Annotated in this window: 151 protein-coding genes, 1 tRNA gene and 1 pseudogene (1 of these 153 cut by a window edge); 95 read left to right on the forward strand and 58 right to left on the reverse strand. The window is 71.3% G+C overall.

Features of this window, described 5'->3' with window-relative positions; all coding sequences use genetic code 11:
- The 3 genes from ACFQ2V_RS11040 to ACFQ2V_RS11050 form a co-directional block, all read left to right on the forward strand.
- A protein-coding gene (locus ACFQ2V_RS11040; RefSeq protein ID WP_386052744.1) for an ABC transporter ATP-binding protein crosses the window boundary here: on the forward strand, window positions 1-108 show its final stretch. Its footprint begins 903 nt before the window's first position; 108 of the gene's 1,011 nt are visible here — the last part of the coding sequence; its start codon lies beyond the left edge, outside the window; its stop codon occupies window positions 106-108.
- Complete coding sequence (locus ACFQ2V_RS11045) at window positions 98-817, forward strand: ABC transporter ATP-binding protein (RefSeq protein WP_386052885.1); 720 nt, start codon at window positions 98-100, stop codon at window positions 815-817. The genes ACFQ2V_RS11040 and ACFQ2V_RS11045 overlap by 11 nt, the downstream gene beginning before the upstream one ends.
- Window positions 818-975: 158 nt before the next feature.
- Entirely contained in the window at window positions 976-1,569 is a 594-nt protein-coding gene (locus ACFQ2V_RS11050; RefSeq protein ID WP_386052745.1) for a GNAT family N-acetyltransferase, read from the forward strand.
- 21 nt (window positions 1,570-1,590) lie between these two features.
- Here ACFQ2V_RS11050 and ACFQ2V_RS11055 read toward each other — a convergent pair whose 3' ends face one another.
- Window positions 1,591-1,983 carry a PaaI family thioesterase gene (locus ACFQ2V_RS11055; RefSeq protein WP_386052886.1) on the reverse strand — a complete coding sequence of 131 codons (393 nt, stop codon included), beginning with the start codon at window positions 1,981-1,983 and terminating at the stop codon, window positions 1,591-1,593.
- Window positions 1,984-2,142: 159 nt separating this feature from the next.
- On the opposite strand from ACFQ2V_RS11055, the gene polA reads away from it, so the two are divergent.
- The 3 genes from polA to ACFQ2V_RS11070 all read left to right on the forward strand — a co-directional run bounded on the left by polA (window position 2,143) and on the right by ACFQ2V_RS11070 (window position 8,374).
- Window positions 2,143-4,818 (forward strand): DNA polymerase I, encoded by a 2,676-nt coding sequence (polA, locus tag ACFQ2V_RS11060; RefSeq protein ID WP_386052746.1) that lies wholly within the window; start codon window positions 2,143-2,145, stop codon window positions 4,816-4,818.
- Between the two features lie 188 nt (window positions 4,819-5,006).
- Window positions 5,007-5,603, forward strand: coding sequence for a hypothetical protein (locus ACFQ2V_RS11065; protein ID WP_386052747.1), 597 nt, complete (start codon window positions 5,007-5,009; stop codon window positions 5,601-5,603).
- A complete protein-coding gene (locus ACFQ2V_RS11070; protein ID WP_386052748.1) occupies window positions 5,600-8,374 on the forward strand; it encodes a hypothetical protein in 2,775 nt (924 codons plus the stop codon). Before ACFQ2V_RS11065 ends, ACFQ2V_RS11070 begins: the two co-directional genes overlap by 4 nt.
- A gap of 88 nt (window positions 8,375-8,462) precedes the next feature.
- On the opposite strand, the gene ACFQ2V_RS11075 is transcribed toward ACFQ2V_RS11070, so the two are convergent.
- Window positions 8,463-9,272: a class I SAM-dependent methyltransferase gene (locus ACFQ2V_RS11075; RefSeq protein ID WP_386052749.1), complete on the reverse strand. Its 810-nt coding sequence runs from the start codon at window positions 9,270-9,272 to the stop codon at window positions 8,463-8,465.
- A 173-nt stretch (window positions 9,273-9,445) separates the two neighbouring features.
- Here ACFQ2V_RS11075 and rpsA point away from each other — a divergent pair, with 173 nt between their 5' ends.
- The 3 genes from rpsA to ACFQ2V_RS11090 all read left to right on the forward strand — a co-directional run bounded on the left by rpsA (window position 9,446) and on the right by ACFQ2V_RS11090 (window position 12,356).
- Window positions 9,446-10,957, forward strand: a complete 1,512-nt coding sequence (gene rpsA, locus ACFQ2V_RS11080) for a 30S ribosomal protein S1 (protein WP_386052750.1) — start codon at window positions 9,446-9,448, stop codon at window positions 10,955-10,957.
- A 140-nt stretch (window positions 10,958-11,097) separates the two neighbouring features.
- A complete protein-coding gene (locus ACFQ2V_RS11085; protein WP_386052751.1) occupies window positions 11,098-11,622 on the forward strand; it encodes a GNAT family N-acetyltransferase in 525 nt (174 codons plus the stop codon).
- Window positions 11,623-11,765: 143 nt separating this feature from the next.
- Window positions 11,766-12,356 (forward strand): hypothetical protein, encoded by a 591-nt coding sequence (locus ACFQ2V_RS11090; RefSeq protein ID WP_386052752.1) that lies wholly within the window; start codon window positions 11,766-11,768, stop codon window positions 12,354-12,356.
- A gap of 74 nt (window positions 12,357-12,430) precedes the next feature.
- Here ACFQ2V_RS11090 and ACFQ2V_RS11095 read toward each other — a convergent pair whose 3' ends face one another.
- Both ACFQ2V_RS11095 and ACFQ2V_RS11100 read right to left on the reverse strand, forming a co-directional pair.
- Complete coding sequence (locus ACFQ2V_RS11095; protein ID WP_386052753.1) at window positions 12,431-12,997, reverse strand: dihydrofolate reductase family protein; 567 nt, start codon at window positions 12,995-12,997, stop codon at window positions 12,431-12,433.
- A gap of 148 nt (window positions 12,998-13,145) precedes the next feature.
- Window positions 13,146-13,556, reverse strand: coding sequence for a VOC family protein (locus tag ACFQ2V_RS11100; protein WP_386052754.1), 411 nt, complete (start codon window positions 13,554-13,556; stop codon window positions 13,146-13,148).
- Window positions 13,557-14,127: 571 nt separating this feature from the next.
- Between ACFQ2V_RS11100 and ACFQ2V_RS11105 the strand changes: the two genes are divergently transcribed.
- The 14 genes from ACFQ2V_RS11105 to ACFQ2V_RS11170 all read left to right on the forward strand — a co-directional run bounded on the left by ACFQ2V_RS11105 (window position 14,128) and on the right by ACFQ2V_RS11170 (window position 28,219).
- The gene (locus tag ACFQ2V_RS11105) at window positions 14,128-14,661 is read left to right on the forward strand and encodes a DUF1990 family protein (RefSeq protein WP_386052755.1); all 534 of its coding nucleotides are present in this window, start codon (window positions 14,128-14,130) and stop codon (window positions 14,659-14,661) included.
- 126 nt (window positions 14,662-14,787) lie between these two features.
- A complete protein-coding gene (locus tag ACFQ2V_RS11110) occupies window positions 14,788-15,738 on the forward strand; it encodes a carbohydrate ABC transporter permease (RefSeq protein WP_386052756.1) in 951 nt (316 codons plus the stop codon).
- A complete protein-coding gene (locus tag ACFQ2V_RS11115; protein ID WP_386052757.1) occupies window positions 15,735-16,667 on the forward strand; it encodes a carbohydrate ABC transporter permease in 933 nt (310 codons plus the stop codon). The genes ACFQ2V_RS11110 and ACFQ2V_RS11115 overlap by 4 nt, the downstream gene beginning before the upstream one ends.
- 82 nt (window positions 16,668-16,749) lie before the next feature.
- Complete coding sequence (locus ACFQ2V_RS11120) at window positions 16,750-18,057, forward strand: ABC transporter substrate-binding protein (protein WP_386052758.1); 1,308 nt, start codon at window positions 16,750-16,752, stop codon at window positions 18,055-18,057.
- Between the two features lie 87 nt (window positions 18,058-18,144).
- Complete coding sequence (locus ACFQ2V_RS11125; RefSeq protein WP_386052759.1) at window positions 18,145-19,245, forward strand: ABC transporter ATP-binding protein; 1,101 nt, start codon at window positions 18,145-18,147, stop codon at window positions 19,243-19,245.
- A 1-nt stretch (window position 19,246) separates the two neighbouring features.
- The gene (locus ACFQ2V_RS11130) at window positions 19,247-20,143 is read left to right on the forward strand and encodes a glycerophosphodiester phosphodiesterase family protein (protein WP_386052760.1); all 897 of its coding nucleotides are present in this window, start codon (window positions 19,247-19,249) and stop codon (window positions 20,141-20,143) included.
- Between the two features lie 234 nt (window positions 20,144-20,377).
- Window positions 20,378-21,049: a TetR/AcrR family transcriptional regulator gene (locus ACFQ2V_RS11135; RefSeq protein WP_386052761.1), complete on the forward strand. Its 672-nt coding sequence runs from the start codon at window positions 20,378-20,380 to the stop codon at window positions 21,047-21,049.
- 1 nt (window position 21,050) lies between these two features.
- Window positions 21,051-21,512 carry a PPOX class F420-dependent oxidoreductase gene (locus ACFQ2V_RS11140; RefSeq protein ID WP_386052762.1) on the forward strand — a complete coding sequence of 154 codons (462 nt, stop codon included), beginning with the start codon at window positions 21,051-21,053 and terminating at the stop codon, window positions 21,510-21,512.
- A gap of 26 nt (window positions 21,513-21,538) precedes the next feature.
- A complete protein-coding gene (coaE, locus tag ACFQ2V_RS11145) occupies window positions 21,539-22,747 on the forward strand; it encodes a dephospho-CoA kinase (RefSeq protein ID WP_386052763.1) in 1,209 nt (402 codons plus the stop codon).
- A 62-nt stretch (window positions 22,748-22,809) separates the two neighbouring features.
- Entirely contained in the window at window positions 22,810-23,859 is a 1,050-nt protein-coding gene (locus ACFQ2V_RS11150; RefSeq protein ID WP_386052764.1) for a lipoate--protein ligase family protein, read from the forward strand.
- Between the two features lie 111 nt (window positions 23,860-23,970).
- Window positions 23,971-24,354: a YciI family protein gene (locus ACFQ2V_RS11155; protein ID WP_386052765.1), complete on the forward strand. Its 384-nt coding sequence runs from the start codon at window positions 23,971-23,973 to the stop codon at window positions 24,352-24,354.
- Window positions 24,355-24,394: 40 nt separating this feature from the next.
- Window positions 24,395-26,509, forward strand: coding sequence for an excinuclease ABC subunit UvrB (gene uvrB, locus ACFQ2V_RS11160; protein ID WP_386052766.1), 2,115 nt, complete (start codon window positions 24,395-24,397; stop codon window positions 26,507-26,509).
- On the forward strand, window positions 26,509-26,883 hold the full coding sequence (locus ACFQ2V_RS11165; RefSeq protein ID WP_386052767.1) for an MmcQ/YjbR family DNA-binding protein: 375 nt from the start codon (window positions 26,509-26,511) through the stop codon (window positions 26,881-26,883). The genes uvrB and ACFQ2V_RS11165 overlap by 1 nt, the downstream gene beginning before the upstream one ends.
- 214 nt (window positions 26,884-27,097) lie before the next feature.
- Window positions 27,098-28,219 carry a TerC family protein gene (locus ACFQ2V_RS11170; RefSeq protein ID WP_386052768.1) on the forward strand — a complete coding sequence of 374 codons (1,122 nt, stop codon included), beginning with the start codon at window positions 27,098-27,100 and terminating at the stop codon, window positions 28,217-28,219.
- Between the two features lie 78 nt (window positions 28,220-28,297).
- On the opposite strand, the gene ACFQ2V_RS11175 is transcribed toward ACFQ2V_RS11170, so the two are convergent.
- The 4 genes from ACFQ2V_RS11175 to ACFQ2V_RS11190 all read right to left on the reverse strand — a co-directional run bounded on the left by ACFQ2V_RS11175 (window position 28,298) and on the right by ACFQ2V_RS11190 (window position 31,878).
- Complete coding sequence (locus ACFQ2V_RS11175) at window positions 28,298-28,639, reverse strand: DUF2200 domain-containing protein (protein WP_386052769.1); 342 nt, start codon at window positions 28,637-28,639, stop codon at window positions 28,298-28,300.
- Between the two features lie 42 nt (window positions 28,640-28,681).
- Window positions 28,682-30,055: an MFS transporter gene (locus tag ACFQ2V_RS11180; protein ID WP_386052770.1), complete on the reverse strand. Its 1,374-nt coding sequence runs from the start codon at window positions 30,053-30,055 to the stop codon at window positions 28,682-28,684.
- A gap of 102 nt (window positions 30,056-30,157) precedes the next feature.
- Window positions 30,158-31,033 carry an EamA family transporter gene (locus tag ACFQ2V_RS11185; RefSeq protein WP_386052771.1) on the reverse strand — a complete coding sequence of 292 codons (876 nt, stop codon included), beginning with the start codon at window positions 31,031-31,033 and terminating at the stop codon, window positions 30,158-30,160.
- On the reverse strand, window positions 31,030-31,878 hold the full coding sequence (locus ACFQ2V_RS11190) for a C40 family peptidase (protein WP_386052772.1): 849 nt from the start codon (window positions 31,876-31,878) through the stop codon (window positions 31,030-31,032). Before ACFQ2V_RS11190 ends, ACFQ2V_RS11185 begins: the two co-directional genes overlap by 4 nt.
- 151 nt (window positions 31,879-32,029) lie before the next feature.
- Between ACFQ2V_RS11190 and ACFQ2V_RS11195 the strand changes: the two genes are divergently transcribed.
- The 3 genes from ACFQ2V_RS11195 to ACFQ2V_RS11205 all read left to right on the forward strand — a co-directional run bounded on the left by ACFQ2V_RS11195 (window position 32,030) and on the right by ACFQ2V_RS11205 (window position 35,597).
- Window positions 32,030-32,347: a hypothetical protein gene (locus ACFQ2V_RS11195; RefSeq protein ID WP_386052773.1), complete on the forward strand. Its 318-nt coding sequence runs from the start codon at window positions 32,030-32,032 to the stop codon at window positions 32,345-32,347.
- Window positions 32,348-32,411: 64 nt separating this feature from the next.
- Window positions 32,412-34,178, forward strand: a complete 1,767-nt coding sequence (locus tag ACFQ2V_RS11200; RefSeq protein WP_386052774.1) for an FAD-dependent oxidoreductase — start codon at window positions 32,412-32,414, stop codon at window positions 34,176-34,178.
- Window positions 34,179-34,196: 18 nt separating this feature from the next.
- Complete coding sequence (locus ACFQ2V_RS11205) at window positions 34,197-35,597, forward strand: ATP-binding protein (RefSeq protein ID WP_386052775.1); 1,401 nt, start codon at window positions 34,197-34,199, stop codon at window positions 35,595-35,597.
- A gap of 114 nt (window positions 35,598-35,711) precedes the next feature.
- On the opposite strand, the gene ACFQ2V_RS11210 is transcribed toward ACFQ2V_RS11205, so the two are convergent.
- Genes ACFQ2V_RS11210 through ACFQ2V_RS11220 form a run of 3 tightly spaced genes read right to left on the reverse strand, consistent with a single transcriptional unit; the run spans window position 35,712 to window position 38,942 of the window.
- The gene (locus ACFQ2V_RS11210; RefSeq protein WP_386052776.1) at window positions 35,712-36,392 is read right to left on the reverse strand and encodes an MBL fold metallo-hydrolase; all 681 of its coding nucleotides are present in this window, start codon (window positions 36,390-36,392) and stop codon (window positions 35,712-35,714) included.
- A 1-nt stretch (window position 36,393) separates the two neighbouring features.
- Entirely contained in the window at window positions 36,394-37,095 is a 702-nt protein-coding gene (locus ACFQ2V_RS11215) for a maleylpyruvate isomerase family mycothiol-dependent enzyme (protein ID WP_386052777.1), read from the reverse strand.
- Window positions 37,092-38,942: a glycoside hydrolase family 15 protein gene (locus tag ACFQ2V_RS11220; RefSeq protein ID WP_386052778.1), complete on the reverse strand. Its 1,851-nt coding sequence runs from the start codon at window positions 38,940-38,942 to the stop codon at window positions 37,092-37,094. Before ACFQ2V_RS11220 ends, ACFQ2V_RS11215 begins: the two co-directional genes overlap by 4 nt.
- A 105-nt stretch (window positions 38,943-39,047) precedes the next feature.
- On the opposite strand from ACFQ2V_RS11220, the gene uvrA reads away from it, so the two are divergent.
- From uvrA to ACFQ2V_RS11275, 11 genes are all read left to right on the forward strand, one after another.
- Window positions 39,048-42,173 (forward strand): excinuclease ABC subunit UvrA, encoded by a 3,126-nt coding sequence (gene uvrA / locus ACFQ2V_RS11225; RefSeq protein WP_386052887.1) that lies wholly within the window; start codon window positions 39,048-39,050, stop codon window positions 42,171-42,173.
- A complete protein-coding gene (locus tag ACFQ2V_RS11230; protein ID WP_386052779.1) occupies window positions 42,170-42,748 on the forward strand; it encodes a Rieske (2Fe-2S) protein in 579 nt (192 codons plus the stop codon). Before uvrA ends, ACFQ2V_RS11230 begins: the two co-directional genes overlap by 4 nt.
- Window positions 42,749-42,837: 89 nt before the next feature.
- Window positions 42,838-44,922: an excinuclease ABC subunit UvrC gene (uvrC, locus tag ACFQ2V_RS11235; protein WP_386052780.1), complete on the forward strand. Its 2,085-nt coding sequence runs from the start codon at window positions 42,838-42,840 to the stop codon at window positions 44,920-44,922.
- Entirely contained in the window at window positions 44,919-45,836 is a 918-nt protein-coding gene (gene rapZ / locus ACFQ2V_RS11240) for an RNase adapter RapZ (RefSeq protein ID WP_386052781.1), read from the forward strand. Before uvrC ends, rapZ begins: the two co-directional genes overlap by 4 nt.
- Before the next feature lie 14 nt (window positions 45,837-45,850).
- Entirely contained in the window at window positions 45,851-46,819 is a 969-nt protein-coding gene (locus tag ACFQ2V_RS11245; RefSeq protein WP_386052782.1) for a gluconeogenesis factor YvcK family protein, read from the forward strand.
- 110 nt (window positions 46,820-46,929) lie between these two features.
- On the forward strand, window positions 46,930-47,910 hold the full coding sequence (gene whiA / locus ACFQ2V_RS11250) for a DNA-binding protein WhiA (RefSeq protein WP_386052783.1): 981 nt from the start codon (window positions 46,930-46,932) through the stop codon (window positions 47,908-47,910).
- A 235-nt stretch (window positions 47,911-48,145) separates the two neighbouring features.
- Complete coding sequence (gap, locus tag ACFQ2V_RS11255; protein ID WP_045192355.1) at window positions 48,146-49,150, forward strand: type I glyceraldehyde-3-phosphate dehydrogenase; 1,005 nt, start codon at window positions 48,146-48,148, stop codon at window positions 49,148-49,150.
- A gap of 106 nt (window positions 49,151-49,256) precedes the next feature.
- Window positions 49,257-50,465: a phosphoglycerate kinase gene (locus ACFQ2V_RS11260; RefSeq protein WP_386052784.1), complete on the forward strand. Its 1,209-nt coding sequence runs from the start codon at window positions 49,257-49,259 to the stop codon at window positions 50,463-50,465.
- Complete coding sequence (gene tpiA, locus ACFQ2V_RS11265) at window positions 50,465-51,286, forward strand: triose-phosphate isomerase (RefSeq protein WP_386052785.1); 822 nt, start codon at window positions 50,465-50,467, stop codon at window positions 51,284-51,286. Before ACFQ2V_RS11260 ends, tpiA begins: the two co-directional genes overlap by 1 nt.
- A gap of 192 nt (window positions 51,287-51,478) precedes the next feature.
- Window positions 51,479-51,724, forward strand: coding sequence for a preprotein translocase subunit SecG (gene secG / locus ACFQ2V_RS11270; RefSeq protein ID WP_045192358.1), 246 nt, complete (start codon window positions 51,479-51,481; stop codon window positions 51,722-51,724).
- 12 nt (window positions 51,725-51,736) lie between these two features.
- Entirely contained in the window at window positions 51,737-52,087 is a 351-nt protein-coding gene (locus ACFQ2V_RS11275; RefSeq protein WP_386052786.1) for an RNA polymerase-binding protein RbpA, read from the forward strand.
- A 97-nt stretch (window positions 52,088-52,184) separates the two neighbouring features.
- Here the strand turns inward: ACFQ2V_RS11275 and pgl are convergent, their stop codons facing one another.
- Genes pgl through tkt form a run of 6 tightly spaced genes read right to left on the reverse strand, consistent with a single transcriptional unit; the run spans window position 52,185 to window position 61,041 of the window.
- The gene (pgl, locus tag ACFQ2V_RS11280) at window positions 52,185-52,928 is read right to left on the reverse strand and encodes a 6-phosphogluconolactonase (RefSeq protein ID WP_386052787.1); all 744 of its coding nucleotides are present in this window, start codon (window positions 52,926-52,928) and stop codon (window positions 52,185-52,187) included.
- Window positions 52,925-54,385 carry a glucose-6-phosphate dehydrogenase assembly protein OpcA gene (gene opcA, locus ACFQ2V_RS11285; RefSeq protein WP_386052788.1) on the reverse strand — a complete coding sequence of 487 codons (1,461 nt, stop codon included), beginning with the start codon at window positions 54,383-54,385 and terminating at the stop codon, window positions 52,925-52,927. The genes pgl and opcA overlap by 4 nt, the downstream gene beginning before the upstream one ends.
- Entirely contained in the window at window positions 54,382-55,923 is a 1,542-nt protein-coding gene (gene zwf, locus ACFQ2V_RS11290) for a glucose-6-phosphate dehydrogenase (protein WP_386052789.1), read from the reverse strand. Before zwf ends, opcA begins: the two co-directional genes overlap by 4 nt.
- Window positions 55,920-57,572 carry a glucose-6-phosphate isomerase gene (locus ACFQ2V_RS11295; RefSeq protein WP_386052790.1) on the reverse strand — a complete coding sequence of 551 codons (1,653 nt, stop codon included), beginning with the start codon at window positions 57,570-57,572 and terminating at the stop codon, window positions 55,920-55,922. The genes zwf and ACFQ2V_RS11295 overlap by 4 nt, the downstream gene beginning before the upstream one ends.
- A complete protein-coding gene (gene tal, locus ACFQ2V_RS11300) occupies window positions 57,569-58,681 on the reverse strand; it encodes a transaldolase (protein ID WP_386052791.1) in 1,113 nt (370 codons plus the stop codon). The genes ACFQ2V_RS11295 and tal overlap by 4 nt, the downstream gene beginning before the upstream one ends.
- Window positions 58,682-58,683: 2 nt before the next feature.
- The gene (gene tkt / locus ACFQ2V_RS11305; protein ID WP_386052792.1) at window positions 58,684-61,041 is read right to left on the reverse strand and encodes a transketolase; all 2,358 of its coding nucleotides are present in this window, start codon (window positions 61,039-61,041) and stop codon (window positions 58,684-58,686) included.
- Between the two features lie 212 nt (window positions 61,042-61,253).
- Between tkt and ACFQ2V_RS11310 the strand changes: the two genes are divergently transcribed.
- Window positions 61,254-62,228: a heme o synthase gene (locus tag ACFQ2V_RS11310; RefSeq protein WP_386052793.1), complete on the forward strand. Its 975-nt coding sequence runs from the start codon at window positions 61,254-61,256 to the stop codon at window positions 62,226-62,228.
- Between the two features lie 70 nt (window positions 62,229-62,298).
- Here ACFQ2V_RS11310 and ACFQ2V_RS11315 read toward each other — a convergent pair whose 3' ends face one another.
- From ACFQ2V_RS11315 to ACFQ2V_RS11335, 5 genes are all read right to left on the reverse strand, one after another.
- A complete protein-coding gene (locus ACFQ2V_RS11315; RefSeq protein ID WP_386052794.1) occupies window positions 62,299-63,312 on the reverse strand; it encodes an NUDIX hydrolase in 1,014 nt (337 codons plus the stop codon).
- 50 nt (window positions 63,313-63,362) lie between these two features.
- A complete protein-coding gene (locus tag ACFQ2V_RS11320) occupies window positions 63,363-64,328 on the reverse strand; it encodes a COX15/CtaA family protein (protein WP_386052795.1) in 966 nt (321 codons plus the stop codon).
- A 73-nt stretch (window positions 64,329-64,401) separates the two neighbouring features.
- Window positions 64,402-64,884 carry a DUF2231 domain-containing protein gene (locus ACFQ2V_RS11325; RefSeq protein ID WP_386052796.1) on the reverse strand — a complete coding sequence of 161 codons (483 nt, stop codon included), beginning with the start codon at window positions 64,882-64,884 and terminating at the stop codon, window positions 64,402-64,404.
- A 66-nt stretch (window positions 64,885-64,950) separates the two neighbouring features.
- Window positions 64,951-65,718: an ABC transporter permease gene (locus ACFQ2V_RS11330; RefSeq protein WP_386052797.1), complete on the reverse strand. Its 768-nt coding sequence runs from the start codon at window positions 65,716-65,718 to the stop codon at window positions 64,951-64,953.
- A complete protein-coding gene (locus ACFQ2V_RS11335; RefSeq protein ID WP_386052798.1) occupies window positions 65,715-66,425 on the reverse strand; it encodes an ABC transporter ATP-binding protein in 711 nt (236 codons plus the stop codon). The genes ACFQ2V_RS11330 and ACFQ2V_RS11335 overlap by 4 nt, the downstream gene beginning before the upstream one ends.
- Before the next feature lie 67 nt (window positions 66,426-66,492).
- Between ACFQ2V_RS11335 and ACFQ2V_RS11340 the strand changes: the two genes are divergently transcribed.
- The 10 genes from ACFQ2V_RS11340 (at window position 66,493) to ACFQ2V_RS11385 (ending at window position 75,401) form a co-directional block, all read left to right on the forward strand.
- Window positions 66,493-67,158, forward strand: coding sequence for a phosphatidylserine decarboxylase (locus tag ACFQ2V_RS11340; protein WP_386052799.1), 666 nt, complete (start codon window positions 66,493-66,495; stop codon window positions 67,156-67,158).
- Window positions 67,155-68,135: a CDP-alcohol phosphatidyltransferase family protein gene (locus ACFQ2V_RS11345; RefSeq protein ID WP_386052800.1), complete on the forward strand. Its 981-nt coding sequence runs from the start codon at window positions 67,155-67,157 to the stop codon at window positions 68,133-68,135. Before ACFQ2V_RS11340 ends, ACFQ2V_RS11345 begins: the two co-directional genes overlap by 4 nt.
- Window positions 68,136-68,212: 77 nt before the next feature.
- Window positions 68,213-69,061, forward strand: a complete 849-nt coding sequence (locus ACFQ2V_RS11350; RefSeq protein ID WP_386052801.1) for a helix-turn-helix transcriptional regulator — start codon at window positions 68,213-68,215, stop codon at window positions 69,059-69,061.
- On the forward strand, window positions 69,058-70,479 hold the full coding sequence (sufB, locus tag ACFQ2V_RS11355; RefSeq protein ID WP_386052802.1) for a Fe-S cluster assembly protein SufB: 1,422 nt from the start codon (window positions 69,058-69,060) through the stop codon (window positions 70,477-70,479). The genes ACFQ2V_RS11350 and sufB overlap by 4 nt, the downstream gene beginning before the upstream one ends.
- A gap of 77 nt (window positions 70,480-70,556) precedes the next feature.
- Window positions 70,557-71,783, forward strand: a complete 1,227-nt coding sequence (sufD, locus tag ACFQ2V_RS11360) for a Fe-S cluster assembly protein SufD (protein ID WP_386052888.1) — start codon at window positions 70,557-70,559, stop codon at window positions 71,781-71,783.
- Between the two features lie 5 nt (window positions 71,784-71,788).
- On the forward strand, window positions 71,789-72,565 hold the full coding sequence (sufC, locus tag ACFQ2V_RS11365; RefSeq protein WP_386052803.1) for a Fe-S cluster assembly ATPase SufC: 777 nt from the start codon (window positions 71,789-71,791) through the stop codon (window positions 72,563-72,565).
- Window positions 72,566-72,570: 5 nt separating this feature from the next.
- Entirely contained in the window at window positions 72,571-73,947 is a 1,377-nt protein-coding gene (locus tag ACFQ2V_RS11370) for a SufS family cysteine desulfurase (RefSeq protein WP_386052804.1), read from the forward strand.
- On the forward strand, window positions 73,947-74,441 hold the full coding sequence (sufU, locus tag ACFQ2V_RS11375) for a Fe-S cluster assembly sulfur transfer protein SufU (RefSeq protein WP_386052805.1): 495 nt from the start codon (window positions 73,947-73,949) through the stop codon (window positions 74,439-74,441). The genes ACFQ2V_RS11370 and sufU overlap by 1 nt, the downstream gene beginning before the upstream one ends.
- Complete coding sequence (locus ACFQ2V_RS11380; protein ID WP_386052806.1) at window positions 74,438-74,773, forward strand: metal-sulfur cluster assembly factor; 336 nt, start codon at window positions 74,438-74,440, stop codon at window positions 74,771-74,773. Before sufU ends, ACFQ2V_RS11380 begins: the two co-directional genes overlap by 4 nt.
- Before the next feature lie 16 nt (window positions 74,774-74,789).
- Entirely contained in the window at window positions 74,790-75,401 is a 612-nt protein-coding gene (locus ACFQ2V_RS11385; RefSeq protein WP_386052807.1) for an acVLRF1 family peptidyl-tRNA hydrolase, read from the forward strand.
- 3 nt (window positions 75,402-75,404) lie between these two features.
- Here ACFQ2V_RS11385 and ypfJ read toward each other — a convergent pair whose 3' ends face one another.
- The gene (ypfJ, locus tag ACFQ2V_RS11390) at window positions 75,405-76,361 is read right to left on the reverse strand and encodes a KPN_02809 family neutral zinc metallopeptidase (RefSeq protein WP_386052808.1); all 957 of its coding nucleotides are present in this window, start codon (window positions 76,359-76,361) and stop codon (window positions 75,405-75,407) included.
- Complete coding sequence (locus ACFQ2V_RS11395; protein WP_386052809.1) at window positions 76,358-77,464, reverse strand: helix-turn-helix transcriptional regulator; 1,107 nt, start codon at window positions 77,462-77,464, stop codon at window positions 76,358-76,360. Before ACFQ2V_RS11395 ends, ypfJ begins: the two co-directional genes overlap by 4 nt.
- Window positions 77,465-77,673: 209 nt before the next feature.
- Here ACFQ2V_RS11395 and ACFQ2V_RS11400 point away from each other — a divergent pair, with 209 nt between their 5' ends.
- Together ACFQ2V_RS11400 and ACFQ2V_RS11405 are read left to right on the forward strand one after the other, a co-directional pair.
- Entirely contained in the window at window positions 77,674-78,639 is a 966-nt protein-coding gene (locus ACFQ2V_RS11400) for a hypothetical protein (protein WP_386052810.1), read from the forward strand.
- 203 nt (window positions 78,640-78,842) lie between these two features.
- Entirely contained in the window at window positions 78,843-79,457 is a 615-nt protein-coding gene (locus ACFQ2V_RS11405) for a GNAT family N-acetyltransferase (protein ID WP_386052811.1), read from the forward strand.
- 60 nt (window positions 79,458-79,517) lie between these two features.
- Here the strand turns inward: ACFQ2V_RS11405 and ACFQ2V_RS11410 are convergent, their stop codons facing one another.
- From ACFQ2V_RS11410 to ACFQ2V_RS11430, 5 genes are read right to left on the reverse strand one after another with little or no spacing between them, the layout of a single operon-like run.
- Window positions 79,518-80,432: a patatin-like phospholipase family protein gene (locus ACFQ2V_RS11410; RefSeq protein ID WP_386052812.1), complete on the reverse strand. Its 915-nt coding sequence runs from the start codon at window positions 80,430-80,432 to the stop codon at window positions 79,518-79,520.
- Between the two features lie 6 nt (window positions 80,433-80,438).
- Window positions 80,439-81,455, reverse strand: coding sequence for an alanine racemase (locus ACFQ2V_RS11415; RefSeq protein WP_386052813.1), 1,017 nt, complete (start codon window positions 81,453-81,455; stop codon window positions 80,439-80,441).
- Window positions 81,456-81,461: 6 nt separating this feature from the next.
- Window positions 81,462-82,580: a lipid II:glycine glycyltransferase FemX gene (locus tag ACFQ2V_RS11420; RefSeq protein WP_386052814.1), complete on the reverse strand. Its 1,119-nt coding sequence runs from the start codon at window positions 82,578-82,580 to the stop codon at window positions 81,462-81,464.
- A gap of 37 nt (window positions 82,581-82,617) precedes the next feature.
- Window positions 82,618-85,311: an MGH1-like glycoside hydrolase domain-containing protein gene (locus tag ACFQ2V_RS11425; RefSeq protein ID WP_386052815.1), complete on the reverse strand. Its 2,694-nt coding sequence runs from the start codon at window positions 85,309-85,311 to the stop codon at window positions 82,618-82,620.
- Window positions 85,312-85,345: 34 nt separating this feature from the next.
- Window positions 85,346-85,882, reverse strand: coding sequence for a winged helix-turn-helix transcriptional regulator (locus ACFQ2V_RS11430; RefSeq protein WP_386052816.1), 537 nt, complete (start codon window positions 85,880-85,882; stop codon window positions 85,346-85,348).
- 60 nt (window positions 85,883-85,942) lie between these two features.
- Here ACFQ2V_RS11430 and ACFQ2V_RS11435 point away from each other — a divergent pair, with 60 nt between their 5' ends.
- The 5 genes from ACFQ2V_RS11435 to ACFQ2V_RS11455 all read left to right on the forward strand — a co-directional run bounded on the left by ACFQ2V_RS11435 (window position 85,943) and on the right by ACFQ2V_RS11455 (window position 92,339).
- Window positions 85,943-87,424, forward strand: a complete 1,482-nt coding sequence (locus ACFQ2V_RS11435) for an MFS transporter (RefSeq protein WP_386052817.1) — start codon at window positions 85,943-85,945, stop codon at window positions 87,422-87,424.
- Between the two features lie 194 nt (window positions 87,425-87,618).
- Window positions 87,619-89,217, forward strand: coding sequence for an ABC-F family ATP-binding cassette domain-containing protein (locus ACFQ2V_RS11440; protein ID WP_386052818.1), 1,599 nt, complete (start codon window positions 87,619-87,621; stop codon window positions 89,215-89,217).
- 94 nt (window positions 89,218-89,311) lie between these two features.
- A complete protein-coding gene (locus ACFQ2V_RS11445) occupies window positions 89,312-89,512 on the forward strand; it encodes a hypothetical protein (protein ID WP_386052819.1) in 201 nt (66 codons plus the stop codon).
- A gap of 25 nt (window positions 89,513-89,537) precedes the next feature.
- Window positions 89,538-90,311 carry an enoyl-CoA hydratase/isomerase family protein gene (locus ACFQ2V_RS11450; protein ID WP_386052820.1) on the forward strand — a complete coding sequence of 258 codons (774 nt, stop codon included), beginning with the start codon at window positions 89,538-89,540 and terminating at the stop codon, window positions 90,309-90,311.
- A gap of 108 nt (window positions 90,312-90,419) precedes the next feature.
- Window positions 90,420-92,339 (forward strand): ABC transporter ATP-binding protein, encoded by a 1,920-nt coding sequence (locus ACFQ2V_RS11455; RefSeq protein ID WP_386052889.1) that lies wholly within the window; start codon window positions 90,420-90,422, stop codon window positions 92,337-92,339.
- Between the two features lie 85 nt (window positions 92,340-92,424).
- Here ACFQ2V_RS11455 and ACFQ2V_RS11460 read toward each other — a convergent pair whose 3' ends face one another.
- The 3 genes from ACFQ2V_RS11460 to ACFQ2V_RS11470 form a co-directional block, all read right to left on the reverse strand.
- Complete coding sequence (locus ACFQ2V_RS11460; RefSeq protein ID WP_386052821.1) at window positions 92,425-92,943, reverse strand: hypothetical protein; 519 nt, start codon at window positions 92,941-92,943, stop codon at window positions 92,425-92,427.
- Window positions 92,944-93,175: 232 nt separating this feature from the next.
- Window positions 93,176-94,279 (reverse strand): SURF1 family cytochrome oxidase biogenesis protein, encoded by a 1,104-nt coding sequence (locus ACFQ2V_RS11465; protein WP_386052822.1) that lies wholly within the window; start codon window positions 94,277-94,279, stop codon window positions 93,176-93,178.
- Between the two features lie 809 nt (window positions 94,280-95,088).
- The gene (locus ACFQ2V_RS11470; RefSeq protein ID WP_386052823.1) at window positions 95,089-95,499 is read right to left on the reverse strand and encodes a nitroreductase family deazaflavin-dependent oxidoreductase; all 411 of its coding nucleotides are present in this window, start codon (window positions 95,497-95,499) and stop codon (window positions 95,089-95,091) included.
- On the opposite strand from ACFQ2V_RS11470, the gene ACFQ2V_RS11475 reads away from it, so the two are divergent.
- The 6 genes from ACFQ2V_RS11475 to moaA all read left to right on the forward strand — a co-directional run bounded on the left by ACFQ2V_RS11475 (window position 95,498) and on the right by moaA (window position 99,444).
- The gene (locus ACFQ2V_RS11475; protein ID WP_386052824.1) at window positions 95,498-95,758 is read left to right on the forward strand and encodes a hypothetical protein; all 261 of its coding nucleotides are present in this window, start codon (window positions 95,498-95,500) and stop codon (window positions 95,756-95,758) included. The two genes, ACFQ2V_RS11470 and ACFQ2V_RS11475, sit on opposite strands and share 2 nt — an antisense overlap.
- Before the next feature lie 69 nt (window positions 95,759-95,827).
- Entirely contained in the window at window positions 95,828-96,046 is a 219-nt protein-coding gene (locus ACFQ2V_RS11480; protein WP_386052825.1) for a hypothetical protein, read from the forward strand.
- A gap of 170 nt (window positions 96,047-96,216) precedes the next feature.
- Entirely contained in the window at window positions 96,217-96,879 is a 663-nt protein-coding gene (locus ACFQ2V_RS11485; protein WP_386052826.1) for an HAD family hydrolase, read from the forward strand.
- 11 nt (window positions 96,880-96,890) lie between these two features.
- A complete protein-coding gene (locus ACFQ2V_RS11490; RefSeq protein WP_386052827.1) occupies window positions 96,891-97,604 on the forward strand; it encodes a DUF72 domain-containing protein in 714 nt (237 codons plus the stop codon).
- A 70-nt stretch (window positions 97,605-97,674) separates the two neighbouring features.
- Window positions 97,675-98,316, forward strand: a complete 642-nt coding sequence (locus ACFQ2V_RS11495; protein ID WP_386052828.1) for a hemerythrin domain-containing protein — start codon at window positions 97,675-97,677, stop codon at window positions 98,314-98,316.
- Between the two features lie 105 nt (window positions 98,317-98,421).
- Complete coding sequence (gene moaA / locus ACFQ2V_RS11500) at window positions 98,422-99,444, forward strand: GTP 3',8-cyclase MoaA (RefSeq protein ID WP_386052829.1); 1,023 nt, start codon at window positions 98,422-98,424, stop codon at window positions 99,442-99,444.
- Between the two features lie 44 nt (window positions 99,445-99,488).
- On the opposite strand, the gene ACFQ2V_RS11505 is transcribed toward moaA, so the two are convergent.
- Both ACFQ2V_RS11505 and ACFQ2V_RS11510 read right to left on the reverse strand, forming a co-directional pair.
- Window positions 99,489-99,731 (reverse strand): hypothetical protein, encoded by a 243-nt coding sequence (locus tag ACFQ2V_RS11505; RefSeq protein WP_386052830.1) that lies wholly within the window; start codon window positions 99,729-99,731, stop codon window positions 99,489-99,491.
- Window positions 99,728-100,018, reverse strand: coding sequence for a DUF3099 domain-containing protein (locus ACFQ2V_RS11510; RefSeq protein ID WP_386052831.1), 291 nt, complete (start codon window positions 100,016-100,018; stop codon window positions 99,728-99,730). The genes ACFQ2V_RS11505 and ACFQ2V_RS11510 overlap by 4 nt, the downstream gene beginning before the upstream one ends.
- A 103-nt stretch (window positions 100,019-100,121) precedes the next feature.
- On the opposite strand from ACFQ2V_RS11510, the gene fabG reads away from it, so the two are divergent.
- The 3 genes from fabG to ACFQ2V_RS11525 all read left to right on the forward strand — a co-directional run bounded on the left by fabG (window position 100,122) and on the right by ACFQ2V_RS11525 (window position 104,035).
- Window positions 100,122-100,871, forward strand: coding sequence for a 3-oxoacyl-[acyl-carrier-protein] reductase (gene fabG / locus ACFQ2V_RS11515; RefSeq protein ID WP_449343044.1), 750 nt, complete (start codon window positions 100,122-100,124; stop codon window positions 100,869-100,871).
- Between the two features lie 80 nt (window positions 100,872-100,951).
- Complete coding sequence (gene fabI / locus ACFQ2V_RS11520) at window positions 100,952-101,713, forward strand: enoyl-ACP reductase FabI (RefSeq protein ID WP_386052833.1); 762 nt, start codon at window positions 100,952-100,954, stop codon at window positions 101,711-101,713.
- A gap of 72 nt (window positions 101,714-101,785) precedes the next feature.
- Window positions 101,786-104,035, forward strand: a complete 2,250-nt coding sequence (locus ACFQ2V_RS11525; RefSeq protein ID WP_386052834.1) for a tetratricopeptide repeat protein — start codon at window positions 101,786-101,788, stop codon at window positions 104,033-104,035.
- Between the two features lie 90 nt (window positions 104,036-104,125).
- On the opposite strand, the gene cphA is transcribed toward ACFQ2V_RS11525, so the two are convergent.
- The 6 genes from cphA to glgC form a co-directional block, all read right to left on the reverse strand.
- On the reverse strand, window positions 104,126-107,017 hold the full coding sequence (gene cphA, locus ACFQ2V_RS11530) for a cyanophycin synthetase (RefSeq protein WP_386052835.1): 2,892 nt from the start codon (window positions 107,015-107,017) through the stop codon (window positions 104,126-104,128).
- A gap of 86 nt (window positions 107,018-107,103) precedes the next feature.
- Complete coding sequence (locus tag ACFQ2V_RS11535) at window positions 107,104-108,024, reverse strand: cyanophycinase (protein WP_386052836.1); 921 nt, start codon at window positions 108,022-108,024, stop codon at window positions 107,104-107,106.
- Window positions 108,025-108,033: 9 nt separating this feature from the next.
- The gene (serB, locus tag ACFQ2V_RS11540) at window positions 108,034-109,290 is read right to left on the reverse strand and encodes a phosphoserine phosphatase SerB (protein ID WP_386052837.1); all 1,257 of its coding nucleotides are present in this window, start codon (window positions 109,288-109,290) and stop codon (window positions 108,034-108,036) included.
- Window positions 109,291-109,371: 81 nt separating this feature from the next.
- On the reverse strand, window positions 109,372-110,103 hold the full coding sequence (locus tag ACFQ2V_RS11545) for a ZIP family metal transporter (RefSeq protein WP_386052838.1): 732 nt from the start codon (window positions 110,101-110,103) through the stop codon (window positions 109,372-109,374).
- Between the two features lie 15 nt (window positions 110,104-110,118).
- Window positions 110,119-111,003 (reverse strand): LLM class F420-dependent oxidoreductase, encoded by an 885-nt coding sequence (locus ACFQ2V_RS11550; protein ID WP_386052839.1) that lies wholly within the window; start codon window positions 111,001-111,003, stop codon window positions 110,119-110,121.
- Window positions 111,000-112,259: a glucose-1-phosphate adenylyltransferase gene (glgC, locus tag ACFQ2V_RS11555; protein ID WP_386052840.1), complete on the reverse strand. Its 1,260-nt coding sequence runs from the start codon at window positions 112,257-112,259 to the stop codon at window positions 111,000-111,002. The genes ACFQ2V_RS11550 and glgC overlap by 4 nt, the downstream gene beginning before the upstream one ends.
- A gap of 102 nt (window positions 112,260-112,361) precedes the next feature.
- On the opposite strand from glgC, the gene glgA reads away from it, so the two are divergent.
- Window positions 112,362-113,564 carry a glycogen synthase gene (gene glgA, locus ACFQ2V_RS11560; protein ID WP_386052841.1) on the forward strand — a complete coding sequence of 401 codons (1,203 nt, stop codon included), beginning with the start codon at window positions 112,362-112,364 and terminating at the stop codon, window positions 113,562-113,564.
- 341 nt (window positions 113,565-113,905) lie between these two features.
- Here the strand turns inward: glgA and ACFQ2V_RS11565 are convergent, their stop codons facing one another.
- On the reverse strand, window positions 113,906-114,664 hold the full coding sequence (locus tag ACFQ2V_RS11565; protein ID WP_386052842.1) for a PIG-L deacetylase family protein: 759 nt from the start codon (window positions 114,662-114,664) through the stop codon (window positions 113,906-113,908).
- Window positions 114,665-114,718: 54 nt separating this feature from the next.
- On the opposite strand from ACFQ2V_RS11565, the gene ACFQ2V_RS11570 reads away from it, so the two are divergent.
- Window positions 114,719-115,147, forward strand: a complete 429-nt coding sequence (locus ACFQ2V_RS11570; protein ID WP_386052843.1) for a pilus assembly protein CpaE — start codon at window positions 114,719-114,721, stop codon at window positions 115,145-115,147.
- A gap of 23 nt (window positions 115,148-115,170) precedes the next feature.
- On the opposite strand, the gene ACFQ2V_RS11575 is transcribed toward ACFQ2V_RS11570, so the two are convergent.
- Window positions 115,171-115,935, reverse strand: coding sequence for a hypothetical protein (locus ACFQ2V_RS11575; protein ID WP_386052844.1), 765 nt, complete (start codon window positions 115,933-115,935; stop codon window positions 115,171-115,173).
- Window positions 115,936-115,995: 60 nt separating this feature from the next.
- Between ACFQ2V_RS11575 and ACFQ2V_RS11580 the strand changes: the two genes are divergently transcribed.
- The 5 genes from ACFQ2V_RS11580 to ACFQ2V_RS11600 all read left to right on the forward strand — a co-directional run bounded on the left by ACFQ2V_RS11580 (window position 115,996) and on the right by ACFQ2V_RS11600 (window position 120,392).
- Complete coding sequence (locus ACFQ2V_RS11580; RefSeq protein ID WP_386052845.1) at window positions 115,996-116,781, forward strand: ABC transporter ATP-binding protein; 786 nt, start codon at window positions 115,996-115,998, stop codon at window positions 116,779-116,781.
- 130 nt (window positions 116,782-116,911) lie between these two features.
- Window positions 116,912-117,361 carry an NfeD family protein gene (locus ACFQ2V_RS11585; protein WP_386052846.1) on the forward strand — a complete coding sequence of 150 codons (450 nt, stop codon included), beginning with the start codon at window positions 116,912-116,914 and terminating at the stop codon, window positions 117,359-117,361.
- 80 nt (window positions 117,362-117,441) lie between these two features.
- A complete protein-coding gene (locus tag ACFQ2V_RS11590) occupies window positions 117,442-118,665 on the forward strand; it encodes an SPFH domain-containing protein (RefSeq protein WP_386052847.1) in 1,224 nt (407 codons plus the stop codon).
- A gap of 81 nt (window positions 118,666-118,746) precedes the next feature.
- Window positions 118,747-119,517, forward strand: coding sequence for a sulfite exporter TauE/SafE family protein (locus ACFQ2V_RS11595; protein ID WP_386052848.1), 771 nt, complete (start codon window positions 118,747-118,749; stop codon window positions 119,515-119,517).
- Between the two features lie 65 nt (window positions 119,518-119,582).
- Window positions 119,583-120,392, forward strand: a complete 810-nt coding sequence (locus tag ACFQ2V_RS11600) for a TrmH family RNA methyltransferase (protein WP_386052849.1) — start codon at window positions 119,583-119,585, stop codon at window positions 120,390-120,392.
- 19 nt (window positions 120,393-120,411) lie between these two features.
- Here ACFQ2V_RS11600 and ACFQ2V_RS11605 read toward each other — a convergent pair whose 3' ends face one another.
- From ACFQ2V_RS11605 to ACFQ2V_RS11625, 5 genes are all read right to left on the reverse strand, one after another.
- Complete coding sequence (locus tag ACFQ2V_RS11605; RefSeq protein WP_386052850.1) at window positions 120,412-120,789, reverse strand: DUF3037 domain-containing protein; 378 nt, start codon at window positions 120,787-120,789, stop codon at window positions 120,412-120,414.
- Window positions 120,786-121,556: a HipA family kinase gene (locus ACFQ2V_RS11610; RefSeq protein WP_386052851.1), complete on the reverse strand. Its 771-nt coding sequence runs from the start codon at window positions 121,554-121,556 to the stop codon at window positions 120,786-120,788. Before ACFQ2V_RS11610 ends, ACFQ2V_RS11605 begins: the two co-directional genes overlap by 4 nt.
- A gap of 4 nt (window positions 121,557-121,560) precedes the next feature.
- Entirely contained in the window at window positions 121,561-122,829 is a 1,269-nt protein-coding gene (locus tag ACFQ2V_RS11615) for an MFS transporter (protein WP_386052852.1), read from the reverse strand.
- 72 nt (window positions 122,830-122,901) lie between these two features.
- On the reverse strand, window positions 122,902-123,432 hold the full coding sequence (locus ACFQ2V_RS11620; RefSeq protein ID WP_386052853.1) for a MarR family winged helix-turn-helix transcriptional regulator: 531 nt from the start codon (window positions 123,430-123,432) through the stop codon (window positions 122,902-122,904).
- Window positions 123,433-123,441: 9 nt separating this feature from the next.
- Window positions 123,442-124,641 carry a luciferase domain-containing protein gene (locus tag ACFQ2V_RS11625; RefSeq protein WP_386052854.1) on the reverse strand — a complete coding sequence of 400 codons (1,200 nt, stop codon included), beginning with the start codon at window positions 124,639-124,641 and terminating at the stop codon, window positions 123,442-123,444.
- 83 nt (window positions 124,642-124,724) lie between these two features.
- Between ACFQ2V_RS11625 and ACFQ2V_RS11630 the strand changes: the two genes are divergently transcribed.
- Window positions 124,725-125,231, forward strand: a complete 507-nt coding sequence (locus ACFQ2V_RS11630) for a MarR family winged helix-turn-helix transcriptional regulator (RefSeq protein ID WP_386052855.1) — start codon at window positions 124,725-124,727, stop codon at window positions 125,229-125,231.
- A 1,098-nt stretch (window positions 125,232-126,329) separates the two neighbouring features.
- On the opposite strand, the gene ACFQ2V_RS11635 is transcribed toward ACFQ2V_RS11630, so the two are convergent.
- Window positions 126,330-126,416, reverse strand: a tRNA-Leu gene (locus tag ACFQ2V_RS11635).
- A 152-nt stretch (window positions 126,417-126,568) separates the two neighbouring features.
- Between ACFQ2V_RS11635 and ACFQ2V_RS11640 the strand changes: the two genes are divergently transcribed.
- Complete coding sequence (locus tag ACFQ2V_RS11640; RefSeq protein WP_386052856.1) at window positions 126,569-127,912, forward strand: M20/M25/M40 family metallo-hydrolase; 1,344 nt, start codon at window positions 126,569-126,571, stop codon at window positions 127,910-127,912.
- Between the two features lie 21 nt (window positions 127,913-127,933).
- Here ACFQ2V_RS11640 and ACFQ2V_RS11645 read toward each other — a convergent pair whose 3' ends face one another.
- A complete protein-coding gene (locus ACFQ2V_RS11645) occupies window positions 127,934-128,119 on the reverse strand; it encodes a DUF5703 family protein (protein WP_034770947.1) in 186 nt (61 codons plus the stop codon).
- A 178-nt stretch (window positions 128,120-128,297) separates the two neighbouring features.
- Between ACFQ2V_RS11645 and ACFQ2V_RS11650 the strand changes: the two genes are divergently transcribed.
- Both ACFQ2V_RS11650 and ACFQ2V_RS11655 read left to right on the forward strand, forming a co-directional pair.
- Entirely contained in the window at window positions 128,298-129,095 is a 798-nt protein-coding gene (locus ACFQ2V_RS11650; protein ID WP_386052857.1) for an LppX_LprAFG lipoprotein, read from the forward strand.
- Between the two features lie 161 nt (window positions 129,096-129,256).
- Entirely contained in the window at window positions 129,257-129,730 is a 474-nt protein-coding gene (locus tag ACFQ2V_RS11655; protein ID WP_386052858.1) for a hypothetical protein, read from the forward strand.
- A 9-nt stretch (window positions 129,731-129,739) separates the two neighbouring features.
- On the opposite strand, the gene ACFQ2V_RS11660 is transcribed toward ACFQ2V_RS11655, so the two are convergent.
- The gene (locus tag ACFQ2V_RS11660) at window positions 129,740-130,675 is read right to left on the reverse strand and encodes an aldo/keto reductase (protein WP_386052859.1); all 936 of its coding nucleotides are present in this window, start codon (window positions 130,673-130,675) and stop codon (window positions 129,740-129,742) included.
- Between the two features lie 75 nt (window positions 130,676-130,750).
- Here ACFQ2V_RS11660 and ACFQ2V_RS11665 point away from each other — a divergent pair, with 75 nt between their 5' ends.
- Window positions 130,751-131,824: an LLM class F420-dependent oxidoreductase gene (locus tag ACFQ2V_RS11665; RefSeq protein WP_386052860.1), complete on the forward strand. Its 1,074-nt coding sequence runs from the start codon at window positions 130,751-130,753 to the stop codon at window positions 131,822-131,824.
- Between the two features lie 83 nt (window positions 131,825-131,907).
- On the forward strand, window positions 131,908-132,768 hold the full coding sequence (locus ACFQ2V_RS11670) for an undecaprenyl-diphosphate phosphatase (protein WP_386052861.1): 861 nt from the start codon (window positions 131,908-131,910) through the stop codon (window positions 132,766-132,768).
- Between the two features lie 55 nt (window positions 132,769-132,823).
- On the opposite strand, the gene corA is transcribed toward ACFQ2V_RS11670, so the two are convergent.
- A complete protein-coding gene (corA, locus tag ACFQ2V_RS11675) occupies window positions 132,824-133,825 on the reverse strand; it encodes a magnesium/cobalt transporter CorA (protein WP_386052890.1) in 1,002 nt (333 codons plus the stop codon).
- Between the two features lie 106 nt (window positions 133,826-133,931).
- Here corA and ACFQ2V_RS11680 point away from each other — a divergent pair, with 106 nt between their 5' ends.
- The 4 genes from ACFQ2V_RS11680 (at window position 133,932) to mshC (ending at window position 137,358) form a co-directional block, all read left to right on the forward strand.
- Window positions 133,932-134,663 carry an MSMEG_4193 family putative phosphomutase gene (locus ACFQ2V_RS11680; RefSeq protein WP_386052862.1) on the forward strand — a complete coding sequence of 244 codons (732 nt, stop codon included), beginning with the start codon at window positions 133,932-133,934 and terminating at the stop codon, window positions 134,661-134,663.
- 10 nt (window positions 134,664-134,673) lie between these two features.
- Window positions 134,674-135,222, forward strand: a complete 549-nt coding sequence (locus ACFQ2V_RS11685) for a DUF3090 domain-containing protein (RefSeq protein ID WP_386052863.1) — start codon at window positions 134,674-134,676, stop codon at window positions 135,220-135,222.
- Window positions 135,206-136,015, forward strand: coding sequence for an SCO1664 family protein (locus tag ACFQ2V_RS11690; protein WP_386052864.1), 810 nt, complete (start codon window positions 135,206-135,208; stop codon window positions 136,013-136,015). The genes ACFQ2V_RS11685 and ACFQ2V_RS11690 overlap by 17 nt, the downstream gene beginning before the upstream one ends.
- Before the next feature lie 86 nt (window positions 136,016-136,101).
- Window positions 136,102-137,358, forward strand: coding sequence for a cysteine--1-D-myo-inosityl 2-amino-2-deoxy-alpha-D-glucopyranoside ligase (gene mshC / locus ACFQ2V_RS11695; protein WP_386052865.1), 1,257 nt, complete (start codon window positions 136,102-136,104; stop codon window positions 137,356-137,358).
- Between the two features lie 51 nt (window positions 137,359-137,409).
- On the opposite strand, the gene ACFQ2V_RS11700 is transcribed toward mshC, so the two are convergent.
- Window positions 137,410-138,264: a PAC2 family protein gene (locus tag ACFQ2V_RS11700; RefSeq protein ID WP_386052866.1), complete on the reverse strand. Its 855-nt coding sequence runs from the start codon at window positions 138,262-138,264 to the stop codon at window positions 137,410-137,412.
- A 320-nt stretch (window positions 138,265-138,584) separates the two neighbouring features.
- On the opposite strand from ACFQ2V_RS11700, the gene metH reads away from it, so the two are divergent.
- Both metH and ACFQ2V_RS11710 read left to right on the forward strand, forming a co-directional pair.
- Window positions 138,585-142,367, forward strand: a complete 3,783-nt coding sequence (gene metH / locus ACFQ2V_RS11705; RefSeq protein WP_449343045.1) for a methionine synthase — start codon at window positions 138,585-138,587, stop codon at window positions 142,365-142,367.
- Between the two features lie 4 nt (window positions 142,368-142,371).
- Window positions 142,372-143,079: an HAD family hydrolase gene (locus tag ACFQ2V_RS11710; RefSeq protein ID WP_386052867.1), complete on the forward strand. Its 708-nt coding sequence runs from the start codon at window positions 142,372-142,374 to the stop codon at window positions 143,077-143,079.
- A 23-nt stretch (window positions 143,080-143,102) separates the two neighbouring features.
- Here the strand turns inward: ACFQ2V_RS11710 and ACFQ2V_RS11715 are convergent, their stop codons facing one another.
- Window positions 143,103-143,972, reverse strand: coding sequence for a LysR substrate-binding domain-containing protein (locus ACFQ2V_RS11715; protein ID WP_386052868.1), 870 nt, complete (start codon window positions 143,970-143,972; stop codon window positions 143,103-143,105).
- A 78-nt stretch (window positions 143,973-144,050) separates the two neighbouring features.
- Between ACFQ2V_RS11715 and ACFQ2V_RS11720 the strand changes: the two genes are divergently transcribed.
- Window positions 144,051-144,428 (forward strand): DUF5997 family protein, encoded by a 378-nt coding sequence (locus ACFQ2V_RS11720; RefSeq protein WP_386052869.1) that lies wholly within the window; start codon window positions 144,051-144,053, stop codon window positions 144,426-144,428.
- Window positions 144,429-144,450: 22 nt separating this feature from the next.
- Here ACFQ2V_RS11720 and ACFQ2V_RS11725 read toward each other — a convergent pair whose 3' ends face one another.
- Window positions 144,451-145,803, reverse strand: a complete 1,353-nt coding sequence (locus tag ACFQ2V_RS11725) for an aminotransferase-like domain-containing protein (RefSeq protein ID WP_386052870.1) — start codon at window positions 145,801-145,803, stop codon at window positions 144,451-144,453.
- A 60-nt stretch (window positions 145,804-145,863) separates the two neighbouring features.
- Between ACFQ2V_RS11725 and ACFQ2V_RS11730 the strand changes: the two genes are divergently transcribed.
- Both ACFQ2V_RS11730 and ACFQ2V_RS11735 read left to right on the forward strand, forming a co-directional pair.
- Window positions 145,864-147,366: a CoA-acylating methylmalonate-semialdehyde dehydrogenase gene (locus ACFQ2V_RS11730; RefSeq protein WP_386052871.1), complete on the forward strand. Its 1,503-nt coding sequence runs from the start codon at window positions 145,864-145,866 to the stop codon at window positions 147,364-147,366.
- A gap of 20 nt (window positions 147,367-147,386) precedes the next feature.
- Window positions 147,387-148,769: an aspartate aminotransferase family protein gene (locus ACFQ2V_RS11735; protein ID WP_386052872.1), complete on the forward strand. Its 1,383-nt coding sequence runs from the start codon at window positions 147,387-147,389 to the stop codon at window positions 148,767-148,769.
- A gap of 90 nt (window positions 148,770-148,859) precedes the next feature.
- Here the strand turns inward: ACFQ2V_RS11735 and ACFQ2V_RS11740 are convergent, their stop codons facing one another.
- Window positions 148,860-149,699, reverse strand: coding sequence for a RecB family exonuclease (locus tag ACFQ2V_RS11740; protein ID WP_386052873.1), 840 nt, complete (start codon window positions 149,697-149,699; stop codon window positions 148,860-148,862).
- A gap of 104 nt (window positions 149,700-149,803) precedes the next feature.
- On the opposite strand from ACFQ2V_RS11740, the gene ACFQ2V_RS11745 reads away from it, so the two are divergent.
- From ACFQ2V_RS11745 to arc, 4 genes are all read left to right on the forward strand, one after another.
- A complete protein-coding gene (locus tag ACFQ2V_RS11745) occupies window positions 149,804-150,949 on the forward strand; it encodes a site-2 protease family protein (RefSeq protein WP_386052874.1) in 1,146 nt (381 codons plus the stop codon).
- Between the two features lie 128 nt (window positions 150,950-151,077).
- Window positions 151,078-151,506, forward strand: coding sequence for a single-stranded DNA-binding protein (locus ACFQ2V_RS11750; RefSeq protein ID WP_386052875.1), 429 nt, complete (start codon window positions 151,078-151,080; stop codon window positions 151,504-151,506).
- 11 nt (window positions 151,507-151,517) lie between these two features.
- Window positions 151,518-152,600, forward strand: coding sequence for a tRNA (adenine-N1)-methyltransferase (locus tag ACFQ2V_RS11755; RefSeq protein ID WP_386052876.1), 1,083 nt, complete (start codon window positions 151,518-151,520; stop codon window positions 152,598-152,600).
- 55 nt (window positions 152,601-152,655) lie between these two features.
- On the forward strand, window positions 152,656-154,419 hold the full coding sequence (gene arc, locus ACFQ2V_RS11760; protein WP_386052877.1) for a proteasome ATPase: 1,764 nt from the start codon (window positions 152,656-152,658) through the stop codon (window positions 154,417-154,419).
- 119 nt (window positions 154,420-154,538) lie between these two features.
- Here the strand turns inward: arc and ACFQ2V_RS11765 are convergent, their stop codons facing one another.
- The 3 genes and pseudogenes from ACFQ2V_RS11765 to ACFQ2V_RS11775 all read right to left on the reverse strand — a co-directional run.
- Window positions 154,539-154,934 carry a DUF3054 domain-containing protein gene (locus ACFQ2V_RS11765; protein WP_386052878.1) on the reverse strand — a complete coding sequence of 132 codons (396 nt, stop codon included), beginning with the start codon at window positions 154,932-154,934 and terminating at the stop codon, window positions 154,539-154,541.
- On the reverse strand, window positions 154,931-155,920 hold the full coding sequence (locus tag ACFQ2V_RS11770) for a ribose-phosphate diphosphokinase (protein WP_386052892.1): 990 nt from the start codon (window positions 155,918-155,920) through the stop codon (window positions 154,931-154,933). The genes ACFQ2V_RS11765 and ACFQ2V_RS11770 overlap by 4 nt, the downstream gene beginning before the upstream one ends.
- A 189-nt stretch (window positions 155,921-156,109) precedes the next feature.
- Window positions 156,110-156,991, reverse strand: a pseudogene (locus ACFQ2V_RS11775) (alpha/beta hydrolase); the annotation flags it as partial.
- A 68-nt stretch (window positions 156,992-157,059) separates the two neighbouring features.
- On the opposite strand from ACFQ2V_RS11775, the gene ACFQ2V_RS11780 reads away from it, so the two are divergent.
- The 5 genes from ACFQ2V_RS11780 (at window position 157,060) to prcA (ending at window position 163,232) form a co-directional block, all read left to right on the forward strand.
- The gene (locus tag ACFQ2V_RS11780) at window positions 157,060-159,645 is read left to right on the forward strand and encodes a lysylphosphatidylglycerol synthase domain-containing protein (protein WP_386052879.1); all 2,586 of its coding nucleotides are present in this window, start codon (window positions 157,060-157,062) and stop codon (window positions 159,643-159,645) included.
- A 68-nt stretch (window positions 159,646-159,713) separates the two neighbouring features.
- A complete protein-coding gene (dop, locus tag ACFQ2V_RS11785; RefSeq protein ID WP_386052880.1) occupies window positions 159,714-161,234 on the forward strand; it encodes a depupylase/deamidase Dop in 1,521 nt (506 codons plus the stop codon).
- A 131-nt stretch (window positions 161,235-161,365) separates the two neighbouring features.
- On the forward strand, window positions 161,366-161,572 hold the full coding sequence (locus ACFQ2V_RS11790; protein ID WP_386052881.1) for a ubiquitin-like protein Pup: 207 nt from the start codon (window positions 161,366-161,368) through the stop codon (window positions 161,570-161,572).
- Window positions 161,569-162,402 carry a proteasome subunit beta gene (prcB, locus tag ACFQ2V_RS11795; RefSeq protein ID WP_386052882.1) on the forward strand — a complete coding sequence of 278 codons (834 nt, stop codon included), beginning with the start codon at window positions 161,569-161,571 and terminating at the stop codon, window positions 162,400-162,402. The genes ACFQ2V_RS11790 and prcB overlap by 4 nt, the downstream gene beginning before the upstream one ends.
- Complete coding sequence (gene prcA / locus ACFQ2V_RS11800; protein ID WP_386052883.1) at window positions 162,399-163,232, forward strand: proteasome subunit alpha; 834 nt, start codon at window positions 162,399-162,401, stop codon at window positions 163,230-163,232. Before prcB ends, prcA begins: the two co-directional genes overlap by 4 nt.
- Window positions 163,233-163,310: the final 78 nt, after the last annotated feature.

Below are 163,310 nucleotides of genomic sequence, written 5' to 3' on the forward strand. Positions count from 1 at the left end.
GTGCTGGAGTTCGGCCGCAAGATCGCCGAGGGCACGCCCGCGGAGATCCGCGACAACCCGGCGGTCATCGCCGCCTACCTGGGAGTTGATGAAGAAGATGCTTCTTGAGGTCAACGGCCTGTGCGTCAACTACGGGCGCATCGAGGCCATCCGCGACATCAGCTTCACGGTCGACGAGGGTGAGATCGTCACCCTCATCGGCGCCAACGGCGCGGGCAAGACGACGACGATGAAGACCGTGTCGGGCCTGCGCCCGGTGCGGGCCGGCTCGATCAGGTTCAACGGCAAGGACATCACGCACACGCCGTCGCACGAGCGACCGGTGCTGGGCATCTCGCAGTCCCCGGAGGGTCGTGGCTGCTTCGTCGGCATGACCGTGATGGAGAACCTCGAGATGGGCACCTACGCCCGACCCGACCGCAAGACGAAGGCCGTCAAGGACGACCTCGCCCGGGTCTTCGAGCTCTTCCCGCGGCTCAAGGAGCGCAGCAACCAGGCCGCCGGCTCGATGTCGGGTGGTGAGCAGCAGATGCTGGCGATGGGGCGTGCCCTCATGGCCAAGCCGAAGCTGCTGCTGCTCGACGAGCCGTCGATGGGTCTCGCGCCGAAGCTGATCCAGCAGATCTTCGACATCGTCACCGAGATCAACAGCCAGGGCACGACGGTGCTGCTCGTCGAGCAGAACGCCGCGCAGGCGCTCAAGCGTTCGCACCGCGCCTACATCCTCGAGACGGGCGAGATCGTCCGCGAGGGCTCGGGCAAGGAGCTGGCGGCCGATCCCGCGGTCAAGGCGGCATACCTCGGCGGCGACGTCTAGCACACCGGGCCACACGGCCTACGGAATCCGAAGGCGGGGCGTCACGACACGGTCGTGACGCCCCGCCCTCCGTGCCGGGACCTGCCATAACCCTTCCGTCACGACGTCGTTGGTCGTAGTGTCTCCCGGGTGACCTCGGGGCAGGAACAGGAGGGATGATGGGTCGATCGACTGTGTCGGTGCAGCGGGTGGACGAGAGCCTGCACTCGCAGTTCATAGAGCTGTGGATCACGCACCGCATCGAGGGTGGCACCACCCCCGAGGCCGCGCAGCGGCTCGCACTCGACGGCACCTTGCGAAATGCCTTGCAGCGCAACGACATCTGCGCGTTCATCGCCTCCGTCGAAGGGCGTGCGCGCGGCTACGTCGTGCTGGCGGACTCGACGCGCAGCCTGCTCGTCGACTCACCGTGCGTGTCGATCGACATGCTCTACGTCCACCCGGACTTCCGGCGCCAGGGTGTGGGGCGTGCGCTGCTCATGGCCGCCAGCAGGTATGCCGACCGGCAGGGGTGCGAGCACCTCGCGAGTGCGGTTCCCGCAGGCGACCGCGACGCGAACCGCTTCTTCGCCCGTCTGGGCTTCGCCCCCGAGACGGTGCGCCGGGTCGCGTCCGCCGCGACCCTGCAGCGCAAGCTGGCGGGGGAGGCCAAGGCCGGCCCGCACCGGGTCACGCTCGACCTGCTCCAGCGCCGGCGCGACCTGCGCTCCCGCGCCCGCGCCACCCGGCACGACCCGAAGATCGCCGGCTGACCCCCACCGGGTGGTCGGCGGTCAGGCGCCCGGCGCCGCGTCGCGCAGCAGGCAGGTGATCCGCGACGTGCAGATGCGGCGGTCGTCCTCGTCGGTCACGACGACCTCGTAGCTGACGAGCGTGCGGCCTGCGCTCAGCAGCGTGGCCGTGCCGGTGACGAGGCCGGTGCGCGCCGCGCGGTGGTGGGTGGCGTTGATGTCGAGCCCGACCGCGACCCGTCCCGGGCCGGCGTGGATCTGGGCGCCGATCGACCCGAGCGACTCGGCGAGCACGACGCTCGCGCCACCGTGGAGCAGTCCGTAGGGCTGCGTGTTGCCGGCGACCGGCATCGTCGCGACGAGGCGCTCGGGCGTCGCCTCGGTGATCTCGATCTGCATTCGCTCGAGCAGGGTGCCCTCGGCCATCGCGCGCATCGCGTCGACGTGCTGGCGCGTCGCCTCCTCGGTGGTCGGGCCTGCTGTCGAGTCGGTCGTCGGTTCGGTCATGGAGGGGATCGTATGCCGCCTCGCCGGCGCCGCCTGTCCGACCGTGCCCCGGCTCACGGCGTCGGTGGCCGCCACTAGGGTTGCCGTGTGAGCCGACTTCTCCTCCTCGACGGACACTCCCTGGCCTACCGCGCGTTCTTCGCGCTGCCTGCCGAGAACTTCTCGACGGTCACCGGCCAGCACACCAACGCCGTCTACGGCTTCACCTCGATGCTGATCAACATGCTGCGCGACGAGCAGCCCACCCACGTCGTCGTGGCGTTCGACAAGTCGCGCCAGACGTTCCGCACCGAGCAGTACGCCGAGTACAAGGCGGGCCGTGCGCGAACGCCCGACGAGTTCTCGGGCCAGCTCCCGCTCGTCAAGGAGGTCCTCGACGCGCTGCGCATCACCCACGTCGAGCTCGACGGCTACGAGGCCGACGACATCATCGCGACCATCGCGACCGAGGCCGACGGCCAGGGCGTCGAGGTGCTCATCTGCTCGGGTGACCGCGACACCTTCCAGCTCGTCTCCGACAACGTGACGATCCTCTACCCGGTGCGTGGGGTGTCCGAGGTGTGGCGCATGGGTCCCGCCCAGGTCGAGGAGAAGTACGGCGTGCCGCCGACCCGCTACAGCGACCTCGCAGCCATGGTCGGTGAGACCTCCGACAACCTGCCCGGCGTGCCTGGCGTCGGTCCGAAGACGGCCGCGAAGTGGATCACCCAGTTCGGTGACCTCGAGGGCATCGTCGCGGGCGTCGACCAGATCAAGGGCAAGGCCGGCGACTCGCTCCGCGAGCACCTCGACCAGGTGCTGCGCAACCGGCGCCTCAACCAGCTGGTCAAGGACGCCCCCGTCGGGGTGGGCCTCGCCGACCTCGAGCGCCACCAGTGGGCCCGCGAGGAGGTGCACGAGGTCTTCGACCGCCTCGAGTTCCGGGTGCTGCGCGACCGGCTCTTCGCCGAGGTCGAGGCGAGCGAGCCCGAGGCCGAGTCGGGCTTCGAGGTCGACGGCTCGGTGCTCGAGCCCGCGCAGGTGCCCGACTGGGTGGCCGAGCACCTGCCGGCGGGGGAGCGGGCGGCGCTCTCCGTCACCGGCACGTGGGCCCGTGGCACGGGCGACGCCACTGGCCTCGCCATCTCCTCGCCCGACGGGTCCGCGGCCTGGGTCGACCTCACCACCCTCACGCCCGAGGGGGAGACGTCCATCGGCTCCTGGCTCGAGGATCCCGCGCGCCCCAAGGCGATGCACGACGCGAAGGGCCCGATCGAGGCCGTGACGGCACGCGGTTTCACGCTGGCGGGGCTGACCAGCGACACCCAGCTCGCGGCATACCTCGTCAAGCCCGACCAGCGCACCTACCACCTCGACGACCTCGTGCTGCGCCACCTGAAGCGCGAGCTCAGCAGCTCGGGCAGCGCCGACGGGCAGGGCATGCTCGACTTCGGTGGCGATGCCGACGAGAAGGCCGCCCAGCAGGAGATGGTGCGGGCCACGGCCGTGCGCGACCTCGCCGTCGTGCTCGACGAGCAGCTGGCCGCGACGGGCGGTGCCGACCTGCTGGCCGACGTCGAGCTGCCGCTCGTCGACGTCCTCGCGGGCATGGAGCGCACCGGCATCGCCGTCGACGTCACCGGCCTCGACGAGCTCGAGAAGGACTTCGCGGCCAAGGTCGCTGCAGCCCAACAGGACGCCTGGGACGCCATCGGGGGCGAGAAGATCAACCTCGGTTCGCCGAAGCAGCTGCAGGAGGTGCTCTTCGGCACGCTCGGCATGCCGAAGACGAAGAAGACGAAGACCGGCTACACCACCGACGCCGACGCCCTCAACGACCTCTTCGCCAAGACCGAGCACCCGTTCCTCGAGGCGCTGCTGCGCCACCGCGACGCGGCGCGGCTGCGCGTCACGGTCGAGGGGCTCCAGAAGTCGGTGGCCGACGACGGTCGCATCCACACGACCTACCTCCAGACCATCGCGGCCACGGGGCGCCTCAGCTCCACCGAGCCGAACCTCCAGAACGTCCCGATCCGCACCGAGGAGGGGCGCCGCATCCGCGAGCTCTTCGTCGTCGGCGACGGCTACGAGGCCCTCATGTCGGCCGACTACTCCCAGATCGAGATGCGGGTCATGGCCCACCTCTCCGGCGACGAAGGCCTCATCGAGGCGTTCCGCACCGGCGAGGATCTCCACAAGTTCGTCGGCTCCAAGGTGTTCGGCGTCGAGCCCGACGACGTCACCGCGGCCATGCGCTCGAAGGTCAAAGCGATGTCCTACGGCCTCGCCTACGGCCTTTCGGCGTTCGGCCTGTCCAAGCAGCTGACGATCAGCACGGAGGAGGCACGAGGCCTCATGGACGGCTACTTCGAGCGTTTCGGTGGGGTCAGCGACTATCTGCGCGACGTCGTGGCCGAGGCGCGCGGCACGGGCTACACCGCAACGATGTTCGGGCGCCGGCGCTACCTGCCCGACCTCACCTCCGACAACCGTCAGCGCCGCGAGATGGCCGAGCGGATGGCGCTCAACGCGCCCATCCAGGGCTCCGCCGCCGACATCATGAAGGTCGCGATGATCGGGGTCGACCGGGCCCTGAAGAGCTCGGGCGCGAAGTCGCGCGTCCTGCTGCAGGTCCACGACGAGCTCGTTCTCGAGGTGGCCGAGGGCGAGCGCGACGACCTCGAGAAGCTCGTGCGCAACGAGATGGGCAACGCTGCACCGATGGACGTCCCGCTCGACATCAACGTCGGGGTGGGTCACTCCTGGCACGACGCCGCCCACTGACCACCACACCGGCGTCCGTCCGCCCGGAGTGAGCCGGCCGTACCCCCTCAGACGGTCTCGAAGGTCACGTTTCGACAACAGCGACGTGCGCTTGCTCACGCGCGCTCGCGGAGGCTGCCGCCCATCTGCATACTGACCGGTAACTTGCACTCACCAACGGAGGTGGGTGCTTTTACTGTGAGGTGGACATGGTCAAGAGCCTGGTCACAGGTTTGTGTCTAGCCGTCTTCGCGGCTGTCATCATCGGGCTGAGCAACCTGCTCGGTCTCGACCTCGAGCACGTTGCTCTCCTCGGTGCGGCCCTCGGCGGCGCCCTCGGGCTCGTCCCGCACCGTCCTTCGTGGGGCAAGGTCGTCGGCTTCCTCGCCGGCTTCCTGCTGGCCTGGCTCGGTTTCGCGCTGCGCGCGGCCCTCCTGCCGGACTCCTCGGGAGGTCGTGCCGTCGCCGCCTTCGTCGTCGTCGCCCTCATCGCCGTCGTTGCCGCGCTCAGTCGCGGACGGCTCCCGCTGTGGAGCGGACTCGTCGGTGCCGCGTCGATCGTCGGCGCCTACGAGTCGCTCTACACCAACGCACCATCGCAGTTCCTCACCGAGTCGCCGGCTGCAGCCACGACCGTCCTGCTCGCCGTCGGCCTCGGCTTCCTCGCCACGAACCTCCTTGCCGCCCAGACGAACCCGTCTGCGGAACCCGTCACGGCAAGGGTCGAAGGCCGACCCGCGAAGCGCGCCAACGGCTCCGACCGCAACACCAACCTCGACGACCTCGTGACTGGAGCCGCCAAGTGAGCAGGCGCAGCATCGCCACCGTGGTGGCCGGACTCGCGGCCATGCCCACGCTGCTGATGCTGGCCGCCGCGCCGGCAGCCGCAGCCGATAGCGGGCAGGTGCAGGTGTCGAACACCGAGACCGTGCAGGCCTACCTCGACGCGACCGGCAAGGTCGACGTCGCCCGGGTCTACGAGCAGGTCGCCATGCAGGGACGCGGCACGGTCGAGCTGCAGAACCCGGTCGAGGCGCAGAACCTGCGCAACCTCGACGGCTTCGGCGGCTTCGAGGTCAAGGACGGCGTCATGGTCGGGCGCTTCGACGTCGAGGGTGAGCAGCGGCTGCGCACCGTCAGCGACTACACGAAGAAGCTGCCCCTCGAGGTGCAGGCCGTCTACACCCTCGACGGCCAGGCGGTGGAGCCCGGTGACCTGGTGGGTCGCAGCGGACGGCTCGAGGTCCGCTATACCGTCAGGAACGTGACCGGCACGTCACAGGTCGTCACCTTCGACGACGGCACGGGCCGGAAGGCGACCGCGACGCAGAGCGTCGTCATCCCGATGGTCGGCTCGCTGTCGACGACGCTTCCCGGGACGTTCACGAACATCTCCTCCAAGGAGGCCAACGTCGCCGGCGACGGGCGAGGTGGCACCAAGCTCACGTTCACCATGACGCTGTTCGGCCCCATCGGGACGCCCACCGCGTCCTTCGGGTATGCCGCCGACATCGTCGACGGCACGCTGCCCAAGGCATCCGTGTCGGCCCTGCCGGTCAGCCCGCTCGAGAGCCCGTCGTTCAAGGGGGGAGCCGAGAGCTACAAGGGTGGCGCCACCACCGGTGCCACGCTGACGGCCGGCGCGACCGAGATCGACGCGAACCTCCTGAAGCTGCGTGACGGCGCCGGCACCCTCCTCGCCGGCCTGATCCAGCTGCGTGACGGCGCCAAGAAGCTCGACGCGGGACTCGGCGCCCAAGCGCTCCCCGGATCGCGCGACCTCGCCACCGGTGCCGGCCAGCTCAAGGACGGCACGTCGAAGCTCGCGGCTGGTGCCGGCACCGCCAAGCACGGGTCTGCACAGGTCGCCGATGGCGCCGGGCAGGTCGCCGACGGGGCCGGCCAGCTGCACGCCGGTGCGCAGAAGCTGAGTGCGGGCGCGACGAAGGTCGACGACGGTGCCGGCAAGGTGGCGAACGGCCTGCACCTCCTCGGGGAGGGTGCGCCGGCGCTCGTCGACAACCTCGCCCTCGTCGCCGACGGGCTCGACAAGGTCGACGCCGGCCTCACCCAGCTCTACGACGGCGTCGGCGGCCTGCCCGACCAGGCCAAGCCGCTCCACGACGGCATCGCGAAGCTGCGGGCCGGGCTCGGCGGCAAGGGCCAGACCGGCACGCTCATCGACGGCGTCGACCAGGTCCGCGCCGGGCTCGCCGCCGCCACGGCGGTAGGCGGCAGCCTCGACCTGCTCAAGGGCGGTGTCGACGCGTCCAAGGACGGTGTCGTCAAGTCCCGGGACGGAGTCGACAGGTCGAAGGACGGCGTCGACCTGTCACAGGGCGGGGTGGACCAGTCGAGGGGCGGGGTGGACCAGGTCCGCTCGGGCCTGCTCGACGCGCTGGCGACGGGCGGCGGCATCGACCAGCTCGACGGGGGTGTGGCCATGGCCAAGGGCTCCGTCGACTGCGGCGTGCTCTGCAAGGGGATCCTGACCCAGGTCCAGGGCGGCCTCGGCCAGCTGCGCACGAAGACCGGGGCCGGCGCGGACGGTCTCGGTCAGGTCTCCGGTGGACTCGACAAGGTGTCGAAGGGCCTCGGCAGCGTCTCGGGCGGTCTCAGCCAGGTGTCGAAGGGCCTCGGTCAGGTCTCCGGTGGTCTCGGCCAGGTGTCCGGCGGGCTCGGGACGCTCAAGGGCAAGCTCGGAGACGCGGCCCTCGGCCTCGCCAAGATCGAGTGCGGCCTCAGCAACAGCACGCTCCCCGTGTGCGACCCCGAGGTGCCCGGGCTGCTCGAAGGCGTGGGCCTCGTCGACGCGGGCGTGGGCGCGCTCGTCGACGGGGTCGTCACCAAGGTCCAGGGCGGTGTCGGCGGAACCGCCGACACCGCGAAGGACAAGACGCTGCGCGGCGGCATCAACGACCTCCAGCTCGGTGTGGACCTGTTGGGCCTGGGTGGCCTCGACCTGCTCGACGCGATCGACCAGCTCACGGTCGGTGCCGACCAGGTGCACGGCGGCACGGCACAGGTGGCCACCGGGGCGGGGGACCTGCGTGACGGCGCCTCCCGGCTCGCCAGTGGTTCCGGCGAGCTCGCCGACGGCGCCGGCCGGCTGGACAGCGGCCTCGGCGACCTCGCCGCTGGCACCACCCAGCTCGACGACGGGGCGGGCAAGCTCGCCGACGGCGCCGGCCGGCTGCCCGACGGCCTCGCCGACGCGGCTGACGGGACCAGCAAGCTCGCCGCGGGCCTCACCGACGCGGCAGCAGGTGCCCCGGCGCTCGAGGACGGCGCGCAGCGACTGTCCGACGAGGGCACGAAGAAGCTCGTGGCCGCCGGCAAGGCGACGGCGGCCGACTACGGCGAGAAGTACGCGTTGATCGAGGCGGGCGCCCGCCGCGCCAAGGCCGAGGGCATGGCCTACGGAGCGCCCCAGGGCGCGGTCGGCGCGACGGCGTACTCGCTCGAGCTGGCCGGGGTCGACGGCGCAGGCTCGGCGAACCTCGGGCGCGCGGCTGCTGCCGCCGGCGTCTTCGGCCTCGCGGGCGGTTCGGTGCTGCTGCGGCGGCGCTTCCTCTGACCGCAGGCTGGGCCACAGCGGCCGCGCACCCATCGGGGTGCGCGGCCGCTGCCGTGTGCGGTGCGGCGCCGCGTGGTGCGGTGCGGTGTCAGGCCGGCTTTCGGCAGACGAAGACGGCTGTGCCGGGGATGATGCGTCCGCGCAACGGCGACCAGCCACCCCACGGCTCGTCGTGACCCTCGGGCCACTCCGGCTCGAGGAGGTCGACGAGCACGAGCCCGGCTGCCGTGATCTCGCGGACCCGGTCGCCGAGGGTGCGGTGGTGCTCGACGTAGGTGGCGCGCCCCTGCGCGTCCTGTTCGACGTAGGGCTGGCGGTCGAAGTAGGAGTGGCGGGCCGTGAGCCCACCCTGTCCGGGGTCGTCGGGGAAGGCCCACCGCACGGGGTGCGTCGTCGAGAAGACGAAGCGGCCGCCCGGGCGGAGCACGCGCGCCGCCTCCGCCATCACCGTGTCGGAGTCCGCGACGAACGGCACGACGCCGTAGGCCGTGAAGACCGCGTCGAAGGACGCGTCGGCGAAGGGGAGCGACCGTCCGTCGCACTGCGCGAACGGCACCCGTGCAGTCTCGCCGACGGCCTCGTTGACCGCGACACCCGTGGCCACCATGCCTGCGGACAGGTCGGTGGCCACGACCGTGGCGCCGCGGGTGGCCAGCCACCGCGAGCACTGGCCGGAGCCCGCCCCGATCTCGAGGACCACCTGGCCGGCCGGGTCGCCGAGCAGGCCGGCGTCCTCCTCGCGCAGCCGTTCGGGACCCCACACGAAGTCGGTGTCGCCGAGGAAGGCGCCGTGCTCGACGTAGTAGGACGTGGCCTCGCCGTCCCACCACGTGCGGTTCGCCGTGGCGGTCTCCGCCGGCGCGGCGGGGCGGCGGGTGGCCTCGGTGGGCGTGCTCACGGCATACATCGTCTCTTTTGACCGGGTGCTGACAGCGCGGATAGGATTGCCGGGCACATCCGTGTGCGCATGCTCAATGTTGCACCCGTCCACAAGGCATCGGGTCGACGGGCCGTCAGGCGCGTCGTCGCGAGGTCCCCAATCTAACTGTCCACAATCGGAGTTCCTACTACATGACTGCCAACACGGTCGAGAAGACCGCGCCTGAGATCGCCATCAACGACATCGGCTCTCAGGAAGACATCCTTGCGGCGATCGACGCCACCATCAAGGACTTCAACGACGGCGACATCGTCGAGGGTCGCATCGTCAAGGTCGACCGGGACGAGGTCCTGCTCGACATCGGCTACAAGACCGAGGGCGTCATCCCCTCGCGCGAGCTGTCCATCAAGCACGACGTCGACCCGGGCGAGATCGTCAAGGTCGGTGACGAGGTCGAGGCCCTCGTTCTCCAGAAGGAGGACAAGGAAGGCCGTCTGATCCTGTCCAAGAAGCGTGCGCAGTACGAGCGCGCTTGGGGCACGATCGAGAAGGTCAAGGAGGAGGACGGCGTCGTCACCGGCACCGTCATCGAGGTCGTCAAGGGTGGCCTCATCCTCGACATCGGCCTCCGTGGCTTCCTGCCCGCCTCGCTCGTCGAGATGCGCCGTGTCCGCGACCTCCAGCCGTACGTCGGCAAGGAGATCGAGGCCAAGATCATCGAGCTCGACAAGAACCGCAACAACGTGGTCCTGTCGCGCCGTGCCTGGCTCGAGCAGACGCAGTCCGAGGTGCGCACGACGTTCCTCAAGGAGCTCCAGAAGGGCCAGGTCCGTTCGGGCGTCGTGTCCTCGATCGTCAACTTCGGTGCGTTCGTGGACCTCGGCGGTGTCGACGGTCTCGTCCACGTCTCCGAGCTGTCGTGGAAGCACATCGACCACCCGTCCGAGGTCGTCGAGGTCGGCACCGAGGTCACCGTCGAGGTGCTCGACGTCGACATGGACCGCGAGCGTGTCTCCCTGTCGCTGAAGGCGACGCAGGAGGACCCGTGGCAGCACTTCGCGCGGACCCACGCCATCGGCCAGGTCGTCCCGGGCAAGGTCACCAAGCTCGTCCCGTTCGGTGCGTTCGTGCGCGTCGAGGACGGCATCGAGGGCCTCGTCCACATCTCCGAGCTGGCCGAGCGCCACGTGGAGCTGCCCGAGCAGGTCGTCAACGTCAACGACGAGATCTTCGTCAAGGTCATCGACATCGACCTCGAGCGTCGCCGCATCTCGCTCTCGCTCAAGCAGGCCAACGACCAGGCCGTCGCGGCGTCGGAGTTCGACCCGACCCTCTACGGCATGGCTGCGGAGTACGACGAGCAGGGCAACTACAAGTACCCCGAGGGCTTCGACCCGGAGACGAACGAGTGGCTCGAGGGCTTCGACGCCCAGCGCGAGAAGTGGGAGCGTCAGTATGCCGACGCCCACGCCCGCTGGGAGGCCCACAAGGCCCAGGTCGACGCCGCGACGAAGGCCGACGCCGAGGCTGCGGCCAACGCCGGCTCCGCGACGTCCTACTCGTCCGCGACCGGTGACGTCGCCGACTCGGGCGACGCCGACCGTGGCGACCGCGCACCGCGCAACGCTCCGGCCCCGGCCGAGGGCACCCTGGCTTCCGACGAGGCGCTCGCCGCGCTTCGCGAGAAGCTGACGGGCAACTGACGCCAGTCGTCGCCTGACGCCGAGAGCCCCGGACCATCACGGTCCGGGGCTCTCGTGCGTCACGGCTGAACGACCCCCCGTGCCAGGAGGAGGATGTCGCCCGAAGTGCTGGCCGGACGCGCCACCAGTACATTTCCGAGGTGCTCCGTCAGCCCGTTCGCATGTTGACCGCGCGGTTGTCGCTACGGCAGCCGGCGCTGGCTGACGCCGTAGCGGTCCTCGACATCCTGTCGGATCCGTCGGTCGTCCAGCACAACCCGTCGGACCTGGTGACGGAGCTGGAGGACGTCGAAGCGCTGGTGACGCAGTGGCTGCGGCACTGGGAGCGGCACGGTTTCGGAAACTGTTGCGTCTTCGAAGAGGAGACGGGTCGACTGGTTGGCAGCTGTGGTCTCCGGTGGATGACCATCAAGGAGGACCGCGTACTCAACCTCATGTACCGCTTTCATCCCTCTGCCTGGGGACAGGGCTACGCCACGGAGGCCGCGGCCGCCCTGTTGCACTGGGCGCAGGAGTCGCTTCCCGCCGAGCCCGTCGTCGCTCGCATCCGCCCCACGAACCTCGCCAGTCAGAGGGTCGCCACAAAGATCGGCCTGCGACGCGATCCAGCCTTCGACGACCACGGCGAGGACGGCCTGGACTGGGCCTTCACCCACCGCTCGTGAGCGCGGCGGGTGAGCGCCCGTCGGGCCCCCTCGCTCGTGCGCCGCCTCGCGAGCGAGCGTGCCGATGAGCGGACGTCCGGGTTCAACGGAGACTTCCCCCAAGCACCGGCGCAAGGCAGTGGTCTTCGGACACACTTCGCAACGTGACAGGGAGCCCGCGATGGAACGCCGCCCGCGCACGTGCTGCGTGCGTGCTTGCCGGCGGTTGGTTCATTCTGAGCACGCTCCTGGCAGCGGGCTTCGGCCCCCGCCTCACCGATGACGCCCTGACGTGGTCACTGCTGTCCGGTCCCGGTCTCGCGTTCGTCACCGTGACGCTCGTGCGCCCACGACCCAGCGTGCCGGCCCGGCTGCTCTGGTCGGGCCGATGGTCGCCCGGGCTTCCCCTGGGCGCCGCGCTCGATGCCCGACGGGCATGGATGAGCGACCGAGAGGAGGCACGGCGGCTACTCGCCTTCGCGGCGGGCGCACTCGGCGTCGTGGTGACGATCGCGTCGCTCCTCATGGTCAGCAAAGGCCCCGCCGCTGACGACGCCCCACCGGCTCAGAGCCGCATGGAGAACATGACGTGGGCGGCACGCGCGTTCACGACTTTGCTCTGGGGGACGTTCGACCCACCCGCTTCGACACCCGCGACGTGGACCGCCCGCGCGGGCTTGGCGCTGTTCCTTGCTGCCATCGCCCTCTACTGGTGGCCAACCGCGGACGCTCCACGTGGGCACGCGCGAAGGTAGGGCTGGCCAGCGGTCCGCCACAGCGTCTTCATGCCGCGCTGGGCGAAGGACTCTCACGCTGGCCGGCGCATGGGTCAGGCGGGGTGTCGGACCGCGTGGCGGACGTACACCACGCCGTTGTCGAATCGACGTTGGTCGAGCAGCTCGAGCTCGAGCCGTGTGCCGCGAGGCAGCGCCGGCTTGCCGCCGCCGACGACGACCGGGGACAGCAGCAGCACACACTCGTCGACCAGGCCGTGTCGGAAGGCTTCGGCCCCGATCCCCGCACCTCCGATGCTCAGGTCCGAGCCGGACGTCTCCTTGAGCCGCCGCACCTCCTCGGGGTCGAACTGACGCTCGATCCTCGTGCGCGCGCTCGACACGTGGCTGAGTGAGGTGGAGTAGACCACCTTGTCGGTGTCACGCCAGATGCCTGCGTACTCGCGCACGACTGCGGGCTCGTTCGCCAACCAGTCGTCGCTCTCCCAGACGCGCATCGTCTCGTACATGCGTCGCCCATAGAGCGACGTGCCGATGTGCCGCTCGTGCTCGTTCCAGAACGCGTGCACGGCCTCATCCGGAACGGACCAGTCGAACGAACCGGTCTCGTCCTCGAGGAAGCCGTCGAGTGAGACGTTGGCCGCGTAGATCAACCTGCCCATGGAGCCCTCCGCCTTGATGCGGGTACAGCATGCGACGTGACAGGCACAGTCAACAGGATCGACCGCGAGCTCGGTGCGCGGGGCGTAGAGAAGGTGACAAGGGGGCGGTGTTGCCGCCCTGAGGAGGCGGCCCTCTCCGGGTGGCGCTCTAGCTGCTCTTGGGCCAGATCGGCCCCTGCTCGGTCCAGCTGACACCCTTGTTGCGGCAGAGGCAGAACGGGTGGCCGACGGGGTCGGTGTAGACGCGCCAGCCGTAGCCGTCGGGGCCGATGGAGTCCTGCTGCAGGGTCGCGCCCAGGGCCAGGACACGGCTCTGTTCGGCCTCGACGTCGTCAACCTCGAAGTCGAGGTGGAACTGCTTGGGGTGTTCACCGTCGGGCCACTGCGGGGCGCGGTAGTCCTCCACCGGGGTGAAGGCCAGCTCGATCTCGCCGAACTGTATGCCGGCCCAGTTGCCGTGGCTGCCCTCCTTGAGCGGACGACCCGTCACCTCGGAGTAGAAGGCTGCCAGCTCCATCGTGTCCGGGCAGTCGATGATGAAATCGGTGAGCCGCAGCACCCGGCGATCCTGCCACAGGGTCGAAGGGCGGCGCGGATCTGAGACAGGCTGGCGCAGCCATCCGCTCGGGCCATCGGCGCTCCGCGCTTCGAACGGCAAGGGAGCCGCGTGACGCGGTGGTGTGGGCTTGTCAGGAGCCGATGGTTCGACCGATCCGTAGAGACTCACGCAGCAGCGTCGAGTGATCGTCGCCGCGCCAGCCGGCGGGCCCACCGCACACAACAGGCCCGACGCGCCGGTCGCCTCGGTCACCTTCATCATCGGGACCCGGCAGCTCCTCGCGGTCCCGGAAGGCAACACGGACCTGACCGACCCGGTCACCACCCGAACGCTCGCCTCGGTGCAGGTGACGCCGACCAGCGTCTCGTGGGCGCGACACTCACCATCCCGGCCTCGACGCCGCCAGGCACCTATCACATGGTCGTCTCGTACACGTTCCCGTCACCCTCACTGTGCGGCCGACCGAACGACCCACACGCGCCGAGGCTGGCTCGGGCCCGGTCGCGGCAAGGCACGCTGACCGTACGACCCATCACCGGCCGTTCCTGACTGTCAGGTGGATGATGGAGCCATGCCAGTCCATCTGCTCCGTCAGGACGCTGCGGCCGGTCTGCGAGCTGCGCCCCTGTCGTACGCGACGACCCGGACCGGGGCCGGTCGGTTCCCTACCGGCTCCAGGCGCTTCCACGTCACCACGCGCCTACGTCGGCGGGACTTCGACGCCGCAGTCCAGGACCTGATGGGGTGGCGGATGCATGAGATGGCTGGTCTTCGTGTCCATGCCTCCGATGCGACGGCTCAGGTCGGCACCGTCGTGGTGATGCGGCTCGGTCTCGGTCCGATGTCACTGCGGATCCCGTGCCGTGTCGTCGAGGTCTTCGACGAGCCGGGCCGCAGGGGGTTCGCCTACGGCACGCTCCCCGGGCACCCCGAGTCCGGCGAGGAGCGGTTCGTCCTCGACCACGACTCCGACGGTGCGATCCAGTTCACGGTGACCGGCTTCTCCAGGCCCGCCTCGTTCCTGGCGAGACTCGGAGGACCCATCAGCCGAACCGCGCAGGACTGGATGACGCAGCGATACCTCGCGGCCCTCGACCGGCTCTGAGCGCGCCCGCCGGCTCCCGTACGAGGAACGCCTCGAGACAGGAGTTCAGCTCCGCGTCGAAAGCCTGACGTCCCAAAGCCGCAACCGGTGCATCTGCGCGGCTAGTTTGTCGGGGTGCAGTCATCCGTGACCGATTCGCGACGTGACACCTCGGTGTCGGCGGGACCCCCCGAGCAGGTGGGTCCGGCGCCTCGACGATCGAGCGGGCGGGTCTGGGAGTGGACCCTCGCAGCCCTGCTCCTCCTTCCCAACCTCGTCCTGCTCGTCGTCTTCACCTACCGCCCGTTGCTCGACAACATCCGGCTCTCGTTCACCGACTGGAACATCAGCTCGCCCGTCGCCAACCCGGTCGGGTTGTCCAACTACGTCGAATGGTTCGGCCGCGACGACACACGCGTCGTGGTGCGCAACACGCTGGTGTTCACCGTCGCCACGGTCGGTGTCTCGATGGCACTCGGCCTCGGGCTCGCGCTCCTGCTCGACCAGAAGCTCAAGGGCCGCAACCTCGTCCGCTCGGTCGTCTTCGCCCCGTTCGTCATCTCGGGCGCCGCCGTCGGCATCGCCTTCCAGTTCGTCTTCGACCCGCAGTTCGGCCTCGTGCGAGACCTGCTCGCCCGCATCGGAGTCGGTTCGCCCGACTTCTACCAGCAGCCGGGGTGGGCGCTCTTCATGGTGACCGTCACCTACATCTGGAAGAACCTCGGCTACACCTTCGTCATCTACCTGGCCGCGCTGCAGGGCCGCCGAGCCGACCTCGACGAGGCTGCCGAGATCGACGGCGCGTCGGCGTGGACGCGGTTCCGCCGCGTGCTCATGCCGCAGCTGCGGCCGACGACGTTCTTCCTGTCGATCACCGTGCTGCTCAGCTCGGTCCAGGTCTTCGACATCATCAACGTCATGACCCGCGGGGGTCCGCAGGGCAACGGCACCGCCACGCTCGTCTACCAGGTGTACCAGGAGACCTTCGTCAACCAGCGCGCCGGGTACGGCGCCACCGTCGCGACCATCATGTTCGTCATCCTGCTCGCCGTCACGGTCGTCCAGGTGCGCTTCATGGACCGGGGGCAGAAGTCATGAGCACGTCCACCGTCATCGGAACGCTCGACGACGAGTCGGTCCCGCCGCAGCGCAGCCGTCGGCAGCGACGCCGGGCGGCCCACAGCGCAGAGGCCTCGACGCACAACCGCGGTCCGGTGTGGACCGCCCTGGGCTACGTCGGCATCGTGCTCGTCGTCCTGCTCGTCGCCGTCCCGCTCTTCTGGATCCTCATCACGTCGTTCAAGGACCGCGGCGACATCTACGTGCGCCCCGCCCAGTGGTGGCCCGACCCGGCGACCACGGACAACTACCACGAGCTGACGACGCGCATCCCGTTCTTCGACTACGTGCGCAACTCCGTCGTCATCACGTCGGCGACGGCCGTGTCGAAGATCGTGCTCGGCGTCCTCAGCGCGTACGCCTTGTCGCTGCTGCGATTTCCCGGGCGGTCGGTCGTGTTCCTCGTCGTCATCGCTGCGCTCATGGTGCCCAACCAGATCACCGTGATCAGCAACTACGCCCTCGTCGCGCAGCTGGGCTGGCGCAACACCTTCCAGGGCATCATCATCCCGCTGGCCGGCGTCGCCTTCGGCACCTTCCTCATGCGCAACCAGTTCCTCAGCCTGCCGGGCGAGATCATCGAGGCGGCAAGGCTCGACGGCGCCGGCCCCATGAAGCTGCTCTGGCGCGTCGTCATGCCCATGTCGTGGCCGACACTCGTCGCGTTCTCGCTCATCACCGTGGTCAACGAGTGGAACGAGTACCTCTGGCCCTACCTCATGTCCGACGACGAGACGACCGCGACGCTGCCCGTCGGGCTCACCTTCCTGCAGAACAACGACGGCGTCACGAACTGGGGCCCGGTCATGGCCGGGACGATCCTCGCGATGCTGCCGATCCTGGTGCTCTTCCTCTTCCTGCAGCGCCAGATGATCAAGGGCCTCACCGCAGGCGCCGTCAAGAGCTGACCAACCACTCGTCGGCGACCGGGTCACGGGCTCGCCGTCCTCCCACCACCCCACGCACCACCTACAGGGAAAGGCACCCCCCATGAACGAGTTCTCACGCCGAGGCTTCCTCGGGCTCGCCGGGGCGGCAGGCGTCGCCGGGCTCGCGGCCTGCGCCGGCACCGGCACCGCACCGTCCTCCGGCGGCAACGGCGGTGGCGCCTCGAGCAACACCATCGAGTTCTGGAGCAACCACCCCGGCAACAGCAAGCCGGTGGAACAGCAGATCATCAAGGCCTTCGAGGCCGCCAACCCGAACCTCAAGGTCAAGCTCGTCGACGCCGGCAAGAACTACGAGGAGGTCGCGCAGAAGTTCAACGCCTCGCTCGCCGGCGGCCAGCTGCCCGACGTCGTCGTCGTCTCCGACGTCACGTGGTTCAACTTCGCACTCAACAAGCAGCTCGCCCCCCTCGACGACCTGCTGTCGGCCGCGAAGATCGACACGAGCGACTACGTCGACGCGCTCTACAACGACTACACCCTCGGCGACAAGCACTTCGCCCTGCCGTTCTCGCGGTCGACGCCGCTCTTCTACTACAACAAGGACCTCTGGAAGGCTGCCGGCCTCGAGGACCGCGGCCCGAAGGACTGGGACGAGTTCCTCACGTGGGCGCCGAAGCTCAAGGCGGCCGCCGGCTCCGACAAGATCGTGATGGAGCTGCCGGACGGCTCGAACTACCTCGACTGGGTCTTCCAGAACATGGTGTGGGGCTACGGCGGCGCCTACTCGAAGGAGTGGACGCCGACCTTCTCCGACCCCCACACGGTCAAGGCGGGCACGTACCTCCAGGACCTTGCGAAGAACGGCTTCCTCAAGCTGTCGAAGGACCCCGCCCCCGACTTCACGGCCGGCATCGTCGGCTGCAGCATGATGTCGACCGGCTCGCTGGGTGGCGTCGCGAAGGACGCCAAGTTCGACGTCGGCACGGCGTTCCTGCCCGGTGAGGGCAACTGCCCGACCGGTGGTGCCGGCGTCGGCATCCCGGCGAACATCGGCGACGACCGCAAGAAGAACGCGCTGAAGTTCATCGAGTTCCTCACCAACGCGCAGAACACCGTCACCTTCACGCAGGCGACCGGTTACATGCCCGTGCGCAAGTCGGCCGTCGACCTGCCGGAGGAGAAGGCGTTCCTCGAGAAGAACCCCAACGCGAAGACGGCGATCGAGCAGCTGCCCAAGACCCGATCGCAGGACAACGTCCGAGTCCTCCTGCCCGGTGGCGGTGCCCGCATCGGCAAGGCGCTCGACCAGGTCGTCCAGGGCCAGGACGTCGCAACGGTCTTCAAGGCGCTCGACGCCGAGAGCCAGCAGGTCTTCGACTCGCAGATCAAGAGCAAGCTCGGCGCCTGACACACCGCTTGGGTATGCCGCCGGGTCCCGACGCCCACGGGGCCCGGCGGGTGCCGCACCAGACCAGAACGACCCGAGAGGCCTTCCATGGCAACCGTGTACTTCGACGAGGCGACTCGTAAGTTCTCCAAGGACGACGCACCTGCGGTCGACGGCATCACGCTCGACATCGCCGACGGTGAGTTCCTCGTCCTCGTCGGCCCCTCGGGCTGCGGCAAGTCGACGACGCTGCGCATGCTCGCCGGTCTCGAGCCGGTCGACGGCGGCCGCGTCCTCGTCGACGGGCACGACCAGAAGGGCGTGCGTCCGCGCGACCGTGACATCGCCATGGTGTTCCAGAGCTACGCGCTCTACCCGAACATGACGGCGGCCCAGAACATGGCCTTCGCCCTCGACAACGCCAAGGTCAGCAAGGCCGAGACGAGGCAGCGGGTCGCCGAGGCCGCGAAGATCCTCGAGCTCGAGCAGCTGCTCGATCGCAAGCCCGGGCAGATGTCCGGCGGCCAGCGCCAGCGCGTCGCGATGGGCCGGGCGATCGTCCGCAACCCGAAGGTGTTCTGCATGGACGAGCCGCTGTCGAACCTCGACGCGAAGCTGCGCGTGTCGACCCGCTCGCAGATCGCCGGACTGCAGCGCCGGCTCGGCATCACGACCGTCTACGTCACCCACGACCAGGTCGAGGCGATGACGATGGGCCACCGCGTCGCGGTCCTGCGCGACGGCAGGCTCCAGCAGGTCGACACCCCCGAGCGCCTCTACGACGCGCCCGTCAACACGTTCGTCGCGTCGTTCATCGGGTCGCCGGCCATCACGCTCGTCGAGTCCTCGGTTCGTGAGGGCAACGCCGAGGTGCACGGCGTCTCAGTGCCGCTCGACCGCGGTGTCGCGGGTCGCGCGGGGGAGAAGGTCGTGGTCGGCCTGCGTCCCGAGTCGTGGCACGTCGTCGGGTCGCCCGAGGGCGACGGGGACTCCTCGTCGGTCGCGCTCAACGTCGAGCTGGTCGAGTCGCTCGGCTCCGAGTCGTTCGTCTACGGGCGTCCCGCAGGGGCCGGGGAGGACGCCGGGCGGGTGACGGTCCGTCTCGACAAGCGCACGCACCTCACGGTCGGTGATGTCGTGCACGTGCAGCCGAACCGCGGCGAGGTGCACGTCTTCGACGCCGCGTCGGGTGAGCGGATCGGGGCCTGAGGTGAGCTCGCGCCCCGGACCCTGGGCGTCCGGCCGTTTCGACGTGGAGGGCCACCGCGGCGCCAAGGGGCTGGTCGTCGAGAACACCCTGGCCGGCTTCGCGGCGGCATACGGCGTCGGTGCCACCGGGGTCGAGCTCGACGTTCGGCTGACCGCCGACGGACGGGTGGTGGTGTGGCACGACGCCGAGCTGCTGCCGCACAAGTGCCGGTCCACCGGGCCGGACCTCGTCGGTGCGCGCGTCGACGACCTGACCCTGGCGCAGCTGCGCACGGTCGACGTCGGCAGCCTCACATTGCCCGACTGCCCCGGGCAGCAGGCCGATCCGGGCGCGCGCATCTCCACGCTGTCGGAGGTGCTGGCCCACGGCGTCGAGAGCGCGCCGGGTGTGTGGTGGACGATCGAGCTCAAGGTCGACCCGCGTGACGAGCGCGAGGTGTCGGCCCGCCGGCAGCTTCTCGAGGGCGTGCTCACCGACGTGCACGACCACGCCGTCGAGCGGCAGTGCTTCGTGCACTCGTTCGACTGGGCGGTCCTCGAGCTGTCGGCCGCGCTGGCCCCCGACGTGCTGCGGTCGGCCCTCGTGGAGTCCTCGGTGACATGGCATCCGGGGAGCCCGTTGACCGGCAGCGTCGTTCCGGGGGAGTCGCACCACGACGTGTGCGACGGCGCGGTCGCTGTGGGGGCTCAGGTCATCTCGCCGGACGACGCGATGGTCGACGCCGCCTTCGTCGACCGGGCGCACGCAGCCGGACTCGCCGTCCTGCCGTGGACCGTGAACGAGCCGCCGCGCATCGTCGAGCTCGTCGAGGCCGGCGTCGACGGCATCGTGACCGACTATCCCGACCGTGCGCTCGCGGTGGTGGCGTCGACGTCGCGGTCTGCCTCACCGGCCTGACGTCAGGAGCAGGACCGCACGCCAGCGAGGGGACGGACACGTCGTCCGGCCCCTCGCTCCCCCTCATGAGCCCCTGCGGGCGGAGGCCGGGAATGGCGTGGCACACTCGTGCGGTCGACAGGCGCCGCTGTGGGCACGGCCGCGAGTGCAGCGGTATGGGTGGGGACCCCTGGACCCCACCCATTCGCTGGAACGCCGTTCCAGCGAAACCATGATGCTTTTCGAAGGGCACCGATGTCAACAGACCGGGTGTACGACAACAGCGCACGCGCTGAGGCGGCCCGCGCCACACGACGCCGGATCATCGACACGGCCGGCGAGATCCTGCTCCGCGAGGGCTACCACGCCATGTCGGTCAGCCAGCTCGCGTCGTCGGCCGGTGTCAGTGCGCAGACGGTCTACAACGCGGTGGGCGGCAAGGCCGACGTCGTCAAGGCGGTCTACGACGTCATGCTCGCCGGCGACGACGCCCCGGTCGCCATGCAGGACCGGCCGGAGTTCCGGGCGATGTCCGAGGCCCCCGACCGCGAGTCGTTCGTCCGGGCGTACGCGGCACTCTGCGCGACCATCTACGAGCGGGTCGGCCCGCTCCTCGGCGTGATCCTGGCGCAGGGGGCCGGCGGCGACACCGGGCTCCAGGACTTCGTCGCGACGATCGACCGTGAACGCCGGGCGGGCAACACCAACGCCCTCAACGCCCTCGAGCGCGCGCACGGGCTGCCTCCCGAGCTCGACCACGAACGCTTCATCGACATCGTGTGGGCCATCACCGCACCCGAGATCTACGACCGCTTCGTGCGGCGCAGCGGCTGGAGCCACCGGATGTATGCCGGTTGGCTGGCCGAGGCGCTCGTCGCGGTCTTCGCCCGGGCCAGCGTCGGCCCACCGGAGCTCCAGGAGGACTGAGATGCCACGCCAGATCGCCACCAACACCGAGGTCGACCGCGACGGGCTGCTCGACTTCGTCCGGCCACGGCACTCGATGGTGCTCGTGACGCAGCGCACCGACGGTCGTCCGCAGACGTCACCGGTCACCGGCGGCGTCGACGACGAGGGCCGCATCGTCATCTCGACCTATCCCGAGCGCGCCAAGACCGCCAACGCCCGGAAGCGCCCGCACGTCAGCGTCCTGGTCCTGTCGGACGACTTCGGCGGCGAGTGGGTGCAGGTCGACGGCGACTGCGAGGTCATCGACCTGCCCGACTCCGTCGAGCCCCTCGTCGACTACTACCGCGCGATCTCCGGCGAGCACCCCGACTGGGACGAGTACCGCCAGGCCATGCGCGACCAGGGCAAGTCGCTGCTGCGCGTCACGCCGACCCGGTGGGGACCGATCGCCCGGGGCGGCTTCCCCGCGCGCCTCGCCTGACCGGGCCGCCCCCGTAGGGTGGGGGCGTGCTGCGCGTCGGGGTCACCGGAGGGATCGGGTCTGGCAAGTCGACGGTGTCGCGGCGGCTCGACGAGCTCGGCGCACACCTCGTCGACGCCGACGCGGTGGCACGTGAGGTCGTCGAGCCGGGGCAGCCGACGCTGGAGGCGATCCGAGAGCGCTTCGGAGACGCCGTGATCCGTCCCGACGGCAGCCTCGACCGCGCCGGGCTGGCGGCGGTCGTCTTCGCCGACGCGGACGAGCTGGCGGCGCTCGATGCCATCACCGGTCCGGCGATCGCCGCGCGGGTCGCGCAGCTGCGCTCGACCGCGCCCGCCGACGCCGTGTCCGTCTACGACATGCCGCTGCTCGTCGAGCGCGGCCTCTGGGTGCACGAGCACCTTGCTGTGGTCGTCGAGGCCGACCCGGACACCCGGGTGCGCCGGCTGGTCGAGCAGCGCGGCCTCGACGCGGCAGATGCCAGGCGCCGGATCGCCGCTCAGGCCACCGACGCCGAGAGGCGCGCAGTCGCGGACGTCCTGCTGCCGAACGACGGCACCCCCGGCGAGCTGGAGCGCGCGGTCGACCTGCTGTGGGAGCAGCGACTGGCCCCGTTCGCCGCCAACCTCGCGGACGCAACGCGGTCGCGGCGTCCGGACCGCTCGAACGACTGCGTCGTGGAGCCGCGCCCCGACTGGGAGGCCCGCGCCGAGCGCGTCGTCGCCCGGCTCGCCGCCGCGCTGGCACCCGCCGGGGTCGCCACCGAGGTGTCGCACGTCGGCTCGACGTCGGTGCCGGGCCTCCTCGCGAAGGACGTCATCGACGTGCAGGTAGGCGTGCGCCACCTCGCCGACGCAGACCGTGACGACGTGAAGCGGTCGCTCGCCCACGCGGGATACGTCCACAGCCTCGGCAACGAGACCGACACGCCGCACCCGTCGGGCGACGCCCCCGAGCGGTGGGGCAAGCGCTTCCTCGGCGGCTGCGACCCCGGCAACCACGTGCACGTCCACGTACGCGAGCACGGCTCTGCCGGCTGGCGTTTCGCGCTGCTGTTCCGCGACTGGCTGCGCCACGAGCCGGCCGAGCGCGACGCGTACGCGGCCGAGAAGCGTCGGCTGCTCCAGCAGCACGCGACGACGTCGGACTACGTCCTCGCGAAGGAGCCGTGGTTCGAGCAGGCCTGGCATCGCGCGAACGCGTGGGCCGAGCGCACCGACTGGCACCCGCGCTGACCGCGCGTGCGAGCCGAACCCGCCTCCGGCATACCCGGGCGGGGTGTGGTGTTGTGCGTGACATGCGTGGTGAGTACAAGGTTCCCGGTGGCAAGCTCGTGGCGGTCGACGTCGAGGAGGTGGCCGGGCGCCTCGCCGACGTGAGCGTCTCGGGCGACTTCTTCCTCGAGCCCGACGAGGCGCTCGACGACATCAACGCCGCCCTCAGCGGTATGCCGATCGACGCGGGCGTCGACCAGCTGGCCGGTGCCGTGTCGGGTGCCCTGGCCGACGACGTCTCGCTGATCGGCTTCACCGCCGAGGCGATCGGCATCGCGGTGCGCCGCGCCCTCGGCAAGGCGACCGGGTGGGACGACCACGTCTTCGACGTCATCCCGCCGCGCGTGCTCGACCCGGCGATGCACGTCGCGCTCGACGAGGTCATCGCCCGCGAGGTCGCCTCGGGCGAACGCCCGCCGACGCTTCGGTTCTGGGACTGGGACAGCCCCCTGGTCGTCATCGGCTCGTTCCAGTCGTTCCGGAACGAGGTCGACCCGGAAGGCGCCGAGCGCCACGGCATCGACGTCGTGCGGCGCATCTCGGGCGGCGGTGCGATGTTCATGGAGCCGGGCAACACGATCACCTACTCCCTCGTCGTCCCGACCTCGCTCGTCGAGGGCCTGAGCTTCGAGCGGTCCTACTCCTTCCTCGACGAGTGGGTGATCGAGGCGCTCGCGGACGTCGGCGTCGACGCGCACTTCGTGCCGCTCAACGACATCGCGAGCGACAAGGGCAAGATCGGCGGTGCCGCGCAGAAGCGCTTCGTCGCCGGCGCCGTGCTCCACCACGTGACGATGGCCTACGACATCGACGCCGACAAGATGCTCGAGGTGCTGCGCATCGGCCGCGAGAAGATGAGCGACAAGGGCACGAAGTCGGCGAACAAGCGGGTCGACCCGATGCGCTCGCAGACCGGGATGACGCGGGACGCGATCCTCGAGTCGTTCGCCGCCTCGTTCGCGCGGCGGCACCGCGCGGAGGCTTCCGACTACTCCGAGGGTGAGCTCGCGGCGGCCCGTCGGCTCGTCGACGAGAAGTTCGCCACTCCGGAGTGGACCCACCGCGTGCCATGAGGCCCGGGCCCGCGCATTCGGTTGGGCCACGATGTCGAGACGGCGTGGTCGGCTCCGACGTCACGGGTGAAGCGGCAGACTGGCCGCTCGCGAACCGAAAGGCACCGAGCCATGAAGTACGTCATCCTCATCCACTCCAACCCGCAGCCCTGGGGGCACCCCACCGGGAACTTCATGCCCGAGGCGCTCGCCCGACCGCAGGAGGAGCGCGAGCGCGGAGGCGTCGCGTTCGACGCGATGCTGGAGGAGCTGTCGAAGAGCGGCGAGCTCAAGGGCGGTGAGGCGCTCGGCGACCCCGTCTCTGCCCGGCTCTACCGCTGGGACGTGAGCGGCACCGTCGCGACCGACGGCCCGTACGCCGAGAGCAAGGAGCACCTCGCCGGCTTCTTCCTGCTCGACGTGGCGTCGCAGGAACGCGCGGAGGAGCTGGCCGTGAGCTTCGCCGGTCCGGGCGACACCGTCGAGCTACGCCCGGCCTACGTCTGGGAGCAGTAGGCGAGTGGGCGCTGTCGGTCGTGCGACGTACGGTTGAGCCATGCGTCCCACGACCGACCTCCAGCGCACGGTGGCCCCCTTCGAGGTGATCTCCGAGTACACCCCGAGCGGCGACCAGCCGACCGCGATCGCCGAGCTCGCGCGACGCGTCAAGGCGGGAGAGCAGGACACCGTGCTGCTGGGTGCCACCGGCACCGGCAAGTCCGCCACGACGGCCTGGCTCATCGAGCAGGTGCAGCGGCCGACGCTCGTCATGGCGCCGAACAAGACGCTCGCCGCGCAGCTCGCCAACGAGTTCCGCGAGCTGCTGCCCAACAACGCCGTCGAGTACTTCGTCAGCTACTACGACTACTACCAGCCCGAGGCGTACATCCCGCAGACCGACACCTACATCGAGAAGGACAGCTCGGTCAACGACGAGGTCGAGCGGCTGCGGCACTCGGCCACCAACTCGCTGCTCACCCGCCGCGACGTCATCGTCGTCGCCTCGGTCTCGTGCATCTACGGCCTCGGCACCCCGCAGGAGTACGTCGACCGCATGGCCCGGCTCAAGGTCGGCCAGGAGATCGTGCGCGACGACCTGCTGCGCCGGTTCGTCGAGATGCAGTACACCCGCAACGACCTCGCCTTCACGCGCGGCACGTTCCGGGTGCGGGGCGACACCGTCGAGATCATCCCGGTCTACGAGGAGCTCGCGATCCGCATCGAGTTCTTCGGCGACGAGATCGAGCGCATCTACACGTTGCACCCGGTCACCGGCGAGGTCGTCAACGAGGAGCAGGAGATGTACGTCTTCCCGGCCTCGCACTACGTGGCCGGGCCCGAGCGCATGGAGCGCGCCATCCGTGGCATCGAGCTCGAGCTCGAGGACCAGCTCGCCCTCTTCGAGAAGCAGGGCAAGCTGCTCGAGGCGCAGCGCCTGCGCATGCGCACCACCTACGACCTCGAGATGATGCGGCAGGTCGGCTTCTGCAACGGCATCGAGAACTACAGCCGCCACATCGACGGCCGCACCGCCGGGTCGGCGCCCAACTGCCTGCTCGACTACTTCCCCGAGGACTTCATGCTCGTCCTCGACGAGTCGCACCAGACGGTGCCGCAGATCGGCGCCATGTACGAAGGCGACATGTCGCGCAAGCGGATGCTCGTCGAGCACGGCTTCCGCCTGCCGAGCGCGATGGACAACCGCCCGCTCAAGTGGGAGGAGTTCCTCGAGCGCATCGGCCAGACGATCTACCTGTCGGCGACGCCGGGGGAGTACGAGCTCGCCAAGTCCGGCACACCGGTCGAGCAGATCATCCGCCCCACCGGACTCGTCGACCCCGAGGTGGTGCTCAAGCCGACCAAGGGCCAGATCGACGACCTCATGCACGAGATCCAGGAGCGCACGAAGCGCAACGAGCGCGTGCTCGTCACGACCCTGACGAAGAAGATGGCCGAGGACCTCACCGACTACCTCCTCGACAAGGGCATCCGGGTCCGTTACCTCCACAGCGACATCGACACCCTGCGCCGGGTCGAGCTGCTCCGAGAGCTGCGCACCGGCGTCTTCGACGTCCTCGTCGGCATCAACCTGCTCCGTGAGGGCCTCGACCTGCCCGAGGTCTCGCTGGTCTCGATCCTCGACGCCGACAAGGAGGGCTTCCTCCGGTCGGCCAGGTCGCTCATCCAGACGATCGGTCGCGCGGCCCGCAACGTGTCCGGCCAGGTCCACATGTACGCCGACAAGATGACGCCGTCGATGGAGCAGGCGCTCGACGAGACCAACCGGCGCCGCGAGAAGCAGATCGCCTACAACACCGAGCACGGCATCGACCCGACGCCGCTGCGCAAGAAGATCGCCGACATCACCGACCTGCTCGAGCGTGAGGACGCCGACACCCAGGAGCTGCTCGGCTCCGGGCGCATGCAGTCGCGTGGCAAGAGCGGCGCCGGTCGGGGGGCGATGGCGGCCGACGTCGGTGTCTCGGCCGGCGGCACCTCCAACCGTCCGGCCGACATGGCAGCGGCCGACCTCGCTGGTCTGATCCAGGAGCTGACCACGCAGATGCACCAGGCGGCCGCCGACCTGCACTTCGAGCTCGCGGCCCGGCTCCGTGACGAGATCGGCGAGCTGAAGAAGGAGCTGCGGCAGATGAGCGCGGCGACCCGCTGATGGCCCCGCGCGGCGGCGACGTGGAGCAGGACACGACGCTCGCAGGGCGCCTGCGCGCTGCCGCCCTGGCACTCCCGGGGGCCTGGGAGGACTCTCCGTGGGAGGGCGACACCGTCGCCAAGGTCGCCGACAAGATCTTCGTCTTCCTCGGCGAGGAGTCGATCGGGGTCAAGTCCGCCGGCAACCGCCTGGAAGCCGACGAGTGGCTGCACCGCTACCCCGACGACGTGTCCGTGCTTGCCTACATCGGCCGCCACGGCTGGAACTCACTGCGCCTCGGTGGGGCCATCGACGAGGACGAGCTGCTCGAGGCGGTCGAGACCTCCTACGAGATCGTCGTGGCCGGGCTGCCGCGCACCAGACGACCCGAATGACCATGGGGCGGGACCGGATTTGAGGGCCAGGCCCTTGCGATGAGAGGATCAGGCGTTCACGGAGGGGAGTATCCCCGACACGACGGGCTCGTCATCACGGAGTAGGTTCCACCGCCAGCTCCCGGTCCCGTCGGTCCGGCTGCCGACAGCGCACAGCATCGGCCGGGCGGGAGAGACCTCCGGTTACTGATCTGGTGACCGGAAGGTTGTGCCCATGAACGTTCCCGCTTGGGGCTGGTTCCTCACGATCGGTCTGATGACCGTGTTCCTCCTGATCGACGTGCTCGTCATCGCGCGCCGACCGCATGTTCCCTCGATGGCCGAGGCCGGCCGACACCTCGCCTTCTACGTCGGTGCCGCCGTGCTGTTCGGCCTCTTCGTGTGGTTCGAGTGGGGAGGCCAGTTCGCAGGGGAGTTCTACGCCGGCTGGCTCACCGAGTACTCCCTCTCGGTCGACAACCTGTTCGTCTTCCTGCTGATCATGGCCAGCTTCAAGGTGCCGCAGAAGCTGCAGCAGTCGGCCCTGATGATCGGCATCATCATCGCCATCGTGCTGCGCGGCATCTTCATCGCGCTCGGGGCCGTCGTCATCAACGCGTACTCCTGGGTGTTCTACATCTTCGGCGGCTTCCTCGTGTACACCGCGATCAAGCTCGCGACCGGGGGAGAGAGCGACGACGACGAGTACCACGAGAACCGGTTCCTGCTCTGGATCGAGAAGCGCTTCCCGGCCACCAAGGAGTGGCACGGCACGCACCTGACCGTCCTCGAGAAGGGCAAGCGCCTCGTCACGCCGATGCTCATCGTGATCCTCGCGCTGGGCACGACGGACCTGCTCTTCGCGCTCGACTCGATCCCGGCGATCTACGGCCTGACCAAGGAGCCGTTCCTCGTCCTCACGGCGAACATCTTCGCCCTGATGGGTCTGCGCCAGCTCTACTTCCTCATCGGAGGCCTGCTGAAGAAGCTCGTCTACCTCAGCGTCGGGCTCGCCGTGCTGCTCGCCTTCATCGGCGTGAAGCTCGTCATGCACGCCCTCCACGAGAACAACCTGCCGTTCGTGAACGGCGGCAAGCCGATCGAGGGCGTCCCCGACATCCCCATCTCCGTGTCGCTCGGCGCCATCGTCCTCATCCTCGGGGTCACGACCGTGGCCAGCCTCTGGAAGTCGCGGCGCGACGCGCGGCTCGACGCGGCGACCGGCATCGCCGTCGAGGCTGGTGCGGAGACCGCTCCTGAGTCCGCTGGAGAGTCCGCTGGAGAGTCCGCTGGAGAGTCCGCCGCAGAGCACCGCGACGGGTCGTCCGCGCACGTGGCCTCGACCGACCAGCGCTGAGGCGCATGCCGTCTCGACCGCGCGTCCGCCGGGTGCAGAGCTGCGTGCAGTCGGGGCAGCGGCCCTGGGCGACCGGCGTCAGGCCCTGAGGACCTTGTCCACGGCCTTGCCCCTGGCGAGCTCGTCGACGAGCTTGTCGAGGTAGCGGATCTTCTGCATGAGCGGGTCGTCGATGTCCTCGACCCGCACACCGCACACGACGCCCTTGATCCGGTCGACCCCGGCGTTCAGCCGGGCGTCGGCGAAGAAGTCCTCGAAGGTCGTCTCGGCCTTCAGGTGACGGTCCAGGGCCGCCGCATCGAAGCCGGTCAGCCACTCGATCACCTGGTCGAGCTCGGCCTTGGTGCGGCCCTTGCGCTCCACCTTGTTCACGTAGTGGGGATACACCGACGCGACGCTGACCGTGAAGATGCGGCTCATGCTCCGAGGGTAGCCAGACCGGCCACTCCCGTGCGGCAGCCGTCAGCGCACGCGGTGGGCGACGAGCCAGCCGAGCAGGGCCGGCGCGGCCATCACGGCGAAGACAGCGACGTAGGCGGCCGGGACACCGGAGCCGGCGCCGGAGAACACGATCGCCGAGAGGGCGATGGCGGTGGCGGCCCCGGACGAGTCACCGATCTGCAGGGCGGAGCTGACGAAGCCCTGCTCCGTCGACCCCGCTCGGGCGAGGGCCTGCGCCGTGACGCGCGGGTAGACCGTGCCGATCCCGAGACCGACCGCCGGGAAGAGGGCGATGAGCCCCCACGTCGGTGCGTCGAGCGCGACGGCCACGGCGATGCCACCCAGGGTCAGGGTCATCGCCGCCAGCGACACGGCAGCGGTGCGGCCGATCTCGAAGTGGCGGTCCCAGCGCCCCTGCACCCACGACCCGACGAACCACGTGACACCCGTGACGGTCAACGCGACGCCGGCCAGGCTGGGGCTGAGCCCGTCGCGTTCGGTGAGCAGGCGGGGGAGGTAGACCTCGGCCCCGGAGAAGGCCGCGAAGGCCAGGGCGCGCAGCGTCACGTCCGTCGGCAGGCCGCGGGCGGCCCGGAGCGTGCCTCGCGGGGTCAACGGCAGGAGGGTCACGGCGACGACGGCGAGGGCGACGGCTGCCACGGCGATGCCGACAGCGTCGAGGCGCTCCGCCACGGCGTTGAGGCCCAGCACCGCCACGGCGAGCACCACCGAGGCCGCGAGGGCGCGCCAGCGCCACGGAACGTCGACGACCTCCTGGCGCAGGCCGCTGATGATGCGGCCGAGCAGGATCGCCGCCACGACGAGGACGACGAGGGCCAGGCCGAAGACCCACCGCCAGCCGATCGTCTGGGCGATGAGCCCTGCCACGAACGGCCCGGCGACAGACGGCACGACCCACGCCGCCGAGAAGCCGGCGAGGATCGCGGTGTGCAGCCGTTGGGGGTAGACGCGGGTGACGAGCACGTAGAGCGCGGTGCTCGTCATGCCGGCGCCGAGGCCCTGCACCACCCGGGCAGCGACGAGGGCTCCCATCGACGGTGCGAGTCCGGCGCCGACGAGCCCGGCCGCGAACAGCACGAGCCCGAGCAGCAGCGGCGGCCGGGGTCCCCGACGGTCGGCGAGGTTGCCGGACCAGACGATGCTGACGATGCCCGCGGCGAGGGTCGCCGTGAAGGCCATCGCGTACAGGGAAGCACCGTCGAGGTCGTGCGCGATCGTCGGCATCACGGTGGTGAGGGCGAGCGCCTCGAACGCGTGCAGCGAGACCAGGGCGAGCACGCCGATGGTCGTCGCCCGCAGCGCCGGCGACATCAGCCCACCGCGGTCGTCCGGGCCGCCCGTCGCGCGATCAGCGTCCATCGTGGTCGAGGTCATGCCGTGACGGTAGGACCTCGAGCGGACCTGAGGTCAAGCAGGGTCCTGCGCTGCAGCGCCGCGTCGCGCGTCGATGCCACAGCACGGGGTGGACGGGCGACATCACCCGGGCCCCAGCGCGGCGTCGGGTGTCTCGGGTCTGGACCGGGCCCCGAGCACGATGGCACTCGCGAGCACGACGAGCGCCATGCCTGCGACCTGCCCCGGGTCGAGCACCTGGTGGAGCACGACGAAACCCGCCAGTGCGGCGACCACGGGCTCGAGGCTGAGCAGGATGCCGAACACGTGCTGCGCGAGGTGGCGCAGGGCGACGAGCTCGAGCGAGTAGGGCAGCACCGACGACAGCACGGCGATGCCGAGGCCGAGCGCGACGTCGCGCGCGGTCCAGCGTTCCATCGACCCGAGCCCGAGCGGAGCGACGGCGACCGTCGACACGATGAGGGCGAGGGCGAGACCGTCGAGGCCACCGAACGCACGACCGGTGCGTTGGCTCAGCACGATGTACGCGGCCCACATGATGCCGGCGAGCACGGCGAACCCGACGCCGACGAGGTCGAGCCTGTCGAGAGACGTCCCGAGCACGCCGGAGACCAGGACGACCCCCGCCGCGGCCGCCGCTACCGCGACGAAGTCGCGCAAGCGACGGCTGAGCGCCGCGGCCAGCCCGAGCGGCCCGAGGAACTCGACGGTGACCGCGACCCCGATCGGCAGGTGTGCCAGCGAGGCGTAGAAGGCGGTGTTCATCGCGGCGAGCGCGAGGCCGAAGAGTACGACGGTGCCCCAGTCGGCGCGCGTCCGTCGTCGCCACGACGGGCGGGCGACGGCATACAGGATCACCATGGCGAAGAAGAGGCGCAGCAGGACCGACCCCGTGGCCCCGATGCGCGGCACGAGCGTGGCGGCGAAGGCGCCGCCGAACTGCACCGACAGGACCCCGCCGAGGACGAGCAGCGGGGCGGTGCGACGGTCGACGCTCACGGCATCGGCAGGCGACCGGCCGCCACGAGCGTGTCGAGCCGCTCGGCGGTCAGGTCCTCCTCGACGAGCACGCCGCCTGTCTCGGACGCGTGGACCATCCTTCCCGGGCGCACGACGATGCCGACGTGGTGGATGCGCGCCCCCGGTCGCGCGAAGAAGTAGAGGTCGCCCGGCTGCACGTCGTCGAGGGGCACCGGCGTCGCGAAGTCGGCCTGGGCGTACGCGTCACGGGCGACGACGACCCCGAGCAGGCGCCACGTGTGCAGCACCAGCCCCGAGCAGTCGAAGCCGAGGGGCGTGAGCCCCGACCACAGGTAGGGCAGGCCCACGTGGGAGCGGGCCTCGGTCAGGGCGGGGTGCACGGGGTCGGCGAGGTCGTCCACGACGGCAGCCTCGTCCGGCCCCGCCTCCGCCTCCGAGCCCGTTCCGACGCGCTCGGGGCCGACCACCAGCGAGCCCGGTGTGAGCGGGGCCAGGTGCGCCAGCGGCACCCACCCCGGGTAGCCGCGGTCGTCCTTGGGTGAGAGCTGCCACGGCGCCACGACGTGAGCCCATCGCCCGCTCCCGTCGAGCTCCGTCACGATGACGGGCTCGCCGTCGACGAGCTGCGTCTCGACCAGCCCGTGGAGACCGAGACGCCCCGCGCGCGTGCCGTCGTCGACCGCGCCGTCGGCCGCCGCGTCGGCGTCGAGCGCTGCCAGCCAGGCGAGGGCGTCGGGCTCGTCGGCCACGATCGCCGCGTCGACAGGTCGCGGGCTCTCGGGGGTCGACCAGACCGTCGTCACCGGGACGCGGACCAGGTGGGTGGCGCTGACGGGGGCGGTGCTGCTCACGGCGACGTTCACGCCCGCCATCCTCGCACCCGCGGGTCGTCGCGCAGCCGCGGGTCCGGGGGCAGCTCCGCCGGCCGGGCGCGGGCTGAGGGTCGGGCCACGATTCGGGGTGCACTCCCCGGAGGTACTGGTCGCCACGCCCCGAGCGCCGTACCGTCAGAACATGGAAGAGCGAATCACCATCGAAGGATTCGATCCCCCGAAGAACCGGCGCCACGGCCCCGACGGCGATCTCGTGGACGTGCAGGGCTGGCTACATGCCCCCGTCGACTGGACCGGTGGGCCGCAGCTGGAGCGCGCCTGGCGTGAGCGCCACGGCAGGTCGCGGCTCGGCGTCGGGCTGTGCGTCGCCAACAACCCGCGGCGCCACATCATCCTGACGAACGTGCCGCCGGACGCCGAGTTCCTCCGCGCCGAGCTCGAGTCGCTCATCGCCGAGCTCGAGCCCGACGCCACCTCCGACCTCGAGGGCGCCCAGTAGCCCGACCCCGATCGGGTCTGCGCACTCCCGCCCGCTCGGCGCGTGCCGCTCGTACGCTGGGCCCGTGGCGAGACCGGCAATCCTCACGGTGGACGACGACGCGCCGGTCTCCGCTGCGATCGCGCGGGACCTGCGGGCACGCTACGGCGCCGACCACCGCATCCTGCGGGCCGGCTCCGGCGCCGAGGCGCTCGAACTCATGGGCCGCCTCCTGCTGAAGGGTCAGCCGCTGGCCCTGGTCCTGGCCGACCAGCGGATGCCCGGCCTGACCGGCATCGAGGTGCTCGCCCGGGTGCGCGCCGACGTGCCCGACGCCAAGCTGCTCCTGCTCACGGCGTACGCCGACACGGACGTCGCGATCGCCGCCATCAACGACATCGGCCTCGACCACTACCTCCTGAAGCCGTGGGACCCGCCCGACGAGAACCTCTACCCGGTGGTCGACGACCTCCTCGCCGACTGGCACAACGCCCACCCCGACCACACCAACGACGTACGCGTCGTCGGCGACCGCTGGTCGGAGGGCAGCCACGCGGTGAAGGCCTTCCTCGCCAACAACCACGTGCCGTACGTGTGGCTCGACGTGGAGCGCGACGACGAGGGTGCGCGGCTGCGCGACCTCGCTGGAGCACAGCCCGAGGACCTGCCGCTCGTGCTCGTGCCGGACGGTGAGACGCTCCGGGCCCCGACGACCGTGGCGATCGCCGGCGCCCTCGGGCTGCGCACGCGGGCGGAACGCGACCTCTACGACCTCTGCATCGTCGGGGGAGGGCCGGCCGGCCTGGCTGCGGCCGTCTACGCCGCCTCCGAGGGGCTCAGCACCGTCGTGGTCGAGCACGAGGCGCCCGGCGGACAGGCAGGTCAGAGCGCGGCGATCGAGAACTACCTCGGCTTCCCGCGTGGCCTCTCCGGCGCGGACCTGGCCCAGAGAGCGATCGCCCAGGCACGCAGGTTCGGCGCCGAGATGGTGCTCGCCCGCGACGTCGTGGCCCTCGAGCCGCGCGGGCCGGTCCGGGCCGTACGCCTGCAGGGCATCGAGGGCATCGAGGGCATCGAAGGCATCGAGGGCATCGAGGGCGGCAAGGGTCTCGACGGCAGCGAAGCAGCGACGAGGCTCGGAGGAAGCGCGGGCGCCAACGGCTTCACCGACATCGAGGCGCGGAGCGTCGTCCTCGCGACCGGCGTCGCCTACCGCCGGCTCGAGGCGGCCGGCCTGGATGCACTGGTCGGTCGCGGCGTGCACTACGGGGCGAGCGCCGGGCAGGCCTCGGCCTGCACGGGCGAGGAGGTGTACGTCGTCGGCGCGGCCAACTCCGCCGGGCAGGCCGTGCTCAACCTCGCCCGGTTCGCCCGCCGGGTGACGCTCGTCGTCCGAGGTTCGTCGCTCGAGGCGAGCATGTCCCAGTACCTCGTCGAGCGAATCCGGGCCGACGAGCGCATCCGCGTACTGTGCGGCACCGAGGTGGTGGCGGCGTCCGGGGACAGGCACCTCGAGCGCCTCAGCCTCGCCAACCGCGCGCTGGGCACCACGACCGAGGTCGAGGCCGCCTGGCTCTTCGTGTTCATCGGTGCGGCGCCTCGCACCGACTGGCTCGGTGACGAGGTCGCGCGCGACGGGCACGGATTCGTGGTCACCGGCCACGACCTCGTGTCGGGCCCGCACGCCGGGGGATGGACGCTGAGCCGCCCGCCCTTCGCCCTCGAGACGAGCCTGCCCGGTGTCTTCGCCGCCGGCGACGTGCGCTCCGACTCGATGAAGCGGGTGGCCTCGGCCGTCGGCGAGGGCTCGATGTCGGTCTACTTCGTGCACCGCTACCTCGCGACGATCTGAGGGGCGGCAACCACTCCGATGCTCGTGCTCGCCGACCTCCGAACCGTCTCGCTGTTCGACGGTCTGCGCGACGACCAGCTCGCGGAGCTGCTCGCGGTCGGCGACGAGGTGACGGTGGTGCCGGGAGACGTCCTCTTCCACGAGGGTGACCCCGCCGACCACTGGTGGGCACTCGTCGACGGCGCCCTCGACCTGTCACGGCACATCGGTCGCGAGGACGTCACTGTCGGGCGGATGGACGTGCCGGGCCGCTGGGCCGGTGGCTTCAGGGCGTGGGACGAGCACGGTGTCTACCTCGCGACCGCGCGTGGCGTCGCGGCGGGGCGCATGCTCCGGGTGCCCGCCGAGAGTCTCCGGGACCTCGCCGACAGGTGGTTCCCCTTCGCGGCACACCTCGTCGCCGGGCTCTACGGCACGGCTCGTTCCATCGAGGCGACGGCGCGACAGCGCAGCGGCCTCGTCACGCTCGGCACCCTCGCCGCCGGGCTCGCGCACGAGATCAACAACCCGGCGGCAGCATCCGCGCGCTCGGCGGCCGAGCTCGAACGGGCCTGCGACGGACTGCTGGAAGCCCTGCGGCACATGGCTGTTCGCGGGCTGACCGCCGAGGCGTTCGAGTCCCTCGACTCGCTCCGTCGCGGGCTGGCACCGCCGTCGGCGCTCGCCGACCCGCTCGAGACGGCCGACCGCGAGGAGGAGCTCGGCGACTGGCTCGAACGCGCGGGGGTCGAGCGGTCGTGGGACCTCGCGGCGCCGCTCGTGTCGGCGGGTGCTGACGTGGACTGGCTCGAGCGGGCCGCCGCGACGGTGCCGCCGGATGCGCTGGGAGCCTCGCTCGAGTGGGTGGCGCGCACCATCGACGTCTCGTCGCTCCTCGCCGAGGTGCGCGAGTCGACACGTCGTGTCTCCGAGCTCGTCGCCGGCATCAAGACGTACTCGCAGATGGACCGTGCGTCGCACCAGCGGGTCGACGTGCGTGAGGGGATCGAGAGCACCCTCCTCGTCATGGGGCCACGGCTGCGTCCGGGCGTCACCGTGGTGCGCGACTGGGGGAGCGACGTACCCCTCGTCGACGGGATGCCCGGCGAGCTCAACCAGGTGTGGACCAACCTCGTCGACAACGCAGTCGACGCCATGGACGGCACCGGCACCCTCACGGTCCGCACGCGGGCCGCCGGAGACGCCGTGGTCGTCGAGGTGGCCGACTCCGGTGCTGGCATGAGCCCGGAGGTGCAGCAGCGGGCCTTCGAGGCGTTCTTCACGACGAAGGGGGTCGGGCGCGGCACCGGGCTCGGCCTCGACGTGGCGCACCGCATCATCGTCGACCGCCACGGCGGCAGCATCGAGATCGAGTCGCAGCCCGGCGACACCCGGTTCCGGGTGCGCCTGCCCGTCAGCCGGGCGCCGGGCACCCCCTGAGCCGGGCGCGCCTCAGGGGTGCGCTCGGACGCCGGGAGGGCAGGTTTCCGTCACCAGTGCACCGTGCACGACGCACTGCTGCGGGAACGGCGCACCTCTGGCGGAAACGCGCGCTCACCAGCCGCGGGCACGCCACTCGTCGATGTGCGGCCGCTCGGCCCCGAGCGTGGAGTCGTCGCCGTGGCCGGGGTAGAACCACGTGTCGTCGTCGTAGACGTCGAACACCCGCGTCGTGACGTCCTCGATGAGCGAGTCGAAGCTCTGGCCGGGGTTCTTGGTGTTGCCGACGCCGCCGGGGAAGAGGCTGTCGCCGGTGAACAGGTGCGTGTGACCGTCGGGGTCGGCGTAGGCCAGGGCGATCGAGCCGGGGGTGTGGCCGCGCAGGTGGACGACGTCGAGCGTCACCTCGCCCACGGTGACCGTGTCGCCCTGCCCGACGCGTACGTCGACGGTGACGGGCAGCGCGTCGGCGTCGTCGGCGCCGGCGACCGTGCGGGCGCCCGTGGCCTCGACCACCTCCGCGAGCGCGCCCACGTGGTCGTGGTGCTGGTGGGTGGTCACGACCGTCTCGAGGCCGCCGCCACCTGCAGCCACGAGCTCGAGGAGACGTGGGCCCTCGGCAGCGGCGTCGATGAGCAGCTGGGTGCCCGTGGCACGGCAGGTGAGCAGGTACGCGTTGTTGTCGAAGGTGCCCACGGACTGCTTGCGGATGGTCAGGTCGGACAGCTCCCGAACCGCGGCAGCACCGCCCTGCTCGACGTGCCCGGTGTAGGGGACACCTGCGACGTCCGGCATGTCAGCCTCCGAAGGGAAGGGTCGGGACGGGACCGTCGAAGTCGACGCCGTCGGTGTGGCCGCGGGCCAGCCAGGCGAGCACGGCCGCGCGGGAGCCGGTCACCGCCGTCGCGCCGTCGCCGACGGAGTACGCGTCACCCTCGGTCGTCGTGATGCGCAGTGACGGGGGAGTGTCCTCCATGGCCAGCCGGTTCGCGGCGTCCCGGAGGAAGAGGGCGACGACCTCGTCGGGTGCCTTCGCGAAGGTGAAGCCGGCGTGGAGGTCGACGTGGTGGTAGACGAGCTCGCGCAGCCGCATGAACGGGACCATCCCGACCGGGATCGCGACGCCGCCCGGGGTGCGCTCCACGCGTACCTCGGCGTGCTCGGGCCGCAGGGCTGCGAGGCGCTCGGCGAGCCGGGCCGCGGAGTCGCGGATGTCGGCCGCCTGCTCGTCGGCGGAGCGGCGGGCACCAGCGGCGATGTCGGCGTCGCGGGACTCGGGCGTGTCGTACATGGTGCCGGGTGTCCCGGTGAGCGCGACGTCGCACACGCGGGCCAGGGCGTCGGCGTTGCGGGCGATGTGCGCGAGCACGTGCCCCCGCGACCAGCCCTCGCACAGCGACGGCGCGAGCACCGCCTCGTTGCGGAAGGAGGCAGCCGTGGCCACGACCCGGTCGGTCTCGGTGGCCACGAGGTCAGGGGTCACTTCAGCGTGCTTCATACCGTTGCCCTCCCGGGTTGCTTCTCGGTCGCGCGGTCGGACGGCTCGCCCGTCGCCTTCTCGAGCGCCAGCGCGGCGCCGACGAGTGTCAGGTGCGAGAACGCCTGTGGGAAGTTGCCCACCATGCGCTCGTTCACGGGGTCGTACTCCTCGGACAGCAGGCCGACGTCGTTGGTCAGGCCGACGAGCCGTTCCATCATCTCGCTCGCCTTCGCCGTCATACCCGCCTTCGCGTAGGCCGTGACGAGCCAGAAGGAGCAGGCGAGGAAGGGGTGCTCGTCGCCCGGCAGGCCGTCGACGTCGGTCTCGGTGCGGTAGCGCCTCACGAGGCCGTCGCGCAGCAGGTCCTGCTCGACCGCCGCGATCGTCCCGAGCATGCGCGGGTCGTCCCCGTCGACGAAGCCGATGGACGAGAGGGTCAGCAGGGACGCGTCGACCTCGGTCGTGTCGTAGTGCTGGACGAAGGTGCCCCGTTCGTCGTCGAAGCCCTTCGTCATCACCTCCTCACGCACCTGGTCGCGCAGCTCGCGCCACGTCTCGACCGGTCCCTCGAGCCCGTGCTGCTCCACGGCCCGCACCGCGCGGTCGAAGGCGGCCCAGACCATGGCCCGCGAGTGGGTGAAGTGGCGCAGCGGACCCCGGATCTCCCAGAGTCCGTTGTCGGCCTGCTGCCAGTGCTTCGCGAGGTGGTTGACGAGGGCGCGCTGCAGGTGCCACGAGTCGTCGTTCTCCTGGAGCCCGCGCTGGCGTGCGTGGTCGAGCGAGATCAGCACCTCGCCGAGCACGTCGGTCTGGCGCTGGTCGACGGCCGCGTTGCCCACGCGCACGGGGGTCGAGCCGGCATACCCGGGGAGGTGGTGCAGCACCCGCTCCGGCAGGTCGCGACCACCGTCGACGCGGTACATGATCTGCATGTCCTCGGGGTCTCCGGCCACGGCACGCAGCAGCCACGCCCGCCACAGCTCGGTCTCCTCCACGTAGCCGCAGCCGAGCAGCGCCTCGAGGGTCAGGGCCGCGTCGCGCAGCCAGCAGAACCGGTAGTCCCAGTTGCGCTCGCCGCCGAGCTCCTCGGGCAGGGACGTCGTCGCGGCGGCCACGATGCCTCCGGTCGACTGGTGCGTCAGCCCTCGGAGCACCAGCAGCGAACGCGTCACGGCGGCCGCATACGGTCCCGTGTAGTGGCTGCGGGCGGCGTACTGCTCGCTCAGCGCGATGGTCTCCGCGATGCGGGCTCGCACGCTCAGGGGCGGCGGGATCGGATGGTGGCTGCGGAACCACGTCGTCGAGAACGTCATGACGTCACCCGCGGAGACGTCGAACTCGTCGACGTGGTGGCCGTCCTGCGCGTGCGGGAGCCGGGCGCCACGGAGCACCAGCATGTCGGGGCCGGCGATGGCCGTGATGATCTCGTCGGTGCGGCCCTCGCGGTCGTCGGAGTGGCGCGCGACCCAGGGGCGGGTGCGGCCGTAGTTGAAGCGCACCGTCCACTCGTGGACCATCCGGACGGTGCCCTCGAGACCTTCGATGCGGCGCAGCACGTCGGAACGGCCGTCGCCGAGCGGCATGACGTCGGTGACCTTGACCCGCCCGGTGGACGTCTCGTGGAAGGTCTCGAGCACGAAGGAGTCACCGGCGTAGCGGCGCGTCGTCACGGCGTCCTCGTCGACCGGTGCGATGAGCCACCGGCCGTGCTCGGGCGTGCCGAGCAGCGCCGCGAAGCAGGCCCGCGAGTCGAAGCGGGGCAGGCACAGCCAGTCGATGGAGCCACGCCGGCTGACGAGCGCCGCGGTGCCCAGGTCGCCGAGCACCGCGTAGTCCTCGATGGGGGTCGGCACGTGCTCGCTCATGACTGCGAGTATGCCGTCCGGGCGGGTCCTGGGTGAGTGGCACCCTGCGCGGCGAGCCGGCCAGCGGGACCGCCGATACGAGGACTGTCGGTGACCCGACCTAGCATGTTGCGCGTGACTGCTACGCCCACCGGCAACGCCCATTCCCTCGTCGTCCGCGGCGCGCGCGAGCACAACCTCCGCGACGTGTCGGTCGACCTACCCCGCGACAGCCTCATCGTCTTCACCGGGCTCTCCGGGTCGGGCAAGTCGAGCCTCGCCTTCGACACGATCTTCGCGGAGGGCCAGCGACGCTACGTCGAGTCGCTGTCGGCGTACGCCCGGCAGTTCCTCGGCCAGATGGACAAGCCCGACGTCGACTTCATCGAGGGGCTCTCGCCGGCGGTGTCGATCGACCAGAAGTCGACCAACCGCAACCCGCGCTCGACGGTCGGCACCATCACCGAGGTCTACGACTACCTCCGCCTCCTCTTCGCCCGTGCCGGGCGGCCGCACTGTCCCGTCTGCGGTGAGCCGGTCACCCGCCAGTCGCCGCAGCAGATCGTCGACCAGCTGCTGACGCTCGAGGACCGCACCCGCTTCCAGGTGCTCGCGCCGGTCGTCCAGGGCCGCAAGGGCGAGTTCGTCGACCTCTTCGCCGAGCTGCAGACCAAGGGCTTCTCGCGCGCCCGCGTCGACGGTGAGGTCGTCTCGCTGACCGAGGCGCCCAAGCTCGAGAAGCAGAAGAAGCACACGATCGAGGTCGTCGTCGACCGTCTCGTCGCCAAGGGCGACGACGCCGGCTCGAAGCGGCGCCTCACCGACTCCGTCGAGACCGCCCTCGGGCTGGCCGGCGGCATCGTCATCATCGACTTCGTCGACCGCGACGCGAAGGACAAGGAGCGCGAGCGCCGCTACTCCGAGAAGATGGCCTGCCCCAACAACCACCCCCTGGGCATGGACGAGGTGCAGCCGCGGTCGTTCTCGTTCAACTCGCCCTTCGGTGCCTGCACCGAGTGCACCGGCATCGGCACCGAGCTCGAGGTCGACCCCGAGCTCGTCGTGCCGGACGATGACCTCACGCTCGCCGAGGGCGCCATCGCCCCGTGGGCGCAGGGCTCCGGCTCGGCCGAGTACTTCCAGCGCGTCATGGGCGCTCTCGCCGACGACATGAAGTTCTCGGTGGACGTCCCGTGGCGGGCCCTGCCGGCGCGCGCCAAGGAGGCGCTGCTGCACGGCCAGAACTACAAGGTCCACGTCCGATACAAGAACCGCTACGGCCGCGACCGCTCCTACACCACCGGGTTCGAGGGCGTCGTCCCGTTCATCAAGCGCCGCCACGCCGAGACCGACTCCGACTGGAGCCGCGACCGCTACGAGGGCTTCATGCGCGAGGTGCCGTGCCCGGTCTGCAAGGGCGCCCGCCTCAAGCCCGAGTCCCTCGCCGTGCTCGTCGGCGGCAAGAACATCTCCGAGGTCTGTGCCCTCGCGATCAACGAGGCCGCCGGGTTCCTCGACACCGTCGACTTCACGCCGCGCGAGCAGCAGATCGCCGAGCGTGTCATCAAGGAGATCGACGCCCGCCTCGGCTTCCTGCTCGACGTCGGCCTCGACTACCTCTCGCTCGACCGGCCGGCCGGCACGCTCTCCGGCGGCGAGGCCCAGCGCATCCGGCTCGCGACCCAGATCGGCTCGGGCCTCGTCGGGGTGCTCTACGTGCTCGACGAGCCGTCCATCGGCCTGCACCAGCGCGACAACCACCGGCTCATCGAGACCCTGACGCGGTTGCGCGACCTCGGCAACACCCTGATCGTCGTCGAGCACGACGAGGACACCATCGCCACGGCCGACTGGGTCGTCGACATCGGCCCCGGCGCCGGCGAGCACGGCGGGCACGTCGTCCACTCCGGGCCCGTCAAGGGACTGCTCGAGCACCCCGACTCGCTCACCGGCATGTACCTCTCCGGCCGGCGCGAGATCCCGACCCCCGACGTGCGCCGCGGCCACGACGGTCGGCAGCTCACCGTCACCGGCGCCCGCGAGAACAACCTCCAGAACGTGTCGGTCAGCTTCCCGCTCGGCAACCTCGTCGCCGTCACGGGCGTGTCCGGCTCGGGCAAGTCGACCCTCGTCAACGACATCCTCTACAACGTGCTCGCCAACAAGCTCAACGGCGCCAGGCACGTTCCCGGACGGCACAAGACCGTCACCGGACTCGACCTCCTCGACAAGGTCGTCCACGTCGACCAGAGCCCGATCGGCCGCACGCCGCGCTCGAACCCGGCCACCTACACCGGCGTCTTCGACAACATGCGCAAGCTCTTCGCCGAGACGACGGAGGCGAAGATCCGCGGCTACCAGCCCGGACGCTTCTCCTTCAACGTCAAGGGCGGACGGTGCGACGCGTGCTCGGGTGACGGCACGATCAAGATCGAGATGAACTTCCTGCCCGACGTCTACGTGCCGTGCGAGGTGTGCCACGGGGCCCGCTACAACCGCGAGACCCTCGAGGTGCACTTCAAGGGCAAGACGATCGCCGACGTGCTCGACATGCCCATCGAGGAGGCCGCGACCTTCTTCGAGGCCGTGCCGGCGATCGCTCGTCACCTCAAGACGCTCAACGACGTGGGCCTGGGCTACGTGCGGCTGGGCCAGCCGGCGCCCACTCTCTCCGGCGGCGAGGCGCAGCGCGTCAAGCTCGCCAGCGAGCTGCAGAAGCGCTCCACGGGGCGCACCATCTACGTCCTCGACGAGCCGACCACCGGCCTGCACTTCGAGGACATCAAGAAGCTCCTCGACGTGCTGCAGGGGCTCGTCGACAAGGGCAACACCGTCATCGTCATCGAGCACAACCTCGACGTCATCAAGAACGCCGACTGGATCATCGACATGGGGCCCGAGGGGGGCTCCGGCGGCGGCACGGTCATCGCCGAAGGCACGCCCGAGGAGGTCGCCGACGTGGCCGCCAGCCACACCGGCCGCTTCCTCCGGCCGATCCTCGACCGCACCGCCCGCACCACGACCCGCAGCACGGCGCGGGGCCGGGCCTCGTCCGGCACGAAGAAGAAGGCGGCCGACGGCTCACAGCGAGCTGATGGCTCAGCCACAGCGAGCTCGGCCAGACTGAAGGCCGCCCGCACCACGGGTCGCGCCAGAGGAGGTGCCACCACCGCGGCCGCGAAGAAGAACACGCCCAGCACCACCGTGAGCAAGACGAGGACCTCCACCTCTACCCGGAAGAGGAACGCATGACAGAGCCCAGCCCCTCACGCACCGCCGAGCAGTCCAGCAGCTTCGCCACCGAGCACGACTCCCCCCTCGAGCCCATCGACGGGTCGACCGACGCACACACCGGGGCGGCCGACCACCGCGTCACGGGGCTCACCGACCGTCGCGGCGTCCTCAAGGTCGCCGGCGTCGTCGGGGCAGGTGCCCTCGCCGCGTGCAGCAGCCCGCCGGTCCCCAGCGCGACGGGCGGGTCCTCGAGCAGCGCGGCGTCGTCCGGCGCCGGCAGCTCGGCGGCGCCGTCCGCTCCCTCCGGCGGGGGCACCCCCTCGTCCGAGGTCCCCGTCGGAGGCGCGAAGTTCTTCCCCGACACCAAAACCGTCGTCACGCAGCCGGTGGCCGGCACGTTCAAGGCCTTCGACACGACGTGCCCGCACCAGGGCTGCGCCGTCAGCTCCGTGGCCGACAACCAGATCGTCTGCCCCTGCCACCAGAGCCACTTCGACCTCACGACGGGCGAGCCGACGCCCGACAGCCAGGCGAAGCGCGCCCTCACCGCCAAGCAGGTCACCGTCACCGGCGACACCTTCACCGTCGCCTGACCGGGCCCTCCCGTATGCCGTCCGGCCGCCCTCCCCGGCGGTGGAGGGCGGCATACGGCGGCGTCGGTGGGCCGACATAGGGTGGACGCGTGGCGGACCCGACGACCTACCGACCGAAGCCGGGGGAGATCCCGACCGACCCGGGCGTCTACCGCTTCCGCGACTCCCACGGCCGGGTCATCTACGTCGGCAAGGCGAACTCGCTGCGCCCCCGGCTGTCGTCGTACTTCCAGGACATCACCGCGCTGCACCCGCGCACCGCCACGATGGTCACCACCGCAGCGTCGGTCGAGTGGACCGTCGTGCGCACCGAGGTCGAGGCGCTGCAGCTCGAGTACTCCTGGATCAAGGAGTTCGACCCGCGCTTCAACGTCAAGTACCGCGACGACAAGTCCTACCCGTTCCTCGCCGTGACGATGGGCGAGGAGTTCCCCCGCGCCCAGGTGATGCGAGGCGCCAAGCGCAAGGGCACCCGCTACTTCGGTCCCTACGGCCACGCGTGGGCGATCCGCGAGACCCTCGACCTTCTACTGCGGGTCTTCCCGGTGCGCACCTGCTCCTCGGGTGTCTTCAAGCGGGCCGCGGCCAGCGGGCGGCCCTGCCTGCTCGGCTACATCGACAAGTGCTCGGCGCCCTGCGTCGGCCGGGTCACTCCCGACGAGCACCGCGCGATCGCCGAGGACTTCTGCGACTTCATGGCGGGCAACACGACCCGCTTCGCCAAGCGCCTCGAGACCCGCATGAAGGAGGCGGCGGCCGAGCTCGACTTCGAGCAGGCGGCCCGGCTCCGCGACGACATCGGCGCCCTGACCAAGGCCCTCGAGAAGCAGGCCGTGGTGCTGGGCGACGCGACCGACGCCGACGTCTTCGCCCTCGCCGACGACGACCTCGAGGCCGCCGTCCAGGTCTTCCACGTGCGGGGCGGGCGCATCCGCGGCCAGCGCGGGTGGGTCGTCGAGAAGGAGAGCGAGGACCTCCCGACCCTCGTCGAGCACCTGCTGCAGCAGGTCTACGGCGACGCCGACCGCGACGCCGTGCCCCGCGAGGTGCTCGTGCCCACGCTGCCGGCCGACCTCGACGCGGTCACCGAGTGGCTGTCGACCGTGCGCGGCTCGACGGTGAGCGTCAGGGTGCCGCAGCGCGGCGACAAGCGCACCCTCATGGAGACGGTGCGTCGCAACGCCGAGCAGTCGCTGGCCCGCCACAAGGTCGCCCGCGCCGGTGACCTGACGCTTCGCAGCAAGGCGCTTCAGGAGCTGCAGGACTACCTCGGGCTCGACGACGCCCCGCTGCGCATCGAGTGCTACGACGTCAGCCACGTGCAGGGCACCAACGTCGTCGCCTCGATGGTCGTCTTCGAGGACGGCCTCGCGCGCAAGAGCGAGTACCGCCGCTTCATCGTGCGTGGGGCGACCTCCACCGCCGAGGCGGGCGGGCCCGGGGCCGACGCTCCCGTCACCGTCGACGACACCGCCGCGATGCGCGAGGTGCTGACCCGCCGCTTCCGCCGCTACCTGGAGGACGCCGAGGGCGCCGGCGACCTCGACCTGTCGACCGGCGTCGTCAGCGAGCCGTCCGACCGTGACGGCCGGTCCGTGCGCCGGGACAGCCCGGCCACCGACGACGATGACGACGGCCCGTCCACGTCCGGGCCCATCGACCCCGAGACCGGCCGCCCGCGCCGATTCGCCTACCCGCCGAGCCTCGTCGTCGTCGACGGCGGCCTCCCGCAGGTCAACGCGGCCCAGGCCGTCCTCGACGAGCTCGGCATCGAGGAGGTCGCGCTCGTCGGGCTCGCCAAGCGGCTCGAGGAGGTGTGGCTGCCCCGCGACGACCACCCGGTCATCCTCCCGCGCACCAGCGAGGGCCTCTACCTGCTGCAGCGCCTGCGGGACGAGGCGCACCGCTTCGCCATCACCTTCCACCGGCAGCGCCGCTCCAAGGCGATGACGGCCTCCCAGCTCGACGGCATCCCCGGGCTCGGCAGCAGCCGCCAGAAGGCGCTGCTACGCCACTTCGGTTCCGTCAAACGTCTTCGCACGGCGGACGTTTCGGACATCATGGCTGTTCCGGGCTTCGGCCGGTCGCTTGCTTCGGCCGTCGTCAACCACTTGGCTGGGGGAGCACCCCAGGAGCCAGCCGTGAACCTCACGACGGGAGAAGTGCTCGAATGACCGCCGACACCGGCCCCACCCCGCAGACGTCGCTCGCCGAGGCGCCGATCGTCATCGTCACCGGCATGAGCGGCGCGGGGCGCAGCACGACCGCGAACGTCCTCGAGGACCTCGGCTGGCTCGTCGTCGACAACCTGCCGCCGCAGCTGCTGAGCCACCTCGCCGAGCTGCGCGACGAGACCCGCGCCAACGACCCGGACTCCCGCCCCCAGCAGGTGGCGGTCGTCGTCGACGTGCGCTCACGGGGTTGGTTCGCGCTGCTCGAAGGCGCCATCGCCGATGCCCGCGAGCGCGGTGAGCGGCCGAGCCTCGTCTTCCTCGACGCGACCGACGAGGCGCTCGTGCGGCGCTTCGAGAGCGTGCGACGCCCGCACCCCCTCCAGGGTGACGGCCGGCTCCTCGACGGCATCCAGCGCGAGCGCCAGCAGCTGCTCGACCTGCGGTCGTCGGCCGACGTCGTCATCGACAGCTCCGGCCTCAACGTCCACCAGCTCAGCGCCAAGCTGAGCTCGCTGTTCGCCGGCGAGGGTCGCGTGCAGCTGCGCATCGCCGTCATGTCGTTCGGGTTCAAGTACGGCCTGCCGCTCGACGCCGACGTCGTCTTCGACATGCGCTTCCTGCCCAACCCCTACTGGGTGCCCGAGCTGCGGGCGCTCACCGGACGCGACGGGCCTGTCAGCGAGTTCGTCATGAAGCAGGCCGGGGCCGACGAGTTCCTCCAACGGGCGGGCGACCTGCTCGACACGATGATCGCCGGCTACGTCCGCGAGGGCCGACGGTACGTCACCGTCGCCGTCGGCTGCACCGGCGGCAAGCACCGCTCCGTCGCCATCGCCGAGGCCCTCAGCGAGCGCCTCGGTGGCCGCGGCCGCGTCGACACCTTCGTCGTCCACCGCGACCTGGGGCGTGAGTGACGGGGACCAGCGCCATGCCCCCACCGCGCGGACCCCTGGCGTTTCCGCACCACCGGCACATCGTCGCGCTCGGCGGCGGGCACGGCCTCGCCGCGACGCTCACGGCGCTGCGGCTGCTCACCGACCACGTCACGGCGGTCGTGACCGTGGCCGACGACGGCGGCTCGAGCGGCCGGCTGCGCGAGGAGTTCGACGTGTTGCCGCCCGGCGACCTCCGCATGGCCCTGTCGGCGCTCTGCGACGAGAGTGACTGGGGCCACACGTGGCGTGACGTCCTCCAGCACCGCTTCGCCGGCGCGGGCGAGCTCCAGGGGCACGCGCTGGGCAACCTCATGATCGTCTCGATCTGGGAGCTGCTCGGCGACACCGTCAAGGGCCTCGACCTCGTCGGGCGGCTCCTCGGAGCGCGTGGCCGCGTGCTGCCGATGGCCGCCGAGCCGCTCGAGATCGTCGCCGAGATCCGCGGTCACGACCCCGACCGCCCCGACGACACCGTCGAGGTGCGCGGTCAGCACCGTGTCGCCTCCTCGCCCGGCATCGTCTCGTCCATCGGCATCGTGCCGACGTGCCCCGAGCCGTGCCACGAGGCCCTCGCGGCCGTCGGCGCCGCCGACTGGGTCATGCTCGGCCCGGGCTCGTGGTTCACGTCGGTCATGCCCCACCTGCTCGTGCCCGACCTCGTCGACGCCCTCGTGGCGACACCCGCCAAGCGTCTGCTCAACCTCAACCTCGAGGTGCACAAGGGCGAGACCCGCGACTTCCGTGCCGAGGACCACCTGGCCTCCTTCGCCGCCAATGCGCCCGAGCTGCGGCTCGACGTCGTGCTCGCCGACCCCAGCGTCGTGCCCGACGGTGCGTCGCTGCGCGCCGCCGCCGCAGACCTCGGTGCGGAGCTCGTCATCGCCCCCGTCGCCGCGCGCAACGAGCCGGGCGTCCACGACCCGCTCCGCCTCGCGGCCGCGCTGCGCGACGTCATCGCCTGAGCCACCCCGACGTCGGCACGACACGCCGACGTCGGCGCCCGGGGCGCCTCGGTGTGTCGCGGTGGGACTCCGACGCGAGGGTTCTTGAACAGGATGGCAGGATGTCGCCCATGGCCATGACAGCGAAGGTGAAGGACGAGCTCTCACGCCTCGAGGTGACCAAGCCCTGCTGTCGCAAGGCCGAGGTGTCCACGATGCTCCGGTTCGCCGGGGGACTGCACATCATCGGTGGGCAGATCGTCGTCGAGGCCGAGCTCGACACCGCCAATGCGGCACGGCGCCTGCGCCGCAACATCAGCGAGGTCTACGGCCACAAGAGCGACGTGCTTGTCCTCGCCGCCGGCGGTCTGCGACGCGGGTCGCGCTACGTCGTGCGGGTGGTCGAGGAGGGGGCGACCCTCGCACGCCAGACCGGGCTCATCGACACGCGCGGGCGACCGGTCCGGGGTCTGCCGCCGAAGGTCGTGAGCGCCGCCACGTGCGACTCCGAGGCCGCCTGGCGCGGCGCGTTCCTGGCCCACGGCTCGCTCACCGAGCCCGGCCGGTCCTCGGCCCTAGAGGTGACCTGCCCCGGGCCCGAGGCCGCGCTCGCGCTGGTCGGCGCCGCCCGGCGACTCGCCATCCAGGCCAAGGCGCGCGAGGTGCGCGGGGTCGACCGTGTCGTCATCCGCGACGGCGACGCGATCGGCGCGATGCTGACCCGCCTCGGCGCCCACGACGCGGTGCTGGCCTGGGAGGAACGGCGGATGCGTCGCGAGGTGCGGGCCACCGCCAACCGTCTCGCGAACTTCGACGACGCCAACCTGCGCCGCTCGGCCCGCGCGGCCGTCGCCGCCGGCGCCAGGGTCGAGCGCGCCATGGAGCTGCTCGGCGACGACATCCCCGACCACCTCCGCGAGGCCGGCGTGCTGCGTCTCGAGCACAAGCAGGCAAGCCTCGAGGAGCTGGGCCAGCTGGCCAAGCCGCCCATGACGAAGGACGCCGTCGCCGGGCGCATCCGCCGCCTGCTCGCGATGGCCGACAAGCGTGCCGAGGAGCTCGGGGTGCCGGGAACCGACGCCAACCTCACGCCGGACATGCTCGACAGCTGAGCCCGTACGCGGGGCCGCGGCCACCACTCGAAGGCCCGCGTACGCGTACCCGCACCCTGCCGCACGCGTACGCAGACGACCCGTCCGTGCGGTGAGCGCGTGCTCACCAAGCCCTGAGACTGCCGGTTCGGGCCCTGAGTCGACGCACTAAGGTGTGTGTGATCAAGGTCGCAGCGTGGCGGCCCCAAGGTCTGGCACATCGTCCGACACAGTCTCACCGAAGAGGTGCACAGCAGTGACCGTTCGCGTTGGTATCAACGGCTTTGGCCGCATCGGCCGCAACTTCTTCCGCGCCATCGTGGCGTCCGGAGCCGACATCGAGGTCGTGGCAACGAACGACCTCATGGACAACAAGACCCTTGCCCACCTGCTCAAGTACGACTCGATCCTGGGTCGCTTCCCGGGCGAGGTCACCTACGACGACACGTCGCTCACGGTCGACGGCAAGTCGATCCGCGTGTTCGAGGAGCGCGACCCGTCCAAGATCGACTGGGCCGGAGTCGGCGCCGACATCGTCGTCGAGTCCACGGGGTTCTTCACCGACGCGACCGCGGCCAAGGCCCACGTCGACGGCGGCGCCAAGAAGGTCATCATCTCGGCTCCGGCCAAGAACGAGGACATCACGATCGTCATGGGGGTCAACGACGACGCGTACGACGCCTCGAAGCACACGATCATCTCCAACGCGTCGTGCACGACGAACTGCCTCGGCCCGATGGCCAAGGTGCTGAACGACGAGTTCGGCATCGTCAAGGGCCTCATGACGACGATCCACGCCTACACGCAGGACCAGAACCTGCAGGACGCCCCGCACAAGGACCTCCGTCGCGCGCGCGCCGCCGCGCTCAACATCGTCCCGACCTCGACGGGCGCCGCGAAGGCCATCGGCCTCGTGCTCCCCGAGCTCAAGGGCAAGCTCGACGGCTACGCGCTGCGCGTGCCGGTGCCCACCGGCTCTGCCACCGACCTCACGTTCGAGGCCGGCCGAGAGACCACCGTCGAGGAGGTCAACGCCGCGGTCAAGGCCGCCGCCGAGGGCCCGCTCAAGGGTGTCCTCGTCTACACCGAGGACCAGATCGTCTCCAAGGACATCGAGACCGACCCCGCTTCGTGCATCTTCGATGCTGGCCTGACCAAGGTCATCGGCAACCAGGTCAAGGTCGTCGGCTGGTACGACAACGAGTGGGGCTACTCCAACCGCCTCGTCGACCTCGTCGCGCTCGTCGGCCAGTCGCTCTGAGCCCACTCGGCCACCGCCCCGCCACCCCGGCTCGCACCGGGTGTCCCGCGTGGGCGGTGGCCGCACCCTTGCCCGGCTGATCCCCACCACTGAAGAGGCATCCCGCGTGAAGACCACCAGAGACCTCGGCGACCTGCGCGGCAAGCGCGTGCTCGTCCGGTCCGACCTCAACGTGCCGCTCGACGGCTCGACCATCACCGACGACGGCCGCATCCGTGCGTCCGCCCCGACGATCAAGGGCCTTGCCGACGCCGGCGCCCGGGTCATCGTGTGCGCCCACCTCGGACGCCCCAAGGGCACCCCCGAGGCCAAGTACTCCCTGGTCCCGGTCGCGAAGCGCCTCGGTGAGGTGCTCGGCACCGACGTCGTCTTCGCCGACGACACGGTCGGTGACGACGCCAAGGCCAAGGCCGCCGCGCTCCAGGACGGCCAGGTGCTGCTCCTCGAGAACCTCCGCTTCAACGCGGGCGAGACGGCGAAGAGCGACGACGAGCGTGCCGAGTTCGCGCGCGAGCTCGCTTCGCTCGCAGACGTCTTCGTCTCCGACGGCTTCGGTGTGGTGCATCGCAAGCAGGCGTCCGTCTACGACGTCGCACGCCTGCTGCCGCACGCCACGGGTGACCTCGTCTCCACCGAGGTCGACGTGCTGCGCCGCCTGACCAAGGATCCCGAGCGCCCGTATGCCGTCGTGCTCGGTGGCGCGAAGGTGTCCGACAAGCTCGGCGTCATCGGCAACCTGCTCGGCACCGCCGACCGCCTCCTCGTCGGCGGCGGGATGCTCTTCACCTTCCTCGCGGCGCAGGGCCTCGAGGTCGGCAAGAGCCTGCTCGAGGCCGACCAGGTCGACACCGTCAAGGGCTACCTCGACCGTGCGGAGAAGGAGGGCGTCGAGATCGTCCTCCCCGTCGACATCGTCGTCGCCGACTCGTTCAGCGCCGACGCCGCCCACGACGTCGTCGCGGCCGACGCGATCCCGTCCGACCGCATGGGCCTCGACATCGGCCCCGAGTCGAGCCGCCTCTTCGCCGAGAAGCTGGCCGACTGCCGCACGGTCTTCTGGAACGGCCCGATGGGTGCGTTCGAGATGGCGCCGTTCGCGGCCGGCACCAAGGCCCTGGCGCAGTCCCTCGTCGACATCACGGCCAAGGGGGCGCTCACCGTCGTCGGTGGTGGCGACTCCGCCGCCGCGGTGCGCCAGCTCGGCTTCGAGGACTCCGACTTCGGCCACATCTCCACCGGCGGCGGCGCCAGCCTCGAGTACCTCGAGGGCAAGGAGCTGCCCGGACTCACCGTGCTCGAGGAAGGCGACGCCTGATGGCCAAGGACACCAAGGCAACCCGGCCCACCGGGCGGGTCCCGCTCATGGCGGGCAACTGGAAGATGAACCTCGACCACCTCCAGGCGACGCACCTCGTGCAGAAGCTCGACTGGACGCTGCGCGACGCCAAGCACGACCACTCGGCCGTCGAGGTCGCCGTGCTGCCGCCGTTCACCGCCCTGCGGTCCGTCCAGACACTCGTCGAGGGTGACAAGCTCGACCTGCGCTACGGCGCGCAGGACCTCTCGCCGCACACGTCGGGCGCCTACACCGGTGACATCTCCGGTGCCTTCCTCGCCAAGCTCGGCTGCACCTACGTGACGATCGGGCACAGCGAGCGACGTGAGGGCCACGGCGAGACCGACGAGGTCGTCAACGCGAAGGTCAAGGCCGCCTACACGCACGGGCTCACCCCGATCCTCTGCTGCGGCGAGGCCCTCGACGTGCGCAAGGAGGGTCGCCAGGTCGAGCACGTTGTCGCGCAGCTGCGCGCCGACCTCGACGGCGTCACCAAGGAGCAGGCCGCCACCGTCGTCATCGCCTACGAGCCCATCTGGGCCATCGGCACCGGCGAGGTCGCAACCCCCGACGACGCGCAGGAGGTGTGCGCCGCCATCCGCACGCTGCTCGCCGAGCTCTACAGCGGCGACGTGGCCGACGGCGTACGCGTGCTCTACGGCGGCAGCGTCAAGGCGGCCAACGTGGCCGCGATCATGGCCCAGGAGGACGTCGACGGCGCCCTCGTGGGCGGCGCGTCCATCGACCCGGCCGAGTTCGCGGCCATCTGCCGCTACCGCGACCACGTCACGGCCGGCTGACCGACCGGACGACAGGCCGGCCGGCCGGCGTTCAAGAGGCGCCGAGGCGTCCTCATCGACCGGGCGGCCCACCGAGGGCCGTTCGGCCGATGGGGCCTCGGGCAGGTATCCTTGCCCGAGCCCTGAAAGACCGGGGGAAAGTGGCCCACCGGCCCGACCACCCCCGAGATCCCGACGATTTGGAGTGACCACGTGGATGCGGTTCGCATCGTGCTTCAGGTCCTGCTGGTGCTGTCCAGCCTGGTCCTGACCCTGTTCATCCTGCTGCACAAGGGCAAGGGTGGCGGCCTGTCCGACATGTTCGGCGGGGGCATGTCCACGTCCCTCGGCGGCTCGTCCGTCGCAGAGCGCAACCTCGACCGCTTCACCGTGGCCGTGGCCGCCGTCTGGGCGGCATCCATCATCGGGCTGGGCCTGCTGGCCCGCTTCGCGAGCTGAGAGGACGAGTAGATGGCCAGCGGTAACGCCATTCGTGGAAGCCGGGTCGGTGCCGGCCCGATGGGCGAGGCGGAGCGCGGCGACGCCGCCCCTCGCGTCCACATCTCCTACTGGTGCTCCAACGGGCACGAGACGCGACCGAGCTTCGCCGAGGAGCCCGGCATGGTGCTCCCCGAGACGTGGGACTGCCCGCGCTGCGGGTTCCCCGCCGGCCAGGACAAGGACGACCCCCCGGCCCCGCCGAAGGTCGAGCCCTACAAGACGCACCTCGCGTACGTGAAGGAGCGCCGCAGCGACGCCGACGGCGCCGCGATCCTCGACGAGGCCCTGAGCACGCTGCGCGAGCGTGGCCTCATCCAGTGACCTGAGCGACCGCGCCCGCTCCGGGCGCCCGCACGAAAGTGCCCACTCGACGGTGAAGACGGTCGAGTGGGCACTTTCGTGTTCCGGGCGCCTTAGGTCAGTCCGGTGAGCCGAGACCGGATGCCGCGTCGGCGTCGACGAGCCACAGGGTGGCGTCGGTGCCGCGCACACCAGCGGCTGGGACGTCCCAGCGATCGGTGCCGGGCGCGAGGGCCGCAGCCACCGCCTCGGCCTTGTCGTCACCCGCGACGAGGAACCAGACCTCGTGGCTGCGGTCGAAGCACTCGAACGTGAGGCTCACCCGGTCGGGTGGCGGCTTCGGCGAGTCGTGCACCGCGACGGCGATCGCATCGCTGATCCGCTGGGCCGGGTGGTGCGGGAAGAGCGAGGCGACGTGGCCGTCTGGTCCGACGCCGAACAGCACGACGTCCCAGGCCTTCTGACCGTGCTCGCGAACCGTCTGGGCGTATGCCGTCGCGCTGGCCTCGGCGTTCTCGGACACCTCGGGCCCGGCCACCCGGTGGACCTTCGCAGGGTCGAGGCCCAGCGCGGACAGCCCGGCTTCGTCGTTCTGGGTGTCGTTGCGGTCGGGGTCGCCCGCCGGCAGGTAGCGCTCGTCGCCCCACCACACGCGTACGCGTGACCAGTCGACGGCGGAGCGGCCCGGCACCTTCGCGAGCGAGGCGATGATCGCCGAGCCCATCGACCCGCCGGTCAGCGCGAGCTGCGCCTCGGGCCGACGGGTCTGGGCGTCGATGATCGCGGTGACGAGTCGGGCGGCCGCAGCGTCGGCCAGGGACTGCTTGTCGGGGTGGACCACGACGCGCGGTTCGGCACTCACGAGCCGGCCTTCCTCGGCGTCGCCTTCGTCGTCGCCGTCTTCCGGGCGGCGGCCTTGCGGGTCGTGACCTTCCGCGCAGTGGATGTGCTCGCGCCAGTCTTCCTCGCGGCGGTCTTGCTCGCGGCGGTCTTGCTCGCGGCCGTCTTTTTCGCGGCTGCCTTGCTCGCGGCGGTCTTGCTCGCGGCCGTCCTGCCCGCTGCCGACGTGCGTGCCGTCGACGTCGACGCGGACGCCTTCTTGGCAGCAGCCTTGCGGGTGCCCGCCGTCCTGCCGGCGCCACCGGCGGCGGCACCGGCCTTGACCGCCTTCCTGCGGTCCTTGGCGGCCTGCTTCTCGCGGGGCGTGCGTTTGCCGGCGAGCTTGCGCACGGTTGCGGCCCGCACGTCGGCGGTCTCGGCGTGCTCAGGTGGCGCGGCGGCAGTGATCATCGCGCTGGCCTCCTGCGCCGTCACGTCGCGGCTCAGGCGGGCGGCGAGACGGCGCGACTCGGCCGGGTCGGGGGCCTTGCCGGCCTTGGCGGCCGCGGCGGCCGTGAGGCGTACGGGCGCGAGGACGCCCAGGCCGTGCAGCAGCGCGTCCTCGTAGGTGTCGTCGGGGTCGAGCCGGCGCAGCTCGTCGGCCAGGCACTCGGGCAGCTCGCGCCGCGGGAGGCTGATGCGACGGTCGGGCTGGCCCGACTGCGAGAGCGTCGCGACGGAGTCACCCGGGCGCACGAGGTCGATCGGCCCGCTCCTGCGCTCGAGGCGCACCGCAGCGATGCCGGAGCCGCGCGGCGTCGACACCCGGTGCACCGGCACCTTGAGCCTGCGGGACAGCCACGCTGCGAGCAGGTCAGAGGACGGCGAGTCGGGAGCACCGCTGACGACGGCGCCGGTGATCGGCTCGTAGGGCGGCTGGTCGAGGGCGGCCGCGAGCAGGCCGCGCCAGCGGGTCAGCCGGGTCCACGCGAGGTCGGTGTCGCCGGGGGCGTAGGACGCCGCGCGCTTCTTGAGCATGAGCCGCGGGTTGCGGTGCTCGGCGGCGTCGGTGATGCGGCGCTGGGCCATCGCCCCGACGGGGTCCTTGGCGACGTCGGCCGGTGCCTCGCCGGGCCACCAGGCGACGATGGGGGAGTCGGGCAGGAGCAGCGGCACGACGACGCTCGGGCCGTGGTTGGCCAGCGCGCCGTAGAGGCGCAGCACGACGATCTCGCTCGCGCCCGCGTCGCCGCCCAGGCGGATCTGGGCGTCGAGGCGGTTCTTGCCGCGTCGGTCGCCGGCGATGACGACGATGATGCGGCAGGGGTGCTGGCGGCTGGCCTGGTTCGCGACATCGATCGCGTTCTGCGAGTCGGTGTCCTCGACGACCACGACGAGGGTGAGCACGCGGCCGAGCGCCATCGCGCCGACCTCGTTGCGCAGGCGAACGAGCGTCTTGCTGATGCCGGTCGTCGTGGTGTCGGTCAGGTCGCGGATCACGGCATCCTCCACGTTCGTCCGTCACGCTCGAGCATGTGGTCGGCCGCGGGCGGTCCCCACGTGCCCGCGGGGTACTGCTCCGGCTTGCCGCCCTTGGCCCAGTGGCGCATGAGCGGGTCGAGGATGCGCCACGACGACTCGACCTCCTCGTGCCGGGGGAAGAGCGGCGGGTCGCCCAGCAGGACGTCGAGGATGAGGCGTTCGTACGCCTCGGGGGACGCCTCGGTGAACGACGAGCCGTAGCCGAAGTCCATCGTCACGTCGCGCACCTCCATCTGCGCGCCGGGGACCTTCGACCCGAAGCGGATCGTCACGCCCTCGTCGGGCTGCACCCGGATGACGATGGCGTTCTGGCCCAGCTCCTCGGTGGCCGTGTGCTCGAACGGCAGGTGCGGTGCGCGCTTGAACACGACGGCGATCTCGGTGACGCGCTTGCCGAGGCGCTTGCCCGTGCGCAGGTAGAACGGCACCCCCGCCCAGCGACGGGTGTCGACTTCGAGGGTGACGGCGGCGAACGTCTCGGTCGTCGACCGCGGGTCGACGCCGTCCTCCTGGAGGTAGCCGACGACCTCCTCGGCACCCTGCCAGCCACCGGCGTACTGCCCGCGCGCGGCGCCCTTGTCGAGGTCCGCCGGGAGGCGGACGGCCGACAGGACCTTCTCCTTCTCGGCGCGAAGGTCCTTGGCGTCGAAGGAGACCGGCTCCTCCATGGCCGTCAGGGCCAGCAGCTGCAGAAGATGGTTCTGGATGACGTCACGAGCCGCCCCGATGCCGTCGTAGTAGCCGGCACGACCGGCGATGCCGATGTCCTCGGCCATCGTGATCTGGACGTGGTCGACGTAGTTGGCGTTCCAGACGGGCTCGAAGAGCTGGTTGGCGAAGCGCAGCGCCAGCAGGTTCTGGACCGTCTCCTTGCCGAGGTAGTGGTCGATGCGGAAGACGGAGTCAGGGGGGAAGACGCCCTCGACGATCTCGTTGAGCTCCTGGGCGCTCTTGAGGTCGTGGCCGAACGGCTTCTCGATGATGACCCGTCGCCAGCTGTCGCCCTCGGCCCTGGTCAGGCCGCAGCGCTCGAGCTGCTCGCACACCGTCGCGAAGAAGCCCGGCGGGATGGAGAGGTAGAAGGCGTGGTTGCCGCCGGTGCCGCGGTCGGCGTCGAGCTCGTCGACGGTCTTGGCGAGCAGGTCGAACGCGGCGGGGTCGTCGAACGTGCCGGGCACGAAGCGGAAGCCCTCGGAGAGGTTGCGCCACACGTCCTCGCTGAAGGGCGTGCGCGCGTGCTGCTTCACGGCGTCGTGGACGACCTGCCCGAAGTCCTGGGTGGCCCAGTCACGCCGGGCGAAGCCGACGAGCGAGAAGCCCGGCGGCAGGAGCCCGCGGTTGGCGAGGTCGTAGATCGCCGGCATGAGCTTCTTGCGGGCGAGGTCGCCAGTGACGCCGAAGAGTACGAGGCCGCACGGCCCCGCGATACGTGGAAGACGCTTGTCGTCGGCGGAACGAAGCGGGTTGTGTCCGTGGGCGATTCGCGCCGGACTCATCCACGACCTCCTTCGGGGGACGAGCCCGAGAGGGCGTCGCGCAGCTGCGCCAGCCCCGCGTCGTGGTCGGTGAGGTGCAGCTGCAGCACGGGGCGACCGTGGTCGGCGAGCACGGCGGCGTCACCACCGGCCTGCGAGGCGATGAAGTCACCGAAGGTGAACTCGCGACCGGGGATCGCGAGATCCTCCTTCGGCGCTGCCGTGACCTGCAGGTAGACGCCGACGGCAGGGCCGCCCTTGTGGAACTGACCGGTGGAGTGGAGGAAGCGCGGGCCCCAGCCGAACGTCACCGGACGCTCCGTGCGGCGCGCCAGTGGCACTCGGCACTGCGCCAGGTCGGCGTCGGCCAACCGGTCGAGGTACGCCATGACGGCGACGTAGCCCCGGGACGGGTCGAGCTGCGCGACGAGCGCGTCGAGCGCCGCCGGGACCGTCTGGGCGTCGCCCAGCCAGGAGCCGTCGCCGCCCAGCGCGCGGATCTCGATCGCGCCGTCGGTCGCCGCCGGTGCCTCTGCCGAGCCGGTGCCCTGGTCGAGCAGCTCGCGGGCGGCCTTCTTGGCGCTCTCGACGTCGGGCTGGTCGAACGGGTTGATACCGAGCAGGTGCCCGGCAACCGCGGTCGCCACCTCCCAGAGGAGCAGCTGCGCGCCGAGGGCGCCGCCCACGCGTACCTCGGAGGGGGTGTCGCCCGTGGGCTCGTCGTCGGCGTCGGACGCGACGAGACGGGCCACGGTGACGTCGCCGGCCGGCCACTTCACCTCGGGGTCGTCGTCGCTGCCGGCCACGACGGGCAGCACTCCGGTGCCGTTCTTGCCCGTGGACTCGGCGATGAGCTGCTCGGCCCAGTCGGCGAACCCGACGATGCCGGAGCCGTCGTCGACGAGCACGAGCTTGTCGCGCAGCGGGTCGGTGCCGCCCATCGCGGCACCGAGGCGCAGGCCCGGGTTGGCGTCGTCGTCGGCCGCGAGCAGGTCGGCGACGGAGTCGGCCTCGTCGAGCAGCGCCTCGACGTCGACGCCCGCCAGGCCGCTGGGCACGAGGCCGAACGCCGTGAGCGCCGAGTAGCGCCCGCCGACGTCGGGGTCGGCGTTGACGACGCGGTAGCCCTTGTCGCGCGACTCCTTGTCGAGCGGGCTGTCCGGGTCGGTGACGACGACGATGCGCGACGCGGGGTCGATGCCGGCGTCGGTGAACGCCTGCTCGTACGCCCGTCGCTGCGAGTCGGTCTCGACGGTGGAGCCCGACTTGCTCGACACCACGAGGACGGTGCGCTCGAGGTCGTCACCCAGCGCACGGCGTACGTAGTCGGGGTGGGACGAGTCGAGGATGACGATCGGCTTGCCCGCCGTCGCGCAGATGACCTCGGGGGCGAGCGACGACCCACCCATGCCACAGAGCACGACGTGGTCGAGGCCCTGCTCGGCGAACGAGTCGCGCAGGGCAGCGATCTCGCCGACGAGGGGACGGGACGAGCGCGGCAGCCCGACCCACGAGAGGCGGATCCGGGACTCCGACTCGGCGTCAGGGCCCCACAGGGTGGCGTCCTGCGCGAAGAGCCTGCTCGCCACGGAGTCCTCGACGAGGGTCGGCACGTGCCGCCCGATCGCGTCCGCCGCTGCCCCTGACGCGGTGACGGACAGTGAGCTCATGCGCCCACCTTCTCCATCTCCGCGGTGACGCCGTCGAGGAGCTCGCCCCATGCCTTCTCGAACTTGTCGACGCCCTCGACCTCGAGCAGCTCGACGACCTCGTTGTACGAGACGCCTACACCCTCGAGGTCGTCGAGCACCTTGCTGGCCTCGGCGTAGTGGCCGGTGATCGTGTCACCCTTGATCTCGCCGTGGTCGGCCGTCGCCTCGAGCGTCTTCTCCGGCATCGTGTTGACGACGCCGGGCGCGACGAGCTCGGTCACGTAGAGGGTGTCGGGGTAGGAGGGGTCCTTGACGCCCGTGGACGCCCACAGCGGACGCTGCGGGTTGGCGCCGGCGTCGGCCAGGCTCTTCCAGCGCGGCGTCGAGAAGACCTCCTCGTACGCCTGGTAGGCGAGGCGCGCGTTTGCGACGCCGGCCTTGCCCTTGAGGGCCTTGGCCTCGTCGGTGCCGATGGCGTCGAGGCGCTTGTCGATCTCGGTGTCGACGCGGGAGACGAAGAACGAGGCGACCGAGTGGATCTTCGACAGGTCGTGGCCGTTCGCCTGCGCCTTCTCGAGGCCCTCGAGGTAGGCGTTCATCACGGCGCGGTAGCGCTCGAGCGAGAAGATCAGGGTCACGTTGACGCTGATGCCCTCGGCGATCGTGGCGGTGATGGCCGGCAGGCCCGCCTTGGTGGCGGGGATCTTGATGAGGACGTTCGGGCGGTCGACGGCGGCATGCATCTGCTTGGCCTGCGCGACGGTCTTGTCGGTGTCGTGCGCGAGACGCGGGTCGACCTCGATGGAGGCTCGCCCGTCGACGCCCTTGCTCGACTCGTAGATCGGCATGAACAGGTCGCAGGCCTCACGCACGTCGGCGGTGGTCAGCTCGAAGACGACGTGCTCGACGTCGTTGCCGTCCTTGGTGAGCCTGGCGAGGTCGTCGTTGTAGCGGTCGCCCTTCGACATCGCGGCCTGGAAGATCGACGGGTTCGACGTGAGACCGACGACGTTGCGCTCCTCGATGAGGTCGGAGATCTTGCCGGTCTCGAGGAGGTCGCGCGAGAGGTCGTCGAGCCAGATCGAGACTCCGGCGTCGGAGAGGGCCTTGGTGTTCGGGTTGGTCATGTTCACTTCCCCTTGCTGGTGGCGGAGGCGGCAGCCTTCTTCGCTGCCGGGGTGCCGAGCTCGGCACCCATGACATCGGTGGCGGCGCTCTGGGCGGCGCGGGCCGGGTTGGTCTCGGTGACGCCGGGAGCCTTCGTCGCAGCGGCCTTCGCGGCCTTGACGGAGTCCTTGGCGGCCTTGACGACGGCCTCGGCGGTGAGGCCGAACTCGCGGTAGAGGGTCTGGTAGTCGGCGGAGGCACCGAAGTGCTCGATGCTCACGACCCGGCCGGCGTCACCGACGATGTCGTGCCAGCCCATCGAGACGCCCGCCTCGACGCTGACCCGCGCCCGGACCGATGGCGGCAGCACCTTGTCCTGGTAGGAGCGGGACTGCTTCTCGAACCACTCGCGGCAGGGCATCGACACGACGCGCGTCGAGATCCTCGACTTCTCGAGCTTCTCGGCGGCCTGGACGGCGAGCTGCACCTCGGAGCCGGTGGCGACGATCACGACGTCGGGGTCGCCGGCGCGGGACTCCTGCACGAGCACGTAGGCGCCCTTGGCGACACCGCTCACCTTGCCGTAGGTCGAGCGGTCCCAGGTGGGCACCGGCTGGCGCGTCAGGCAGAGGGCGGCGGGGCCGTCGGCGCGGGTGAGGATCTGGGCCCACGCGGCGGCGGTCTCGTTGGCGTCCGCGGGGCGAACGACGTCGAGGCCCGGGATGGCGCGCAGCGCGGCGAGGTGCTCGATGGGCTGGTGCGTCGGGCCGTCCTCGCCGAGACCGATGGAGTCGTGGGTCCACACGTAGGTGACGGGCGCCTGCTGGATGGAGGCGAGGCGCACGGCCGGGCGCATGTAGTCGGAGAAGACGAGGAACGTGCCGCCGTACGGGCGGGTCAGCCCCTCGAGGGCGATCCCGTTGAGGATCATGCCCATCCCGTTCTCGCGGATGCCGAAGTGCAGGGTGCGGCCGTAGGGGCCGCCCTTCCACTCGCGGGTCTGCTTGCCGCTGGGGATGAACGACGGCTCACCCTCCATCGTCGTGTTGTTGGACTCGGCGAGGTCGGCCGAGCCGCCCCACAGCTCGGGCATGACGCCGGCGAGGGCGCTGAGGACCTTGCCGGACGCGGCGCGCGTGGCGATGCCCTTCGCGTCGGCCGGGAAGGTCGGCAGCGCCTTCGCGAGGCCGGCCGGCGCCTTGCCGGAGACCACGCGGTCGAGCAGCTGGGCGCGGTCGGGGTTGGCCTTTCGCCACGCCTTGTACGTCTTGTCCCACTCGCGGTGGGCGGCCTTGCCACGCTTGACGACGTCGCGGGCGTGCTTGAGGACGGCCGGCTCGACGGCGAAGCTCTTCTTCGGGTCGAAGCCGAGCAGCTCCTTGGTCGCCCCGACCTCGGCGTCGCCGAGGGCCGAGCCGTGCGACTTGCCGGTGTTCTGCTTCGTCGGGGCCGGCCACGCGATGATCGTGTGGAGCACGACGAGGGTGGGCTTGTTGCTCACCTTGTCGCCGCTCCTGATCGCGGCGAGGAGCGCGTCGACGTCCTCGACGTAGGCCGAGCCGTCGGCGTCCTTGCGCCAGTCGACCTCGACGACGTGCCAGCCGTACGCCTCGAAGCGGGCGGCGACGTCCTCGCTGAACGCGATGTCGGTGTCGTCCTCGATGGAGATCTGGTTGGCGTCGTAGATCACGGTCAGGTTGCCGAGCTCCTGGTGGCCCGCGAGGGCGCACGCCTCGTGCGAGACGCCCTCCTGCATGTCGCCGTCGGAGGCGATGACGTAGACGTTGTGGTCGAAGGGGCTGGTGCCCGGCTTGGCCTCGGGGTCGAAGAGCCCGCGCTGGCGGCGCTGCGCCATCGCCATTCCCACGGCCGACGCGAGCCCGGAACCGAGCGGGCCGGTGGTGATCTCGACACCGGGCGTGTGGTGGACCTCGGGGTGGCCCGGCGTGAGCGAGCCCCACGTGCGCAGCGACTTGAGGTCGTCGAGCGAGAGGCCGTAGCCGGAGAGGTAGAGCTGGATGTACTGCGTGAGGCTCGAGTGGCCGCACGAGAGCACGAACCGGTCGCGGCCGAGCCACGTCGGGTCGGACGGGTCGTGCGTCATGACGTTCTGGTAGAGCAGGTACGCGAGGGGCGCGAGCGACATCGCCGTGCCGGGGTGACCGTTCCCCACCTTCTGCACGGCGTCCGCCGCCAGCAGACGGGTCGTGTCGACGGCGCGGACGTCGAGGTCGCTCCAGCCGGCGTTCTTCGCTGCGGGCAGCGGGAGACCCGGGTCACGCTGTGCCAGCACGCCCTTCGTCTTCGTCGTCCGCGTGCTGCTGGATCGGGTGGGCTTCTTCGCCTTGGTGGTGGCGGTGCTGGTCGCAGCGGTGGGCACGGAACGGGTCTCCTTCGGAAAACGTGGATCGCGTACGGCCACGAGCCTAGTGCGTGCGTTGTGAGCGAGGACACCTCGCCCGATGGGCGGTACCGGGCTCGGTGGTGCCAGGACCTCGGAGCGGGACCGGGGCGTGTCGACCGGCTCCGGCGACGGTCTAGACTTGCGACGCAATGCTCACGTACCCATCGGGTCGGAGCGACGTACAAGCGGTGAGGATCTCAGTGACAACGGTGGACCCCCGCGCCGACCTGTCGGCGCTGCACGGTCCGGACGGCAGTGGGCTGAAGTTCCTCGTCGGACAGTACGTCTCGCTGATGAAGCCGCGGATCATCGAGCTGCTCCTCATCACCACCATCCCGGTGATGTTCCTCGCCGAGCAGGGCGTGCCCGACCTGTGGCTCGTCGTCGCAACCGTCGTGGGCGGCACCCTCTCGGCCGGTGCGGCCAACACGCTCAACTGCTACATCGACCGCGACATCGACGCGGTGATGCACCGCACGAGCCGGCGGCCCCTCGTGACGGGCACGATCACCCCGCGTGGCGCGCTCGTCTTCGGCGCGGCCCTCACGGTGGTCTCGACGCTGTGGCTCGGGCTGCTCGTCAACTGGCTCAGCGCCTGGCTCGCCCTCGGCGCGCTGCTCTTCTACGTGTTCGGCTACACACTGCTGCTGAAGCGGCGCACGGCCCAGAACATCGTCTGGGGTGGCGCCGCCGGCTGCATGCCGGTGCTCATCGGCTGGTCGGCGGTGACGGACTCGCTCAGCTGGTCGGCCTTCATCCTCTTCATGGTCATCTTCTTCTGGACGCCGCCGCACTACTGGCCGCTGTCGATGCGCTACAAGGACGACTACACCGCCGCCCACGTGCCGATGCTGCCGGTCGTCGAGCGCTTCGTCGTCGTGGCCAAGCAGGTCGTCGCCTACTCGTGGGCCATGGTCCTCACGTCGCTGGCGCTCATTCCCGTCCAGCAGGTCGGCTGGGTCTATGCCGTCGCAGCGCTGGCGTCGGGCGTGCTGTTCCTCGGTGAGGCGCACCGCCTGCTGTCGCGGGCCCGTGCCGGCGCGGCCGAGGACGTCCTCAAGCCGATGCGCCTGTTCCACTTCTCCATCACGTACCTGACGATCCTCTTCGTCGGGGTCGCCCTCGACCCGATCTGGCACCTGCCGCTCCCGTTCCTCTCCTGAGCCCGGCGCCCCGCTCGCAGTCGAAGGAGCACTCCGTCACGTGACGGAATGCTCTTTCGAGTGGGGGAGGTCAGGCGACGGGGGAGCCGCCCTCGAGGTAGAGGGTGCCTCCCGTGTGCCCGTCGAGCGTGTCGAGGAGTCGCTCGTTGTAGGGCGCGACGCGGCCGGCCCAGTCGCGCGGCGCGACCCAGTGCAGGGCGCGGATCTCGCGCGCCTGCAGGTGTGCTCCCTCGACCACGGACGTGTCGACCGTTCCGAGGTCGAAGACGAACACCGTCGCGTCGGTCCACCCGTGCAGCGCGGGAAGCCAGTTGACCGCGAGGAGCGGCCCGGCCTGCACGGCGAGGTCGAGCTCCTCCCGGACCTCGCGCACGACGCACGCTGCCGGCGACTCGTGCCGGTCGACGACGCCTCCGGGCAGGTCCCACTCCCGCTTGTAGACGAGCTCGCAGAGCAGCAGCTCGCCGGCAGGGGAGCGCAGCACCCCTTGGGCGATCGCCCGCTTGGTGGGCAGGGTCGAGTCGAGCATGGCCGTGAACCCGTCGTGGGTGTCGGGGTGCGCGTCGTCGCGGCGGCGTCCCAGCACGACGGTGTCCTGGCGTATGCCGCCCAGCGTCGCGTTGCCGCGCAGGAGCCCCTCGCGCCGGAGCCCGGCCCGCAGGGCGGTGCGCACGGAGGCACGGTTCTCGGGGTTGACGTGGGCCTCGACCCGTTCGAGGCCGAGGGCATCGAACGCCCACTCGACGAGCATCCGGACCGCGCGCCACGCGAGCCCCTGCCCGCGGAACCGGGCGTAGACGGCCCAGGAGAGCACTCCGACGCCCGGGTGGGCGACGCGCACGTCGACCGAACCGGCGGGGCGCCCGCGCCACTCGACGAGGAAGGTGACCTTGCGGCGTTCGGTCCAGTCGACAGCAGTCTGCGCGATCCAGTCGAGGTGCTCCCGCTCGGGCGGCACGACGTCGGGGAAGTCGAACCAGCGGGCGATCTCGGCGTCGTGCAGCGTGCGGGTGACGTCGCTGTCGTCAGGAGCCCACGGCCGCAGGACGAGGTCGCCGTCGCGCAGGGTGGGCTGGTCGGTCACGGCCCAAGCCTAGGCAAGGAGCGAGGCAGGGAGGGCGGGCGCCCCCGGCCTCAGACCGGGTGGCGCTGGGTCGCGAGGACCCCGAACGTCAGCGAGACGACCAGGAGGCTGGCGCCGAGCATGTGCACGAGGACGAGCAGCTCGGGCAGCTTGGTGAAGTACTGGACGTAGCCGATGAGGCCCTGGGCCACCGTGACGACGAGCACCCTGTCCCAGGCCCGCTTCGCCTCGTCGGTGGTCGCGGTGATGCGGACGGCGACGAGGGTGGCGATGACGAGTCCGCAGAACAGCATGACGGCGTCGGCGTGCATCCACGACACGAACCGGGGGTCGAAGCCGGTGCGGGCGGGCCGTTCGGCGTCGCCGGAGTGGGGGCCCGAGCCGGTCACGACCGTGCCCAGCAGGAGCACGACCGCGCCGACCGCGCTCGTGCCCAGGGCGAGCCGGCGCGCGAGCGGGTGGACGACGGGCTCGCCCGGGCCGGACACGTCGTCACGGGAGCCGCGCACGAGCGCGGTGGACAGGGCCACGAGGACCATGGACAGCAGGAAGTGGGCCATGACGGTCCACGGGTTGAGCCCGGTGAGGACCGTGATGCCCCCGAGCACGGCCTGAGCCGGGATGCCTGCGAGCACGCCGATCGCGACGGCGTGCAGCCGCCTGCGCCGCGGCCAGGCCGTGAGCACGACGAAGAGCGACACGAGGGCGAGGACGCCGACCACACCGGTGAGCGTGCGGTTCCCGAACTCGACGAGGTCGTGGTAGGCGCTCTCGGGCGTGCGCACCGGGGTGAAGGAGCCCGGCTGGCACTCGGGCCAGGTCGTGCAGCCCAGGCCGCTGCCGGTGAGCCGGACGATGCCGCCGGTGACGACGATGCCGACCTCGCCGACGAGGTTGGCGACCAGGAGCGGGCGCACCCAGCGGGCGGGGGCGGCCGGAAGGTGGCCCGCGGCACGGGCGAGGCGACTCGCGCCGGACGCCGCGTCAGCGCCTGTCAGGGTGGGGGTGGAGGACACCCCGCAAGGGTATGCCGCCGCGTCGGGAGGGCCGAATCCGGCGTCGGTCCTGTCGTCGGTGAAGGCGCTCCGCTCAGGCGAGCCCGGTCCAGACCACGGTCGAGCCAGCGTGTCCTGCGATGACGACGGTCACGAGTGCGGCGGTCGCCGAGAGCACCACCAGCGTGCCCAGGAGCATGTCGAGGGCATGCCCCCGCGGGGACTCCTCCCGCGGCGGGCGGGCGAACCACAGGGCCACGAGCGTCAGCACCATGAAGGCGAGGCAGAAGAGTCGCGCCCGACCGCCCCACTCGGTGTGCGTGCTGAGCAGCTCGAAGTTCGTCGTGCTGGCCCGCACCTGCGACACGCGGGTGAGCAGGGCCTCGCCGCTCTGGGCCGCCACGAAGGCCGACCCCCCGGCGACGACCGCGCCGACGGCCGTCGGCCAGCGCAGCACCCGACGCCAGGCCGGTCGCACGACGTACGCGATGGCGGTCAGGGCGGCCATCGGCACGAGAATCACGACGACATGGATCACGAGGGCGTGGACCGGAAGACCGAGGATGATGTCGAACACGTCGCCTCCAGGCTCGTCGGGTCGCCGGGCGGTCGGCCCGTCCGCGCTGCGGTCAGTCTGTCTGGTTCAGTCGTCGAAGCGGAACAGACGCGCCGCCAGGGCCGTCGACACCACTCCCCACCCGAGGACGACGACCAGGGCGGGAAGGTTCAGGTCGCCGTCCACCAGCGCAGACCGCAGCCCGTCGGAGAGGCCGGCCGAGGGCAGGAACGCGACCGCCTGGCCGACGCCTGCGGGCAGCTCGCTGCGCGGCACGATGACCCCACCCACCCCGAGGAGCAGGACCCAGACGAGGTTCGCGAGCGCGAGCACGGCCTCGGCGCGCAGCGTGCCCGCGAGGAGCAGGGCGAGTGCCACGAACGCCCACGTGCCCGCGACGACGAAGACGACGGCATACGCGATGCCGGCGGCAGCCGGCCGCCAGCCCAGCACGAGACCCAGGACCGCGATCACGGCGATCTGCACCACCTCGACGGCGAGGGTGGCCAGCACCTTGCCGGCCACGAGCCCACCGCGCCCGAGCGGCGTGACGCCCAGGTAGCGCAGCACGGCGTAGCGCCGGTCGAAGCCGGTCGAGATGGCCTGGGCGGTGAACGCGGCGGAGATGACGCACAGCGCGATGACACCCGCTGTCGCGACGTCGACGCGGCGGCCGGGGCCGAGCGAGGGCGACGCCGTGAGGCTCAGTCCGACGAGCGCCAGCGAGGGCAGCACGAGCGAGACGAGCAGCTGCTCGCCGTTGCGGAGCAGGCTGCCGAGCTCGAAGCCCGCCTGGGCCAGCACCCGCCGGCGGGGTGCGGCAGCGCGAGAGGGGGTGGTGGCGTCGGTGGTCACGCGGCTCCCTTGCGGGTGAGGCTGAAGTAGACGTCTTCGAGCGGGCGCCCGCCCGTCACGGACTCGGGGGCGCCCTCGGCGACCGTACGGCCCGCGTTCATGATCACGAGGTGGTCGGCGAGCCGAGCGGCCTCCTCGAAGGAGTGGGTCGTGACGATGACGGTCGTGCCGGCGTCACGCTGCTCGGCGACGAGGTCCCAGACGTCGAGCCGCCCGTGCGGGTCGAGGCCGGCCGCAGGCTCGTCGAGGAAGAGCACCTCGGGCCTGCCGAGGAGCGACGCGGCGAGGGCGAGGCGCTGCTTCTGGCCGCCCGACAGCCGTCGCACGGTCGTCGACGCGAAGTCGGTGACCCCGAGCCGCTGGGCCACGGCGTCGACGTCGAGCGGGTCGGCGTAGAGGCGGGCGAGGTGGTGCAGCAGCCGCAGCGGCTTCGTGCCGTTGGGCAGTCCACCCGACTGCAGCATGACGCCGACGCGGGCGCGGTGGTCGGCCCCGGCGAGCCACGGGTCGGTGCCGAGGACGCGGACCTCACCCGTGTCGGGGCGGCCGAGGCCGACCGCGCACTCGATGGCAGTGGTCTTGCCGGCGCCGTTGGGCCCGAGCACGGCCGTGATGCGTCCGGTGGGGGCCTTCCAGGTCAGGCCGTCGAGTGCCGTGACCCGACCGAACGCGCGGTGGAGGCCGGACAGTGTCACCGCGTCGGTCATGGCCCATGAGTCTAGGCTCGGTGCCGACGCCCCCCGTACCCGCCTGACCCTGACGGAGACACCACCCGTGAAGATCGACCCAGCCGCCAGACCTTTCACCGTGATGGCGGCCGTGCCGACCGTGATCGCCGCGATGGCCCGCCGGCCCCGCACGACAGCAGCCCTCGGCCTGCTCACTGCAGGAGTCACACTCTTCTTCCGCGATCCGGACCGCACGCCCGACCACGCGCCGGTGGCCGACGCCGACGTCATCCTGGCGCCCGCGGACGGGATCGTCATGCACGTCGGCGAGCCGCAGCCGGGGATCGCCCCGCCCGGACAGTGGCAGCAGGTCAGCATCTTCCTGTCGCTGCTCGACGTGCACATGAACCGCTCGCCCTACGGCGGCCGCGTCATCGACGTCACCCACACGCCGGGGCGCTTCCTGGCCGCCTACCGCGCCGAGAGCGCGACGAAGAACGAGCGCAGCGAGATCATCGTCGAACGCGTCGTCGGGGGACGCCCTCGCCGCATCATCTACCGCCAGCTGGTCGGGCAGCTCGCCCGGCGCATCGTCACCCGCGTCGAGCCCGGCGACGAGATCGCCACGGGCGAGCGCATGGGCCTGATGAAGTTCGGCTCGCGCATGGACGTCTTCGTGCCGCCGGAGGTGCAGCTCGAGGTCTCCAAGGGCAAGCGTGCCATCGGTGGGGAGACGGTGCTCGGGCGCTTCCCGGCCGCGGACCCCTCGTGAACGGCGATCCCGCGGGTGACGCGACGCTGTCGGACGGTGGAGAACGCCCCCGCCGCCGCGACCGGGTGACCCGACGCATCCGTCTGGTCTCGGCCACCGGTGCCCGTGTCATCCCGCTGGACCGGCTCAACCCGCGAGTCCGCGCCCGGGCCACCCTGCCCAGCCTGTTCACGCTCGGCAACATGCTCTGCGGGTTCTCCGCCGTGCTCCTGTCGTTCCAGGGCCACTTCCGGGCGGCTGCGGTGCTCGTCGGCATCTCCATCGTGCTCGACATCTGCGACGGAGCCGTGGCCCGTGCGGTCGGTGCCATCACGCCGTTCGGGCTGCAGTTCGACTCGCTGGCCGATCTCATCTCGTTCGGCATCGCCCCGGCGGTGCTCGTCTACACGTGGGCGCTCCCGGCGCACCCCGTGTGGGCGTGGGCCGGCGCGATGTTCTGGCTCGCGTGTGCCGCCTACCGCCTCGCGCGGTTCAACGTCACCATCGACCCGCTCGCCGACAAGCGCTACTTCGTCGGTCTCGCGAGCCCGGGCGCCGCGGGTGTCGTCATCGCCACGGTGATGGCGATCGGCGAGCCGCTCTACGACTGGGCGCCCCTGCTGCCCATCGCGGCGGGAGTGGTGCCCGCCGCGCTGATGGCCTCGTCGTTCCGCTTCCGCTCGTTCCGTGACCTGCTCTCACCGAGGCACCTGCGCATCAGCGTGCCGCTCGCGGTCATCGTCGTCGTGGGGCTCGTCCTCGTGCCCGGCATCACCGGGATGGTCATCGCGTACGGCTACGTCCTCACGTGTCCGCTCGGGTGGCTGACCGCCCCCCTGCGCCGGCGCTGGTTCGGGCCCGACGCCGTGGCGCCGCCACGCACCCGGCTCCCGTCGGTGATCATGCCGCCCGAGGTGGAGGACGAGGACGACGACGGCGACGACGACGAGATCGACGTCGACCACGACGAGGAGGACGAGGAGGACGAGGAGGAGTAGCGAGGGCCCCACCGGGCGGCCAGCTGGTTAGGGGGACCTAACTGGAGCGCGGCCGGCAATTACGTCACAATGGTGTTGTGTTTTTCGGAGAGCACGCACCGCGTGAGACGAAGGACGGTGACGACGGCCAGCACGTCTCGCCGCTCGAGTCCCGCACGCGCTCCCGGGTGCTGCACATGGTCTCCGCCGACGGGCCGATCACGGCCGCCGAGCTCGGTCGCCACCTCGACCTGACCCCCGCCGCCGTACGCCGCCACCTCGACGCGCTGGTCGAGCAGGGTGCCGTCGTGCCCCACGAGCCCACGGGTGGGCGTCGCGGCCGCGGGCGCCCCGCACGCGCGTACGTCGTCTCCGAGATCGGCCACGGCTCGCTCGAGGCCGACTACGACTCGCTGGCCGTCGAGGTGCTGCGCTACCTCGAGGGCACCGCTGGGGCAGCCGCCGTCACCGACTTCGCGCGCACGCGCGTGGCGGCGATCGAGCAGCGGTATGCCGCCCGGCTGGCCGAGGCGGGCGACGACCCGAGCGAGCGCACGGCTGCGCTCGTGGAGGCGCTGAGCGAGGACGGCTTCGCGGCCACCGCTCGCCCCGTCGGCGCCGGCAGCCTGACCGGCGTGCAGCTGTGCCAGGGACACTGCCCCGTGCAGCACGTCGCCACCGAGTTCCCCGCCTTCTGCGAGGCCGAGACCGACGCGTTCTCGCGTCTGCTCGGAGTGCACGTGCAGCGCCTCGCCACCCTTGCAGGCGGCCACCACGTCTGCACCACCTTCGTCCCGACCGGTGGAATGGCGGCACGACCCCGGAAGACCGAGGCGACCGGCGGTGTTGACGCCGTCACGAGAGCCGAACCCCCAGCTGGCACGCTCAGCGCCCGCACGACCACACGGACCGACACGCTCACGCACGTCAAGGAAGGTTCCTCATGACCACCCACATCGAAGAGCTGAACCCCGGCCTCAAGGGCATCGGCACCTACGAGTACGGCTGGGCCGACAGCGACCTCGCCGGTTCCTCCGCGCGTCGCGGGCTCAACGAGGACGTCGTCAAGGACATCTCCGCCCGCAAGAGCGAGCCCGAGTGGATGACCAAGCTGCGGCTCAAGGGCCTGTCGCTCTTCGGCAAGAAGCCCATGCCGTCGTGGGGCTCCGACCTCACCGGCATCGACTTCCAGAACATCAAGTACTTCGTGAAGTCCACCGAGAAGCAGGCGGCGACGTGGGACGAGCTGCCCGAGGACATCAAGAACACCTATGACCGCCTGGGCATCCCCGAGGCCGAGAAGCAGCGCCTCGTGGCCGGCGTCGCCGCGCAGTACGAGTCCGAGGTCGTCTACCACCAGATCCGCGAGGACCTCGAGGAGAAGGGCGTCATCTTCCTCGACACCGACACGGCCCTCAAGGAGCACGAGGACATCTTCCGCGAGCACTTCGCGACGGTGATCCCCGCCGGCGACAACAAGTTCGCCGCGCTCAACACCGCCGTGTGGTCGGGTGGCTCGTTCATCTACGTGCCCAAGGGTGTCCACGTCGACATCCCGCTCCAGGCGTACTTCCGCATCAACACGGAGAACATGGGGCAGTTCGAGCGCACCCTGATCATCGCCGACGAGGACTCCTACGTGCACTACGTCGAGGGCTGCACGGCGCCGATCTACAAGTCGGACTCGCTGCACTCCGCCGTCGTCGAGATCATCGTCAAGAAGAACGCCCGCGTGCGCTACACGACGATCCAGAACTGGTCCAACAACGTCTACAACCTCGTCACCAAGCGCGCCACCTGCGAGGAGGGCGCGACCATGGAGTGGATCGACGGCAACATCGGCTCCAAGGTGACGATGAAGTACCCCGCCGTCTTCCTCATGGGCGAGCACGCCAAGGGCGAGACGCTCTCGATCGCGTTCGCCGGCGAGGGGCAGCACCAGGACACCGGCTCGAAGATGGTGCACGCCGCCCCCAACACGAAGAGCTCGATCATCAGCAAGTCGGTCGCCCGTGGCGGCGGTCGCGCGTCCTACCGCGGCCTCGTGCAGGTGCTCGAGGGCGCCTCGCACTCGGCCTCCACGGTCCGCTGCGACGCCCTCCTCGTCGACACGATCAGCCGCTCCGACACCTACCCCTACGTCGACATCCGTGAGGACGACGTCTCGATGGGCCACGAGGCGACCGTCTCGAAGGTTTCCGAGGACCAGCTGTTCTACCTCATGTCCCGCGGCATGGCCGAGGACGAGGCGATGGCGATGATCGTGCGCGGCTTCATCGAGCCGATCGCGCGCGAGCTGCCGATGGAGTACGCCCTGGAGCTCAACCGCCTCATCGAGCTGCAGATGGAAGGAGCCGTCGGCTGATGAGCCTTGTGGCTGACACGACGACTGACTTGACCGACACCACCGACACCACCGACACCCAGCAGAGCGAGACCACGGTGCCCGACGCCGCCCCGACCGCCACGATCCCCGGCGCCTCCGCGCACACCGACTCGGCCGCGGCCTTCGTGCCCGTCCAGTCGCGCGCCGAGCGCACGGCGTCCTTCGACGTCGCCGACTTCCCGCTGCCTTCGGGCCGCGAGGAGGACTGGCGCTTCACCCCGGTGAAGAAGCTGGGTGCCCTGCTGGCCGAGGGCGCCGCCGGTGCGCTCGACCTCACGACGAGGCTGCCCGAGGGCGTGACGACCTCGACCATCACGGCGAGCGACGCCCGGGGCCTGGGCATCCTGCCCCCGCAGGACCGCGCCGCCGCCGTGGCCGCTGCGGCGGCCGACGGCGCCCTGCTGCTCGACATCCCCGCAGAGGCGGAGCTCGACGAGCCGGTCCGCCTGTCGCTCGTCGGCCAGGGCCGGGAGCCCGTCCACGGCCACCTCGTCGTGCGCGCCGGTCGCTTCTCCAAGGCGACCGTCGTCGTCGAGCACACCGGCACGGGCCGCTACTCGCAGCTCATCTCGGTCGTGACCGGCGACGGCTCCGACCTCACCGTCGTCTCGGTGCAGCGCTGGGCCGACGACGCCCAGCACCTCGCGCAGCACGACGCGCTCGTGGGCCGCGACGCCCGCTACAAGCACCTCTCGGTGACGCTCGGCGGCGAGGTCGTGCGCGTCAACTCGAACGTGCGCTACGCGGGCCCCGGCGGCGACGCGACGCTCCTCGGCGTCTACTTCGCCGACTCGGGCCAGCACCTCGAGCACCGCTCGTACATCGACCACAACACGGCCCACTGCAAGAGCCGCGCCACCTACAAGGGCGCCCTCCAGGGCCAGACGGCCCGCACCGTCTGGGTCGGTGACGTGCTCATCCGCGCCGAGGCCGAGGGCACCGACACGTACGAGCTCAACCGCAACCTCCTCCTCACCGACGGGGCCCGGGCCGACTCGGTGCCGAACCTCGAGATCGAGACCGGCGAGATCCAGGGTGCCGGACACGCTTCTGCGACAGGGCGTTTCGACGACCTGCAGCTGTTCTACCTCCAGTCGCGCGGCATCAGCGAGGACGAGGCGAAGCGTCTCGTCGTGCGCGGCTTCTTCGCCGACATCGTCCGCGAGATCCCGCTCGCCGACCTGCGCGACGAGGTCACCGCGGCCATCGAGGAGGAGCTCGCGTCCACGGCATACGCCGCTCCCACCCAGCAGACCCCCAGCCTGACGAACAAGGAGAACTGACCCACATGAGCACGCTCGAGATCAAGGGACTGACGGTCTCGGTCGAGACCGAGGACGGCCCCAAGGAGATCCTGCGCGGGGTCGACCTCACCGTGAAGTCGGGAGAGACCCACGCGATCATGGGGCCGAACGGCTCCGGCAAGTCGACGCTGGCCTACAGCATCGCCGGCCACCCCAAGTACACCGTCACCGGCGGCACCGTGACCCTGGACGGCGTGGACGTCCTCGCGATGAGCGTCGACGAGCGCGCCCGGGCCGGGCTCTTCCTCGCGATGCAGTACCCCGTCGAGGTGCCCGGCGTCACGGTGAGCAACTTCCTGCGCACGGCCAAGACCGCCGTCGACGGCGAGGCCCCGAAGCTGCGCACCTGGGTCAAGGACGTCAAGGAGGCCATGGGCAACCTGCGCATGGACCCCGCGTTCGCCGAGCGCAACGTCAACGAGGGCTTCTCCGGTGGTGAGAAGAAGCGCCACGAGATCCTCCAGATGGAGCTGCTGAAGCCGAAGGTGGCCGTGCTCGACGAGACCGACTCCGGCCTCGACGTCGACGCGCTCAAGATCGTGTCCGAGGGCGTGAACCGCGCCAAGGCGGCGAACGACCTCGGCGTCCTGCTCATCACGCACTACACGCGCATCCTGCGCTACATCAAGCCCGACTTCGTGCACGTCTTCGTCGAGGGCAAGATCGTCGAGGAGGGCGGTCCCGAGCTCGCCGACCGCCTCGAGGACGAAGGCTACGACCGCTACCTCGCTGCCGCGCCCGCGGCGGCCGTGGAGGCCTGAGCCGCATGACGCACGTCCTGCCCTTCACGGACGGGGAGCTCGCCGCGATCCGCGGCGACTTCCCGATCCTCGCGCGGACCGTGCGCGACGGCAGGGCGCTCGTGTACCTCGACTCGGGGGCGACGTCGCACAAGCCGACGCCGGTCCTCGACGCCGAGCGCGCCTTCTACGAGCAGCGCAACGCGGCGGTCCACCGTGGCGCCCACCAGCTCGCCGAAGAGGCCACCGACGACTTCGAGGCGGCCCGCGCCACGATCGCCTCGTTCATCGGGGCGCCCGCCGACGAGGTCGTCTTCACGAAGAACGCGACCGAGGCGCTCAACCTCGTCGCGTACGCCTTCTCCAACGCCGCGCCCACCGACGAGCCCAAGGACGACCGGTTCGTGCTCCGTCCCGGCGACGAGGTGCTCGTCACCGAGATGGAGCACCACGCCAACCTCGTGCCGTGGCAGGAGCTCTGCCGCCGCACCGGTGCGACCCTGCGCTGGGTGCCGGTCGGGGCCGACGGCGCGCTCGACCTCTCGGGTCTCGACGACCTGCTCACCGAGCGCACCAAGGTCTTCGCCTTCACGCACGTGTCCAACGTGCTCGGCACCGTCAACCCCGTCACCGAGCTCGCGCAGCGGGCCCACGCCGTCGGGGCGCTCGTGGTCGTCGACGCGTGCCAGTCGGTGCCGCACCTCGCCGTCGACGTGGCGACCCTGGGCGCCGACTTCATCGCCTTCAGCGGCCACAAGATGTACGGCCCGATGGGCGTGGGCGTGCTCTGGGGCCGGGCCGAGCTGCTCGACGTCATGCCGCCGTTCCTCACGGGCGGCTCCATGATCGAGCTCGTGACGATGGAGCGCTCGACCTACGCTCCGGCACCGCAGAAGTTCGAGGCGGGGGTGCCCAACGCCGCGCAGGCCGTGGGCCTCGCCGCCGCCGTCCGCTGGATCGAGGGCCACGGCATCGACCGCATCCACGCCCACGAGGCGTCCCTCGTCGACCTGCTCCAGCGTGGCCTCGCCGAGCGCCCCTGGGTCCGGGTCGTCGGTCCGGCCGTCGGCACCCCTCGCGGTGGTGCCGTGGCGTTCGTCGTCGACGGCGTGCACGCCCACGACGTCGGCCAGGTGCTCGACGACGCCGGAGTGGCCGTGCGCGTGGGGCACCACTGTGCGTGGCCGCTGCACCGTGCGCTCGGCGCAGCCGCGACCACGCGGGCGTCGTTCTCCGTGCACAGCACCGTCGGCGACGTCGAGGCGCTGCTCGCGGCGCTCGACCGGGTGCCCGAGATCTTCGGCATCGACGTCACCGACGCCGACCCCGACGCCGGCCTCGACGCTCCCGGCCACGCCCGCGCCTTGCGCGGCGAGCACGAGACCGCGAAGGAGGCCAGCTGATGGACCTCTACCAGGAGCTGATCCTCGAGCACTCGAAGCGCCCGCACCGTGCCGGCCTCCGTGAGCCCTTCGACGCCGAGGTGCACCACATCAACCCGACCTGCGGCGACGAGGTCACCCTCCGTGTCGACGTCACCGGCACGGGAGCCGACGCCGTCGTCACCGACGTCTCCTACCGGGCACAGGGCTGCTCGATCTCCGTCGCGAGCTCGTCGGTGCTCGCCGAGGAGGTCATCGGCCGTCCGGTGTCCGAGGCGCTCGAGACGTTCGAGGCGATGCGCGAGATGCTGACCTCCAAGGGCAAGGTCGCCGGCGACGAGACCGTCATCGGCGACGGCGTCGCCTTCGCCGGCGTCTCGAAGTACCCCGCACGCGTCAAGTGCGCGCTGCTCGGCTGGACCGCTTTCACCGACGCCCTGGCTCGCGCCGGAGTCGACATCTCGACACCCAGATCCAACACGAGTTCCGCCTCCCCACAAGGAGTTTCGTCATGACCCAGACCGTTCCCGCATCCACCCCGCCCAACGTCGCCGACGTCGAGGAGGCCCTGCGCGACGTCGTCGACCCGGAGCTGGGCATCAACGTCGTCGACCTCGGCCTCGTCTACGGCATCACCGTCGACGCCCAGTCGCACGCCGTCATCGACATGACGCTCACGTCGGCGGCCTGCCCGCTCACCGACGTCATCGAGGACCAGACCGCGCAGGCCCTCGAGGGGCTCGTCACGACGCACCGCATCAACTGGGTCTGGATGCCTCCGTGGGGCCCCGACAAGATCACCGAGGACGGCCGCGAGCAGCTTCGCGCGCTCGGCTTCAACCTCTGACCACGCGCCCCGACTCGTGACGACGCGCGTCATCGAGGTCGACCCCGCCCGGTTCGACCGTTGGATGACGGGCTTCGCCGAGCGCCACGGGCCCTACGACGCCGCCGAGGAGCCCACTCACGGCGGCGTCGTCGTCTCCGCTCGCGCTGCCGACGGCGCCACCGTGGTGGCAACGCCGTTCGCGTTCGACCCGCTCGGTGTCGTGCTCATCAGGCGGGGTGGGTATGCCGTCGGGCTGGCCTCGGGGAACGCCCTGACCGCCTCGAAGGTCGGCACCCGGCACGTCCAGTCGCGCACGGCCGCGGGCGGCTGGTCGCAGCAGCGCTTCGCGCGTCGGCGCGGCAAGCAGGCCGACGAGCTCGTCGAGGCCGTCGTCGCCCACGCCCGGAGGGTGCTGCTCGGCGACGACGAGTCGCCGCCCGCCGGGGCGGACGGCATACCTCGTGGGCTCGTCGTCGGGGGAGACCGCGCGCTCGTGCGCGAGGTCGTCGGCGCCCACGCGCTCCGCGCCCTGGCGGGGTTGCCGGTGCGCGAGCTCTACGACCTGCCCGACCCGAAGCGAGACGTCCTCGAGACGGCGCTGCGTCGCGGTCGCGCCGTACGGGTCGAGCTCACCGAGACCCCTTGAAGGTCAGCTGACGGTGTCGACGCCGAAGGTGTTGCACTGGTTGATGTCGCCCGTCTGCCAGCCCTGGGTGAACCAGTGCATCCGGGCCTCGGCCGAGCCGTGCGTCCAGTTCTCGGGGGTGACCCGGCCCTGCATCTTCTCCTGGATGCGGTCGTCACCGACGGCCGACGCCGCGGACAGGGCCGACTTGATGTCCTGCTCCGTGATCGCCTTGAGCAGGGGGGTGCCGCTCGCATCGGTGGTCTCGGTGGCGTGCTTGACCCACGTGCCGGCGAGGCAGTCGGCCATCAGCTCCACGCGCACGGCCCCGGAGTTGGGGCCCTGGGGGTCCTGCTGCGCCCGGTTCAGGATGCCGAGGAGGTTCTGGATGTGGTGGCCGTACTCGTGGGCGATGACGTACTCCTTGGCGAGCTGGCCACCGTCGGCGCCGAACTTGTCCTGCAGCTCCTGGAAGAAGCTGGCGTCGACGTAGACCTTGGAGTCGAGGGGGCAGTAGAAGGGGCCGACCTGCGAGTTCGCGGTGCCGCAGCCGGACTGCGTCTGGACCTGGTAGATGACGGTCCTCACGGGCTCGTAGTTCATCTGGTACTTCGGCAACGTCTTCTGCCAGTAGTCCTGGACGCTGTTGACCGTGGCCACGATGAGGCACACGTCGTTCCTGTTGGCGTCGGCACCGGTCTTGCACTGCGAGAACTGGCCCTGGTCGACCTGTCCGGCCGCCGCGACCTGGCTGCTGTCGAGCTGCTGGGACTGGAGGCCGCCGGCCGAGCCGCCCGAGTCACCGCCGCCGAGGATCTTGCCCCCGCCGAAGATCAGCATGAGCACGAGCAGGATGAGGCCGCCGATGCCGCCGCCCACCTGGATGCCCCCGGGGAAGCCGCCACCGCCCCCGCCGAAGCCGCCGCCCCCGCCGCTCTCGACCTGCGAGGTGTCGAGCTGGGCGTTGTCGTTGAAGCTCATGTCACCGCTCCTCGGGATCGGGACCGGGTGCTCCCCGGTCCGGTCGGGTTCACCCTAGTGCGCGGTGGCCCGGGACCATCGTCTGCTGCACCGGGGTCGTACCCGCTCGGCAGCTCCGTAGCGCGCGGTGAGGGGCGGCGCGGCGTGGGTCGTGCCGACACGGCAGACCGGGAGAGCCGCTCGCCCAGCTCCGCCATGGCGTCGACGAGGGCCTGCGAGGCCCGCACCTCGAAGTCGAGGGGCGTCACGGCGAGCTGGCGGGCGTACCACTCGGGGCTGTCGGTGGTGGCTCGCAGCAGGACCCCGCCCTCGGCCGGCTCGAGGCGACCGAGGCTTCGTGGCACCCAGCGTGCGGTGTCGTCGATCGTCTCGCGGAAGAGGACCTCGACGGGGTGGCGCCACCCCTCGGAGAGGTGCTCCTCGAGAGCGCGCACGGCGTCGAGGTCCGGCGGCGGCGTGAACGTCTGCGAGGTCGCGAACACGGAGACGACGCGGTCGACGCGAAGGGCCCGGACGGCCTGCCTGGTGTGGGAGAAGCCGAGGAGGTACCACCGGCTGTGCCGCAGCACGACGGCCCACGGGTCGACCTCCATGGGCCGCTCGGTCTCGGGGCCGAGGCGGTAGGTGAGTCGGACGCGCCGGGCCCTCGTGCAGGCCTCGACGAGCTGGCTCGTGACGGCCGCGTCGACGCGGCGGGCCTCCTCCGGCGGCGGACCCGGGTCACGCCGCACGGCTCGTAGCGGTTCGGCGACCGGCTGAGGGAGCACCCGCAGGATCTTCGACAGTGCGGCGCCGACGAGCTCGGTGGGGTCGGCGGCGTCGCGGTGGCCCTCGAGGACCGCCATGACGAGTCCCAGGGCCTCGGCGGCCGAGAACATCAGGGGTGGCAGGCGCAGGCCGCGGCCGACCCGGTAGCCGCCGCTGGGCCCGGTGGCCGACTCGATGGGCAGGTGAGCCTCGCGCAGGATCGCCACGTAGCGACGGGCGGCGCGTTCGGTGACGCCGAGGAGCTCGCCCAGCCGCTGGGCGGTGATGCCGGGGGAGTCCTGGATCGCCTCGAGAGCGAGCAGGGCCCGCGCTGTCGGGCTCGTGTCGCGCCGCATGTGCCTTCCGTTCCGGACGGTCTTCGTCCGGAACGACGCTAGCGCGTCGATCGCCTCCCGTGCCGAACGATCGCGGGCCGGGCGGCGGTCGTCCACTCGCGGCGCACCGTCCCGCGCGGCGCTTGCGCAATTCTTGCGAAAAGTCTGCGGACATACAGCAGGATCCGGACAATTCGGAAGGTCGTCGTCCTAGTCTCCGGAGTCATCACATGCCTGCCACGCCCCGCATCCGCCGCCGCCCTCGCCACGTCCTCGCACGCGCCGCCGGCTCGGTGCTCGTCGCCGTCGGTGTGGCGGCCGCTGCGCTCGCGGTCGCGCCGGGTGCCGCCGCCGCGTCGAAGCCCCGGACGTCCACGACCGGCGCGAGCCCCACGGTGACCGCCTCGTCGCCGACCGACACCCGGGCCATGTGGGTGTGGGACACCAGCACCCCCGCGGCAACGGTCGACCTGGCGGTGAGCGCCGGCATCGACCAGCTCTTCGTCGCGGTCCCGCCGAACCTCACGACGTCGAGCCAGCTGCCGGCGATCCGCACGCTGACGGACCGGGCGAAGGCCGCGGGCATCCGGGTCGACGCCCTCGGCGGGGACCCCGGCTGGGTCGACAACCCGACCTGGGTCGTCACCTACTGGCTCAAGCCGGCGAGGAACAGCGGGCTGTTCACCGGCATCCACGTCGACATCGAGCCCTACTCGACCCCCGCCTGGATCACGAACCAGCCATCCGTCGTGTCGAAGTACCTGGCGCTCCTCGACCAGCTCAAGGCGAACGCCGGCACCGCCCCCATCGAGGCCGACATCCCCTTCTGGTTCAACACGGTTCCCGCGACCGCGAGTGGCGGAGCCGGCTCGAGCCTCGACCGCGAGATCATGAAGAGGACGGCAGGGGTCACGGTCATGGCCTACCGCAACACCGCGGCAGGTCCCGACGGCACGCTCGACATCGCCACGGCCGCCCTCACGGCCGGTGTCGCCATGGGCAAGCCTGTACGGCTCGGGCAGGAGACGACCTACCTGGGCGACACTGCCGCCGAGACGAAGCAGACCTTCTACGGCTGGACCCGCACCAACATGGAGACCCAGCTCGCCGAGGTCAACGCCGGAGCTGCGACCTACTCGTCGTACGCCGGTCTCGCGATCCACAGCGCCGCCGGGTATGCCGCCATGACCCCCTGAGTCCCGGCACCCGCCCCGGACCACGACCACTCGACCCGGTCGTCGGCACGGAAAACCACCTGCGCCTCGGTGCCGGCTGGGGTTGGATCGTGTCGGCGGCCGGACGGCTGCCCCCGTGCGGAGCCGGTGGGCGATGGCCGCTCATCCACGAGCTGAGAGCAGCGTGACCGACGATGATGAGCTATCCGCTCCTCGCTGTGCGGGTGAGCACCCCGACGCTCGAGCTGCGCGGGGCCACCGACGAGCTGTTGGACCAGCTCGCCGAGGTCGTGCGTGAGGGCAGGACCCACGCCGAGCCGCCCCCGTACGACGACCCGATGTCCTTCTACGAGAAGGATCCCGACCTGCGGGTGGCAAAGTGGCTTCGCGCCGTCTGGCGCGGCCGAGGGCGGGTCGAGCCGGAGGCCTGGCGCCTCTACTTCGTCGTCATGGTCGACGGGCGCCCCGTCGGAGAGCAGACCCTGAGTGGTGTCGACTTCGCCACCCTGGGCACGGTCACGACGTTCTCCTGGCTGTCGACCGACCTGCGTGGTCGGGGGCTCGGGCGCGAGATGCGGGAGGCGATCCTGCACCTCGCGTTCGGCGGACTGGGTGCGAAGGAGGCCGCCAGCGATGCCTTCGTCGACAACGTGGGGTCCAACGCGGTGTCGCGGGCGCTCGGCTACGAGCCGAACGGGTCGGACTGGGCGACGCGGCAGGGTGAGCCGGCGCTGCTCAACCGCTGGCGACTCACGCGGGACGTCTGGGAACAGCGCCGCCGCGACGACATCGAGCTCCACGGGGTCGACGCCTGCCACGCCCTGCTGCCGCTCGCCTGACGGTCGGGGGCCGTATGCCGTCCCACGGCCGTCGCGGGGCACCCCTTTCGCCGTATGCCGTCAGGCCCAGAGCTCGGCGATGCTGCCCGCGCGCTCCAGGCCCTGGGCGTGGCCGCCGCGGGCCGCCTGGGGCATCGTCGCAGGGTCCAGCGCGTTGGCGTCGAAGACGTCACCGGACCGGGCGTCGGGGAACAGCGTCTCCACGGTGCTTCCGGCGGCGCGCAGCTCGGCGACCTGGGTCGCGAGGTCCATGCCCCAGCCGGACGGCATACGTGAGCGACCGCTGAACGGTGACATCACGAGCACCCGCCCGAATCCCCCTGCGAGGTCGGCGTTCTCGCTGCGGCGGTAGCCGCCGTTCAGGTAGCAGCCGGCGCCGATCGCGTAGGGGGTCATCGCCGACGTGCTGGCGGCGACCGCATCGACGAGGTCGACACCGCTGTGACGGTCGAAGACGACCGGCTCACCCGTCAGGGCGTCCACAGCGACGATCCGGACGTCCTGAAGGGGCCACTCGTGGCTCGGCAGGCGCGAGGCGACGATGTCGCGCCAACGCGACGGGCCGGGGCCGACGGACTCGTCGAGCTTGAGGGCGGCGGCACCCAGCCGACGACGCATGTCAGCCGGGTCGGAGGCCGACCCGATGATGGCGTTCGACCAGTCGAGGTAGCTCGGCCCCGAGACGGTCGTGCCGCGCGGCGGCGCACCCTTGCGGGCCGTCCCGGGCCGCCGTGGCCCCACGGCGGACACGGCGGCATACAGGTCGGCCGGCGAGGTGCCGCTCGTTACCTGGGCCGCCACCGTCGCGCCCGCAGACGTGCCGATGACGAGCTCGGCCCGGGTCACGTCGACCCCGCCGGCTGCCAGCCCGGCGATGAGGCCGAGCTCCCACGCGTTGCCGGCGGCTCCTGCACCGGCGAGGACGAGCGCCCGCCCGTCGGGGTTGGTGGGTCTGCCCGCAGTGGACGTCGTCATCGGGGGTCAGGAGACGATGACGGCGTCGGGAGTCGTCGTGGTGAGCCGCATGCGCACCGTCACCTCGTCGCCGACGCGCGGAGGGGCGACCCCGGCCGGCAGCGACAGCAGGCTGCACTGCATGTGCGGAGGCTCGGCGAAACGGGGCATGACACCCGAGACGGTGAACGGCGACCGCACCCGGTGGGCGGCCTCGAGCACCCCCTCGGCGACTGCGATGGCCCGCGAGCGCGGTGTCGCCGCCGACGACGGGCTCTCCATCGCCACCCCGTGCGACGTGCCGCCGCTGACGACGACGACGTGGCCGGCCGGCAGAGGGCGCTGGCGGTAGCCGGCGGGGGTGCCCTTCGCCACCGGCCGCACGTCGAGCACGTGGGCGCGCACCTCATAGGAGCCCTTGTCGGCGTACCAGAGGTCGGTGCCGACGCGGGGCCGGAACTCGTGCTCGGGGTGGCGCTCCGCCAGCGTCGCGAGCTCGGCGGTGGAGACGTGGGAGACGAACCAGGACCGCACGCCGGGCACCGCGGCGATGAAACGCGTGATCTCGTCGATGTGGCCGGTGCCCAGCGGCAGGTGGAGCGTGGCCCCGATGGCGTCGGCTGCGCCGGCGAGCTCGGCGACCTCGTTCGCGGGCGTGCCGAAGCGGTTCATCGAGGTCAGGCCCTCGACGACGACCCGCGCCTCGGGCGTCGCCCCCCGCAGGCCGTCGAGGTCGGCGTGGCTGGTCACCGTGTGCACCGCGCGCCGGTTGGCGAGGTCGGGCACGGCGGCGTGGATCGCGGCGCGGTAGGGCTCCATGACGAGCACGTCGCCGCCGTATGCCGCGAGCGCCTCGGGCAGCTCGGTGTAGGTGCCGACGGCCACCATCGGGACACCCAGCCGTGACGCCTCGGCGCAGAGCAGGTCGCGACCGAAGCCGTAGCCGTTGCCCTTGATGACCGGCACGATGCCCGGCCGGTCGGCCACGAACTGGTCGTGACCGGCCCGCCAGCGCTCACCGTCGATGTGCAGCACGAACGACACGAGGGATCACCGCCGCTTCATGTAGAGGTCGAAAGCCTTGTACAGCAAGCGGTTCAGCGGAAGGTCCCACTCGCCGGCGAGCCGCACGGCCTCCCCGCCGGTGCCCACCTTGAAGCGGATGAGCCCGATGTGGGGGTTGGCCTCGTCGACGGTGTTGGTGATGCCGCGCAGGTCGTAGACCGTGGCCCCGGCCGCGATCGAGTCCTGCATCATCCGCCACTGGATGGCGGTCGAGCCCTGCAGCTCGCGCTTGGCTGCGGTCGACGCGCCGTAGGAGTACCACGCGTGCTCGCCCACCCGGATGAAGACGGTCGCCGCGAGGACGTCGCCCTCGTGCTCGGCCAGGTAGACACGGATGCGGTCGGGGTCCTCGGCCGACAGCGCGGCATACATCTGCTCGAAGTACGCGAGGCCACGCGGGGTGAACCGGTCGCGTTCGGCGGTCTCGACGTAGGTGCGGTGGAAGGCCGGCAGGTCGGACGCGTCGCCGACCCGCACCGTGACGCCGTTCTTCACGGTCTTCTTGATGTTGCGCCGCCACAGCTGGTTCATGCCGGCGAGGACGTCGGCCTCCGACCGCCCGGCGAGCGGCACCTGGAAGACGTACTCGGGCTGCCCGGCGGCGAAGCCGTCCTCGGGGGAGAGGTGCCGGAAGCCGAGCCGCCGCAGCAGCTCGACGACGGCCGTGCCGGCCGGCTCGACGACGTCGGGCGTCGTCTCGTCGTAGCGCCGCACCGACGGGTCGCCGATCGCGGCCTTGATCGTCGCCGCGCGCCAGCGGTGCGTCGCCACGGGCGGCCCGAGTCGGAGAGCGAACGCGCCCTTGGCCCTGAGGTGGTCGCGCAGTGCACGCAGCAGCTCGACGAGCCTCGGCGACGACCAGTCGATGCACGGCCCTTCAGGGACGTAGGCGAGCGACCTGCCGATCTTGGGGAGCGAGCGGTGCAGCACGAGCGCCGCACCCACCATCTGCTCACCCTCGAACCAGCCGACCGACTCGGACCGCCACTCCTTCTTCACGTCGGCCCAGGCCGGCGTCTGCAGGAAGCTCGCCGACGGCTGGGTGTGCAGCCAGGCGAGGTGCTCGGCTGCGGTGATGTCACGTACGGAGATGGGCGCGCTCACGGTCGCTCACGCTACCCGAGGGGGAGCCGTGCCCGGCTCAGCCCCAGCCCATGGTGCGCGGGTCGGGAGGCAGGCGCGGGTTGAGCAGGTGCGCGACGAGTGCGGTCCAGCCGGTCTGGTGGGTGGCGCCGAGGCCCTCTCCGGTGTCGCCGTCGAAGTACTCGGAGAACGTCGGGTGGTCCGACCACAAGGGGTCGGGGCTCGACTCGATGCGCTTGCCGTCGGAGGGGCGCCGCCCGTCGACGGGCCGGAACAGTGCCGTGAGCCCGCCGTCGATGACGTCGGCCGCCTCGTCGAGCGTGCACCAGTTGCCCGACCCCGTCGGCACCTCGATGGTGAAGCTGTCGCCGAAGTAGCGCCCGTAGGTGCGCAGCTTGTCGGCGAGCAGCACGTTGACGGGGAACCACACCGGCCCGCGCCAGTTGGAGTTGCCCCCGAACATGCCGGTGCGCGACTCGCCGGGCTCGTACTCGATCGACACGGTCTCGTTGCCGACCCGCGCCGTCACCGCCTGCCGCTGGGCGGCGGACAGCGAGCGAATTCCGTAGGGGGACAAGAACTCCTCGGTGTCGAACATCCGTTGCAGGATGCGCCGCAGCCGCTTCGGCGGCACGAGGGTGAGCAGCATCTTGCCGTCCTTGCGCGCGAGCATCGGCTTGACCAGCTCGGGCCGGCGCTCCTGCAGCCACTTGAAGCGGCTCGTCACGTCGGGGCACTCCTCGACGACCCACGACGGGATCTCGGTCGCGCCGAGGATGGGAAGCAGCCCGACCATCGAGCGCACCCGCATGTGCGGCGCGCGGCCGTCGGGCTGCACCAGCACGTCGTAGTAGAAGCCGTCCTCCTCGTGCCAGAGGCTCTTGTCGCTCGACCCGAAGTGGCGCATCGCCTGCGCGATCGCGAGGAAGTGCTCGAGGAACTTCGTCGCGACGTCGTCCCAGGCCTTGTCGGTGCGGGCCAGCTCGAGGGCGATCTTCAGCATCTGCTGGCAGTAGAAGGCCATCCAGCTGGTCGCGTCGGACTGCTCGAGCCGGAACCCGGGCGGCAGCGGCGCGGACCGGTTGAAGAGGCCGATGTTGTCCATCCCGAGGAAGCCGCCCTCGAAGAGGTTGGAACCGTTGGCGTCCTTGCGGTTGACCCACCAGGAGAAATTGAGCAGCAGCTTGGTGAAGACACGTACGAGGAACTCGCGGTCGCGGTAGCCGTCGATGCGGTAGACGTGCCACGCCGCCCACGCGTGGACGGGCGGGTTGACGTCGCCGAACTCCCACTCGTATGCCGGCAGCTGGCCGTTGGGGGCCATCGCCCACTCGCGGCACATGAGGAGCAGCTGCTCCTTGGCGAACTCCGGGTCGACGTGCGCGAGCGGCAGGCAGTGGAAGGCGAGGTCCCAGGCCGCGAACCAGGGGTACTCCCACTCGTCGGGCATCGAGATGACGTCGGCGAGGGCGAGGTGCCTCCAGTGCTCGTTGCGGCCCTGCTTGCGCGACTCCGGGGCGCGGTGGCCGACGGGGTCGCCGTCGAGCCACTGGCGTACGTCGTAGCGGTAGAGCTGCTTGCCCCAGAGCAGGCCTGCGTAGGCCCGGCGCGCCACGTGCCGGTCCTCCGCGCCGAGTGACGGGTCCACGACGTGCTCGTAGAACTCGTCGGCCTCGTAGGCGCGCGTCGCGAGCACGTCCTCGAAGTCGTCGCCGAACCAAGACAGGGCGGGGTCGCCCGGCGCGAGGCGCAGGTCGACGGTGACGGTCTCGCCGGGCTCGACGGCGTCGAAGCGGTACCAGAACGAGCACTTGCTGCCGTAGCCGCCGGGGTTCGTGGCCTTGGTGCGCCCGTGCACGACGCGCTGGTTGATCGAGTCCTTGGGGTAGAGCGAGTGGTTCGCCGGGGCGGTGTCGCCGAAGAGGTGCTTGGCGTTGGTCTCGTTGTCGCAGAAGAGCGTCGTGGGCGAGCCCGAGGCGGCGAGGACGTAGCGGCCGAGGAAGCCGTGCGTCACCTCCGCCGCGCGGTAGCCCCGAGGTGGGCGGCCGTTGCGGCGGATCTCGTGCAGCTCCGTGACGCGGTCGTCGACGCCCCACGACCACGTGTTGCGCAGCCAGATCGTCGGCAGCACGTGCAGCGGCGCCGTCGCCGGGCCGTGGTTCGTCGCGGTGATGCGGATGCAGATGTCGTCGGGTCCGGCCTTCGCGTACGTCATGAGCACGTCGAAGAACTCGTTGTCGTCGAGGATCCCGGTGTCACCGAGCTCGTACTCCCGCTCGTGGCGGCTGCGCTCACGGTTCTCGCGACGCAGCTGCTCGTAGGGGAACTCGGCCTGCGGGTAGCGGTAGAGCCACCGCATCCACGAGTGGGTCGGCGTGCCGTCGAGGGCCCACCAGTACTCCTTGGCGTCCTCGCCGTGGTTGCCCTCCTCGTTCGTCAGACCGAAGAGGCGCTCCTTGAGGATCGGGTCCTTGCCGTTCCAGAGGGCGACGGAGAAGTTGACGAAGCCGAACCGGTCGCTGATGCCGCCGAGGCCGTCCTCGCCCCAGCGGTAGGCCCGCGAGACCGCCTGGTCGAACGGGAACTCGGACCACGCGTTGCCACCCGCGGAGTAGTCCTCTCGCACGGTGCCCCACTGGCGCCCCGAGAGGTAGGGACCCCAGAGGCGCCACGCGGCGTCGTGGCCGGGGGAGTCGGCGAGCCGAGCGTGCTCGGGGCTGGGCGGCTCGTCCGGGTGGAGCGGGCTGTTCATCCGCACATCGTGACGTATCGACGTGTCAGGTGCGTTACGACCCGTCGCGAGGTGGAGTGTCGCGCAGCGGCACGAGCAGGCGGTGCGGCGACCGGAGCAGGGCCGACAGGGGGTTGGTCGGAGGGTCGGTGCGCGCGCCGGGGCCCGGTCGTGTCTCGAGCTCGCGGGCCGGTGGGGTCGCGCCGCAGGCAGGACACCGGCCGGATGCGTGGAGGTCGGCGTCGCACGTCACGTGCCGGAAGAGTCGCCGGGGGCCGTCGGGCGACGTCTGCAGGTCGCCCCACTGCATGAGGGCGTGGACGGCCGGCCAGAGAGCCTCGCCGGCCGACGTGAGGGCGTATGCGTCGTGCCCCTGGTAGGGGCGCCGCTCCAGGACGCCGGCGTCGACGAGGGAGCCGAGCCGCTGCGTCAGCACGGCCTTGGAGATGTCGAGTCTGCGCCGGAAGTCGCTGAACCGGGTCACGCCGAGGAAGGCGTCGCGCACGAGCAGGAGCGACCAGCGCTCGCCGACGATCTCGAGCGCCTTGGCGAGCGAGCAGTCCTGTCCTGCGTAGTCCGTTCCGAGGGGCATGGAATGAAGATACGTCGTGGTCTGTTCACAAGACCAACTGCCGGACCAATGGAGGACGTCATGACCCGAGCCCGACGCGCTGCCACGCCGGCCACGCCTGCCGCACGGTCAGCCGCCCGCGCGCCTGTCGCACCGGCTGCCCCCGTCCCGGCAGGGAGCGTCTCCTCGATCACGCAGCCGCGCCGGGCGCTCGCCGTGGCCGCCGTCGCGACGGTGCTGGCGCTCGTCGCGTTCACGGCGCCGCTCGCGACGGTCGGCTCGGTCGCCACGGCCGTGGGCGCCGACGTGGGGGGACGCACGTGGATCCTCAGCTCCATGGGGATCGGCCTCGGGGCCGCGCTGCTCACGGCGGGGGCCTTCGCCGACGACCGCGGTCGCCGCCGGGTGCTCGTCGCCGGCCTGGTCGTGCTCTCCGCCTCGAGCATCGCGGCCGCGCTCGCCGGCAGCACGCTCGCCTTCGTTCTCGCTCGTGTCGCACAGGGGGTCGGCGCGGCGGCCGTCGTGGCGGCCAGCCTGGGCCTCGTCGCACACTGGTTCGAGCCCGGCTCCGCGCGAGCCGCGGCGAGCGGGGTGTGGGGCGCGAGCGTCGGAGCAGGCATCGCGCTCGGGCCCCTGCTCGCGAGCTCCCTCGACCGCTGGGCCACATGGCGCGAGGTCTACTGGCTCCTTGCCGTTGCCGCCCTGGGCCTGGCAGTGCTCGCCCAGCGGGGACTGGAAGAGACCCGATCACACGAACGCTGCCCGCTCGACGTGCCCGGCGCGCTGCTGCTCGCGCTCGCGACCGTCACCTTCCTGGCGGCCCTCGTCGAGGGGCGCACCGGGTGGGCCCGGCCCGACGTCCTCGTCCTGCTCGGGGTTGCCGCAGTGGCCGCCGTCGCCTTCGCCGTGGTGGAAGCGCGGGTCGCGGCGCCGATGGTCGACCCGGCTCTGCTTCGCAACGGGCGGTTCGTGGCCGCGACCGTGGCGGGGCTGGCGACCGGAGCCGGGATCATCGGACTCCTGTCGTTCCTCCCCGGCTTCCTGGCCCTCGCGCTCGGTCTGGCGCCGACCACGGCCGCCGTTCTCTTCCTCACGTGGTCCGGCACGAGTGTCGCCTTCGCCCTGGTCGCCCGCCGCCTGCCTGCCTCGTGGTCGGGACGGCGCCAGCTCGCCGGCTCCCTCGTCGTCGTCGCGATCGGACAGCTGGCGCTGTCGGGCCTCACCCCCGGGGAGTCGTGGGTCCGGTTCGTGCCAGGCCTGCTCGTCGCGGGCATCGGCAGCGGCGTCCTCAACGCCGCGCTCGGGCGCGAAGCCGTCGCGAGCGTGCCGCCCGGCCGCGGCGGCATGGGCAGCGGAGCGAACAACACGGCGCGCTATCTCGGCTCGTCGGTGGGCGTCACGGTGGTGTCGGTCCTCGTCGCCGCCCACGCATCGAGCGGCGCGGGTGCGGCTGGGCTGGTCTCCGGCTGGAACGCGGCCGCCTGCGTCACGGCCGGCGTCTCGCTGGCCGGGGCGGCTGTCGTCTGGGTCACGATCCTCGCTGACCGTCGCTCCGGCGGCTGACCTTCGCCAGGGCCCGATCGGTCAAGGGTTGCGCCCGGACCGTGCACGCCGGCCTCCGACGCGGGGCGGCCCGGCCCGGGACTGCTCGGTGTCGGGTCCGCCGGGACAAGGCGTCGAGAGCACCCCCTCGCGGCTCCTAGACTGGAGGGGTTGTCCGGCCGCTGACGTAGTGCGGCACCGATAGGAGGAATGCCGTGATCGTCGCCACCGGGATCGAGCTGCGCGCAGGTGCACGCCTGCTGCTCGAGGACGCCAGCTTCCGCATCGACTCGGGCGACCGGATCGGCCTCGTCGGCCGCAACGGTGCCGGCAAGACGACGCTCACGAAGGTGCTCGCGGGGGAGGGGATGCCCGCAGCGGGCACCGTGACGCGTACGGGCGCCGTCGGCTACCTCCCGCAGGACCCACGCACCGGCGACCTCGAGATCCTCGCCCGCGACCGCATCCTCTCGGCCCGCGGGCTCGACACGATCGTGCACCAGCGTGCCGAGGCCGAGTCCCGCATGGGCAGCGACGACGAGAAGGTCCGCGACAAGGCGATGCGCAAGTACACCCGCCTCGAGGTCGAGTTCGAGGCGCAGGGCGGCTACGCGGCCGAGTCCGAGGCCGCGTCCATCGCGAGCGCCCTGGGCCTCGAGGAGCGCATCCTGTCGCAGCCGCTGCGCACGCTCTCCGGCGGACAGCGCCGACGCGTGGAGCTGTCGCGAATCCTCTTCTCCGGCAACGAGACCCTGCTGCTCGACGAGCCGACAAACCACCTCGACGCGGACTCGATCGTCTGGCTGCGCGAGTACCTCCGCGCCTACAAGGGCGGCCTGATCATCATCAGCCACGACGCCGAGATGCTCGACGCCGTCGTCAACAAGGTCTACCACCTGGACGCGAACCGCTCGGCGCTCGACGTCTACAACGTCAGCTGGAAGACCTACCTCCAGCAGCGCGAGACCGACGAGAAGCGCCGGCGCCGCGAGCTGCAGAACGCCCAGAAGAAGGCCGGGGCCCTGCTCGCCCAGGCTGACAAGATGCGCGCCAAGGCCACCAAGGCCGTCGCCGCCCAGAACATGGCCAAGCGGGCCGAGCGCCTGCTCGCCGGTGTCGAGGGGGAGCGCGTCCAGGACAAGGTCGCCAAGCTGCGCTTCCCGAAGCCCGCCGCCTGTGGCAAGACGCCGCTGCGCGCGTCGGGCCTGTCCCGCTCGTACGGCTCCCTCGAGGTCTTCACCGACGTCGACCTCGCGATCGACCGGGGGAGCAAGGTGGTCGTGCTGGGCCTCAACGGCGCCGGCAAGACGACCCTGCTGCGCATGCTCGCCGGCGTCGATGCACCCGACACGGGCGAGGTCGAGCCCGGCCACGGCCTGCGCCTGGGCTACTACGCCCAGGAGCACGAGAACCTCGACGTCGGCCGCACCGTGCTCGAGAACATGAAGTCGTCGGCACCGGAGCTGGGCGAGACCGACGTGCGCAAGGTGCTCGGGTCGTTCCTCTTCTCCGGCGACGACGTGCTCAAGCCGGCCGGCGTGCTGTCCGGTGGCGAGAAGACGCGCCTGTCGCTCGCCATGCTCGTCGTGTCGTCGGCCAACGTGCTGCTCCTCGACGAGCCGACCAACAACCTCGACCCCGCATCGCGCGCCGAGATCCTCGGGGCGCTCAAGACGTACGAGGGCGCGGTCGTGCTCGTGACCCACGACGAGGGCGCCGTCGACGCCCTCGAGCCCGAGCGCATCCTGCTGCTGCCCGACGGCGTCGAGGACCTGTGGGGCCCCGACTACAAGGACCTGATCTCACTGGCGTGAGCGAGCTAGCGGCGACTGGTGGATAAGCAGACGTTTTGGATAACATGATGGATGGTTATTGTATCTGGCGGGCCGGCTCGCCACACTGACGGACATGCCCAGTGACCACCACCTCAGCTGCCCGTTCTGCGCGGGCGACGACGTGACGCCGTTCCCCGACCCGACCGCCGCCTGGTCGTGCCTGGACTGTGCGCGCGTCTTCCGGGTGGAGGTCGTGCAGCCCGCGTCGGTGAGCGGGTGGGGGATCATGCGGGTCGTGTCGCCGGTGGGGTCCTCGGCACCCGCAGCGGCGTGAGGTGACCGGTCGGTAGCCTGCGTCCATGACGCACCCCCACCTCCGGGTCGAGACCGCCGGGCCCGTCCGCACCGTCACCCTCGACCACCCCGAGAAGCGCAACGCGCAGACCCCGTCCCTGTGGTCCGCGCTCGCCGAGGAGGCGCGGTCCCTTCCCGAGGACGTACGCGTCGTGGTCATCCGCGGCGCGGGCGACGCCTTCTCCGCCGGCATCGACACCGCGATGTTCACGCCCCAAGGGGTGCCCGGCGAGGAGAGCGTGGCCCAGCTGGCCGCTGGGGGACCCGAGGCGATCCAGCGAGGCATCGCGGCATACCAGGACGGCTTCACGGCGTGGGGTGAGTGCCCGGCGGTCGTCGTGGCCGAGGTGCACGGCTACGCGATCGGCGCAGGCTTCCAGCTCGCGCTCGCCGCCGACCTGCGCGTGGCGGCCCTCGACGCATGGTTCGCGATGCGCGAGACGAGCCTTGGTCTCGTGCCCGACCTTGGCGGCACGGGAGCGCTCGTGCACCTCGTCGGCTACGCCCGCGCGCTCGAGATCTGCGCGACCGGGCGCAAGGTGTCGGCGCCCGAGGCGCTCAGCATCGGGCTCGTCGGGTCGCTCGCCCCCGCCGCCGACCTGACCGAGACCACCGGGTCGCTCGTCGAGGCGCTCCTGGCCGCACCGGCTCCGGCCCTGCGCGCCCTCAAGCCCCTGCTGCGCAGCGCCGTCGACGCCGACCGCGGCACCCAGCTCGGCCGCGAGCGTGACGCGCAGACCGCGCTGCTGCAGGCGATGCTCGGCGGCTTCGGCGCCTGACTCCCGGCCCGGCCGCGACCCGGCGCCCGAGGTTCGGGCCCTGGGTCGGGAATCGCTGTCACCGCCTCGCGGTTTGATCGGAGGAGGACAGGAGGTGGTTGCGTGGGCATGCAGCCGTGGATGGCGATGAGGTCGATGTCGCGCGACTCGTCGGTGGCCGAGCAGTCACTGCGGCCGGGCACGCGTCGTCGTGTGCTGACGTACGCCGCGCCCTACAAGAAGGCGATCGGCGCCTTCCTCGCGGTCGTGGTGCTCGACTCGGTGCTCGTCGTCACCGTGCCCCTCCTGATCAAGAGCCTCGTCGACGACGGCGTCATCCCCAAGGACTCCTCCGTCGTGGTGCGACTCGCGCTCCTCGTGGCCGGCATCGCCGTGCTGGACGCCCTGCTGACGGTGGTGTCGCGGTGGTTCTCCTCCCGCATCGGCGAGGGCCTGATCAACGACCTCCGCACCCAGGTCTTCGCCCACGTCCTCCGGCAGCCGATCGCGTTCTTCACGCGCGCCCAGACCGGCTCGCTCGTGTCGCGGCTCAACAACGACGTCGTCGGCGCCCAGCAGGCGTTCACGTCGGTGCTGTCCAACGTGGTGTCCAACATCGTCTCGGTCGTCCTGGTCGTCGGTGCCATGCTCGCCCTGTCGTGGCAGCTGACTCTCGGCTCGCTGCTGCTCGTCCCGCTCTTCCTCGTGCCGGCCAAGCTCATGGGCAAGCGGCTCGCGGGCCTGGCCCACCGGCAGATGACGCTCAACGCCGACATGGGAACCCGCATGACCGAGCGGTTCAACGTCGCCGGTGCGCTGCTCGTCAAGCTGTTCGGCAACCCGGCGCGCGAGGAGGCCGAGTACGCCGAGCGCGCCGGCCGCGTCCGCGACATCGGCATCCAGATCGCACTCAACCGCACCGTCTTCATGGCGGCCCTCACGGCGGTCGCCGCCCTCGCCACCGCCATGGTCTACGGCTTCGGCGGCGTCATGGCGGTCAGCGGCAGCCTCTCCGTGGGCACGCTCCTCGCGCTCGCCGCGCTCCTCGCCCGCCTCTACGGCCCGCTCACGTCACTGTCCAACGTGCGCGTCGACATCATGACCGCGCTCATCTCCTTCGAGCGGGTCTTCGAGGTGCTCGACCTCGAGCCGCTCGTCAAGGAGCACCCCGGCGCCGTCGACCTGCCACCCGGCCCCCTCGCCGTCGAGCTCGACCACGTCTCGTTCCGCTACCCCTCCGCCGACGAGGTGTCGCTCGCGTCCCTCGAGTCGGTCGCGTCGGGCGACCGGCGGGGCAGCGGCGTCGTGCTCCACGACGTCACGCTGACGGCACCGGCCGGGCACCTCGTCGCCCTCGTCGGCCCGTCCGGGGCCGGCAAGACCACCCTGACCTCCCTCGTCTCCCGCCTCTACGACCCCAGCGGGGGGTCGGTCGTCGTGGGAGGCCAGGACCTCAGCGGCGTGACGATGTCGTCCCTGCGCGACCGCATCGGCGTCGTCACCCAGGAGGCGCACCTCTTCCACGACACCATCCGGGCCAACCTGCTCTACGCCCGCCCCGACGCGACCTCCGACGAGATCGACTCAGCCCTGCGTGCGGCCCAGATCAGCGACCTCGTCGCCGAGCTGCCCGAGGGCCTCGACACCGTGGTCGGCGACCGCGGGCACCGCCTCAGCGGGGGGGAGAAGCAGCGCCTCGCCATTGCCCGGCTGCTCCTCAAGGCCCCCGACGTCGTGGTCCTCGACGAGGCGACCGCGCACCTCGACTCCGAGTCCGAGGTGGCTGTGCAGCGGGCCCTCGACGCCGCCCTCGAGGGCCGCACCTCCATCGTCATCGCCCACCGCCTGTCGACCATCCGTCAGGCCGACCTCATCGTCGTGCTCGACCATGGACGCGTCGTCGAGACCGGCCGACATGCCGAGCTGCTCGCGGCGGGTGGCCTCTACGCAGACCTGCATGCCACCCAGTTCGACGAGCGGGCCGTCGAGCACGCCGACCGTGACGGGCGCGCCACACGCCGCTCCAGCGACGCCCTGGACCACGTCTGACCTGGTGACCGGCGGCCGAACGGGCTGCCGGCCGAACCGGCCGTCGGCGGGTTCTTCGCCTCAGCCGCTGGGCGCCAGCGCCGGCTCAGGAGGAGACGCGCTCCTCGAGACCCGCGGCCAGGCCGGCGATGGTCGCGAGGTCGACGAGCCCGCCGAGGGTGTGGGCGACGCGTCGGTGCTTCACCGGGCCGAGCCTCAGCCTCAGGTGCACCCGCGTGCGATCTCCAGCAGCCGCCGTCAGCCGGATGCACCAGGTGAGGTGCATCCGGCCGCGCGTCGAGGTGAAGAGCAGGTGCGAACCCGGCTCGATCTCTGCCACGGTGAACGTCGCGTCCGCCCCGCCCCAGTCGGGGATGACGTCGCCGACGCCGAGTCGCTGGAGCTCCGGCTCGATGCGGCGCAGGGCGCGCCGTGCTCGCGGGACGAGGTGCTCGACGGAGCGCGGCAGGTACCACCCCGCGCGGTTCTTGCCGAGCTGCACCACCCACGGCCACACGCGTGCGGGAGGTGCGGCCAGGGTGAAGGCGCGGTCCATGACCACGTCGGCCGACACGAGCGCATCGCCCGGCAGGGCCGCCGCGCGCTCGCCCGGCGTCGCACGCACCGGGAGACGATCACCGGGCTGGGGTCGGGACCGGTCAGTCATGGCAGGGGCGGAGGCTCGGGTGCACCGCTGAGGGTCTTCACGCGGACATCCTCCTCCCCGCGCCTGCGGTCACGGGCGTGGCACCGCGGCTCGCTCTCGGGGCGACGTCGCACGACCACCTGGGCCGGCCACCGAACGCGAAGCACACGTACTTCCCGGGCGCCGTCGAGGGTGTCTGGGGCCACGGCGCTCAGGCATCCTCCTCGTCCCAGATGCGGACCTTCTTCGGCTTGGTCGGTGACGTGCCCGTCCGGTCGGCCGCGTCCGTGGCAGCCCGCGACTCCCGCCGGACGGCGAAGACGATGAAGACCAGGCCGCCGGGCATGAAGAGCCACCACTGGTAGGCGTACGCCTGGTGCGGCCCGAGGTCCTCCTCAGGACGGGGGAGCACGCGTACCGGGTGGTCTCCGGCGGGAGCCGCCGGCACCTGGCTGCCGAGCACGACGTACGCGTCGACGTCGCTCAGCGAGGGAACCTGGGCTCGCGCGTCGGCGACGTTGACGCTCGCCAGCTGAGGGCGTGGCAGGTCCCGGCCAAGGCTCACCTCGCCGGTGCGCAGCCAGCCGGTCACCCCCACTGTCTCCGTCGGGGGCGGGTCGACCCGGGGGCTCGTCTCGGCGTCCTGCGCGTTGGGCACCCAGCCCCGGTCGACGAGGATCGTCGTCCCGTCCGTCCGGAACGGGGTCAGCACCTCGAAGCCCACCGTCTGGTCGAGCGTGCGGTTGCGGACGAGCAGGTCGGTGGCGGCGGCATACGTGCCGGTGAGCGTGACCCGCGTCCACTGGCGCTCCTGCGGCAGGCCTGCGGCGACGAGAGCGGGGGAGAAGGCCACCGGCGCGGCGCCGTAGTTGCGCGCGATCGCGTCGACCTTCGTGCGCTGCTCGACGTGACGGTGCCACTGCCAGAGGCCCAGGTAGAAGCACGCGACCCCGAAGAGGACCGCGACGAGCGTCCCCAGCAGCCATCGCCGCGTCAGCCAGAGTCGAAGCACGCATCGACGGTACCCGGACTCGGGAAGAGCCCGGAGACCGGCCGGGTTCGCTAGGGCCGGGTGTTCCGGGTGGCGTCGAACTCGCCGGTCTCGGCCAGGGGCGCGGGCCACCGTCTGGAGCTTCTCGTCGAGGCGGTTCGACGAGTGTCGCAGGGCGTCGAAGGCCTGCTCCGGCGTGAGCTTGAGGCGTTCCATGAGGATGCCCTTGGCCTGACCGATGACATCCCGCGACAGCAGGGCCCGGCTCAGCTGCTGTGCCTGGTCCTTCAGATGGCCACGTTCGTGGACCACCGCGGCTGCCATGGAGGCGTGTGCCGCGAGGATGAGGCCGATCTCCTGTGCCTCCGTGCTGAACGCGTCCGGCTTGCTGCCGTAGTTGTTGAGGGATCCGGTGGTGCCTGACCGTGCTGCAGCGTCTGCGGCCGGCTCAGGGCTCGCGGCCGCGAGACGGCAGCAGGCGGCCGACCGCGCTCCCAGCTCCGCCGGGAGCCGAGCGCCGGCCAGCGTGCGTCGCGAAAGGTGCGGGCGTAGACGACAGGAGTCTCGACGGCGTCCAGGGAGGGGCCCTCGCCCGCGTCGTACTGAGCCCTGTCGACTGCTGATGCCTCCGCCGCAGTCGTCGCGGCCGTCCGGTAGGTGCCGCCCTCACAGAGGGTGACGCTCGCCATCTCGCACCCCGCAACGGTGTCGACCGCGGCCTGGGCGATCCGCAGGAGGACGGCGTCGTAGGAGTCCGCGCTGTAGAGGGTCTCGGCGATGGCTGCGAACGTCGACGCCAGCCGTGTGGTCGGGGCGGCCTCGAGCCGCCGCTCCGCTGCCTCGCCGCGAGCGTCGGCGGCACGGTCGCGATCCGTGTGCGCGTCGTCACGGCTGTGTCTCGCGCTCTCCCGACCAGCCCTGGCCTCGGCCCGCTGCGCTCGCTCGGCCGGGTCGGGTGAGACCGCGAGCTCGGCAGCCCGCGCATCCAGGAGGCGTTCACGCTCGCCCAGGGCCGACTCGCGCACATCGGCCGTCAGGTCGCGCAGGTCGGCGGCTGCATCTCGCTATGCCGCAGCCGTGGCCGGGACGGCACCGACGGTGAACCCGGTGGCCGCACGGACGGTACTACCGGTTCACCGACCCGCCTGGTCCTCGTCGGGGTGGTCCACCGTCAGGACGATGAGCGGACTGTGCCGAAGCATCTCGGGCACATCCGTGCGACGCCAGCGCCTGGCGGCGGCCTCGATGAAGGGACGGCGCTCGTCGGGGTCGGTGACGACCCGGGCGGTGGCGGGCACGTCCGCGACGACCGACTGCTTCAGGTGAACCACGACACGGGGGTCGGCCTCGATGTTGTGGATCCAGTCGCGTGTTCGATCCGCCCGGGGCATCCCGGTGATGAACAGCTGGTCGTCGTCGTGGTGCAGGAAGATCTCGATGCGTCGTGGACGACCGGTCCGCCGGCCCGTTGTCGTGAGATCGATGATCTGGCTGTGGCGCAACGCGGCCCGGGTTTCCTCACTGGGCGAGATGTCCTTGTCCATGGCGCGATCCTCTCGACTGAACCCTCCCGGCAACACCGCCGCCGTCGCTCCCGGCAGCGCTGTGGACGACCTCGGGCCGTTTCTCGGTGGCGCTGCGCGTGGGGAGGTTCAATGGGTTGTGGCCCGCTATCGGTTGAGGCGGTTCGCCTACTACCTGCCTCTCATCATCGCGCTGGCTCTGCTGGCCGGCGCGCTGATCGCCAGCGCCGACATGGCGCACAGGCTGGCCACGGCGCTCTATGACTGGACGCGGACCTAGCCGTGGTCGGCGTGCCTGGTCGGCGGCGCGGCGTTCGCCGACTGATGCATCCTGGGTGAGGAGGTCGCCATGGGCAAGAAGGGCAAGGGCAAGGGTGGTGGCGAGCAGGGCCACTACCTGACTCCCGGCGTGTACGTCGAGGAGGTGCCGTCGGCCAGCAAGCCGATCGAGGGCGTCGGTACGTCGGTGGCCGCGTTCGTCGGTCTGTCTCCGTTCAGTCCGGCGCGGCTGGCGCAGGCCGTGGCCCTGGCTGCGGTGCTGACGTTCGTGGTCCGCCGGCTCCGCTGAGCCGTCGGCGACGCACTCAGAAGCCGGCGGAGGCCAATACGTCGGGCGCCCTGTCGCGCGTCGAAGCGAGAATCGATGTGAGCCGCAGGTGGTGCTTCCCTCGCGCGAACGTGAGGTCCGACGGTCTCACCGGCGTCCAGACGCAGCATCCCGGTGGGTATGGACCTGCCATGGCTGACACGGCGATCTTCGATGTCGACGGGACTCTCGTGGACACCAACTACCAGCACGCACTTGCATGGTTCCGCGCCCTGCGCCGCTTCGAGATCACCCGGCCGATGTGGCGTATCCACCGCGGCATCGGGATGGGCGGGGACCTGTTCGTCGCGGCGGTCGGTGGTCGGGACGTCGAGGAGACCCACGGCGACGCGCTGCGCGAAGCATGGGCGGAGGAGTTCGACGAGCTCATCGGCGAGGTCCAGGCCTTCGAGGGCGCGCACGAGCTGCTGGCCGAGGTCAAGGAGCGGGGCTTCCGGCTGGTGCTCGCCAGCTCCGGCAAGAAACAGCACGTCGAGGCGTTCCTCGACCTGGTCGACGGCAAGTCCCTCGCCGATGCCTGGACGACCTCCGACGACGTGGAGAGCAGCAAGCCCGAGCCGGACATCGTGTCCGCGGCGCTCGCCAAGGTGGGAGGCGCCAGCGGCATCATGGTCGGCGACTCGATCTACGACGCGCAGGCCGCGGCCAAGCTCGGCATCCCGACCCTGGGAGTGCGCACCGGAGGCTTCTCCGTCGGTGAGCTGCAGGAGGCCGGCGTCCTGCAGGTGTTCGACTCGCTGGTCGCCTTTCGGTACGCCCTCGACGGCACCCCGTTGGCTCGAGCCAGCCGCTGAGGTCCTTTCACGTGGACGTTCGCGTGGGGCTGTGCGGGTGGACGGTCTCCCAGGCCGCGTACGTGCGCCGCTTCCCCGTGGTCGAGGTGCAGCACACGTTCTACGACCCTCCGGCGGACGGAGTGCTGACGCGGTGGCGCACCCAGGTGCCGAGCGGCTTCGAGTTCACGATCAAGGCGTGGCAGGTCGTCACACACGAGTCCAACAGCCCTACCTACCGCCGCCTGAAGCAGCCTCTGCCGGACAGCTTCCGCGGTCAGGTCGGAGCGTTTCGCGCGACGCCTCCCGTCCTGGCCGGCTGGCAGCGGACCCTCGAGTGCGCCCGACTGCTCCGGGCCACCGCCGTGCTGCTCCAGTGCCCGAGAAGCTTTCGACCGACGCCCGACAACGTTGCACGGTTGCGCCGCTTCCTGTCCGAGGTGGACCGGCCGGCCGGGCGCCTGCTCTGGGAGCCCCGGGGTGACTGGCCCCCACAGCTGCTCACGGAGCTCTGTGCAGAGCTGGACCTGGTCCACGTCGTCGACCCGATGCAGACCGAGACGGTGACGCCCGAGCAGACGTACTACCGGCTGCACGGCACCAACGGCTCCCGGCACGTCCACACCGATGAGGAGCTGCGCCGGCTGCGAGACCTCGTGGACGGCCGGCCGTCGCCGTACGTCATGTTCAACAACCTGCCGCGTGTAGGCGACGCAGAGCGGTTCCTCGCCCTGCTCTCGCACTGAGGCCTGCACGCCCACGGCGACTGCGTCGATTCCGGCCTCGCGTCACGCCCAGATCGCTATCGTCGCGACCATGACTGGTCCCATGACGATGAACCGCGTCATCCACGCGGCCGTGCGGCGCGACCTCGTTCGGCTCGAGTCAGCCCTCGCCACTGCGCCCGACGGCGACCGGGCCCGGGCGCGCCAGCTCCAGGTCGCCTACGCCAACCTCCACGACCAGCTCAAGCACCACCACGAGGGGGAGGACACGCACGTCTTCCCGTTCCTGGCCAGACTGGAAGGGGCCGCGGCGCTGGTCGAGGTCATGGAGACCGAGCACGAGGCCATGGCCGACGCACTCGCGGGTGCGCGCACGGCGATGGACACGTACGGCTCGAGCGGCTCTGCCCGCGACGCGCACGCCGCCCAGGACGCCATCGCGGCAGCGAACGAGGTCGTCGAGCGGCACCTGCACCACGAGGAGGCCGACCTCGAGCCGCTCATGCTGCCGCACCTCGGGACGCCGGAGTGGAAGGCCGTCGAGAAGCGGCTGCGACCCCCGTCCCTCGCCGAGTCGGGCCGGTTCATGGCCTGGGTCCAGGACGGGATGCCCGACGCCGAGCGTGCGTACTTCCGGTCGACCATCCCGGCCCCCGTGACCTTCCTGCTCAGCAGGCTCGCCGGCAGGTCCTACCACCGCGACGTCGCGCCCGCCTGGCAGCCCACCAGGTAGGAGTCCCGCTGCGAGATCCCGCCGGAGGCCTCTCGGGCCTCCCCAGGACGCGGGCGACTGAGGCAGTGCGTCCTGACACGGCGGTCCCGGCTTAGAGTGGACACCATGACCGCCCTTCCCGACCCGAGCGTTCGACCGGCAGGCCTGGCCGACCAGTTCGGCCGGGTGGCACGCGACCTGCGCGTGTCGGTGACCGACCGGTGCAACCTGCGCTGCACCTACTGCATGCCCGCCGAGGGCCTGCCGTGGATGCCCAGGGCCGAGATGCTGACCGACGAGGAGATGCTGCGGCTCATCGGTCTCTTCGTGCGCGACGGCGTCACCCAGGTACGCCTCACCGGGGGAGAGCCGCTGCTCCGGCGGTCCCTCGTCGAGCTGGTCGCCGGCATCGCTGCGCTCGAGCCCCGGCCGAAGATCGCGATGACGACCAACGGTGTGGGCCTCGAGCGCGTGGCGACCGGGCTCAAGGAGGCCGGCCTCGACCGCGTCAACGTCAGCCTCGACACGATCGACTCCGAGACGTTCACCCAGCTCACCCGCCGTGACCGGCTGGCCGACGTCGAGGCGGGCCTCGAGGCGGCGGCCGATGCCGGCCTCACGCCGGTCAAGGTCAACGCGGTCGCCATGCGGGGCATCAACGACGACTCGGTCGCCGACGTGCTGGCGTGGTGCCTCGAGCGCGGCTACGAGCTGCGGTTCATCGAGCAGATGCCGCTCGACGCCCAGCACGCGTGGGACCGCAGCACGATGATCAGTGCCGGCGAGATCCACGCGCGCCTCTCGGAGCGGTGGGAGCTGACGCCGCTACCCGCAGCGGACCGGGGGAGTGCTCCGGCCGAGCGGTTCCTCGTCGACGGCGGGCCCCAGACCGTCGGCATCATCGCCAGCGTCTCGTCACCGTTCTGCGCGGCCTGCGACCGCACGCGGCTCACCGCCGACGGGCAGGTGCGCAACTGCCTCTTCTCCACGACCGAGACCGACCTGCGCGGTCCGATGCGCGACGGGGCCACCGACGACGAGCTGCTCGGTCTCATGCGGGGCGAGATGTGGCGCAAGCGCAAGGGCCACGGCATCGGCGACCCCGGATTCGTGCAGCCAGACCGTCCCATGTCCGCCATCGGCGGCTGACAGACGGGCCGGTCAGGAGGGCCGGAGCGCGGTGACGGAGGCGACTACCCGTCGGCGTCGGTGAGCGCCTCGACGGGAACCACCTCGATGAGGAAACCGCGCAGCGCCACGAAGTCGGCCAGCGACTTCTCGTGGTCGTCGCACGCGAGCCACACCTTCCGGCGCTCGGGCTTGTGCAGCTTGGGGTTGTTCCAGACCACCGCGTGCCGAGCGGGCGCGCGGCACGCCTTCGCGCTGCAGACGTGATCGGTGCCAGACGGGGGCGCCGCAGCCACGGCGTCGCTCACTGCTCGATGCGCCGGGTGTCGTCCTGTGGCGTGACCGCCTGCAGGTCGCCGGGCTGGCGCGGCGCGACGGCGTTCGCGATCACCACGGCGATGTAGGGGATGACGACGGCACCGATCACCGCGGCCCAGCGCAGCCAGCCCGATGTGACGAAGACCAGGCCGAAGAGCGCAACTCGGATCCCCATCATCGTCAGGTAGCGCTTGATGCGCTTGTCCTGGTCGTCGGTGGTGGAGGTCGGCGCCGACGTGACGCTGTGCACGACGGGTTCGTGGTGGGCTCTTGGCACCCTTCCACCATAAGCCCGTCCGGCGCGGGTGGACCGTGCTGTCTACCCTTCGGTAGTCCGTTAGGTTTCGGGGCAGGACCGAGACTCCGGCACGGCCGGACGGATGGAGGAACGCACTGTGTCAACGACGGTGGAGACGGCAACCACGGCGCGCAACGTGCTCGTCACCGGGGGGAACCGCGGCATCGGCCTCGCGATCGCCCGGGCCTTTGCCGAGGCGGGCGACGACGTCGTCATCACCCACCGGTCGGGCGAGCCGCCGGAGGGCCTCAAGGGTGTCACGTGCGAGGTGACCGAGTCCGCCTCCGTCGACGCGGCCTTCAAGGCGGCCGAGGAGATCTTCGGCGGCCCGGTCGAGGTGCTCGTCGCCAACGCCGGCATCACCCGCGACACCCTCCTCATGCGCATGACCGACGAGGAGTTCGACTCCGTCATCGACACCAACCTCGCCGGCGCCTTCCGCTGCGCGCGCCGCGCGGCGACGGGCATGATCCGCAAGCGCAAGGGCCGCATCGTCCTCATCAGCAGCGTCGTCGGCCTCTACGGGTCGCCGGGCCAGACCAACTACGCCGCCTCCAAGGCGGGCCTGGTCGGCCTGGCCCGCTCGATCTCCCGCGAGATCGGCGGCCGCGGCATCACCGCCAACGTCGTCGCGCCCGGCTTCATCGACACCGAGATGACCGCAGTGCTGCCCGAAGACCAGAAGAAGCAGTACCTCTCCAACATCCCCGCCGGCCGCTTCGCCACGCCCGAGGAGGTCGCGTCCGTCGTGCGCTTCGTCGCCAGCGACGACGCCGCCTACATCACGGGCGCCGTCATCCCCGTCGACGGCGGCCTCGGCATGGGGCACTGACCCCACCCGACGGCATACGGCCGTATGCCGTCGATGTCGTTGTGCACCAAGCGTCCCACCCACTCGAGAAAGTCGCAGGCATGGGAATCCTCGAAGGCAAGAAGCTCCTCATCACCGGCGTCCTCATGGACAGCTCCATCGCGTTCCACGTCGCCAAGCTGGCGCAGGAGGAGGGTGCGACCGTCGTCCTCACCTCCTTCGGACGCACCATGAAGATCACGCAGACGATCGCCAGGCGGCTTCCTGAGACGCCGGTCGTGATCGAGCTCGACGTCGCCGACCAGGAGCACCTCGACACGTTGGCCGACCGGCTGCGCGAGCACGTCGACGGCCTCGACGGCGTGCTCCACTCGATCGGCTTCGCTCCGCAGGGCGCCTTCAACTTCCTCGAGGGCACGTGGGAGGACGTCTCCACGGCGCTGCAGATCTCCGCATACAGCCTCAAGGCCCTGGCGGTCGCCGCCCTGCCCCTCATGCCCGAGGGTGGGAGCGTCGTCGGCCTGACCTTCGACGCGAAGTTCGCCTGGCCGGTCTACGACTGGATGGGCGTCGCGAAGGCCGCCTTCGAGTCGACCAACCGCTACCTCGCCCGCGACCTCGGCCCGAAGTCGGTGCGCTGCAACCTCGTCGCGGCCGGACCGATCCGTACGACGGCAGCCAAGTCGATCCCGGGCTTCGAGCAGTTCGAGCAGGTCTGGGACGAGCGCGCACCCCTGGGCTGGGACGTCAACGACCCGGTGCCCGCCGCGAAGGCGTGCGCCGCGCTGCTCTCCGACTGGTTCCCGGCGACCACCGGCGAGATCCTGCACGTCGACGGCGGCGTCCACGCGATGGGGCAGTGAGGGAGCGGTGACGCAGGCGTGACGGAGTGGTGACCCGGCGGGGCCTCACCGGCTCTCGCTAGAGTCCTGCCCATGCCTCACGCCGGGACCGAGTCCAGCACCCTGACGCCGAACGACCCGGAGGCGGTGCCGCCGGTCCGCGTCGACGAGGTTCGGGTCCTCGACGGGCCCAACCTCTACTTCGCCAGGCCCGCCATCAAGGTGATCCTGCACCTGCCCGGCTACCTCGACCTCAAGCGCTCCGAGGCCGAGACCCTGGCTCGCCGGCTCGGCATGCGTTCGGCCAGGCCGGGCAAGCGCGGCACGGCACTGCGCCAGCGCTTCGTCATGCGCCTGATCCGCAACGTGACCCGCCGTGTCGGCACCGAGATCGGGGCCGGGCGCCTCGGCGTACGCGTGCGGGCCGGCCAGACGGTCGAGGACGTCGTGCTCGCGTTCCCGTGGGTGCACCGCACCCGCGGACGGGTCGCCGGCGAGCAGTTCGGCGCCGTCATGGCTGGTCTGCTCGACTCCTCGCGCCGCGTCGACGACGTCATCGAGGAGGTCGCCGCCGTCATCATGGACGCCCCCGACGGCCCGGGGCCGAGCGTCATCACGCCCACGGTGCCCGTCGCCTCGGTCACCGGCACGAACGGCAAGACGACGACGACCCGCCTCATGGCGCACATGTGCATGACGGCCGGCCTGACGACGGCGTGGAGCTCGACGGACGGCGTCGTCGTCATGGGCGAGACGAAGGAGGAGGGCGACTTCTCCGGACCCGCCGGTGCGCGCGGCGTGCTCGAGACCCCCGGCCTCGACATCGGCATCCTCGAGACCGCCCGCGGCGGCATGCTGCTCAAGGGCATGGGCGTCACCGCCAACGACGTCAGCGTCGTCACCAACGTCAGCGCCGACCACCTCGGCCTGCAGGGCATCGACACCCTCGACCAGCTCGCCGAGGTCAAGGCCATCGTCACCACCGTCACCAAGCCTCAGGGCTGGGTGGTGCTGAACGGTGACGACCCCCGAGTCTGGGCGATGCGCCACGGCATCAAGGCCAAGCCGTGGGCGTTCAGCCTCGACCCCGCATCGCCCGCGCTGTGGGAGTCGATCAACGCCGGCGGCCGCGGCATCACGGTGCTCGACGGCGAGATCGTCGTCCTGTCGCCCAACGGTGACCCCGACCGGCTGGTCAAGATCGTCGACGTGCCGATGACGCTCAGCGGGCTGTCGCAGAACAACATCGCGAACGCCTTGGCCGGTGCCGCTGCCGCGCTCGGGCTCGGCGTGCCGCGCTCCGCGGTCGTCGAGGGCCTGCGCTCCTTCGCCCCCGACCCCGAGCACAACTGGGGTCGCCTCAACACGTACTCACTGCCGCTGCAGCAGGGTGGCAAGGCGACCGTGATCATGGACATGGCCCACAACGAAGCGGGTCTCGAGGCCCTCCTCGACGTCGCGCGCGGTCTCGCAGCACCGGGCGGGGCCGTACGCCTCGGGCTGGGTTGCGCGGGCGACCGGGCCGATGAGGCGATCACGGCGATGGGCGAGATCGCCGGCCACGGCGCGGAGGAGGTCGTCCTCAAGATCGCGCGCCCCTACCTCCGCGGCCGCCAGCCCGACGAGCTGCTCGGGCTCTTCCGCGACGGTCTTGCCAAGGTCGGAGTGCTCGACGTGCCCGACTACGGCACCGAGCTGGCGGCGTTCGAGGCCCTGGTGCCGCACGCGCTCGACGGCGACGTCATCGCCCTGATGTGCCACGCCGAGCGCACCGAGGTCGACCGTTGGATCCGTGACCACGGGGGCAAGGTCGACGACGCCCGCACGATCCGGCGCAAGGTCGTGGCCGCACGCGGTGAGCACGAGCTCGAGGCCGAGATCGCTGCCCTGTGGGACATCGACGACGAGTCGGCCCGGGTCACCGCCGCCCAGGACCTCGTCGACACCCACCCCGGCGACCCACGCCTCGTCTTCGAGCTCGCCGGCGCCAAGGACTCCATGGGCGACGAGCAGGGTGCGATCGGCCTCTACGAGCAGGCCCTCGCCGGCGGACTGCGCGAGCCGCACCGTCACCGGGCGCAGCTGCAGCTCGCGTCGAGCCTGCGGGTGGTGGGCCGGGCTGCGGAGGCTCAGGCCCTCGTCACCGGGGTGCTCGAGGCGCGACCGCACAACACGGCCGCGCTCATGCTGCGGGCGCTGGTCCAGGCCGACCTGGGTCAGGAGCGCCAGGCCGTCGCCGACCTCATCCGGGCCACGCTCGAGGCCACGACCGACGTCGACACCCAGAGCTACCGCCGGGCGCTGCGCGCGTACGCCGACGAGCTCGCCCCCGCCTCCGACTGACCGGTCCCAGCGCACCCGGTGGCGCCCGGCGGGCGCGCGAACGGTCGGGGCGGCGTACGCGTGGGCGACTCGGAGGTCGAGCAGCGCGCCTCAGATGGCGGTGTCGTCGGCCATCTCGGGCTGGGCCTCGGCCGGCACCGCGCCGAGCGCTTCACCCTCGGCTTCGTCGCCCACCGCCTCGGCCGTCTCGGTGAGCGTGCTCGGGTCGAGGTCGGGGTCGCTCGTCGCGGCCGCCGGCGTTCCGATACGGGCACCGGCCTGGGCGTGCTTCGTGCGCTCCTCGAGCTCCGCGACGACCATCGAGTGCTGGTCGACGCACATCACGACGAGGTCACCCGGGTTGGTGCGGCCCAGCACGTGCCGGGTGGCCTCCAGCTCGTCGAGGACGATCTCGACCTGGCGGCAGCGGGCGCCCTCGGCCATCGCCTGACGTGCCCCCTCGGCCACGAGCGCCGCGCTCTCTCCGGGCTTGCGACCGCGCAGGCGGGCGTCCTCTCGGACCACGATGACGTCGAAGTGATGCGCGGCGACGGCGCCGAGCTCGCGGATGTCGTCGTCGCGTCGGTCACCGGCTGCGCCGATCATGCCGATGCGCGACGTGCGGCCGAGGTCGGCCTGTCCCTGCTTCTGCTGCGCGTAGCGGTCGACGAACGCGCCGAGCTCCTTCATGCCGGCCGCGTTGTGGCAGTAGTCGACGAACACCTCGGCGTTGGCCACCTGGACGAGGTTCAGGCGGCCGGGGGAGAGGTAGTAGGTCGTGGCGAAGGTGCGCAGGCCCTGGCGGATGTCGTGCAGAGGCGCGCCAGCGGCGAACGCGGCACCCGCAGCGGCGAGGGCGTTGGCCACGTTGAAGCGGGCCGCACCGCCGAAGGTCGACGGCAGCAGGTGCGTCCACGCGAGCTGCATGCTGCGGCGGCCGTGCTTGATGACGATCATCTCGCCGCGGTCGCTGGGCTCGAGCACCACGGCGCGCCCGCCTCGACGGCAGTAGTCGTCGACGAACTCGCGCACCTCGCTGCCGGGCTCGGACATCGTGAACCAGACGATGCCGCCAGAGCAGCGGCGGCGCATGTTGCGCACGTGCGGGTCGTCGGCGTTGAGCACTGCGAACCCGTCGCGCGGGACCGCCTCGACGATGACGGCCTTGACGTCAGCGAGCTGGCGAAGGGTGTCGATTCCCTTCATTCCCAAGTGATCCGGTGCGATGTTGGTGACAACCGCGATGTCGTTGCGGTCGTATCCGAGACCCTCGCGCAGGATACCGCCGCGGGCGACCTCCATGACGGCGAAGTCGACGCGGGGGTTCTGCAGGACCATCCGCGCAGACCGCGGCCCGGACGCGTCGGCCTTGATGACGAGCCGCTCGTCGATGACGACGCCGTCGGTGGAGGTCATGCCGACCTTGCGACCGAGGCCCTTGAAGATGTGGGCGATCATGCGCGAGGTCGTCGTCTTTCCGTTGGTTCCGGTGACCGCGACGATCGGCACGCGCGACTGGGCGCCAGGCGGGAAGAGCAGGTCGACGACCGGCTTCGCGATGAACTGCGGCTCGCCGACGGTGGGGTGCGTGTGCATGCGGAACCCGGGGGCGGCGTTGACCTCGCAGATCGCCCCACCGGTCTCGCGTACGGGGTAGGTGATGTCGGGGCAGATGAAGTCGATGCCCGCGACGTCGAGGCCGACGATGCGCGCGGCCTCCTCGGCGATCTCGACGTTGTCGGGGTGCGCGTCGAAGGTGCGGTCGATCGAGATGCCGCCGGTGGACATGTTGCCGGTCAGCGCCAGCTTGACCATCTCGCCCTCGGGCGGCACCGACTCGAGGGTGTACCCCTGGCCGGTCAGGATCTCGAGCGCGTTGGCGTCGACCTTGATCTTCGTCAGCACCTTCTCGTGCCCGACGCCACGACGCGGGTCGGCGTTCGTGATGTCGACGAGCTCGCCGACGGTGTGCGTGCCGTCACCGACGACGTGCGCGGGCACCCTCTCGGCGATGGCCTGCATGCGCCCACCGACGATGAGGCAGCGGTAGTCGCGCCCGGTGACGAACGACTCGACGATGATGGTGCCGCGCCGCGACTCGGCCTTCGCGATGTCGTACGCCTTCTCGACCTCCTCGTCGCTCTGGAGGTTGAGGCACACCCCACGCCCGTGGTTGCCGTCGAGGGGCTTGACGACCACCGGGAAGCCGATGCGTCGGGCTGCGTCGACCGTGCCGCGCAGTGTGCGGACGGCCTCCTGCCTGGGCACCGGAAGGCCGGCGGAGCCGAGCAGCTTGGTCGTCATGTCCTTGTCGCTCGCGATGTCGACGGCGAGGGCGCCGGTCTTCGAGGTCATCGTGGCCCGGATGCGCTGGGCGTGGACGCCCTGGCCGAGCTGGACGAGGGAAGCGGAGTTGAGGCGGATGAACGGGATGTCGCGCGACGCGGCCTCCTCGAGGATGGCCGCCGTCGACGGTCCGAAGGCGACCCGCTCGGCCTGCTTCAGGAACGCATTGAACTCGGTCTCGAAGTCGAAGCCGTCCGCGCTGTCGACGAGGTGGTTGATGAGGCGTACTGCGAGCTTGCCGGCGGCGACACCGACCGTCTCGTCCGTGTAGCTGTAGATGACGTTGTAGCGGCCTGGCTGGCCCTTGACCGCGCGGGTCTTGCCGCGGCGCGAGTCGTGGCCGGCGAGGGTCTGCAGCTGGAGGGCGACGTGCTCGGCGACGTGGCCGAGCCAGGTGCCCTCGCGAAGCCGCTCGATGAAGCCGCCGCGGCGGCCGAGCGAGCAGGTGTGCCGCTCGAGGCCGGGCACCAGCTCGATGAGCCGGTCGGTGAACCCGTCGAGCGAGACCGTGGGGTACTCCTCGAGGCTGCCGAGGTCGACGACGAGATGGATGGCCTGCTGGTAGGACCAGACGTTGGGGCCGCGGTAGATCCGGGTCTCGAGGATCTTCAGGTCCGGTCGGGCCGGGCCTGTGGGGGTGGGGACCTCGACGGCCATGGATCTCCTCCTAGGTGGTCGCGTCGTATGCCGCACGGGCACCTCGCGCTGACCGTACTGTCAGGGACGGGCGGGAACTGGCTGGACTAGTGAGCGGCGCTGCTCGTCGAGGAGCGCGCCGCCCGGACCTTCGCCGGGACGACCGCGCCCTCGACGTCGGGGTGACGTTCGACGAACGCGGTCAGCTCGACGTGGCCCAGGTCGAACGTACTGCCCGTCGGCAGCGAGTGCACCACCGCGCCGGAGACGAGCAGCGGCGCACCACGCCTCGCGTCGGGTGCGTCGGTGATGGCGTTGCGGGCGTTGACGACGAAGATCGAGCCGGCGCCGATGACCGACATCACCGAGCCGCCGCGGATCTCGGCGGCGGTGTTCTCGTCGATGCCCATGCCGAGCAGGTTGGGTGACGCGGCGACCATCGACATGAGCCGGCCGTAGCGGCCGCGCTGGTCGAAGTGCTGGTCGATGATGACGTCCTCGACGAGGCCGAGGCCGGCCGAGATCTGGCTGGCGCGCTGGCGAGGCGTGAGTCCCTCCTCACCGAGAGAGATCATGAAACGGCTCATGATCGAGGCACCCGCCGAGGTGCCGGCGACGACGGCGCCCCGCTCGTAGGCGCGCACGATGGCGTCGCCGACGGGGGTTCCGACGATGTTCTGGGCGAGCTTGACCTGGCTGCCGCCGGTGAGGAACACCCCGGTCGCGCTCTCGAGCAGCTCGACCATCGCGCGGTCGTTGGAGTCGCGCCGGGTCGCCGGGTTGACCACCGACACGTCGCCCCCGCGAAGGCGCGTGAAGACGTCGCGGTACGCCTCGGACACCTCGTCGGCGAACGAGGACGCCGTGGGGATCACGACGATGTGTGAACGCCGGCCCCCGGCGAGCTTGACGAAACGCTTGAGCACGACCGACCGACCGATGCGGTCCTCGGCGCCACCGATGACGAGCAGTGTGCGCCGGACGCCGTCAGGGTGCGAGGCTGCTGACGAGGTGGCCACGGTCTGCATCGCGCCAGCCTAGTGACCGTGGTGCGGGACCGGCGGAGCCTGGGTCGGCGTGCCGTCGTCGATGTCGGCCTCCTCGATCTCCTCACGGGAGATGCCGAGGAGGTAGAGCACCGAGTCGAGGTAGGGCACGTTGACCGAGGTCTGGGCCTGCTCCTGCACGATCGGCTTGGCGTTGAAGGCGACTCCGAGACCGGCCGCGTCGAGCATGTCGAGGTCGTTCGCGCCGTCGCCGATCGCGACGGTTCGGCTCAGGGGAAGACCCTCCTGCGCGGCGAACTCGCGCAGGGCGTGGGCCTTTCCGGCCCGGTCGACGACGTCGCCGACCACGCGCCCGGTGAGGTGCCCGTCGACGATCTCGAGCTGGTTGGCGCGGGCGTGGTCGATGCCGAGCTCGGACGCCAGGTCTCCGACGATCTCGATGAAGCCCCCGCTGACGAGGCCGACGGTGAAGCCGAGCCGCTTGAGCGTGCGCACGAGCGTGCGCGCCCCGGGCGTCAGCTCCACGGCGGCACGCACCTCGTCGAGGACCGTGGCGGGCAGGCCGGCCAGGGTCTCGACACGCGCACGGAGGGACTCCTCGAAGTCGAGCTCGCCGGCCATCGCCCGGGCCGTCACCTGCGCGACCTCGGCCTCACGTCCGCAGTGGGCGGCGAGCAGCTCGATGACCTCCTGCTGGATCAGGGTGGAGTCGACGTCGAGGACGACCAGGCGACGCCCGCGCCGCGCGAGACCACCGGGCGCCACGGCGATGTCGATGGCCTCCGACGCCGCCACGAGGGCCATGTCCCGGCGCAGGGAGGGGACGTCGGCCCCTGACACGTCGAACTCGACGGTGGTGACGGGATACCGCGAGAGCCTTCGGATGCGGTCGATGTTGGCGCCGTGCAGGGCGATCTGGCTCGTCACGAGCGACACGGCGTCCGCGCTGAGCGGGGCGCCGAGCACGACGACCGCCGCGCGACCCTGGCGCGGACGCGCGTTGTCGCCGGTGCCCTCGACGACGGTGAGCGTGAGCCCCAGGCGGTGGGCGGCGACCGCGGCGGCGTCGCGCAGCTGGTCGACGTGCGCGCCGGGACGCAGCAGCACCGTCAGGGTGAGGTGCCCGTGGACGACGACCTGCTGGATGTCCAGGACCTCCGCGTCGACGCCCGAGAGCGCGCCGAGCAGCGTGCCGGTGACACCGGGCCGGTCGTCACCGGTCACCGTGACGCTGAGCGTGTGGACATCCGTCCCTGAGGTCCCGTGCGTGCGGCTCTCTTCGGTCACGCGCGTCAGCGTAGTGAGGGCGCGGCCAGGCGCGACCACGCCATCCGGCATACGGCGCGGCGTGCGGTGCGCGGCTGCGTGTCAGCCGAGCGCACTGAGCAGGAAGGCCAGGGCGAAGCCGATCATCGTGACCAGGCCCACGAGCCGGCCGGCATGCTCGGTCGCCTCGGGGATCATCGTGTCGGCGAGCATCGTGATGATCGCCCCCGCGGCGAACGTCTGGATGCCTGCCACGACCGTCGGCGAGGCGCCCTGGAGCAGCACGTAGCCCGCGCCTGCCGCAACGCCGGAGACGACGGTCACCGTGAGCCACAGCCCAAGCACCTGGCGGGTCGATCGGCCAGCGCGCTGCAGTCCGGCGCTCGCCGACATCGACTCGGGCACGTTGGACAGGAAGACGGCCGCCACCATGGCGATGCCGACCTCGCCGCCGCTGAGGATGCTGACGCCGATGGCTGCCGACTCCGGTATGCCGTCGAGCAGAGCCCCGAGGACGAGGGCCATCGCCCCCGCGCCCTGCTGCGGTGTGCCCGTCGGGCTCTTGCGCCGGTGGCCGCCGCGCCGATCGATGAGCCAGTCGCCGAAGAAGAAGACCAGCGAACCGCTGACGAGGCCCACCACGACGGGCAGCGTGCCGCCTGACTGGAACGCCTCCTCGGTCAGCTCGAAGGCGACGGCACTGATGAGCACGCCGGAACCGAAGGCCATGACGATGCCGATGGCGCGGTTGGAAGCATGCGCGTACAGGCCGAGCAGGGCCCCGACGAGCAGGGCGGCCCCGCCCACGAGGCCCCAGAAGGTCGCGGTCAACATGACGGGTCCGTACCCTCAGGCAGGTCCTGCGGTCGCGGTGGCTCGTGTGGCGTTCACCTCGTCGCGCCACTGCAGCAGGTCGCGCACGCGGGCCAGGTCGGGGTGCGCGGCCGCGACGCTCGCGGTGAACAGCCGGGTGCCGATGTCGTGGAGCTGCTGGGCGTTGCCTGCGTAGTCACCGGACTGGTCCGGGTTGCGGCCCGGGACGAAGGCGACCCCGGCAGAGCGCTCGATCTCGAGCGGGTCGCGGCCGCGGCGGGCACACCACTCGTCGAGCACCCGGTGCTTGTGCGCGATCTCCGCGGGGCCGCCGAAGCCGTGCCAGATCGAGGCGTGCTCGGCGACGATGCGCAGCGTCTTCTTCTCGCCACCACCGCCGATGAGGATCGGGATGTCACGGGTGGGTGCCGGGTTGAGCCGCGTCCAGCGCTCACGGATGATCGGCAGGTCACGGGCCAGGTTGTCGAGCCGCCCACCGGCCGTGCCGAACTCGTAGCCGTACTCGTCGTAGTCGAGCTGCTTCCAGCCCGAGCCGATGCCGAGGATCAGCCGCCCCTCGCTCATGTGGTCGACGGTGCGGGCCATGTCGGCGAGCAGGCTCGGGTTGCGGTAGCTGTTGCACGTGACGAGCGCGCCGATCTCGACGCTCTCGGTGGACTCGGCCCAGGCGCCGAGCATCGTCCAGCACTCGAAGTGCATGCCGCCGGGGTCGCCACTGAGCGGAAAGAAGTGGTCCCAGTTGAGCAGCACGTCGACGCCCAGCTCCTCGAGCGTCGCTGCCGTGCTGCGGATCTGGGCCCAGGTCGCGTGCTGCGGCGGGATCTGGATGCCGACACGTGCCGGCCGCGGGTCGGCGGAGCTCGCCGGCGCTGCCTGCGCCGCGGGGGAGTCAGGGCTCACCGGGTGACGACCTGGCCCTTGCCCACGACGACGATGCCGGTCTCGGTGACGTGGAAACCGCGCGCCCGGTCGTACTCGTGGTCGATGCCGATCTGGCAGCCCTCGGGGATCACGACGTTCTTGTCGATGATCGCGCGGCGGATCTGCGCGTGGCGCTGGACCTGGACGCCGTCGAGCAGCACGGAACCCTGGATGCTCGCGTACGAGTGCACGTGGACGAGCGGAGACAGCACCGACGCGTAGATGTGGGCTCCGGAGACGACGACACCGGGGGAGACCGCCGAGTTGAGCGCCTCACCGATGCGGTCACCGCTGCCGTGCACGAACTTCGCCGGCGGGTAGGGGCTGTGCTGGGTGTAGATCGGCCACTCGTAGTTGTAGAGGTTGAAGACCGGGTGGATCGAGATGAGGTCCATGTGCGCGTCGTAGTAGGACTCGATCGTGCCGACGTCGCGCCAGTAGCCGCGGTCGCGCTCGGTGGCCCCGGGGACCTCGTTGTCCTTGAAGTCGTAGACGCCCGCCTCACCGCGCCCGACGAAGTAGGGCACGATGTCGCCGCCCATGTCGTGGTTCGAGTCGGGGTCGTCGTGGTCGGCGGTCACGGCCTGCTCGAGGGCGTCGGCGGTGAAGACGTAGTTGCCCATCGAGGCCAGCACCTCGTCGGGGTTGTCGGGCAGGCCCTTCGGGTCGCTCGGCTTCTCGAGGAACGCAGCGATCTTCGCGGGGTCGTCGTCGTCGACCTCGATGACACCGAACTGGTTGGCCAGCGAGATCGGCTGGCGGATCGCGGCGACCGTGCACGCGGCCCCGGACTCGATGTGCTGCTCGACCATCGCGCTGAAGTCCATGCGGTAGACGTGGTCGGCGCCCACGACGACGACGATGTCGGGCCGCTCGTCGTGCATGAGGTTGAGGCTCTGGTAGATGGCGTCGGCGCTGCCGAGGTACCAGTTCTTGTCGACGCGCTGCTGGGCCGGGACCGTGGTCACGTAGTTGCCGAGGAGCGTCGACATGCGCCAGGTCTTGGTGACGTGGGCGTCGAGGCTGTGCGACTTGTACTGCGTCAGCACGACCACCTGCAGGTAGCCGGAGTTGACGACGTTCGACAGCGCGAGGTCTATGAGGCGGTAGATGCCGGCGAACGGCACCGCTGGTTTGGCCCGGTCGGCGGTGAGCGGCATCAGTCGTTTGCCCTCACCGCCGGCGAGCACGATCGCAAGAACCTTCGGACCAGCGGCAGGGCTTCGTCGGGCCATGCTGGCCACCCTAGGGCAGGGTCCGGCGGCTCGACAGGTCCAGCGCGCAAGATCGCCAGACCTTTTCGCTTCATGGGATGGCGACGGCACTAGGGTCGAGGTGTGCGCGTCGACATCCTCAGCAAGGAGTACCCGCCCGCCATCTACGGAGGCGCCGGTGTCCACGTGGCCGAGCTCGTCCGGGCCTTGCGGGCCCGCGGCGACATCGACGTGCAGGTGCGCTGCTTCGGTCCGCCGCGCGACGAGCCCGGCACGACGGCCTACGCCGACCTGGCCGAGCTGTCGGGCGGCAACGCGGCGCTGCAGACCCTCGGGGTCGACGTGGCGATGGCCGGCGACTGCGTCGGGGCCGACCTCGTGCACTCGCACACCTGGTACGCCAACATGGCCGGCCACCTCGCCTCACTCCTCGGGGGTATGCCGCACGTCGTGACGGCGCACTCGCTCGAGCCGATGCGGCCCTGGAAGGCCGAGCAGCTCGGTGGCGGCTACCGCGTGTCGTCATGGGCCGAACGCACCGCGTACGAGTCGGCAGCCGGCGTCGTGGCCGTCAGCGCCGGCATGCGCGACGACATCCTGAGAAGCTATCCGTCGCTCGAACCGTCACGAGTCCACGTGGTGCACAATGGGATCGACGCGCAGCTGTGGCAGGCCGACCGCTCTCCCGAGGCAGCCGACGTCGTCCGCAAGCACGGCGTCGATCCCGACAGGCGCTCGGTCGTCTTCGTCGGCCGAATCACCCGGCAGAAGGGCCTGCCCTACCTGTTGCGGGCGTGCGCGCAGCTGCCGCCCGACGTCCAGCTCGTGCTGTGTGCCGGCGCGCCCGACACCCCCGAGATCAAGGCCGAGGTCGAGGGGCTCATGAACGACCTCAGCGCGCAGCGCGAGGGTGTCGTGTGGATCCCCGACATGCTGCCTCGCAACGAGGTGGTCGCGCTGCTCAGCCACGGCACGGTCTTCGCCTGTCCGTCGGTCTACGAGCCGCTCGGCATCGTCAACCTCGAGGCGATGGCCTGCGAGCTGGCGGTGGTGGCGACCGCGACCGGGGGCATCCCCGAGGTCGTCGTCGACGGCGAGACGGGATGGCTCGTGCCGATCGAGCAGGTGCAGGACGGCACCGGCACGCCGGTCGACCCCGACCGGTTCGTGGCCGACCTGGCCGCGGCCCTGACCGATGCGGTCTCCGACGTCGACCGGGCCCGGCGCTTCGGAAAGGCCGGCCGTGCCCGCGCGGTCGACTCGTTCTCCTGGGCCTCCATCGGTGACCGCACGCTCGAGGTCTACCGGGCGGTCCTCGGGGGCTGATGCCGGCAGGCTTCAGCGCGCACCGACCGCGCGCAGGCCCGCGTCCGCTGGTGCGTCCCGTCGAGCGCGCCATGGGCGCGCCGATCGTGGGCGTCGAGGCGGTCCACGGACGCATGTCGCCCCGACCAGTGGCGGCGCTCACCCTCGGCGACACGCCAGGCCTTCGCGAAAGCCGCTGCGGCGCAACGGAATGCCAAGGCGTATGGCGCTCCACGAAGGCGGGGCGGGCGTCCTCGGTCGCACTCCCGACGTCGAGCCGCATGTCCGTCCGGTGGCCACGTGGTTCGCGACGACCGGCTCGCGATCGTGACCGGCGCCGCGTCAGGGCTGGTCGACGCCCTTCACCCGATGACGCGTCCGGCCAGCGAGTAGGAGGCTCCCGTGACCTCGGCGGGGCCGCCGAGGATGGACTGCAGCAGGTCGCGGGGCCTCGGGTAGTCCGGTCCGAGCGCGGCGAGGTAGGCGTCGTGCGCCTCGAGCGAGGCGACGGCTGCCTCGAAGTGCTCGGACGTGTCGACGAAGTGGGTCGGCTCCGGGTCCGCCGTGACGAACAGCTGCTTGACCTGCCACGGCTCGTGGCCCTCGTCGAGCAGGTCGCTGAAGATCCACCGGTTGCCCGCGTCGGCCTTGGCGTCGACGGTGGCCAGGCCGACCGCGCGGTGGTCGGCCTGGTTGACGAAGCCGCCCGGGAAGTGGTCGGCATACGTCGTGGAGATGATCAGTTCCGGGCGCCGGATGCGGATCTCCCGCGCGATGGCCCGGCGCAGGGGCAGGCCGTACTCGACCACACCGTCACTGAACCCGTCGAGGAACTCCACCACGTCGACCCCGACGCGGGCAGCGCCCTCGCGCTCCTCGGCCTCGCGCAGCGGTCCGGCCTCCGCGGGGGCCATCGTGTCGATGCCCGCCTCGCCGCGGGTGACGAGCAGGTAGGTCACCGTCTTGCCGGCACGCACCCACTTGTCGACCGCTGCGGCCGTGCCGTACTCGAGGTCGTCGGGGTGTGCGACGACGCACAGCACCGTGTCGAAGGTCGTCTCGTCGAGGGGAGTCAGGCGGGTCTGCTCGGTCTGCTCGGTCTGCTCGTTCTGCTCGGTCACGGCACTCAATCTAGGGTCCCTTGGCCTTCGGTCGCCCGGATGTGACCATGGAGCATGCTGACCATCGATCTCGCCCGACGGCTCGCCGAGGCCGGCCTCGTCTGGCAACCGGGTTCCGGCGACCGCTTCGTGGTGCCCGTCAAGGGCATGGAGGACGACGTCTTCGTCATCAGCGAGATCACCGTCGACGTCCACCACTTCACGTCGGGCGACATCATCGGCTTCAACGGCACGACCGAGTGGGCGCTCGACAGCGTCGAGCAGGACAAGGTCGTGTGGCTGCCCCGCGAGGACCAGCTGCGTGAGCTGATCGGCGACGCGTTCGTGGCGCTCGAGCGACTCGACGGCGGGTATGCCGTCACGATCCGTGGTCAGGACGACGACCTCCAGCGCCACGTCGACATCGACGCCGAGCGCGCCTACGCGCGAGCCGTTGCGGCCCTGCTCGGCTCGTCGGCGCCCGGCGAGGAGCGGTCCGCCTAGCGTCGTCCGGGCACGCCTGTGGCTCAGGCGGGTCGCCAGCCGGCGATGGACATGACGGCGACGTTCGTCGCGTCGGCGAGGGCGCTGTCGGCGTCGGCCGCGAGGTTGCGCAGCAGCAGGCCCCGGCTGGCCGCCGTTCCGGCGTCGAGGCCGCTGGAGCCGAGCGAGGTGAGGCCGGCCGTTCGGTGCGCCAGGCGGGAGAGGTTCGCAGCGAGCGCCATGATGCGCAGCGCCCGGCCCGACGTCGCGGCCGGGATGCCCCAGAGTGCCGTGTCGAGGTCGGCGGCCGCCTCGGCTCGGGCGTCGTCCCCCCAGGGGTGGCCGCCGACCTGCTCGAAGCTGGCCGTGTGCTCGCGCAGCCGGCGCATCAGGTCGCGCTCGATCTCACGCAGGTCGAGCATCTCCATTCGGTGACGAGGCACGGGATCGGCTTCGTACGCGGTCCAGTCTGCGCGCACACCGACGTCGCCGTCGGGTCCGAACTCCGACAGCGTGGGGACCAGGACACCGCCGAGGCCCGCGACGAAGACGCATTCGCCGGCGTCGGCAGCGTGGGCCGTTGCGGCAGCCGAGCCACGCGGCATACGGCTGAGGTCGCCGGGGCGGGGGAGCGCGACGAAGAGCGCCTGCTCGCCGAGGTCCCGCCAGACATCGAGCCGGGCCAGGTCGCCGGCCACGTGGTCGAGGTCGGGGAACGCGCGCGCCAGTGCCTCCGACGTCCCGGGCCCACCGTGCCAGGACGCCGTGACCCACAGGGCGAGGCGGACGGAGGCGGGCAGCTCGGGCACGTCGTCATCGTAGGGGTGCGTTGCGCCGGCGTCCGGCGACCGTGTCATAGGGTCGGACCCATGAGTGACGTCCTCGCCTTCGCCGGAGTCACCGTTCGCCGCGGTGCGACGACGCTGCTCGACGACGTCTCCTGGGAGGTCGAGGAGGGCGAGCGCTGGGTCGTGCTGGGCGCCAACGGTGCCGGCAAGACGACCCTCCTCCAGATCGCCGCCGCCCGCCTGCACCCGACGTCCGGGGTCGCCGGCATCCTCGGCGAGGTGCTCGGTGCCGTCGACGTCTTCGAGCTGCGGCCGCGCGTGGGCCTGGCGAGCTCGGCCATGGCCGAACGCATCCCGGCGGCCGAGCTGGTCGGCAACGTCGTCGTCACCGCCTCCTACGGCATCATCGGTCGCTGGCGCGAGACCTACGACCACATGGACTACGTCCGCGCGATGGAGCTGCTCAAGGCGCTCGGGGCGGACCACCTCGCCGACCGTTCCTTCGGCACTCTGAGCGAGGGCGAGCGCAAGCGCGTCCAGATCGCCCGGGCGCTGATGACCGACCCCGAGCTGATGCTGCTCGACGAGCCTGCCGCCGGGCTCGACCTCGGCGGCCGCGAGGACCTCGTGCGCCGGTTGGGCGACCTCGCCGCCGACACCGAGGCGCCCGCCATGGTGCTCGTCACCCACCACGTCGAGGAGATCCCGCCCTCGTTCACCGACGTCCTCATGATCCGCGACGGCAAGGTCGTCGCGGCCGGTCCCATCCCGATCACCCTCACCGCCGAGAACCTCAGCGCCACCTTCGGACTGCCTCTCGTCCTCGAGCAGCACGGCGAGCGGTGGTCGGCCCGCGCCGAGTCCTGATCGCAACCTCGCCCTCGGGCGCAACTCGTAGGCCCGCAAGGGGAACTGGGGCAGAATCGAAGACGTCACAGGTGTGACGCGCGAGACGTCGGTGTCTTGACGGTGCCGGCTCGACGAGACGGGGTGGACGGTGTTCGAGGGCTATGCGTGGCTGGTCTGGTTGGGGGTGGCGCTCGTCCTCGTCGCCATCGAGGCCGCGACGGTCGACTTCACCTTCCTCATGCTCGCGGGCGGTGCCGTGGGAGGCTCCGTCGCCGCGGCGTTCGGCGCCCCGCCGGTCGTCCAGGCTGTGGTCGCGGCCCTCGTCGCCGTGGCCCTGCTCGCCATCGTGCGTCCCTGGTTGATGAAACGCTTCCAGGCCAACACCCCGCAACAGCTCATGGGTGCGGCCGCCAACATCGGCCGATCGGCCGTCGCCCTCGACCGCGTCAGCCCCGCGGGCGGCACGGTCAAGCTCGCCGGCGAGACCTGGTCGGCACGCACCCTCGGCGACAGCATCGAGCCGGGTGAAGAGGTGGTCGTCGACTCCATCGACGGCGCCACCGCCGTCGTCAGCCGCGCTCGCCTCGTCGGCGAGTGATACCGACGAACCGTCCGGGCCGCCCGGTCCGGACGCTCAGACCACGCGTCCTCGGGGGCGCACAGAGCAGGGAGTAGTCCGTGGACCCGGTACTCATCATCCCGATCCTCATCGTGATCGTCGCCATCGTCGTGGTGTTGCGCACGGTGCGCATCGTGCCGCAGCAGACGGCGCAGATCGTCGAGCGGCTCGGCAGCTACAACAAGACCCTCACGGCCGGCATCCACTTCCTGGTGCCGTTCGTCGACAAGGTCAGGGCCAACATCGACCTCCGAGAGCAGGTCGTCTCGTTCCCGCCCCAGCCCGTCATCACCTCCGACAACCTCGTCGTGAGCATCGACACCGTCATCTACTACTCCGTCATCGACGCCAAGGCGGCCGTCTACGAGATCGCCAACTTCATCCAGGGCATCGAGCAGCTGACGGTCACCACGCTCCGCAACGTCATCGGCTCGCTCGACCTCGAGCAGACGCTGACGAGCCGCGACCAGATCAACGGCCAGCTGCGTGGCGTGCTCGACGAGGCCACAGGCAAGTGGGGCATCCGTGTCAACCGTGTCGAGCTCAAGGCCATCGACCCGCCGCACTCGGTGCAGGACTCGATGGAGAAGCAGATGCGCGCCGAGCGTGACCGCCGCGCCGCGATCCTCACCGCCGAGGGCGTCAAGCAGTCGGCGATCCTCACCGCCGAAGGTGAGAAGCAGAGCCAGATCCTGCGCGCCGAGGGTTCGGCCCAGGCCCGCATCCTCGAGGCCCAGGGCCAGGCCCGTGCCATCCAGCAGGTCTTCTCGGCGATCCACCGCGGCAAGCCGACCCAGAAGCTGCTCGCCTACCAGTACCTCCAGGTGCTCCCGCAGCTCGCCCGCGGCGACTCCAACAAGATGTGGATCATCCCCTCGGAGCTGACCGACGCCCTCAAGGGCATCGGCAACGCGTTGGGCGGCACCGACCCGCGCCCGGGCGCCGAGGAGGAAGAGCCGTGGGTGCAGACGACCGACGCCGAGGAGGACGCCTTCGCGGAGACGATCCTCGAGGACTCCGCAAAGGCCCTCGCGGAGGCCCGCGGTCAGGCGGCGGCCGCCAGCGCCGAGTCCACCGAGCACACCGCCCCCATCTGGCGCGAACGGGCGTCTGTCCGTCCTGCCGACCCGGACCTGCCCCCACCGCCCGTGGCGGCCCCCCCGGCGCCCGGAGGACTGCCGCCGGCAGCCCCGCCGGCAGCCCCGCCGGCCGCCCCGCCGGCCGACATCGCCGCCCCGGAAGACCTGCCGGGATCCAGCCCCGAGCCGCCGGAGCCGCGCTGACACAGTGCTGCCCGGCGCTGACCCGGCGCTGACCCACGGACCACCACGCCGACACCCGGTCGCCCTCTGTAGGGTGGCCGGGTGTCGTTCTGGTCAGCCGTCGCCGTCGCACTGGCCGGCACCGGAGCGGGCCTGATCAACACGATCGTCGGCTCGGGAACCCTCCTCACCTTCCCGACCCTGCTGTTCTTCGGGGTCAACCCGCTCGTCGCCAACGTGTCCAACAACATCGGTCTCGTCGCGGGCGGCGTCACGGGGTCCTGGGGCTATCGGCACGAGCTCGGCGGTCAGGCCCCGACGCTGCGCCGCCTCATGCCGCTGTCGTTCGTGGGGTCCGTGGTCGGGGCCGGCCTGCTGCTCGTGCTGCCTGCGACGGCGTTCCGCGCGATCGTGCCCGTCCTCATCATCATCGCGATGGTGCTCGTGCTCGCCGGCCCACGCATCCAGGCGAGGGCGCATCCCGAGGGTGTGGACGGCCGGGCGCCCGCCTGGCACGTCCCGGCCATCGCTGTCGGCGTCTTCGTCGCGGGCGTCTACGGCGGCTACTTCGGCGCGGCGCAGGGCGTGCTGCTCATGGGTCTGTTCAGCGCCCTGAGCCTCGAACCGTTGCAGCGGCTCAACGGTTACAAGAACGTGCTGTCGCTCGTGGTGAACTTCGTCGCCGCAACCGTGTTCGTCCTGTTCGCCCGCGAGCGCATCGACTGGCTCATCGTCCTGCTCATCGCCGTGGGCTCCTTCGTCGGCGGCATCATCGGCGCCCGGGTAGGGCGACGCATCCCTCCCAACGCGCTGAGGGCGCTCATCATCGCCATCGGCCTCGTCGCCGTGGTCAAGCTCATCTGGTTCCCCTGACGACGGGTCGGGCCGGCGGCCGACCAGTGCGCGCGACGGGGGCCGACCGCACTACCCTGACGGGCGTGCCGATCGAGATCACCGACCCCGCCGACCCTCGGCTGGCCGACTACGTCGCCCTGACCGACGTGGTCCTGCGCCGGCGGGCCGAGCCCGAGCGCGGCCTCTACATCGCCGAGAGCCAGAAGGTGATCCGCCGGGCGCTCCGTGCGGGCCACCGGCCGCTGTCCTACCTCATGGCGCGGCGCTGGCTCGACGACCTGGCGGACCTCGTGGCCGATGCCGAGGCCGAGGGGATCCCCGTCTACTTCGGCGAGCACGACGTCATCGAGCAGCTGACCGGCTTCCACCTGCACCGCGGTGCCCTGGCCGCCATGCAGCGACCCCAGCTGCCCGACGTCGAGTCGCTCCTGGCCGGGGCGCGCCGCGTCGTCGTGCTCGAGGACGTCGTCGACCACACGAACGTCGGGGCGATCTTCCGCAGCGCGGCGGCCCTCGGTGTCGACGCCGTGCTCGTCACGCCGCGATGCGCCGACCCGCTCTACCGCCGCTCGATCCGGGTCTCCATGGGCACCGTCTTCCAGGTGCCGTGGACGCGCATCGACCCGTGGCCGGGCGGGCTCGACCTGCTCCGCGCGGCCGGACTCACCATCGTGGCCATGGCCCTGACCGACGACTCCGTCTCGCTCGACCAGCTCGAGGCCGACCCGCCCGACCGCGTCGCCCTGGTGCTCGGCACGGAGGGTGACGGTCTCTCGCATCACACCGTCGGGGGCGCGGAGGTCACGGTGCGCATCCCGATGGCGGGCGGCGTCGACTCACTGAACGTCGCAGCTGCCAGCGCCGTCGCGATGTGGGCCCTGCGCAGTCGCTGATCGCGAAACGCCGTGCGGCTCAGGCGCGCACGAGACGCCCGAGGAGGCGCTGCAGCTCGACACCGGGGTCGTCGCAGAGCCCGCCGTGGACCGGCCCCGGCTGCACCACCGTCGACCGTGGCGCGATGATCCAGCCGAAGCGCTGACCTGGCTTCTCGAGGGTCGGCAGGCCCCGGCCCGTCTCGCCGCGGCAGACGGCGCGCACGCGGTCGAGCATCGAGCGGACGCCGTCGAGATCGCACGTCGGGCACAGGGCGGCAGCCCTGGCGTCGTCGAGCTCCCACGCGGCGTCGAGGAACCCGGCGTCCTGGGAGTAGAGGACGACCCCGACGTTGATGAACTCCTCGCGGTCGACGCGAGGCACGAGGCGGAGCAGGACGTACTGGTACGCGTTCACGCGGCCACCCCCGACGGCACCCACGACAGGGGCCCGTCGAGTCTCGCGCGCAGCATCTCTGCGTATGCCGTCCGCACCGCGGGTGCGTCCGCCAGGAAGGGGGTCGGCTCGAGCCACTCGTCGGGCACCTCGGCGACGAGGGCCTCGACGGACGCGGGGTCGAGTCTCGCCGCGAGCTCGTCGTGCCGGCTCGCCACGTCACCGGCGACGTCGCGCAGCACGTGCGTGGTCGCGTCGAACGGCTGTGCGGCGAACCGCTCGGGCGAAGGCTCGCGGCTGGGCCAGGAGTGGTGGAAGTAGAGGGCGGCGCCGTGGTCGATGGCCCACGTGCGCCCGTGCCAGACGAGCAGGTTCGGGTTGGCCCACGTGCGGTCGACGTTGGCCGTGAGGGCGTCGAGCCAGATGATGCGCTCGGCGAGGTCGGCACCCGGTGGGCGCGACCCGTCGTAGCCGAGCGAGCCCGGCAGGAAGTCGACGCCGAGGTTCGTGCCGACGGAGGCCGTGAGGAGATCCTGCACCTCCTCGTCGGCCTCGTACTTCGCGATCCTGGGGTCGAGCCGGATCACGGCGAGGTCGGGCACGGGTACCTCGAGCAGGCGGGCCATGCCGGCGACGAGCACTTCGGCCACGAGCACCTTGAGGCCCTGGCCGGCACCCCGGAACTTGAGGACGTACGTGCCGTCGTCATCGGCCTCGACGATGCCGGGCAGCGAGCCGCCCTCCTTGAGCGGCGTCACGTAGCGGGTGGCGGTCAGCTCGGGCAGCACGCGGTCAGCCTAGTGGCCGCTCGTGGTCGAGCACGGTGGCCCTGGCCCACAACCGGGCCAGGAGCATGGCCGCGGCCCCGTAGAGGCAGGCGAAGGCGATGAGGGGCCACCAGGCCAGGCCGGACGACGGCAGCACCAGCGCACCGAGGGCGGCTGCCGCCACCATGCCGGCGTTGTAGACGACGTCGTAGGCCGAGAAGGCGCGGCCCAGGAGGTGGTCGTCGACGTGGGCCTGCATGAGCGAGTCGACGGTGATCTTCACGCACTGTGACGTGAACGCGACGACGAACGCAACGACGACGATGCTCCACGGGCTGAGGAACGGGCCGAGCACCGCGCACACCAGCGCGCCGAGCGCGAGCATGCGGGCGGCATACGGAACGGCGGTGAGCCGGGGGGCCAGCCACGGTGTCACGAACGCCGCCGAGGCGAAGCCGAGGGCCGAGGACCCCGCCGCGATCCCGAAACCGAGGGCGCCCCGGCCGTGCTCGAACGGGCCGCGGAAGAGCAGCAGGGTCTGCAGCAGGAGGAAGCCGAAGGGCAGGCGCGTCAGGAAGACGAGGACGAGGAGTAGGCGCGCCTTGCGCGGCAGGGTGCGCACGGCCTCGACGAGGCCGCTGACGACCGAACGCGTGATGTGTCCGATCGTCGGGGACTCGCTCGTGTCGTCCGGGCCTATGAAGGGCAGTCGCGTTGCGGCCCACGCAGCCACCAGGACGCCCACGGCCGCGAGCAACACGTCGAGGACGTCGCTGCCGCCGGCCGCCCGGAGCCCCGTGCCGATGCCGCCGCCGAGGAGGTAGGCGAGCGAACCGCACGTCGGGGCAACGGAGTTCGCGCTCACGAGGGAGGCGCGAGACACGACGTGCGGCATGGCCGAGCCGAGGCCGGCGAGGATGAAGCGGTTGACGGAGAACACGACGAGGACCAGCGCGAAGAAGGCCGCCCCGGTCTCGGCCCCGGTGACGAGACCGGTGACGCCGAGGATCGCGACCGCGCGCACCACCTGGCTGACGACGAGGACCCGGCGGCGCGGCCAGCGGTCGAGCAGCACGCCGACGAAGGGCCCGAGCGCGCTGTAGGGCAGGAGCACCAGGGCGAACGCGACGGCGATGCCCTGGGCGTCGGCAGCCTTCTCGGGGTTGAACAGGACGTGGCTCGCGAGCGCGACCTGGAAGATGCCGTCGCTGAACGAGGAGGTGACGCGCGCGACGAACAGCCGTCGGAAACCGCGGCCCCCGAGGAGGGTCCACAGGGCGCGCAGGAAGGTCACGCGGCACAGACTAGGGCCCGCCGGCCTCGGGTGCCCCGAGGGTCGGGCGCCAGCGCGGCGCGCAGTCCGGCGTCAGGCGCTGGTGCCGGCGGCTGCGCCGCCGGTGGTGTGCAGGTCGGGAGCAGCCGGCGCCTTGGGGGCGTCGGGGAGTCGGGCTGCCACCTCCGCGATGAGCGGGATCGCCTGCGCGATGCGGGCGCGGGTCGAGGCGTCCAGGGAGTCGAGCACCGCGGTCATGGCCTGGGCGCGCTGGTCGCGCCACTGCTCGACAGCCGCCCGGGCGTGCGCGGTCAGGTGCAGCCGGGCCACCCGCCTGTCATGCGGGTCGCGTTCCCGCACCACCACGTCGAGAGAGACGAGCTGGCCCACGAGCGTGGAGATGGTGTTCGGGGCGAGGCCGAGGGCAGCGGCCGCATCTGCGACGGCCAGGCCGGGGTTGCGGCGGATCGCCCGGACGAGCTCCAGCTGGGCACCGGAGAGGTCGAGCTCGGGCAGCGGCGCGCCGACGAGCCGCCGGGAGCGGCGGCGCACCAGGCCGAGGACGTCGTAGAGGTCGTCCGCGAGCAGGTTGGACGGGCTCTCGCTACGGTGCGGCTGGCTCACCCCGCCAGCCTAGTTCGCCGACGTGGCGGGCCGACCGGGTGGCGATGACTCGGCGTCTCCGCCGCCCGACGCGTGCGTGTGGCTCGCGGTCACGATCCCGGCGACGACCTCGAGCTCGGCCTCGTCGCGCGGTCCGAAGACCATGACGAAGCCGGGCGTGAGGCGGCCTCCCGCCCACGGGTGCGGAGTGCCCCAGCCACGTGCGACGACGTCGGCCGCCTGGGCAGCGGGGAGGGCGAGGTGCAGGGAGCCGTCGTGTGCCGGGTGCAGGTGGGCGAACTCCCGTGCCTGCGGAACCAGGAATGCCTCGTCGGGTCCGTCGCCGTCCTCGAGCAGGAGCCCGCGGGCGCCGGGCACGGAGATGCGGGACGGACCCGAGGAGACGCCCGCGAGGGCGCTGATCCGGGCGTAGAGCTGCTCCTGGAGCTGGGTCGGCGCGTTGTCGGACTGCTGCTGCTGCGGGATGGACCAGGCGACGTCGGGTCGCGCACCGGGACGGTGGGGGAGCGTACCGCCCGCGAGGGTGGGCCAGGCCACGTCCGCCGGGACGCCCACGGGGACCGCGCCTCGCTGCAGGACCTGCGAGAGGCGGCCCTGCGCCCACTCGGCCAGCTGTCGCACGGACGCCGGGGTGATGCCGTGGCCGCCGGGGTCGCGGTGCGCCCACGTCGGTGCGCCCGACTCGTCGAGCAGGTACGACCACGTGCGGTCGAGCAGCTCGCGGGGGATCACGTGGTCGGAGTCGCCCTGGGCGACGAACATCGGCAGGTTGGCCAGCCTCGACCGTGTGACCGGCACGCCGGCGTCGAAGGGCAGCGTGCCGTAGAGGATCGCGGCGCCGACGTAGCGCGCCGGGTCGGCGAGCACGAGTCCGCCGGCGAAGGCTGCCCCGCCGCTGAAACCGGCGAGGAGCACGGGCCGCCCGGCGGGTGCGACGCCGTCGAGCCAGGCGCGGAACCACGACATCGTGTCGGCGAGGGACTCGGCGACCGGTCGTCCGATGCCCCGGTTGGCGAACCACGCGTAGCCGCCGCCCTCGGCGATCGGGGCACGGACGGCGGCGTAGGTCGCGCCGCGGGGGAGGTGCGCGGCCAGCGAGACGATCTCGCGCTCGTGGGACCCACGGCCGTGGAGCAGGACCACCAGGGGTGCGTCGGGGTCGTCGCTCCCGGCGTACGCGACGGCGGGTGGGGCGAACGACGTGCTCATGACAGATCCTCCGAGCTAGTTGCGAGTTCAACCACCATTGCACTTGTTTGGTTGTAGCGTCAACTAAAGCGTATGATCGGCTCATGGACACGAGATGGCTCGACGACGACGAGCGTGCTGCCTGGCTCAGGCTGATGGCGCTGGTGGAGCTGCTGCCCGGGGCGCTCGACACCCAGCTGCGACGCGACTCGAGCCTGTCGCACTTCGAGTACTTCGTCCTCGCGATGCTGTCCGAGGCCCCGCACCGGACGCTGCGCATGACCCAGCTCGGGCGCCTGACCAACTCGACGCTGACGCGCCTGTCACACGTGTCGCGCCGGCTCGAGGAGCGGGGGCTCATCGAGCGGTTCCAGTGCCCCGAGGACGGGCGCGCGACCAACGCCACGCTCACCGAGAAGGGCTGGCACACCGTCGTGCAGGCGGCCCCCGGGCACGTGGGCACGGTGCGCGCGACGGTGCTCGACGCCTTGAGCCCCGAGCAGGTCGACCAGCTGCGCGCCATCGCCGACGCGGTGCTGCCGAGGCTCGACCCCGACCGGCGGCTCGCGGTCCTCTACGACGAGAGCGCCCCGGCAGAGGTCCACTCCTGACCCACGCCACGCAGGAACCCGGGGGCCCATGGTGTCGAGGGTGACTTGAGCTCTCGTTACCGAGACGCCTCCAGGAACACCAGACGTCGTTTGATGCTCAGGAACAGCGGAACAGAGTGCCCGCCTGACGTTCGAGCCGCATCGCGATGAGTCCATCGACGTGCGCGGGAAGCGTCACAACGAGCAGCACGTCCGGAAGCTCACCCGCGCGGGCCACCTGGCGGGATCACCATCTCGGCCGGCCGCGTCCACGAGTGGCGATATGAGCCACAGGTGCGCGTGGCGACCCCTGGCACGACCACTGCATCGGCGTGGCGATCGGGCCAAACTCACACCCAGTCGCTAGGCCAGGGGCCTGGCAGCCAGGGGTTCTAGACCCTTTGTCCAGCCTCACCCCCTCAGATTGGGGACCGACTTGTGCGCCGCAGCGCCCGCCAGGGCTGAGACCATCGATCCACGAGCCCGTCGTCCCCGCGACACTTCTGGGCTCGACAAGCACCGCAGCCGCCCACTGCGGCCGGTGCACAAGCGACCCGCCCACTCCCCCCACGGGCGGGTCGCGCACGTTGGCGGAGCGGCAAGGCGCCGGCCGAACCTCCCGGCCCACACCCGGGCGTCCCCCGGCGTGAGCGGTCAGCTGAGCCAACGCCGCGAGAGGGGCACGGCCCGTCCATGTCGGGGGTCAGGACGGGCCGTGCCCGGCGCCGCGGCAGATTCCCCCTGCCGGGGCGCGTAAGTGCCCACCAGGATGGGAGGTCCGGTAGGCACTCGTGCATGTTCGCAGCCTGTAGCGCGTTGCGCGGGCAAACGCGACAACTCGACCCGAGCAGATGGGCGCTGCCGCCGCCCATCTGCTCGGCAGCGTCCAGGGAGACGTCCTTCACGACGTCTGCGACCTCTGCAGCGGTCGGGACGTCGACGGCGTGCGAAACGCCTTCCGCGGAGCCGAGAGGATCTTGGGAAGCGCGGCAGACGCTGGGGGATCTCGTCGGGGAGCCGATCCGAGCGCGAAATACCACGGGAGTGTTCCCGAGGCAGCTCTGCACCCGAAACGGGAACGGCCCCGAGTCCCTGACGTGCAGAGACTCGGGACCGAACTGGTGTCGAGGGGGGGACTTGAACCCCCACGCCCGTTAAGGGCACTAGCACCTCAAGCTAGCGCGTCTGCCATTCCGCCACCCCGACAAGGTGTGCAAGGGGCTCGTGGGATTCCCTTGCGGCGAGGCGAAACGTTAGCACGGGGCCACCCGAAAAGACCAAACGGCCCCGGTCGGTGCCGGCCTCCTCGGAACGGACCCGACCCGCGGCTGCGCAGGCGGCGGCATACGCTGGCTCGCATGAGCCACGACGACGCCGACCGGACCGCGCCGACCAGCCTGGCGCCCGAGGACGAGGTCGCGCGGATCTGTGCCGAGCTCATCCGCATCGACTCGTCCAACTACGGCGACGGCTCGGGGCCGGGGGAGCGCAAAGCAGCCGAGTACGTCATGGGCGAGCTGGCCGAGGTCGGCCTCGAGGGAACGCTGCTCGAGAGCGAGCCGGGCCGAGCCACGGTGGTCGTGCAGCTCGAGGGCGAGGACGCCTCCAGGCCGGGGCTCGCCGTGCACGGTCACCTCGACGTCGTGCCGGCCAACGCCGCCGACTGGCAGGTCGACCCGTTCGCGGCCGAGGAGCGCGACGGCTGCATCTGGGGTCGCGGCGCCGTCGACATGAAGGACATGGACGCGATGATCCTCGCGAACATCCGCCACTTCGCCCGAACCGGCACCAGGCCGGCGCGCAACACGACCTTCGTCTTCTTCGCCGACGAGGAGGCGGGCGGCACGCTCGGCAGCCACTGGCTCGTCGACCACCAGCCGCAGTGGTTCGAGGGCGTGACCGAGGCCATCAGCGAGGTGGGCGGCTACAGCGTCACGGTGCCGACGCCGCAGGGCCAGCAGCGCGCGTACCTGCTGCAGACAGCCGAGAAGGGCATCGCCTGGCTGCGGCTGCACGCCCGCGGGCGGGCCGGACACGGCTCCGTGCCCAACGACGAGAACGCCATCGTGCGTCTCGCGGCGGCCATCGGCCGCATCGCCGCCCACGAGTGGCCGCGCGAGTACATCGCCTCCGTGCGCGAGCTGCTCGACGGGCTCGGCACGATGACCGGCATCCCGGCCGGCGACGACCTCGAGCCGCTGCTCGGCGCCCTCGGCGGGGCGCAGGGGTTCGTGCGCGGCACCCTGCGCGACACCGCCAACGTGACGATGCTCGAGTCGGGCTACAAGCACAACGTCATCCCACAGACCGCGTCGGCGGCCGTCGACTGCCGCTTCCTGCCGGGCCACGAGGAGACGCTCATGGCGACGATCCGCGAGCTCGCGGGGGAGCACGTCGAGATCGAGGTCGTCCACCGCGACGTCGCCCTGGAGGCTCCGTTCTCGGGCGACCTCGTCGAGTCGATGAAGCAGTCGCTGCTGCGCGAGGACCCCGAGGCCGCGATCCTGCCCTACTGCCTCTCCGGCGGCACCGACAACAAGGCGCTCGGCCGGCTCGGCATCAGTGGCTACGGCTTCGCGCCGCTGCGGCTGCCGGCCGACCTCGACTTCGCGCCGATGTTCCACGGCATCGACGAGAGGGTGCCCGTGGAGTCGCTGCGCTTCGGCGCGCGCGTGCTCGGCGACTTCCTCCGCACCTGCTGACGGGGTGCCCGGGCCTAGGGCTCAGGCCGTGCGCTCGACCCGCATGATGCGTCGGCGCAGCCACATCCGGCGCACTCCACCCTCGTAGATCACGGTGCGGGACAGCTCCCACCGGCCGTACTCGGCGTGCTCGCGCACCGCCTGCCGTGCCTGGGCCTTGGACGTGTGGCGGTCGAACGTCAGGACCCGGTACTCGTACTCCGTCATCGTCGCCATTCTGACACCAACCGTGATCCCAACGAGACCGTATGCCGTTGTGTCGCGGTCACCCTGCCGCGATACGGTCGCTGGGTCATCCGAGGTCGCCGACGTCCCTCGGCGTCGGTCACGGCGCGGGGGAGCTGCCGGGCTGGGCCCGGCGTCAAGGGCCCAGGAGGTCAACAGCATGAAGTGGAACATTCGCCGCACGGCGGCAGCAGTCATCGTCCTTCCCGTCGTCCTCGGTGCCGCCGCCTGCGGCAAGACCGACACGCCGGCCCCGGCCACCGGGCAGACGGCCACCCAGTCGTCCAGCGCCGCGACCAGCGACGCCTCGACCTCCGGTCAGCCCTACAAGGACAAGGCCTCGTTCGTCGCCGCGATGAAGGCCGCCGGCAAGAACGTCACGAGCGCCCACGTCACGATGGACATGGACGCGGCCGGGCAGAAGGTCGCCATCTCGGGCGACACGAAGCTCGATGCGGCCGACCCGGCGATGAAGATGTCCATGGACATGGGGTCGTCGACCAAGCTCGAGATGATCCTCGTCGACAAGAAGATCTTCATGAAGGGCATGCCCGGCCTCGCAGCCGGCAAGTGGGCCGTCATCGACAGCAGCTCGACCATGGGCAAGCAGCTCGCCGAGTCGCTCAACCAGGCCGACCCGACGAAGATGTACGACCAGTTCGGCGCGGCGGTCACCGACGTGAAGTACGTCGGTGAGGACACCGTCGAGGGTGACAAGGCCTTCAAGTACGACCTGACGCTCGACACCAAGGCCATGCAGGCCCAGATGCCGGCCGGCGACAAGACCAAGCTCCCCGACACCATCCAGTACACCGCGTGGCTCGACGAGAAGGACCAGCTGCGCAAGGTCACCTTCGACCTGATGGGCGTCAAGGCCAACATGACGATGGGCAAGTACGGCGAGCCCGTCGACATCAAGGCACCGGCTGCCGCCGACACGGTGAAGGCGCCGCTCTGACTCGAGACGCCCGGCGCGGGTGAACGCACCGCCAGCAACGCGTGACGGCCCCGCGGCGAGCACGGCTCGCTGCGGGGCCGCTGCGTCTGCGGCAGCCTGCGCAGCCGTTTGGCCGCCCTGATTCACTGCCCTCCGTGCTCCCGGTCGACTACCGTCGAGGCATGACTGTGGATCCCCGCTCCGCCCTCGAGCAGCTGATCGCCGCGCTGGAACGACACTTCGAGGCCGCCAACGCGAGCCGGGACCCCGACCACCCGATGGTCATGGCGGCCGCCCAGGACCTCGCCGAGGCCTTCGACGACTACGACGAGGCGCTCTACGAGGCGACCGAGGTCGCAACGCCGCTCGCCATCTACGGCGACGACTTCGACGGACACGAGGACGAGGACGGCACCGAGGGACGCGTCTACGCCGGGCTCGACTCCGACGACTACGACGATGATGACGACGAAGACGAGGACGACGACGACGACGAGGACGACGACGACGACCTCGACGACGAGGACGACGACATCGACGACGAGCTGGACGACGACCTCGACGACGATGACGACTACGAGGACGATGACGACGAGGACGACGACGACGAGGACGACGACCTCGAGGTGAGCAACGGCGCGGGTGCCCGCGCCTGACCGCCGACGCTAGGCCGACACGTCGTCGAGCGCCGCGACGATCTCCTCCGGCAGCACCAGCTCGAGGCTGGCCAGCGACGACCGCAGCTGAGTGAGGGTGCGCGCTCCGACGATCGGCGCGGCCACCCCGGGTCGGTCACGCACCCACGCCAGCGCCACCTCGCCCGGTTTGACCCCCAGTCCACGGGCAGCCATCGCCACGGCCTCGGCGACCCGGGCCGACTGCTCGCCGAGGAACCGCGAGGCGAACCCCGGGAAGTCGTCGGAGGCTGCGCGAGAACCCGACGGGATGCCGTTGCGGTACTTGCCCGTGAGCACGCCCCTGCCCAGCGGTGACCAGGGGAGCAGTCCGAACCCCAGTCCCGTCGCGGCGGGGGCGACCTCGTGCTCCGGCGTGCGGCATACGAGGGAGTACTCGATCTCGTTGGCCACCAAGGGGATTCGGGCCGCTTCGAGCAGGCTGAAGGCTCTCGCGGACTGCCAGCCGGAGTAGTTGGAGACGCCGACGTAGCGGGCCCGGCCCGAGGCCGCAGCCCACTCGAGGGCGGACAGCGTCTCGGACAGCGGCACGTCGTCGGACCACGTGTGCACGAGCCAGAGGTCGACGTGGTCGGTGCCCAGCCGTCGCAAGGACGTCTCGAGCTGGGCCATCAGCCCGCGCCTGGACACGTCGACCCGTCGCTCGCCACGGGCGCGGGAGATGCCGGCCTTCGTGCAGACGACGAGGTCGTCGCGTGGCACCGTGCCGTCGAGCAGCGCACCCAGGATGGTCTCGGCGTCGCCGCCCCCGTAGCCGTATGCCGTGTCGACGAGGTTGCCCCCGCCGTCCACGAACGCCCGCAGGTGGTCGCCGGCCTCGTGCCGGTCGACGGCGTTGCCCCAGAGCATGGTGCCCAGGGCGAGGGGGGTGACCGAGAGACCGGACGAGCCGAGACGCCTGCGCATGTCCCGAACGGTAGTGGGCGACGCCTCACTCCCGGTGGCCGCCACGGCGCGCGCCGCCCGGATAGCCTGCGCAGCATGAGGATCGGTGTGAACCTTGGCTACTGGGGACGCGGGACGACGGGCGCCGACCAGGTGGCCGTCGCTCGGGCCGCTGACCAGCTCGGCTACGACAGCGTGTGGGTGGCGGAGGCGTACGGCTCGGACAGCCCGTCGATGCTGGCGTGGATCGGCGCGCTCACCGACCACGTCGGTCTCGGCTCGGCGGTCATGCAGATCCCCGGACGCACGCCGGCCATGACGGCGATGACCGCGGCGACCATCGACACGATGTCGGGCGGCCGCTTCCGGCTAGGGCTCGGCGTGTCCGGACCGCAGGTGAGCGAGGGGTGGCACGGCGTGCCGTTCCGCAGCCCCCTGGGCCGTACGCGTGACTACGTCGAGATCGTGCGGGCGGCCCTGCGCCGTGACACCGTCACCCACGAGGGACCGCACTACCCGCTGCCGCTGCCGGACGGGCCGGGCAAGGCCCTCAAGCTGTCGGCGCGACCGGTGCGGCCCGACGTCCCCGTCTACCTCGCCGCTGTGGGGCCGAAGAACCTCGAGCTGACCGGCGAGATCGCCGACGGCTGGCTGGCGATCTTCTTCAGCCCCGAGCACGCCCAGGACCTGCTGGCCACGCTCGCGAAGGGCCGGCGTACGGGTGGCCACGGGACCGCCGAGGACCCCCTGTCCGGCTTCGACGTCGTCGCGACGACCCCCGTGGTGCTCGTCGACGACGTCGAGGAGGCGGCCAACCACGTGCGCGACTACTGCGCGCTCTACATCGGCGGGATGGGCTCGCGCGATCAGAACTTCTACAACCAGCTGGCCTGCCGGATGGGCTTCGAGGACGCAGCGGCGCGCATCCAGGACCTCTACCTCGCGGGCCGGCACCGCGAGGCCGCGGCCGCCGTGCCGCTCGAGTTCGTCGACGAGACGGCCCTGCTCGGGTCGCCGGCGCGAGTCGCCAAGCGCATCGGTCGGTACGAGGAGGCCGGCGTCACGACGCTGGCCGTCGCGGTCGGCGGCGGGATGAGCCGTGAGCAGGCGGTCGCCACGCTGAACGTCGTCGCCGAGGTCGCCGGTCTTCCCAGCGGACGTTCTGGATAGGCTGCGACATTGTGCCCTGCGGCCGCCGGACCCGTAGGGGGCGGCCTGACCTGTCCCTCTTCGCAGAAGGTTCTCCCTGACCCATGGCTGACCTCAGCTACCTCGACGCCGTCATCCTCGGCGTCGTCGAAGGCCTGACCGAGTACCTCCCCGTGTCCTCGACCGGACACCTGACGATCACGGAGCAGCTGCTCGGGCTCAAGGTCGACGACCTGGCCGTGACCGCTTACACCGCCGTCATCCAGCTCGGCGCCATCGCGGCGACGCTGCTCTACTTCTTCAGGGACATCGTCCGCTTCGCGGTGGCGTGGTTCCGCGGCCTCGGCAGCGCGGAGGCACGCAAGCACCCCGACTACGGCCTCGCGTGGGCGGTCGTCATCGGCTCGATCCCCGTCGGCATCGTCGGCTTCGCCGCGCGCGACCTCATCTCGGGCGCCCTGCGCAGCCTGTGGGTCGTCGCAGGCGCCCTCGTGCTGTGGAGCGTCGTGATGGTCGCCGCCGAGCGCATCCACGCCCGCTACGAGTCGCGAGGAGTGGTGCGTGGCGAGCACTCGGTGCGCCCGATGGACGGCCTCGTCATCGGCCTCGTCCAGTGCTTCTCGCTGATCCCCGGCGTGTCCCGGTCCGGTGCGACGATCTCCGCCGGTCTCGCCCGAGGCATCGACCGGGTCACGGCGACGCGGCTCAGCTTCTTCCTCGCGATCCCGGCGCTCACCGCGGCAGGCCTCTTCCAGGCGGTCGAGGAGAAGGACGGCCTGTCGGCCCTCGGCATCGGCCCCGTGGTCGTCGGGCTCGTGGTTGCGTTCATCGTCGCGTACGCCTCCATCGCCTGGCTGCTCAAGTTCGTCGCGAACAACAGCCTGCTGCCGTTCGTCTGGTACCGCGTCGCGCTCGGCCTGCTGCTCGTCGTGGCCCTCGCCACGACGGTCATCGCCGCCACCTGACGCGTTCACCACGTCGGCCGACGCCGTCACCCGAGTTCTGGGTGGCGGCGTCGTGCTACAGCCAGCCCGAGCGTTTGAACGCGCGGTAGAGGCCCACGCACGCCACGGCCATGACCGCCAGGACGAGGAAGTAGCCGTACTGGAACTCGCCGTTGCCGACGTGGATGCTCGCGGTCAGCTCGGGCATGTGCGCGAAGTTCATGCCGTAGATGCCGGCGATCATCGTCGGCACCGCGGCGATGGCGACCCAGGCCGAGATGCGCCGCATGTCCTCGTTCTGCTTGACCGAGACACTGGCCAGGTGGGCCGAGAGCACGTCGGTCAGCAGGCGGTCGTAGGACTCGACGTGGTCGTTGACGAGTCTCAGGTGGTCGGCGACGTCGCGGAAGAACGGCATCATCTCCGCCGGGAGCATGCCGCCCCGCCCGCGTTCCATGAACTGCGAGAGCGTGTCGGCGAGCGGCTGGCTGGCGCGGCGGAACTCGAGCACCTCACGCTTGAGCCGGTAGATCGTGTTCGCGTCGCCGCCCTCGTCGGAGGCGAACACCTGCTCCTCGATGCTTTCGAGGTCCTTGCGCACCTCGCGGTCGACGACCACGTAGTTGTCGACGACGGAGTCCATCACCGCGTGGAGCACCGTCAGCGAGCCGTGGCCCAGCCGGTCGGGCTCGGTCTCGAGCCGCTGGCGCACCCCCGCGAGCGGGTTGCCCTCGCCGTGTCGCACCGTGACGACGAACCGGTCGCCGATGAACAGCATGACCTCGCCGGTCTCGATGTCGCTCGTGGCCTCGATGTACCGCAGCGTCTTCAGCACGACGAAGACCGACGACTCGTACTTCTCGATCTTCGCCCGCTGGCGTCCGTTCACGGCGTCCTCGACGGCGAGCGGGTGCAGGTGGAGCTCCTCGTTGACGAGGGCGAACTCGTCGTCGGTGGGGTCCTTGAGACCGATCCAGAGGAAGCCGTCCTGGGTCAGGCGCAGCACGTCGAGCTCGTCGCTGAGGTCGCCGCAGCCCTGCCGCCGGCCGTTGCGGTAGATGGCCTTGTCCACGATCACTCCCCTATGTGACCACGGCTCGCTGAAAGCGGCGGTCAGGTGGGCGACGACGCGGCCGTATGCCGGGTCGGCGGGCGGCGTGCGGACGCGGATTAGGCTGGCGGGCGTGCCCACCGTCATCTTCGTGCGCCACGGGCGATCGAGCGCCAACACCTCCGGCGTGCTCGCCGGCTGGATGCCCGGCGTCTTCCTCGACGAGACCGGTGAGGCGCAGGCGGCCGCGCTCGGCCAACGGCTGGCCTCCGCCGTGCTGCCCGTCGCCGAGGTGGTCAGCTCGCCGCTCGACCGGTGTGTGCAGACCGCCGACCTGCTGGCCGCAGCCCTGCCGGCCCGCGTCGCCCGCAGCGTGCACGACGGCTTCGGCGAGTGCCGCTACGGGGCCTGGACGGGGCGTCCGATCTCCGAGCTGGCCCGCGAGGAGCTCTGGAAGGTCGTGCAGGACCGGCCGAGCGAGGCGCGCTTCCCGGACTCGGCGGCATACCCGGCCGAGTCGATGGTCGAGATGCAGGAGCGGGCGCTGCGCGCGGTCCGCGAGACCGACGCCCGCATCCTCGAGACGCACGGCAAGGACGCCGTCTGGGTGGCCGTCTCCCACGGCGACGTCATCAAGTCGATCCTGTCGCACGCCACGGGCGCGCACCTCGACGACTTCCAGCGGATCAACGTCGACCCGGCCTCGGTGAGCGTCGTGCGCTACACCAGCCGCAAGCCGTTCGTCCTGCGGCTCAACGACGTCGGCGGAGACCTCGCGGGGCTCCGGCCGCCCGAGAAGCCGGCGGCCGAGGAGGGCGACGCGGTCGTGGGCGGGGGCGCGGGTGCGCCCGACGCCGTCGGATAAGGTCGGGTCCATGACGGTCCAGGACTTCGATCCCGCTGACCGGTTCGTCGCCGGGACGGTCGGCCCGGCCGGCCAGAGGGCCTTCTACCTCCAGGCGAGCTCCGGTCCTCTCGTCGTGACCGTCGGGGTCGAGAAGCAGCAGGTGTCGGTTCTCGCCGACCGCATCAACGACGTCCTCGACCAGCTCGCGCCCGTGGCCGCTGTCGAGCCCGGTGAGCCGGGCGGTGCCCCCGAGGACACCGAGCCGCTGCAGACGCCCTTCGACGAGGACTGGCGCGTGCAGACCCTCTCGCTCGCCTGGGACGAGGACCGCCAGAAGGTCGTCATCGAGTGCCATGACCACGATCCCGACGAGGTCGACGACGAGCCCGGGGACGACGAGGTCGGACCCCTCGCGCGCAACTCGATCCGCATCAGCCTCGGGCCGGCCGAGGCCAGGGCCTTCGCGCGGCGCACGAACGCCCTCGTGGCCGCCGGCCGACCGCCCTGCCCGTTCTGCGGCAACCCGCTCGACCCCACGGGCCATGTCTGCCCGCGGGCCAATGGCTACAAGCGCTGAGCTGACTCCGCCGCCGGTCGACCTGACCGGCGAGATCGACGTCGTGGGGCGCATCACCGACTCGTCGAACCTCGCCGTGCTGGCCACGGTCTCGACGCTGCCGGGGCGCCACGTCATCTACAAGCCGGTACGCGGCGAGCGCCCGCTGTGGGACTTCCCCGACGGCACGCTCGCGGGTCGCGAGGTCGCGGCCTGCGTCGTGTCGGAGCTCGGTGGCTGGGACGTCGTGCCGCCGACGGTGATGCGCGACGGGCCGCTCGGACCGGGCTCGGTCCAGCTGTGGATCGGCGACCCGTTCGACCCGGTCGCCGACGACCGGGTCGTCGACGTCGTGCCCGAAGGGCGCACCCCGGCCGGCTGGCGCGCCGTGTTCGACGGCGAGACGCCGGGCGGCGCCTCCGTCACGGTGGTGCACAGCGGCGCCGACGACGTGCGCTCGCTCGCAGTGCTCGACGCGGCTGTCAACAACTCGGACCGGAAGGGCTCGCACTGCCTGCGCGACTCCGACGGCCGGCTCTGGGCCATCGACCACGGCGTCACCTTCTCGCCGACACCGAAGCTGCGCACCGTGCTGTGGGGCTGGGCCGGCGAGCCGCTCACCCGGGCCGACACCGGCCGGCTCCAGAAGCTGCAGCGCGCCCTCGACGACGACGCGTCGAGGGCGAGACTCGACGACCTGCTTCCCGAGCACGACGTCGACGCGCTGGCCCGACGCGTACGCGAGCTGCTCGCCCGTGGCGTGCACCCGTTCCCCGACCCCGACTGGCCGTCGGTGCCCTGGCCACCGCTCTGACCCGACCTGCCGGGGAGCGACGGGGTGGCCGTTCGACCCACGAACCCGCACGGGGTCGTCCTCGCGCCGCGGGATACAGTCTCGGGGTGAGAAGCTGGCCGATGCCGTTCATCCCGCAGGTCCCCGGCAGTGCACCCGAGGTGCGGGTCCGCGACACGGCGTCCGGCGAGCTCGTGCCCGCCGCCGGCGGCGACGCCGTGACGATCTACGTCTGCGGCATCACGCCCTACGACGCGACGCACCTGGGCCACGCCGCCACCTACGTCACGTTCGACCTGCTCGGCCGGGTGCTGCGCGACAGCGGCCACAGCGTGCGCTACGTCCAGAACATCACCGACATCGACGACCCGCTCCTCGAGCGCGCCGAGCGCGACGGTGTCGACTGGCGCGACCTCGCCACCCGCGAGATCGCCCTCTTCCGCGAGGACATGACCGCCCTCGCCGTGATCCCGCCCGACGAGTACCTCGGCGCCGTCGAGAGCATCCCGACGTTCGTCCAGCCGATCGAGAAGCTCGTCGCCGACGGGTGGGCGTATGCCGTCCCGGCGCCCGACGCGTCCCGCGAGGGCGCGCAGGACTACTACTTCGACGTCGCCAAGGACCCGCGGTTCGGGTCGGTGAGCCACCTCGACGAGGACGGCATGCTCGAGGTGTTCGAGGAGCGCGGGGGAGACCCCGACCGCGCCGGCAAGCGCAACCGGCTCGACGCGCTGCTCTGGCGCGCCCACCGTGAGGGCGAGCCCGAGTGGGATGGGGGCTCGCTCGGCTCCGGTCGCCCGGGCTGGCACATCGAGTGTGCCTGCATCGCGCTGGACCACCTCGGCGTCCCCGTCGACGTGCAGGGCGGTGGCACCGACCTCGTCTTCCCGCACCACGAGATGAGCGCTGCCCACGCCCGCGCGCTCAGCGGGTCGGCCGCGTTCGCCGGCGCCTTCGTGCACCAGGGGATGGTCGGCCTCGACGGCGAGAAGATGAGCAAGAGCAAGGGGAACCTCGTGCTCGTGTCACAGCTGCGGCGCGAGGGCGTCGACCCGATGGCCATCCGTCTCGCCCTGCTCGCCCGACACCACTCGCACGACTGGATCTGGCAGGACGACCAGCTCGTCGAGGCGCAGCAGCGGCTCGACACGTGGCGAAAGGCCTTGTCGGGCAACGGGGGTCCGGTCGCCGACCAGGCCGTCGACGACATCCGCGCTGCCCTCGCCGACGACCTCGACAGCCCCCGGGCGCTCGACGCCGTCGACCGCTGGGCCAGCCAGGCCCTGTCGCGCGGCGGCGACGACCCTGGTGCTCCCGGGGTGCTCGGTCGCGCCCTCGACGCCCTCCTCGGCGTCCGCCTCTGACAGTCGACAGAACGCGTAGTCAGTGAGCTGAGCGCTGCTTCGACCGGCGGGTCAGCGGCCGGTCTGGTCGTCGTCGCGGCCGCGGAGGTAACGCTCGAACTCGCGGGCGATCGCGTCACCGCTCGCCTCCGGCAGCTCGGCGGTGTCCTGGGCCTCCTCGAGGGACTGGACGTACTCGGCCACCTCCTCGTCGGACTGCGCCAGCTCGTCGACGCCGCGCTCCCAGGCGCGCGCGCTCTCCTCGAGGTCGCCGTGGGGCACGGTGACGCCGAGGAGCGACTCGATGCGGCGCAGCAGGCTCAGGGTCGCCTTCGGTGAGGGCGCCGCACCGGCGTAGTGCGGCACCGCCGCCCAGGCGGACACGGTGGGGATGCCGGAGTCGCTGGCGGTGTTGCTCAGCACCCCGACGATGCCGGTCGGGCCCTCGTAGCGGGACGCCTCGACGTCGAACCGGTGGATGGCGGCCTCGTCCTCGGCCGTGGCCGTCACCGGGATGGGCCGCGTGTGCGGCACGTCGGCCAGGAGCGCTCCCACGGTGACGATGGTCGTGACGCCGAGCTGCTCGGCGAGCTCGAGCAGCTCGATGCAGAACGCCCGCCACCGCATCGACGGCTCGATGCCCTGCACGAGCACGACGTCTCGGTCGAGGCCCGTCTCGGTGGCGACGAGGATGCGCGTGGTCGGCCACGACAGTAGACGCCGGCCGTCCTCCATGGAGACGCGGGGACGGTTGACCTGGAAGTCGTAGTAGTCCTCGGGGTCGAAGGCGGCCACGACCTCGGCATCCCAGACCTCAGCGAGGTGGCGGACGGCGCTCGTGGCGGCCTCGCCGGCGTCGTTCCAGCCCTCGAAGGCCGCGATGAGCACCGGGTTGGTCAGCTCCGGCACGTCCTCGAACTCCAGCACGTCATCTCCTTCACCGAGGACGCGGTCACGTCCACCCCTTCAGCCTAGGACCTGTCACCGCCGTGGGGCCGGAGTCGCCGCGCGTGCCGCGGAGGGTGCCGTCGAGCATGCCGTCGAGGGCGTCGTCGAGGCCGTCGTCGAGAGGGTCGTCGAGAGCGACTCGAGGGCGCCGCGCAGTAGGGGACAGGCTCGCGTCCGGCCACTGCCCGCCGGCACCGGCTGCCCGCAGTGCGGGCGGTGGCGCATGCGTCGCGTGAGGTCCGTAGAATCAGGGCGGTCCCGTCCCACGGCGCCCACCCGCGCCGCAGAGAGGAGCCATCGTGTCCTCGTCGCAGCAGCGGCCTGATGCCACCGAGACCCTGACCGCGATCCTCGGGCAGCGCATCATGATCCTCGACGGTGCCATGGGGACGGCCATCCAGCGCGACCGTCCCGACGAGGCGGGCTACCGCGGCGAGCGCTTCGCCGACTGGCCGAGCGACGTGCAGGGCAACAACGACCTCCTGACGCTGACGGCCCCCGAGATCATCGCCGGCATCCACCGCGAGTACCTCGAAGCCGGCGCCGACATCATCGAGACCAACACGTTCAACGCCAACGCCATCTCCCTGTCCGACTACGGCATGGAGGAGCTCGCCTACGAGCTCAACTTCGAGGCGGCGGCGCTGGCCCGCCGCGAGGCCGACGCCATGGCCGAGCGCACCCCCGACCAGCCGCGGTTCGTCGCGGGTGCGCTCGGGCCCACCACGCGTACGGCCTCGATCTCGCCCGACGTCAACGACCCCGGCGCGCGCAACGTCTCCTACGACCAGCTCGTCGCGGCGTACCTCGAGGCCGCCCGTGGTCTCGTCGACGGCGGCAGCGACCTCATCTTCATCGAGACGATCTTCGACACCCTCAACGCCAAAGCGGCGATCTTCGCCGTCGAGACCCTCTTCGAGGAGCAGGGCCGGCGCTGGCCCGTCGTCGTCTCCGGCACCATCACCGACGCCTCCGGACGCACGCTCTCGGGGCAGGTGACCGAGGCGTTCTGGGACTCCATCCGGCACGTGTCCCCGCTCGCGGTCGGGCTCAACTGTGCCCTCGGCGCGAAGGAGATGCGGCCCTACATCGCCGAGATGGCCCGCATCGCCGACTCGTTCGTGTCCTGCTACCCCAACGCCGGCCTGCCCAACGCGTTCGGCGAGTACGACGAGGCGCCCGAGGAGACGGCGGCGATCGTCGGCGAGTTCGCCGAGGCGGGGCTCGTCAACCTCGTCGGCGGCTGCTGCGGCACGACGCCGGAGCACATCGCAGCGATCGCCAAGGCCGTCGACGGCAAGGCGGCGCGCGAGTTCGGCGCCATCGAGCCGGCGCTGCGGCTCTCGGGCCTCGAGCCCTTCACCATCACCGAGGCCAGCCTCTTCGTCAACGTCGGCGAGCGCACCAACATCACCGGCTCGGCACGGTTCCGCACGCTCATCAAGGACGGCGACTACGACACCGCGCTGTCCGTCGCGGCCCAGCAGGTCGAGAGCGGTGCCCAGGTCATCGACGTCAACATGGACGAGGGCATGATCGACGGGGTCGCGGCCATGGACCGCTTCCTCAAGCTCGTCGCGAGCGAGCCCGACATCAGCCGCGTGCCGGTCATGGTCGACTCCTCCAAGTGGGAGGTCATCGAGGCCGGGCTCAAGTGCGTGCAGGGCAAGGCGATCGTCAACTCGATCTCGCTCAAGGAGGGTGAAGATGCCTTCCTCGAGCACGCCCGCCTCGTGCGCAAGTACGGCGCCGCCGCGGTCGTCATGGCCTTCGACGAGGACGGCCAGGCCGACTCGCTCGAGCGTCGCAAGCAGATCTGCTCCCGTGCGTACCGGCTGCTGACCGAGCAGGTCGGCTTCCCGGCCGAGGACATCATCTTCGACCCGAACGTGTTCGCCGTCGCGACGGGCATCGAGGAGCACGCCTCCTACGGTCTCGACTTCATCGAGGCCACCCGGTGGATCAAGCAGAACCTCCCGGGCGCCAAGGTGTCGGGCGGCATCTCGAACGTCTCGTTCAGCTTCCGCGGCAACAACCCGGTGCGCGAGGCGATCCACGCGGTCTTCCTGTACCACGCGATCGCCGCGGGCCTCGACATGGGAATCGTCAACGCCGGCGCCCTCGCCGTCTACGACGAGGTCGATCCCGAGCTGCGCGAGCGCATCGAGGACGTCGTGCTCAACCGACGGCCCGATGCCGCCGAGCGCCTTCTCGAGATCGCGGAGGAGTACAACAAGGCGGGCGTTGCGGCCGAGGTGAGCGAGGAGGAGTGGCGCGCCCTGCCGCTGGGCGAGCGCATCACGCACTCGCTCGTGAAGGGCGTCGACGCGCACATCGAGGCCGACACCGAGCTGTTGCGCGCCGAGATCGCCGCGCGCGGCGGACGCCCCATCGAGGTCATCGAGGGCCCGCTCATGGACGGCATGAACGTCGTCGGCGACCTCTTCGGCTCCGGCAAGATGTTCCTCCCGCAGGTGGTCAAGAGCGCCCGCGTCATGAAGAAGGCCGTCGCCTACCTCATCCCGTTCATCGAGGAGGAGAAGGCCAAGGACCCCGAGCTCGCGAAGCAGAAGGACACCAACGGCACGATCGTCATGGCGACGGTCAAGGGCGACGTCCACGACATCGGCAAGAACATCGTCGGGGTCGTGCTGCAGTGCAACAACTACGAGGTCATCGACCTGGGCGTCATGGTGCCCGCGCAGAAGATCCTCGACGCGGCCAGGGAGCACGACGCCGACATCATCGGCCTGTCGGGTCTCATCACTCCGTCGCTCGACGAGATGGTCGCCTTCGCGGCCGAGATGCAGCGCCAGGGCCTCACGATCCCGCTGCTCATCGGTGGGGCGACCACCTCGCGTGCGCACACGGCCGTCAAGGTCGACCAGCGCTACGACGGTCCCGTCGTCTGGGTCAAGGACGCCTCGCGCTCGGTCCCGACCGCGGCAGCGCTGCTCAGCGACGAGCTGCGACCGAAGCTCATGGCCAAGGTCAAGGACGACTACGACGCCCTCCGGGCCCGGCACGCGACCAAGCACGACCGGCCGCTCGTGACGCTCGAGGAGGCTCGCGAGCGGCGCAGCGAGATCGACTGGTCCGGCTACCGACCGCCGCACCCGCACCTGCTGCTCCAGCAGGACCACGACGTCTCGTCGGTCACCCGCTCGCACCGGGCGTCGCAGCACGTCAAGGTGTTCCACGACTACCCGCTCGGAGAGCTGCGTCGCTACATCGACTGGCAGCCGTTCTTCAACGCCTGGGAGCTCAAGGGCAGCTTCCCCGACATCCTCAACAACCCGGCGAGCGGGCAGGCGGCGCGCAAGCTCTACGACGACGCGCAGGCGATGCTCGACCGCGTCGTCGACGAACGCTGGCTGCGCGCCAACGGCGTCATCGGGTTCTGGCCCGCGAACTCGACCGGCGACGACGTCGAGGTCTACCTCGACGACGACCGCACCGAGCCGGCGGCCGTGCTGCACCACCTGCGCCAGCAGGGCGACCACCGTGCCGGCGTGCCCAACCGGTCACTGGCCGACTACGTGGCCCCCAAGGGCATGCGCGACTGGATCGGCGGCTTCGCCGTCACAGCAGGTCTGGGCAGCCAGGAGCGCGTCGCCGAGTTCAGGGCCGCCCTCGACGACTACAACGCGATCCTGCTCGAGTCCCTCGCCGACCGGCTCGCCGAGGCCTTCGCCGAGCGCATGCACGAGCGGGTGCGCAAAGAGTTCTGGGGCTACGCCCCCGACGAGCACCTCGACAACGTCGCGCTCATCAAGGAGCAGTACGCCGGCATCCGGCCGGCTCCCGGCTACCCGGCCTGCCCCGAGCACACCGAGAAGGAGACCCTCTGGCGCCTGCTCGACGTCGAGGCCAACACGGGCATGGTCCTCACCGAGAGCATGGCCATGTCGCCGGGCGCATCGGTGTCGGGCTGGTACTTCTCGCACCCGCAGTCCCAGTACTTCGTCGTCGGCAGGCTCGGCCGCGACCAGGTTCAGGACTACGCCGACCGCAAGGGCTGGACGCTGACCCAGGCCGAGCGCTGGCTCTCCGCCAACCTCGCCTACGACCCGGAGGACTGACCCGGTGACCCTCCCGCAGGCGGCGCCCGCCGACAGCGCGGCGCCCACCTATCCCGCCGCGGTCCTCTGGGACATGGACGGCACGCTCGTCGACACCGAGCCGTACTGGATCCAGGCCGAGCACGAGCTCGTCGCCGAGCACGGTGGGGTGTGGAACGACGAGTTCGCGCACAAGCTCGTGGGCAACGCGCTGGAGGTCTCGGCGCAGCTGATCCTCGACCAGTCGGGCATCGCGCTCACGGTGCCCGAGGTCATCGACGCGCTGCTCGTCCGTGTCATCGCCCAGGTCCGGGCGCGTGTGCCGTGGCGACCCGGTGCACGAGAGCTGCTGCTGGAGCTCGGCGAGCTGGGCGTGCCCAACCTGCTGGTCACGATGTCGTGGCGCTCGCTCGCCGACATGGTCGTGGCCCGGCTGCCCGAGGGAGCGTTCCAGGCCCTGGTGACCGGTGACGAGGTGAGCCACGGCAAGCCGCACCCCGAGCCGTACCTCGCCGCCGCCCGTCTCGTCGGCGCCCACCCGGCCGACTGCGTCGCGCTCGAGGACTCGCCTGCCGGCGTGCGCTCGGCGACGGCGGCCGGCGTGCCGACGATCGCGATCCCGCACGTCGTCCCGGTCCCCGACGTCGAGGGCGCGGTGCACATCGACACGCTGGCCGGTGTCTCGGCCGCCGACCTCACCCGCATCGTGGCAGGGGTCCGGTCAGGGCGCTGACGCCCCCTCGCCCCGGACCTGCGTCACCGGCCGCCCTTGCGCCGTCCGCGGGTTCCCGCCGCGCCGCCGCGCCCGCGGTGGCCGGCGTTGCCGGCGCCCGACGAGCCCTTGGCGCTGCCCGGCTTCTGACGCGTACGCGCCTGTCGGGGCCCTTCCTTGGCGCTGCCCTTCCGCGACGGCTCGGAACGCGAGCGCTTGCCGCCTGCGCCACCCGGCGGGTCAGCCGGTGCGCCCACCACTGAGCCTGCCCCGCCGCGTGTGCTGCGCTCGGTGCGGCCGCGAACGATGCCGATGAACTCCTCGAGGCGCGGGTCCTCGTCGTCGACCCGCCAGGCGAGCCCCACCCCTGACGGGGCCACCCCCCTGACCGGCCGGTGCACGACGTCCTTGCGGTGGTGCAGGCGGGCGACCGACATCGGGACGATGACGATGCCGGAACCGCTCGCCACCACCGAGATCGACTGCTTGGCCGACATGGGGGGCATCGCGGCCGACCGCTCCCGGACCTCGGGGTCTGCCACTTCGGCCCACTCGGGCACCAGGTCCGGCTCCTGCATCAACACCTCGGTGGCGAGGTCGGCGACGTCCACCTCGTCGAACGCGGCGACGACGTGGTCCTTCGCCACCACGACGACGGGCACCTCCTCGTACAGGGGGATGACGTGCAGACCGTCCCTGTCGACCGGAAGGCGGAGGAGCGCCATCGACGACGTGCCGTCGTGCAGGTGCGCCACGGCGTGCTCGTCGTCGACCGGCTCGGCCTCGATGGGGGAGTCGGGCAGGCGACGCGCCCAGACGCGCAGCCACTTGTCGGGCGTGACACCGGGGACGAACTCGACGCGGAACGGCGACCCGTCGGCCGGCGGGGTGACGCCTTCGGCTCCTTCTGACACGTCTCGAGCGTAAAGGACCCACCACGTGGGGAGCGGGCGGCGTCACGGCGCCCATCGCGTACGCCCTAGGCTTGGTCCATGCCCTCGCCGAAGTCGCAGACCATGAAGCCTCAGACGGCCGCGAAGAAGCTCGGCGTGCTGCTCTCCGCGACCCCGGCGGAGTTCCGCGACGGCGTGGTCAGCCGTGACGAGCTCAACGCCCTGCAGGCCGAGCCCCCGGAGTGGCTGGCGAGCCTGCGGCGCAACGGACCCCACACCCGCCAGGAGTCGGCCCGGCGGCTCGGGATCTCCGGCAGCGGGCTCGTGCGCGCCGGCGTCGGCGAGCACCTGACGACCGACGAGATCAAAGCGCTGCTCGACGAGATGCCGCCGTGGCTGGTCGCCGAGCGCGACATCCTCACGCAGGTGCGAGCGGAGGACGCCCGCGCCAAGGCCCGCGACGCCGAACGCGGCTGAGGCACAACAGGATCCGCGTTCTTCAGCGGTGCTGGGCGGTCCACGCCCCGGCCGCTGCCGCTTCGGCGACGAGGTCGGCCACCTCGAGGTGGTCCTGTCGCACGAGTCCCGTGGTGATCCGGACGTGGCCGGCGGGACCCGTGATGGGCTCCACCGAGAAGGGTGACCCCGGCGTCACGGCGATGCCGTGACTGGCCAGACGCAGCACCGCCGCTGCCTCGTCGCGCACCGGCACCCAGATGTTGAGCCCGTCGGAGCCGGGGACCGTGATGCCGTGCTCGGCGAGCCGGGTGACGACGAGCTCGCGGCGGCGCGCGTACTCCGCTCTGGCGGAAGCGATCTGACGTGCACACGTCTCGTCCCTCAGTAGCCCGGCGAGCACTCGTTGGAGCAACCGGCTCGTCCACCCCTGGCCGAGGGCGCGCGAGTGGCGCACGGGTGCGAGCAGGCCGGCCGGGCCGCTCAGTGCCGCGATGCGCAGGTCGGGGCCGTGGGACTTGCTGAAGCTGCGGATGTGCAGCACCTGGTCGGGGATCCAGGCCCCCAGGCTGATCGGTGACGACGTCGAGATCGGCCCGCTGGAGTCGTCCTCGATGACGATGCAGTCGTGGCCCCTCAGCAGCGTGCCGAGACGGCGGGCCCGGGTCGGGGACATCGAGACACCGGTCGGGTTCTGACCGCGCGGCTGGATCACCATGGCGACCGGACGGCGGGGGAGCAGCGCCTCGACCCGGTCGAGGTCGACCCCGGTCTCGTCGAGCGGCACACCCACCACGTCGACGCCGCGGTCCTCCAGCAGGTCGAGCAGCGGCGGGAACCCGGGGTTCTCGACCAGCACCAGGTCGCCCGGCCGGAGCAGGGCGCGTGTCACGAGGTCGAGGGCGTCCATGGCGCCGTCGACGACGAGGAGCTCCTCTGCGGCGTACGGCCAGTCGCGCACCAGCTCGGCGCGCAGCTCGTCGAGCAGGGGGTCGTCCAGGTAGCTGCTCGGGGTGGCGGGGTCGTCGAGGCCGGCGAGCACCGTGTGCAGCGGCGGCAGCAGCAGTCCGTCGGGGATACCGGTCGAGAGGTCGAGGCTCACGGGGGAGTCGTGCCGCAGGGCCCTGCTGTAGCGCTCCCCGCCGCGCGTCGTGGGGGCGACCGTCGTGCCCCGCCGTCCGTCGGAGCGGATCGTGCCCGAGCGGGCGAGCAGCTGCCAGGCCGCGCTGACGGTGGTCGGCGACATCATCAGCTCCTCCGCGACCCGACGGATCGGCGGCAGCTGGTCGCCGGGCAGGAGCGTGGCATCGCGGATGGCTCGCGACACCGCCTGCGCCAGTCCTTTCGCCGTCGGCGCGTCGAGGCGCTCCTCGATGGCGGAGATCATGGCTCGCATGTTCGTAACATAGCAATCAGCACTTTGTACGGGCTAATGCTGGAACGTAATGTTGCCCGCATGACGAGCCCCACCGTGACGACCATCGACCACTGGATCCAGGGCGCGCGGGTGCCCGGCACCTCCGGCCGCACCGCTCCCGTCCACGACCCCGCGACGGGCCGGCAGACCGGCGAGGTCGCGCTCGCCTCGGCTGCAGAGGTCGATGCCGTGGTCAAGACGGCCGCCGCCGCGAGCCGTGACTGGCGCACGAGCTCGCTCTCGAAGCGAGCCGCGGTGCTCTTCGCCTTCCGCGAGCTGCTCCACGCGCACACCGACGAGCTGGCCGCGGTCGTGACCGCCGAGCACGGCAAGGTGCTCTCCGACGCCGTCGGTGAGATCGCACGCGGCCTTGAGAACGTCGAGTTCGCCACCGGGGTGCCCCAGCTGCTCAAGGGAGGCTTCTCCGAGCAGGCCGCCACCGGCGTCGACGTCTACAGCATCCGCCAGCCGCTCGGTGTCGTCGCCGGCATCACGCCGTTCAACTTCCCGGTCATGGTGCCGCTGTGGATGTGCGCCAACGCCATCGCGTGCGGCAACGCCTTCGTGCTCAAGCCGAGCGAGAAGGACCCGTCGGCCTCGCTGTTCCTCGCCGAGCTGTGGAAGCGGGCGGGCCTGCCCGACGGCGTCTTCACCGTCGTCCACGGCGACAAGGAGGCCGTCGACGCGCTGCTCGACCACGACGACGTCGCGGCTGTCAGCTTCGTCGGGTCGACCCCGATCGCGAAGTACATCTACGAGCGCGGCACCGCCAACGGCAAGCGCGTCCAGGCCCTCGGCGGCGCGAAGAACCACGCCCTCGTGCTGCCCGACGCCGACATCGACATGGCGGCCGACGCGATCGTCTCGGCGGCCTACGGAGCGGCGGGCGAGCGGTGCATGGCCCTGTCCGTCGCCGTCGCGGTGGGTGGCGTCGGTGACGAGCTCGTGCGCGCCGTTTCCGACCGCCTGCCCGGGCTCACCGTCGGGCCCGGCGCCGTGGAGGGCACCGACATGGGCCCGCTCATCACCGCGGAGCACCGGGACAAGGTCGCCGGCTACGTCGCCGCGGGCGCTGCAGCCGGCGCCACGGTGGTCGTCGACGGTCGCGACCAGGACGTGCCGGCCGACGGCTTCTTCCTCGGCATGACGCTGCTCGACGACGTGACGCCCGACATGACCGTCTACCGCGACGAGATCTTCGGCCCGGTGCTGTCCGTCGTCAGGGTCGACACCTACGAGGAGGGCTTGGCCCTCATCAACCGCAACCAGTACGCCAACGGCACCGCGATCTTCACGCGCGACGGTGGGGCGGCCCGCCGCTTCCAGAACGAGGTCGAGGTCGGCATGGTCGGCATCAACGTCCCGATCCCGGTGCCGGTCGCGTACTACTCGTTCGGCGGCTGGAAGGACTCCCTGTTCGGCGACACCCACATGTACGGCCCGGAGGGGATCAGCTTCTACACGCGCGGCAAGGTCGTCACGCAGCGCTGGCCCGACCCGGCGACCTCGACGGTCGACCTCGGTTTCCCCCGCACCCGCTGACAGACAGGAGCAGCCCCACCATGACCGACCTGGACCGCCGCACCGTCGTCAAGGACCTTCTCGACCAGATGGGCGAGGACGAGGTGCGTGCCCTCGACCGCGCCCACGTCTTCCATTCGTGGTCGGCGCAGGGCCTCATCGACCCCCTGCCGATCGCCCGCGCCGAGGGCTCGTACTTCTGGGACTACGCGGGCAAGCGTTACCTCGACTTCAGCAGCCAGCTCGTCAACGTCAACATCGGCTACAACCACCCCAAGGTCGTGGCCGCGATCCAGGAGCAGGCCGGCCGGCTCGCGACGATCCAGCCGTCGTTCGCCAACGACGCCCGCAGCGAGGCCGCCCGCCTCATCACCGAGGTCGCGCCCGACGGCCTGTCGGCGGTGTTCTTCACCAACGGCGGCGCCGAGGCCAACGAGAACGCCCTGCGGATGGCGCGACTGCACACCGGTCGCCACAAGGTGCTCGCGACCTACCGGAGCTACCACGGCGCGACGGCCGGCTCGATCACCATGACCGGTGACCCGCGCCGCTGGCCCTCCGAGCCCGGCTACCCCGGGGTGGTGCACTTCTGGGGCCCGTACACCTACCGCTCCGCGTTCCACGCCGAGAGCGACGAGCAGGAGCGTGACCGCGCGCTCCAGCACCTCCGAGACACGGTCATGGTCGAGGGCGCGCACACCATCGCGGCGATCATCCTCGAGACCGTGGTCGGCACGAACGGCATCCTCGTGCCGCCCGACGGCTACCTCCAGGGCGTTCGCGACCTGTGCGACGAGCACGGCATCATCCTCATCGCGGACGAGGTCATGGCCGGCTTCGGCCGCTGCGGCGAGTGGTTCGCCGTCGACCACTGGGGCGTGCGCCCCGACCTCATCACGTTCGCCAAGGGGGTCAACTCCGGTTACGTGCCGCTCGGCGGCGTGGTCATCTCCGACGAGATCCGTGCCACCTTCGACCAGCGGGCCTTTCCCGGGGGCCTCACCTACTCGGGGCACCCGCTGGCGTGCGCGTCGGCCGTCGCCTCGATCAACGCCTTCCGCGAGGAGGGCATCATCGAGAACGCCCGCAGGCTCGGCACCGACGTCATCGGCCCGCGACTGCGCGAGATCGCCGCGAAGCACCCCAGCGTGGGCGACGTGCGCGGTCTCGGCGTCTTCTGGGCCCTCGAGCTCGTCCGCGACCGCGAGACCCGCGAGCCGTTGGTGCCCTACAACGCCGGCGGCGAGGCGGCCGCACCGATGGCGGCCTTCGCGGCCGCCTGCAAGCAGCGAGGGCTGTGGCCGTTCACGCACTTCAACCGCACGCATGTCGTGCCGCCGTGCACAACCACCCCCGCCGAGGCCGAGGAGGGGCTCGCCGTGCTCGATGAGGCGCTCTCGGTCGCCGACGAGTTCACGGTCTGACTCCCGGGGGGAGGCGTCTGCCGGCCGACGCGACCCGCGGGTGCGCGCCGGCCGGCAGACGCCAGCAGCCGCGCCGGGGGCGCCGGGAGGTCAGGCGTCGATGTCGACCAGGCCCGTCACGGCGGGGTCGACGGCGCGCTCGGCGGCGTCGACCGGGAGGGGCGGCGGGGTGCCACCCCAGGCCGGGCAGAGCGAACGGTGCTCGCACCAGTCGCACAGGCGGCTCGGGCTCGGGCGCCAGTCACCGGTGGTGGCTGCTCGCTCGATCGCGGTCCAGAGCGCCTTGACCTTGCGCTCGGTGCCGAGGAGGTCCTGCTCGTCGGGCTCGTAGGCGACGATCTCGCTGTTGCCGAGGTAGACGAGCTGCAGCCGCTTCGGGATGATGCCGCGCTGGCGCCAGAGGACGAGGGCGTAGAACTTCATCTGGAAGAGGGCCTTGGCCTCGAAGTGCTCCGACGGCGAGCGGCCCGTCTTGTAGTCGACGACGCGCATCGCGCCGCCGGGAGCCACGTCGAGTCGGTCGACGTAGCCACGCAGCACCAGACCGTCGATCTCGGTCTCGACGTAGAGCTCGCGCTCGGCGGGCTCGAGACGGGTGGGGTCCTCGAGGCCGAACCACGTCTGGAGCAGCGCCGTTGCGCCGGCGAACCACTCGTCGGTGCGACCCTGCTGCTCGGCCAGCAGCTCGAGCATCGCCGGCTCCTCCTCGGCGAGCCGCTGCCACTCCTGGGGCACCAGCTCGACGGCGGCGTCGATCGTGCGCTCGGCCGCCGGGAGGTCGAAGAGACGCTCGAGGACGGCATGGACGAGCGTGCCCCGGGCGGTCGCCTGGGTGGGCGGCGAGGGGAGCTTGTCGATGACCCGGAAGCGGTAGAGCATCGGGCACGACATGAAGTCGGAGGCCCGACTCGGGGACAGCGCTGAGACCATGGCCCGACTGTATGCCGCAGGGGCGACAGGGCCGGGGCGCCACCCACAGGTGGGGCACCGGACCGGCACAGGGCGCGGCGGCGTACAGGCCATAGGGTTGGCCCATGAGCACACCCGCCCCACGGAGCCCCTCCCACGGGTGGCGGATCGGCAGCCTGGCCGGGACCCCGGTCTACCTCGGCCGCTCCTGGCCGCTGATCGCGGTGCTCGTCGTCGTGGTGTTCGGTCCCAACCTGGCCGGGGCAGACCGCGGTCCGACCTACGGCTACCTGCTCGCCGGCGGCTACGCCGTGCTGCTGCTCGTCTCCGTGCTCGTGCACGAGGCGGCCCACGCACTCGCAGCGCAGTGGCGCGGCCACCCGGTGAGCCGTATCGTCGCCGACGTCTGGGGCGGCCACACCGTCTACGACGCGACCCGCAGCTCGCCGGGCACGACCGCACTCGTGGCCGTCGTCGGACCGCTGTCGAACCTGCTCCTCGCCGCGCTCGTCTGGGGCGTCCGCGCCCTCACGACCAACGAGACGGCCCTCACGCTCCTGGGCATCGTGGCCTTCGCGAACCTGCTCGTCGGCCTGTTCAACCTGCTGCCCGGGCTGCCGCTCGACGGGGGCCAGATCGTCAGCGCCCTCGTGTGGCGGGCGACCGGCAGCCGTGGCCGCGGTCTGGTGGCCGCCGGCTGGCTCGGCCGGGTCGTCGCGCTGCTCACCGTGGGCTGGTTCGCCGTGCGGCCCCTGCTCGAGGGGCGCGCTCCCGAGATCTTCGACATCGTCTGGCCGGTGGCCATCGCGTTCTTCCTGTGGCAAGGCGCCACAGCGGCCGTCCGGGCCGGTCACATCCACGAGGTGACCTCGGGGCTCGCGACGGAGGTGCTCGAGCCGGTCGTGCTCGTCGCGGGCAGCACCAGCGTCTCCGACGTGGAGGGGGCCGTCTCGCAGGGCGTTCACGTGGCTGCGGCCGATTCCGCGGGGTGGCCGCTGGGGCTCGTGGACGCCGAGTCCGCGGTGCGTGTGCCCGCAGAGGCCCGGGGCCGCACCGCCGTCGCATCGGTCACGATCGCCCAGCCCGCTGCCTGGGTCATCGCCCTCGCCGGTGACGCCGCCCTGACCGACCTGATCCGCGTGATGAGCGAGCGTGACCTCTCGCAGGCCGTCGTCATCGACGAGGCCACGCGTGACGTGCGAGGGCTGGCGACGGCCGAGCGCATCAACGCGGTCGTGGGCGCCGAGCTCGGTCGCCGCGGCCGCCGCTGACCGGCTCCGTCCACACCCCCTTCGTCCGAGGGCCCATGGTCCACAGAGCGGAGCAGCGCGGTGGGCTGCGGCACCCCCGTCGGCGAGCGTGCTGCCATGGCCCGACGGTCGGGCCGGAGGGAGTGACCATGCGCACGAGCAGGACGCCGACCGACACCGCCGGCAGGACCGCCGCCGAGACGCCGACCGACCCGCCGCCGGGCCGCAACGAGGTCGTCCTCGGCGGCAGGGTCGCCGCCCGCGCCGAGGAGCGTGAGCTGCCCAGCGGCGACCGCATCGTCACCCTGCGGGTGGTGGTGCCGCGCTCCGACCCGCCGCGCCGGCGAAAGGACACCGGCGAGACCCCGCGCCGGGCCACCGTCGACACCATCGACGTCGTGTGCTGGTCGGCCGCCACGCGTCGCACCGCCATGCGGCTCCGGGAGGGTGACCTCGCCGAGGTGGAGGGCTCCCTGCGTCGTCGGTTCTTCGGTGGCGTCGGGGGTCGGCAGAGCCGCTACGAGGTGGAGGCCAGCCTGCTCCGTCGCGTGTCCGGGGGGCGCTCCACGGGCACCTAGACTGTGCTCCCATGACCGACGCCGCGCAGTCCCTCGTCACCGGTGCAGCCCACAACCGCCGCGGCGTCTTCGAGGTGGGCGAGCGGGTGCAGCTGACCGACCCCAAGGGCCGTCTGCACACGATCACCCTCGAGCCCGGGCGCGAGTTCCACACGCACCGCGGCTTCCTGCGGCACGACGACCTCATCGGCTCGCCCGACGGCTCCGTCGTGACCAACACGGCAGGTGTCGAGTACCTCGCGCTCCGGCCGCTCCTCAGCGACTACGTCATGTCGATGCCGCGGGGCGCCGCGGTCGTCTACCCCAAGGACTCGGGGCAGATCGTCCAGATGGCCGACATCTTCCCCGGCGCGACGGTCGTCGAGGCCGGAGTCGGCAGCGGGGCGTTGTCCATGTCGCTGCTGCGGGCCATCGGCGAGAACGGTCGGCTGCTCTCGTTCGAGCGTCGAGAGGACTTCGCCGAGATCGCCCGGGGCAACGGCCGCGCCTTCTTCGGTGGGGACCACCCGGCGTGGACGGTGACGGTCGGCGATCTCGTCGAGTCGCTCCCCTCCGTGACCGAGGCCGGCACGGTCGACCGCGTCGTGCTCGACATGCTCGCGCCGTGGGAGTGCCTCGACGCCGTGTCGGAGGCGTTGATCCCCGGCGGCGTGCTCATCTGCTACGTGGCGACCACCACCCAGCTGAGCCGGGTCGCCGAGGGCATCCGGGCCCACGGCGGCTACACCGAGCCCTCCGCCTGGGAGTCGCTCGTACGGGGCTGGCACCTCGAGGGCCTCGCCGTGCGTCCCCAGCACCGCATGCACGGCCACACCGGCTTCCTCATCACCACCCGTCGTCTCGCGCCGGGGGTCGACGCGCCCGAGCGCAAGCGGCGCCCGGCCAAGGGCGCCTACGGCGACAACGGAACCGGGAACGACGCCACCGCTGCTGCGGCCGCCGGCGGGTCCGAACCGATCGCCGGCTCCACGGCCGCCACCGACGTCCCGGCCGACGCCTGGACCCCTGAGGCGCTCGGCGAACGGGTGAAGAGCGACAAGACGATCCGACGCCTCCGACGATCAGTGGCTGAAACGTCCGACGACTTGGGCTGACACGGGGTTAGGGTCGAATGGTCACTATGTGCGAGTGACGGATGAGGAGGCCGAGATGTCTGATGACGTCCGCAACCCAGACCCCGAGGGTGCCGCCGGCGCCGGAGTCCCCGATGTGGGAGACCGCGAGCTCGCAGCCCTGCGAGCCGAGGTCGAGTCCCTGCGTGAGGTCGCTCGGCACTCGCCGCAGCGCACCCGCGAGCTCGAGGCCCGCCTGGCCCACGTGCAGACCAGCCTGTCGACGCTCTCGTCGCAGAACGAGCGGCTCGTGCGCACCCTCAAGGACGCCCGTGAGCAGATCGTCACCCTCAAGAAGGAGGTCGACCGTCTCGCGCAGCCGCCCAGTACCTACGGCCTCGTGGTGGACGCGCCCGACGACGGCGCGATCGACATCCTCACGGGCGGTCGCAAGATGCGGGTCGCCATCAGCCCGTCGGTCGACCAGAAGGAGCTCGGCCTCGGCCGCGAGGTGATGCTGAACGAGGCGCTCAACGTCGTCTCGGTCCACGGTTACGAACGGGTCGGCGAGGTCGTCACGGTCAAGGAGCGCATCGAGTCGGACCGTGTCGTCGTCGTGACGCACGGTGACGAGGAGCGCGTGTGCCGCATCGCCACGCCGCTGCTCGACGAGCGCATCCGGGTCGGTGACTCGCTGACCCTCGACCCCCGGTCCAACTTCGTCCACGAGCTCATCCCGAAGCTCGAGGTCGAGGAGCTCGTGCTCGAGGAGGTGCCCGACGTCGACTACGCCGACATCGGTGGTCTCGCCGGTCAGATCGAGCAGATCCGTGACGCCGTCGAGCTTCCGTTCCTGCACCCCGAGCTCTACAAGGAGCACGCGCTCAAGCCGCCCAAGGGGGTCCTGCTCTACGGCCCTCCCGGCTGCGGCAAGACGCTCATCGCGAAGGCGGTCGCGGCCTCGCTCGCACGCCAGGTGGCGGCGCGCACCGGCAAGCAGACGGAGAAGAGCTACTTCCTCAACATCAAGGGGCCCGAGCTGCTCAACAAGTACGTCGGTGAGACCGAGCGGCACATCCGCCTGATCTTCCAGCGCGCGCGCGAAAAGGCTTCTGACGGAACGCCCGTCGTCGTCTTCTTCGACGAGATGGACTCCCTCTTCCGCACTCGCGGGTCGGGCGTCAGCAGCGACGTCGAGACCACGATCGTCCCGCAGCTGCTCGCCGAGATCGACGGCGTCGAGCGGCTCGACAACGTCATCGTCATCGGCGCCTCCAACCGTGAGGACATGATCGACCCCGCGATCCTGCGACCCGGCCGTCTCGACGCCAAGATCAAGATCGAGCGGCCTGACGCCGAGAGCGCCCGCGACATCTTCAGCAAGTACCTCACCGACACGCTGCCGCTCCACGAGCACGACCTCGCTGTCAACGGCGGCAGCCGCGACGCCACGGTCGAGGCGATGATCACGGCGGCCGTCGAGCGGATGTACTCCGAGATGGAGGAGAACCGGTTCCTCGAGGTCACCTACCAGGGCGGCGACAAGGAGATCCTCTACTTCAAGGACTTCAACTCGGGCGCGATGATCCAGAACATCGTCGACCGGGCCAAGAAGCTCGCGATCAAGGACTTCCTCACCACGGGACAGAAGGGCATCCGCGTCGAGCACCTGCTGGCCAGCTGTGTCGACGAGTTCAAGGAGAACGAGGACCTGCCCAACACGACCAACCCCGACGACTGGGCGCGCATCAGCGGCAAGAAGGGCGAGCGCATCGTCTACATCCGCACGCTCATCAAGGGCAAGGACGGCACCGAGCCGGGCCGTTCCATCGCCACGGCGAACACCGGCCAGTACCTCTGAGCTGCTGACACCCCGCGTATGCCGTGTGGCCCGCACCGGGTCACACGGCATGCGCGCGTCCCGGCGCTCGCCAAAGGGCCCCGAGTGGCCTCTCGACGGGTGTGGGGGAGGGCGCGACGTCAGAGGTGGCTGGACGCCCGGGCGCCGCGGGCGGCATACGCGCCCAGGGCCCGCCAGCCGAGCAGGAACGCCGCGAGCACGACCGAGGCCACCACGACGAAGCTGGCCGCGGTGCCCGAGCCGACGGCGCGGCGCAGCAGCATCCCCACGAGGACGGTCGCGAACCACACCGTCACGCCGGGAGCGACGTCGACCGGCCAGGCACGCCGCGTGCCCCGCACGACGAGCCAGCCCACGGCCGTGCCGACGAGGAAGGGCCAGGCCGTGCCGAGGACGCCCACGACGGCATTGTCCTCGTCGTGGCTGGCCCGGCCGAGGGCAGCGAAGACGACGACGAGCAGCGCGTCGAGGATGAGCGCTGCCGCGGGTCGGCGCCACCCGGGGGCACGCCTCATGCGTGCGTCTCGAACGGCAGCTTCGCCTGCGGCGGCGCGTGGGTCGGGTCGACGCCCTCGAACAACGAGCTGACGGAACGCCCGTGGTGGATGCGGCTGATCGCCTCGGCGAAGAGCGCCGACACCGACCGCACCTTGAGCTCTGGCCAGCCGTCGGGCGCGGGCACCGTGTCGGTGGTCACGACCTCGGTGACGAAGGGATGGTCGCGCAGGCGCTCGACGGCCTTGCCGGCGAAGAGGCCGTGGGTGCAGACGATGGCGGCTTCGGTGGCCCCGGCGTCCTTGAGGCGGTCCATCAGCTCGAGCATCGAGCCGCCCGTCGCGATCTCGTCGTCGAGGATGATCGCCCGGCGCCCCGAGACGTCACCGACGATCGAGTCGATGACGACGCGGTCGTCGGCGACCCGCTGCTTCGACCCGGCGGCGACGGGGAGGCCGAGCAGCCGGGCGAACTGGGTGGCAACCTTCGCGTTGCCGAGATCGGGGCTCACGACGATCGCGTTGTCGAGGTCGGCGTCGCGGAAGTGGTCGGCCAGCACGCCGATGGCAGTGAGGTGGTCGACCGGGGTCGAGAAGAAGCCGTGCACCTGTGGTGCGTGCAGCGCCATGGTCAGCACGCGGTGGGCGCCGGCGGTCGAGATCATGTCGGCCACGAGGCGGCCACCGAGCGAGATGCGCGACGCGTCCTTCTTGTCGGACCTCGCGTACGCGTAGTGCGGCATGACGGCGGTGATCTGCGCCGCCGAGGCGCCGCGCGCCGCGTCGATCATGAGCAGCAGCTCCATGAGGTGCTCCTGCGTGGGGGGCACGAGCGGCTGCAGGATGTAGACGTCGCGCTGGCGGCAGTTGGCCAGCAGCTGCGCCTGGAGGCAGTCGTTGCTGAACCGCTTGATGTCGACGGGGGAGCGCGTGACCCCGAGGTGCGAGCAGATGCGGTCGGCCAGCGCCGGGTGCGCCGAGCCGCTGAAGACGACGACATCGTTCACTTCGAGACCATCCCTCACGAGACCCGGGTGCCCTTGGCACACTATCCGACGCTCCCGCGGTGTGCGTGGCCTGAGACCCAGTCCGCCAGCTCGGCGCGGGCGGCGCCGCCGGCCCGGGTGGCGCCCGGGAAGCTCATGAAGCCGTGCGGCACGCGCGGGTAGTTCGTGTGGCGCACCATCGCCCGCCTCGCGCAGCGCCGCGGCGTAGCGTGCGCCCTCGTCGCGCAGCGGGTCGAGGTCGGCCGTCTGCACGAGCGTGGCCGGGAGGCGCTCGTGGTCGGGCGCGTGCAGCGGGGAGACGAGGGGGTCACGGCGGTCGAGGGCGTCCTCGCCGTCTCCGAGGTAGTGCGCGAGGAACGCGTCCATGTCGAGCCGCGTGAGGATCGGCGCCTGCGCGTGCTGCGCGACGGACGGGCTGCTCATCGTCGCGTCGACCGCGGGGTAGAGCAGGGCCTGGTAGGTGACGTCGACCGTCTCGTCGCGCAGCACGTGCGCGGCCACCGCAGCGAGGTTGCCGCCCGCGGAGTCGCCCGCGAGGCCGATCCCCGTGGGGCGTATGCCGTCCGCCGGGCCCGCCGATGCCACCCACCGGGCCGCGTCGACGCAGTCGTGCGCGGCCTGCGGGGCCCGGTGCTCGGGAGCCAGCCGGTAGTCGACGTTGAGCACGGCGACCCCGCAGCGGTCGGCGAGCCAGGCGCAGATCGGGTCGTAGCCGCGGGTGTTGCCCAGAACCCACCCGCCGCCGTGGAACCACAGCAGGGCCGGCAGCGTGTCGCCGCGGAAGTCCCGACGACGGTAGGTGCGGACCGCGATCGTGGCGCCGTCGCGTGCGGTGAACGACGCGGCGCCGACGAGCACCGACGCCGGCACCGGACCGGTCACCCAGGTGTAGGGCGGCCGCGGCGGAGTGAACAGCGCTCTGCTACGGGCGATTCCGTCGGGAGTGAGGGTGGCGATCCCGCCCCGCCATCGCTGCAGGGCGCGGGCGAGCAGCCTGGTTCGCAGGGGCATGTCCCAGGAGCCGGTGGCCGTCACGGGCGCCAGTCTGGCACCTCGACCTGCGAGGCACATCCGGCCGTGATCTTCCTGCACGTCGCAGGTGCGGCCAATCAGCCCGCGGCTCAGGCAGGATTGACCCCATGCCCGACGACAGCGAACACGCGCGACCCCTCGGTCACGGCGTCGACGTGGGTCGTCCGGCGCAGGCAGACGACAGCACGGGGGAGCACATGAGGCCGACCGCGGAGCAGGAGGCGGTGGACGAGACGGAGCCGGAGACGGAGGAAGCCTCGTCGGTTCCTGCGGGACGAGCAGAGACGATCGACCCGGAGGCACCGACGCCGGTGCCTCCCGCGGACGTCGACGTCGTCGAGCCGACCATCCCCGAACGCGTGCGCCGCCCCGCGGACGTCGCTCGCCTCGTCGTCGCCCTGCTGCTGCTCGTGCTCGGCCTGCTCGTGGCGGACCTCGCCTCGGGCACCCGGGGCGCGGTCGAGCAGGACCTCACCGACGTCACCAGCGGTCTGCCCAGGGTGCTGCTGACCCTGCTCTCGCTGGTGAGCGGCATCGGCGTCCTGCTCGTGCCGATCGGCGTCGGCATCGACCTCGTCGTGCGCCGACGCGGCCTGCAGCTCATCCAGGCCCTCGGTGCGGCCGTCGTCGCCGGTGTCATCGTCATCGTCCTCGCGGTGCTGGTCCAGTCGGGCAACGGCGGCTTCCTCACCGACGTCCTCACCCGACCCACGCCGACCGGCCACACCGGCCCCCTCGACATCGTCATCGTCTCGACCGTCTCGCTCCTCACGGTCGCCGACATCTCGGGCCGCAAGTGGATCTGGCCGATCGCCGTCACCGTCGTGGTGGCGACCCTGGTCACGACGCTCCTCTCGGGCGCGATGACGCTCGCCGCCCTCGCGGCGTCGCTGCTGCTCGGCTGGCTCGTCGGCATCGCCGTCCGGCTCGTCTTCGGCGTCACCTCGACCCGAGCCCCGGGCCGCGACGTCGCCGACGTGCTCGTCGCCACCGGCGTGCCCCTGCGACGGCTCGAGCTGATCGACGCCAACGACGCCGGCGACCGCCGCTACCTCGGCACGACCGAGATCTCGGACGGTGCGCGCACGGTCGACGTGCACGTCATCGACCGCGACACCTTCGGCCTCGCGTCGGGACGCCGCTTCCTGCGCGTGCTCCGGCTGCGGAGCGGGTTCACCCGGCCGCCGGCCCTGACGCTGCGTTCGGAGATCGAGCACCGCGCCCTCATGGGCCTCGTCCTCGAGGACCTCGGCATCCCGGCCCCGCGGCCGGTGTCCATCGCGGAGGTGGGGCCGTTCTCGGCCGTCATCGCCTACCTCGAACCGAAGGGGCGCCCCCTGGCCGAGGTCGGACCCGACCTGACCGATGCCCAGCTCGCAGCCGTGTTCCGGCTCTCGGAGACCCTGCACCGGCGACGGGTGGCCCATCGCGCGCTGAGCCCGCAGCACGTCCTCGTCGACGGCGATACGGTCGCGCTCGCGAGCCTCGGCAGTGGCGACGTCGCCGCCGACGACATCAGCCTGCGCATCGACCTGGCCCAGCTGCTGACCACGGTCGCCCTCGCGGTCGGGCCCGAGCGCACCGTGCGGGCCGCCACCGAGACGCTGGGCGAGGAGGCGGTGCTGCGCGCCGTGCCGCTGCTGCAGTCGGTCGCCCTGACGCCCGAGACCCGCGAGGCGCTGCGCGAGCGTCGAGGCGTGCTCAAGGAGCTGCGCAGCCGCCTCGTGGGACTGCGCCCGTCGATCGAGCACGTCGAGCCGGTGCAGCTGCGCCGGGTGTCGGCGCGCGCCGTGGTCACCGTCATCGGTGCGGCCGTCGCCGCGTACTTCATCCTGACCCAGCTCACCCAGTTCGACCTCGCCACCGTCTTCCGCGAGGCCGACTGGCGGTGGATCGCCGGGCTGGTGCTCTTCGCCGCCTCGACCTTCGCAGGGGCCTCCCTCGCCCTCGCCGGGGCCTCGCCGATCCACCTGCGGTTCATCCGGACCTACATGACCCAGCTCGCCGTCGCGTTCAGCGGCCTGGTGGCGCCGGCGGCGGTCGGCAACATCGCCCTCAACACCCGCTACCTGCAGACCTCCGGCCTGCAGCCGACCCTCGCGGGCGCCAGCGTCGGAGTCGCCCAGGTGGCGCAGTTCTGCTCGTACTTCGTGCTGCTCGTCATCTCCGGGGTGCTCGCCGGCACCGGGCCGTCCGTGTCGTTCAGCCCCTCACCGGTGCTCGTCGCGGCGATCCTGGCCGTCGTCATCGCCGCGCTCGGGCTGCTCGCCGTGCCGAAGATCCGCGCCCTGCTCACCGAGCGGGTCATGCCTCAGGTGCGCTCCGCCCTCCCGCAGGTGCTCGAGACCTTCCAGCACCCGCAGCGGCTCGCCCAGTTGCTCGGGGGTGCGCTCCTGCTCGACGTGTCGTTCGTCGCGGCTCTCGTGTGCGCCACGCGGGCGTTCGGCGCGGAGCCGTCGTTGGCGTCGGTGGCTGTCGTCTACTTCGCCGGCGCGATCGTCGGCTCGGCCGTGCCCACGCCGGGTGGTCTCGGCGGCATCGAGGCGGCGATGTCGTTCGGCCTCGTGCAGATCGGCGTCGACAGCGCGGTGGCGGTGCCCGCGGTGATCCTCTACCGGCTCGCGACCTACTGGCTGCCGATCCCGTTCGGCTGGTTCTCGCTCAACCGCCTCCAGAAGGTCGGGGCGCTCTGACCGGGCCGCACGCGTACGCAGGTCGAACCGTCGCGAGCGCCACCCCCGGCTGCGGTTAGGGTCGGGCCATGACGGTGCGGCGGATCATGGGGCTCGAGACCGAGTACGGCATCTCCGTGCCGGGCGACCCGATGGCCAACCCGATGTTCCTCTCCGGTCAGGTGGTGAGCGTCTACGCCGCAGCGCAGGGCATCCGGTCGAACCAGTCGAGCTGGGACTATGCGTTCGAGGACCCGCTGCGCGACGCCCGCGGGTGGCAGCTCGACCGCCAGACCGCCGACCCGAGCCAGCTGACCGACGTCGAGGACCCCACCCTCGCCAACGTCGTGCTGACGAACGGCGCGCGCTACTACGTCGACCACGCACACCCCGAGTACAGCTCTCCCGAGGTGACGCTCCCGCGCGATGCGGTCGCCTGGGACCGTGCGGGCGACGCCATCGCACTCGAGTCGGTGCGCCTGCTCGCCGCGCGCCCCGGCCAGCCGCCCGTCAACCTGTACAAGAACAACACCGACGGCAAGGGCCAGTCCTACGGCACGCACGAGAACTACCTCATGCCACGGCGCACGGCCTTTCCCGACATCGTGCGTCACCTCATCCCGTTCTTCGTCACCCGCCAGGTCGTCTGCGGGGCAGGGCGGGTCGGCCTGGGCGTCGACAGCCGGGGCGCCGGCTACCAGATCTCCCAGCGCGCCGACTTCTTCGAGACCGAGGTCGGCCTCGAGACCACCCTCAAGCGGCCGATCATCAACACCCGCGACGAGCCGCACGCGGTCGCCGACCGCTACCGCCGGCTGCACGTCATCATCGGCGACGCCAACCAGCTCGACGTGGCCACGCTGCTCAAGACCGGCACCACGTCGCTCGTGCTGGGCATGATCGAGGACGGGCACCTCACCGAGGACTGGTCCATCCGGCGGCCCGTCGCCGCCCTGCAGGCCGTCTCGCACGACCCGACGCTCCGGGCGACGGTCGAGCTCGTCGACGGGCGCACCGTCACCGCGCTCGACATCCAGTGGATGTACCTCGAGGCGGCCCGCGCCTGGCTCGGGCGCCGCGGCGACGACCCCGAGCCCGAGGCCACCGCAGAGGTGCTGGCGCTGTGGGAGGAGGTCCTGGCCGGTCTCGGCCGCGACGTCATGTCGTGCTCGCCGCTGCTCGACTGGGTGGCCAAGCTCAAGCTGCTCGAGGGCTACCGGGCACGCGACGGACTCGCGTGGGACGACCACCGCCTGGCCGCGATCGACATCCAGTGGGCCGACGTGCGCCCCGAGAAGGGGCTCGTGCTCCGGCTGCGCGACCGGGGGATGCTGCGCGACCTCGTGACACCGGAGGCGGTCAAGGACGCCCAGACCACACCGCCCGAGGACACCCGGGCGTGGTTCCGTGGTGAGTGCGTGCGCCGTTTCACCGGGCAGGTGTTCTCGGCGAGCTGGGACTCCGTCGTCTTCGACGTGCCCGGCCGGGCCAGCCTGCAGCGCGTGCCGATCCTCGAGCCCGAACGCGGCACCAGGGCGCAGGTCGGTGCGCTGCTGGAGAGCAGCGCCGACGTCGGCGAGCTGCTCCGCGGGCTCGCCACTCCCGAGTGAGGGCCCATCTCCCAGCTGCGTGACCGTCCGCCTGGGGTCCGTATGCCGTCCGCCGCCGAGGCGGTGCTCGGAACCCGCGGTCGCACGGGTTAGGGTCGGGTCAACGAGGTCTTTCACTCTGGGAGGTAGCCATGCCGGGTCAGGAGCACGCCAAGCCGCAGCGTCGTGACGAGGAGCCGCCCGAGGCGCCCGAGGCACCGCCTGCCGCGCCCGCCGGTGCGGCCGTCAAGGAGGGCCTCTCCGACGACATCGACAGCGTCCTCGACGAGATCGACGGGGTGCTCGAGTCCAATGCCGAGGAGTTCGTGCGGGGCTTCGTGCAGAAGGGCGGCCAGTGACCGACTCGTTCCCGGGGCGGTCCCGTCGGCTCGATGACGCCTTCCTGACGGCGGGCTCGTCGTCCTTCACCGAGTTCGTCTCCGCCTACCGCCCCGAGCTGCTGCCCACGGGCCGGCGCCTGCCCTCGGGCACCAGCATCGAGGCACCGCACGGCACGACGATCGTCAGCCTGCTCTACGACGGGGGCGCCCTCATGGCCGGCGACCGCCGCGCCACGATGGGCAACGTCATCGCCAACCGCGACATGGAGAAGGTCTTCGCCGCCGACGAGTACAGCGTCGTGGGCATCGCCGGAACGGCGGGCATCGCCATCGAGCTGGTCCGGCTCTACCAGGTCGAGCTCGAGCACTACGAGAAGATCGAGGGCGCGATCATGTCGCTCGAGGGCAAGGCCAACCGCCTCGCCTCGATGATCCGTGGCAACCTGGCCCTCGCGATGCAGGGCCTGACGGTGGTGCCGACGTATGCCGGCTTCGACCTCGAGTCGGCGACGGGCCGGATCTACTCCTACGACGTCACCGGCGGCTGCTACGTCGAGGGCGGACACCACTCGACCGGCTCCGGTTCGGTCTTCGCGCGCGGCGCGCTGAAGAAGCTCTGGAGGCCGGGCCTCGAGGAGCAGCAGGCCGTGTCGGTCGCCATCGAGGCGCTCTACGACGCCGCCGACGACGACTCGGCCACTGGCGGCCCCGACCTCGGCCGGCAGATCTGGCCGACCGTCGCGCTCGTCGACCACGCCGGTGCCCGGTTCGTGGCCCAGGACGTCCTCGAGGGGCACGTCGAGCGGGTCGTCGCCGCGCGTCGTGACAACCCGGGAGGCGCCCGATGAGCATGCCGTTCTACGTCCCGCCCGAGCAGGTCATGAAGGACCGGGCCGACTTCGCGCGCAAGGGAATCGCCCGCGGACGGTCGGTCGTGGTCGTCGGCTACGACCGGGGTGTCGCATTCGTCGCCGAGAACCCGTCCCGGGCGCTGCACAAGGTGTCCGAGATCTACGACCGCATCGCCTTCGCGGCCGTCGGCCGCTACAACGAGTTCGAGAGCCTGCGCGTCGCCGGCATCCGCTACGCCGACCTGCGCGGCTACTCCTACGACCGCACCGACGTCACGGCCCGGGCGCTGGCCAACACCTACGCGCAGACGCTGGGCGCGGTCTTCACGCAGGAGTCCAAGCCGTTCGAGATCGAGATCGTGGTGGCGGAGGTGGGCGCCGACAGCGACGCCGACCAGATCTTCCGGCTCACCTACGACGGCTCCGTCGCCGATGAACGAGCCTTCGTGGTGATGGGCGGTGCCAGCGACGCGGCCGAGGAGCGGCTGGGCACCTCCTGGCGTCCCGGCATGACCCTGGGCGAGGTCCTGCGTCTCGCCGTCGACGTGCTCGGCGCCGGCGACAACGGCGAGCGCCGCGCGCTCGACGCCGGGCAGCTCGAGGTGGCGGTCCTCGACCGCGACCGTCCGCGCCGGTCGTTCCGCCGCATCGTCGGCCCGCTGCTCGCGAGGCTGATCGAGCCGCGCGAGACGAGCGACGCCCCCGCGGAGTCGCTCGGTGGCCCCACCGGTCCGACCTCGGAGGCCTCGCCCGACGGAGCCGACGCAGCCACCGCCGCCGACGCGCCGCCTGCGGGCGACGAGCCCGACCGCCCGTCCGATCCCTAGGTGTGATGCCCAGTCACGTTGGTCGAGTCAGTGTGACGACACGATCTGACCTTCATGGCAGATGAAGACCTCCCGGTG

The sequence above is a fragment of the Terrabacter terrigena genome, from assembly GCF_042676085.1.
Lineage (GTDB): Bacteria > Actinomycetota > Actinomycetes > Actinomycetales > Dermatophilaceae > Terrabacter > Terrabacter terrigena.

Excerpts from the sequence above, each read along its gene's own strand:
- ACFQ2V_RS11495 (WP_386052828.1), top strand. The coding sequence starts at position 97,675 with ATGACTGGTCCCATGACGATGAACCGCGTCATCCACGCGGCCGTGCGG.
- sufU (WP_386052805.1), top strand. The coding sequence starts at position 73,947 with ATGGACCTCTACCAGGAGCTGATCCTCGAGCACTCGAAGCGCCCGCAC.
- ACFQ2V_RS11065 (WP_386052747.1), top strand. The coding sequence starts at position 5,007 with ATGGTCAAGAGCCTGGTCACAGGTTTGTGTCTAGCCGTCTTCGCGGCT.
- ACFQ2V_RS11485 (WP_386052826.1), top strand. The coding sequence starts at position 96,217 with ATGGCTGACACGGCGATCTTCGATGTCGACGGGACTCTCGTGGACACC.
- ACFQ2V_RS11105 (WP_386052755.1), top strand. The coding sequence starts at position 14,128 with ATGCCAGTCCATCTGCTCCGTCAGGACGCTGCGGCCGGTCTGCGAGCT.
- ACFQ2V_RS11745 (WP_386052874.1), top strand. The coding sequence starts at position 149,804 with ATGAGCACACCCGCCCCACGGAGCCCCTCCCACGGGTGGCGGATCGGC.
- ACFQ2V_RS11155 (WP_386052765.1), top strand. The coding sequence starts at position 23,971 with ATGAAGTACGTCATCCTCATCCACTCCAACCCGCAGCCCTGGGGGCAC.
- uvrA (WP_386052887.1), top strand. The coding sequence starts at position 39,048 with ATGTTGCGCGTGACTGCTACGCCCACCGGCAACGCCCATTCCCTCGTC.
- ACFQ2V_RS11750 (WP_386052875.1), top strand. The coding sequence starts at position 151,078 with ATGCGCACGAGCAGGACGCCGACCGACACCGCCGGCAGGACCGCCGCC.
- rapZ (WP_386052781.1), top strand. The coding sequence starts at position 44,919 with ATGACCGCCGACACCGGCCCCACCCCGCAGACGTCGCTCGCCGAGGCG.
- ACFQ2V_RS11450 (WP_386052820.1), top strand. The coding sequence starts at position 89,538 with ATGACGCACCCCCACCTCCGGGTCGAGACCGCCGGGCCCGTCCGCACC.
- ACFQ2V_RS11150 (WP_386052764.1), top strand. The coding sequence starts at position 22,810 with ATGCGTGGTGAGTACAAGGTTCCCGGTGGCAAGCTCGTGGCGGTCGAC.
- ACFQ2V_RS11095 (WP_386052753.1), bottom strand. The coding sequence starts at position 12,997 with ATGGGCAGGTTGATCTACGCGGCCAACGTCTCACTCGACGGCTTCCTC.
- ACFQ2V_RS11230 (WP_386052779.1), top strand. The coding sequence starts at position 42,170 with ATGACAGAGCCCAGCCCCTCACGCACCGCCGAGCAGTCCAGCAGCTTC.
- moaA (WP_386052829.1), top strand. The coding sequence starts at position 98,422 with ATGACCGCCCTTCCCGACCCGAGCGTTCGACCGGCAGGCCTGGCCGAC.
- cphA (WP_386052835.1), bottom strand. The coding sequence starts at position 107,017 with ATGGCCGTCGAGGTCCCCACCCCCACAGGCCCGGCCCGACCGGACCTG.
- ACFQ2V_RS11275 (WP_386052786.1), top strand. The coding sequence starts at position 51,737 with ATGGCCAGCGGTAACGCCATTCGTGGAAGCCGGGTCGGTGCCGGCCCG.
- ACFQ2V_RS11220 (WP_386052778.1), bottom strand. The coding sequence starts at position 38,942 with ATGAGCGAGCACGTGCCGACCCCCATCGAGGACTACGCGGTGCTCGGC.
- fabG (WP_449343044.1), top strand. The coding sequence starts at position 100,122 with ATGGAGGAACGCACTGTGTCAACGACGGTGGAGACGGCAACCACGGCG.
- arc (WP_386052877.1), top strand. The coding sequence starts at position 152,656 with ATGTCTGATGACGTCCGCAACCCAGACCCCGAGGGTGCCGCCGGCGCC.
- ACFQ2V_RS11780 (WP_386052879.1), top strand. The coding sequence starts at position 157,060 with ATGCCCGACGACAGCGAACACGCGCGACCCCTCGGTCACGGCGTCGAC.
- ACFQ2V_RS11210 (WP_386052776.1), bottom strand. The coding sequence starts at position 36,392 with ATGCCGGACGTCGCAGGTGTCCCCTACACCGGGCACGTCGAGCAGGGC.
- ACFQ2V_RS11205 (WP_386052775.1), top strand. The coding sequence starts at position 34,197 with ATGCTCGTGCTCGCCGACCTCCGAACCGTCTCGCTGTTCGACGGTCTG.
- ACFQ2V_RS11525 (WP_386052834.1), top strand. The coding sequence starts at position 101,786 with ATGCCTCACGCCGGGACCGAGTCCAGCACCCTGACGCCGAACGACCCG.
- ACFQ2V_RS11045 (WP_386052885.1), top strand. The coding sequence starts at position 98 with ATGCTTCTTGAGGTCAACGGCCTGTGCGTCAACTACGGGCGCATCGAG.
- dop (WP_386052880.1), top strand. The coding sequence starts at position 159,714 with ATGACGGTGCGGCGGATCATGGGGCTCGAGACCGAGTACGGCATCTCC.
- ACFQ2V_RS11215 (WP_386052777.1), bottom strand. The coding sequence starts at position 37,095 with ATGAAGCACGCTGAAGTGACCCCTGACCTCGTGGCCACCGAGACCGAC.
- ACFQ2V_RS11445 (WP_386052819.1), top strand. The coding sequence starts at position 89,312 with ATGCCCAGTGACCACCACCTCAGCTGCCCGTTCTGCGCGGGCGACGAC.
- ACFQ2V_RS11425 (WP_386052815.1), bottom strand. The coding sequence starts at position 85,311 with ATGAACAGCCCGCTCCACCCGGACGAGCCGCCCAGCCCCGAGCACGCT.
- ACFQ2V_RS11580 (WP_386052845.1), top strand. The coding sequence starts at position 115,996 with ATGAGTGACGTCCTCGCCTTCGCCGGAGTCACCGTTCGCCGCGGTGCG.
- ACFQ2V_RS11570 (WP_386052843.1), top strand. The coding sequence starts at position 114,719 with ATGCTGACCATCGATCTCGCCCGACGGCTCGCCGAGGCCGGCCTCGTC.
- ACFQ2V_RS11245 (WP_386052782.1), top strand. The coding sequence starts at position 45,851 with ATGCCCCCACCGCGCGGACCCCTGGCGTTTCCGCACCACCGGCACATC.
- ACFQ2V_RS11630 (WP_386052855.1), top strand. The coding sequence starts at position 124,725 with ATGGACACGAGATGGCTCGACGACGACGAGCGTGCTGCCTGGCTCAGG.
- ACFQ2V_RS11465 (WP_386052822.1), bottom strand. The coding sequence starts at position 94,279 with ATGGCAGCCGCGGTGGTCCACGAACGTGGCCATCTGAAGGACCAGGCA.
- ACFQ2V_RS11335 (WP_386052798.1), bottom strand. The coding sequence starts at position 66,425 with ATGACCGACGCGGTGACACTGTCCGGCCTCCACCGCGCGTTCGGTCGG.
- ACFQ2V_RS11545 (WP_386052838.1), bottom strand. The coding sequence starts at position 110,103 with ATGTTGACCGCGACCTTCTGGGGCCTCGTGGGCGGGGCCGCCCTGCTC.
- ACFQ2V_RS11725 (WP_386052870.1), bottom strand. The coding sequence starts at position 145,803 with ATGCGAGCCATGATCTCCGCCATCGAGGAGCGCCTCGACGCGCCGACG.
- rpsA (WP_386052750.1), top strand. The coding sequence starts at position 9,446 with ATGACTGCCAACACGGTCGAGAAGACCGCGCCTGAGATCGCCATCAAC.
- ACFQ2V_RS11395 (WP_386052809.1), bottom strand. The coding sequence starts at position 77,464 with ATGCGGCGCGACACGAGCCCGACAGCGCGGGCCCTGCTCGCTCTCGAG.
- ACFQ2V_RS11670 (WP_386052861.1), top strand. The coding sequence starts at position 131,908 with ATGGCTGACCTCAGCTACCTCGACGCCGTCATCCTCGGCGTCGTCGAA.
- ACFQ2V_RS11115 (WP_386052757.1), top strand. The coding sequence starts at position 15,735 with ATGAGCACGTCCACCGTCATCGGAACGCTCGACGACGAGTCGGTCCCG.
- ACFQ2V_RS11370 (WP_386052804.1), top strand. The coding sequence starts at position 72,571 with ATGACGCACGTCCTGCCCTTCACGGACGGGGAGCTCGCCGCGATCCGC.
- ACFQ2V_RS11180 (WP_386052770.1), bottom strand. The coding sequence starts at position 30,055 with ATGACCTCGACCACGATGGACGCTGATCGCGCGACGGGCGGCCCGGAC.
- ACFQ2V_RS11755 (WP_386052876.1), top strand. The coding sequence starts at position 151,518 with ATGACCGACGCCGCGCAGTCCCTCGTCACCGGTGCAGCCCACAACCGC.
- ACFQ2V_RS11435 (WP_386052817.1), top strand. The coding sequence starts at position 85,943 with ATGACCCGAGCCCGACGCGCTGCCACGCCGGCCACGCCTGCCGCACGG.
- ACFQ2V_RS11790 (WP_386052881.1), top strand. The coding sequence starts at position 161,366 with ATGCCGGGTCAGGAGCACGCCAAGCCGCAGCGTCGTGACGAGGAGCCG.
- ACFQ2V_RS11430 (WP_386052816.1), bottom strand. The coding sequence starts at position 85,882 with ATGCCCCTCGGAACGGACTACGCAGGACAGGACTGCTCGCTCGCCAAG.
- ACFQ2V_RS11175 (WP_386052769.1), bottom strand. The coding sequence starts at position 28,639 with ATGAGCCGCATCTTCACGGTCAGCGTCGCGTCGGTGTATCCCCACTAC.
- ACFQ2V_RS11625 (WP_386052854.1), bottom strand. The coding sequence starts at position 124,641 with ATGAGCACGTCGTTCGCCCCACCCGCCGTCGCGTACGCCGGGAGCGAC.
- uvrB (WP_386052766.1), top strand. The coding sequence starts at position 24,395 with ATGCGTCCCACGACCGACCTCCAGCGCACGGTGGCCCCCTTCGAGGTG.
- prcA (WP_386052883.1), top strand. The coding sequence starts at position 162,399 with ATGAGCATGCCGTTCTACGTCCCGCCCGAGCAGGTCATGAAGGACCGG.
- ACFQ2V_RS11135 (WP_386052761.1), top strand. The coding sequence starts at position 20,378 with ATGTCAACAGACCGGGTGTACGACAACAGCGCACGCGCTGAGGCGGCC.
- ACFQ2V_RS11720 (WP_386052869.1), top strand. The coding sequence starts at position 144,051 with ATGCCCTCGCCGAAGTCGCAGACCATGAAGCCTCAGACGGCCGCGAAG.
- sufB (WP_386052802.1), top strand. The coding sequence starts at position 69,058 with ATGACCACCCACATCGAAGAGCTGAACCCCGGCCTCAAGGGCATCGGC.
- ACFQ2V_RS11740 (WP_386052873.1), bottom strand. The coding sequence starts at position 149,699 with ATGGTCTCAGCGCTGTCCCCGAGTCGGGCCTCCGACTTCATGTCGTGC.
- tpiA (WP_386052785.1), top strand. The coding sequence starts at position 50,465 with ATGGCCAAGGACACCAAGGCAACCCGGCCCACCGGGCGGGTCCCGCTC.
- ACFQ2V_RS11125 (WP_386052759.1), top strand. The coding sequence starts at position 18,145 with ATGGCAACCGTGTACTTCGACGAGGCGACTCGTAAGTTCTCCAAGGAC.
- ACFQ2V_RS11400 (WP_386052810.1), top strand. The coding sequence starts at position 77,674 with ATGCCTGCCACGCCCCGCATCCGCCGCCGCCCTCGCCACGTCCTCGCA.
- ACFQ2V_RS11650 (WP_386052857.1), top strand. The coding sequence starts at position 128,298 with ATGAAGTGGAACATTCGCCGCACGGCGGCAGCAGTCATCGTCCTTCCC.
- ACFQ2V_RS11195 (WP_386052773.1), top strand. The coding sequence starts at position 32,030 with ATGGAAGAGCGAATCACCATCGAAGGATTCGATCCCCCGAAGAACCGG.
- ACFQ2V_RS11165 (WP_386052767.1), top strand. The coding sequence starts at position 26,509 with ATGGCCCCGCGCGGCGGCGACGTGGAGCAGGACACGACGCTCGCAGGG.
- sufC (WP_386052803.1), top strand. The coding sequence starts at position 71,789 with ATGAGCACGCTCGAGATCAAGGGACTGACGGTCTCGGTCGAGACCGAG.
- ACFQ2V_RS11685 (WP_386052863.1), top strand. The coding sequence starts at position 134,674 with ATGACGGTCCAGGACTTCGATCCCGCTGACCGGTTCGTCGCCGGGACG.
- ACFQ2V_RS11470 (WP_386052823.1), bottom strand. The coding sequence starts at position 95,499 with ATGGACAAGGACATCTCGCCCAGTGAGGAAACCCGGGCCGCGTTGCGC.
- ACFQ2V_RS11660 (WP_386052859.1), bottom strand. The coding sequence starts at position 130,675 with ATGCGCAGGCGTCTCGGCTCGTCCGGTCTCTCGGTCACCCCCCTCGCC.
- ACFQ2V_RS11055 (WP_386052886.1), bottom strand. The coding sequence starts at position 1,983 with ATGCGCGCGATGGCCGAGGGCACCCTGCTCGAGCGAATGCAGATCGAG.
- ACFQ2V_RS11170 (WP_386052768.1), top strand. The coding sequence starts at position 27,098 with ATGAACGTTCCCGCTTGGGGCTGGTTCCTCACGATCGGTCTGATGACC.
- ypfJ (WP_386052808.1), bottom strand. The coding sequence starts at position 76,361 with ATGAGCTTCAACGACAACGCCCAGCTCGACACCTCGCAGGTCGAGAGC.
- fabI (WP_386052833.1), top strand. The coding sequence starts at position 100,952 with ATGGGAATCCTCGAAGGCAAGAAGCTCCTCATCACCGGCGTCCTCATG.
- ACFQ2V_RS11140 (WP_386052762.1), top strand. The coding sequence starts at position 21,051 with ATGCCACGCCAGATCGCCACCAACACCGAGGTCGACCGCGACGGGCTG.
- ACFQ2V_RS11410 (WP_386052812.1), bottom strand. The coding sequence starts at position 80,432 with ATGACGACGTCCACTGCGGGCAGACCCACCAACCCCGACGGGCGGGCG.
- ACFQ2V_RS11765 (WP_386052878.1), bottom strand. The coding sequence starts at position 154,934 with ATGAGGCGTGCCCCCGGGTGGCGCCGACCCGCGGCAGCGCTCATCCTC.
- ACFQ2V_RS11455 (WP_386052889.1), top strand. The coding sequence starts at position 90,420 with ATGCAGCCGTGGATGGCGATGAGGTCGATGTCGCGCGACTCGTCGGTG.
- ACFQ2V_RS11120 (WP_386052758.1), top strand. The coding sequence starts at position 16,750 with ATGAACGAGTTCTCACGCCGAGGCTTCCTCGGGCTCGCCGGGGCGGCA.
- ACFQ2V_RS11665 (WP_386052860.1), top strand. The coding sequence starts at position 130,751 with ATGAGGATCGGTGTGAACCTTGGCTACTGGGGACGCGGGACGACGGGC.
- ACFQ2V_RS11480 (WP_386052825.1), top strand. The coding sequence starts at position 95,828 with ATGGGCAAGAAGGGCAAGGGCAAGGGTGGTGGCGAGCAGGGCCACTAC.
- zwf (WP_386052789.1), bottom strand. The coding sequence starts at position 55,923 with ATGAGTCCGGCGCGAATCGCCCACGGACACAACCCGCTTCGTTCCGCC.
- ACFQ2V_RS11475 (WP_386052824.1), top strand. The coding sequence starts at position 95,498 with ATGGCGCGATCCTCTCGACTGAACCCTCCCGGCAACACCGCCGCCGTC.
- ACFQ2V_RS11690 (WP_386052864.1), top strand. The coding sequence starts at position 135,206 with ATGGCTACAAGCGCTGAGCTGACTCCGCCGCCGGTCGACCTGACCGGC.
- ACFQ2V_RS11730 (WP_386052871.1), top strand. The coding sequence starts at position 145,864 with ATGACGAGCCCCACCGTGACGACCATCGACCACTGGATCCAGGGCGCG.
- whiA (WP_386052783.1), top strand. The coding sequence starts at position 46,930 with ATGGCCATGACAGCGAAGGTGAAGGACGAGCTCTCACGCCTCGAGGTG.
- ACFQ2V_RS11535 (WP_386052836.1), bottom strand. The coding sequence starts at position 108,024 with ATGCAGACCGTGGCCACCTCGTCAGCAGCCTCGCACCCTGACGGCGTC.
- tal (WP_386052791.1), bottom strand. The coding sequence starts at position 58,681 with ATGACCAACCCGAACACCAAGGCCCTCTCCGACGCCGGAGTCTCGATC.
- ACFQ2V_RS11050 (WP_386052745.1), top strand. The coding sequence starts at position 976 with ATGGGTCGATCGACTGTGTCGGTGCAGCGGGTGGACGAGAGCCTGCAC.
- glgC (WP_386052840.1), bottom strand. The coding sequence starts at position 112,259 with ATGGCCCGACGAAGCCCTGCCGCTGGTCCGAAGGTTCTTGCGATCGTG.
- ACFQ2V_RS11380 (WP_386052806.1), top strand. The coding sequence starts at position 74,438 with ATGACCCAGACCGTTCCCGCATCCACCCCGCCCAACGTCGCCGACGTC.
- ACFQ2V_RS11655 (WP_386052858.1), top strand. The coding sequence starts at position 129,257 with ATGACTGTGGATCCCCGCTCCGCCCTCGAGCAGCTGATCGCCGCGCTG.
- ACFQ2V_RS11640 (WP_386052856.1), top strand. The coding sequence starts at position 126,569 with ATGAGCCACGACGACGCCGACCGGACCGCGCCGACCAGCCTGGCGCCC.
- ACFQ2V_RS11735 (WP_386052872.1), top strand. The coding sequence starts at position 147,387 with ATGACCGACCTGGACCGCCGCACCGTCGTCAAGGACCTTCTCGACCAG.
- ACFQ2V_RS11645 (WP_034770947.1), bottom strand. The coding sequence starts at position 128,119 with ATGACGGAGTACGAGTACCGGGTCCTGACGTTCGACCGCCACACGTCC.
- ACFQ2V_RS11295 (WP_386052790.1), bottom strand. The coding sequence starts at position 57,572 with ATGAGCTCACTGTCCGTCACCGCGTCAGGGGCAGCGGCGGACGCGATC.